Source organism: Saprospiraceae bacterium (assembly GCA_016709995.1).
GTDB lineage: Bacteria > Bacteroidota > Bacteroidia > Chitinophagales > Saprospiraceae > JADJLQ01.
Genome location: JADJLQ010000001.1, coordinates 1 through 215,000, shown reverse-complemented (window position 1 = coordinate 215,000; position 215,000 = coordinate 1). Strand labels below are relative to the sequence as shown.

The 215,000-nt window shown below is 40.4% G+C and carries 172 protein-coding genes, 8 tRNA genes and 12 pseudogenes (1 of these 192 running past the window's edge); 63 read left to right on the top strand and 129 right to left on the bottom strand.

Annotated elements, in window-relative coordinates; all coding sequences use genetic code 11:
- The 6 genes from rpsA to IPJ09_00935 form a co-directional block, all read right to left on the bottom strand.
- Nucleotides 1–719, bottom strand: partial view of a 30S ribosomal protein S1 gene (rpsA, locus tag IPJ09_00960; protein MBK7370023.1) — the beginning only. The gene continues 1,378 nt to the left of window position 1, outside the view; the window shows 719 of its 2,097 coding nt (coding positions 1–719); it begins with the start codon at nt 717–719; its stop codon lies beyond the left edge, outside the window.
- Between the two features lie 285 nt (nt 720–1,004).
- Nucleotides 1,005–1,703 carry a DUF2807 domain-containing protein gene (locus IPJ09_00955; GenBank protein ID MBK7370022.1) on the bottom strand — a complete coding sequence of 233 codons (699 nt, stop codon included), beginning with the start codon at nt 1,701–1,703 and terminating at the stop codon, nt 1,005–1,007.
- A 405-nt stretch (nt 1,704–2,108) separates the two neighbouring features.
- Nucleotides 2,109–2,408, bottom strand: a complete 300-nt coding sequence (locus tag IPJ09_00950; GenBank protein ID MBK7370021.1) for an aminopeptidase — start codon at nt 2,406–2,408, stop codon at nt 2,109–2,111.
- A gap of 613 nt (nt 2,409–3,021) precedes the next feature.
- Entirely contained in the window at nt 3,022–4,107 is a 1,086-nt protein-coding gene (locus IPJ09_00945; GenBank protein MBK7370020.1) for an IS5 family transposase, read from the bottom strand.
- A 398-nt stretch (nt 4,108–4,505) separates the two neighbouring features.
- Nucleotides 4,506–5,060 (bottom strand): hypothetical protein, encoded by a 555-nt coding sequence (locus tag IPJ09_00940; GenBank protein ID MBK7370019.1) that lies wholly within the window; start codon nt 5,058–5,060, stop codon nt 4,506–4,508.
- A 274-nt stretch (nt 5,061–5,334) separates the two neighbouring features.
- A complete protein-coding gene (locus tag IPJ09_00935; protein ID MBK7370018.1) occupies nt 5,335–5,847 on the bottom strand; it encodes a hypothetical protein in 513 nt (170 codons plus the stop codon).
- A 1,353-nt stretch (nt 5,848–7,200) separates the two neighbouring features.
- Here IPJ09_00935 and IPJ09_00930 point away from each other — a divergent pair.
- On the top strand, nt 7,201–8,358 hold the full coding sequence (locus tag IPJ09_00930; protein MBK7370017.1) for an ATP-binding protein: 1,158 nt from the start codon (nt 7,201–7,203) through the stop codon (nt 8,356–8,358).
- Between the two features lie 218 nt (nt 8,359–8,576).
- Here IPJ09_00930 and IPJ09_00925 read toward each other — a convergent pair whose 3' ends face one another.
- From IPJ09_00925 to pyk, 10 genes and pseudogenes are all read right to left on the bottom strand, one after another.
- Nucleotides 8,577–8,813, bottom strand: coding sequence for a hypothetical protein (locus IPJ09_00925; protein MBK7370016.1), 237 nt, complete (start codon nt 8,811–8,813; stop codon nt 8,577–8,579).
- 840 nt (nt 8,814–9,653) lie between these two features.
- Nucleotides 9,654–10,079: a hypothetical protein gene (locus IPJ09_00920; protein ID MBK7370015.1), complete on the bottom strand. Its 426-nt coding sequence runs from the start codon at nt 10,077–10,079 to the stop codon at nt 9,654–9,656.
- Between the two features lie 51 nt (nt 10,080–10,130).
- Nucleotides 10,131–10,403, bottom strand: coding sequence for a hypothetical protein (locus tag IPJ09_00915; GenBank protein MBK7370014.1), 273 nt, complete (start codon nt 10,401–10,403; stop codon nt 10,131–10,133).
- 943 nt (nt 10,404–11,346) lie between these two features.
- Nucleotides 11,347–11,709, bottom strand: coding sequence for a hypothetical protein (locus tag IPJ09_00910; protein ID MBK7370013.1), 363 nt, complete (start codon nt 11,707–11,709; stop codon nt 11,347–11,349).
- A 14-nt stretch (nt 11,710–11,723) separates the two neighbouring features.
- Nucleotides 11,724–12,167: a hypothetical protein gene (locus IPJ09_00905; protein MBK7370012.1), complete on the bottom strand. Its 444-nt coding sequence runs from the start codon at nt 12,165–12,167 to the stop codon at nt 11,724–11,726.
- Between the two features lie 397 nt (nt 12,168–12,564).
- Nucleotides 12,565–13,662, bottom strand: a complete 1,098-nt coding sequence (locus IPJ09_00900) for an aminopeptidase (GenBank protein MBK7370011.1) — start codon at nt 13,660–13,662, stop codon at nt 12,565–12,567.
- Between the two features lies 1 nt (nt 13,663).
- Nucleotides 13,664–14,874: pseudogene (gene hflX / locus IPJ09_00895) on the bottom strand (GTPase HflX).
- 34 nt (nt 14,875–14,908) lie between these two features.
- Nucleotides 14,909–15,658, bottom strand: a complete 750-nt coding sequence (locus IPJ09_00890; protein ID MBK7370010.1) for a DUF4292 domain-containing protein — start codon at nt 15,656–15,658, stop codon at nt 14,909–14,911.
- Nucleotides 15,655–17,358, bottom strand: a complete 1,704-nt coding sequence (locus IPJ09_00885; protein ID MBK7370009.1) for a tetratricopeptide repeat protein — start codon at nt 17,356–17,358, stop codon at nt 15,655–15,657. Before IPJ09_00885 ends, IPJ09_00890 begins: the two co-directional genes overlap by 4 nt.
- An 89-nt stretch (nt 17,359–17,447) precedes the next feature.
- Complete coding sequence (gene pyk / locus IPJ09_00880; protein ID MBK7370008.1) at nt 17,448–18,887, bottom strand: pyruvate kinase; 1,440 nt, start codon at nt 18,885–18,887, stop codon at nt 17,448–17,450.
- Nucleotides 18,888–19,101: 214 nt separating this feature from the next.
- Here pyk and IPJ09_00875 point away from each other — a divergent pair, with 214 nt between their 5' ends.
- The 3 genes from IPJ09_00875 (at nt 19,102) to rnc (ending at nt 21,565) form a co-directional block, all read left to right on the top strand.
- A complete protein-coding gene (locus IPJ09_00875; protein ID MBK7370007.1) occupies nt 19,102–19,338 on the top strand; it encodes an acyl carrier protein in 237 nt (78 codons plus the stop codon).
- Between the two features lie 242 nt (nt 19,339–19,580).
- The gene (fabF, locus tag IPJ09_00870) at nt 19,581–20,822 is read left to right on the top strand and encodes a beta-ketoacyl-ACP synthase II (GenBank protein ID MBK7370006.1); all 1,242 of its coding nucleotides are present in this window, start codon (nt 19,581–19,583) and stop codon (nt 20,820–20,822) included.
- A gap of 68 nt (nt 20,823–20,890) precedes the next feature.
- Entirely contained in the window at nt 20,891–21,565 is a 675-nt protein-coding gene (gene rnc, locus IPJ09_00865; protein ID MBK7370005.1) for a ribonuclease III, read from the top strand.
- Here the strand turns inward: rnc and IPJ09_00860 are convergent.
- From IPJ09_00860 to IPJ09_00845, 4 genes are all read right to left on the bottom strand, one after another.
- Nucleotides 21,540–22,427 (bottom strand): 4-hydroxy-tetrahydrodipicolinate synthase, encoded by an 888-nt coding sequence (locus tag IPJ09_00860; GenBank protein MBK7370004.1) that lies wholly within the window; start codon nt 22,425–22,427, stop codon nt 21,540–21,542. The genes rnc and IPJ09_00860 overlap by 26 nt on opposite strands.
- Complete coding sequence (locus tag IPJ09_00855) at nt 22,408–22,968, bottom strand: hypothetical protein (GenBank protein ID MBK7370003.1); 561 nt, start codon at nt 22,966–22,968, stop codon at nt 22,408–22,410. Before IPJ09_00855 ends, IPJ09_00860 begins: the two co-directional genes overlap by 20 nt.
- A 2-nt stretch (nt 22,969–22,970) precedes the next feature.
- Nucleotides 22,971–23,936, bottom strand: coding sequence for an acetyl-CoA carboxylase carboxyltransferase subunit alpha (locus IPJ09_00850; protein MBK7370002.1), 966 nt, complete (start codon nt 23,934–23,936; stop codon nt 22,971–22,973).
- A 216-nt stretch (nt 23,937–24,152) separates the two neighbouring features.
- Entirely contained in the window at nt 24,153–25,454 is a 1,302-nt protein-coding gene (locus IPJ09_00845) for a hypothetical protein (protein ID MBK7370001.1), read from the bottom strand.
- 169 nt (nt 25,455–25,623) lie between these two features.
- Between IPJ09_00845 and IPJ09_00840 the strand changes: the two genes are divergently transcribed.
- Nucleotides 25,624–26,205 (top strand): hypothetical protein, encoded by a 582-nt coding sequence (locus IPJ09_00840; GenBank protein MBK7370000.1) that lies wholly within the window; start codon nt 25,624–25,626, stop codon nt 26,203–26,205.
- Nucleotides 26,206–26,348: 143 nt separating this feature from the next.
- Complete coding sequence (locus tag IPJ09_00835) at nt 26,349–26,984, top strand: DedA family protein (protein ID MBK7369999.1); 636 nt, start codon at nt 26,349–26,351, stop codon at nt 26,982–26,984.
- 27 nt (nt 26,985–27,011) lie between these two features.
- Here IPJ09_00835 and IPJ09_00830 read toward each other — a convergent pair whose 3' ends face one another.
- The 6 genes from IPJ09_00830 to IPJ09_00805 form a co-directional block, all read right to left on the bottom strand.
- Nucleotides 27,012–28,004, bottom strand: a complete 993-nt coding sequence (locus tag IPJ09_00830; GenBank protein MBK7369998.1) for an MCE family protein — start codon at nt 28,002–28,004, stop codon at nt 27,012–27,014.
- A 2-nt stretch (nt 28,005–28,006) separates the two neighbouring features.
- A complete protein-coding gene (locus IPJ09_00825; GenBank protein MBK7369997.1) occupies nt 28,007–28,789 on the bottom strand; it encodes an ATP-binding cassette domain-containing protein in 783 nt (260 codons plus the stop codon).
- Nucleotides 28,790–28,799: 10 nt separating this feature from the next.
- Nucleotides 28,800–29,570, bottom strand: a complete 771-nt coding sequence (locus IPJ09_00820; GenBank protein MBK7369996.1) for an ABC transporter permease — start codon at nt 29,568–29,570, stop codon at nt 28,800–28,802.
- A gap of 137 nt (nt 29,571–29,707) precedes the next feature.
- Nucleotides 29,708–30,556: a universal stress protein gene (locus tag IPJ09_00815; protein MBK7369995.1), complete on the bottom strand. Its 849-nt coding sequence runs from the start codon at nt 30,554–30,556 to the stop codon at nt 29,708–29,710.
- A 59-nt stretch (nt 30,557–30,615) separates the two neighbouring features.
- The gene (locus IPJ09_00810) at nt 30,616–31,224 is read right to left on the bottom strand and encodes a phosphoribosyltransferase (GenBank protein ID MBK7369994.1); all 609 of its coding nucleotides are present in this window, start codon (nt 31,222–31,224) and stop codon (nt 30,616–30,618) included.
- 20 nt (nt 31,225–31,244) lie between these two features.
- The gene (locus tag IPJ09_00805) at nt 31,245–31,883 is read right to left on the bottom strand and encodes a dienelactone hydrolase family protein (protein ID MBK7369993.1); all 639 of its coding nucleotides are present in this window, start codon (nt 31,881–31,883) and stop codon (nt 31,245–31,247) included.
- Nucleotides 31,884–32,005: 122 nt separating this feature from the next.
- Between IPJ09_00805 and IPJ09_00800 the strand changes: the two genes are divergently transcribed.
- Nucleotides 32,006–33,340 carry an erythromycin esterase family protein gene (locus IPJ09_00800; protein ID MBK7369992.1) on the top strand — a complete coding sequence of 445 codons (1,335 nt, stop codon included), beginning with the start codon at nt 32,006–32,008 and terminating at the stop codon, nt 33,338–33,340.
- 51 nt (nt 33,341–33,391) lie between these two features.
- A complete protein-coding gene (locus tag IPJ09_00795) occupies nt 33,392–35,062 on the top strand; it encodes a Na/Pi cotransporter family protein (GenBank protein ID MBK7369991.1) in 1,671 nt (556 codons plus the stop codon).
- 14 nt (nt 35,063–35,076) lie between these two features.
- Here the strand turns inward: IPJ09_00795 and IPJ09_00790 are convergent, their stop codons facing one another.
- From IPJ09_00790 to IPJ09_00765, 6 genes are all read right to left on the bottom strand, one after another.
- Entirely contained in the window at nt 35,077–35,418 is a 342-nt protein-coding gene (locus tag IPJ09_00790; GenBank protein ID MBK7369990.1) for a hypothetical protein, read from the bottom strand.
- Between the two features lie 69 nt (nt 35,419–35,487).
- On the bottom strand, nt 35,488–35,937 hold the full coding sequence (locus IPJ09_00785; GenBank protein ID MBK7369989.1) for a pyridoxamine 5'-phosphate oxidase family protein: 450 nt from the start codon (nt 35,935–35,937) through the stop codon (nt 35,488–35,490).
- Between the two features lie 192 nt (nt 35,938–36,129).
- Nucleotides 36,130–36,588, bottom strand: coding sequence for a universal stress protein (locus IPJ09_00780; GenBank protein MBK7369988.1), 459 nt, complete (start codon nt 36,586–36,588; stop codon nt 36,130–36,132).
- 369 nt (nt 36,589–36,957) lie between these two features.
- Nucleotides 36,958–39,369 (bottom strand): cation-translocating P-type ATPase, encoded by a 2,412-nt coding sequence (locus IPJ09_00775; GenBank protein ID MBK7369987.1) that lies wholly within the window; start codon nt 39,367–39,369, stop codon nt 36,958–36,960.
- Between the two features lie 337 nt (nt 39,370–39,706).
- Nucleotides 39,707–39,775: transfer RNA gene (locus IPJ09_00770), tRNA-Asp, on the bottom strand.
- Between the two features lie 427 nt (nt 39,776–40,202).
- Nucleotides 40,203–43,310 carry a DUF4981 domain-containing protein gene (locus IPJ09_00765; GenBank protein MBK7369986.1) on the bottom strand — a complete coding sequence of 1,036 codons (3,108 nt, stop codon included), beginning with the start codon at nt 43,308–43,310 and terminating at the stop codon, nt 40,203–40,205.
- Between the two features lie 171 nt (nt 43,311–43,481).
- Here IPJ09_00765 and IPJ09_00760 point away from each other — a divergent pair, with 171 nt between their 5' ends.
- From IPJ09_00760 to IPJ09_00735, 6 genes and pseudogenes are all read left to right on the top strand, one after another.
- Complete coding sequence (locus IPJ09_00760) at nt 43,482–44,498, top strand: NAD(P)-dependent oxidoreductase (protein MBK7369985.1); 1,017 nt, start codon at nt 43,482–43,484, stop codon at nt 44,496–44,498.
- Nucleotides 44,499–44,504: 6 nt separating this feature from the next.
- Nucleotides 44,505–45,580, top strand: a pseudogene (locus IPJ09_00755) (dihydrodipicolinate synthase family protein).
- Between the two features lie 32 nt (nt 45,581–45,612).
- Nucleotides 45,613–46,902: pseudogene (locus IPJ09_00750) on the top strand (hypothetical protein).
- Between the two features lie 41 nt (nt 46,903–46,943).
- A pseudogene (locus tag IPJ09_00745) lies at nt 46,944–48,292 on the top strand (Gfo/Idh/MocA family oxidoreductase).
- A gap of 61 nt (nt 48,293–48,353) precedes the next feature.
- Nucleotides 48,354–49,095: pseudogene (locus IPJ09_00740) on the top strand (glucosamine-6-phosphate deaminase).
- Nucleotides 49,096–49,157: 62 nt separating this feature from the next.
- A pseudogene (locus tag IPJ09_00735) lies at nt 49,158–50,287 on the top strand (amidohydrolase).
- 57 nt (nt 50,288–50,344) lie between these two features.
- On the opposite strand, the gene IPJ09_00730 reads toward IPJ09_00735, so the two are convergent.
- From IPJ09_00730 to IPJ09_00655, 16 genes are all read right to left on the bottom strand, one after another.
- Nucleotides 50,345–50,587: a hypothetical protein gene (locus tag IPJ09_00730; GenBank protein ID MBK7369984.1), complete on the bottom strand. Its 243-nt coding sequence runs from the start codon at nt 50,585–50,587 to the stop codon at nt 50,345–50,347.
- Complete coding sequence (locus IPJ09_00725; protein MBK7369983.1) at nt 50,539–51,156, bottom strand: GNAT family N-acetyltransferase; 618 nt, start codon at nt 51,154–51,156, stop codon at nt 50,539–50,541. Before IPJ09_00725 ends, IPJ09_00730 begins: the two co-directional genes overlap by 49 nt.
- A 9-nt stretch (nt 51,157–51,165) precedes the next feature.
- A complete protein-coding gene (locus IPJ09_00720; GenBank protein MBK7369982.1) occupies nt 51,166–52,404 on the bottom strand; it encodes an MFS transporter in 1,239 nt (412 codons plus the stop codon).
- A 393-nt stretch (nt 52,405–52,797) separates the two neighbouring features.
- The gene (locus IPJ09_00715; protein ID MBK7369981.1) at nt 52,798–53,496 is read right to left on the bottom strand and encodes a sterol desaturase family protein; all 699 of its coding nucleotides are present in this window, start codon (nt 53,494–53,496) and stop codon (nt 52,798–52,800) included.
- A gap of 321 nt (nt 53,497–53,817) precedes the next feature.
- Nucleotides 53,818–54,261: a hypothetical protein gene (locus IPJ09_00710; protein MBK7369980.1), complete on the bottom strand. Its 444-nt coding sequence runs from the start codon at nt 54,259–54,261 to the stop codon at nt 53,818–53,820.
- Nucleotides 54,258–55,403, bottom strand: coding sequence for a molecular chaperone DnaJ (gene dnaJ / locus IPJ09_00705; protein ID MBK7369979.1), 1,146 nt, complete (start codon nt 55,401–55,403; stop codon nt 54,258–54,260). Before dnaJ ends, IPJ09_00710 begins: the two co-directional genes overlap by 4 nt.
- A 6-nt stretch (nt 55,404–55,409) precedes the next feature.
- Nucleotides 55,410–55,952, bottom strand: a complete 543-nt coding sequence (locus IPJ09_00700; GenBank protein MBK7369978.1) for a nucleotide exchange factor GrpE — start codon at nt 55,950–55,952, stop codon at nt 55,410–55,412.
- Nucleotides 55,953–56,051: 99 nt separating this feature from the next.
- On the bottom strand, nt 56,052–56,582 hold the full coding sequence (locus IPJ09_00695; protein ID MBK7369977.1) for a TlpA family protein disulfide reductase: 531 nt from the start codon (nt 56,580–56,582) through the stop codon (nt 56,052–56,054).
- A 54-nt stretch (nt 56,583–56,636) separates the two neighbouring features.
- On the bottom strand, nt 56,637–57,767 hold the full coding sequence (locus tag IPJ09_00690) for a flippase-like domain-containing protein (protein MBK7369976.1): 1,131 nt from the start codon (nt 57,765–57,767) through the stop codon (nt 56,637–56,639).
- A gap of 15 nt (nt 57,768–57,782) precedes the next feature.
- Nucleotides 57,783–58,643 carry a glucose-1-phosphate thymidylyltransferase RfbA gene (rfbA, locus tag IPJ09_00685; GenBank protein ID MBK7369975.1) on the bottom strand — a complete coding sequence of 287 codons (861 nt, stop codon included), beginning with the start codon at nt 58,641–58,643 and terminating at the stop codon, nt 57,783–57,785.
- 96 nt (nt 58,644–58,739) lie between these two features.
- Complete coding sequence (locus IPJ09_00680) at nt 58,740–59,090, bottom strand: hypothetical protein (protein MBK7369974.1); 351 nt, start codon at nt 59,088–59,090, stop codon at nt 58,740–58,742.
- Between the two features lie 9 nt (nt 59,091–59,099).
- Complete coding sequence (rlmD, locus tag IPJ09_00675) at nt 59,100–60,500, bottom strand: 23S rRNA (uracil(1939)-C(5))-methyltransferase RlmD (protein ID MBK7369973.1); 1,401 nt, start codon at nt 60,498–60,500, stop codon at nt 59,100–59,102.
- 13 nt (nt 60,501–60,513) lie between these two features.
- Complete coding sequence (locus tag IPJ09_00670) at nt 60,514–60,891, bottom strand: OmpA family protein (protein MBK7369972.1); 378 nt, start codon at nt 60,889–60,891, stop codon at nt 60,514–60,516.
- Nucleotides 60,892–60,914: 23 nt separating this feature from the next.
- Nucleotides 60,915–62,396 (bottom strand): PD40 domain-containing protein, encoded by a 1,482-nt coding sequence (locus IPJ09_00665; GenBank protein ID MBK7369971.1) that lies wholly within the window; start codon nt 62,394–62,396, stop codon nt 60,915–60,917.
- A gap of 71 nt (nt 62,397–62,467) precedes the next feature.
- Nucleotides 62,468–63,517, bottom strand: a complete 1,050-nt coding sequence (locus IPJ09_00660) for a tetratricopeptide repeat protein (protein MBK7369970.1) — start codon at nt 63,515–63,517, stop codon at nt 62,468–62,470.
- Nucleotides 63,518–63,749: 232 nt separating this feature from the next.
- Nucleotides 63,750–64,778, bottom strand: coding sequence for an SPASM domain-containing protein (locus tag IPJ09_00655; GenBank protein ID MBK7369969.1), 1,029 nt, complete (start codon nt 64,776–64,778; stop codon nt 63,750–63,752).
- A 73-nt stretch (nt 64,779–64,851) separates the two neighbouring features.
- On the opposite strand from IPJ09_00655, the gene IPJ09_00650 reads away from it, so the two are divergent.
- Entirely contained in the window at nt 64,852–65,436 is a 585-nt protein-coding gene (locus IPJ09_00650; GenBank protein MBK7369968.1) for an aminoacyl-tRNA hydrolase, read from the top strand.
- Here the strand turns inward: IPJ09_00650 and IPJ09_00645 are convergent, their stop codons facing one another.
- Nucleotides 65,437–68,151 carry a bifunctional acetate--CoA ligase family protein/GNAT family N-acetyltransferase gene (locus tag IPJ09_00645; GenBank protein MBK7369967.1) on the bottom strand — a complete coding sequence of 905 codons (2,715 nt, stop codon included), beginning with the start codon at nt 68,149–68,151 and terminating at the stop codon, nt 65,437–65,439.
- A 334-nt stretch (nt 68,152–68,485) separates the two neighbouring features.
- Here IPJ09_00645 and IPJ09_00640 point away from each other — a divergent pair, with 334 nt between their 5' ends.
- From IPJ09_00640 to IPJ09_00625, 4 genes and pseudogenes are all read left to right on the top strand, one after another.
- Nucleotides 68,486–70,006 (top strand): peptide MFS transporter, encoded by a 1,521-nt coding sequence (locus tag IPJ09_00640; GenBank protein ID MBK7369966.1) that lies wholly within the window; start codon nt 68,486–68,488, stop codon nt 70,004–70,006.
- A 70-nt stretch (nt 70,007–70,076) separates the two neighbouring features.
- The gene (locus IPJ09_00635; protein MBK7369965.1) at nt 70,077–70,721 is read left to right on the top strand and encodes a hypothetical protein; all 645 of its coding nucleotides are present in this window, start codon (nt 70,077–70,079) and stop codon (nt 70,719–70,721) included.
- A gap of 26 nt (nt 70,722–70,747) precedes the next feature.
- Nucleotides 70,748–72,797 (top strand): annotated as a pseudogene (locus tag IPJ09_00630) (OPT/YSL family transporter).
- Between the two features lie 29 nt (nt 72,798–72,826).
- Entirely contained in the window at nt 72,827–73,693 is an 867-nt protein-coding gene (locus tag IPJ09_00625) for a hypothetical protein (protein MBK7369964.1), read from the top strand.
- Here the strand turns inward: IPJ09_00625 and IPJ09_00620 are convergent.
- The 5 genes from IPJ09_00620 to IPJ09_00600 are packed head-to-tail and all read right to left on the bottom strand — an operon-like array spanning nt 73,665 to nt 79,787.
- Nucleotides 73,665–74,267: a methyltransferase gene (locus IPJ09_00620; GenBank protein ID MBK7369963.1), complete on the bottom strand. Its 603-nt coding sequence runs from the start codon at nt 74,265–74,267 to the stop codon at nt 73,665–73,667. The genes IPJ09_00625 and IPJ09_00620 overlap by 29 nt on opposite strands.
- Nucleotides 74,260–76,410 (bottom strand): OmpA family protein, encoded by a 2,151-nt coding sequence (locus IPJ09_00615; GenBank protein ID MBK7369962.1) that lies wholly within the window; start codon nt 76,408–76,410, stop codon nt 74,260–74,262. Before IPJ09_00615 ends, IPJ09_00620 begins: the two co-directional genes overlap by 8 nt.
- An 8-nt stretch (nt 76,411–76,418) precedes the next feature.
- Nucleotides 76,419–77,759 carry a 2-oxo acid dehydrogenase subunit E2 gene (locus tag IPJ09_00610; protein MBK7369961.1) on the bottom strand — a complete coding sequence of 447 codons (1,341 nt, stop codon included), beginning with the start codon at nt 77,757–77,759 and terminating at the stop codon, nt 76,419–76,421.
- Between the two features lie 15 nt (nt 77,760–77,774).
- Nucleotides 77,775–79,016, bottom strand: coding sequence for a CinA family nicotinamide mononucleotide deamidase-related protein (locus tag IPJ09_00605; GenBank protein MBK7369960.1), 1,242 nt, complete (start codon nt 79,014–79,016; stop codon nt 77,775–77,777).
- Nucleotides 79,017–79,787, bottom strand: coding sequence for a biotin--[acetyl-CoA-carboxylase] ligase (locus tag IPJ09_00600; GenBank protein ID MBK7369959.1), 771 nt, complete (start codon nt 79,785–79,787; stop codon nt 79,017–79,019).
- 53 nt (nt 79,788–79,840) lie between these two features.
- Between IPJ09_00600 and rsfS the strand changes: the two genes are divergently transcribed.
- From rsfS to IPJ09_00575, 5 genes are all read left to right on the top strand, one after another.
- On the top strand, nt 79,841–80,233 hold the full coding sequence (rsfS, locus tag IPJ09_00595) for a ribosome silencing factor (protein MBK7369958.1): 393 nt from the start codon (nt 79,841–79,843) through the stop codon (nt 80,231–80,233).
- A 78-nt stretch (nt 80,234–80,311) separates the two neighbouring features.
- Complete coding sequence (gene ftsH / locus IPJ09_00590) at nt 80,312–82,264, top strand: ATP-dependent zinc metalloprotease FtsH (GenBank protein ID MBK7369957.1); 1,953 nt, start codon at nt 80,312–80,314, stop codon at nt 82,262–82,264.
- 297 nt (nt 82,265–82,561) lie between these two features.
- Complete coding sequence (locus IPJ09_00585; protein MBK7369956.1) at nt 82,562–84,181, top strand: sodium/solute symporter; 1,620 nt, start codon at nt 82,562–82,564, stop codon at nt 84,179–84,181.
- A 145-nt stretch (nt 84,182–84,326) separates the two neighbouring features.
- On the top strand, nt 84,327–84,929 hold the full coding sequence (locus IPJ09_00580; protein MBK7369955.1) for a nicotinamide mononucleotide transporter: 603 nt from the start codon (nt 84,327–84,329) through the stop codon (nt 84,927–84,929).
- Nucleotides 84,926–85,765, top strand: a complete 840-nt coding sequence (locus IPJ09_00575) for an alpha/beta hydrolase (protein MBK7369954.1) — start codon at nt 84,926–84,928, stop codon at nt 85,763–85,765. Before IPJ09_00580 ends, IPJ09_00575 begins: the two co-directional genes overlap by 4 nt.
- Nucleotides 85,766–85,855: 90 nt before the next feature.
- Here IPJ09_00575 and ftsZ read toward each other — a convergent pair whose 3' ends face one another.
- The 13 genes and pseudogenes from ftsZ to IPJ09_00510 form a co-directional block, all read right to left on the bottom strand.
- Entirely contained in the window at nt 85,856–87,274 is a 1,419-nt protein-coding gene (ftsZ, locus tag IPJ09_00570; GenBank protein ID MBK7369953.1) for a cell division protein FtsZ, read from the bottom strand.
- A 59-nt stretch (nt 87,275–87,333) separates the two neighbouring features.
- Nucleotides 87,334–88,697, bottom strand: a pseudogene (gene ftsA / locus IPJ09_00565) (cell division protein FtsA).
- Nucleotides 88,698–88,735: 38 nt separating this feature from the next.
- Complete coding sequence (locus IPJ09_00560) at nt 88,736–89,530, bottom strand: hypothetical protein (protein MBK7369952.1); 795 nt, start codon at nt 89,528–89,530, stop codon at nt 88,736–88,738.
- Nucleotides 89,527–90,621: an undecaprenyldiphospho-muramoylpentapeptide beta-N-acetylglucosaminyltransferase gene (gene murG / locus IPJ09_00555; protein ID MBK7369951.1), complete on the bottom strand. Its 1,095-nt coding sequence runs from the start codon at nt 90,619–90,621 to the stop codon at nt 89,527–89,529. The genes IPJ09_00560 and murG overlap by 4 nt, the downstream gene beginning before the upstream one ends.
- Nucleotides 90,605–91,822 (bottom strand): cell division protein FtsW, encoded by a 1,218-nt coding sequence (locus tag IPJ09_00550; GenBank protein MBK7369950.1) that lies wholly within the window; start codon nt 91,820–91,822, stop codon nt 90,605–90,607. Before IPJ09_00550 ends, murG begins: the two co-directional genes overlap by 17 nt.
- Nucleotides 91,823–93,070, bottom strand: coding sequence for a phospho-N-acetylmuramoyl-pentapeptide-transferase (locus tag IPJ09_00545; GenBank protein ID MBK7369949.1), 1,248 nt, complete (start codon nt 93,068–93,070; stop codon nt 91,823–91,825).
- A gap of 126 nt (nt 93,071–93,196) precedes the next feature.
- Nucleotides 93,197–94,651 carry a UDP-N-acetylmuramoyl-L-alanyl-D-glutamate--2,6-diaminopimelate ligase gene (locus IPJ09_00540; protein ID MBK7369948.1) on the bottom strand — a complete coding sequence of 485 codons (1,455 nt, stop codon included), beginning with the start codon at nt 94,649–94,651 and terminating at the stop codon, nt 93,197–93,199.
- Nucleotides 94,652–94,657: 6 nt separating this feature from the next.
- Entirely contained in the window at nt 94,658–96,754 is a 2,097-nt protein-coding gene (locus IPJ09_00535; GenBank protein ID MBK7369947.1) for a transpeptidase family protein, read from the bottom strand.
- 7 nt (nt 96,755–96,761) lie between these two features.
- A complete protein-coding gene (locus IPJ09_00530; GenBank protein MBK7369946.1) occupies nt 96,762–97,073 on the bottom strand; it encodes a hypothetical protein in 312 nt (103 codons plus the stop codon).
- A 67-nt stretch (nt 97,074–97,140) separates the two neighbouring features.
- Nucleotides 97,141–98,073: a 16S rRNA (cytosine(1402)-N(4))-methyltransferase RsmH gene (gene rsmH, locus IPJ09_00525; protein ID MBK7369945.1), complete on the bottom strand. Its 933-nt coding sequence runs from the start codon at nt 98,071–98,073 to the stop codon at nt 97,141–97,143.
- A complete protein-coding gene (gene mraZ, locus IPJ09_00520) occupies nt 98,055–98,531 on the bottom strand; it encodes a division/cell wall cluster transcriptional repressor MraZ (protein MBK7369944.1) in 477 nt (158 codons plus the stop codon). The genes rsmH and mraZ overlap by 19 nt, the downstream gene beginning before the upstream one ends.
- Nucleotides 98,532–98,817: 286 nt before the next feature.
- A complete protein-coding gene (locus IPJ09_00515; GenBank protein MBK7369943.1) occupies nt 98,818–99,531 on the bottom strand; it encodes a polyprenol monophosphomannose synthase in 714 nt (237 codons plus the stop codon).
- Between the two features lie 67 nt (nt 99,532–99,598).
- The gene (locus IPJ09_00510; protein MBK7369942.1) at nt 99,599–101,971 is read right to left on the bottom strand and encodes a transketolase; all 2,373 of its coding nucleotides are present in this window, start codon (nt 101,969–101,971) and stop codon (nt 99,599–99,601) included.
- 247 nt (nt 101,972–102,218) lie between these two features.
- Here IPJ09_00510 and IPJ09_00505 point away from each other — a divergent pair, with 247 nt between their 5' ends.
- On the top strand, nt 102,219–102,701 hold the full coding sequence (locus IPJ09_00505) for a DUF1573 domain-containing protein (protein ID MBK7369941.1): 483 nt from the start codon (nt 102,219–102,221) through the stop codon (nt 102,699–102,701).
- A gap of 69 nt (nt 102,702–102,770) precedes the next feature.
- A complete protein-coding gene (locus IPJ09_00500) occupies nt 102,771–103,721 on the top strand; it encodes a polysaccharide deacetylase family protein (protein MBK7369940.1) in 951 nt (316 codons plus the stop codon).
- A gap of 208 nt (nt 103,722–103,929) precedes the next feature.
- Here the strand turns inward: IPJ09_00500 and IPJ09_00495 are convergent, their stop codons facing one another.
- The 7 genes from IPJ09_00495 to ruvA all read right to left on the bottom strand — a co-directional run bounded on the left by IPJ09_00495 (nt 103,930) and on the right by ruvA (nt 116,498).
- On the bottom strand, nt 103,930–105,426 hold the full coding sequence (locus IPJ09_00495; GenBank protein ID MBK7369939.1) for an OmpA family protein: 1,497 nt from the start codon (nt 105,424–105,426) through the stop codon (nt 103,930–103,932).
- Between the two features lie 177 nt (nt 105,427–105,603).
- A complete protein-coding gene (locus IPJ09_00490) occupies nt 105,604–106,101 on the bottom strand; it encodes an asparaginase (GenBank protein MBK7369938.1) in 498 nt (165 codons plus the stop codon).
- A gap of 86 nt (nt 106,102–106,187) precedes the next feature.
- Nucleotides 106,188–106,907 (bottom strand): response regulator transcription factor, encoded by a 720-nt coding sequence (locus tag IPJ09_00485; GenBank protein MBK7369937.1) that lies wholly within the window; start codon nt 106,905–106,907, stop codon nt 106,188–106,190.
- 201 nt (nt 106,908–107,108) lie between these two features.
- Complete coding sequence (locus tag IPJ09_00480) at nt 107,109–108,461, bottom strand: HAMP domain-containing histidine kinase (GenBank protein MBK7369936.1); 1,353 nt, start codon at nt 108,459–108,461, stop codon at nt 107,109–107,111.
- A 109-nt stretch (nt 108,462–108,570) separates the two neighbouring features.
- Nucleotides 108,571–115,302, bottom strand: a complete 6,732-nt coding sequence (sprA, locus tag IPJ09_00475) for a cell surface protein SprA (GenBank protein ID MBK7369935.1) — start codon at nt 115,300–115,302, stop codon at nt 108,571–108,573.
- Between the two features lie 18 nt (nt 115,303–115,320).
- On the bottom strand, nt 115,321–115,749 hold the full coding sequence (locus IPJ09_00470; protein ID MBK7369934.1) for a hypothetical protein: 429 nt from the start codon (nt 115,747–115,749) through the stop codon (nt 115,321–115,323).
- A 152-nt stretch (nt 115,750–115,901) separates the two neighbouring features.
- Entirely contained in the window at nt 115,902–116,498 is a 597-nt protein-coding gene (gene ruvA, locus IPJ09_00465; protein MBK7369933.1) for a Holliday junction branch migration protein RuvA, read from the bottom strand.
- 194 nt (nt 116,499–116,692) lie between these two features.
- Between ruvA and IPJ09_00460 the strand changes: the two genes are divergently transcribed.
- Genes IPJ09_00460 through IPJ09_00435 form a run of 6 tightly spaced genes read left to right on the top strand, consistent with a single transcriptional unit; the run spans nt 116,693 to nt 123,629 of the window.
- The gene (locus IPJ09_00460) at nt 116,693–117,691 is read left to right on the top strand and encodes a 4-hydroxyproline epimerase (protein MBK7369932.1); all 999 of its coding nucleotides are present in this window, start codon (nt 116,693–116,695) and stop codon (nt 117,689–117,691) included.
- A gap of 9 nt (nt 117,692–117,700) precedes the next feature.
- Complete coding sequence (locus tag IPJ09_00455; protein ID MBK7369931.1) at nt 117,701–118,918, top strand: FAD-dependent oxidoreductase; 1,218 nt, start codon at nt 117,701–117,703, stop codon at nt 118,916–118,918.
- Entirely contained in the window at nt 118,915–120,732 is a 1,818-nt protein-coding gene (locus tag IPJ09_00450; protein MBK7369930.1) for an excinuclease ABC subunit C, read from the top strand. Before IPJ09_00455 ends, IPJ09_00450 begins: the two co-directional genes overlap by 4 nt.
- Before the next feature lie 55 nt (nt 120,733–120,787).
- The gene (locus IPJ09_00445) at nt 120,788–121,864 is read left to right on the top strand and encodes an NAD(P) transhydrogenase subunit alpha (GenBank protein MBK7369929.1); all 1,077 of its coding nucleotides are present in this window, start codon (nt 120,788–120,790) and stop codon (nt 121,862–121,864) included.
- Between the two features lie 17 nt (nt 121,865–121,881).
- Nucleotides 121,882–122,184 (top strand): NAD(P) transhydrogenase subunit alpha, encoded by a 303-nt coding sequence (locus IPJ09_00440; protein ID MBK7369928.1) that lies wholly within the window; start codon nt 121,882–121,884, stop codon nt 122,182–122,184.
- 11 nt (nt 122,185–122,195) lie between these two features.
- A complete protein-coding gene (locus IPJ09_00435; GenBank protein MBK7369927.1) occupies nt 122,196–123,629 on the top strand; it encodes an NAD(P)(+) transhydrogenase (Re/Si-specific) subunit beta in 1,434 nt (477 codons plus the stop codon).
- A gap of 535 nt (nt 123,630–124,164) precedes the next feature.
- Here the strand turns inward: IPJ09_00435 and IPJ09_00430 are convergent.
- From IPJ09_00430 to IPJ09_00410, 5 genes are all read right to left on the bottom strand, one after another.
- Complete coding sequence (locus IPJ09_00430) at nt 124,165–124,869, bottom strand: hypothetical protein (GenBank protein ID MBK7369926.1); 705 nt, start codon at nt 124,867–124,869, stop codon at nt 124,165–124,167.
- Nucleotides 124,870–124,880: 11 nt separating this feature from the next.
- Nucleotides 124,881–125,672, bottom strand: coding sequence for a hypothetical protein (locus IPJ09_00425; GenBank protein ID MBK7369925.1), 792 nt, complete (start codon nt 125,670–125,672; stop codon nt 124,881–124,883).
- A 92-nt stretch (nt 125,673–125,764) separates the two neighbouring features.
- Nucleotides 125,765–126,574 carry an orotidine-5'-phosphate decarboxylase gene (gene pyrF, locus IPJ09_00420; GenBank protein ID MBK7369924.1) on the bottom strand — a complete coding sequence of 270 codons (810 nt, stop codon included), beginning with the start codon at nt 126,572–126,574 and terminating at the stop codon, nt 125,765–125,767.
- Nucleotides 126,574–126,831: a NifU family protein gene (locus tag IPJ09_00415; GenBank protein MBK7369923.1), complete on the bottom strand. Its 258-nt coding sequence runs from the start codon at nt 126,829–126,831 to the stop codon at nt 126,574–126,576. Before IPJ09_00415 ends, pyrF begins: the two co-directional genes overlap by 1 nt.
- Before the next feature lie 19 nt (nt 126,832–126,850).
- Nucleotides 126,851–127,942, bottom strand: a complete 1,092-nt coding sequence (locus IPJ09_00410; protein ID MBK7369922.1) for an Mrp/NBP35 family ATP-binding protein — start codon at nt 127,940–127,942, stop codon at nt 126,851–126,853.
- 211 nt (nt 127,943–128,153) lie between these two features.
- Here IPJ09_00410 and IPJ09_00405 point away from each other — a divergent pair, with 211 nt between their 5' ends.
- Genes IPJ09_00405 through IPJ09_00395 form a run of 3 tightly spaced genes read left to right on the top strand, consistent with a single transcriptional unit; the run spans nt 128,154 to nt 130,850 of the window.
- The gene (locus IPJ09_00405; protein MBK7369921.1) at nt 128,154–129,104 is read left to right on the top strand and encodes a bifunctional riboflavin kinase/FAD synthetase; all 951 of its coding nucleotides are present in this window, start codon (nt 128,154–128,156) and stop codon (nt 129,102–129,104) included.
- Nucleotides 129,101–130,141 carry a glycosyltransferase family 2 protein gene (locus IPJ09_00400; GenBank protein MBK7369920.1) on the top strand — a complete coding sequence of 347 codons (1,041 nt, stop codon included), beginning with the start codon at nt 129,101–129,103 and terminating at the stop codon, nt 130,139–130,141. The genes IPJ09_00405 and IPJ09_00400 overlap by 4 nt, the downstream gene beginning before the upstream one ends.
- Complete coding sequence (locus IPJ09_00395; GenBank protein MBK7369919.1) at nt 130,134–130,850, top strand: RluA family pseudouridine synthase; 717 nt, start codon at nt 130,134–130,136, stop codon at nt 130,848–130,850. Before IPJ09_00400 ends, IPJ09_00395 begins: the two co-directional genes overlap by 8 nt.
- A gap of 71 nt (nt 130,851–130,921) precedes the next feature.
- Here the strand turns inward: IPJ09_00395 and IPJ09_00390 are convergent, their stop codons facing one another.
- The 4 genes from IPJ09_00390 to folE are packed head-to-tail and all read right to left on the bottom strand — an operon-like array spanning nt 130,922 to nt 134,908.
- A complete protein-coding gene (locus IPJ09_00390; protein ID MBK7369918.1) occupies nt 130,922–132,799 on the bottom strand; it encodes an ABC-F family ATP-binding cassette domain-containing protein in 1,878 nt (625 codons plus the stop codon).
- Between the two features lie 55 nt (nt 132,800–132,854).
- On the bottom strand, nt 132,855–133,421 hold the full coding sequence (locus tag IPJ09_00385) for a YqgE/AlgH family protein (GenBank protein ID MBK7369917.1): 567 nt from the start codon (nt 133,419–133,421) through the stop codon (nt 132,855–132,857).
- Between the two features lie 12 nt (nt 133,422–133,433).
- Nucleotides 133,434–134,309, bottom strand: a complete 876-nt coding sequence (gene fabD, locus IPJ09_00380) for an ACP S-malonyltransferase (GenBank protein MBK7369916.1) — start codon at nt 134,307–134,309, stop codon at nt 133,434–133,436.
- 2 nt (nt 134,310–134,311) lie between these two features.
- Nucleotides 134,312–134,908, bottom strand: coding sequence for a GTP cyclohydrolase I FolE (gene folE, locus IPJ09_00375; GenBank protein ID MBK7369915.1), 597 nt, complete (start codon nt 134,906–134,908; stop codon nt 134,312–134,314).
- A 137-nt stretch (nt 134,909–135,045) separates the two neighbouring features.
- Here folE and IPJ09_00370 point away from each other — a divergent pair, with 137 nt between their 5' ends.
- Together IPJ09_00370 and IPJ09_00365 are read left to right on the top strand one after the other, a co-directional pair.
- Entirely contained in the window at nt 135,046–136,089 is a 1,044-nt protein-coding gene (locus IPJ09_00370) for a histidine kinase (protein MBK7369914.1), read from the top strand.
- 10 nt (nt 136,090–136,099) lie between these two features.
- Complete coding sequence (locus tag IPJ09_00365) at nt 136,100–136,816, top strand: response regulator transcription factor (GenBank protein ID MBK7369913.1); 717 nt, start codon at nt 136,100–136,102, stop codon at nt 136,814–136,816.
- Between the two features lie 87 nt (nt 136,817–136,903).
- Here the strand turns inward: IPJ09_00365 and IPJ09_00360 are convergent, their stop codons facing one another.
- The 6 genes from IPJ09_00360 to IPJ09_00335 all read right to left on the bottom strand — a co-directional run bounded on the left by IPJ09_00360 (nt 136,904) and on the right by IPJ09_00335 (nt 140,529).
- Nucleotides 136,904–137,383 carry a biopolymer transporter ExbD gene (locus IPJ09_00360; GenBank protein MBK7369912.1) on the bottom strand — a complete coding sequence of 160 codons (480 nt, stop codon included), beginning with the start codon at nt 137,381–137,383 and terminating at the stop codon, nt 136,904–136,906.
- 29 nt (nt 137,384–137,412) lie between these two features.
- Nucleotides 137,413–137,961, bottom strand: a complete 549-nt coding sequence (locus IPJ09_00355) for a biopolymer transporter ExbD (protein ID MBK7369911.1) — start codon at nt 137,959–137,961, stop codon at nt 137,413–137,415.
- A 5-nt stretch (nt 137,962–137,966) separates the two neighbouring features.
- A complete protein-coding gene (locus IPJ09_00350; protein ID MBK7369910.1) occupies nt 137,967–138,446 on the bottom strand; it encodes a hypothetical protein in 480 nt (159 codons plus the stop codon).
- Between the two features lie 51 nt (nt 138,447–138,497).
- Nucleotides 138,498–139,226 carry a MotA/TolQ/ExbB proton channel family protein gene (locus IPJ09_00345; protein ID MBK7369909.1) on the bottom strand — a complete coding sequence of 243 codons (729 nt, stop codon included), beginning with the start codon at nt 139,224–139,226 and terminating at the stop codon, nt 138,498–138,500.
- A gap of 168 nt (nt 139,227–139,394) precedes the next feature.
- Nucleotides 139,395–139,482 (bottom strand) — tRNA-Ser (locus IPJ09_00340).
- 240 nt (nt 139,483–139,722) lie between these two features.
- A complete protein-coding gene (locus IPJ09_00335) occupies nt 139,723–140,529 on the bottom strand; it encodes a TatD family hydrolase (GenBank protein ID MBK7369908.1) in 807 nt (268 codons plus the stop codon).
- Between the two features lie 24 nt (nt 140,530–140,553).
- On the opposite strand from IPJ09_00335, the gene IPJ09_00330 reads away from it, so the two are divergent.
- Complete coding sequence (locus IPJ09_00330; protein ID MBK7369907.1) at nt 140,554–141,174, top strand: ribonuclease H family protein; 621 nt, start codon at nt 140,554–140,556, stop codon at nt 141,172–141,174.
- A 116-nt stretch (nt 141,175–141,290) separates the two neighbouring features.
- Here the strand turns inward: IPJ09_00330 and rpoC are convergent, their stop codons facing one another.
- The 29 genes from rpoC to IPJ09_00185 form a co-directional block, all read right to left on the bottom strand.
- Nucleotides 141,291–145,574, bottom strand: a complete 4,284-nt coding sequence (gene rpoC / locus IPJ09_00325; protein MBK7369906.1) for a DNA-directed RNA polymerase subunit beta' — start codon at nt 145,572–145,574, stop codon at nt 141,291–141,293.
- Between the two features lie 36 nt (nt 145,575–145,610).
- Nucleotides 145,611–149,420: a DNA-directed RNA polymerase subunit beta gene (gene rpoB, locus IPJ09_00320; GenBank protein ID MBK7369905.1), complete on the bottom strand. Its 3,810-nt coding sequence runs from the start codon at nt 149,418–149,420 to the stop codon at nt 145,611–145,613.
- Between the two features lie 153 nt (nt 149,421–149,573).
- A complete protein-coding gene (gene rplL, locus IPJ09_00315; GenBank protein MBK7369904.1) occupies nt 149,574–149,951 on the bottom strand; it encodes a 50S ribosomal protein L7/L12 in 378 nt (125 codons plus the stop codon).
- Nucleotides 149,952–150,017: 66 nt separating this feature from the next.
- Complete coding sequence (locus IPJ09_00310; GenBank protein ID MBK7369903.1) at nt 150,018–150,545, bottom strand: 50S ribosomal protein L10; 528 nt, start codon at nt 150,543–150,545, stop codon at nt 150,018–150,020.
- A 33-nt stretch (nt 150,546–150,578) separates the two neighbouring features.
- Nucleotides 150,579–151,271, bottom strand: a complete 693-nt coding sequence (locus tag IPJ09_00305) for a 50S ribosomal protein L1 (protein MBK7369902.1) — start codon at nt 151,269–151,271, stop codon at nt 150,579–150,581.
- 80 nt (nt 151,272–151,351) lie between these two features.
- A complete protein-coding gene (gene rplK, locus IPJ09_00300; GenBank protein MBK7369901.1) occupies nt 151,352–151,789 on the bottom strand; it encodes a 50S ribosomal protein L11 in 438 nt (145 codons plus the stop codon).
- An 87-nt stretch (nt 151,790–151,876) separates the two neighbouring features.
- Nucleotides 151,877–152,428 carry a transcription termination/antitermination factor NusG gene (gene nusG, locus IPJ09_00295; GenBank protein MBK7369900.1) on the bottom strand — a complete coding sequence of 184 codons (552 nt, stop codon included), beginning with the start codon at nt 152,426–152,428 and terminating at the stop codon, nt 151,877–151,879.
- Nucleotides 152,429–152,432: 4 nt separating this feature from the next.
- Nucleotides 152,433–152,621: a preprotein translocase subunit SecE gene (gene secE, locus IPJ09_00290; GenBank protein ID MBK7369899.1), complete on the bottom strand. Its 189-nt coding sequence runs from the start codon at nt 152,619–152,621 to the stop codon at nt 152,433–152,435.
- Nucleotides 152,622–152,643: 22 nt separating this feature from the next.
- Nucleotides 152,644–152,716: transfer RNA gene (locus IPJ09_00285), tRNA-Trp, on the bottom strand.
- Nucleotides 152,717–152,799: 83 nt separating this feature from the next.
- Entirely contained in the window at nt 152,800–153,996 is a 1,197-nt protein-coding gene (gene tuf, locus IPJ09_00280) for an elongation factor Tu (protein MBK7369898.1), read from the bottom strand.
- 62 nt (nt 153,997–154,058) lie between these two features.
- Nucleotides 154,059–154,130: transfer RNA gene (locus tag IPJ09_00275), tRNA-Thr, on the bottom strand.
- Between the two features lie 78 nt (nt 154,131–154,208).
- Nucleotides 154,209–154,281 (bottom strand) — tRNA-Gly (locus tag IPJ09_00270).
- Nucleotides 154,282–154,338: 57 nt separating this feature from the next.
- Nucleotides 154,339–154,422: transfer RNA gene (locus IPJ09_00265), tRNA-Tyr, on the bottom strand.
- Nucleotides 154,423–154,469: 47 nt separating this feature from the next.
- Nucleotides 154,470–154,542, bottom strand: a tRNA-Thr gene (locus tag IPJ09_00260).
- Nucleotides 154,543–154,763: 221 nt separating this feature from the next.
- The gene (raiA, locus tag IPJ09_00255; protein MBK7369897.1) at nt 154,764–155,057 is read right to left on the bottom strand and encodes a ribosome-associated translation inhibitor RaiA; all 294 of its coding nucleotides are present in this window, start codon (nt 155,055–155,057) and stop codon (nt 154,764–154,766) included.
- Between the two features lie 52 nt (nt 155,058–155,109).
- A complete protein-coding gene (locus IPJ09_00250) occupies nt 155,110–156,009 on the bottom strand; it encodes a tyrosine-type recombinase/integrase (protein MBK7369896.1) in 900 nt (299 codons plus the stop codon).
- Between the two features lie 98 nt (nt 156,010–156,107).
- Nucleotides 156,108–156,305 carry a 30S ribosomal protein S21 gene (locus IPJ09_00245; GenBank protein MBK7369895.1) on the bottom strand — a complete coding sequence of 66 codons (198 nt, stop codon included), beginning with the start codon at nt 156,303–156,305 and terminating at the stop codon, nt 156,108–156,110.
- 63 nt (nt 156,306–156,368) lie between these two features.
- Complete coding sequence (locus IPJ09_00240; GenBank protein MBK7369894.1) at nt 156,369–157,145, bottom strand: hypothetical protein; 777 nt, start codon at nt 157,143–157,145, stop codon at nt 156,369–156,371.
- A complete protein-coding gene (locus IPJ09_00235) occupies nt 157,142–158,374 on the bottom strand; it encodes a hypothetical protein (GenBank protein MBK7369893.1) in 1,233 nt (410 codons plus the stop codon). The genes IPJ09_00240 and IPJ09_00235 overlap by 4 nt, the downstream gene beginning before the upstream one ends.
- Before the next feature lie 23 nt (nt 158,375–158,397).
- On the bottom strand, nt 158,398–158,916 hold the full coding sequence (locus IPJ09_00230; GenBank protein ID MBK7369892.1) for a hypothetical protein: 519 nt from the start codon (nt 158,914–158,916) through the stop codon (nt 158,398–158,400).
- Between the two features lie 92 nt (nt 158,917–159,008).
- A complete protein-coding gene (locus IPJ09_00225; protein ID MBK7369891.1) occupies nt 159,009–159,656 on the bottom strand; it encodes a hypothetical protein in 648 nt (215 codons plus the stop codon).
- Between the two features lie 40 nt (nt 159,657–159,696).
- Entirely contained in the window at nt 159,697–161,373 is a 1,677-nt protein-coding gene (locus IPJ09_00220; protein ID MBK7369890.1) for a SusD/RagB family nutrient-binding outer membrane lipoprotein, read from the bottom strand.
- 30 nt (nt 161,374–161,403) lie between these two features.
- Nucleotides 161,404–164,745 carry a SusC/RagA family TonB-linked outer membrane protein gene (locus IPJ09_00215; protein MBK7369889.1) on the bottom strand — a complete coding sequence of 1,114 codons (3,342 nt, stop codon included), beginning with the start codon at nt 164,743–164,745 and terminating at the stop codon, nt 161,404–161,406.
- Nucleotides 164,746–165,066: 321 nt separating this feature from the next.
- A complete protein-coding gene (locus tag IPJ09_00210) occupies nt 165,067–166,410 on the bottom strand; it encodes a RagB/SusD family nutrient uptake outer membrane protein (GenBank protein MBK7369888.1) in 1,344 nt (447 codons plus the stop codon).
- A gap of 42 nt (nt 166,411–166,452) precedes the next feature.
- The gene (locus tag IPJ09_00205; protein MBK7369887.1) at nt 166,453–169,518 is read right to left on the bottom strand and encodes a TonB-dependent receptor; all 3,066 of its coding nucleotides are present in this window, start codon (nt 169,516–169,518) and stop codon (nt 166,453–166,455) included.
- A 250-nt stretch (nt 169,519–169,768) separates the two neighbouring features.
- A complete protein-coding gene (locus IPJ09_00200) occupies nt 169,769–170,656 on the bottom strand; it encodes a DUF4361 domain-containing protein (protein ID MBK7369886.1) in 888 nt (295 codons plus the stop codon).
- Nucleotides 170,628–172,073 carry a SusD/RagB family nutrient-binding outer membrane lipoprotein gene (locus IPJ09_00195; protein MBK7369885.1) on the bottom strand — a complete coding sequence of 482 codons (1,446 nt, stop codon included), beginning with the start codon at nt 172,071–172,073 and terminating at the stop codon, nt 170,628–170,630. The genes IPJ09_00200 and IPJ09_00195 overlap by 29 nt, the downstream gene beginning before the upstream one ends.
- 18 nt (nt 172,074–172,091) lie before the next feature.
- Nucleotides 172,092–173,228 (bottom strand): TonB-dependent receptor, encoded by a 1,137-nt coding sequence (locus tag IPJ09_00190; protein ID MBK7369884.1) that lies wholly within the window; start codon nt 173,226–173,228, stop codon nt 172,092–172,094.
- The gene (locus IPJ09_00185) at nt 173,213–175,294 is read right to left on the bottom strand and encodes a SusC/RagA family TonB-linked outer membrane protein (GenBank protein ID MBK7369883.1); all 2,082 of its coding nucleotides are present in this window, start codon (nt 175,292–175,294) and stop codon (nt 173,213–173,215) included. Before IPJ09_00185 ends, IPJ09_00190 begins: the two co-directional genes overlap by 16 nt.
- A gap of 331 nt (nt 175,295–175,625) precedes the next feature.
- Between IPJ09_00185 and IPJ09_00180 the strand changes: the two genes are divergently transcribed.
- Nucleotides 175,626–176,177 carry a hypothetical protein gene (locus tag IPJ09_00180; GenBank protein MBK7369882.1) on the top strand — a complete coding sequence of 184 codons (552 nt, stop codon included), beginning with the start codon at nt 175,626–175,628 and terminating at the stop codon, nt 176,175–176,177.
- A 208-nt stretch (nt 176,178–176,385) separates the two neighbouring features.
- Here the strand turns inward: IPJ09_00180 and IPJ09_00175 are convergent, their stop codons facing one another.
- The 4 genes from IPJ09_00175 to IPJ09_00160 form a co-directional block, all read right to left on the bottom strand.
- Nucleotides 176,386–177,288 (bottom strand): hypothetical protein, encoded by a 903-nt coding sequence (locus IPJ09_00175; protein ID MBK7369881.1) that lies wholly within the window; start codon nt 177,286–177,288, stop codon nt 176,386–176,388.
- A gap of 44 nt (nt 177,289–177,332) precedes the next feature.
- A complete protein-coding gene (locus IPJ09_00170) occupies nt 177,333–178,940 on the bottom strand; it encodes a SusD/RagB family nutrient-binding outer membrane lipoprotein (GenBank protein ID MBK7369880.1) in 1,608 nt (535 codons plus the stop codon).
- Nucleotides 178,941–178,961: 21 nt separating this feature from the next.
- Nucleotides 178,962–182,213, bottom strand: coding sequence for a SusC/RagA family TonB-linked outer membrane protein (locus IPJ09_00165; protein ID MBK7369879.1), 3,252 nt, complete (start codon nt 182,211–182,213; stop codon nt 178,962–178,964).
- A gap of 474 nt (nt 182,214–182,687) precedes the next feature.
- Nucleotides 182,688–183,404, bottom strand: a complete 717-nt coding sequence (locus tag IPJ09_00160) for a pyridoxine 5'-phosphate synthase (protein ID MBK7369878.1) — start codon at nt 183,402–183,404, stop codon at nt 182,688–182,690.
- A 74-nt stretch (nt 183,405–183,478) separates the two neighbouring features.
- On the opposite strand from IPJ09_00160, the gene IPJ09_00155 reads away from it, so the two are divergent.
- The 4 genes from IPJ09_00155 to IPJ09_00140 all read left to right on the top strand — a co-directional run bounded on the left by IPJ09_00155 (nt 183,479) and on the right by IPJ09_00140 (nt 186,638).
- Nucleotides 183,479–184,381 carry a CPBP family intramembrane metalloprotease gene (locus IPJ09_00155; GenBank protein MBK7369877.1) on the top strand — a complete coding sequence of 301 codons (903 nt, stop codon included), beginning with the start codon at nt 183,479–183,481 and terminating at the stop codon, nt 184,379–184,381.
- Nucleotides 184,374–185,201, top strand: coding sequence for a phosphatidate cytidylyltransferase (locus IPJ09_00150; protein ID MBK7369876.1), 828 nt, complete (start codon nt 184,374–184,376; stop codon nt 185,199–185,201). Before IPJ09_00155 ends, IPJ09_00150 begins: the two co-directional genes overlap by 8 nt.
- Nucleotides 185,202–185,282: 81 nt before the next feature.
- A complete protein-coding gene (locus tag IPJ09_00145) occupies nt 185,283–185,939 on the top strand; it encodes a phosphatidylserine decarboxylase family protein (GenBank protein ID MBK7369875.1) in 657 nt (218 codons plus the stop codon).
- On the top strand, nt 185,940–186,638 hold the full coding sequence (locus IPJ09_00140) for a noncanonical pyrimidine nucleotidase, YjjG family (GenBank protein MBK7369874.1): 699 nt from the start codon (nt 185,940–185,942) through the stop codon (nt 186,636–186,638).
- Between the two features lie 6 nt (nt 186,639–186,644).
- Here IPJ09_00140 and IPJ09_00135 read toward each other — a convergent pair whose 3' ends face one another.
- Nucleotides 186,645–187,307, bottom strand: a complete 663-nt coding sequence (locus tag IPJ09_00135) for a hypothetical protein (protein ID MBK7369873.1) — start codon at nt 187,305–187,307, stop codon at nt 186,645–186,647.
- Nucleotides 187,308–187,454: 147 nt separating this feature from the next.
- Between IPJ09_00135 and IPJ09_00130 the strand changes: the two are divergent.
- The 4 genes and pseudogenes from IPJ09_00130 (at nt 187,455) to IPJ09_00115 (ending at nt 191,850) form a co-directional block, all read left to right on the top strand.
- Nucleotides 187,455–189,837, top strand: a pseudogene (locus tag IPJ09_00130) (S9 family peptidase).
- Between the two features lie 37 nt (nt 189,838–189,874).
- Nucleotides 189,875–190,579 (top strand): potassium channel family protein, encoded by a 705-nt coding sequence (locus IPJ09_00125; protein ID MBK7369872.1) that lies wholly within the window; start codon nt 189,875–189,877, stop codon nt 190,577–190,579.
- Nucleotides 190,580–190,585: 6 nt separating this feature from the next.
- Nucleotides 190,586–191,176: an NUDIX domain-containing protein gene (locus IPJ09_00120; protein ID MBK7369871.1), complete on the top strand. Its 591-nt coding sequence runs from the start codon at nt 190,586–190,588 to the stop codon at nt 191,174–191,176.
- Between the two features lie 89 nt (nt 191,177–191,265).
- Complete coding sequence (locus IPJ09_00115; GenBank protein ID MBK7369870.1) at nt 191,266–191,850, top strand: glutathione peroxidase; 585 nt, start codon at nt 191,266–191,268, stop codon at nt 191,848–191,850.
- Between the two features lie 49 nt (nt 191,851–191,899).
- On the opposite strand, the gene IPJ09_00110 is transcribed toward IPJ09_00115, so the two are convergent.
- The gene (locus tag IPJ09_00110) at nt 191,900–193,123 is read right to left on the bottom strand and encodes a DUF1343 domain-containing protein (GenBank protein ID MBK7369869.1); all 1,224 of its coding nucleotides are present in this window, start codon (nt 193,121–193,123) and stop codon (nt 191,900–191,902) included.
- Nucleotides 193,124–193,175: 52 nt separating this feature from the next.
- Between IPJ09_00110 and IPJ09_00105 the strand changes: the two genes are divergently transcribed.
- On the top strand, nt 193,176–194,087 hold the full coding sequence (locus IPJ09_00105; GenBank protein ID MBK7369868.1) for a GIY-YIG nuclease family protein: 912 nt from the start codon (nt 193,176–193,178) through the stop codon (nt 194,085–194,087).
- On the top strand, nt 194,021–194,560 hold the full coding sequence (locus IPJ09_00100; protein MBK7369867.1) for a hypothetical protein: 540 nt from the start codon (nt 194,021–194,023) through the stop codon (nt 194,558–194,560). The genes IPJ09_00105 and IPJ09_00100 overlap by 67 nt, the downstream gene beginning before the upstream one ends.
- On the opposite strand, the gene IPJ09_00095 is transcribed toward IPJ09_00100, so the two are convergent.
- On the bottom strand, nt 194,557–195,972 hold the full coding sequence (locus IPJ09_00095; protein ID MBK7369866.1) for a DASH family cryptochrome: 1,416 nt from the start codon (nt 195,970–195,972) through the stop codon (nt 194,557–194,559). The genes IPJ09_00100 and IPJ09_00095 overlap by 4 nt on opposite strands.
- 48 nt (nt 195,973–196,020) lie before the next feature.
- Between IPJ09_00095 and IPJ09_00090 the strand changes: the two genes are divergently transcribed.
- The 8 genes from IPJ09_00090 (at nt 196,021) to IPJ09_00055 (ending at nt 203,042) form a co-directional block, all read left to right on the top strand.
- Nucleotides 196,021–196,428 carry a hypothetical protein gene (locus tag IPJ09_00090; GenBank protein MBK7369865.1) on the top strand — a complete coding sequence of 136 codons (408 nt, stop codon included), beginning with the start codon at nt 196,021–196,023 and terminating at the stop codon, nt 196,426–196,428.
- A 9-nt stretch (nt 196,429–196,437) separates the two neighbouring features.
- Nucleotides 196,438–197,052 carry an SCO family protein gene (locus IPJ09_00085; protein MBK7369864.1) on the top strand — a complete coding sequence of 205 codons (615 nt, stop codon included), beginning with the start codon at nt 196,438–196,440 and terminating at the stop codon, nt 197,050–197,052.
- The gene (locus IPJ09_00080; protein MBK7369863.1) at nt 197,036–197,401 is read left to right on the top strand and encodes a c-type cytochrome; all 366 of its coding nucleotides are present in this window, start codon (nt 197,036–197,038) and stop codon (nt 197,399–197,401) included. Before IPJ09_00085 ends, IPJ09_00080 begins: the two co-directional genes overlap by 17 nt.
- Nucleotides 197,402–197,504: 103 nt before the next feature.
- Nucleotides 197,505–199,415 (top strand): glucosamine-6-phosphate deaminase, encoded by a 1,911-nt coding sequence (gene nagB, locus IPJ09_00075; protein ID MBK7369862.1) that lies wholly within the window; start codon nt 197,505–197,507, stop codon nt 199,413–199,415.
- A gap of 11 nt (nt 199,416–199,426) precedes the next feature.
- Complete coding sequence (locus tag IPJ09_00070) at nt 199,427–200,074, top strand: hypothetical protein (protein ID MBK7369861.1); 648 nt, start codon at nt 199,427–199,429, stop codon at nt 200,072–200,074.
- Nucleotides 200,075–200,158: 84 nt separating this feature from the next.
- Nucleotides 200,159–202,489 (top strand): DUF4838 domain-containing protein, encoded by a 2,331-nt coding sequence (locus tag IPJ09_00065; GenBank protein MBK7369860.1) that lies wholly within the window; start codon nt 200,159–200,161, stop codon nt 202,487–202,489.
- 180 nt (nt 202,490–202,669) lie between these two features.
- A tRNA-Val gene (locus tag IPJ09_00060) sits at nt 202,670–202,744 on the top strand.
- A 49-nt stretch (nt 202,745–202,793) separates the two neighbouring features.
- Entirely contained in the window at nt 202,794–203,042 is a 249-nt protein-coding gene (locus IPJ09_00055) for a hypothetical protein (GenBank protein ID MBK7369859.1), read from the top strand.
- Nucleotides 203,043–203,045: 3 nt separating this feature from the next.
- Here the strand turns inward: IPJ09_00055 and IPJ09_00050 are convergent, their stop codons facing one another.
- The 4 genes from IPJ09_00050 to IPJ09_00035 all read right to left on the bottom strand — a co-directional run bounded on the left by IPJ09_00050 (nt 203,046) and on the right by IPJ09_00035 (nt 206,040).
- Nucleotides 203,046–203,942 (bottom strand): P27 family phage terminase small subunit, encoded by an 897-nt coding sequence (locus IPJ09_00050; GenBank protein ID MBK7369858.1) that lies wholly within the window; start codon nt 203,940–203,942, stop codon nt 203,046–203,048.
- A 183-nt stretch (nt 203,943–204,125) separates the two neighbouring features.
- Entirely contained in the window at nt 204,126–204,389 is a 264-nt protein-coding gene (locus tag IPJ09_00045) for a hypothetical protein (GenBank protein MBK7369857.1), read from the bottom strand.
- Nucleotides 204,361–204,555, bottom strand: coding sequence for a helix-turn-helix domain-containing protein (locus IPJ09_00040; protein MBK7369856.1), 195 nt, complete (start codon nt 204,553–204,555; stop codon nt 204,361–204,363). The genes IPJ09_00045 and IPJ09_00040 overlap by 29 nt, the downstream gene beginning before the upstream one ends.
- Before the next feature lie 207 nt (nt 204,556–204,762).
- On the bottom strand, nt 204,763–206,040 hold the full coding sequence (locus tag IPJ09_00035) for a site-specific integrase (GenBank protein ID MBK7369855.1): 1,278 nt from the start codon (nt 206,038–206,040) through the stop codon (nt 204,763–204,765).
- Nucleotides 206,041–206,783: 743 nt separating this feature from the next.
- Here IPJ09_00035 and IPJ09_00030 point away from each other — a divergent pair.
- The 6 genes and pseudogenes from IPJ09_00030 to IPJ09_00005 all read left to right on the top strand — a co-directional run bounded on the left by IPJ09_00030 (nt 206,784) and on the right by IPJ09_00005 (nt 215,000).
- Nucleotides 206,784–206,996 carry a hypothetical protein gene (locus IPJ09_00030; protein MBK7369854.1) on the top strand — a complete coding sequence of 71 codons (213 nt, stop codon included), beginning with the start codon at nt 206,784–206,786 and terminating at the stop codon, nt 206,994–206,996.
- 57 nt (nt 206,997–207,053) lie between these two features.
- On the top strand, nt 207,054–208,211 hold the full coding sequence (locus IPJ09_00025; protein MBK7369853.1) for a DUF2236 domain-containing protein: 1,158 nt from the start codon (nt 207,054–207,056) through the stop codon (nt 208,209–208,211).
- 314 nt (nt 208,212–208,525) lie between these two features.
- Nucleotides 208,526–209,153, top strand: a pseudogene (locus IPJ09_00020) (RNA polymerase sigma-70 factor).
- Nucleotides 209,154–209,244: 91 nt separating this feature from the next.
- The gene (locus IPJ09_00015) at nt 209,245–209,994 is read left to right on the top strand and encodes a FecR domain-containing protein (GenBank protein ID MBK7369852.1); all 750 of its coding nucleotides are present in this window, start codon (nt 209,245–209,247) and stop codon (nt 209,992–209,994) included.
- An 87-nt stretch (nt 209,995–210,081) separates the two neighbouring features.
- Nucleotides 210,082–213,478 (top strand): annotated as a pseudogene (locus IPJ09_00010) (TonB-dependent receptor).
- An 18-nt stretch (nt 213,479–213,496) separates the two neighbouring features.
- A pseudogene (locus IPJ09_00005) lies at nt 213,497–215,000 on the top strand (RagB/SusD family nutrient uptake outer membrane protein).

Genomic DNA, 215,000 nt, shown 5'->3' with positions numbered 1-215,000 from the left:
ATCACTGCATTTTTAATGGTTTCGTTGATCTTGACTACTTTGAACTCCATCGTCTTGCCTACATATTGATCGTAGTCAGTGATGGGCTTTATATCTATTTGAGAGCCTGGCAAAAACGTTTCCAAGCCGTTGGCATCTACGATAAGGCCACCTTTAGTTTTAGAGATCACGGTACCTTTAATGATGGTACCATTATTGAATGAATCAACCAGGGTCTCCCATGCTTTAAAAAGTTTGGCTTTTTTTCTAGAAAGAACCAACTGACCTTTTGCATTTTCCTGAGTCTCTACATATACATCTACAAAATCACCTACTTTAAGATCACCCATGTCTTTAAACTCATCGTAAGGGATAAGACCGTCAGACTTAAAATTGATGTCAAGTACTACATCTCCACCATGCATGGAAGAAACTTTTCCTTTGATTATTTCATGATCCCCTAAAGTAGTAAGGGTAGTTGAGTATTGATTTAGATAAGCAGTCCTTTCTTCTGGGTTATAATATCTTGTATTTCTATTGCCGGCAGACCAGTTAAAATCATCATGGGCAGAACCTTCCTCTACCATCACTGGTTCTAACACTAGCTCCAGATCATCAGTTGGCTCAGGTTCAACGGCCTCATCTTCTTGCAATAAGTCATTGGTCATCAGAGGCGTCTCCTCTTCAGACGGGGTTAAATTTTCATCCAGATCCTGGACATCATCTTTTTCTTCCAGCATGTTTTCTGCAGATTTTAAATGTACCTAACGTGTAAAGCGGGGCAAATTTAAGGCAATATTTTTATTCTCAAAGAAAAAAATGAAACATTAAGTGATTAATTTTAATAAATCAGCAGTGAAAATGGCACAAATGCATATGAATGATTGATAAATAGCCATCTATGTATAGTAAGTTATAAAGATATCAAAGCCAGGAATCGAATTAATAATTTGCAAATGGTTGCAAGATTTCAAAGGTCTTCTCTGAGATACATTCGAATATAGCTAAAAAGGCTGGAAAGAGGCTTAATTGGCATTGATCAATCGACCACTACCAGTGATAAAATGGTCTACAAAAGGATTGCCAATAAAAAAGATATCGCCTGATCCCCTCAATCTTACATATAAGCTATTGGTAGCATTCAACTCGGCATCGCCACTGGCAAACTGGGTGATCCTGGTTCTATAAGTCTGCAAGCCAAAGGCATAAAGACGCCCAGACCCATCCAGCTCTATCTCATGATGATCGGCATACCCTCTGAGCCGAATCTCCCCTGAACCTTGCACTGAGGTGTATAAATCAGGCACATCCAGGTATAAGTCTATGTCACCACTGGCCCTGGACCTGACCTCCAGCGAACCTTTGGGTTTAAACCGATTATCACCATAGATGTCCCCGGAAGAGGCCAAATCGATCAAACTCAGATCAGGCACTGTTATGTATATAGTAGACTTACCAGACCATCCATATAGCCCATGTTGACGAATGGTCAGTTTGCCATTATTGACATCAAATGATAATTCATTTAATACCAGATCATAGCCTTCAAACTCCACTAACCGTCCTGGCCCCTGTGACAAGACTATGTCTACAGAAGCGTCGTGACGAAGTTGGTCAAACGAGGCAGTTGGTATCGTTACAGTTACAAATTCTCCAAGGTCTTTTTGGCAGGATCCTAGCATCAGGATGGTGGCCAAAGCGAATAACAAAGATTTAGTTTTCATAGCAAATAGATTAAAAGACTATTCAATACTATGATGACTGGGCAATCAGAGGGATAGTTAGTTAGGGTTTAGTTAAAATGTATGACCACCTGATGCTTCAACAATCATAATTTAAACTGGTGATTAAAGAATTTCGTCACTTAATGAACAGTAATTTGAAAATATACCATAGCGTCCAAAGAATCAATGCAATTTCAAATAATTTTCGTCCATCACCCTTAAAGATATCCCATGATAAGTATTTTTTTGGGGTTTTGAAAATATCCTTTATGAATATGACAGTAAATACAAATATGAGTGTCAGAATAATGCCATCTTGTTCCATATAAAATAAAATTTACGCATTAGGTTTTAATATAGTAATTTCAAATAATTATTTCAAGAAGCCGCCAATATGTTGATAAATCATGCGACAATCCTGCCATGCTCATATATTTTGACTCCATCAGCCCAGATCTCCCCTTCTTTCATATCGGCTATAAAATCGAGATGGATACTGCTTTCGTTTTTGCCTCCGCACTGATAGTATGATTGGCCAATAGCCACATGGACCGTGCCGGCCATTTTCTCGTCAAACAAAATATTTATGCTAGGTACCTGGATGAAGGGGTTCATGCCAATGGCTGCCTCGCCAAAACACGGGCACCGGTACTCATAGAATCCCTGAAGGACTTCGTCTCCAAGGTCGGCATGGCCTGATATGATGGTACTTCTAGGTTTGTGTAGGCTTTAGCCCATTCACTTTGCTTCCCTCAGAGTACTTACTTACTCTCGCTCCTGAACTTTTCTATTCCGTCTTCACTCTGTTTCATCTCTACCCGAAGCATCGGGCAAAAATATTTTTGTATTTTCGGTCTGGTTATTTAGGGGCCAGGAAACTACTAAAATGCAGTGCGTGTTTATGATGGTCCAACTTTTCTATTATTAATCTGAAAATCAAATTAATTACTTACTTTAAATACACTATTAATTCAGAAATTATTGCAGCAGTTAAATAGTAAAAATTGCAAGGTCCCTTACCAAATCAGTACCCTCATTCAATCGCTTTTTACTAAAAAATTCTTTGGGATTTCTGATGCATCTTAGAATTATTTCAAAGTAAACAATTGGCAGACAAATCAAAAACACGATTTTAATTAAGGCAATCTCTAAAAACATTGTTTTTTAGCGTTTTATTGAAATTTGAAATTTTCCAAATTTTAAAACGTAATCCTGTATACAGTATGTCATTGTTGAATCATCTCTAGATTTATCGAATTTGCATTTAATTATCATTTCATTGATCGATTTTATCTTATCGGATGATTCAGTCTTGCTATTATTTAAAACTAGGCATAGCTCCGCCATTGGCTTCTATTAAATGTACTATCCGTTTAATATTGTAAGTCAAATTCATCAATGTTATTTTAGCCGTTACTCTCACTAAGCTTCTTACTTGAAACATTAGGCCTCCCATGCCTTTGGTAATCATTCCAAATACATGTTCCACTCTAGCTCTAATTTTGGATTTCATTTTGTTGGAATTAAATTGTGATTTTGTCAATGGGGTGTTCCTCTTTCCTTTTATGTGAATGTTATTTTTTATTCCATGTTGAGCTAGTTTTTCTGAAATAATAGGAGATATATACGCGCTGTCAGCATACATCACATCTACATCAGGATTTCTATCTATAAATTCGGTCATCAACTGGGAGTCATGTTCATTTGCCGGCGTTACTTCAAAGTCAACTATCAGTTTGCTTTTGGCATCAACTACAACATGGTACTTATATCCAAAATAGTTTTGTCCATCTTTTTGGAGCCACCTCGCATCAATATCCTTTTGAGATTTTTTATGTTCGTCATCTGCCCACAGTGTATCTCCTTTATCTTCTTTGATTTTAGCGTTTTCGTCCTTAGTATTCCGCTGCTTTGGGGTTTCGATTATTGTAGCATCTGTTATCGTGCCCTTATTCAATACTATACCTTTTGCCACCAATTGATCAACAAATTTTACGAATAGATCATCCAATATGCCAAGCTTATTTAGTTGATCTCTTACTAACCAAATTGTCTTTGCATCCGGTATATCCTTATATGTTTTTAATCCTAAAAATTCCATGAATGAATTTCGATCTAATATTTGATATTCAATTCCATCATCTGATAAATTGAACATATGTTGCAACACCAATACTTTAAACATTAATTCCCTACTAATTGGCGGTCTTCCACCCTTACTATAGTCAACCGTAGGTAGTTGATTATCAATCTCTTTTCCGAAAAAGGACCAATCAATATACCTATTCAGTTTCACCAAACTGTTATTTTGGTTTTTTAATTTCTCTATCCGATCTTGATGTTCAAATAGATCTGGATTGCGCGAAATTCTTTTCAGCTTGCCTTTTTTTGAATTTGTCTTCATAAACAACAAGTTACTACCCAATTTTATCATATAATAACTTTAATGCATGTATTTTAGGGGTTTTTAGAGATAGCCTTAATGGATCCATACAAGAATTTTATTGATTTTATTTATCAGACCCAACCCATACACGAACCAAAATCCCAAGCAGCTTAAAATATTTATTCGAATTCGAACCCACATTTATGGAGTCAACCTTAACACTATTTTTATTTTGACGCATTTCTATTAATCAAAATCTGAATAATTAATACAGCCGTTGATAGAATAAAAATTATTGTCAATAGATAATTTAAATAGTAGCTATCAATTTTGAATTTTATTAAAACTAAAAATAAAATAACTCCAAAAATAATAATAACCAATGTCGTTCTTAATGATTTGATCTTAATAATATTTTATTGCAATGATAATTGAATACATCTTTCATAATTTTGTGTATTTGAGTAAGTACTGCTAGTATATGTACCAGTTGTAGCAATTATCCCAATCGCAGCAGTTATTGGATTTCCAAAAATAGCATTTAATATAAATCCCGTAGTGGCGATCGCATAATTTCGATCCAATTCAGATTGTTTCGAAGCATAATTGTCATAACATTCTTGAGGAGTTACTGAATTTGTTTTTTCATTTATTGTAGTTGGAAGCGACCCAAGCAACTTGAATTGCAGTTGTTCAGATTTTTGTAATGCACGTGAGTCTAATTTTAGCAATAAAATTTCATGGTTAATAGCTATAAATAAATTAGAATTCTCGTTTTCACTAATATAATTAGTAATATTTCCATTATTTTTTTCAACATGTTGAAGCATTTCGTACTTCAAAGTTTTTAGCAGAATGACAAATTTATCAACTTCAAAATCAGATTGTTCAAGAATGGAATCAGGATTAATAAAATCAATGTTTGAACAACTCGAAAATAATACGAAAATAATAATTGTAAGATATTTCATTGTAATAATGAGTTATGGATGGTGAAAATATTTAATAAAATTATCCGTAAATTGTGATACATAAAGTTCCAGAAGAGCTGCAAAGTGTATCCCAAGCTCTATTATATAAAATAGTACGTTCCGCGGAGCATTTTGTCTGCCAAGCATCTGCATATCTTACAGACTCAGACTTTGAAATACAACTGGAATACAGCATATCGGCTCGATCTATTGAGTTCAGATAATCTTGAAGTGGGTCGACCACAAAGAAAATAGAAATAAAAATAAAACAACCTTAATTTTCATTTTCATTTTCATTTATTTTAAAATTAACAATAGATTTATATTGATTTTTTACATGAATTTGGTTTGTCATATCAGAATATGCCTTCCAAATAACGTTTCTTTCGGAGTCTGTTAGTCCTGAATTAAATTTGTACTTTTCTTCCAATTCCATAAAACTTTTCTCTATTGCGCATTGAAGCTTAAAATACATTTTTACATCAGAATCATATAAAGTTGATTTTTGATCAAAATCACAATAATGCTTTAGATCGCCAAGTTCGGTAGTTTGTATTTTATCTTTAACCACCTTTTCATTAATTAATTTTGTATCAGAGGCTATAAAATAATTTGATAAATTATCTCTCAATTGTTGATAAGATTCATCATTGATGACACTATTGATCAGTTTAGCATCCAAAACATCGGCGGAGTTTTGAAGCTCCTGGCAAGAAAAAAAAATAAATGGAATGGTCATTATACTTAGAACCTTTATTTTTTCAAACAGGCTGTTTATTGAATTCATGTTTAATCTATTATTTAATATTAATTCATCCCCTACTCTATCGCCTTTTCGGGATCCGACATTCTCTGATCTGGGCAGTGACTCCGGATGTACAGCACCATCGAAAGAACGGTTTAAAAATATAGTGACAAGTCTTTAACTGTATTTTTTTTTTTTTTCAATTAACATATCATTAACATATAATACTCTTAACCTCTACAATTACACATCCATTTATTCTAGGAGTATTAGCATTATGCGCTATAATATTCTACCATTCTGTCCCAGCGTCAAAACGTGGTATAATATATTGCAACTGACTGAATACGAATCAGTTTACGTAAAAAGACCTGGAAGGTTTACACCTCGGTTACCGTTTTGAAACCTTCCAGGTCTAGTTGTGCTCTTATAAAATAATTATAAAACAATCCTGCCACCCTCATATATCCTCACCCCATCAGCCCAAATCTCCCCTTCTTTTTAGCAACAGCCAAGTGTAGTCATGGTCTCGCAGTAGTTAAATTTACACGGGCTTCAACCACTTATCATAAGCCATTCGCATGAAGTAATAGGCATAAAATAACAAAAGTAAGCTTCGAAGACAAGTAACGAAAATATGCAAACTATTGAGATCACTTCTAAATATCTGCAGCCCAATAGCAATCGCTGTAAATACAAGAAGTGAAATAACAAAGATTTTTAAGCTCCTGGAGAAAACGTAATTGGGCTTCGCTTTTTGAGATTTTTTATATTCAAGGTAAAAGACTAGCGGAAATAATATAGAATTCAAAAGATCTAAGGACTGATCAGGACTCATAATCAGACTAAGTTAATACTTTACGACAATTAGCACACCATAAAAATCGGATTTGAAATTGCAGTAGCCACTCCGTAGCTATTTCGAAACCAACTTACTGCAACTCTGTTGTATCAATTATTTCTAGAATAGCTTTTGACAAGGCCTCTGTCTATGCAAAACGATCCTCAAGATTGTCAGCCAATAAAGTAGAAAATTTATCATTCAACCCCGTAATTTGGTTGGAACGAAATCTGGAAGCCTTTCTACTGCGCCAGGAAGGGTTTGCCAGGTAGAACGAGGCCTCTTCGTTTACCTTTTTGAAACCTTGCCAGGTCAGCAGATTTATTCCAGGTCTTACTATAAGCCAACTTGACAAAAGTAGCAACGAATTATATTGACAATCAATAAGATAGTTACACTAAATGGTTAACCATTTTGTGTATAAAGTCCTGGAATAATTTACTTACAACTAATGTGATTTGAAGATTTTTGTTAGAAATACCTACCAATGTGGAATCTAATTCCGGATTAGTATATATTTGTAAATAATAAATACATAAATTATCCTATCGTCCATGTTAAAAAGGCAATTAGAAACCTATTTAAAGCATCAGGCTAGCCAATTTAAAGCTCTGGCTGTACTTGGCCCAAGACAAAGTGGCAAAACTACCTTAGTAAAAGCCTGCTTTCCGGACAAACCATATATATCTCTTGAAAATCCCGTCAATCGAAATTTTGCTGCCACTGACCCCGTTCAATTCCTAAAGTCATACCCTGAGGGAGTAATTCTGGATGAAGTACAGCGGGTACCGGAACTTATGTCCTGGCTTCAACAAGAGATAGATGAATCTAATCAAAAAGCAAGGTATATCCTTACCGGGTCAAATAATTTATTGTTACAAGAGTCAATCACCCAAACTCTGGCAGGCAGAATAGCTATTACAGAACTATCTCCGTTTTCTCAGGTAGAACTATATCAAAATAAGATTGATTTAAAGTCTGTCGATGAAAGCATCTGGTATGGCGGATACCCTCCAATCATAGCGGATAATATACCACCCAATGATTGGTTTCCATCCTATATCAGGACCTATATCGAACGAGATGTCAGAATGATTAAAAACATCAATGATCTATTCCAATTCGAAAGATTTGTAGCCGTCTGTGCAGGCAGGATCGGTCAGGAAATCAATTTTCTAAATATTGGTAATGCACTTGGCCTGGATCAAAAAACAGTAAAGTCGTGGATAGGTGTCTTACAATCATCATATATAGCCTGGCTGCTTCCTCCCTGGATGAATAATTATGATAAAAGAATCATCAAATCGCCAAAACTATACTTTTATGATACCGGACTAGCCTGCGCACTACTCAATATCACCAAGCCATCAGATGTAAAATTTCATTTTTTGAAAGGGGCCCTATTTGAAAACATGATCCTGAATGAATATCATAAATCATTCACGAATAAAGGCCAAAAGCCAAATCTTCATTTTTGGCGGGAAATATCGGGAACAGAAATAGACCTAATCCTCAACCAGGAACCGATTGAGATAAAAAGCAGCGAAACCATAGCGAGTGACTGGCTTGCAAATATCAATTATTGGACAAAACTGACAGGCCTGGCTAAGGATAAAGGGAAGATAATTTATGGAGGTGAACAAACTCAACTACGATCTAATGGACTAATACTTGGTTGGGTTGATTTGGTAAAGAAATTGGCTGGGGAATAAATAGAGGAAAATCAAAAAATAAACTGTCCACTCTCAATTAACCTCACCCCATCAGCACAGATCTACCCTTCTTTTCTATCGACTATAAAACCGAGATGGATACTGCTTTCACTTTTACCACCACAATGGTAATTTGATTGGCCAACGGCCATATGACCCGTAGCGGCCATTTTCTCGACCTATAATACCTCCAGACATATACATATAATGGCCATTTCTTACATATATAATTCACGAAAATATTTAACTCTAAATAAAGGAATATATAATTTCCAAAATGGCTCCTTGGAAACTCCTTTAGAAAGAAGTCTCAAGTAATCAATGACAGGTCGATAAGCCAAAGCATAAAGTGCTAAAGCATAAAATGCCAATAACAAATTATCAAATGAAAATAAATAAATAATCAAAGGTATCGGGATCAGAACCGCAACATAGAATACCGCTATATTTTTCATACATTTTAAAATTAACCTTATTTAAATAAATTAAACTAATTATTGAACAGCACAAACCTCTAAGGCACACCCTCAACCACAGCTACAAAAACACAAGGGTCTTTATCAATCCAAAAATCTTGTTCATTTATTTTAATTTTGTAGACAAATATCTACTTATTCTTCCAAGAAGGAATCAATTTAAATGTATATCTTTCAATGGCCCGTATCCTTAACAATATGCAAATAGCATCTTGCCGAAATTATTCACAATTTTAAATTTATTTAATAAACAGTAATTTGAAAATATACCATAGCGTCCAAAGAATCAAAGCAATTTCAAATAATTTTCGTCCATCACCCTTAAAGATATCCCATGATATGTATTTTTTTGGCGTTTTGATAATATCCTTGGTAAATATGACAGTAAATGCAAATATGATTATTAGAATAATGCCATCTAGTTTCATCTAAAAAAGAATTTAAGGATTAAGTTTCACATTTACAGTCACAACTGGCAGAAATAATACTACCTGCTGTAAATATTTAAGCGGATCGAAGTATTCGTTCAAACTACTGAAATAGTACAACCCTAACAGCCGTAGCATCTTCCATACATATCTAATGCAAAATCAATGTGAAGGTTAAAACTTAAAGCCGCTTCACGGTTACACATGGAACTAGACCCACAATGGTTTTGATCATTTTCATACTCAATCCAGGCTTTATTCATGTCGTTGTTGAACTGTTGTTCACAACTAACTCTGGCATTTAATAATATAACAGTCGTAAAAATGCTGAACATAGTTAATATCCATTTTTTCATGCTATTATTTTTTTTTGGTTTTACAATATTAAGTACTATTCGTTTGTATTCCGTATGGCTAGAACCTCTTTTGGAGTGGGATTCATTCTAGGCCCATGCAGATAACTACTGATTTTCTCATTGTTTACTGTTTCCGGATACCTTTTAAGTAGTATACCTAACTTAACAGATGCTGACTCCATAGCTTCTGTGTACTTTTTTGCTTCAACCTCTAATTCATTTGCCGGTTTAATTGAGCCATCTTTAAATTTGAGTGATATTTCGTTGAACTCTTTAAATTTTTGATTATTATACTTAAAAACATAAGATATGACTATGGCATTGGAAGATTGATAAGCTGCAACATCTGGATCCTGACTCATTAACAATTTTACTTCATCAGTTGATCGTATTTCGTTGGACAGACATGCTGCTATCAAAAAGAAATGAATAAAAATAGCTGTTAATTTTAATATTTTCATGACAATAAACTTTAATGATTTGTAGAATAGGATATTTTAATTTTTTAACTTCTAATTACTTCCATATGTATTTTCCATGCACTTGGAATATTTATAACCTGCAGCAGCGCCCATTATAGCTCCCGTAAATAAAGAAGCCCAAGGGCCAGCTAACGCAGCACCAGCTGTCGCAGCTAAAGTCTCCACCATATCCCCAATAAAGTTGTCGTAACAAGGTGTACTCTCAACTGTAAAACTAGAGGCTCCAATTGCTACAACAAACAATGATGCCATAAGATATCTTTTGACATTGCTTTTTTTGACACTAAAAATAGAAATATTCATTTTGATAAAATTAATCAAACACCCCTACTCTATCGCCTTTTCGGGATCCGGCATTCTCTGACATTTATGTGAAAACCTAGGATGTACAGCGCATTCAAAGAATTGTACCAAAAGTAGCTAGGGAAAGTTATAAATCTATTTTTTTTTTTCAATTAACAATTTATTAACATATATTACTTTATAAAACCCACCTTATACCGCTATAATCCACAAATTCAATACCTTGATCGAAATAATATTTCATGATTTTTCTTATTGGCAAATTGGCAGAATAATATTTCATAACTCCCTGCAAATGAAAGAATTAGTTCAAATATTAAGGATCAAAATAATTGAAATACAGACCTTACACAAAATAATTGTGCGACAATCCTGCCATATTCATAAACAAATTCTTAAACTAGATGGATCTCCCCATCTTACTATCTGTATTCGTATCCAGTCTTGAATCTTGTACCAAGTGCTGCACAAAAGTGGAATCTGATTCCACATTAGGCACAGAAATAGACCTCATCGGTATCCAATTGAGATCAAGAGCAGCGAAACCGTTGGTACCGATTGGTACATGTGCATATGTGCATAAATCTTGGGAGCAAACTGACCAGTCAAGCAGCGTAGCATTTATTATTTTGCTTCATTCATAACTCAATCCCAAAACTTGATCCTCAGCTTAAATACTTACGGATTTCCAGAATTAAGATAATAGTAATATTCAAAAATATCAATATATTAAAAAAGATATGAAATGATTCTTTTGGATCCTTAGTTTGCTTAAAAATATTTGGGCTTGTAAATAACTAATAAATGAGTTGAATGTATGCTGCCCAAATTACAAGATCTTTTAATGATTTAATAGTAATATCAATATGATCTATATTCATTTTCTAGGGGACTAGACCAATCTCTTAGGCAGCTAAAACATACAAGTTTAAATAAAAAGGTTCTAAAACTTGAAAATAATGTACCGTTGGAAAGGCACCTTGGATTTATAACTCTCCGATATTTTATCAAGGTCATTAATGACTTCAAATTTTTTCACTTTTAGACCTTGACTAATTAAGCTCAGAACCATATCAGCTGCAGTCTTTGGTTCATCATAAAAGGTATCATTTATTTTAATCAGTGTCCTGGAATTTGAATCAATTTTAAAAATTTCAAGGAATGATGATTGTTCCCCATCAAATTTATTTATAGACAAAGAATCAAAGAAAACCTTAGTTTCCTTTGATTCAGAATGATTAATTTGGCAAATCAAACTACTAAAAGGGACTAATAAGTAGAAAAATAATAAGAAGTTTTTTTTCATTTTATAAGTTTGTATCATGCGAAAAACCCACAAATGGGATTAACAGTAGGATTTGGCCTGAAATATGCATACCACCCATTAGAAGTTGTAACCATAAATGCATCCCCATAAACAAAACAACTTGAACCATCAGATTGTTCCTGTTCCATCCACCCAGAACCAATATATTGGTCAGCATATCGAAACCCGTATCCCTTTGATTTCAAATTTTTCTCATAATCTGCAAAATCCTCAGCCAACATATAAAAATTGGAGGCCTTTCCATTAAAAGACACATAATTAAGACTTAAAACTTCATCATTGGCTATTTCTAATAAGCCACTTTTTGTACTTTTTTGAACAGTTAAATTTAAGCTTTTTTCAGCTCTTCCGAAGTGAGATTGGGGAAAATTTAACTCTATTGTTAAGGACTTTAGAATCAGATTTTCATCCAACAGAGAGTCTTGCTGACAACTCATAAATGAAATAATTAAAAAACAAAAAATAATATTTTTTTCATTTGAAAGAAATTAAATTTTTTCCCTACTCTATCGCCTTTTCAGGATCCGGCATTCTCTGAAATCATTGTAAAAGCCTAGGATGTACAGCGCATTCAAAGAATTGAAATAAAATTAAAGCAGAAAATAGAAGGAAGTATTTTTTTTTCAATTAACATATCATTAACAAATTAAGACTCATCAAGATAACCAAATTCGTATAAAATCTCTACGATGTTGCAGAAGATTGAAATAAAATTGCAGAAGATTGGACAAATGCCAATATGCACAATAATATTTGCCAACTCATTGTAAATGAACTAATTGCATGGAGCAATTTCAAATAATTATTTCGAGAAGTCGCCAATATGTAGATAAATCATGCGACAATCCTGCCATGCTCATATATTTTGAGCCCCTCAGCCCAGATCTCCCCTTCTTTCATATCGGCTATAAAATCAAGGTGCAGGCTACTTTCGTTATTACCACCACACTGATAGTAAGACTGTCCGATGGCCATATGGACCGTGCCGGCCATTTTCTCGTCAAATAAAATATTTTTAGTAGGTACCTGGATGAAGGGGTTCATGCCTATGGCGGCCTCGCCAAAAACGCGGGCACCGGGTACCTGAAGGATCTCCTGCAATACCTCATCACCGACATCTGCATGGCCCATGCGGATGATTCCTGACTCTACTTCGAGGTAAATGCCCTGGATCAGGCGAGAATGATAGATCAGTGGATTATCAAAATAGATATGGCCATTGACTGAGTCTTCGATGGGGGAAGTATAGACTTCGCCGCTGGGCATATTGTTTAAGCCATCAGAATTGATCCAGGTGCGGCCTTCGACTGAAAATGAGATGTCCGTACGAGCATTTAGATAACGGATCCTTTTGGCCTGGTTGAGCATATCTACGACCCTGGCCTGTTCCTGAGACAAAGAGTTCCATTGGGCAATCGGATCGACTGTGTGCAGAAAACAACTTTCAAACACAAATTTTTCATAGGCTTCTAAACTCATACCGGCATCCTGGGCTGCACTGAGTGTCGGATACTGGCAGAGATTTCTACGCAATGACCTGGTACCTGTGCGGGTGCTGTAGATCTTTTGGTATGGGGCCAGGGCTTGCCGCCTCATATCCATTAAATCCGGATCCATGGTTATATGTTCACCGTGTTCAAAAGGGGCCCTGATATACAAATAAGTATCGAAGTGTTCCATTGCCATAGCATACAAGGGATTGACCCATTTTGCTGCAGCTTCGTGGGCATGTCTATTAAAAAGAACTTCCTGGGAATCAAAACTCAAATGATACTCTACAATGGATTTTCGCTCCAGTGCACCGGCGTAAAGATGTTTGATCAAAGGCTGGGCCAGCGTAGTCGATTGGATATAGAGCTTTTCTCCGGGACCTACGTTTAAACAATAATCTAATAACAGATCGCTGTAAGCTTTTAAATCCTGTTCTGACATTTTACCACGATTTTACCATATACGGATATCGTACAACATAGAGTTCCTTGATCAACCTGGTAAGCACTGTCTTGAGCTCCGAAATATTTTCTTTTTGAGTCGCGGAGATAAATACAGCTGGAAGGTTATACCGTGCTTTAATCATGTCTACCAATTGGTCTTCCAGTTCTTTTTCTCCTCATCACCCAAGAGGTCATCATAAACATTGGCGCGGTAAGCATCCATTTTATTAAAGACCATCAGGATAGGATGATTGTCTGCTTTGATCTCTTGAAGTGTCTTATTGACTGTGTTGATATGGTCTTCATATTGAGGATGAGAGATATCGACGACATGGACCAATAAATCGCACTCCCGGACTTCGTCGAGGGTAGACTTAAAACTTTCTACCAGGTGATGGGGCAATTTTCTAATAAAACCCACTGTGTCGGATAATAAAAAAGGGATATCTCCAAAAAACACTTTTCTCACCGTCGTATCCAGGGTAGCAAAAAGTTTGTTTTCCGCCAATATATCTGATTTGCTGAGCAAGTTCATGATGGTCGACTTACCCACATTGGTGTATCCGACTAAAGCTACCCTGATGAGCTCTCCCCTATTGTGGCGCTGTGTCATGGCCTGCTGATCTATCTTTTTTAATCGCTCTTTGAGCAATTGAATTTTTTCTTTGACAATCCGCCTATCGGTTTCAACTTCTTGCTCACCTGGTCCACGCATACCGATACCCCCTCGTTGGCGCTCTAAGTGGGTCCATAAACCTCTAAGCCTGGGCAAAAGGTACTGCAACTGGGCGAGCTCTACCTGTGTCCTGGCCTGGGCAGTCTGAGCACGTTTGGCAAAAATGTCCAGGATGAGGGAGCTCCGATCGACCACTTTTACCTTCAGCGCTTCCTCAATATTGTTGGTTTGTTTGCCGCTGAGGTCATCGTCAAAAATCACCAGGTCTACGCCGTGGGTTTCTGCATATTCTCTGACCTCTTCCAATTTTCCCTTACCAACGAAAGTCCTGGTATCAGGATGCGGGAGTTTTTGGGTAAATCTTTTGATCACTTTTGCCCCCGCTGTAGAGGCCAGAAATTCCAATTCATCGAGGTATTCAGTGAGCTGTGCATCGCCCTGTCCCCCTGCAGCCACACCAACGAGCACGGCTTTTTCTACATAGCCGGGTTTGAAGTTGGCAGCTTTATTATTTAGACTAAAATTGTCTTTCATGTGCAGTAAAATTAACTTCTATTTGCCGAAAGACCTATTTCATCAAAGTATAGTCCTCTGAGATGTTGAAAGGAGTGTTGTAAATCGGTGCAGTCTGTATGGAGCTAAATTTGATTTTGGACTCGTGGAAGTTGTTGGGCTGCTTGATGGTGTGTATATGAGTAAAAGGAAATACAAAATCATCAACTTTTTTATAATCAGAGTACATCACTTTTAGATCCGCATCATGTTGAGATACGGTGATAGATTGGATCTGAATATCAGGAGAAGAAATTTGAAATTGTTTGGCTAATAAGCCAGGCTGACTGAGATGGTATCCATCTGCTTGCTTTGAAAACATATAGGTGGCCATAGGGTCCAATGTAGGGAAAAGCACTGCCTGCATATCAGAGAACTGAGCCGGCACATTATATTTTTGCGATATTTCCATCAGACTACCCGACCAATATTCTTTGTTCCACACATCGAGTACAAAAGCCGAATCAGCCCGAATTATTCCCCTTGAAATTTCAATACCCAGCTTGGTCACACTAAACCAAACTAATGAATCCCTGCATACTCTCAAGGTCAATGATCCACTGGATAAAAACCCACCACCATCCAAAGCCACCTGCCCTTTGGCTTGCACCCACTTAGCTTTGACTGACTGATCATACACTTTATGGATGATATCATTTTCGCTTAATCCTGCAGGATCAGAAGCAGAGGAGTTTACAGCCACCTTGCGATTACAGCCAAGGAGTGCTATGCCGAAAAAAAACAGGAGGAGAGGAAATGATTTCATTTGATGGTTTTATCCAATATCTTTTTTTTGAGTTTAGAATTATTAGGGTTGAGTTCTAGCGATTTGTTCCATTCTATCATGGCCTGGTCAACATCTTTCAACATAAACAAAGTATCTCCATAATACTCATGGTACAAATGTGTTTGACCGGAAGGAAGTGGCAGGGCTGATTCAAATAATGCTTTGGCCTCTTCATATTTCTTTGCCCGGAATAAAAGTATGGCTTTGTATCCCCGCAGATCTGCAGAAGTCGGAAACTCTTTCAATCCTTGGTTGATCAAGTCCATGACTTTGGCATCGTTTTTTTGATTGCTCACCAGTAATGTCGCAGGGATGTAATATGCTAAAAAAGATTTAGGGTTGATGGATTTAATGGAAGATTTTAATTGATCGACCTGTTGACTATTGCCTTCGGCAAAAGCCAGGGCCAGCTCCAGACTTTTGGTCGACTCAAGATATTCTTTTCTGCTGGAAGCCATCATTTGAGTCTGCAGGAGCGCCGATTTCGCCTCATTGATTTTTCCACTTTTAATCAAGGCCTTGGTGTAAGCCATGGCCATAGTGATATCATTAGGAAATAGGTCGTACGCCTGTTCGGCGATGAGTTCATTTTCTGGTCCATCTTCAAACAGATCAGCCAACTCAATATAATTGGCCCAGAGCGGTTTGACTGAGTTATTTAAAGCCACCGCTTTCTGATATTGTTGATAAGCCAATCCTTTTTTCCCAAAAGCGATCAGTACATCACCATATAAGGCGTATGGCTTAGCTTCTTTTGGATAGTCTTGAACCAATAAAGCTGCGTATTTTTCAATCAGGCTGAGCAGACCCTGATCTTTGGAATCTATCCCCTTCTGAAGATAAGGTATGAGCTCCAGAACTTTAGTATCCATGGGGATAGATTGGTTTTCCATCAATGTCTGGATCGAAACCAGGTATTCATCATCTTTTCCTTCTAATCTATAAGTGGATGCTAATGCGAGATTGGCCCTTTCATCGGCTGGACTGATAGCTATAATTTGTTTGAATAGTTCGTTGGCTTTATTGACTTTATTCTGCTTGACATAAAAAGATGCAAGGGCATGCATATATTTTGTTTCCGTAGGAAAAGCATCGTAAAGCTTGACCAGCTCGGATTCAGCATCTTTATGCTTACCTAACTGTTGATATAAACTGGCCTTTTGTAAAGAACTGATCTCATTGATCCCTTTTTGGTCTTCGAGGAGGGTAAGTACCTTGACAGCTTCGATGAGATTGGAGGAATGAACCAACAAGTCCACGATAGCAGTATAGTGAGATTCCTTATATGGTTCGAGTGATTGCAGTTTTTTGTAAGTATTGAGTTCATCAGGTGCCTTCTGGAGATCATGATATACCGTGGCCTCTAACTGAAGATAATGGGTAGAATTGGGCAGATAGGACAGTGCTTTGGTGATCGCATCGAGTGCTTCGTCATATTTTTTAGTCTTGTCCAAAGCAAAGGCCAGCTCATACCAGGCAACATGATTATCAGGTTGTTTTTCAATAATTTCTTTGAATTGAGTCACACTTAAATCATGACGATCTATCAATTTATTCCTGATGGCTTCAATAAAAATGGACTGTACCTGCACATCAGACTCCGACATCTGGGTGGACTGCGAAAATCCTATAAAGTGACAATAAATGAATATCGAACCAACGATTACATTTCTAATCATGGGTACAAAAATACGGTTTTAAATAGCAGGATCAGGAGCTGCCAAAAAATTAAGTAATTGCTAACTAAATGCCAAAGCTGTACGATGAACTACTCAATGACAGAGATTTTCATCATATTGGTTCTTCCTTCCAATTGAATCGGCACAGTACCTGTGTTGACTACTATATCTCCAGGGCCTACGAGGCCTTTTTCTTTGAGTGTATTACAAACACGGTTCATTAGCTCGTCAGTAGTATCCCCCACACTTTGATAGAGATAACACTGTACCCCCCAGACCAGGTTGAGGGTAGAAAGCATATAACTCAAGGTAGAGAAAATAAAGATCTCGGCATGCGGTCGAAAGGAGGATATCTTAAAAGCTGTAAATCCTGAAGTAGTCATGCCTATGATGGCTTTGGCATCCAGGTCAGCGGTGGTTTTGACGGCGTTAAAGCAGAGTACATCAGCGAGAAAGGTTTCTGATTCACTATCAAGCTTGGGCAAACGACTTTGATTGGGTTTATAATAACGTTCTGTCTCACCAATAATTCTTGACATAGCCTCCACTACCCTGACTGGATGTTTGCCCACCGAGGTCTCGGCGCTCAACATGACGGCATCAGCCCCATCCAGGACTGCATTGGCCACATCGGTCACCTCCGCACGGGTTGGGCTGGGATTCTGGATCATACTTTCCATCATCTGGGTGGCCACGATGACAGGTCGGCTATGTTCGATACATCGGCGTACGATCTCTTTTTGGATGCCAGGTAGTTTTTCAATAGGTACTTCTACGCCTAAATCACCCCTGGCTATCATTACGGCATCAGCGGCTTGAATCACTTCTGTGATATTATGGAGGGCTTCTGGCTTTTCTATTTTAGCAATGATCCTGGCATGGTGACCAGCATCTACTAATCTTTGTCTAAGCTCAGTGATGTCCACCGCTTTTCTGACAAATGATAGGGCAATCCAATGAATCGGTTGAGTAAGTAAAAACTCAAGATCTGCCAGGTCTTTTTCTGTCAGGGAGGGCAACGAAATCAAAGTATCAGGCAAATTGACTCCTTTATTAGAAGAAAGTATACCGCCAAAGAGCACTTTTAATTTAACGATGGATTTACGGTCGGTCTCCAAAACTTCAAAAATCAATTTACCATCATCGACCAATACTTTATCGCCAGCTACTACTTCCTGAGGAAAAAGCTCATAACTCATATAAATACCCTGGGCTGTACCCTCACAAGGAGTATTGGTAAATATTATTTCATCACCAGTCTTCAAGTCAAGTGCATTGTCCTTAATCCTGCCCACCCGCAGCTTAGGCCCCTGGAGATCAGCCAATATGCCAACATGGAAACTATGCTCCTGATTGATCCTGGTGAGGTGCTGAATGACTTCAAGATGCGTGCCTTGATCGGCATGTGACATATTCAGTCTGAACACTTTAACTCCGGCTTTGGCCATTTCGAGCAACATGTCGTAGGAAGCAATAGCTGGCCCGACCGTGGCGATTATTTTAGTATTGAGGAGCGGATATTCGCTCATAGTTTTATAAATTTTGCGCATAGATACAGCAAAAATCTGTATGGTTTCTCAAAAGATATTTCAATTTTGTGAAACTTTTGAGATAGATTTGATATTATCAAGTTGAATTTAATAAAAATAGCGTGCCAAAAGAGGTCAGGCTGGATTCAATTAAAAAAAAGTTTTATATCACAATCAAAATTTTATTTTTGCACCTTAATTAAAAAATTAACAAATGGCAAGCATTGAAGAAAAAGTAAAGAAAATAATCGTAGACAAGCTCGGCGTAGATGAGGCAGAGGTAACTACTGAAGCTAGTTTCACTAACGATCTTGGAGCAGATTCGCTCGATACTGTAGAATTAATCATGGAATTCGAAAAGGAATTTGACATCTCAATCCCAGACGAACAAGCAGAGAAGATCCAGACTGTAGGTCAAGCAATCAGCTATCTGGAATCTCAGATAAAATAAATAAAAATCGACCTTTTTACTAAATGTATGGAGTCCATATGCTTACATATGGACTTTTTTTATTTGGAGTCGAATGCCCATATTCAATTCATATTCAACAACATATGAGTTTAAGATCTTAGATATATCCCCATAAGAGAGGTATATCCAGTCAAGCATACTTTAGAAAAGTGAGGCTGGATGGACAATGTAAACTTTTGTAAATTTGCCCATCAAATTGAATCATAATTAAAGCTACAAACATGAGGAGAGTTGTCGTAACCGGTATGGGAGCAATCACCCCAATAGGTAATTCGATCCCAGCCTTTTTAGAAGGTCTGCAAACGGGAAGAAGTGGCGCTGCCCCTATAACTCTATTTGATGCTCATCTGTTTAAAACCAGGTTTGCGTGCGAAGTAAAGGGGTTTAAAGTGGAAGATTACCTTGATCGCAAGGAATCCAAAAGGATGGATCGTTTCACCCATTTTGCTATGGTAGCAGCTGCTGAAGCTATAAAAAATAGTCAACTCGATTTAAGTGCCATCGACCTCGACCGGGCTGGAGTCATTTGGGGCTCAGGGGTTGGTGGATTACAATCTCTTGAAAATGAGGTTATTGAATTTGCCAGAGGTAATGGTACACCCAGGTTTAACCCATTCCTGATACCCAGGATGATCTCGGATATAGCTGCAGGATATATTTCCATTGAATATGGCTTTCGAGGTGCTAATTACAGTACTGTATCTGCTTGTGCGTCTTCAAATCACGCGATTTTGAGTTCTGTAGATGAAATCAAACTTGGGAGGGCTGATATCATGGTGACCGGAGGATCTGAGGCGGCTATCATTCCAACCGGAGTTGGAGGATTTAATGCAATGAAAGCCTTGTCTGAAAGAAATGATGACCCGGCTACTGCTTCAAGACCATTCGATAAAGATCGCGACGGTTTTGTACTTGGTGAAGGCGGCGGAGCACTGATCCTGGAAGAATATGAGCACGCCAAGGCCAGGGGCGCCACCATTTATGCAGAAGTAGTAGCTGGAGCCGCGTCAGCTGATGCATACCATATTACAGCGCCCCATCCCGAAGGGAGAGGCGCTATGTTAGTCATGAAAAATGCTTTGGCTTATGCCGGCATTTCACCTGCAGAGGTAGATTATATCAATGTACATGGAACTTCCACCACCCTGGGAGATATTTCAGAAATCAAAGCCATCCAATCAGTTTTTGGTGACTATGCTTATAACTTGAACATAAGCTCTACTAAATCTATGACAGGCCATCTGCTAGGAGCAGCTGGTGCTGTGGAAGCCATATCCTGCATCTTGGCTATCCAACATGACTTTATACCACCCACAATCAATCATTTTACTGATGATCCGGATTTTGATTCCAGGCTACAGCTTACATTTAATCATGCAGTCCCCAAAAGGATCAAAGTGGCCCTAAGCAATACATTTGGGTTTGGCGGACATAATACTTCTGTTATCTTTAGGCGTGTCTAAATCATCAAATCGTGCTGCGTAAACTGTATAACTTTTATATTTCGAATGACAAAGATTTTGCCAAACGAATCAAAAGTATGACAGGGGTCACACCTAAAAATCTGAATCTATATAAGCTGGCATTTTACCACCGTAGCACATTCAATGAACAGTCAGAGCTCGCTCAGAACAACGAAAGATTGGAATACCTTGGTGATGCTTTACTTAATAGTATTTCAGCAGAATACTTATACCATAAATATCCGGGCAGCAACGAAGGATTTCTCACCAAAATGAGAAGCAAAATTGTAAAAAGAAAAACACTCAATTACATAGCAGATGCCATGGGGCTGGATACTTTGCTCATGGAGTTTAATCGTACACATATCTCAGTCTCCATGTTGGGCAATGCCCTCGAAGCACTGATCGGTGCTATATATCTCGAATTGGGCTACGAACCCACTAAGAAATTTGTGGTCAATAAGTTGTTTCGTAAATTTCTGGACATCCACGACCTGGAGGTGAATGATGACAACTTCAAAAGCAGACTACTTGAATGGGGGCAAAAAAGAGGACATGATGTGCAGTATAAGGTCGTATCGAAGTTTAAACAAGATCACCGTGACCGATATCGGGTGGTAGTTACTGTCAATGGAGAAGAACTTTGTACTGCAGAAGATTTTAATAAAAAGAATGCCGAACAACAAGCTTCAGAGTCTGCTATTGCAAAGTTGGGTATCAAAGAGATATCAGAGATCCAATAGCCTCTTTAAGTCTTATTCTGTTTTCTTCAGAGAGTGCTACCAGAGGTAATCTCACCTCTGCGCGACACAGTCCCATCATCTCCATGCATGCTTTCACACCTACAGGATTGCCTTCGATGTATAACCATTTATGAATATCCAGGAGCCCATCGTTGATTTTTTTTGCTTTAGAAAACTCCCCCTTAAGAGCATGCTTGACCATATCTTCAAACTGCTGAGGAAAAGCATTGCTGATCACCGATATAACCCCCGAAGCTCCGCATGCTATCATAGGCAATGTCAAAGGATCATCTCCTGAAAGCATTTCGAAAGAGGCAGGCTTGTATTTGAGTATTTGCATGATCTGCCCAAAATCACCGGAAGCTTCTTTAGTGGCGACAATATTTTGATGTTCTGCCAATGCCAGCGTGGTTTCTGCAGAAATATTGACCGAAGTTCTGGATGGTACATTATATAATATCACAGGCACCGGTGAGGCATCTGCAATAGCTCTAAAATGGGCCAACAAACCAGCCTGACTGGGCTTGTTGTAGTAAGGGCTAGCTACTAAAATGGCATGGATGCCCTCAAAATTAGTGGTTCTGAGCATATCCAGGATTTGTCTGGTATTGTTCTTTCCAAACATACCACAGACTATCGGTAACCGGTCATTATTTTCCTCCAACACAATATCCAATACCTGTCGGCATTCTTCGTCAGTCAAAGTTGAGGTCTCTCCTGTCGTACCAAGTGGCACCAGGAAGTCAATACCTGAAGCCATATTGAAGGCAACTAATGTTTTCATTGCTTTCACATCAATCAATCCCTGGTCAAATGGGGTCACCAATGCAGTTCCTACTCCTTTAAAAACTAAGCTTTCCATGAAAACATACTTTATTTAAAATATCAATCAGATCGCGAATATATTGTTTTATTATGAAGGTGTCTTTGGTCTCTAATAACAGATGATAATATTCACTCAAATCTGAGTACGGGCCGACCTTGAGTTGGGCACTAGCCATGACCGCAAGATAATGCAAGGAGAGGCTTTGAGAAAGATCCGCATTGATCAATATATCATACTTTACTTCCAAAAAGCGATCCACATCATAGTTTTTCGGAATAAAGAAAAAAGAACGGTCAGAATTATTGAAGTTCTTAAAATGCAAGCCAGATGTATCTGCCTGATGATCTAAATAACCCATCAAGGTTACTTTGGCTCCGGTCTTTTCAAGATTTTTGGCAAACGTGAAAATCAGATCTTTATCTTCTACGATAGAGGCATCAAAAAGAACCGCAATTTTTTTGACATCAATCTCATGGACAGGTTTGATCGTGTCTTTTGCCAGGCGAGCATTGTTATGTAATATTTTTAGAAAACGAGCGTGGCGGTAGTTAAAAAAAAATGATTTTGATTCACGCATTATCAGATAACGGGAGTGACTTTTTTAAATTGCCCCATGCGGCTATACTTTGCAATGCGCTTTTTGATACGCGTTTCAGGCTTTTCAATGACTATGTCTGCCAATTCTTTTTTAATATGCCGCTTTAAGATTTTCGCCATTCCTTCAGGATCTGAATGGGCACCTCCCAGAGGCTCTTTGACTATATCATCTATGAGTTCGAACTCCTGCATATGATCGGCAGTCAATTTTAATGCTTCGGCTGCTTGCTGCTTAAAGTCCCAACTACGCCAGAGAATAGACGAACACGATTCAGGGGAAATCACCGTATACCAGGTGTTTTCCAGCATAAACACTTTGTCTCCCAAGCCAATACCCAGCGCACCACCTGATGCACCCTCTCCTATTACATAGCACAGTATAGGTACTCTGAGCCTGGCCATTTCAAAAAGATTGCGGGCTATTGCTTCAGCCTGACCACGTTCTTCGGCTTCAGGGCCGTGATAGGCCCCCGGTGTGTCAATAAAAGTAATGACGGGAAATCCAAATCTTTCAGCCAGCTTCATCAATCGGAGGGCCTTGCGATAGCCTTCAGGATTAGCCATGCCAAAATTGCGATATTGTCTCAACTTTGTATTAGTGCCCTTTTGATGACCAATGATGACCACACTTTGATTGTCGATCATGCCGATACCCCCTACCATGGCCTTATCGTCCCTGATATTGCGGTCCCCATGCAACTCTACAAAGGATTTGCAGATTTGATTTATATAAAATAAAGTGTATGGTCGCTCTGGATGTCTTGATACCTGAACTTTTTGCCATCCCGTGAGATTAGCATAAATGTCTTTACGGGTATTTTTTATTTTAAGTTCGAGCTCTTTGATTGGTTCGGTGACATCTACCTCTCCTTTCTCCTGAATCTTCTGGAGTTTGGCCAGTTCTTCAAATAATTCTTCAATTGGTTTTTCAAATTCTAAGAAAACCATAAGGTCATTTGGTTGATTTAATGGGCAAAGGTATTAATTCTAATTGAATAGACGGCTTTGATTCAGCAAGTCAAATTGCGACATTTCATTGAGCAGGCAGTATTAATAATACGCTGTATTTTAAGATTTTATGAAACTATTGAGCAAAATTTACCATTTTTATTTTTCAGCCAGACCTTGAAAAAGACCTCCGTCAATTAATTTTTGGAACTTAGCCTACAATTCAATTCTCTCCATTCCATGGGTAAAAAAAGTATTTTTCACAGCCCCTAATCCATTGAAGCGGTATTGAACACCTACTATGCCGCCAGATGTATTTGGAAAGACCAAAGAGTAGGCCTCTGTGTCATTCACCCATATTTTTAACAATTTGTCTTCACTGGTTACTTTGAGGTGGGTCCATTGATCAAGGTCGCAGCCAAAACCGGTCATGTCAGCCTGTTTACTGTTGATATTAGCACCACAAACTGTCAGGTGCAGATCACCTATACAGGAGCTGGCACTCAATGGAATAATGATAATATCGTCTTTGCATTGGATCAATACCTGAACAAACTGACAAGCATTATCCCCGTTATGGTGTTCATTTTTTAAATCAGTTTCAAAAGTAAAATTGTCATTTGTGATTGGCCCAAAGTCATTTTGATTAAAAAAACGAATTTTAGGGGACACGGGTAAAAGGTCTATATTATATTTTTTCAGGGTAGACTCATCTATTTCTATCAAGCCTTGTTTTTCAAAATCGGAGCGATCGAAATAAAGAGGTCTATCACCGTTTTCGATCAAGCATAACCAACCATCCGTTGCTATCTGGACATCATGCGTTTTGACAACTTGACTATCGATAAGTAGTTTGGCTCTGAAATAACCGGGGTAATAATATATGGCAGAATGGTCATGTTTGTTTTTATCGACCAATGTTTTTCTCCTGATATCCCAGGTTTGGACTATATATATGGAGTCCGAGGTTGCCGCGGTCGCATCGTAATGAAAAACAACAGAATTGGGCAATCCTATGGAAAGCACTTTATCGGCAGTGAAAGAAAACATATCAGGATTTAAAGCAGCTGAGGTCACTGCCTGCTCTTTAGTTGTGAGCGCAATGATACCAATGCAAACTACTACAACAATAAAAGCCAGCCCTATCCATTGCCATCGATTAGAATTATCGGTCAGCTTCCTGGGTTGATAAACGACTTCAGGTTTGGAGTGATTTGGAGGAAAGGGAATCGATTCAATTGGTTTAGAGGATAATTTATAAGACCTCCAATCTGAATAGTCCAGATATTGAGCCAAAGTATTAAGCGTAGTTAACGAAGGCGCATGGTCATACTTTATCTTCCCCCAAAGTCGCTTTAAAGTAGTCACGCTGAGGAGGGTATTTGTTTTGATTTCAATTTCAGTGCTCAATTTTTCAAAATCATACTGAGCCCAATCTGAACTATTGCCCCAATGGAGTTTTTCTTCTATTTCCAGAAGGCAAATTGTGATATATTTCTGTTCTTTCATTGAAGTCATTTTGGAATGGCTAAAAGATTCTGTCTAAAGAATAAATATTTTCAACTATGATCTACCTAAAATTTGTCTTAAAAATTAATTAAAAACCGTTCTTGAACCAACTTGCTTCCAATTTGGCAAGGCCAATAGGGATTAATTGCTCAAATTTGAGAGATATTCATTAAAGTTTATGAAAAAAATATTCACTTTGGTCCTGATGTTGGCCCAACTTTTTATGTATGGCCAAGGTAAACCATACTATCATGAGATACCACCCTATCCGACTTTTTATACCGCAGCAAATGTTGCAGCCAGGATGGTTGATGGGCTGGGCTTTCGCTACTATTGGGCCACCGAAGGGCTTACGGAGACAGATTTATCTTATAAACCCAGCCAGGAGGCCCGCACCACCCTGGAGACTTTAGAGCATATCTTGGGTCTGACTACAGTCTTAAACAACGCTGTTAAAAAACATCCTACGATCAGCGATCCCAATCCCCCCAAACTTAGTTTTGCAGATATGAGAAAAAAGACTCTGCTCAATATTCAGGAGGCCAGCGAAATATTAAAAGGTGATCAGGCAGACCTCAATGATTTTCCAATGATTTTTGAAAACCCCAACAGCAAACGCGAATATCCATATTGGAACCTGATCAATGGGCCGGTAGAAGATGCCATATGGCATGTGGGTCAGGTTGTGAGTTTCCGACGAGCTTCGGGCAATCCTTTTCCGGAGGGTGTCAGTGTGCTTCAAGGGACAAAAAATAAATAAGTCATCGTCACGATTTATATTTCAATCGTTTTGAATTTCAGCTAGAAATAATCATTGAATCACCTTGAGTCAATTTGAAATGAATTTGAAGTGTATTTCTATTTAAAGCGCCCAGGCACTTAATCTTCCTATCTTTGCCTGATATGAATATTATTGATTTTGTACTGCACATAGACCAACACCTGGAAACTTTTATAAGCCAATATGGCACTTTGGTTTATGGCATTTTGTTTCTCATAGTTTTTTGTGAGACCGGTTTGGTCGTGACTCCCTTATTACCAGGTGATTCCCTACTATTTGCAGCAGGTGCTTTGGCCGCCAATCCAGAAAATGGGCTGCATGTATGGATCATTATACCACTACTGATATTGGCAGCACTTCTGGGAGACAATTCAAATTATTTTATTGGAAAATACCTTGCCAAAAAGGGGGCTGGAGCCAAGTTATTTGGCCTATTTACAATCAAACAAGACTACATTGATCGCACTCATAAGTTTTATGAAAAATATGGGCCGCGTACGATCATCATGGCCCGATTTGTACCTATAGTCAGGACCTTTGCGCCTTTCGTAGCAGGCATAGGGAGTATGACCTATATGCGTTATATTAAATATTGCATAATCGGAGCTATTTTGTGGGTTACTATCGTTACACTGGCAGGCTTCTTTTTTGGCCGACTTCCATGGGTAAAAAATAATTTTGAAATAGTAGTACTGGGCATCATCATTATTTCTGTCATGCCGATGGTGATCGGATATCTTAGAAATAGATTTAGATAGTCCATATAATCTTTGGATAAAAAATGGTTATTTTTTTTGATTTTCCTTAGCTTCCTTTCTTGCCTGTTTTTTAAAATACCCCCGAAACAAAAAATTGCTTTTTAATGCTTCCATATTCTGATCAAAAGAAGCTGTCCCTTTGTTTAAATTATCCAGCGTGCTATTGATCGATGATACCCAGGCGCTATCTCTCAACAAAGCTTGAACTGGGCCATTGCCTTTTTGCAAATCCCGATCCAATGAATTAATTATCTGATCCACTTCCTTTGCTATCACATTGGTCTTTTCACCAAACTCTTTAATGCTGGTAGAAGCCTGTCGTAATTGTACAAAGATAGTGGTATCATATATTAAAGCACTCAGATTGCCTGATCCAAACTGCACACTATCTATGATCTGATGCACAGCATGAGCAGAATAGTTAATCTCACTGGAAGCCTGTTTAAATTCTCTCAACGTTGAGGATACGAGATCCGGAATTTCATCGGATGATAATAAATGCATTAACCGTTGGTTTTCATTTAAAGCTTGTAAAGTGATTTTCAAATTCTCAGTTATGTCAGCAATATTACGGTTGGTTTTGCTCAGATAAACTAGCATTTCGTCGGAATCAATTGGCTTTTTTGAGACTAGAAGATCCTGGTCCACTACCAAAGATGCCGGCATTTTAACCGGGACGATATTTACAATTTTGTTGCCCACTACTCCGTCCGTACCAATAGATACCAATGCATTTTTTTTAATGATATTTTTAAAATCATTGTCGATAGACATGGTGACTTCGATAACAGTATCATTGAGAATATCAATAGACCTAATGGAGCCAATCTGTATACCAGAAAATCGAACATTATTCCCTTTCTGCAATCCTTGAATATGCTGAAAATGCGTCCTTAGGGTAAATGATGGGGTAAATATATTTGTATTTTTTCCTATGAAATAAAGCATTACTACCAGGAAAGCCAGGCCCAGGATGACAAACAAACCCAGTTTAATATTATTAGTCAATTGCTTTGCCATAATCAAATATCAAAATATTGTCTAACCTTTGGATCACTACTCATCTGCAAATGGGCGTAGGTGTCACAGATATAACATTGACCATCTAATAAAACCGCTACCCTATCACTTGCCATTTTGACACAAGTCATATCGTGTGAGATAATCAAGGAAGAAGTATTGTATTTAATTTTTATTTCCACCATTAGATCAATAATTTCTTTTCCTGTGATTGGATCCAAGCCTGAAGTGGGCTCATCGTATAAAATAATTTCTGGCCTTAAGATTAAAGTACGTGCCAGCGCAATTCTTTTCTTCATACCACCCGATAATTCGGAAGGCATCATATCAATCGTATGTGTCAGGCCTACATCTTCTAAGGCATGTATCACACGTTGAAGCACTTCTGCTTGCGTGAGCTTAATCCAATGCCTGCGCAATGGAAATTCAAGGTTCTCTCGCACGGTGAGTGAGTCATACAAAGCATTGCTTTGAAATAAAAAACCAATCTTTGCTCGCATCGCATCAAGCTCCTCGTGGTTGAGGCTCAACACATCCCGGCCAAAGACCAATATCTCCCCTTGATCGGGCATCAAAAGGCCTATGATACATTTTATGAGTACTGATTTACCAGAACCTGACTTACCCAGTACTACTATATTTTCCCCTCTATTTAAATCCAAATTAAAACCCCGTAGCACTTTATTAGAGCCAAATGATTTATAAATATGTTTTAAACTCACCACCGGCAATTGGTGATCGTTTAATCCTTGTTTTAATAGTTCTGTGTCTTTCGTCTCAATCATCCAATCTTTATTAAGCTATTCCTAATATATCAGTAAACTGAACTACCAGCAAATCAATCACAAATATTAATACAGAAGAAACTACAACAGCAGAGTTTGCACTTCGCCCTACGCCTTCAGTGCCTTTCTCACTATGATACCCTTTATAGCATCCTATGAGACCTACCGTAAATCCAAAAAAGAAAGTTTTTATGAATGCTGGTAATACATCGCTAAACAGCAGGTTGTCAAATACCTGGTTCCAAAACAGACTAAAACTGGTCACTCCTTTAATATTAACTCCAAGGTATGATCCATATAATGATATAGCATCGCTGAGCAAGACAAGTATGGGGAGCATTAAGGTCGTAGCCAACACCCTTGTAACCACCAGATACTTGAATGGATTGGTACCACTTACCTCCATGGCATCTATTTGTTCTGTGACTTTCATAGAGCCTAACTGAGCTCCAATACTACTGCCGATTTTTCCAGCAAAAATCAAGGCAGTCAGAATTGGGCCGATCTCCCGGACTATAGCGATACCAACAATGACCGGTATCTGAGATTCAACGCCATAACTAATCATAGAAGGCCTCAACTGCATCGTCAGGACGAGTCCCATTATAAACCCTGTAAGACCCACCAGAGGGAATGATTTATAGCCAATAATATAACATTGATTGAAAAATTCTTTGATTTCATATCTTGGCCTAAACCATTCGGTCAAAAAACGAGCTCCAAAAGAAGCGATTTTACCCGTTTCATCTAAAAATTTACTAAATGTGGCCAGCTTATTCACACTACAAATGTGCCATTCAAAAGGAGAAATATTTGTGAATATAATCAAGTCATTCAATGATTATGATCAGCCTATAGGGCTCCAAATCAATTAAGTACAGGATATTAATCATTTATAATCCCTGCAAAGCTCAAATGCTAATTAGGATCTGCTCGATGTGCAATAAATATCGGCAAATCAAAATTCTTCAATATCCAATCTGTAAGACTGGTATTAATCATTCTCGATATCCGGCCTCTCTGAAAAGCACCTAAAACTATCAATGTGTCAGTAGATAAGGATTTTAAGTAAGGCAATAATCCAGAGTCAACATCTCCCCCCATCAATTTAAAAGTGGCTTGTGGTGCATGCCGATTCATATATTCCTTGAGCAGGTTTTCATCAGGCAATGTGGAAGACTCACTACCTTGGTGGATGTTGACCACTTCGGTGTTAAGCTTCAAGAAATCTTCAAAAATATAATTAAACATTTTATATGCATAGATCGACGAAGGCCGACCATCATATAGCCAAATTATTTTATTAAAAGGGTTAAAATCATAAGGCACAAGTAACAAAGGACAATGAATGTTTTCTAAAACTTTTTTTATAAATCGGGATGGTACCTTTTCCTTAAAAGAAACAAACGATTCTTGCCTGAAGATGATCATTAAGTCAGCAAAATTACTTTCATGAACTACATCCTGGATGGCATTATCACTGTCATGACGAATGGTATACGGGAGCTTAAGCGCTTTTAATTGACCTTCCAGCTCCTTGGATTGAGTCAACCTGGAAGTCTGATCCCTTACATCCAGCTCCTTTCTTATCCTTCCTGATACACCATCTTCTGCAATGAGTTCATAAATTTTATAACTATGATATTCGGGATCATCCAAAAAAACTGCAACCACGTGTGCTGATATCATTTCACCAATAAAAATCAAAAATTTTTCAGTGCTGCTATTGTAATTCAAACCATCAAAGACTGCAACAATTTTTTTCATGTTCACTACTTCTTGAAGTTATTAATGAATCTACCTTAGTTTATTAAGCATAGAAATCATTATTGGTTAAAAAACCCAATGACTTCCTTGTCTGTCAGCTGGTCAAAATCTTCATAAAATGAACCGACTCCATAAAATTCATCAGGAATATAAATGCACACTACGACATTGGCCAGGGTTTTTACAAGTTTGACAGCATTATTAGATGCGACAGGGATGGCGACAATTATTTGGTTAGGGAGGCTTTTTTTCACTACATGGAGGGTAGCCATCATAGTATGCCCCGTAGCCATGCCGTCATCCACCAAAATCACATTCATTCCCTTTAAGTTTGTTGGCTTCTTTTGTCCCATAAATTTTGAATACATCTCCGTCAACCTTTTTCTTATCAAGACTAGTTCAGCATCAATATACTCTTTGGGAATATGTTCCTGGCTAGCAATAAAAAATTCGTCCATGCTAGTCGCTCCGATGGCATATTCCTTGTTGGCAGGATGTCCTATTTTTTTTATCATAATAGGCTCCAATGGAACCTGTAATAGTCTTGCTACTTCAAATCCGACTGGAACTCCACCTCTTGGAACTGCCAGAACAATGGTATCTTTACTATTAAATTTCAGCAATTTCCCTGCCAAAATCTCACCAGCTTCTTTCCGGTTTTTAAAAATCATAATGAAATAATATAGCTTTACAAATACATGTCAAACCATTCATAAGCTGACTCACATACCAGATCTAAGGTACCCGGCTCTTCAAATAGATGTGTCGCCCCAGGTATAATATCCATTTTTTTCTTACCAGGCAGCATGGCCAGTGCTGATTCATTTAATTTAATAACTTCATGATCCTCACTGCCAACGATCAACAAGGTTGGAGTCATCAGGGTTGGTAGTACATTGAAAGCAAGATCCGGCCTTCCACCACGGCTGACCACAGCCTTTACAAATTTTAATTCTGAGGCAGCTATCAAAGCAGAAGCAGCTCCTGTACTTGCACCAAAATAACCGATGTTGCAATCAAAAGTAATGGGGGTATCAAGGATCCACTTAGTGGCTTCGATTAACCTGCTGGACAATAAAGGAAGATTAAATCTGTTTTCAGAGATTTTATCTTCTTCTTCAGTCAATAAATCAAACAACAAAGTACCTATCTGTCGTTTATTAAAATACCCTGCCACATATTTATTTCTCGGACTATGCCTGCTACTTCCACTCCCATGTGAAAACAAAATAATCCCTTTTGCATTTAGTGGAACCTTGAGATCACCACTGACATATAACCCATCGATGGCAATATCCACTTCATCTTCAAATTGCAGATTTACCATAAGATACTTATTTAGGCTTGAAAGATAACCTCAAAATATATAAAACAAAATGATATTGATCATAGCCAATCATGACTTCATGCATAATGCACATCATTCGAAATATGCAACTTTAGTCACCTATGGGAAAGTATTTTTTTAACAAAAATTCACCAGATAATCTAGAAATAATTTCATCCATTAAACAATGGTCATGGCCATTAGAGAACCCGAATGACTTGAATCCATTGATCGACAAAATTGGAAATGCCCGAATAGTTATGTTAGGAGAGGCTTCGCATGGCACCAGTGAATATTATAGGTGGAGGTGGCATATCACAAAGAGGCTCATAGGAGAAAAAGGATTTAATTTTATCGCAGTGGAAGGAGATTGGCCGGATTGTTATCGGCTGAACCGGTATATCAAATTGGACTCTTCAACGCCTCACAATCCCTATGCTGTACTGAGGGAATTTAATAGATGGCCGACCTGGATGTGGGCAAACTGGGAAATGGTGGCAATTTCCGAGTGGTTAAAGAAATATAATCAAACTAAAAATCTAAAAGATAAAATTGGCTTTTATGGTCTGGATGTATATAGTCTGTACGAAAGCCTACAGGAAATCATGAATTACTTGGACAAAGTCGATAAAGATGCATATGCAATAGCCATGGATACCGTGAGATGTTTTGAGCCTTACCGTCAAGACGAAGGTAGATCCTATGCCAAGGCAAGCGAATTAGTGCCCGAACTGTGCCAAAATGAAGTACTCAAGTTATTGCAAGAAATTCAGCTCAAAATAGCTTCTTATAATTCCGATATGGAAAATGTATTCAGTGTTGGTCAAAACTCAACCATCGTAGCCAATGCCGAGCAATATTATCGCTCTATGATCAAAGGAGGACCCCATAGCTGGAATGTGAGGGATAGACATATGCACGAGACACTTGTCAATCTGCTTCAATTTCATGGAAAAAATTCAAAAGCCATCATCTGGGCTCACAACACCCACGTAGGTGATGCCAGAGCGACTGACATGATCAGAGAAGGTATGTATAATATTGGTGAACTGGCAAGAATGCAACTACAAGAGTCCGGAGTATTTTTGGTAGGATTTGGTTCTTTTGAAGGAACAGTGACAGCCTCTAACCGATGGGGAGGAGAAATCCAACAATTAGATTTACCTGTTGCTCGTGCTAATAGTTGGGAATATTTATTGCACCAGGCATCTCCTAAAAACAAATTGCTTATAATGGAAGATTTTAATACCGACTCATTAATCGAGCATTTTATACCACATCGTGCGATTGGTGTAGTCTACCAACCGGAATACGAAGTATATGGCAATTATGTGCCAAGCATCCTTCCACTAAGATATGACGCATTTATACATATAGATCAAACCACTGCTCTACACCCACTGCATATTCAACCCAGTGGCCACCAGACTCCTGAGACTTATCCATTTGGTGTTTAGTGCCCTGTTATGCTGTTTAATGATTAATTTACCCTAAATTCAGTCTCACACATGTTGACCGCATTTTTCAAACTTCTAGTAGGCGTCGTCATTTTTCTTTTCGGCTTTAATTTTATTGAAGAATCGATCAGTAATATTTCGGGAAGATCATTCAAGCTTTATTTAAAAAAACAAACTTCCAATCCGATCAAAGCAATTATAGGGGGTACGGTGGTCACTGCGATATTGCAAAGCAGTAGTATTGTTAACTTCCTCGTTTTATCATTTGTTGGGGCAGGAATATTGAAAATCTCAAATGCCTTGGCTATTGTGTTGGGAGCCAACCTGGGCACTACGCTGGATAGTTGGGTGATAGCTACCCTCGGATTTCAAATGAATCTGGAGAATCTATCTTTTCCATTAATTGCTATAGGAGGACTCTTGATGTTTATGTCTGACAAAGTGGGAAAAATATATTACTGGAGTAGATTCTGTGTAGGGTTGGGGTTCTTATTCTTTGGTTTAGAGTTTATTAAAAATGGAGTATCTGAATACCTGACCACCTATGATCTAAGTGCCCTAGCCCACTATCCTTTGGTCGTCTTTGTGATATTTGGGCTGATTGCTACTACCCTGACTCAATCCAGTTCTGTTACCATAGCCATTACTCTGGCGACTTTATACGCACATGGAATCTCATTGATAGCCGCGATGGCCGTGGTGCTCGGATCAGAAGTTGGCACCACGCTTAAAATAATACTAGCTTCTTTGAATGGACCTTCGGTCAAAAAAAAAGTAGCCTATGGCAATCTAATCTTTAATGGATTTACCCTTCTTTTGGCATATATATTTATAAAGCCAACATATCATCTGATTAAAGACATTATAGCGATTAAAGACCCTCTTTTAGCCCTGGTGTTTTTTCAAACTATGATCAATTTATTGACTATCCTTTTATTTTTACCATTTTTAAAAAAACTGGGCTATTGGTTGGATAAGCATGTATCCAGTACCATGGACAAAACAAATCTTTTACAGAAGATATCTGTAAACGAAGGAGATTTTGCACATGACGCACTGGAAAAAGAAACCAAGACTTTTTTGAATATAGTCCTGCTCTTTTCAAACAAAGTATTTGAAAAAAATACAACCCTGGATCTTGATGATCAACCACTGCAAAAAAAAATAAGCACTTTGGACAATTCAGAGCTTTACCATTTTATAAAACACAAACATGGAGAGATCAGAAATTATGCTTTCAACTTACACCGTCTGACTAATGATGAAGACAAGTTAAAACGACTGGATCAACTATTGGAAGCTATCCGGGAAGCGATGTATGCCGTCAAGAGCATTAAAGACTCTTTTATCGATATAGAAGCCTTGCGTAATAGCTCGAATGATGTAAAATATGGGTCATATGTGGAGTCAAAGACTGAGATACCCACCCTGGTGGCTAATTTGATGTCGATACTTCGGCAAGATACCAGGACATATGATTCTACAAGTCTTGCCAAGCTGCTTCAAAAGCTTGATAGTGAGTTTGTGACCCAAGTGGGACAATATTACAAAACAGAATTTAAACCCAAGTTGATTGAAGACGAATTTTCGACATTGATAAATTTTGATCGTGAAATATTTAATGCCAGCAGATCTATGATACTAATGACGGAAATATTCCTCTCCAATGTTCATATACCAAAACATCAGAAAAATATACAGGTAATAGATGGAAATGCTTAAAGGCAATATCAGGATCAATCTACTCTATAGCGATCTATAAGGATATATCCCCAAGCTTGAGCACATGAATCAGGATCGATCCGCCAATCCAAAGAAATATTTACAGGAAACTTGGCCGTCTTCAAATCAAATCCAGGCCCTTTAGGCAGCTCTGCAAAAATGTGCCCCATCTTGTCGATCTCGATCACATAATGTCCACAACAGCCACATTTTTCGCCAAAACAAGCACATTTTCGATAATCTGGACCTATGATGATCCCTTTACTTTGAAATGTAGAATTTTCTTTGGAACAGAATGCCCAAAACATCATTGACAAAATGAACAAAGGCGCATATAGCTTTACAGACTTTCTCATGAAGTAAATAACGTAAAGGAATAATAAATCGTTGGACCGAAGTCGAATTTTTTATATTTGAAAGCACCATTATTGCTTTTCAAACCGTCCAGAAAAAGATACCAATTTAATGCGATACATGACTACTTTAATTCTTGTAGAATCGTCTATCTCGTCGTTGACTTCATGACCAAAAGGGTGAATCGTACTGCTGGTTTTCAGTGGGAATACACGATTGAACAGCAATTCCCTTGCATTGTCTGCTTCAAGGCCGGATAGTTCTTCAAATTTTCCATGGACTATAGCGCATTGCCAATTTCTCATGTCAAACATACTATCTACCTCAAAGCAGACATTGGGGTTTTTACGTAGTATATCTAATTTTTTTCCTTCATTGGTCTGACCATAAATAAAGTCACCATCATAAGCATAAGTTACAGGTATGATGTATGGAAGTTCACCTTCTGCACAAGCCATCCTACCTAAAGCCTGACTAGAAAGGACATTTTTAATCTGAAGCTCATTTAATTCACCTAACATAATAGTTCTTTTGAGATACCAAATAGCATACCTATCTGCGCCAATCTCAAATGTAACAAATAATGATTTTCAGGGCCATGATATCCGTCAGGACTATAATTGATTTTTTCCAGTAAGTAGAAAAGGTGAATCCGGACTTTAGTAGCGAACGGTCAATATTATCTAAACTGATGATCAATAACCATTTTAAAATCAGGTTAAAGATTCAGATGGAATCGTCAACAATGGAATTTTTGAATTTTTGACCATATGCACGGCCAGGTCAGGTAGAAGTTTCTCCAGGCCTTTGTGTTTGTGCGAGCCCATTACAATCAAATCTGCCTTCCATTCATCGGCAAATTGCAAAATTGAATCATCGGTATCCCCTTCCAATACCTTGGTCTGAACGAGTGGGTCACCCAGGTGCTTGCCTGAAGCTGCCAAAAAATCTTCAGCTTCCTTTTTAATATTTTCCACTACCCCCTCAGTACCGTCAGCATAGCTGCCATAGAAACCCATAATCGGCGAATATGGAATGCTATAAAAAGCTGGATCTGTAATAACATGTACGAGTACGACCTCAGCTTGAAATGCTTTGGCAACAGCATAACCAATCTTAGCTACGTTTTCAGCAGTAGGATTGTAGTCAATGGCGATAAGAATTTTTTTCATATTATTCAGTATTAATTTTTTTCAAATATTATTTAAATACACCACCTTAAAATTATTAAGCTCAAGTTTATGGCACCCCGGCTCCTCTCCTCAAAGTTATTTGAATTTGCAATGAAAACTCTGGAATAAATCAGTAGCGTGACTGATTTTGGTCCTGACAGTAAATAAAATTGTGGGGGGTCGCAACCAAGTCAGCCTCTCAAATTTAATTTATGATGAACATACTGATCGGCCAAAGTGAAGATTTATTTAAACTAAGCATAAATAATGACCGAACTTTCCTGTACTATCTTCTTCTTTTAAACCATTTTACAAATTCATACCAAATGACCACCAGAAACCCAATTGCAATAGACGATGACAGCTGGTTTACATCCAGTGATTCAAAGTCAAAAAATCAGCGAAAGGTTTCACAAATAACAACATTCCTGTAATCAATATGGTGATCACTATGATCCTCCATACCAAATTGTTTTTATATCGGGATGTGGTAAAAATCGAGTAATAAAATGACCGATTGACCAGGGTCAAAAATATATTAGCTGAAATGAGGGTAGTAAAAACCATGGTACGCGTATGTGGTTCACTAAACCCTTGCAATACTGCCAATTGATATACTCCTAATGTTCCTATAGAAATGACTAATCCCTGGACCATACTCGTAGTCAACTCCCTCCAATTAAAAAAAGTAGTCGTGAAAGGCCTCGGCTTTTGAGAAAGAATATTTTCTTCAATTGGTTCATTTTCATAGATGATCGAACAGGTTGGCCCCATGACCAATTCCATAAAGATGATGTGAATAGGCGAGAAAATATTGGGATATACCCATCCCAAGACCAATGGTATGAAGACGGTCATCACAATAGGTATATGGATTGAAATAATATATTGAATAGCTTTTTTGAGGTTAGAATAAATTTTTCTGCCCATAGCCACCGCATCCACCATTTTCGAAAGATCATCTTCTAATAATATCAGCGAAGCCGCCTGCTTGGCTATTTCTGTTCCTTTACGACCCATCGCGACACCGATATGGGCTGCTTTGAGTGCAGGACCATCGTTGACCCCGTCTCCCGTCATGGCAACGATCTCATTGTTCGCTTTTAATGCGTTAATTATCTTCAATTTTGCTTCGGGAAACATCCTGGTAAACACATTATTCTCTACAACTACTTTCACCAATTCTGCGTCATTCAACTTCATCAAATCATCTCCATTAATACTTTTCTCAAATCCTCTAAACCCAACTTGTTTAGCAATTGATTTGGTAGTGGCTGCATTATCACCAGTCACGATTTTTACAGTAATCCCTGCATCATAAAAGTCGTTTAATACTTTAGTTATATTCTTCTTTGGAGGGTCATAAAATGCAATAATACCTTTAAATATGAATCTGATTTCTTGCTGAGATTTGGGATACTCATCACTATCCATATGAGCCTCTCCAACACCCAATACCCGATAACCTTTTGAAGCAAATTCTAAAATGGTATCTTCAATTACTTTGCCCTCATCAGGATCCAGGTCTGAAACATTTATTATAGCTTCCGGAGCGCCCTTAGCGGCTATGATACGATGTCCTTGTTTGTCCTCAAAAATATGGGTCATCATAGGAGGCTGGCCGCCTAAAGCATATTCTTTGACTATATTAAAGTTTGGTCTTTCATCTGTAAGCATAATTTCAGAATAAGCTTCATGTAGTGCTACTTCCATTGGATCAAAAGGGATAGGTTCGCTGGCCCACATCGATGTCCTTATTAGTGCTTTGCCTTCTTCCGGCAGCTCAGTGGCTAAAGAATAATACTTTTGGTTGGCTAAAACAAAAATACTAGCCAGACTCATTTTGTTTTCGGTGATGGTCCCTGTCTTATCAGTACAAATCACGGTGGCACTGCCTAAGGTTTCCACTGTCTTCATTTGCTTGACCACTATACCCATTTTCATCAATCGCCAGGCTCCCAGGGCCATGAAAGTGGTAAAAGCTACTGGGATCTCTTCAGGAAGTATACTCATAGCCAGGGTAAGGGCTTTTAATAAACTATCAAGCAGACTTTGAGTTTTAAAATAATTGATGATCCACACTACCAGGAAAACCACAGCTCCCGCAATCACCATTTTTTTTACAAAATTGTTGATCTGTAATTCAAGTGGTGTTTTTTCTTCAACGATGCTCTCCAGGCTTTTTCCAATTTTGCCCAATTTGGTATTGAGGCCAATAGCTGTGACTCTCACGATAGCGAGCCCACTTGCCACGGTTGTACCCTGGAAAATAGTATTGTCTTCGCTAGTGGCATCTTTATATACTGCTAGCGATTCACCTGTCAAAATAGATTCATTGACAGAAAAATCATTGGAATGAATAATGATCCCATCAGCCGGTATAGCTGTGCCTTCTTCTACCAACAGACTATCCTCCATCACCAGGTCCTGAGACTTGATTTCAACCACCAGACCATTGCGAATCACCTTACAGCCCGGCTGGGTGTATTCTTTTAATTTTTCAAGGGCATTGCGGCTGCGGGTATCCTGATAAAGAGAAATCGTGGCTACTAAGACTATCGCAGAAGCAAGGAAAACACCATCTCCAGTTTTTCCACTGATGAAATAAATGGTAGCTGCCACAAATAAAAGGATCACCATAGGTTCGGTAGCTAAACTCTTGACTGCATCTAAAAAGCCATTTTCTTTTTTATATACCAACTTATTGAGTCCATGAGTATTCCTGGATACCACAACTTGGTCATCGGTCAGACCTGAGATGTTAAAATTATTGACTGGCATACTTGTTATTATTCAGAAGTCGCAAGATAGTGTCATAACTTCAATAAGGCTGAGTACAACATTGTATTGGAGTTCAGCTAATGGTTCATCATCTAATACAGCAACATCATTTTATCATCAACTTAAGACACCTCAATAAATAATCAAACAATTGACTTACACTGATTTAAAAATTTTAATTCCGGGCAGGACCGCTTGGTGCCGGGAAATGAACGGTGACTAGGAAATGCCATTTTCGCCAGAACAGGTAAAAAAACCTATTGCTTACGACCTGAAATACACCTTGAAACAAAAAAGCCTTGCAAACAATTCATTTACAAGGCTTTAAAATATTAATTGCGGACCGGACGGGACTCGAACCCGCGACCTCCGCCGTGACAGGGCGGCATTCTAACCAACGACCCGCTCCACTTTTTTTTTTGGCCAGGTCCCTTTTGTCTCCCCCCCCCCCCCTTCTCCCCTCGGGGGGGGGGGGGGGGGGGCCCCCGGCCCTTCGGGGCGTTGCTTCGGGACTAACCAACTGAACTACCGATCCAATATTTTCAAATTTACTATTTACTTTTTTATCCAGGCAAGTCACATTTGACTCTAACCTGACCCCAATCTACCTTCGGGATGGTGGTAACGGCGGCTCCCGATGCTTCGGGACGATGCTTCGGGACTGCTTCGGGACGATGCTTCGGGACTAACCAACTGAACTACCGACCCACTTTCCTTCGAAAGGTGCGCAAAAATAAGTGATTTCTTCGCAATTCCAAAATAAATACCAGCCCCTTGGTATAAAAAATATTGAATCTCATACTGGCATGAAACGCACTTCGTCATACAAGCGATTATTGCGCTGGACCAATGACGAATCCATAACCGTACTGATGCCCTAACAAACGATAAGGCCTATGCGGCAGCATGCCCCAACTATTATCTCCCGCGACGCCTCGCTGACTTAAATCTACATGCAGGTCAATAAAGTCGCGCTCATGCAGGTCGGATGGATGTCTTTGCTTTTTAGTCAGGCCGGGATCCAGATCTTCTGTGGTATAAGGCAAGGCACTGAAGCCCAACGGCTGAAGTCCGGTGATTTTGATGCCCTGGCCGGATTTATCCTGCAGCATGAGCCATCGAACATCTGTCTTGTATCCACACTCCTGGGGTCGGATATAGGAATGAACGAATTGGTCGCCCAGGGATTGATCATATAGCCCCAAAAAAGAAGCGGTATTGCGGTCTGAATAGTTTTCCCAGGGACCTCTGCCATACAATTTGATGGAGTCGAAGAGTTTGGGAGCAATGATGCGCATACCAAACCTGGGCATCTCGGGCAGTTGATGATCTATGCCTAACTCGATGGCAGCCCGGATGGCTATTTTACCATCATTGAATATGTGATAAATTATTTTGTAATCGGCGCGGATATCTGTGAGCCGATAGCTGGCTTCTATGTCCACACCCTCTTCGGTTTGTTCGCCGACGATGACCCCGGTTGTTTGTTGATTTTGATGGGCTGTCCGCCAAATGCCCGACTTGGCAGGCATCTCATTGCCAAAATCATTGTCCGTAGGTGCGCGCCAAAAATAAGGCTCAGGTGACTGTAGGATGAGCGATTTACCTTTAAAGGTGTAAGCCATCAATTTACCGGAACCAAGATTAAATCTGCCGGAGACATCCCCGGAGGTGAAGCGCATATTATTATTTATTTTTTCGATGACCAGTGTACCGGGAGCAGGACTGCTTCGATCAAAAAAAGAATGTGTGCCCTGAGAGAATTCCTGTCGCGCCACTTCATGCCCTTTAGGAATCAAGGGGAGATCTTGTCGAGTGTACCCATATAACTGGAGTGAATATTCTGCCTCATTGTTCATAGGCTTTAAACTCAGTTGGATAGTCGCCGAATCCCCAGGTCCAATATTTTTATCGAAACTGCCTGTCGCTTCAGGCATACCATCTTTAGTCAATATCCACTTAAAGGTATAATCACTCAGGTCTTTAAACGAAAACCTATTAAACAGTTTGATTTGGCCTTTTTTCCAATCAATATCTTTAAACACGATGTCCTGGTATACTTTTTTCACTTCATACAGGCCGGGATGAACGGACCTGTCTGCAGCAATCAATCCATTCGCACAAAAATTTTCATCATTCTGCAGGTCGCCTGCACCCAGATCTCCGCCGTAAGCCCAAAATATATGACCGAACATATCTTTTGTCTTCAATCCCTGATCCATCCAATCCCATATAAATCCGCCCTGCAAACGTGGACTGCTTTCGATCACATCAAAATATTCCTGAAAATTACCGAGGCTATTGCCCATGGCATGCGCATATTCGCACATAATGAAAGGACGCTGCTGGGTCACATCAGTAGCATATCTTCGCATATACTCCATAGGAGGATACATTGGACACACGATATCCGTATTCCAATCTTCCCCTGCTTGTTCGAATTGTACAGGCCTCGAAGGATCCCGTTGTTTCATCCAGGTATACATTTCATGAAAAACCTGACCATTACCACATTCATTGCCCATACTCCAAAGGATCACGCAGGCATGATTTTTGTCCCGCTCCACCAGTCGTTTAATCCGGTCTTCAAAAGCAGGTGCCCAGGATAGAAGATAAGCTGGGTGGACGCTCTGATCGAAGGGCCCTTGCAAGGTTGCCCCCATTCCATGAACTTCAATATTAGCTTCGTCGACTACATAGAGTCCATACTCATCACATAGCTTGAGCCATAACGGATCATCAGGATAATGACAAGATCGGACTGCATTGATATTGTACTGCTTCATCATCTGGATGTCCCGAATCATGATCTCCCGGCTCATCACATGCCCCTGCACCTCATCATGCTCATGGCGGTTGACTCCATGCACCATGATGCGCTGACCATTGACCAATAGCTGAGCATTGATGATTTCAACTTTTCTAAATCCTGTTTTATGAGAGATGATATCGAGGGATTTTTGATTGGCATCTTTGAGTTCAACCACCATGGTGTATAAATTGGGAATTTCGGCACTCCAGGTATTTACATTTTCGATATTGATTTCCAAATGCAGACGATCTGATATTTTAGTCGTTTTTTGTGTATTAGCAGCAACTCTATTACCAGCTTGATCAAACAGGGTGAGCTCTGCAGACAGCGATTTTTCTAATGGATTTTTTAAGGTCAAATCAATTGATAACAAACCATTTTTATAGGTAGGGTCAAGGTCAGGATGTGCAAAAAAATCTTGGATATTGATTTTATTTTTGGCCACCAGGTACACATCCCGTTCTATACCGGTCAGCCGCCAAAAATCCTGGTCTTCCAGGTATGAGCCATCATGCCAGCGGTGGATCCTGATCGCCACCTGATTGGTACCTGCATGGATATATTTAGAGATATCAAATTCCGCTGGTGACTTACTCACTTTAGAGAATCCCACTTCCTGTCCATTGATATACAAATACATAGCCCCTGTCACCGAACCAAAGTGTAAGATTACTTCACGGCCCGTCCAGGTACTGGGCACTGTAAATGACCTCCGATAGGTTCCCACTGGCGCAAAGGCATGGTCTATAAAAGGCGGGTTTTTAGGAAAGGGATATATAATATTGGTGTAGATAGGGATACCATAACCATTGAGCTCCCAATTGCCAGGGACAGGGATGGTACCCCATTTTTGATCATTAAAGGTCGTTTTGAAAAAATCCCTGGGTGCTTTAGAGGGTTGGTCAACATAATTAAACTTCCAGGTACCATTCAATGACTGATACCACGGCGACCCAGCATAATCATCCTTAATCGCCTGAGGTACTGTAGCATAAGTCATAGCTATGGCATGTGGCGCCAGCTTATTGATATCCACTATTTTTTCATTTTCCCATTCTGTAAAAGTGAATGATTGACCGAAAAAATTATATGCAAAAAATAACAATATAAAAATTGAAAAATATCTCATGATTAGAAAAATGAATTTTGTGCAATTTATGGATTTATATCCTATCTAAGGCTAGTATACTTTGTGAGAAATCTTATAGACTTGAAACACAAACTTCCTATATTTAAGGTCAATAAAAAAACTTTTCATCAAGGCCATGTCTGGCAGATGTTTTTACCGCATTCACGAAAAATGAAAAAATCAGAAATTATTTATCAGAAACTCATAGCTCCGACAGAAGATTTGATATATGACCTAAAAAAATTAGATGGCGATATACTGATCCTTGGAGTAGGTGGTAAAATGGGGCCGGCACTCGCTCGACTCACGAGGCAAGGAATAGAGCAGGCTGGCATCCACAAAAATGTGATAGGAGTGGCACGGTTTTCAGAGCCCGGCTTGGAAGATGAATTATCCAACGTAGGCATAGAGACGATAGTAGCAGATTTATTGGATGATGACCAATTGGCGGGCTTGCCACAGGTTGAAAATGTCCTTTATCTCGCGGGTACAAAATTCGGCACCAGTGGACAGGAAGCACAGACCTGGGCGATGAATGCATACCTTCCCGGAAGAGTTGCACAAAAATTTAAAAATTCAAGAATCGTAGCTTTTTCTACAGGCAACGTTTATCCTTTTACTACTGTTGAAAGCGGTGGCGCACCAGAAAATCTCGCCCCTGAACCAATAGGAGAATACGCTCAATCCTGCCTGGGTCGAGAACGTATTTTTCAATACTTTGCGGCAAAAAATCAAACACCGTTATTGATCTATCGATTGAATTATGCCAATGATGTCGCCTACGGAGTCTTGCTCGAAATCGCCAAATCAGTCAGAGACCAGAGACCAATAGACTTGAAAATGGGATCGGTCAATGTCATCTGGCAAGGCGATGCCAATGAAGTCGCGTTAAGATCTCTGCTTCATTGTAGCCTGCCCCCAAAAATTTTAAACGTGACCGGACCTGAGATTCTATCTGTACGGTGGTTGGCAGAAGAATTTGCAAAAAAACTGGGCATCAAACCAATATTTGTCAACGAGGAACTACCTACCTCTTTGTTATCTAATGCTACCGAATGCACCCGTTTATTTGGCCAGCCTAAAGTCTCCATACTACAAATGATAGAGGTGATCCTAGATTGGCTTTTGGAAGGAGGCAAAATTTTCAATAAACCCACCCATTTTTCAGAAAGGAATGGAAAATTTTAGGATCCGATGAGTTTGAATAAAATGGATGCTGCTATCAAATCAATATTACATAAGGGTGTGGTCATTCCAGCCCATCCCCTCGCTTTAAATCAAAATCTTACTCTGGATATCCGGAGACAAAGATTATTGACACAATATTATATAGCCTCCGGAGCCGGAGGTGTTGCAGTAGGAGTACATACTACTCAATTTGAAATCCGTGACCCATCTATCAATCTTTTAGAACCTGTGCTAAAAACAGCATCTGAAGAAATAAGCAATCATGCCTCAGGCCCATTCATCAAAATAGCTGGTATCTGTGGCCCAACAGGGCAAGCTTTGCTTGAAGCAGAGTTAGCTACTAAGCATGGGTACCATCTTGGCCTGGTCAGCAATGGAGGTTTGAATGAGTATACAGAAGCCCAATTGATCAAAAGGACCGCATTGATAGCAGACATCATTCCCGTATTTGGCTTTTATCTCCAGCCTGCTGTGGGGGGCAGGGTTTTGAGTTATGATTTTTGGCGTGATTTTGTGGAAATACCCGGAGTACAGGCCATAAAAATAGCTGCCTTCAATCGATATCAAACCCTCGATGTAGTTAGAGCAGTATGCTATTCCTCGCGAAGAGATGAAATTGCATTGTACTCGGGCAACGATGACAATATCGTAGCTGATTTATTGACGCCTTATCGATTTATGATCCATGGTGAAAAATATGAAAACGAATGGTAGGTGGCTTACTCGGTCACTGGGCCGTGTGGACCAAAGCAGCTGTATCCTTATTGGAAGAAATTAAGACTTGTATTCAGCATCAATATAATGGCGTTGAAAAATTATTGGCCCTTGGAGTGGCAGTTACGGATATGAATGCAGCTATTTTTGATGCACCACATGCCTTCAGTGGATGTATCCCTGGCATCCATGAAGTATTGCGAAGGCAAGGTCTGATACAAGGTACCTGGAGCTTGAATCCAAAGGAAGTGCTCTCCAGTGGACAGTTGGCAGAGATCGATAGAGTATACCAGGATTATCAACATCTTACTGACGATGATTTTGTACGGTCTTTTCTACATGAAAGAGGTATTTTGATTAATATTTAAACTCATCCCCGGATGAGTAATTGCAGTGAGCTATGGCACATAAACGTAGAAAGTTTTTAAAATGGAGCGGACTCGCAGGGCTTGGCCTTACCGGTATGAGCCTTTCAAAAGGGTTAGCTATGTCGACGAATAATTTTAGAACTTCAAATCCAATAACTATGAAGGATATACTCAGCATGCAAGAAAACAACAGTCTAATCGGTCAATATGGGTCATGGGCTGCTTCGCTGCACAAAGACAAATTGCCCGTTTTTTCGTTTAGGAATAAAAAATATTCAGACCTGGCTGCATGGAGAAAATCCGCAAAAGACCGGGTCATAGATCGGATGGCCATTCCGGATATCGGTCCCATACCAACCGTTAAAATCAACAAACAATCAGTCTATGATGGCTTGCATATAGAGGAAATGAACTGGCAGCTACCATATGGACGAGCCACTGAAGCTATCCTGCTGAAACCAGCACATCAACAAGGGAGGTTACCGGCCATACTTGCCTTTCATGACCATGGGGGAAACAAATATTTTGGCACCAGAAAAATCACCAGGACCAGTGATGCAGCATCCTTTGATGGCAGACCATCAGCAAGAATATTACGAAGGCATGGCCTGGGCCAATGACATAGCAAAAAAAGGATATTTAGTACTCGTAGTGGATGCTTTTCCATTTGCCAGCCGAAGGGTGATGATGGCAGATGTTCCTGAACATCTGCGCCGAGGTCTGACTGACAATAATCCCGAAGATCCGACCAATATCCATGCTTATAATCAATGGGCCGGAGAACACGAGCATATCATGGCCAAATCTTTGTTCAGTGCCGGTACGACCTGGCCAGCCGTGTTTTTGCCGAAGATCGAATAGCCCTGGACATATTATGCGACCGCAAGGATGTTGATGTAAATCGTATAGGGTGTGGGGGGCTGTCAGGTGGAGGCATGCGCACCATATTTATGGGCGGATTAGATCCTAGAATCAAATGCGCAGTCTGTGTTGGATTTATGACTACCTGGCAGGACTTAGTACTGCATAAATCTTTTACCCATACGTGGATGACTTATGTACCCTTGTTGCCAAATGAATTGGACTTGCCTGAAATCTTGGGACTTCGGGTACCCTTGCCTACATTAGTATTGAATGATGAGCAGGATAGTTTGTTTACATTGGAGGAAATGAAACAGGCAGATTCGATCTTAAAGGAGGTTTATAAAAAAGCCAAAGCATCCGATCATTACCAATGTTCATTTTACCCCGGACCTCATAAATTTGATCAGAAAATGCAGGCCGAAGCTTTTACCTGGTTTGATCAATGGTTGAAAAATTAATTCGTTAATTCATAGCTCTTTCATTCAAAAAATATTAAAAGATGAAACGTAATCGCAGAGATTTTTTAAAACTTTCGGGACTTACCGGCGTAGGTATCACAGCTTCCACCCATTTAAGCTCAATGGTTTTAAACTCCAATCAAGACCAGGATACCCGAAAAAAACATTTTAATATGTGTGGTTATGCCGCACCGAAGCTTGACACAGTTAGAATTGGTTTTATTGGGTTGGGCAACAGGGGGCCGGCGGCGGTAAGTCGCATGAACCATATCGAAGGTACAGAGATCAAAGGCCTGAGTGATATACGACCAGAAAAAGCAAATGCTGTCAAAAAATCCCTGGAAAACACTGCGCATAAACCAGACATCTATACCGGAGGGCCTGATGAATGGAAACGATTGTGCGATCGAAAGGATATCGATCTCATTTATATCGCCACCCCCTGGGCTTTGCACGCACCTATGGCACTGTATGCGATGGAGCAAGGCAAACATGTGTGCATCGAAGTACCGGCAGCCAAGACCATTGAGGAGTGCTGGCAGTTGGTCGAGACCTCGGAGCGCACGCGTCAGCATTGTATTATTCTTGAGAACTGTTGTTACGACTTTTTGAATTGCTCACTTTGAATATGATCAGACAGGGCATGTTTGGCGAAATAGTACACGGAGAAGGTGCCTATATCCATACGCTGCTGGACTCCAACTTCAACAAGACCGGTTATTATGATATGTGGAGGTTAAAGAAAATTTCAGAAATGGCAACCTCTATCCAACCCATGGACTAGGACCGGTGGCGCAAGCTATGGATATCAATCGTGGGGACAAGATGGATTACCTGGTAGCGGTTTCGGGCAATGACTTTCTAATGGGTGCCACGGCTGCTGCTTAGCTTCCAAAGACGATTTTTTAAAGTCTACGCCAATAAAAGTATCGGGGCAATATGAATACGACGACGATCCGCACCAATAATGGACGGACCATTATGCTCCAGCATGATGTGACCTCACCCAATGTCTACTCCCGCATCCATAAAATAAATGGCACAAAGGGTCTTGCTTAAAATATCCTTTCCCGGGCAAAATAGCCCTGGGCCACGAAGATTGGCTCAGCGAAGAAGAATATAAAAACATGGAGGAAAAGTATACTCCTGCCATCGTTAAAAAAGTAGGTGAAATGGCCAAGCAAGTAGGTGGCCATGGGGGCATGGACTTTCTGATGGATTGGCGCACGATCGATTGTCTGAGAAACGGCTTCCTGTCGATATGGATGTATATGACGCTGCTTTATGGAGTTCGATCGCACCATTAAGTGAGTGGTCGGTAGCCCACAGATCCAATTCTATAGATGTCCCTGATTTTACCGCCGGGTCCTGGAAAACCAATAGCCAATAGATCTTTCTCTCGAAAAAAGGGGGGCACTCAAGTTAAAAGCTAAAACCAAGTATCTCATTTTATGGCTATTCACATATTGCCCAATGCCGCAGAATGAGGTAAAGCTTCCGGGGTAGCTGCAGCACAACTCATCCGTGCCGCCATTGATACCCAAAGGCAAAGCCTCTATCATCTTGGCGACAGGCGCAAGTCAATTTGATACTATCCATCAATTAATCGATGAAAAGGTATCGATTGGAGCAAAGTAACCATGTTCCACCTGGATGAATACATCGGTTTACCGCTTTCCCACCTGCCAGTTTTAGAAAATATTTATTAGAAAGATTTATAACCAAAGTTCCAGCGTTAAAAGCAGCCCTATTTAATCAACGGCGAATCAGATCAATCGCTGAGTGTTCCAGAGTTGGTGCTTTGAGTCGAGCAAAATCCTATCGATGTAGCCTTGGTTGGTATTGGAGAAAACGGACATCTTGCTTTCAATGACCCTCCTGCGGATTTTGATACTGAAGATCATATATCGTCGTACAATTAGATGACGCTTGTCGCCGCCAACAATTAGAGAAGGATGGTTTCATTCACTGCAAGAAGTACCTGCTCAAGCTATCAGTATGTCTATCAAACAGATACTTAAATCTAAGCATATCATTTGCTCCGTGCCGGATGCCAGGAAAGCCCTGGCAGTTAAAAACTCCCTTGAAAATGAAGTCGGTAATCTATACCCTGCCAGTATTTTGCAAACCCATCCTCATTGTTCCTTTTATTTTGATACTAATTCAGCGCAGTTGCTGTCCCATGACAAATGACTATACTTAGTAATGAATATTGATGAAATTAAACTTTTAAGTGAACAGGTACACCTGAGGTCATCGAATACCGAAGGCATCTGCATGCCCATCCTGAATTGTCTTTTTTAGAATTCAATACTTCTGCATATATAAAATCTCAGTTGGATGAGCTCGGTATACCCTGGAAGGCCCCTCGCCAATACTGGAGTCGTAGCTATGATCAAAGGCTCTATTCCCTCGGAAGAAGTCATAGCATTGCGTGCGGACATAGATGCCCTGCCTATCACCGAGACCAATGAGTAATTTATAAATCTACCAATGACGGGGTGATGCACGCTTGCGGACATGATGCCCATACTGCCTCACTCCTCGGTGTTGCAAAACTACTTCTCAAGCTAAGAGACAAATTTGGTGGCACCGTAAAATTCATTTTCAACCGGGCGAAGAAAAACTACCAGGTGGGGCCAGCATCATGATCAAAGAAGGGGTGCTCGAAAATCCAGAACCTCAGTCTATATTAGGTCAGCATGTACTACCTATTATTCCTTGCGGCAAAATAGGAATTCGCAAGGGAAAGTTTATGGCTTCCATGGACGAAATCCTGGTGACGGTTAGAGGCAAAGGTGGCCATGCCGCTCAACCCCATCAGGTGATAGATCCCTGGTCATCACCTCACATATCATCCTGGCATTGCAACAAATCGTCAGCCGAATGGCAAATCCCTTGTCGCCAAGCGTCCTTTCCTTCGGAAAACTCAGCGCAGATGGCGCCATCAATGTCATACCGGATGAAGTCACCATGGCGGGCACTTTCCGTACGCTGGATGAAATCTGGCGTGCAGAAGCTCATGTACTAATGAAAAATATGGCCGAGACCATCGCGGAAAGCATGGGCGGAAGTTGTCAGTTTCAAATCAATAAAGGATATCCCTACCTAATAAATCACGATGACCTTACAGACAAGGTGACCCGGTATGCTTCAGAATATCTTGGAAAAGAAAATATAATGGATCTGGATATCTGGATGGCTTCTGAAGATTTTGCATATTATTCGCAGGCTGCAGATGCCTGTTTTACATATTAGGGATCGGCAATGTGGAGCGAGGTATCGATTCATCACTGCACACACCTACTTTTAATATAGACGAGCAAGCATTAAATATCGGTCCGGGCTGATGACCTATATTGCTTTGAAGATTTTAGGAAATTAAAAAATCCGGCGATGTAAAGACTGCTATCCAAATTCCGGCCCGGCTATTAAATATTGCTTATCCACTAACCCATTGAAGACAGTTTCGTTTTTTGGACATTCTCACAAAATTCCTTTGAGGACTAAAACCAATAGAAGTCAACCATATGAGCCATGTAGATTTATCCTCAGGCACATCTACCACGACAGATTTTCCATTTAAATCTCTGAGCACTTTGGCGATAAGAATTTTAGCATCGGCCTCGTCTTTCGCTACCATGGGGCCAAGATGGTGATATCTATCTCCTGCCCTACCAAGTATAAATCCGGGTGATCGCTAAATGACCAGCATCTATTTGGAGATTCGCCCACAAGATATTCTATAAGTTGAGTCCGTCGAGCACCGAATACGGAGTAGTCAAGATCGACAATGGGCTGCATATTTGTATCAATCCCTGCTATATTGGACGAGTCCTCGGATGCCAAATCATACATACGATCAGCATCTTTCGTCATTCTGATGATCGAATTTGTTTCTAAAAATCCAAAACCTTTATAAACCAATTGGCCTTGGGGAGTAGCGTCTAACTTGATAACTTTAACATGACTTAATTGATCCAATACATTAGCCAAAAGTCTTTTACTAATACCCTGTCCCCTATTATCTTTTGCTACCAGGACCATGCCAATCCATGCGAGCTCCTTTTCATATAAGACTGCAGTGATGGTGCCTACAACATCATGATGGACTTCTGCGACCATACTCAGATGGCCTGGACTATTGATCAAAAACAACCAATCTTTTTCTGTTTGATTCCAACCTGCGGCTCTGGATAATAGTATGGCTCCAGATACATCCCCGGGCACCATTTTTCTCAATGTCACAGGCATCGACATCCTCTAAACATCTTCTGTATAATTAATATCTTTTTTGAAAGTTTCTTCTAAGACAAATAAAGCAAACATGGCTATGAGGTAGGTAATAGCCCCCACCACCAATGCACCGTACAGTGTACCGACATGACTTTTCATCAAAACAAAAAGAGCCGTCAACGGTATAACGGTCCCTCTTACAAAATTGGGCACTGTCGTAGCGACGGTCGCTCTGATATTGGAGCCAAACAATTCAGCAGCAACTGTGATGAATAGTGCCCAATACCCACTAAAGAATCCCAGTCCAGCTACAAGAATATAAAACCAGGATGTATGTTTGATCGGCATAAGGAGATATATCAATACTAATAAAAACGAACCTGCCATAAATAATCCGATGACCTTCTTTCTGCTTTGAAGATATTGACTGAGACCACCACTAATAATATTGCCAACTACCTGCCCTGCAAAAGCAAAGAGGACGGCTTTACCTGCATCTATAGGTTGGTCTAATCCTAAGGCGCGACCAAACTCAGGCGAGAAAGTGATTAGAATACCTGTCACGAACCAGATCGGCATGCCTATCAGGATGCTGGTCAGATATTTGACAAATCTTGTTTTATTATTAAAAAGCATGAGGATATCTCCTCGCTTGATCTTAGTCTCCTTGAGATGCATGAAGATCCCTGATTCAAAAACTCTTACCCTCAGTACCAGGAGTAGTAATCCGAGTCCTCCTCCTATAAAATAAGACGCTCTCCAGTCAAATAAATAGGATACCACATAGGCGAGCAATGCTCCAAATACGCCCAAGGTGGCTACCAGGGTGGTACCATAACCTCTTATTTTGTTTGGAAGTATCTCCGTCACCAAAGTGATACCAGCTCCCAACTCTCCTGCCAACCCAAATCCGGCTATGAATCGAAGGACTGCATAGGCTCCCACGGAGTGGACAAAGCCATTACCAATATTGGCCAAAGAATATATGAGGATGGATCCAAAAAGTACGGACAATCTCCCTTTTTTATCACCTAATATGCCCCAAAATATGCCACCCACCAATAAACCGGCCATTTGCAAATTGAGTAAAAGGATACCATCATTAAGGATACTTTCACTGGAGAGGTTTAAAGACTTCAAGCTTGGTACTCTCACAATGGAGAAGAGGAACAAATCATACATGTCTACCAAATAACCTAAGGCTGCCACTATTACTGGCATTGCCGATAATTCCTGGGCAATGGATTTAGACGAACTTTTGTCCATGAATAGAATTTATTAATTATGTATTTATTTTTGAAATTACACTTATTCTTCAGCTTTTTGGTTCAAAAGAGCTGCCTCTTTTTTAATTCGACCGTAAGTGAAAGGTGCAAACATAAGCCCTACAAATGTTTTTGGATAATTAGGCATTTCTTCAATACCTATTTCGTCGCTTGGTGACTCACCTTTGGGTAAATAAAATGTACCAAAAAGTATGTCCCAAAAGATAACATAACCTCCGTAATTGGAATGTCCGATTTGATGACTTTTGGAATGGTGATACCGGTGATTTTAGGACTGGAAAAATATAATCAAATGGACCTAAGATCAGATCAAGATTGGTGTGCTGAAACCTGCCGATCGTCCGACCCAAGAGGCCGGTTACAAAAATGATCTCTACAGGAGCTTTGATGTAAGCAAAGGGATGGCCCATAAAAAACTGGATACCAGCCCTTCCAGTGGATGAGAGCGGGTGCCATTGAACCAGTACAGGCGCTCTGATGAATGGTGTACCGCATGCCATCGCCACATAAATTCATTTTCATGCATCCAGCGATGATACCAGTATCTAAAAAAATCATTGATAGAAAGTAATAACAATACTTGTACCACGGGGTGCAATTGGATAGGCCAAATCTGATGACCGATCTCCGGGGATATTTTTTGCACCACCAGGGCGATTGTGGCCAATCTCAATGGCTGATTGATATAATCTCCCCATAATTTACCTCCGAAAAACATAAACCAATCAGTTGGCAATTCTTTATCATCCAACCACCTTTTGCTAAAAGGAATCAGGCGCTCCAATGGAGCAAAGATCAATCCAAATATCAAATACATCAATATGGTATTAACGAAGGTCATTACAGTATATCCATGCTCTATGAGTTTAAAGCCTATCACGAAGGTGGCGACCATAAAAATGGGATAGATCGATAGCTGAAGTATTTTTTTGAACATAGTGCCTTCGATAGCTTTAGCCAAAGGGTCGATTTTACTCAGCAGGTATCTAAAAGGCGCCAAGATATAGCGGTGTGCCAAACTTTCAAACGGGCTCACTACCCTATTCATTCCGGATTCAATTTTCGCAATCATGTCCAAAAGATATTATGAATATTTCAATAATTAAATATTTTTCAAAGCCAAATAATAAATAAGGCATGATTATCTTAAACTTTGAAAAGGAATACATGATACATGGCATCAATAATCTGAATGTGCATTCAAATTGTCATTGGAATAATTGAAAAAAGTCAGTGCGCCAAGACAGGACGAGGCGATTCATGACTTAAAAAAGAACGAAGGCGGCTCTTCTGGCGAAGTGAGCTAATTTCAAATAAAATTTGGATCAAGGGAGTCAAGCTCCACTCTACTTATTTAGATTTTGCCGTTTGCCCGCTTTCTCAACTTTAAATGCTACGCGATAGATATCAGGGATAGTATCCATCCGCATCCAGGGGAAAGTTTTATTTGATAGGACCCTGGTTCTGAGAAAATAGCATGCTCCTGCAAGGTTAGATAAAATGTACAGGTTCTCCCTCTGCAATCACTATACCAGGATCCCGATTCATCTGCCATAGACAGGCTTACGACATCAGTCTTATGTGATTGGTTGGGAAAAGTAGTTTCAAACTTCACATACAGATTTTCGTATTTATAATCTTTGTGATGATCTATCTCCAGTAATAAATTGTAATACCTTGAAGTGTCCTTTACCTGAAAATTGTACTCAAGAGAATCTGCCACAGTCCAGGGCTTTTCCAGCGAATAATCGTTGCTTTTTTCAAAGATATAATTTGGCGGATCACAGGCTATCAACACCGTGGAAAAGGCCAATACGATCATTCTGCTGAAGGTCATGAGAAAAAGCCCTTCATTTTTTCAAAAAATCCTTTTTCTGACTTGCCAGGATTGGGTTGAAAATTAGGCAGTACCCTCAATTGCTCTAACAAGGCACGTTCTTCTTCATTTAGATGCTTTGGGGTCCAAATGTTTACTTGTACCAGCAAGTCACCTTTTTGATAGGACTGAACAGATGGAAGTCCTTTGTCCTTTAATCTGAATACTTTGCCAGCCTGGGTGCCTGCAGGTATTTTGATACTGGCTTTACCATCTAAGGTGGGTACCTCGACAGCAGATCCCAGGGATACATCTGCAAAATTGAGATACAGATCATATACCAGGTTGGACCCATCCCGCTTGAGCGATTCATGGGGTTTTTCTTTAATCTGGATGATGAGATCACCGGGAGGACCACCTTTGGCTCCAGCATTGCCTTTTCCTCTCACCGAGAGTTGCATACCATCTTCTACACCTGCCGGAATATCAAGATCGATCGTTTCTTCTCCCATTACCTTGCCTTCACCCTTACAGGTCTGGCAAAAACTGGTAATAACGGTACCAGCACCCTGACATTGAGGACACGAAGTGGTTGTCTGCATCTGACCAAGGAAGGTATTCCTGATCTGGCGGACATACCCGCTACCACCGCAGGTATTGCATGCTTTTTTAGAATTTCGATCTTTGGCCCCTGAACCACTACAAGTAGCGCAGGATATTTGTTTTTTGACAGCTATCTTTTTGTTGACCCCGGTAGCTATTTCGTTCAAGTCGAGGGTAAGGCTGATCCTAAGACTGGAACCACGCTGACCTGAACTTTCGGCCCTGCCTCCACCTCCAAAAAAAGACTCAAATGGGCTGTCTTCGAATATATTGCCAAAATTGCGCAAAATATCGTCCATATTCATGTTGCCGCCGTAGCCCCCTCCCATATTGGGGTCTACACCGGCATGGCCATACCGATCATATCGTGCTTTTTTGTCAGGGTCACTCAGCACCCCATATGCTTCTGCGGCTTCTTTAAAATTGTCCTCAGCGGCTTTATCTCCCGGATTGCGATCCGGATGATACTTCATCGCGATTTTTCGATATGATTTTTTGATAGTACCGTCATCTGATGACTTATCTACTTCTAAAATTTCATAATAGTCCCTCTTAGCCATACTTTACTATTTGCCTACTACTACTTTTGCGTAGCGAATTATTTTATCTGACAGGTAGTAACCTTTTTCCACTGTATCTATGATCCTATTTTTTTTATCGTCTGGTACGGTCAATTCTGTTACTGCTTCATGTACTGCTGGATCAAATACCTGGCCGTTACTTTCCATTTCTACCAATCCTTTTTGCTTCAAGATCTGACTTAACTTATTATGAATCAATGTACTTCCTTCAGTAGCCAAGCCGTATTTTGATTCTCTTTCAAAATCATCTAAGACCGGGAGCAAGCTGGCGATCATATCCTGACTAGCAAATTTTGAAGACTCTATTCTTTCTTTACTGGTGCGTCTTTTATAATTTTCAAACTCAGCCAATAGACGCAAGTATTTATCTTTCAGTTCCTGTATTTCAGGACTGGCCGTACCAGCCTGTCCGGCATCCATCATGTCGTCACCAGATTCTATCTCCTCCATTTGCTCCATTTGATCATCATTTTCTGGCTCAGGAAATACATCTGACATATCTTCAGGTTTGTTTTGATTTTGACTCATAAATTTCTGTTCTTTATATTCAATTTATAACAAAAGTTGACTTTCAGTGACCTGCAATTATAAGACCATATCAATTATATTGGTCAAAATGTCAGTCAATTAGCTTTTCCTCCTGTTCAATATATTTGCCATATCAGTAAAATTTTTATCTACTGCAATGATGGTCTGTTGAGGATCTAACAAAATTTTTGTTGGTATTTCTCGCACTCCAAAGGATTTAACTAAGGGTGAATTAAATTGGTTGAGTTCAAGAATATGAAGTGGCCAGGGAAATTGCTCCTCTTGCATAGCTTGTACCCATGCTTCCCGATTAGGTTCTATAGCTATACTAAGTATCTCTAGTCCTTGCCCATCTTTGAATATTACTTCATTCCAATCTTTATAAAATGTTTTTAAGGCTGGAGATTCTTTACGACAAGGTCCACACCAACTACCCCAGAAGTCTACCAGCACATACTTTCCTGCTAATGATGATAGGTCAAAGGGTGTACCATCAGCCAAATCAGTAAGGATAGGTGGACTGGTCTGAGCAACATTGACCCCTGGTTTGAAATAAAAATAACGAACGAGGTAAAACAAAGACAACGCAATAAAAATTACAATCACCGTTTGCACCGGACCTTTAAACATGGTTCAAAGGTAGAAAGATATGGCGGAAATATATCGATACGTTTTTCAACACTTTCAAATATCAACCGACCTGTTTTTGACTTCCCTTGTGGCTCGCCTTTGTCTGATCAGACCTGTCAACCAGGAAGGAATAATAATCACTCCAGCCAACAGATATAAATAGTATGTCAGGAACCGCCAGATTAGTGCTATTATGAGGGCAGCTCCTTTTGGGATATAATCACCTATAAAGTTGCCAAAAAATACTTCAGCAAATCCGGCTGCTCCGGGAGTCGGGCTGAACATCATAAACACAAACATAACTACCTGCCGTCCATAGATTTTTAGTTGATCCCACGGATGATAGCTCACTACATCGATCAGCGCAATGATTAAACAGTTCACTATAATAAATCTGCAAGTCCAGGCTGCTGCAGTCAATCCAAAAGATTTTAGGTGAAATCTCCAATCTCTTTTGACTATCTCACCAGCAGATAAGATCATTTCGTCACCTAATTTGATTGCCTTGATTCTAAATCGCTTTAGAAAAGGAAATCGGGTAAAAAAAACCAATATGTTTTTGAACTGACTGGGATTGATAAACATGCCATAAGCAAATAAAAGACCATACACCAAGATCAAACCATAAAAGAAAATCAATGAATAACCTACTTCACTGACAGAGGACCAGTCCGTATAACTTGGATGAATAACGTTAACCCCGAAAATAAAAATTAATATAGGCACAGATATTAGAAAAAACAAACTATCCAATATCACTGTGTATATGATAGTAGCCAGTGTTCTGGATGCCCCTATTTTTTCCTGAGAAAGCACAAATACTGATACGGCTGACCCTCCCAATGAAGTAGGAGAAATGGCCGAACTAAACTCCCAAATAATGATCAGTTTAAAACACTTCCAGAAACTGAGGATACCATCCACCAGGTAATACAGTCGCCAGGTGTACGCTACATGACGGATCAATAAAAATCCGCAAGCTAAAAAAAGCCAAATAGCCGTGTGTGGGCTCCAGGTGATAGATTTTAATGCACTCGTGTCAAAGTGATCAAATAACTTATACACGACTACCCCTAAGCCAATCACAATAGGGAGCCAAATCTTCGAACTTTTGAATGATTTCATGACAGACCGTGTCTGTTCATCCTCTTTTTCTATATCAATGTCCTCTTCTGGGGTGCTCATATATATGTATGTGGACTACTTCAAAAGTCTTAATAAATATTCCCCGTAGCCACTTTTGCTATATTTATGCCCCAAGTGGTGTAATTGTTCATCATCGATAAAACCCATCTGATGGGCTATTTCTTCGATACAGCCTATTTTGAGTCCTTGCCGCTCTTCAATCACTTGTATAAATTGGCCGGCCTGCATCAGAGATTGATGTGTGCCGGTATCAAGCCAGGCAAATCCTCTACCCATCGGACGAACATGCAACTGCCCTCGCTCTAAATAATATTTATTGACATCGGTGATTTCATACTCTCCTCTAGGGCTAGGCTTAAGATTTTTTGCAACCTCTAACACAGAATTATCATAGAAATACAATCCAGGCACAGCAAAATTAGACTTTGGATTGGAAGGCTTTTCTTCTATGGAGATTACTTTTAAGTTTTTGTCAAACTCTACCACGCCATATCGCTCAGGATCAGATACCTGGTAAGCGAAGATGATCCCCCCTTTGGGATGCTGGCAGCTTTTCATGATCTCACCGAGGCCAGCTCCATAAAAAATATTGTCTCCCAGCACCAGGGCTACATCGTCCTGGCCTACAAAGTCTGATCCTAGCACAAACGCCTGTGCAAGTCCGTTAGGCTCCGGTTGCACTTTATAGGAAATATTACAACCTATCTCAGCGCCATCTCGAAGCAGCTTTTCAAAGTTAGGCAGATCATCTTTGGTAGAAATAATTAAAATGTCTCTGATGTTGGACATCATCAGGATAGACAAGGGATAATAAATCATGGGTTTGTCGTACACCGGCATCAATTGTTTGCTCACTGCCAAGGTCAGTGGATATAATCTGGTACCGAGTCCTCCAGCTAAAATGATTCCTTTCATCAGGCTAAAATTAGGTTGTTTTTGAATAATAGAATATCGATAGCTTTGAATAACAATAAATCTATACTAAACTGCATATCGGACATCCTTAGTTGGTCAGACCCTGGGCATAAATACAAATTGCGCTCCGAGCTCACTCAAAACAAAAAAACAAATAAAGTCTTCGACTGGTTTGTAAGTCGATTTAAATGCTTTGACTTTATGAGACAAAATCAATTTTTTTTGCAAGAACTCTTCGAGCGAGGATACATTGATGCTCCAATTGCCAGTTACATCGTATCGATTAATGATAGGTATACCCGCTTCAAAAGAATCCTGATGTGCTATAAATATTGGATATGGCGTAATGCCTTTTTCCAAGATGATGTCCAGCGCCTGATTCAGTGCTTTTCGATAGACTTTGAGCTCTTCCTGCAGGACTAAAAATTTTTCGGTACTGATCTGCATAAATTTAATTCATATATGTTGCAACAAAGTTACGTTTTCAATATGGGCTGTGTGAGGAAACATATCCACGGGCTGACTCATTTTGTGTCGATATTTTGAAGACAATAGTTTAATATCTCTTGCTTGAGTAGCCGGATTACAGCTCACGTAAACAATCTCAGGCGATTGGGAATCCAACAATATAGGTATGGTCTCCGGATGCAGCCCTGCTCTTGGAGGATCGACAATGATCAAATCAGGTCTACCCTTTTGGTCAAACAATCCTTCACTCAGCATCCTTTTTACATCGCCAGCAAAAAACTCTGTGTTTTGAATTTGATTGATCTCTGCATTGATATGGGCATCTGCTACGGCTTCTTTGACTTCTTCTACGCCAATGACCTTTTTTGCTTTTCTCGCGAGAAACAATCCTATCGTACCGGTACCGGAATATAAATCATATACGATTTCAGCCCCCTTTAGATTGGCAAACTCTTCCACAAATTGATACAGTTTAAGTGCTTGTAATGTATTTGTTTGAAAAAAAGATTTAGGCCCCACCCGACAGGATAAATGTCCGAGCTGCTCTGTCAGATATCCCAGCCCATGAATAAGGATCATCTCCTGGTCAAAAATGGTGTCGTTGTGTTTCAAATTGACTACATTGTAGATAGTGATACCAGGGAAAGCTGTGATCATCGATGCGTTGATCAGTTCTCTTGACTCAGGTTCATCTTCCCCAAAGACCAGGGTGATCATAGCCGTGCCATTCAGGGCCGTCCGTATGATCAGATTGCGTAGCAAACCTGTGTGCTGTTTGACATTATAAAAAGTAAATCGATGTTCAATCGCCAGCGCTTTGACAAAATTTCTAATTTCATTACTAAGCCCTCCCTGTAAATAACAATGCTTGATATCCACTATTTTTTCAAATGAGCCTGGCCTATGAAAACCCAATGCATTTTTGTTCATCAGATCTTCTGCTTCAAGCTCCTCCGTCGTCAACCATCGACTGCTACCAAAACTAAAGTCGAGTTTGTTTCTATAATAAGTATCTTCTGCAACGCCTACTATGGGTCTAATATTTGGATCTGATATCCCACCGATACGGGTCAAAGCATCGAACACATTTTTTTGTTTATACTTTAATTGCCCTGAATAGGACATATGCTGCCACTTACAGCCGCCACAAACCCCAAAATGACTACAGAAAGGCGTTTGCCGCCAGGGTGAGTCGACCGTCCGCTGGACAGGCCTGGCATAAGACACCCTGGACCTTCGCATTTTGACTTCTATATCCATCTGATCCCCAGGCACTGCATCCTGCACCATATACACTTTTCCCTCCTGATCTTTGCCGATACCCTGACCCTGATCTCCGATATCTACGATATTTACCTCAGAGACATTTATAATTTTAGATTTTCCCATTAATATTAAAAATTCAAGGTTTGATACTGGACAATTTTATTTCTACTCTTCGATTCATAGCTTTCCCTTCCTCTGTATCATTTGTGGCTATAGGGGATGAGTCTCCAAATCCTTTTATTGACAACCGGTCAGCTGGCAATCCCTTATTCACCAAATAATTATACACTGCGCGAGCTCTGTTTTCTGACAGCAACTGATTATTTAGTTTATCCCCCGCATTGTCCGTATGTCCGTATATAGCTACTGACAAGTCAGGATTAGACTGAAGGAATAAAAACAGTTGATCCAACTCTACAAAGGAGCCGACCTCCAGCGTATAAGAGGCAAACTCAAACAATACATTTTTTAAAATGATAGGTTTACTATTTGCACCTAAATCTTTTGCGACCACTTCATCCAGGTGGATATCAAAATTTATTTTGTTTTTAGCATCCTCAAAAGTGGTAATCCTATCAGCGAAAAAATCAAATCCGGTGGCATTACAGTACAGTTGATATACTTGATTAATAAAATCGTGTCACTACCATTTTCTATGCCTTCTGCAGTAAAGACTAAAATCGCATTTGGGATGTGTTTATCATCTTTGCTCTTCATGACCTTACCTTGAATGAATATACAGGCAGCGGCAGTGACCTGTTCCGGCAGATTTACAGTGGCAAGATCACTGGATAAAAGTTCATTTCGCATATTGACTTGTTGTAAAGTCAATATTGTCGTGTAACCATCGATAGCTACTGTCAGAGCTCCCTGATCTTCATGATTATTGATAGTCGGACCCAAATTCAATGGAGGCGTGTTCCAGGCCTTGCCTCTTTCATTTCTGGCTAAGAAAATATCAAATGAACCATATCCCGGCCACCCGTCTGATCTAAAATACAATGAACTACCATCGGCATGCCTATTTGGTGACAGTTCATCCCACTTAGTATTGATCCATGGCCCTGCATTGACCGGCCTGGACCATACCAAGCCAGATCTTTTAGTCCACCAGATATCATAACCTCCCAGCCCTCCCGGACGATTGGACGCGAAATACAGAGTCCTGCCATCTGCGCTTAAACTTGGCTGGCTTTCCCAAAAATTAGTATTGACAGAGGAGCCCATATTTTGGGGATTAGTCCATTTGCCAGATCTTAACACGGATATATATAAATCACAGCTACCATATCCATCAGACCAATCACACCGGGTAAATACCAGTGTTTTACCGTCCGCACTGATGACATGGGCTCCTTCATTTTTTATCGTGTTTTGGGGCCAGGGTTGGGCGGGCAGCCATGATCCATCTTTGTCAGTGCTGGACATAAACAAATCTTCATTGCCATTGACTCTTCTTGTAAATACCAGAGTATGACCCCTAGCATCCAAAGAGGGCAAATATTCGGGAACGGCAGTATTTATTTCTGCAGGCAAAAGCATTGGACCTGATACGACGGGGGCCTTATGTTCAAAACCATAATTGGCTTGGTCCAGTAAATGCTGAGCCAATTGCCGTGTGGCCTGGTCTTTTGATTGCAATTGCAGATAAGCACTTAGATGCTCTTTCGATTCGACATATAGTCCTTGCTGCAAGGCCAGTTTGCCAGTATTAAATAAAAGATTGGGTCTGTCTCTGCCTGGGTCCACAGTTGCAGCTTTGAGATGAGTATATGCTTTTCCCGCTTCATTTTGCTGCAAATAGATATTATAAAGTGCCAGGTGAGCCTCTTTATAATTAGCTTCATAACTGATAGCTTTTTCAAAATAAGAGATCGCCTTGCTTGTCTTGTTATTGGATTGCTGGGCTAAGGCTTTTTTATAATATTTTAATGCTTTGGGATGGATTTGCGCAAATAAGTTGACCTGGATCATGACCGCCAGTACAATCGCAAAAATGGTCCATATTGATTTGCCCATCAGCTTATCAAAATTACAATGTGTACCAGTGAAAACGAAGTCATCACTATGAAATTAATGTTCTTTAAGGATTATTTGGTTTGAAGCATTTTGATAGCTTCCTTATTTCCCAAGGTAGCTGCTTCTTTGATGTCAGCCATGAATCCATTTTTCCCTGCCAATTTTTTGGAAAGACCTCGTTGATAAAGGACATCAGCTTTGGTAAATTTTGCCGATTTTGAATCAGCTTCGATAGCTGCTAAAGCAATATTAAATCTAGAGGCCGCTTCCTCATAATGCTCCTGGGCCATCAATATTCTGGCGTACATATAAGCTGCTTCCCTTTTTTTGGTATAGTTGATGTCTGAGGAATCAAATGTTCTGTCACAAAATAGTTTCAACTCAAATGCTGCTTCTTTGTATTGCTTTGCATTGAAGTGGAGCTCCCCTTTTTGATATCTGGCTTGCCAATGAACTGTCTGTAAAGCCAATGATTTAAGTATAGTCGAACCCAGGTCTGCCAGTGCCTTTTTGGTATCCTTTTCTACGAGAAAAACCTGCGCTCTTCCAAAATAAGCCAGGGCATTGTGCTCATCAAACTTTATACTTTTATTAAAATCAGCCAATGCATCATGAAAGTTTTTAAGCGTAAAATTGACATAGCCTCTTTTTTCATATGCTTGACTGTGGCGCTCATATCTTTCAATGGCAAGATTTAAAGCTTCGATGGCTTCTTTTTCTTTACCTTTTGTTCCTATTAGTTTTTTTCCTCTGATATATTCCCTGACAGCGATTTTGTCGCTCATGGGTTCTACCATTTTATGACGAAGGACTTTGCCTGCATCGATCAACCAACCTCCCAAAGAGCCGGCCGATGCAAACTGTGCTATGTAATCCAGGAGATTAATTGTATTGGCAAAGTATTTGTCAGAAGCCTGCATTACAACCCTGGGGATATCAATATAACCTTCGTCTATGCAAAAAATTTGTTCTGGCTTGAACAGAATTTCATTGCGGTAATATTGCTCTGCCCTGATCTGGTACATTTGCAGGGCTTTCTCTATATTTTTTCCAATACCAAATTCGAGCCTACCCTGGAAGATAGATTTGTGAAAAATCACACTATTTATAGTAGGACTCATTGAATTTACCACGATCTACATTTTTATTACAACCAGAGCATACCAAGCCAGATCTCTGAATAATTCTTCAAAAGACATGTCAACCAATTGACTATAAATTAAGAAGTTTCTTTATATGGAAATGACCTTCCTCTTCGCTGCTATTAACCAATAAAGGTAAGGGAATCTTATGGAAATCCTAAAATTAATTTAGTCTTTCGCACATTTACAGTTCTATACTTCGCCAAAATAACTAATCAGCCCAGACATTAATACCTTCAGTGCAATTCTGACATATATCTATTGATTTACGGCTGGTCATCAGGTCAGATCTGAATTCCTGGTAGCGCTCGCCTTGCCATATTTGGCTAAAACTCGTGCTTTTTAGATCGCCCATTTTATGTGAAGCATCTTTATCAAAACAGCAAGGCACGACAGTACCATCCCAGGTGATGACACATGCGTGCCACAGCTTCCAGCAATGATTTTGCAGTTTGTTTTTAATAGCAAATTGTCCATTTTCCAATCTTTGATACCTGCTGTACTTAGATTGCTGGGGCATAAGTTCATGTCCATCTTTATAGTCATATAGCTGAGCTGTCTTTAACTTGACTTCGTCTATCCCTATTTCCCTGGCCAATCGGTGGATCTCTGGTATTTGGTGTTCATTAGGCTTTACCACTAAAAACTGGAAGATGATATAAGGATGATGGACACCTGCTTTGGATCTGGCAGCCACCAGTCTTTTTGCCCCTTCCAGTACCTGATGAAGATCCCCCTCCTTCCTGTATTTTTGGTAAGTCTCCTGATTTGTACCATCCACCGATATGATGATTCGACTGAGGTTTGAGGTAATCGTTTTTTCAGCGTTGGCCTGGCTGAGAAAATGCCCATTGGTAGAGGTAATAGTATAGATACCTTTAGATTCTGCATAAGATACCATATCTAAAAACTGCGGGTGAATATAAGGTTCACCCTGAAAATAAAACATAAGTGAAGACAAGGTAGGTGCAAGTTGATCTATGGCACTTCTGAAAAAATCTGTGCGCACATTGCCAGTAGGCCTGGTGAAGGATCTCAAACCACTTGGACATTCAGGACACCGAAGATTGCAGGCAGTAGTGGGCTCGAAGGAAATGCTGATAGGGCTACCCCATTGGTACACTTTACCTGTCCATTTACTGAGATAATATGAACTGAAGACCCTGACTGCATTCCATATCCTCAGCCAACTCGAATGTCGGATTAGGCGGATCACATCAAACTTCCCAAATGCTTGCATAGTATACCCTCAAAGATAGATGACTATTTACATTGGCAGATGTTTGGCTAAATTTGCCTGACGAATATAATATATGTCTGACAAGAAGTATTTGATCGTAGGACTTGGCAACCCAGGTGCCGGATATGCCGATACAAGGCATAATGTTGGTTTCCAATTATTGGATTACCTGGTAGAGAAAGTGGGAGGTGAATGGCACACAGACCGATTTGGATGGCGATGTGATATAAAAGTGAAAGGCAAATCCCTTACGCTGCTCAAACCGGATACTTATATGAACCTAAGTGGCAAAGCAGTAGCATTCTGGATGCAAAAAATCAAAATCCAGCCTGAGCAAGTCATGGCTGTATTGGATGATATCAATATTCCTTTTGGAACCATCAGGATGCGTAAAGATGGGAGTTCCGGAGGCCATAATGGATTAAAAAGCATTGAGGAAAGTATTATGTCCAAAAACTATCCAAGATTGAGGATCGGGGTAGGCAGCGATTTTGCCAAGGGCAGACAGGCAGATTTTGTACTTAGCCCCTGGACCAAAGAAGAAAAAAAATTATTAGCCCCTTTGTTATTAAAAGGAGCTGAAGGGATTATTCAATTTTCTTTGGCGGGCATAGAGATAGCCATGAATGAAGTAAACAAGAAAGTGAAGGAAGGCTAGTTATAGCGGTTGAAAAGGCAATTCTGCCACAAAAGGCATAGCCTGATCTAAATCGAGTTTTACCCGATACGCACCGTCATCCTCATTTTTAAGTTCAAATCCTCGTTCTCTAAACATTCTGACCATATGGGTATTGATGCCCAATACGGAGGCGTAGATCTTCATGATCCCTTTGTCTCTGGCGATCTCCAGCATATAATCCATCATCTGACTGCCAAGACCCTTGTTTTGCCAGGGATCTGCTATCAGGATGGCGAATTCCGCAGATTCGCTCCAGGCATCAGCGATAATCCTCACGACTCCAATCATTTGCTTTTTCTTGCCATCATTGATCTCTGCTACCAGCGCCATTTCGCGATCATAATCTATATGGGTCATTCTGATCATAAAATCATGCGTTACCTTTGGCACGTACCCAAAAAAGCGATAATACAGTGATTGATCAGAGATTGTATTGATCATCTCCAGTTCCATAGGTTCATCTTCAGGTCGAATAGGTCGTAGCAATACCTGATGATCATCATGGAGCATGATATGTTTGGCATATTTTTCCGGATAAGGGGAGATCACAAGATGTTGATATGGATGACCTTTTTTTCGCGGCTGATAATCATCGAGTAAGATTCGCGCATCCACTACCACACCACCTTTTTCATCCAGGAGATACGGATTGATATCTATTTCCCTCACTTCCGGATAGTCTGTAAGTATATAAGAGAACTTTACCAATTGAAAGGCAAGATCATCCAGATCTACTCCGGGTATGCCTCTAAATCCTTTCAACTGCTGGTAGATCCTTGTATTTTGAATAATGCGCTTGGCTAAAGCGATATTTAAAGGAGGAAGTCCAAAATTAGTATCCTTGATTACTTCCACGGCTACTCCACCTTGTCCAAAAACAATAAGTGGACCAAATATCGGATCTCGGATAGCACCAATGAGCAATTCGAATCTCTTCTTAACCATTTTTTCAACAAGTACTCCAACTACGTGAGCATCCGGTTTATGTTTTTTTAGAGAGGAGATGATCTCATCATAGGCTCTAATGGCCTCATTTTCAGAGTTGATATTAAGCTGGACTCCACCTACTTCCGTCTTATGCAGTGCATCCGGAGAAATAATTTTCATAACCAGAGGGAATCCCAACTCGAGGGCTGCTTTGGCGGCATCATGAGCAGATTTTACTACCCTGCTATTGACGACAGGCAGATCATAACAACGCATAAGATCCTTCGCTTCGTGCTCCAATAAATAATGCCTTTTTTCAGTCAAAGCTGTCCTCAGAATATGCCATGCTTCATCTCTTTTAGGCACAAATCGGTGAGGGGCCTCAGGCGGGGTCTCATATAAAAATTCCAGATTGAGTGAGTATTGATGCATTTGAGTAAATACATCTACAGCGCTTTCAGGATATCGATAGTTAGGGATTTTGCCGGATTCCATTATTTCCCTTGCTTCCCACACATCGTGCTCACCCATCCAGGCGGCCAGGATTGGTTTATGGTACTTCTTGCTCGCCTCTACAAGTGCTTTGGCTGTTCCTATTGGGTCGGTGACTGTTTGAGTAGTTAGAATCGTCAGCACACCATCTACATTCTGATCTGCCAGACATGTTTCAAGTGCAATACGATAATCTTCAGCCGAGGCATCTCCCAGTACATCTACCGGATTGCCATGACTCCAGGTCGCCGGAAGTGCAGCATTAAGTTTGGTAAGACTGGCTTCAGACAATTTGGCGAGCTCTCCTCCCCTGGTGATGAGATAATCAGTAGCCAAGACTCCGGGACCACCTGCATTGGTGACTATGGCCAACCTGTTGCCCCTTGGCCTGGGCTGCATCGAAAGGGCCTGAGCACAATTAAACAGCTGAGATATCGTCTCCACCCGTACACATCCTGAGCGTTTAAAGGCAGCATCAAAGGCTGCATCATTGCCTGCCAAAGTACCAGTATGAGACATCGCTGCCTTGCTACCTGCCAGGCTTCTACCTGCTTTTAAGATGATAATGGGTTTGGATCGGGCAAATGCTCTGGCAGCACTCATAAATTTGCGTGCTTCTGTCAGCGACTCCATATATATAAGTATGCACGAAGTCTCCTGGTCCATACCGAAATAATCAATCAGCTCGGCAAATCCAATATCGACCATCGATCCGATAGACACAAAATGGCTAAAACCCACATTCTGTTCACAGGCCCAATCCAGAATCGACGAACAAAGAGCACCGCTCTGAGATATAAAAGCAATATTCCCGGGCAAAGCCATCCTGCTGGCAAAAGTCGCGTTCATGCCGAGCTTTGGATTAATAGTCCCCAGGCAGTTAGGTCCGATCAACCTCATTTTGTATTTGCGGCAGGTGATAAGAATAGCTTCGACCATTTTTTCGCCTTCTTCCCCTGCTTCTTTAAACCCTGCCGAAATGATGATGAGTCCGCCGACCCCGGCCTGACCGCATTCTTCGACTACAGAAGGCACTAATTTTGAAGGTACAACGATGACTGCCAAATCTACTTTTTCAGGCAAGTCAGCCAAGGCAGGATATGCTTTGTGGCCCAATAGTTCACCAGCTTTGGGGTTGATGGGATATACATTGCCTTGGAATTGATTGTCTACCAGGTTCTTAAAAATAGAGTGTCCTACACTTTTTTCTTTGGTAGACGCTCCCACCACAGCAATGGATTTGGGTTTAAATATTTTATCGAGTTGATGTATCATGTTGAAATAAGCGCATGAGTTGAATTCATAAATTGATTTTATAGGATTGGACAATGGTTTAGTCTTCCTATATGGCTAAAAACCCCGCAAACTTATCAAAAAGGCAGCTTAACTACTTGACGAAAATCAGGAGGAGCCCATTTCTTCGTCATTTATCAGTCATCCAAATTTACCCTTGGATTAGCGAGGATGAATTATTATTATCATTTAGCTCAAATAACCATTTTTCGAGATCTTTTTGATCATTTTTTCAACAAAAGAGGCTTGTAAAAATATTTTCGATTCAACCATAATTGCCTATTTTTAAAACTTTTATTACCAACCTTAACCAATCATGATCATAGGATTTATAGCTTTTTTGGCTTTGCTGGCGGCGATTGTCATACCTCAGTTTAAGCAACACCCAACAGGACTTGCCATTTTATTTGGCACTGAAATGTGGGAGCGGTTCAGTTATTACGGAGGCAGGGCATTATTAATCTTGTATATGACCGCTGCGGTATCGGGACAAAATCCCGGCCTCGAAATGAGTGTAGGCGAAGCTGGAGCATTGTATGCATTGTATGTATCAGGTGTATATATTACTAATCTGCCGGGAGGCTGGATATCAGACAAGTTTTTAGGTGCCCGCAATGCAGTGTTTTTTGGAGGGGTACTTATAGCAGCTGGCAACCTATTGATCGGCCTCACTACCGCTAAGTCCGGATTTTACACCGGCCTGTTGTTTAATTGTATAGGGACAGGATTACTTAAGCCTAATGTTTCTACCATGGTAGGCTCATTATACGGCAAAGACGATCCCCGAAGAGATAGTGCATTCTCGATATTTTACATGGGTATCAATTTGGGCGCATTCACTGCTCCACTGCTGGCTGGTTACGTAGGTCAAAAGATCGATTGGAACATGGGTTTTGTGATCGTAGGGATAGGTATGATATTGGGTTTGTTTCTGTTCAAATGGGGTGGAAAATACCTGGGGGATGCCGGATTAAAATCTGTCGAATTGCAAGGGGATCGGGCTTCAAATTCCAGGACTTTAAGCAAGGCATTGTTAGGTGTTATCATTGGAGTCGCAGTTCTGGCATTGCTGCATTTTACTCATATTTATCCAATCACGGTCACAGGGCTTTCTGATCTGATGGGGATAGCTTTGATTGTAGTACCCTTTGTTTACTTTTTCTTTTTATTTACGACTGGTGGGTTTAATGGTGATGAAAAAAAGAGAATTGTAGCCATCATCATATTTTATCTGGCGGCAGCATTATTTTGGGGCGCTTTCGAACAAGCCGGCAGTACCTTGACTTTGTTTGCAGATCGCAATACTGTTAATTCAATTTTTGGTACGGAGTTTCCGTCTACCTGGTGGCAGTCTGTTAACTCTATGTGGATACTTTTGCTTTCACCAGTATTTGCTATCCTTTGGTTAAAGCTGAATAAAGCTGGCAAAGAACCTTCTACCCCTTTAAAATTCACTTTCGGATTATTATTTGCAGGACTTGGATTTTTAATTTTGGTTCCTGCAGCTCAAAAAATCGCTGGCGGCCAGGAGCGGGTCGGCGTGATGTGGCTATTGATTACTTATTTTCTGCATACAGTCGGAGAACTTTGCTTATCGCCGGTTGGGTTGAGTGCCATGACCAAACTTGCCCCGGTGAGAATAGTAGGGCAAATGATGGGCATTTGGTTTTTAGGAGCCTCTCTGGGCAACTGGATTGGTGGTAGGGTCGGTGGCTTATTTGAAGCTTATCCATTACAACAAATATTTCTATATGTATTTCTCAGCAGTGCCGCCGCCGCCTTGATTATGTTTGTATTGATACCCTGGACCAAAAGATTGATGGGAGAAATAAAATGAAAAGCAACCATGGCTTAAACTTACAGGACTATATATTTTAAACCACAAAGTCCCGGGTTGAAAATTTGATATGGAGAAATATGATGATAAGCTCGCCGGAAACCTCTTAGATAATAAATGGTCGCTGGAAAGTTTTGCTGATGTAAACCATTGGGATCAGCAAGCGCGGTATATCATAGAAGAAATTGAAGTTTTTTTGGCTGACTCCCAGTCCCGGCTAGACGAATTATTCCGTAAAAAAGCGGAGATCGAATCCGGCATTCAATCAAAACCATTTTTTGCACGCCCATTTATGATTGGTGCAGGACTCATAAAGACCATTAGGCTTATCGATGAACTGCAAATTGAAATGGTCAGGGTCACTGAACTTTCTGAGCAATTAAAAGGATGGAAAGAAGCTACCCCTGACGATCAAAAAGAGGCAAATGAAATCATCACTGAACTCAAACTGGGTAAAAAACAAATAGATATTAATAAAAAAGAGCTGCAGATCCAAATCAAACAAGTGGAAGCGGCTACCAGGCAGAAGATCCAGAAAATAGAAAAACGGATCTTGTTTACCAGCCCAAAGCTCAAGATATTACAGATCAACAAAGCCGAAAACAGAAAGGATAAAAGCACCACTCCGCTCGAAGATGCCTTATTACTACTTGAAAGCCAGGAGCTGGAAGTGGACAAGATGATCCTGTGGTATGAAAAAATAAAATATAGTTGATACCAGTTTTAAATTAAACCAGACTTATGGAAAAAAAGACTTTTAAACCTTATGTGCCCTCTTCGACTATTATGCCGGAATTTACCTGGAAGTCCATTCTGCTTGGGGCTTTTTTTTGGGATAGTTTTCGGAGCTGCAACGGTGTACCTGGGATTAAAAGCGGGCTTGACGGTGTCAGCTTCCATACCTATAGCAGTTTTGGCTATCTCCATAGGTAGAAGATTATTCAATACCACTATACTTGAAAACAATATTATCCAGACCACTGGATCTGCAGGTGAGTCGATCGCAGGTGGAGTTGCATTCACATTGCCGGCGTTTTTATTTTTGTCGGCGAGTGCAGATGGGTCGGTTTCCTCTGCTTCTTATTTTAACTATCTCACGATCCTTACCTTAGCTATGGTGGGCGGCATCCTGGGGACCTTGCTGATGATCCCACTTCGAAGACCCTTGATCATCGTAGAGCATGATAATCTGCCTTATCCAGAAGGAACTGCTTGTGCATCCGTTTTGATAGCTGGAGAAAAAGGAGGAGATTTTGCTAAAACGGCTTACCTGGGTCTTGCCTTTGCTACGGTCTATGCTGTTTTTCAGAAGATCTTTCATTTTATCGCAGAGACACCCACCTTTGTCACTTCGGTCAAAAATAAGTTTTTACCATCAGCCACCCTCAATGCAGATATCACTCCAGAATATTTGGGGGTAGGATACATTATTGGCCCTAGGATTGCCGGTGTATTGGTCGCTGGTGGCGTTTTAGCCTGGTTGGCTTTAAACCCTCTGCTTGCAACCCTGGTTCCTGCTGAGACTATAGCCAATCAATTGATCAAGCTTGGATACTTAGCAGACCTTTCGACTGCTGGCGGGCCAGGTGGTTGGGATCCGGAGACAGGAAGTTTTGCCAATACCTCAATTGCCCTTTATCGAGCTTTCATCAGGCAGATTGGTGCAGGTGCAGTGACTGCCGGCGGCTTAATGACTTTGGTCAAAACTATACCGACGATCATCGCCTCGTTTAAAAATAGCTTTAAATCATTAAGAGCCAATAGTGCAGATCAGCCTGCAGAGCTACGCACAGACAAAGATGTCAGTATGAAAGTAGTGCTGGTAGGTAGCCTTGCATTGGTTTTGATCCTATCTGTATTGCCAGGCATTCCTGGTGACACCTGGTTGACTAAAATTTTTATCGGTGTTTTAATACTGGTGTTCGGGATACTGTTTGTTACAGTCTCCAGCAGAATCACGGGCCTGATTGGGACCAGTTCAAACCCTATTAGTGGTATGACCATAGCTACACTGATGGGTACAGCCCTCATATTTATTGTAATGGGTTGGACCGGTCAGACATACGAACCGATGGCCATGGTCGTAGGGTCCATCATCTGTATAGCTGCTGCCAATGCCGGCAATACCTCTCAAGATCTGAAAACAGGGTACCTGCTAGGGGCGACTCCCAGGTATCAACAGATCTCCCTTTTTATAGGCACAGTAGTCTCTTCCGTCGTGATCGGATTGACCATACGATATTTAGATCAGGATCTCCATGGTTTGGACCCTTCTGTCCTTCATGCTATTGGTTCTGATAAATACCCTGCTCCTCAGGGCACTTTACTGGCGACCCTGGTCAAAGGTTTATTGTCGTTCAACCTGGATTGGCAATTCGTATTGGTTGGAGCATTTATCTCTGTAGTGGTAGAACTTTGTGGTGCCAATGCTTTATCTTTTGCAGTAGGCTTGTATCTCCCACTCAGCACTACCCTACCTATATTTATTGGAGGCATGATCAAGGGCCTGGTCGACATGAGGTCAAAGAGAGATACCATCATCACTGATGAAGATGATGAACTCAGTAAGGGAAAATTATTTGCTACCGGCCTGGTAGCGGGTGGTGCACTTGCCGGTGTCATCATAGCCATACTTTCCGTAAAAAATCAGGAGTTTATGGATACCAAACTCAGCATCGGACCCAGGTTAAATGAATGGCTGGGTGACGGAGGATATAATATATTAGGCACCCTCTGTTTTATTGTTATGGCAGTCACACTATACCGCATAGCCAGGCAAGGAAAACAATAGTATTCTCAAAATTTTAGGAATAAAAAAGTATGACTGCTGAGTCTGATCGATTTCCGGCCAAAATATTACTTACGGGTGAGTTTACGGTGATAGATGGGGGTATAGCTTTGGCTTTTCCGAGCCAAAGTCTGTATGGTTTCTGGGATTATAAACCGGGACAGATTGATCATAGACTCATTCCATTTGCCCGAGTACTGAGTAAGCTGGAATATTTGGACTCACAAAGATTTTTGCATGATGTAGACCATGGTTTGAGCTTCAATTCATCTATTCCTGAAGGTTATGGTATGGGTAGCTCGGGTGCACTGAGTGCGGGTGTATTGAAAAAATATCACACCCAAAAAATAGATGATTTAGACATGATTCAAAAGAGGCTAGCCGATATTGAACATTATTTTCATGGCACCAGTTCAGGTTTTGACCCATTGATTTCTTATTCTGGCCAGGCTATTTTGGTCGATCAGGGGATGATAAAAATCTTATCCGAAGATCAATGGAAAGGCAACCCTTTTTTAAATAAATTTTATTTGTTGGATTCTATGATTCCCCGGGAATCGATTTCTCCCATTGATTGGTATTTTGCACAGAAGCAAATACCATCATTTCTGGAGATCATTCCCATCTTAAATTCGTTGAATAAAAAATTAATCGATTGCCTAATCCGTAACGATCAAGTGACCGGGACCGTAACAATGAAACAAATTTCACAACTACAATTGGATTTTTTCAAACCCTTGATAGTAGACTCAGTACTTGAATTTTGGCACAAAGGCCTGGCTGAAAATACATATTATACCAAGCTGTGCGGAAAAGGTGGCGGCGGCTTTTACCTGGTCTATATGACCCAGGACGAAAAGGCTCATTCTTCTATGCCACCGTTGTTGAAGATAAGTTGACCAACGATTTTCGCATAATCAAAAGGAAGGCCGGCGGTATATTGAAAGGAACAAATTTTATTTCGACAGCCCCAAAGATTCTTTCATACAATTTCTTGGCTAATAAAGAATAATGTACTTGAATAAATTTTCCCTCTAGCACCATTACATCATAGCAGGTTTGAATGATCTGCATAGCAGCCTGCTGAGGTAAGATTACAAATGGGATAGCTGACACGACATGATCTAGCTCCATATATCCGAGATCCTTGAGTACAGATTGGATTTGGCTGGCATCCTGGCTGATAACGATTAACCGGTCATCCTTGATCCCCTTGAGCGTTTCAAGAAATACTTCATTGATTTCGAAAGCTATCAATTTAGAATGAGGACCCATCTTATCCAACAAAAATTTTGTAATGACTCCATCCCCGGCTCCGAGCTCCAGAATAATCTGCCCATCAGTCCATTTGATTTGCCTGACGATTTCTTTACAGAGGTATGAAGAACTTCTGGTGAAGGTACCCACCGTCTTCAAATTTTTAAGTCCTTGAGTAAGAAATGATCCCTTTTTGTGTCTGTCAGCCTTATTCACTTCTATAGATATAATTGACCAGGTCTGGATATCTTGCAGACCATTGAGCAAGTAGGTTGGTTGCCATCCTATTATTATCATGATAAGCCAGGACTGTAGCATCTTCATAGCCTTGGGTCATTCTGATCTTTTTTTCCTTGTACGCAGCTGAATAAAGAGCATAACCTGTTGTCAACAACTCATACTTACCTGTCGAATTGTTTTTTTCAATAAAAAATAATTGATGCTCATCATTGATATAGTTTTCCAGATTGGCAGGATTGCTCGATGATATGAGCAGTATTTTATAATTTAATTCGTGTTCACTCATCCTGAAAATCGCATAGGCTTCGCTGGACATGATCGAATTGACCTTAGGAGTATCCCTGCCAAACTCAAAGAGATTATTAGTCACGGGGTCTGTTACAAAAAAACTAAATTCTATGCGTTTGTTTAGACTTTTACCTGATTGATTGATTTTACCATTGATGGTCTCTAAAGCTATAGGAAAATTGGATCCATATCCTTTGATGACTATTCTTGAAGGTTTGATCCCACGGCTTACAAAATAGGTCTTAACCGCTTCAGCTCTTTTAACAGAATAAACCAAATCTTGTCCTGGCGATTTAGTTTCCTGATCTGAGAATACTTCAATGGTCAGATTTAACCTGGGATCTGAAGCAAACACTTCTATGACCTGATCAAACTGTCGCGTAATAGCAGGCAATGAAAGTTGGTCGGTTGATTCATAATATACAGTCTGATTGGCCAGATTTATTTTTTGCAATACCTCTGAGCCAGATGGATCTTTATGTAAAGGTCGGTTCAACACAAAAGATCTTACATCCGCGAAAAACATTGGATTAGATCGTTCAACCTGAGGAGACCATGCCTGCCTGAAATAAGCAAAATAAATATCATAGCCACCTTTACCAGATTTCCTATTAGAAGAAAACATAGCACTGAGTCTACTCTTGTCTAAACGAAAATATTTCTCATCATCGCCAGAGTTGACAGGTATACCAAGATTTGATGGTGTAGCCCATGCCATCGATTTATCATCATACTTGCTCGTGAATAAATCAAATCCGCCCATACTCTCTGTATTATTACTACTAAAGATCAAGGTACGCCCATCAAATACCAGGAATGGATTGATTTCATCATAAGGTGTATTGATCGAAGGCCCAAGATTTTTGGGAGTGGACCACTGACCGTTTTGCTTTCGTGAGTAATAGATGTCAAATCCTCCAAAACCCTCTGTTCTCACACTTGAAAACAAAACAATAGAATCTGTAAAGAAAAATATATCATCCGCCGGATGCAAAAAGCCCAAATCCAATGCACCCAATTTATTGACGCTGTTATTCTGAACAAAAGTATCCGTAAGAAATACGAGATCACTCCATTTTTCGCCTGTTTTAAAATAAACTACCTGGCCACGCTCATCAAAGTCTAACAAAAGGTCATGGCCTTTGGTATTTAAGTCTACATTAAGAGGACCGATGTCAGACCATTCTGCATTGATCAGGCTGCATCCGTACATATCATATGGCAATTCATATTCAGGGTTGGTATTACCCTCAATACCGGCTGATTCTCTGTTACTGTTAAAATAAAATCTGGTGTCAATATTGATGCTTTGTACAGGATTGATTTCATCCCAAATGGTATTAACCTCTGCTCCGGCTGATTCTACCAGGGTTTGATCAACTTGTTGAGCCAATTTTACAGCGGAACCGCATCGCTTGATTTCATCGATTACTTTTGATTTTAGCGCAGGTGTTACCATATTTACATTAAGCAATTTTTTGAATTGCAGAGCAGCCTCGTCGAATCTGCCTGAAGACATATATATTTTTCCGAGTAAATATAAAGCAGACACATTCTGTGCATATTTGGTTTTGATCAGTTCCTTTACAATTGATTCAGCAGTATCAATATGATTCGTCTCATATTCACAAATGCTCCGTCGCAAAATGAGTTCGGGACTCAGTGTGCCGGATTTATGCAACTGCTGATAGATCAATACCGCTTTAAAATACTGACCATTCTTAAAATATCCATCAGCTTGTTTCAACAGAAAATCATTGGTCTGCCCGAAGACATTTGAAAATACCAAGAAACCAAGTAGATGTAATACGGTCCTTATAGATCTGCTCATTAATGAATTTAAATAATGGTGTTAGGATCAAAAGTCTCCAGCAAATCGCTGATTTTCTTTAAAAAAGAGCCTCCCATAAATCCATCGATCACCCGATGATCATACGATAAGGAGAGAAACATGCAATGACGGATGGCGATGACATCACCCTGCATGGTCTCGAGCACCATCGGTTTTTTACGAATAGTACCGACCGCCAGTATAGCTACCTGAGGTTGGTTTATAATCGGAGTGCCCATCAAACTGCCAAACGAACCCACATTGGTCACTGTAAAAGTCCCCCCACTGACTTCGTCTGGCTTCAGTTGATTTTCTCTGGCACGACGAGCAAAATCATTCACTGCCAATGCCAGGCCCTGAAGATTAATGCGCTCAGCATTTTTAATCACAGGCACTATCAGATTACCGGAAGGCAAAGCAGTCGCCATGCCAATATTGATATCCTTTTTCTTAATAATTTGATAGCCGTTGACAGAAGAATTTATTAATGGGTACTCTTTAATAGCCTTCACCACTGCGTCAATAAATACAGGGGTAAATGTCAGGTTTTGGTTATATTTTTCCTGAAAGGAAGCCTTGTTTCTGTTTCGCCAATTCACAATTTCAGTAACATCTACTTCTACAAAGGAGGTCACATGTGGTGCCACCTGTTTGCTCATTACCATATGATCTGCGATCAATCTCCTCATTCTATCCATTTCCATGATTTCATGATCGCCCTGAAAAGTAACAGGGGATTCCACAGAAGATGGTTGAAGCACAGGCTTTTCAATGATTTTTTCGTCAGTTGGCAAAGGATCAGTGGATGCTCTTTTGGCATTTAAATATTGAATCACATCTGATTTAGTGACCCTGCCTTCTAAGCCTGATCCTTCAATACGATCCAATTCGTGCTTAGATATATTTTCCTCTTTGGCAATGGTGCGCACTAAAGGCGAATAAAACTTATCTCTATCTGAGTTCGACTCCATCGGTGGATATTCGGACAGGGAAGTCAAGTTTGGAACCGGGATATAAGGAATTTCGTCCTGGACAGGATCCGACTCAGCCCCTACATTTGAAAAATCATCGTTTTCTATCGTTTCATGGCTAGGATAAGATTGATCTTCCGCTCCATTGATTGTAGCTATAACCATACCGATCGGCACTACATCATTCTCACTAAATAATATTTTGGTAATGGTGCCGGCTACTGGCGATGGGATTTCGGAATCTACTTTATCAGTCGCTATTTCCAATAAAGGTTGATCAAGTTCTACCTTATCTCCCACTCCTATGAGCCATTTAAGGACAGTAGCCTCCGTGATACTTTCACCCATTTTGGGCATGATCAAATCATATTCCATCATCGTCAAAGGTACTAATTATTCATCCAAAAGAAATCGGTGCATCAGGATCAAAGCCATTATGCTGGCTGCTCTGATATTGTTGAGACGATCTCTCCGGAGCTTAATTTTTTGAGCCATCACCTTCCCCTTATTATTGGCAAGGCCTATCCATACCAAACCAACTGGTTTCTCAGGTGTGCCTCCACCTGGTCCTGCAATTCCGGACACTGACACTGCTACATCCACTTTAAGTTGCTTGATAGCCCCGATGGCCATTGCTTTTACAGTTTCTTCACTCACAGCCCCATGCTGATTTAAAATGTCTTGGGATACCTGGAGATACTCGGATTTAATGCTATTGCTATAGGCTACCATCCCACCTTTAAAATAATCAGACGAGCCTGGAATGCTTGTGATCATGTGTGCGAGGTACCCACCGGTACAACTCTCTGCAGTACCTGCCATCCAATTTTTCTGCTTTAAAAGGTTGCCGACAGCTACTTCGAGCGTAACCTCATTTTCTCCAGCCAGACATGGTGCCAAAATGGAACGAACCTGACCGATTATTTCTTCCCACAATAGTATATCTTCATTTGAGTCACTATCTACATCCACCCTCACCCTTACTTTATAAATATCCGGCAAAAAAGCAAAATTAATATTGCTAGGCACATTCGCTGTGATTACTTTCAAAAGGTCTTCAAGTACAGTTTCACCCTCACCTATAGTATTGAAGGTATGGCTCCTCCTACGAGGACCTGTTCTTACAGATTTAAGAAGTTCGATGACAAAGGGATCAAAAATGGCCTTCATCTCCATGGGCACTCCTGGCATAGAAATGAGGTGCCTGCCCTCAAAATTAAAGTACATGCCAGGTGCAGTGCCCGCATTATTTGGCAAGATAGTCACACCCTCTGGCAACATACACTGGATTTTGTGTTGTGGTCCTGGCACTCGACCAATTGAGGCAAACATTTTTGACAATCTGTCAAATGTATCTTCATGAAATGATCGTGACACTTTCATAAACTCTGCCAAAGCCTCAGTCGTGAGATCATCAGCTGTAGGGCCTAATCCACCAGTGGTAATAATGATTTCTCCTTTGTCAGTAGCATTCGCCAGAGCACTGATTATTTCAGAGATATCGTCAGCGACAGACCATTTTTCTCTTACCGCCAGTCCGATCTCCAATAATTGTTGCGCTATCCAGGCGGCATTGGTGTCCACTACCTGGCCACTCAATACTTCATTTCCTATCGTTAAAATAATTGCTTTCATTTAGTACAATATTTTTAATTCATCCATATCAAAAGTGTGCAATCCCTGAGATTCTAGTTCCATGATGATCCGTCCATTGGTCTCCGTTCCAATTAGCTTTGCTAAGACTGGAAAGGCTCGTCCCATGATCATTACATTTAAAGTCTGTTGGTAGCCATGCATCGACTCCTGGTAGGCACGATGAATCTCAGCGTGTCTATCCATCCTCAGAAGTGAATACCAATATTCCAGTTGCGAAAATAGGGTCTTCATCACCTCTGGCATGGCTACATCATGACCCTGGACCATTTTTAAGGAAGTTGCATTGGGCAAGTCATCAAAGCATAATTGATTTACATTCAATCCGATACCTAATATACTAGATTCCAGTGTTTTACCCCGCCATTGATTCGTGATGAGTATGCCAGCCACTTTTCTTTTGTCTATCAAAACATCATTAGGCCATTTTATGCCTACTGATCCACTGGTGAAAGACTGTACAGTATGATGGACTGCCAGGGCTGTCATCATGCTGATATACCCTGGATCCTTCCCATTCATATGATGATCATGACATAATAAGACACTGCCAAGAAAATTTTCACCCGGTTGACTACTCCAGTGACGGTCCGACCTACCCTTTCCTTCCATTTGATACCGTGCCAGTACGATGGTGCCTTGGGTATAATGTCCTGATTTAAGCAGTTCTAAAGCAAAAGTTTGAGTGGAGTCCGTATGCGCTAGCAGGATTTTGTATTTGCCTATTGTCGCCTGATGTTGCCCAATTTTCATATTTTTGTGTAGCAAATAAACTATATATTTTATAAAGCAAATAATTCAAGCGTTTGGCAAAAGAAAAAAAGACACCCTTAAAAGCATTTAAAAAAGCTGAAAAGGACCCCCTGAATGACCTCATAATCGAGACGATACAAGACAAGAAAGGATCGAATATCACATTGATTGACCTTAGAGATGTGGATGGTCCGACTGACTATTTCATCATTTGTGAGGCGGAAAACATTACACTGACCAAAGCCATCGCTGATTATATCTACCAGGCTGTCAAAGATAAGATGGGCTATGCTCCTAATCATATCGAAGGAGTGTCACAAGCAAAATGGATCTTAGTAGACTATTTTACCACCATTGTCCACATATTTTACAAAGAGACCCGTAAGTATTATGAGTTGGAATCTCTTTGGAGTGATGCAAGGACGGTAGAGTTTCACCAAGTTTAGCTAATAATTAACCTAGTTGGTGAAACGAAGACTTCGTTAAAATGTTTATGAAATAACTGTACTTTTGAAAACAGAATCATGGAAGACAAAGACAAAGACAAAAAAAATTTTAAAAAATTTAATTTCAATATTTATTGGATATACGGCTTGATCATAGCTTTTATCCTGATCATGCAGTTGATGTTGAATCAAACTACTCAATCCGAGATAGATTTTGGACAGTTCACACAGATGGTGAGGTCCGGCGATATCGCCAAAGTATTGGTAATCAATAAGGAAAAAGCGTATGTCTATCTAAAGAAAGAAAGCGTAGCTAAGTATCCCAATGCTACTCAGAACACCATTTCATCAGATCTGCCTCATTTTACTTTCAATGTAGGATCTGTAGAGTCACTTGAAACTCAGGTCCACGAAATGAATAAAGAATTACCTGAAACCAGTCGTGTCTACCTTACTTTTGAAAAGAAGACTGATATTATAGGACCGATACTGGGTTGGATCATCCCAATATTCTTGTTGGTAGCCATTTGGTTATTTATTATGAGGCGAGTAGGTGGTGGAGCGGGAGGCGGTCCTGCAGGTCAGATATTTAATATCGGCAAGTCAAAAGCGACCTTGTTTGATAAGGACAGTACACCCAATGTCACTTTTGCCGATGTAGCTGGATTAAACGAAGCTAAGGAAGAAGTGATGGAAGTAGTTGACTTTCTCAAAAACCCAAAAAAATATACTGCCCTTGGTGGTAAAATACCTAAAGGCGTTTTATTGGTAGGCCCTCCTGGCACAGGCAAAACGCTGCTCGCCAAAGCCGTAGCAGGAGAAGCAGGTGTGCCCTTCTTTTCTATTAGTGGCTCTGATTTTGTAGAAATGTTTGTAGGGGTTGGAGCAAGTAGAGTTAGAGATTTATTCAAACAAGCACGCGAAAAAGCACCTTGCATCATTTTTATTGATGAGATCGATGCCATAGGTAGAGCCAGGGGTAAAAATACCTGGCAGGGAGGTAATGACGAGAGAGAAAGCACCTTAAATCAACTCCTTGTTGAAATGGATGGATTCCCGACAGACAAGGCCGTCATCCTTATGGCAGCGACCAATAGACCGGATGTATTGGACAATGCACTGCTGCGACCTGGGCGCTTTGATCGGCAGATTGGTATCGATGCTCCGGATCTCAAAGGTAGGGAGGCTATTTTCCTCGTCCATCTAAAAACGATCAAACTCAGACATGATGTAGACCCTGTCATCCTCGCTGAGATGACGCCTGGATTTGCAGGCGCAGATATAGCCAATGTCTGCAATGAAGCCGCCTTGATCGCAGCCAGAAGAAATAAGGCTGCTGTAGACATGGATGACTTCAACTATGCTTTGGATAGGGTCATCGGTGGGCTTGAGAAGAAAAATAAGATAATTTCTCCGGAAGAGCGTGAGATCATAGCCTATCATGAGGCCGGACACGCGGTGTGTGGATGGCTATTGGAGAATGCATCTCCCCTGGTGAAAGTCACCATAGTACCTCGTGGTATCGGTACTCTTGGCTATGCTCAATATCTCCCAAAAGAGGAATACATCACCCGGACAGAAGCTTTGCTCGATCGCATGTGCATGACTTTTGGAGGGCGGGCTGCAGAGACCATTGCATTCAATAAAATATCTACCGGCGCTCAAAGTGATTTGGATCAAGCAACTAAAATGGCATATAGCATGATCACGGTATTTGGCATGAACGATAAAGTTGGTAATGTATCTTTCTATGGTATGAGCCAGGACAATTTTCAAAAGCCTTATTCAGAAGATACCGCCAGGATGATCGATACGGAAGTACGCAAATTGGTAGAATCTCAGTTTGATCGTGCCAAAGACTTATTGAAGGAACATAGAGATAAACTGGATATTCTGGCAAGAACCCTGCTAGAAAAAGAAGTCTTGGTAAAATCAGATGTTGAATTATTGATCGGTCCAAGACCATTTCCAGAAAAACCTACTCATCCTTCAGCTCCACAGGTAGCACCTCCAGTTGGAGTCATAGGTTGATAAAACCAGTGATTTATTAATCCAGGCTTTCTATAGATCTGGTTACTCATAATGTTTATTTGGATTAAACAAACTTTTAGACTCGATAATCTTGTTTTTTATTAAGTAAATATACATTTTTAGAGCCTATATCTGCCGCCCTACCTCCCTTTCTTTAGAATTTTGGCCTAGGGTGATTGCAATGCTAGATTTTATTTATAGGTTTACTGAAAGAATCTGCGTTTATTTTTAATCTTCCAGATTCTTTCAAACTCAGAATAGAATCAAAACCTTACTAAATTTTTAAATAGCATGCAGATTTCAGGCTTACGAATCGTAGATTATCTGGTCTTTCTTTTTTATTTTTTGGTGGTGGCCTTTTATGGCTATTATATTTACAAAAAGAAGAAAGCCAAAGAAACGAATACCCAGGATTTCTTTTTAGCTGAGGGATCACTCACCTGGTGGGCGATCGGTGCCTCTTTGATAGCTTCCAATATTTCCGCAGAACAGATGATTGGGATGTCGGGCAATGGATTTTCCATGGGCTTGGGTATCTCTACCTATGAATGGATGGCTGCCGCTACACTCATCATTGTGGCTATATTTTTCATGCCCATCTATCTGAAGAATAAAATATCCACAATGCCTCAGTTTTTGAGTCAGCGATATAATAAGACGGTAAGTCTGATCATGGCTATATTTTGGTTATTACTCTATATTATGGTCAATCTTACCTCCATATTATACCTCGGGGCCTTGGCCGTATCGGGAATATCTGGCATAGGATTTTATCAATGCATGGTATTTCTGGCGATTTTTGCTATTATCATTACCATAGGCGGTATGAAAGTTATTGGGTATACCGATGTCATCCAGGTATTCTTTTTGGTGATCGGTGGCTTGGCAACTACTTATCTTGCTGTCACGCTAGTATCTTCTACTTACGACATGAAAGGCCTTTTGACCGGCTTTAAATTAATGACTCAAAATCACGCCGACCATTTCCACATGATCTATACTAAGGACAGTCCTCACTATATGTCACTGCCCGGCCTTACAGTCTTATTTGGAGCGATGTGGATTGTAAACCTCAATTATTGGGGATGCAATCAATATATCACACAAAGAGCGTTAGGGGCAAACCTGGACACAGCAAGAAAAGGTTTATTATTTGCTGCGTTTTTAAAGCTGTTGATGCCGGTGATAGTCACCTTACCCGGGATCGCTGCCTATGCCTTGTACCAGAAAGGTTTGTTTCAGGCTGAAATGATGGGTGCAGACGGGGTATTTAATCAAGATCGGGCATATCCAGTGCTACTCAATCTACTCCCTATTGGCTTGAAAGGACTTGCGTTCGCAGCACTGACAGCCGCAGTCGTAGCATCTCTGGCTGGAAAAGCCAATAGCATTTCAACCATATTTACCTTAGATATTTTCAAGCCATATTTTTCGAAAAATATGAGTGAAAAAAAGTTAGTGTATACGGGAAGGATCGTGATTGTCATCGCTATGATACTGGCTATAGTGATTTCACCATTTATGGGCATTGACAAAAAAGGTGGATTCCAGTTTATTCAAGAAATGACCGGTCTGCTATCTCCGGGTATTTTTGCTGCCTTTGTTATGGGGTTCTTTTGGAAACGAACCAATTCTGCAGGAGCTTTATTTGCTATTGTAGGCGGGTTTCTAATTGCCTTTTTAATGCATAACAATTGGTTTCCTGGAGCTGACTGGAGTACAGTACCGTTTCTCGATAGAATGGGTTGGGTGTTTTTGATTTGTATCTCGGTCATGCTTGTTTTTGGTTTTATATTACCTGACGAGAAAAAAGGGCTGCAGATCGATGTGACTATGTTTAAAACTTCCCGAGAGTTTGCTATTGGTGCTGGGGTAGTTTTAGCGATTCTCATAGGATTATATGCTTACTTTTGGTAGCACATCCAAGGCCAGCAGCGTCAAGCCTATATATGTGCCTTGAGGAAGGTAAAAGATTGCATTTTTCAGCTTAGCATCGACCTGTAAGTTTGCCATATAACCTAGTCGTATTTAACCTGAAGTATAAAACGCTAACTTCGTCATCTTGGATTCGAATGTAATTACTTTTATGGAATGGATTGCCGCTGCTGCAGGGTTGGTCAGTGTATATCTACTTACCAAACAGTCTGTACTTGCCTGGCCTGCAGGTTTGTTATCCGTCTTTATCTATGTATTCATTTTTTACCAAAACAAACTGTATTCTGATTTTATGCTGCATATCATCTATGTGATGCTCAATACATTTGGATGGTGGAGGTGGTCGACTGGCAAAAGCGGTATCAACCCTCCATTAAAAGTGAGCCTTTTATCCTCCAGAATTCGATGGTTTATTATGCTTGGGATATCTATTGCCACGTATATTTGGGGAGACATCATGCATAAAAATACCAGTGCAGTCTATGTATTTCCTGATGCATTCATTTTAGTCGCCAGCCTGGTAGCTCAATATTTATTAGCTTTAAAGAAGATCGAAAATTGGATCCTATGGATTCTGGTAGACATTATTGCTATCATTATATATTATTTAAAAGGCCTTTATGTGACCAGCGGATTATACTTGTTATATCTTATTTTATGTATTTCAGGATGGCTACAATGGAGTAAAGAAAGGAGACCCTCCTCACCCTCTAATACGCAGATAGTATGAATCCCATAGAATCAATCTCTTTTTTTAAGAATAATATCCGCTCGTATGTGGTTAGAATTCCAAGCGAGGGAGTTCCAAAAGGACTGATCATTTTGGTACACGGATTGGGCGAACATGTGCGGAGATATGATGAAGAACTAAAATATTTTTCTCTAAAAGGTTATACTACTATCGCAGCAGACCTAACTGGACATGGTAGAACTGAAGGACGCAGAGGAGTGTGGGCTAGTATGGAAGATCATTATAAAACGATTGATGGCTTGATGGACATCGCTATATCAGACTACAAAGGCATGCCGATAGTCCTCTATGGCCATTCGATGGGGGCCAATATATCCGCAGGCTATGTGATCCAACGAAAACTCAACATTTCTGGATTGATATTGACTGGCGCAGCTTTAAAAACCACTCAAGATCTTCCGATGGTATTAGTGAAGTTGGTTTTGCAAGCCCCTTCCTGGATCAGAAATATAACCATCTCCAATGGCCTTAATCTTAAGTATCTATGCAGTGATGTCCGTGTAATAAAAACCTATAAAGAAGATCCACTGGTACATAATAAGATCTCCATAGGTGCCGGCGCGACTATATTGAATAATGCTGTGACGGTCTTGCGATCAGACCTGCAGCCTCATTGCCCTGTACTGATTATGCATGGAGAGGATGATAAAATCACCTTACCCATTGGTTCTATTCAGCTTTTTGACAAATGGAACAAAATAGCCAAATTGAAACTTTGGGAAGGAATGATGCATGAAATTCAAAATGAAACTGAAAAAATCAAAGTCTGGGATTACATCCTAACGTGGATGGATACTTATATTAAGTTCACATAACTGGAGTAAATTAAAAAAGCGACCTTCTAAAAGAAAGTCGCTTTACAATCAATCAAATTTTCCGAAAAGACTGTCTATACTAATCTTTACTTAATCCACATTGTCATAGAGAAATGAATTATTTTCTCTGATTTGAGGTTCGTCATCATTGGATATAGTCCATCGAGACATGTTTTGATCCTTGGCAGATGGTACATCCTCCAGAGCAATATTGCGCCTCAAGTAGGCAGGCTGATTCTCCAGATCAGCGGTATTTTTTAACTGGTGCATTTGGAATCGCATTTTTCGACCGGTCTCTGCTTTGGATTCATACTGTTCAAATTTCATTTTTTTATCCTCACTACCGGCTGGGTGTTCTGATTTGATTTCTGCCTTTATCATTGGTTCTTCACTTTGACTCCTTACAGTAAATTCTTTGCTATCAAATTCAATGGTTTTGGCTGTCATCGGCACATCCTCGATATCGAAAACCTCTCTCAACATAGGATTAGGTTTTTCCTCTTCCAGCGAAACTTTGATTTTATCCTTTACTTCGACAGGTTTTAATCCAAAAGCTTGGTCAAATCCAGTAGCAATGATAGTCACACAAAGTTCCTTACCCAGTCTTGGATCATGACAATTACCCCAGATGATATCCGTGCCATATCCGGCTTCTTCCTGTACATATTCGGTGACTTCATATATTTCATCCATGGTCACTTCCTGCTCGCCATAAGATATATTGAGCAGTATATGTTGAGCACCGCGTATTTCATTTTCCTCCAAAAGTGGTGAACTCAGGGCATCTACGACCGCCCGGTGAGCTCTATTTTCGCCTTCAGCAGTGGCAGTACCCATGATAGCTACCCCACTATTGCGCATAACTGTGTTCACATCTTCAAAATCTACATTGACATAACCAGGCATAGTGATGATTTCAGCGATACCTTTAGCTGCTGTCGATAGAATATTGTCAGCATGATTAAAAGCTTCACTTACTGGCAGATTGCCATATATCTGACGCAATTTTTCGTTTGAAATGATGATCAATGCGTCCACATTGCTTTTCATTTCTTCGATTCCTTCGATCGCCTGATCTTTTCGACGCTTTCCTTCGAATGGAAACGGGACTGTCACGATGCCCACAGTAAGAATATCCATCTCACGAGCTACCTTGGCTACTATCGGAGCCGCTCCGGTTCCGGTGCCACCACCCATACCAGCTGTTATAAAAACCATCTTGGTGTTTTCAGAGATCAGAGCTTGTATTTCTTCCAAAGATTCGATACAGGCTTGTTTTCCTACCTGTGGTTTACTTCCTGCTCCACGGCCAGCGGTTAGTTGTGGTCCTAGTTGGACTTTCACCGGAACATCGCTGGTTTCCATAGCCTGGTTATCTGTATTGCAAATTATAAAATCTACTCCGACGATTCCTTGTCGATACATATGAGAGACAGCATTGCTTCCACCGCCACCGACACCAATCACCTTAATGATATTTCCAGATTCTTTTAATATTTCGAATTGCATAGCTTTTAGTTTTTAATATTTTTAAAATCTTAGTTCTTTCTTATAAATTATAATTACGGTCACCTTAAATCAGGATCAGGAGTTGGCTCAAAAAATCGTTTGATATATTTCACCAAATCATTTTTACCCTGTTCTCCGCCCGACTTGTTTGATGGCTGTGCATGGCTCAAACTCAACTCTGGTTGTTCTGGCACCTCCTTTATTTCGACAGCTTTTACTTTTTTGGAAGTGACCAGCAGCATTCTATCTTCTGCTTCCTTCAATTTCAATCCATACATCAACAGTCCAACTCCTGTCGCATAGATCGGGCTTGAAATCTGATCATTAAATCCATGACCAAAGTGCTCGTTGGGATAACCTATACGGGTCTGGAGGCCGGTATGATATTCACACAACAATTCAAAATTTTTCAATAAAGCTCCACCTCCTGTCAAGACAATCCCGCCGATTAATTTCTTTTCGTACCCAGATCTTCTGATTTCATACATGACCAGATCCAGGATCTCTTCTAGCCTGGCTTGTATGATTCGAGACAGGTTTTTTCTGAAATCTCCTTTGGCTCTCTCCCTTTTAAGCCTGGAATAGTGATGATCCTATTGTCTACGATTTCATCTGCCAGGGCTGAGCCAAATTTTATTTTCAACTTTTCAGCTTGCTCAGTCATGACGGTGCATCCTTCTTTGATATCTTTAGTAATGACATTGCCTCCAAAAGCGATTACAGCTGTATGTCGTATGATGCCTTCCTGGAATATCGTAATATCAGTAGTACCTCCACCGATATCCACTAAAACTACACCAGCTTCTTTTTCTTCTTTGCTCAATACAGACTCCGCGCTGGCTAGTGGCTCTAAAGTCATATCGGCTACTTTTAGGTTAGACCTTTCGACGCATCTCAGTATATTGTTTGTAGCTGCGATTTGACCAGTGATGATATGAAAGTTGGCTTCCAGCCTATGGCCTGACATACCTATAGGATCTATGATGCCTTGTTCGCTGTCCACAGTAAATTCCTGAGGAATGACATGGAGGATCTTGTCACCAGGTGTGAGTCCCAATTTATACATATCCTGCACCAATTTGTCTATATCGTCTTTGGTGATCTCCATTTCAGAGTGGTCTCTTGCGAGAATCCCCCTGTGTTGAAGACTTTTGATATGTTGCCCGGCAATACCCACATACACTTCATGGATTTCGCATTGAGCATCTTTTTCAGCAAGGTCCACTGCGTCAGAAATCGCTTTTACAGTCTTGTCGATATTGGCTATGACTCCTCTCAAGACACCTTCTGACTCTACTTTACTAGCTCCAATGACATCGATCTTGCCGTATTCGTCTTTTCTGCCGACAATGCAACATACTTTAGTAGTGCCTATATCAAGGGCTGCTACCACATTCATTTTTCTGAAGTCTTTTGCATTCATCTTAATCGGTTTTAATATGAAAAAAATATTGATTGATTTTATGTTTTTTTGGTACAGATTACCTGCCCATGATATTTTAAATTAACTGCCGAATATTTGTCCCAACCTTCAACAGGTAGTATGTCCTTGTAGAATTTTTTAAGTGCTTCAATCTTTTCATCCAACTGCTCCAAGTCTCCGATATAAATTCTGGAAGGTCCCAATTTTGGCACCATGGTCCATTGTCCCTGATCGTCTATGATGATTTCTTCTATGAGCGCATTGAGAATTCTATCATCCATAATGGTATTGGCCAGGTAAAACAAATCTTTTTCCATCCCGGGCCGTTTTAGCTGGAGCGTATCTCTATCACGGGGCACATCTGCAAATGCCACCAATACTCTGGGAGAATAATGCAATGAAGCAGGCATGGTAGTACCCTCCCTATCTATATACATACTATGTCCTTCGGGAGTCAATAACCTCATGATCGGTTCCCGCTGAGTGACAAATATATTCAGGCTGTTGTTTCCATCGATAAACACATCTGCGGACTTGATAAAATCCAACGAAGTCAATTCTGCTTCCACTGTACCGGGAGACAAGCGACCGACCGGAATTCCAGAAAATTCTGATTGGAATTTTTTAATGACTCTTGTGCGCATTTCCTCGCTGGTGATAAAATCATTCCCATTGTCCATATGCCTGACTTCGATCCTCAACGGCCCACTCAAGGCCCTGTTTTTATGCCTTCCTGCCTTATCATAAAACAACATCAAAACCAGGAAGGTAGCAACGATGGCATACCGGATCACATGCTGGTCAGTCGTTATCTTTTGCAATAATTTGTTCATGCTGCTTTGGGTATTAGTTTGAACAATTCATCTACAATCAAAGCCGCTGCCTGAGGCCTCGCTAAACTAGTCTGTGCTTTGCTCATCAGCTCCATCGCGGTGGCATCCTCTATCAACTCCAACACCTGTCTTATAGCCTTTACGTTGCAGTCATCATCCTGAATCATGATGGCTGCACCCAGATCAGTTAAAGCCCGTGCATTATGCGTCTGATGATCTTCTGCTACATTGGGTGATGGTACCAGGATACAAGGTTTATTAGCAACCAATACTTCTGAAATAGTAAGTGCTCCTGCTCTGCATAAGACCACATCTGCAATAGCGTAGGCCAGATCAGTGCGTTCAATGAAAGCCATGCCCTTTATATTTTTGCCGTACGGAGTATCGCCATATTTAAGCTGCCCTTGCTTGCCGTATTGCCAGATCCACTGAATATCAGGATTGGATTGGATCAAGGAGAGATTGCTGATCATAGTTTCATTGAGTGTCTTTGCACCCAAGCTTCCTCCCATCACCAACACAGTCTTCTTATCACCATCTAGTTGAAAGTATTGAGCTGCTTCTATTCTTTTTAAGGGGAGATCTGAAAGGTCTTTACGGACTGGATTGCCCGTCAATACAATTTTATCTTTCTCAAAAAACTTTTCCATGCCCTGATAGGCTACACATATTTTACTGGCCCTTTTTCCAAGAATTTTGTTGGTGATACCTGCATAGGAATTTTGCTCCTGAATCAGCGTTGGGATCTTTAGCCAATGTGCCATGTAAAGTATAGGACCGCTGGCATAACCACCTACTCCAACGACTATCTCTGGTTGAACTGACTTGAGAATTGAATATGCCTGTATCAGTGATTTGATCACTTTAAAAGGCAATCCCATATTTTTTAAAAATGATTTTCTTTGAAATCCTGCTACATCAAGACCTATAATTTTAAATCCGGCCTGAGGCACTTTCTCCATTTCCATTTTGCCATTTGCGCCTACGAACAGAATGTCTGCATCTTGCACACGAGATTTTATTTCCTGAGCTATTGCGATAGCTGGAAAAATATGTCCGCCTGTTCCACCGCCGCTAATGATCACTTTCATCCGCCTCGTATTTTTTGATGACAGAATCTTTTTTCGTGATTGGAATTAATTCCTTTTCAGGTACCGGTTGCTCTTCTTGCATAGACTCTATGAATTTGCTCACGCTCATGATGATGCCAAATGCAACACTCGTAAATAATACTGAGGTTCCGCCCATACTTACTAAAGGCAAGGTGAGTCCTGTCACCGGCACCAAATTGACAGAGACTGCCATATTGGCGAATGCCTGTACAACAAGATTTAATATCAGGCCCATCGCAAGCATAGCACCAAAAGCTTTAGGACTTTTTAAAACAATGCGCGATACCCTAAACAAGAGCCACAGGTACAAAATCACTATGCCGGTAGCACCAATCAATCCATATTCTTCGCATATAATGGCATAGATGTAATCCGCATATGCAGCTGGAAGGAAGTTACGTTGTGTACTATTGCCCGGGCCCACACCCATCCATGATCCATTGGCGATGGCTATTTTTGATTGTACCACCTGGTAGCCGCCATCAGATCCGGTAAAATCTTTAATTCGAGAGATCCAGGTATCCACCCTGGCGAGGTCCGGAAAAAACCACCATACCAATACCACCACTCCAAATAATAAGGCACCAAAAAAGCCCATCATAAAAATATATTTGAATGACACTCTGCCTACAAACATCAGCATTATAGAGGTCACGAATAGTAGCAGGGAAGTAGAAAGATTAGAAGGTGCTATCAGTCCACAGATTATCAGAATAGGAACCATGATAGGAATAAAAGCACTTTTAAAATCCTTGATGTATTCCTGCTTATTAGATAGAGATCTTGCCAAATATATGATCAAAGCCAACCTCGCATAATCGCTGGTTTGAAATGAAAGATTGATGACCGGCAAAGTGATCCATCTCTTGGCATCATTCGTTTCGACTCCAAATGCCAGGGTATAAATCAATAAGGGTATAGCAATCAAAAATAATACAGGAGCGAGTTTATTATAAATCAAATAATTCTGACGATGGCATGCATACATACAAAGCAAACCGATGCCTACCATGATCAATTGTTTGATAAGATACATCTCTGTATTGCCTTTGTATCTCAGGTAGGCCATACTGCCAGTAGCACTGTACACAGCCAGCAGTCCAAACCCCAACAATATGCCGATGATCAGCCACATCACTTTATCTCCCTTCCATTCCTTTTTGGTAGCTATTTGTAACATCTATCTGATTTTCAAAGTGATGATCGTCACTACAGCCAGCAGGACAGCAATGATCCAAAAACGATTTACAATTTTCACTTCGTGCATTCCACCTTTTTGAAAATGGTGATGTAATGGGGACATTCTGAATATCCTTCGGCCTTCGCCATACTTTTTCTTAGTGTATCTAAAATAAGATACCTGGAGCATGACACTACATATTTCTACCAGGAATATCCCGCATAAAATGGGTATCAATAATTCTTTGCGTAAGACGATGGCCAAAGTGGCGATAATGCCTCCAAGGGTGAGACTACCGGTATCGCCCATAAATACCGAAGCAGGATAAGCGTTGTACCATAAAAATCCAATACATGCTCCGATAAAGCATGAAGTAAAAATCACCAACTCTGCTGAATTGGGTATGAAATAAATGCCCAGGTAATTGGCGAATATTGAATTGCCACTTACGTACGCAAAAACTCCAAGAGTCACCCCTACGATCGCTGAGACACCAGTCGCAAGTCCATCAATACCATCTGTCAGATTAGATCCGTTGGATACGGCAGTAATGATAAATATAACCAGCAAGATATATAACAATGGGGTCAGTTTTTTAGCGCCCTCACCCATCCATCCCAATAACTTTGAATAATCAAATACATTGCCTTTAAAGAAAGGTACATTGGTGGACAAGGCTCTTGCGTGAACCATATTTTCCTGTCCTTCGGCAGTTTTGCTCAAATGCTCTACGATCTCATATTTTGCCTGTGTTGCTTCTGATTCGGTCAGACGGATGAGCACATGTTTATTATACATTAGAGTAAGGGCTACTATCAGGCCGGCAACGATCTGTCCTGCCAATTTTGTTTTTGCTTTAAGGCCCTCCTTATTTTTTTTATACACCTTTATATAATCATCTATGAATCCGATCATGAATAACCAAAGCGTGACAAACAACATTAGTAATATATATACGTTGTCTAATCTCGCCCAAAGAAGGCAAGGGATCACGATAGCCATGACGATGATGATTCCTCCCATGGTAGGAGTACCCTCCTTTTCTTTCTGACCACTTAACCCAAGATCTCTGACTGTTTCTCCGATTTGTTTGTTGCGCAAACTTTTGATGATCCTGCTTCCAAAGACAATCGATATAATCAACGAAAAGATCAGAGCCCCGCCTGCTCTAAAGGAAATGTAGCGAAACAGACCTGCTCCGGGTATATCAAAATGATTATTTATATATTCAAATAAATGATAAAGCATTGTATATTTTAATTACTTAGTTTGACTTTTTTAAAAACAGGCAGCGGGGTAAGACTACACTTTTGAAGCCATCGCCCGCTGTACCTGTTAAAACCAACCTGAGAATGATAATTAATCTTATAATATTCATATCAAAACTTCTTTTAATATGATTTTGTCATCGAATGGGAAACGCTGTCCTTTTATTTCCTGGTAGTTTTCATGTCCTTTGCCTGCTATCAATATGATGTCTCCTGGTCTTGAAGCCATCATCGTTGCCATTTTAATAGCTTCCTTCCGTTCCACTTGCCTGAAGACCAACTTTGCCTCTTCAGGTGAAAGTCCGCTCATCATATCATCCAGGATATCAAGAGGATCTTCGCTGCGAGGATTGTCGGAAGTGAATATGACCATATCACTCTTATCCACTGCTATTCGAGCCATCAATGGCCTCTTGGTGCGGTCTCGGTCTCCTCCACACCCTACTACCGTGATTATTCTTGATCCTTTATTTTTTAATTCCCTTATAGTGTCCAATACATTTTCTAAGGCATCAGGAGTATGAGCATAATCTACTATGCCTAGCACTTTTTTACCTTCATGATAAAAAGTATCAAACCTGCCGTCCACTGCTTGTATTTCACTCATTGCAGCGAGTACTTCCGTCGAAGCGAAGCCCAATCGCAATGCAACACCATACACGGCCAAAAAGTTATACCCGTTGAAAGCACCTACCAGCCGGCTATGTACCTCAACTCCATTGATGTCCAGGATGAGTCCTTGCAGGGTATTGGCCTTAATTTTTCCTTTATAATCTACGATTTGCCTGAAGCCATAATATTTAACATCGGCTTTACAATTCTGCACCATCACAGGACCATTCTTATCATCTTTGTTGATGATGGCAAATGCATCTTTTGACAGGGTATCAAAAAACATTTTTTTACATTCGAGATAATCCCGAAACGATCCGTGATAATCAAGATGATCATGTGTCAGATTAGTAAAGACTCCGCCGGCAAAATGCAATCCCGCAACCCTCGATTGTTTCATCGCATGTGAACTGACCTCCATGAATGCAAAATCACATCCTGCTTTGACCATATCAGCCAGAAGCCCATTGATCCTGATCACATCCGGCGTAGTATGACTTGCAGATATCTCCTGATCGTGTACAAAATTGCGCACGGTACTGAGCAAACCCGCTTTGTAACCTAATGCTTTTACCAATCGATACAGCATAGTGACTGTAGTAGTCTTGCCATTGGTTCCGGTCACTCCGACCAATCTGAGTGATCGGGAGGGGCGATTAAAAAAAACATCTGCGATGATACCGGCTGCTTGAGCAGAACTTTTCACTACTACATACTCTATTTCTTCCACCAGTTCCTCGGGTATTTTTTCACAAACAACAGCCCTTGCTCCTGAAGAGATGGCCTTGTTGATAAAATCATGACCATCGGATCCGATGCCTGCAATAGCTATAAATACATATCCATCAGCTATTTTTCTTGAGTCGAGGTCTACCCCTATTACATCAAACTCTGCGTTTCCCTTCTTGTCAAAGAACTGTATATACTGTTTTAAATCTGCCCACTTCATCATCGATCAGCCCATAGTTAATTCAATCGTTTGCCCTTCGACCTTTGTGCCTGGGGCTATCGATTGCCGCTTTACTCTACCATGGCCGAGGAGTTTTACTCTTATCCCTTTATTTTCCAATATAAATAAGGCATCCCGAAGGCCCATGCCTCTGACATCAGGTATTTGGCCTGAGTCAGCATTTGTACCTGAGAGCTCTAATCGATTTTCATCAGGTTGCACTATACCCCATTCACTGATACAATTATTTTCAAACCTTACTCCACTAAAATGTAAGATGGTCCTCAGATCCGTAGCATATCCTCCAGCCCTGATGTTTGGATTTGTTGTCATAGGCTTTTCTTCATCTGCCATTTCCGATGGAAGTATAAATTGAGAGGCTATACAATAATCAGCTATCTCCTTAAAAACAGGCATGGCTGCAGATGCACCATAGAACCCATTGACTTTGGGCTCATAGATCACAACAATGCAGGAATAAGTCGGGTCTTCAGCAGGAAAAAAACCGGTGAAAGAAGCCTGATATTTTTTTCCTTCACTAATATCCCCTTTAAAATAATTGGTGACGGCTGTACCGGTTTTACCCGCTATCGAATAAAGATCATTTTTTAGTGCGCGAGCTGTTCCGCCGCTGTCTACAGTACTCTTCAATAAGTCCAGGGCAAAGTCTAAAGTAGCTTTGGAACAAATTTTGTCTTCAAGTACTTCAGGTTGAATTGTCTTTATGGGTTCAGAATACTCCAATACCTGATGAACCAGCTGGGGCTGCATCATTTTACCTTTATTAGCTACCGCATTGTAAAAAGTTAACATTTGCAAGGGTGTAAGAGTGAGTTCATACCCATGGGCCATCCACGGTATAGAGGTGCAGCTCCATTTCTGATCTTGATTATAAGCTTGTTTAATATATGGAGTTGGCTCTCCCTCGAGGTCTATGCCTGAACGCTTATCTAAACGGAATTGATGAAGTCTATTAATAAATTTTTTAGCATTGTTGGCATAATATTTTTGAGCTGTCACTGCCACACCTACATTGGATGACATAGCAAATACTTGCCTCAGCGTAGGATTGGCTATGCCATGATCCTCTGAGTCTTTTATTTTTTTTCCGCAGATTTCGACTGATCCCTGGTTGATGTTGACTCGATCTATCGGTGAAATCAATCCATCTTCATATAGTGCCATCATCGTGGCTAGTTTAAAAGTAGAACCAGGTTCCGTAGCTTCAGCAACTGCATAATTAAAATACTCGCCTATATCGTCGCCAGATCTGGAAAGGTTGGCCATAGCTTTAATAGCTCCTGTCTTGACTTCCATAACGACTGCAGTGCCACCCAACGCATTATGATGTGCGATAGATTTATACAATGCCTGTTCGGCTACATCTTGAATATCAATGTCCAGGTGGGTGACAATATCCTGTCCTCTCTTAGGCTCATACTCACTGATATCATCTACCGGCACCCAAATATCTCTAGCTACTTTTTGAACAAGTTGGCTTCCTTGCTCTCCACCTAAAACTTTATCATAATATCCTTCCAAACCTACAGGATTGGCTCCTGTCCGAACAGATCCCAATGTTCTGCTCGCCAACATTCTATACGGTCTTTCTCTACGTGCGCGTTTGACCAGGATGAGACCACTTTTAGATTGGCCTAATCTAAACAATGGAAAATTTTTAATTTTTTCCATTTGAGAATAAGAAACATCATTTTTGATCATGAGGTATCTATTGCCTGCCTGGCGTTCACGCCATAAAAGATCCCTGTAGGCACGCTCTGATATAGAGGGATTGACATATCTCGAAAGGCAAAGCGCCAGCGAATCAATATTATTTAAAAACCTTTCTTTAGATGGAGTCAAAAGGTCCATACGAACATCAAATAATGGTAGAGAGGTCACTAACAATCTCCCATCAGACGACATAATGTTACCACGTTCTGCTTCTATCGGTTGATGTTTTACATAAAGGCTGTCGCCGCGTGCCCGCCATCGGTCGCCCTCGATGACTCCTACCTGGATGACCCTACCCAATATCAAGAAGCCTGTCAAGACAAATAACAGGAAAACGACATAGGTTCGTATGATGATTTCATCTTTCATCCTTGGACTACTTCTTGATTAATTTTTTATTGAATGAATTTTTGTTATAACCCAGGTCCAGGTACTTCACATCATTGACCAATTGGGTAGGAGAGCTTGAGAATAAAAACTCTGATTTAAATGACATGTAATGCCATCGAAGTTCTTTTACTTCTTCCCTGAGTCGATGTATTTCCCTTACTTTTTTTTCAGCTGAATGTGCATTGGCGATGTAGATCAAAGCAAGCACACCAGCAAAATAGATAAAGGGCAGGTTTTTTAACACCAACCCTCCAGCAAAAAAATTGCGAAATAACTTATTTTGAGACCTTGCTTCCATAATTAAAATTTTATTCAAAAATCTTTCCTGCGCATGTTTCGACACAAGTGCATTCTGATTTTTACAGTTATTCTTTCACTGACTTTTCAGCGATTCGTAATCGGGCACTTCGTACCCTGTAGTTTTCTTTTATCTCTTTATCTGAAGGTATCAAAGGCTTCTTAGTCACTGCCTCAAATACTTTTAATTTATTTCCAAATGGATCCCGCTTCAAGATCCCCTCCACATTGCCCGATTGAATCATGTGTTTTACCAATCTGTCTTCCAAAGAATGGTATGAAATGATTACTAATCGACCTCCTGGCTTTAAATAGTCCACCGTATCCGTAAGCAAGCATTGCAATGCACCCATCTCATCATTTACTGCAATCCGCAATGCTTGAAATACTTTTGCCAGATATTGGTTGGGCTGACCAACTGAGACCGGTGTGGCTATTTGTACCAATTGACCTACAGTTTCTATCAGGTTTTTCTTTTTAAATTCAATGATAGCGGCTACCAATTTTGATGCATTCCATATCTCTCCATATTCTTTGAAGATATTCTCCAGTATGGCTGGGGTAGATTGATTGATCAGGTCAGCCGCAGAATTTCTTTGTGATAGATTCATGCGCATATCCAGCGGCAAATTCAATTCTTTGTGTCTGAAGGCAAACCCACGCTGAGGTATATCTAACTGGTGCGATGAAACCCCCAGGTCGGCCAATACTCCATCTACTTGACAGATATCATAATACCGAAGAAACCGATAGATATATCTAAAATTAGACAGAATCAAAGTCAATCTGCTGTCTTCCAATTTATTTTGGAATGCTTGTTCGTCCTGGTCAAAAGAGATCAAACGACCTTTGTCGCTTAATTTTTGAAGGATAGCTTGCGAATGACCTCCTCCTCCGTAAGTGGCATCTACATAGATACCATCTGGGTTGATCACCAACCCATCCAGGGTCTCCTGCACCATGGCTGGCACATGGTACTCACTCAATCTGTAGAGTTTGATTGGTTCTCGCTACCCCCACCAAATACCTTTGCAGCCAACTCGCTAAACTGGGCTGGCTCATTAGCCAACTCATCTTTATACATCTGAGCATCCCACAATTCTATCTGATTCCGATAGGCATACAATACAATCTCTTTCTGAATAGATGCGTGTTCGGATAGATTTTTTGGAATCAGTAAGCGATCGGTGGCATCGGCATTGATCTCTGTAGCTCCCCTGTAGAAATACCGTACAAATTGTCTTTGGACAGGGTCATAGAGGTTGAGCCGATCTACCTCGTTTGCTTTTTGATCCCATACTGTTTTTGGATAAATCATGAGGCATTTTTCAAAACCTCTGTTGACGACGAAATTGAGCGTAATCCCTTGTTCTGATAACTGTTTTACAAGGCCAGAAGGTAGTTTAATCCTTCCCTTATCATCAATGGTGCCTTGATATTCTCCTGTAATGCGGAACACTCTCTCTTGGTTTGTGACCCAAATATAATCACAACTTCCCACTTTACACCACTTTCACCCACTTTTTTAATTATTTTTTATTAATTTAATTTTAACTCATATGTGTTAACGACTTACAATCAATAAACTTATATATATTTAATTTTTATTACTTATACAAATAAGTACATAATCACAACAAGTACAAATATATAAACATTTGATATAAGTATAATATATATAAAGCTAAAAAAATATTTTTTCACCTCCGGACAATGCAGGAAGTGGATAAAAATTTAAAGAAAACTTAATTTTTATTTTTGTTGAGACGAAGTTGGATTACTCCTAAAGCTGCTTCCTTGATAATTCCTCCATGCATTTTTGAAGTGCCGGCTACCCGGTCTGTGAAGGTAATGGGTATCTCTGCCACTTTAAATCCCTTTATCCAGGACTTATATTTCATCTCTATTTGGAACGCATAGCCGACGAATTTGATCATGTCCAGATCCAAAGCTTTTAAAACATGACTTTTGTAACAGACGAATCCCGCTGTTGGATCCTTGACCGGCATACCGGTCACCATTCTGACATACAAAGAAGCCCCATAGGACAAAACCAACCTGTCCCAGGGCCAGTGAGTCACTTTGCCATCTTTGATATACCTCGAGCCTACAGTCACATCAGCACCCTTTCTGCATGATTCGATGAGTTCCAAGACCTTATGAGGAGGGTGTGAGAAGTCGGCATCCATCTCTATCAGATAATCATAATCACGAAGCAACCCCCATTTAAAGCCTGTGATATATGCGGTGCCCAATCCTTGTTTGCCACTTCGCTCAATCAGAAAAATTCGTTGATTAAATAATGGGGTAGCCCGTACAAGTTGTCCTGTACCATCCGGTGATCCATCATCGACTATAAGAACATCAATTTCACTATGCAGGCCAATCACTGCATCGAGTATCTTAAGGATATTCTCCTTTTCGTTATAAGTCGGAATGATGACTAATGACCTGGGCATACTGGCGATATAAGGCAAAGATATATTAATCTGTATATATAATATAAAATACTAATATGAGGCTGTCCTAAGCTTTTATAAGTTCAAGTATTTTCTCTGCGATATCTTCAGCATTAGGTTTAGAAAAATAATCTCCATCTGATCCATACGGTGGACGATGATCAGCTGCTGTGATACATACCGGTGATGCATCAAGATATTTATAACCTCCCTGGACTTCAAGTACTTCACGCATCATAAACGCGGTAGCCCCGCCCGGCACATCTTCATCAAGAAAGATAATTCTGTTTGTTTTCTGAAGCGATTGACAGATTAGGTGGTGAATATCAAAGGGTAACAAAGTCTGCACATCTATCAATTCTACAGAGATACCATGAGGTTTGATCATTTCCAACGCTTGCTCTGCTATTCTGACACAAGATCCATAGGTGACCAGTGTTAAGTCACTGCCCTCTTCGATTATTTCAGGCACACCAAGGGGCAGGCAAAAAGTACCAAGGTTGTCCGGCATTCTTTCCTTCAACCTATACCCGTTCAAACATTCTACTATGATCGAGGGATCATCAGACTGTATCATCGTCTGATAGAATCCTGCTGCCTGTACCATATTACGTGGCACTAGCAGATGAATACCCCTCAAAGAATGCAACATCATACCCATAGGCGACCCACTATGCCATACACCTTCCAGTCGATGCCCTCTGGTTCTGATAATAAGCGGAGCACATTGCTGTCCATTGCTGCGATATCGCATACTGGCCACATCGTCAGAAAGGGGTGCAAGCGCATAAATCAGATAATCTATGTATTGGATTTCAGCGATTGGTTTTAGTCCTCTCATAGCCATACCAATAGCCTGACCAACAATAGTCCATTCCCTTATACCAGTATCAAATATCCGGTGTTCACCATATTTATGCTGCAAACCTGCAAATCCCTGATTGACATCACCAATTTTGCCTACATCTTCTCCGAAAGCGTATACTCTGGGATCTGATGCAAATAACTTATCGAAATATTGGTTCAATATTTTATAACCACTCACCATTGGAGCATCTGGCTTATAAACTGCAGGCACATCCTTGATCTTTAAAGCCGCATATGGCGTATCACTGATCAATTTGGTGTGAAATCGAGTTTCTGCCAGCTGCTTTTGATGATCCAACCATTGACGCAATGGCGTAGTTAATTCTTCATCAGTTCCATCTGGGATGGCAATCAGAAATCTCCTGACATTTTTAATTAAATCACTTATGACGGGTTCTCTATAATGTTTTAGTTCTATGATCTGATGTTGAATAAGGTCATCCCACTCGGGTTTAGTGGTGGAAGTCTGTTGATAGATCCGTATCAGCGTCTTGATCTCAATCTGGGTTTTGTGAATACTTTTTTCAAAAGCATCATCTCTCTCTTTCCGGACCAACTCTTTTGCCTGCTTTTTCAGATCCAGGTCCACTGTCTCAGTCAGCACTCCAATCTCTACCAGCCAGGACTTCATCACGTGCATGCAATCATGGGTCCTTTCCCACTCCAGTCGTTCTTTGTTTTTATACCGTTCCTGTGACCCTGAAGAAGAATGGCCTTGAGGTTGAGTCAATTCATGCACGTGTACTAGTACTGGTGTTGAATAGGTCCTTGCAATCGTGGTAGCTTTTTCAAATACCGAACATAACTCTGTATAATCCCAGCCTTTGGCGGTAAATATCTGTATGCCTTCACCTTCTTTTTCACCAATGAATCCTTCAAGTGCTCTACTGATAGATGATTTAATAGTTTGGTATTCTACAGGCACCGATATCCCATAACCATCATCCCAAACAATCATTACTAAGGGTACTTGCATGACACCTGCGGCATTCATAGTCTCCCAAAAAGGACCTTCTGAAGTACTGGCATCGCCAATAGTACAAAAAACGATTTCTGTCCCGTTATTGGAAAAACCACCTTGGTTTAACTCCTTATTAATTTTATAGATATTTGATGCTTGCGCCAATCCAAGTGCTCTGCCCACCTGCCCCGCTACACACGACACATCAGAGGTCACATTGTACCTGGTGGTATGGTCTAACCAATCACCTTGACCGTCAATAAAAGGAGTAGCAAAATGACAATTCATCTGTCGTCCACCAGAGAAAGGATCATGGTCAGAATCTGCATACATCTGTGCAAAAAACTGGGATACATCACAGATACCCAAAGCGAACATGATCGTCTGGTCCCGATAATAGCCAGATCTAAAATCTCCTGGCGCTATATAATGAGACAGTGCGACTTGGGCTATCTCTTTTCCATCACCAAAAATGCCGAATTTACCTTTTCCGCTCAGTACATCGCGACGCCCCTGCAAACTTACCTCCCGACTGACCAGGGAGATCCAGTAATCCTTCAATAGAGTTTTTTCCATTGAATTCTCCACTTCTTTATCCAGCTCCAAAGGCATGTCCAAAAATTCTACATTCATCGGCTTGGTTTTATTAGCTATCAATGGTCGAAAGATACGAATCGATATTGATTTTGAAGCGCTACTAAGTTCTAATAAGTTCCTTGATTTAAATATTAATCTTTATCGGTACACAACCATTAAAAAAGCACCCCTTCAAAATTAACAGTCATTTAACAACAAATCTGTATACTATTTGCAATTGTATCGTCAAAAGAGTAAATTTGTAACTTATAAAAACCATAAGATGAAAAATATACTATACACACTTACACTTTGCCTATTTGCGGGCATTGCATTTTCACAGGATGCTGCCACTGCTGCTCCGGCCACTGCCAAAAGTGGACCAGCAATGCAATTGGCGAGCGATGTTGTAGATTATGGAGAGATTCTTCAGAATTCTGACCCAGTCAGAAAAGTAAAATTTACCAATACCGGTACTGAACCTTTAATCATTAAGAATGCACAGGGTAGCTGCGGTTGTACCATTCCTTCATGGCCTAAAGAACCAATCATGCCAGGCGAGACCAGCGAGATTGAAATTCATTATGCTACTGACAGGATTGGGGTCATCATGAAAACTGTGACAGTTACTACCAATGAAGAAGGAGTGTCTCATGTCATCCAGGTCAAAGGCAATGTAAAAGTAAAGCCTGCAGAAGAAAGTGTTCCCGCCAAACAGGCCAGCCTTCTTTCACCTGCAAAGAAAAGCGGCCCTGTAAATCAATAATTGAAGTCTTTTATTTAAATTATATCAAGCCCGGCATGCCGGGCTTTTTTGTTTCCTATCTTTCCTAAAATGATCAAAATATTCAAACTGGCTTGCCTGGTCTCTGTTTCTGTACTTCTTTTATCAGCCTTCTTAATAGAGAATGTTGTTTTAGTCCGAGAGTCAAAAAAACCTTCAATTTCATTTACATTTGACGATGGAGCTACCCAGGATATAGGTCCATATAAACTAGATATTTGGAATCAATTCATATTGGACCATCTTAAAGCACACCATTTAAAAGCCATTTTATTTTCAACCGGATATAATAAAACTACACCTGAAGGAAAATATATATTGTCCTCATGGAATGATGCCGGTCATAAAATAGCCAATCATACTTTTACACACCCCAATTTTAATGATAAAAAAACCACGCTCGGGGATTTTGAATCTGAGTTAATGCTCAATGATTCAATAATCAGGCCTTATTCAAATTATTACCCCCATTTTAGGTTCCCTTACCTGAAAGAAGGCAATACTTCTGAAAAAATAACTGGCTTTCGAAGGATCTTGCAAGAAAAAGGATACAAAATCGGCCATGTTACGGTCGACGCTTCTGACTGGTATATTGATGGTAGATTAGTAAAAAGGATCAAAGAAAATCCTAAGGCTGATCTGGCAGGTTTTAAAAAATTCTATTTAGATCATTTGTTGAGCAGAGCCACATATTATGAAAAGCTATCAGGTAAACTGGGGTATGAAGGAATACACCATGTTATTTTATTGCATCATAATTTGGCTGCAGCTTTATTTCTTGGAGATTTAATTCAACATTTTAAAAATAATGGATGGCTGGTAACTGACGCAGACCTGGCTTATGAAGACCCAATTTATTCCAACTTTCCGACCAACGTGCCAGCAGGTGAAAGCTTGATTTGGGCTCTGGCAAAACAATCCGGAAAATTTGAAGGCACTTTAAGATATCCGGCAGAAGATGGTGAATATGAAAAACCATTGATGGACAAACTAGGCCTGTAAAACAATATATACATCACAAAAAGTTCGCCACTCGCTTTTGAGATCTAGGTGCCTAAGCATCGCCGCGATGAACTAAAATAATATTGACTCCTTATTTTTCTGCTATCCCATTGCCTGTGGAAATCTCGGAAGACTAATTGCCTCCCGAAGTTTCGGGATGACTATTGACTATTGCTTATTGCCTATTGGGTACCGTGTATTGCTCTTCCTATTCCAGATAAAGCTTAAACTCCACTCTCCTATTGGTAGCACGACCTTGCTGTGTTTCATTTGTCGCAATAGGTTTGGATTGACCATAGCCTCTGGATGCCACCCTACTCCAGGCTAATCCTTTGCTTATCAGGTAATCTCTACATGCACGCGCCCGTTGTTCACTGAGTTTTTTATTGATTTCCGCAGTACCAGTGTTATCTGTATGGCCGGAAATTTCAATCTTGTACTCTGGATAAGAGTTGAGTATCGTAGATATTTGGCCAAGTATCTTATAGGAAGAATTAGTCAGCGTGGCACTATTATGCTCAAACTGTACATCACGCATAGCAATATTGAGGGTTTCTTTATCTTCCTTTCTTATCTCCGGACATCCCTTATTAGAGGCGGGTCCATAGGTATTAGGACATCTGTCCTCAAAATCATCCACACCATCTTTGTCTGTATCAGGGCAACCATTTTTAGAAGTCCCAGCTACATCAGGACATTTATCAAATTTGTCGGCCACGCCATCGCCATCCCGATCGGGGCAGCCCTTAGCTGCCGGCGACCCAGCAATGGTGGGGCACTCATCCAGGTCATCTATTACTCCATCATTGTCCGTATCTGTAGATGGGCATCCACGATTAGCTTTGGTGCCAGCAAGATTTGGGCAATCATCGTCTTTATCGGCTACCCCGTCTCCATCACTGTCCGGACAGCCATTTAATGCTTTTAATCCGGGCACCTCGGGGCAAAGATCTCGAGTATCTTCTATACCATCACCGTCTGTGTCGGGACATCCGGCAAACTCTTTTAAACCTGGCTTATTTGGGCAAAGGTCGAGATCGTCAGGAACGCCATCACCATCGGCATCTTTGCCTGATATTTCGTCCATTTTCTTCTCACCAGGCTTACCTTGCCCAAAATAATGGATAAATCCTATCGAAAATTGAATATTGTTTCTCTGCTCAGAAAGAGACAATCGATACTCTCCTTGCAGATTGATGAATGACTTCTTTGCTATTCTGATGTCCAATCCTGCTCCTACGGGTATCTGTACATTAAATGTATCCAAGTTTTCCGTATTGATACCAGCGCCACCTAAAACATAAGGCTGCAAAATTCTTTTTTTAGTCAAAAAACGATATTGAGCTTGTGCATCCAATTCACCAAAAGTGATATTTTCCTTTTGATCACCTACATTAAATACCCCAACTCTCACGGGCACATAAAGTCTAAGATTGGGGCTAAAATCTCTCACATACCCAATCTCAAAACCGCTATTGTACTCTTTAAAATTGCTAAGATTTTTTAAAGAACCCGCATTAGGGCTTTTATAATCAATGAATGCTCTTTTAAAAGTGATCCCATTGACTGCCCTCGAATCCAATGCTTTGATAGAATTCATCCTGCTCATGCTGGAATCTTTATTGGCAACCTGAGTGTCAGAGGTCTGTGCTTTGAGCGAAAAGGTCAAGGTAAATGCAGCTAATAAAAACACTACATATTTCATAAAAAAAATTTTAAATGATTGATATTCAACACAATTACAAATTTATGGGATAAGGCAAATCAAAAATACATCAAATTATTAATATAACGAATATATTTAATACAAACTTCACTGGTATTCAATTACTTCATCTTTACTTTCATGCTATTATGTCATAGATACAAACACACAAAAAATTCAGCTGAGTTCTTCAAATAATCCAGTATCCATATCCTTTCGCACATTGTTCCAATGAAAATACCTCCCATTCATCGCTATATAAACGCCGTGAGGCAGCGTCTGTACAAAAGCCAATGCTGCGCCAAGATTGAAAAATCCATCGGAAGAGTTGCCAAATGCATATGGGATCATTGCTCCAGTGAGTATAATCGTTTTACCTTCTATCTTTTCCTGAGCCAATACGGTGGCTGTATGCACCATACGATCAGTCCCATGCGTCAAAATGATTTTATTATAAGGACTGCGTTTGCAATTATGAATGATAATGGCCCGATCTTCCTCCATTAACTCGAGGCTGTCCACCATCATCAATGTTTTGATATCTGTTTTGACCACGCATCTGCCGCGTTCAAACATATGGTGCAGATGGGTATCTTTAAAGTATAATTTACCTGTGATCAGGTTGTACTCCTTGTCGAATGTCCCTCCTGTGATAAAGACTTGGATGGTTTCCATACTTGTCAATCGTTAAGGTAAAAAAAAGGAGGAAACGGGTCTCACAACACATTTCCTCCTAACGAATCTTTAAATGCTGAATATTATTACACCGGTGCTTCATTGCGCACCAACAATTGGAATCCATTTCCATGAATATTGACGATCTCCAAATCCGGATCATCTTTGAGGTATTTTCTTAGTTTGGTTACGAATACATCCATGCTTCGGGCTGTAAAATAATTATCCTCACCCCATATTTTGGTCAGTGCTTCTGATCTGGCCAGTACATCATTTTTGTACATGCAGAACATCCTTAAGAGATGCGCTTCTTTTGGAGAAAGCTTATCTTTTTTATTGGTCACCGTATGCTGTAATAATCTCAAAGGATAATTAAAATGATATTTCCCAATGGTAAACTCCTTGATTTCTTCTCTTGGATCAGCAGCTTTTTTGCTTCTTTTTAAAATAGCCTGAATACGGTAAAGCAACTCCTCAGAGTTGAAAGGCTTTGAGATATAGTCATCAGCCCCTGTTTTAAAACCTTCCAGGATATCTTGTTTCAGCGTCTTGGCAGTAAGAAAGACTATCGGAATTTCGGCGTCTTTTTGCCTTACTTCTTTAGCCAATGTAAAACCATCCTTCTTTGGCATCATGACATCGAAAATACAAAGGTCAAAATGATCTTTTTTAAACGCTTCGTATCCCTCTTGCCCATCAGTGGCCAAGGTCACTTCAAAGTCGTGCATTTCAAGATAGGATCTCAGGACATCGCCAAAGTTTTGATCATCTTCGACAAGTAGGATTTTATTATTTGTTTTTACCATAGGGGATTAATTTTTTTATATACAATGTTAACGCTTAAATGTGGAAATAAATTTTAACAAAAAGTGAAATTTTAACAAGTGCTATGAAAAATATAAATATTAACTTAAAACACCTTACTTAAGTATGTGAAAACCAATAATTTAAGTTAAATAAATGGATTTTCAAACAAAAACAAAATGATATTCAAATAAAAATCTTATTTAGCTTTTATTTTGTTTTTTAGGAAAATACAAAATAAAAGTACTCCCTTTACCTAGTGCGCTTTTGACCTGAATAGTACCTTGATGAGCATCTACCATCACTTTTACATAGCTCAACCCTAACCCAAAGCCTTTAACATCATGAAGATTGCCAGTGGATACTCTATAAAATTTTTCAAAAATATACTTTTGGTTCTCCCGGCTGATACCAATACCATTGTCTTCAATACTGATCTCTATACCATTCGATACATTTCGCGTATGAACGCTGATATGAGGGCTCTCCGGAGTGTACTTGTTAGCATTATCCATTAGGTTGTACAATATATTGGAGATGTGAGTCATATCTCCTTCAATGACCGCATCAGCCGCCTCCAGATTCAATTTTAATTGTCCACCTTTGCTCTTAATCTGGAGGTTCACATTCTCTGCAATATCCTGAAGTAGAGAGTGAATATTGATTTCAGTAAAATTGAGTTGAAGATCTTTTTTCTCTAATTGGGCGATCTGAAGCACTTTTTCTACCTGCCCCAACATTCGGGAATTTTCTTGTCGGATGATTTTAGTAAAGCGTTGAACTTTATCAGGATTGGATATTATCGAAGGATTGTTGATAGAGTCAGAAGCCAAAGAGATGGTCGCGATAGGCGTTTTAAACTCATGGGTCATATTATTGATAAAATCATTTTTCATATCAGAGATTTTCTTCTGTTGTTGGATCACATATATCGTGTAGGCAAAACACGCCAGGATCAAAGCAGAAAATACCAAAGACCCAATAGCTGCAGGGAGCAAAGTTTTCCAGATGATCTGTTTTCTAAACGGGAGGTACAAAAACAATCGACCACTTCCCTTGTCACTTGGTAGAAAAAGCTGAATAGTATAAGGGGTAGTATATAGACCTCTTTGAAATCCACTTTTCGACATGGAGCTTGACATAGAGCTCACACTAAACATATTGTCTATCACTACAAACCCGGAGTCCCGGCTTGAGTAAATACCATAATGATATTCATGGTTATTGCCTAATCTGAAAACTTCTTTTTTCAGCAAAGAATCTATCAATAAAAACCCCCTTCGGCTGCCCAGGCGATCTATGATACCTTTGTCTTTATTGGCTAACAGCAACTTTTGGCTTTCACCTGGAGAATAGTCAATATAATCGTTTAATAATTTTAATTCTCTTTTATCGATGTCTTCAACTACCGTACCCAGTATTTGATTTACCTCCCGATCAAACTGTTCTTCCTGTTCTCGAAGTGTCAACCGTATCCAGTACATCTGCAATAATATGCTCCCAAGCAAAGCAATGCCCATGGAGACGATGATCAACCAAATGGTTCGTTTAGTCATGTTTTATTTGTGATCATATACACCCTCAACGCTGATAAAACCACCTTGTATTATACAGGTCAGGAGATATTAAATCCTATAAGTTTAAGGACATAAAAATACGGTATTATTATTTCAATGCTAACCGAATGGTCAAACCTCCGCGGGCAGTAGTGATCGGGAAGGATTCTTGCACTGCGGGTATGATACGGTTATAATCAAAAAACAACCTCAGGGTGACCCGATCATTCACTTCATAATCTGCGCCATTGGAGACCCTCAATGTTTTAGCACCCCGGGTAGGCACATTCTGATCCTGATCAAGTACTCTTTGATTGGTCAGATCATCCCTGAAGGATAGATCAAACTTAAGATTGAGATCATTACCCTTCTTGGCAGCTGCTTTATTCCTTCCACGCGCGTCTGTTGCATCGGGCGTCGCTCCAGGAGCTGGTTTTGGCGTACGGGTACGGGTCTTAGTGGACTTGCCAAAAGGCATGACTACGTTTTTGATTCTCCAGCCAAACCCTACAGTCAGTTCTTTAGAGTTTTGTTCTATCAGCTGATAGTCAATCATATTCAATTGAAGGCTCCTGGCTATAGAATAATCCATATTAAACTGGAGGTCAGACTTGGTTTTAAAATCGATGCCTATCAAAGGGTTGAATGCTTCTGTCATGATCACATTAGGTATCTCTATCCTTGAGTAATAATCGTTAGTCAATGCTTTTTTACGATACAGGGAGTCTGAATCGTAGAATAGGTCCGAATTAAATTGATTGACTACTAATTTGGAAGAATACCCATGTCTAATCGTAGCCCCACTCAAAAACTCTTTAAGCAGAGGAAGTTTATGCAGTCCGGTATAACTGAGCTGCCAATTTGGTCGCGGCTTGGATTTGAATACATCCAGCCCTGCTACAGTTGGATCTATGCCCGTATAGGTCGCTAAAAAAGCCGGGATGATCACTTGTTGATTTTTCCTTCCAAAGCCTTCCGTATAAGTCGGATCATTGGGATGAGGTCCAGCTCCGGGCTGATTGGGTAATCGCTGTGAGAAAATAGCTCTGTTGCGTTCAAACTCAGCATACAATGAATCCACGTTTTTGCCAAACAAGGTATTGATGCCTAAATAGGATATATTAAATGATCCAACTTCTGTAGGAGCCAAATGCCTAAACCCTCTACCACTGCCATCATCTTTAAAAAATTCGAGATAGTTGCGGGTATAATTTTTGGTTAAGGAGACTTCTATATTAAACTCATTAAAAGGCTCCACCGTCAGGCGTGCATCCAGATTTTGAGTATAATTTCTTGAAAACTGCTCATTGAGCCTTACATCATCGGTGATAGCACCTGTACGAGCAATATCGTCCAGCCAGGTTTGAGTAGGATCCATACCTAAGATATATGCCCATCCCGGATCTCCAAACCCATTGCTCAGGCCCAAATATTTAGGCGAACCCCTGAAGCCAGGTACCAAAGAAGCTAGATTCTCAGAGTAAGTCAACCGACCTTTCCTCAAACTCATCAATGGTCTGATCAAAGCCCGTTCTATCCACCCTGGTTGTTTTTCCTTTTTGGCATTTCGATCAGCAGCGGGTTTGGCAGGTTGAGGAGCTCCAGAACGATCCCTTGTTCGTGGACCAGCAGGATTGGAAGAAGCTTTGACAGCAGGCTGATTGATTTTTCGCAGGTAACCCCATTTATCATACAAAGCATCAAAATTGAAATTGGCGCTAAGCTGTCGGTTTTGACTGTTCTGAATCACGTTGCCCAGAAAATCTACCACATTTTCGGACCCCGCAAGCCAGGCGAAAGTACCTGTACCTTGGGCAGTAATTTGCATCCAGTCCATGAGAGGAATATGCTTCGTAGGGACATTATAAGATGCATTAATATTATGCATATAGTTTTTGGGTCTGCCGAGACTAGAGATGTTTTTCCATATGGTATCTCTGTTGGCTCTTTCATCATAATTTGGATCTACCCTACCCAGATCATCCATCGCTCTGATCTCATCGATGACAGAATTATTAGAGGCATTGAAAGAGAACTTAAATGATTGGGTGAGGTCCCATTGCAGATTATACTTTCTATCCCAATAGAATAATTTAGTGATAGACCGACCATATTCCGGTGTGGAAAATCTAAACGCCCGATTGCCAAATCTTCTATCCAGGCCCGTAGTAAATGAAAAACTATTTGGCAAAGGATTAAAATTAAACTGGGTGATAAAAGGCAATAATTTGTCGTTTTTGATCAACTTTTTGAAAGGGGATATATATTTGGCCTGACGGGCAAAGTTATAGTTGAATCCTCCTTTGTATATATTTTCCTGATCAGACTCTATGATAGGATCATGATTATTGGTCTGAGTAAAAGAATAATTAAATCCAAAATTGGAAATGTCCCAGGGCATAGGCTTCGACTGACCATTTCGTTCTTTTCGCACATTGGTCAGGTTAAAACTGCGTATAGACTCATAGTCACGGGCCTGATTGCGGATACTATCCTTTTCAGTACTGCTTCGTGCTTCTAACAATTTATCTTTTAACTTGATGTCCAGGTCATAAGGATCATATTTTGGTGCACTGGTATTGACACTTAACTGCGTGTAGAGCGGGATCTTGATACCCCATTTCTGAGGTAAAAATTTACCTAATTCAAGATTGGAGTTGATATCGATTTGTTTAAGATCCTCTTGTCTTCTCTGTAATACTTTTTGGTCCAGTGCACCCCAGCCGATCGAATTGAGGTTGCCACTGATAGATACATCACCCAGATCAGCCAGTTGCAGATCTAATCGGGCTATGGCTCCAAATCCTCCTTGTTCATTAAGCCCGTTTAGCCTCAATTCATTGAACCATACATCTGCCGAATGCTGAATATTACTTTTTTGAGGAAACCGGAGTCCTAGCATCACTTGTTTTACTTTGCCTAAAGTAGGATTGCCTAATACGATCATTTTATTGCCGGGATGTTCTGGATCGGCTTTGGCATATTCCAGGTCGAGAGGGGCATTGGCCGCATTGCGCTCTTTCTTAAGCTCTACGAGTGCCTGAAGTGCCAGATCCAATTCGTTTTCTGCTTTCCAAATTTCAGAAGATTCCTTGCCTGGCACGATTAAATCTCGTTGACTGAGCGTCGTGGGTATCTGATATTCGTAATAATTATTAGTAAAATCACTTCCGATCCTGATGAAAGTAGAAAACTCTTCTTTGCTCAATGGCTCTGGGGAGTCTGCATGCACAAACATACGTATACGCTCATAGTTACGCATATCCATCCTCAATGATTTGTAGACTGCTGCAGCACATCCCCCTTCGAGATTTTTGACCGACAAGGAGATTGATTGTTCGTTTTGTAAAAGATTGGGGTATGGACCTATCGTATTTTCTCTTTGGATGCCTGCAGGTACCACATAAGGGATTGGAAAACGTTGGCTGTTTTCTTCGATATTAACATCATTGACATCAAACTGGAAGTCTGCATCTATTTTATCCCCCAGGCACAGTGGCAATTGATATCGTCTCCATTGATTTCTGACTAAATCTATGGCATTCATCCTCAGCGTCACAGATTGGTCAAAATCTGTCATATACATCCTGATAAACCGAATATTTCTCAATCCACTGATGGAGCCTACCGTAGAGTCCGGAGAATTTATAGGGATTTTAATTCTATACCATACTCTTCCATTGGCACCGGAGATAGTATCTGTGACATATTTATTGATGGCCATTCGCCCTGTCTGATCCGGATACAGAGGGATTTTATATTCAAAATAAGCTTCACTTTGATCGAAGGCATTATCATCATTGATATCTTCTGATTCAGGATATTGAGTATAGTTTCTCACAGTAGTACCGGCCTGGTCAGTAAAGCTGCTATTCCCTTCAGGATTGTTCCAATTGCTATATCGCTTCACGATGCCTGAATTGGCATCGTAAGATTGATCATTAAAGAATTTATAATCATCATTGGAAGGGTCTTCACGAATTCGTTCTATATCCAGAGGGTTCACACCACCTGACTGAAGTTTCTGGAGATAGTCTGAAAAATGCTGCCGTTCACCATCGTTGTCTAATCCATCAAATCCTACATCTTGCTGTTTGAGTATCTCCGGATCGTTGTTATGCGCCCGAGTAATAGCTTGTACCAAAGGTATTCTGCCCCAGGCAGTGCTATCTACTCTGGTTTTATTCTTTGTGGTTGGAAGGCCATTTTCAAAAAAGAGTTGACCATCTTTCATGATGTCTTCAGATATATCCCCAAGATTGATATACAAATTGCCTCCGGTTGTGACCGGGGATCCATCCGCTTTGCTCATAAAAGGATCGAGCAACCAGAACTCTACGGTTTCTATATTGGCGGCTTCAAAGTCAGTGTTGTACAAGCCTTTTTGAATACCGGCCCATCGGGACCGGGGATCGAGCAGCTTACCATTTTTGTCCAGCCCGGCAGAATAAGGAGATCCTCCTGGTGGATCAAAATTATATGGGCCCCGCTCTATCGGATTGTAAGTCAAATTAAAGGTGTAAATTTCTGTATTTAAGCCAGGTGCTATTTGACGGGCAGGAAAGAGTTCTTGAACCGGAATCTGGGCAGCATAATTATCCAATCCCGACCTACCACCGTCTACAAGCCGATCGATACGATACCAGCTCAATTTGGCACGATTATAACCTGGGATCAGGGTATTGCTAAAATCAGGCGCAGATTCTTTGAATTTTTTGCTCGATGGCGTACTGGACATAAACCAGGAATTGATTTGGGTAGCCAGATCCTGATTGCTCGTACTACCTTCAAAATCATCGATATAGGATGTACCCCCTTTGTCTTTGCCTTGATTGATCGCCCTTGAATGGCCTGGACGGAGTGCAGCTGCTTCGCCAAGGAAGGCAATTTTAGAAGGTTCTTTGGTCGATAATAACGGTAACCGATCCAAGAACCTCGTGATCCAGGGCGCCTGATTATTATATACCAGGTCCAATCCATAAATGGCATTATTGATAGGGTCTTCGCCAATATTGACCTTTTGGGTGTAAGGTCGCTCAAAAAGTCTCATCAACGTACCACCTACACTGAGATGTTTATTAAAATCATACTCACCTCTCAGACCAAACATAGTCCGGTTATTGTTAAATCCAAATTGAGAATTGTTTTCATAATCAATACTGACCGGCACTCCTGAACTTAAAATCGCCTGGTCTGTCACTCTCACCCTCCCGGTCTGATAATCTATCTCATATTGATCCGGTCTGAGTTCCTGGGCGCCTGCCTTGACACGTACAGATCCTTGAGGAATGTTGAATGAATTAAGCGCGACATCCCCTCCACTTGATGACTTATATTCGCCCTTGATGATATACCGGTTGGCCTCAGGGAAGTTTAAGGCAGCTGTTTTGGTAGAATCATACAATTGCTGAAATACATATTTTTTCCTTAAGTCCGGATCAGATATCTTCCTTCCTAAACTGCTCCCGAATGGCTCTAGCACCGGAAACATCATGCGGCCATTTTGTGGGTCTATGGTCAATCCGGGCACATAATCAAATACTCCATCCGGCAAGGGATCTCTTTGTTTGTTGAGCTTATCCAGGTTGAGTAGATTGAGCAGGGGTATGCTTTTGAGTTCTGTTTCTGGCAAGAATCGTTTTTCGCCAGCTCCCGGGTCATCAAAAAATATATCCAACTTAAAATCTTCTTCGCTGATGCCGTAAGATCTCAAAGAATAAAAGTTTTTCATCATCAGGTCCCACATAGCAAAATCGATTCGATTGGATCTGGGCTTTACCAGTTTCGTGACGATGACTGATAAAGAATCTGGGGTGACTTCTTGTGTAAACTCTCCGACTTTGTAGGCCTTTCCATTAAACGTGTACTTATAAGATATAGCAACTATGTCACTTGGCCTGACTGTCCTCCGAAACGAGATAAATCCCAGGTCAGGATGTACGGTATACTCACGTTGATCCAGCAGCTCCCCTTTAAATACTTCAAAATCTCTACCAATGACGAAATTGAATGGTGGTCTTTGAAGCCCACTGACGACATTATTGGCCTGTCGAAGGCTTGGGTCAGCGAGAAACTCCTTATATATTCTGTTCGTATTATTTTCAGGAAGCTTTTCGTTGTACTGTGGATCGATCGTTGGAGTGACACCCATTCGCCAGAAATCCGGGTCAGGATTATTCATCCGATCGTATTCTCCTAAATCAGAAAAAGCCACCACTTGCCGCAGATTATTGATATCCCTGGGATCCGGGCTTACCCATACCTGAAGACTATTAAGGTCTATCTTGGCCAGTGTATTGATATAAGGGAGCTTGATCATGGACCGCTCAAAAATGTTCCTGAAGTAATGTCCGAGGAGGTAATGCTGATTTTCATCATACTCATCTCCTTGTATCTCAAACTCTTGCACTTGGGCTCCCCCCTGAAGGTTGATGCGCTCTTGTTGGGTACGAGTTTGGGAGGCTATCCCTGTCAACCTAAGATGACCAAACTGGGTCTCTGCTTTTACTCCGAATAGCTTTTGAGCGCCTTGTATCAAGGTAGTCCTTAAAGGCAAACTCACATCACCAGCCTCTATTTTTTTCAAGATTTCATCTTCGCTAAACTTATCACTACTATAGTTGAGCTTCATAGCATTGTCAAAATCGAAGGTTGACTGCGTATTATATTTCACATCCAGATTGAGCTTTTCGCCGATTTTACCTTGTAAATTCATCTGAATGCCCATATCAAAGTCAGGGGTTAGCTGTTTTTGCTGACGCAGGGTCAGGGATGGATTTTTGATATTTTGATAGGACACTCCCGGAGAAATATCCACATTGCCACTTGGTTTGATCTCCACCGTGTTTCCACCAAATAGTCAATCTATCAAAGATTTTTTGACATCGATTTTTTCAACTGGGTCCTTGCCGGTAGTGCGTCTACCATCAGAATTGCCGGCTAAATCATTGAAATATTTAGATTGAAGTTCCTGATTCTTATACTTCACGTATTGCTCAAAGGTCATCGGAGTAGAATTAATGATATCATCACCGATTTTCTCTACGAGTATATAACTATTAGTAGTAGGGTCATACTCCACCGACTTATCAATGGAAGAAGGGTCTTTTAACTGGATAGGGTCAGTTTTGTCCTGAGGGAGCCTGATTTTTTGCGCTGGTGTAGTGTCCGGAGCCGAAGTTAAATATTCCTTAAGGTAAGGATCCGGGGGGGCGAGCGGCGCTGCGATCACCGGATGAGCGCACCAAATACTTACCAGGCATATGATACAATATAAAATTGGCTTCATTCTAAATATTGACTAAAATCCTTTTGTGGTACAAAACTTAGACTAATTTATTGGTTTGATCAGTTCGTAAGCATAAGAGGCAAAATTAACAATAACTTTCTAATTTAAAAATAGTTACACATTAATTTGAATAATAATATGACTTGCCTCAATTAAGAAGAAAGCTGCCTTAATGCTTGTTTTATTAATTCCTCCACGCTCTGGATAGATTGCTTTTGACTAATAGAGGCCAGTACCTGCTGGCTTTTATTCCTCTGGAAGCCCAAAGCAATCAATGCTGATAACGCTTCAGCTTGCAAAGTATTGTGATGTGGCTGCCCGGGAATCACGGGTGATCGGTGGTCAGATTCCTTACCCACCTTGTCTTTTAAATCCAGGATGATTCGTTTGGCAGTTTTCTCCCCGATTCCCTTTATTGATTTGAATGTGAGGTCGTCTTCACGGATTATTGCTTGCTTGATGGCATCTGGTGTCAGAGAAGACAAAATCAATTGAGCGGTACTGGTCCCTACCCCACTGACCGATATCAATAGTTGAAAAAGTGATTTTTCGTCTAATTGTGCAAACCCGTAGAGGACATGAGCATCTTCTTTGATAGCCAGATGGGTATATAGCATGACCTCTGTTGATTTGTCTATTTGACTATAAGTATGCAGACTGATGTGCACATGATAGCCTACTCCATTACAGTCTATGACCGCTACTGTAGGGTGGATAGAAGTAAGTTTACCTTTGAGATAATAATACATGCATAATTTTTATATATGAAAAATTTTGGATGCAAAATTGCAAATTTATTCATAAGCAAAGCACCTTTCTGAGCTTTAGAATTAAAAACCGTCCTGCTCAGAGCGATAATTGATGTAAAATAGTACCTACTTTTATCATTTAATCTTAATGCTACGTACCTCACTTTGATCAAAAAACGTTATTACCGCCATTTATGAAAAATTCTTTTTTTTGTTATGATGCACATACTTGCGGCAATCCTGTACGGTTGGTCGCAGAAGGAGGACCCGATTTGATAGGTAATAATATGAGTGAAAAAAGGCAACATTTCCTGGCTGAATATGATTGGATCCGCAGAGGTTTGATGTTTGAGCCTCGTGGACATGATATGATGAGTGGAAGTATATTATACCCACCACATGATGAAGCCAACGATGTAGCTGTCTTATTTATCGAGACGAGCGGATGCTTACCGATGTGTGGCCACGGCACCATAGGAACTATTACAATAGGTATTGAAAAAGGATTGATCCAACCCAAAACCCCCGGCATCGTAAGGATGGAAGCACCCGCAGGATTGATCATGGTCGAATACAAAATGCAAGGAGACAAGGTGGTTTCTGTCAAACTGACCAATGTTCCTTCTTTTTTGGAGGCGACCAATCTTGAAGTCGACTGTCCGGTATTAGGCAGTTTAAAAGTGGATGTCGCTTATGGGGGTAATTATTACGCAATCGTTGATCCTCAACCTCATTTCAATGGAATAGATGATTATTCAGCAAGTCAGTTGATTCAGTGGAGCCCTATCCTCCGTCAGCAAATCAACGATCTCTATACTTTTGAACACCCTGCCAACCCCACTATCAAACGTTGTTCGCATATCCTGTGGACAGGAAAGCCTCGTGATATTGGTTCTCATGGACGCAATGCAGTATTCTATGGAGACAAAGCCATTGACAGATCGCCTTGCGGCACAGGCACCTCTGCGCGCATGGCGCAGTGGCATGCTCAAGGCAAGCTTAACAAAGGAGATCAGTTCGTACATGAAAGCATCATCCACAGTAAGTTTACAGGCGAGGTGGAGGACGAAATAGACTACTTTGGAAAAAGAGCTATAGTACCCAGTATCGAAGGATGGGCTAAAATCACAGGGCAAAACACGATAACCATTGATGATGACGATCCTTATGCGTATGGGTTTCAGGTTTTGTAATTTTGGGCGATGAAGGTTTGTGTGATTGGAGGAGGCATCATTGGATTATTTAGTGCATACTATTTGTCAGAAGCCGGATATGAAGTAGCGATCGTAGACAAAGGTGACTTTAGTTCCGGTACTTCTTATGGCAATGCCGGCATGATTTGTCCAAGTCACTTTATCCCACTCGCCGCTCCAGGAGTTATCACCCAAAGTATTAAATGGATGTTTGACGCCTCCAGCCCTTTTTACATCAAACCGTCTCTGGATCCAGATCTCCTCCGGTGGTGCTTAAGTTTTTTCAAACATAGTACAGCCAGCCATGTGCGGAATAATATAGGTCCATTGTCTGCTCTCCTAAATTGGTCGAGAGATCTTTATATTCAATTAAGTGATCAAGCCCTTTCGATGGACCTCAAAAAGAAAGGCATCATCATGGTTTGCAATACTACCGGGCATCTTCAGACAGAGATTAATCTCAGTCATCAAGCCAATAGAATCGGGATACGTGCTCAGGTCCTTTCAAAGAACGAAATAGAAGCTCTTAATCCGGGTACGACGATCAATGCCCTGGGTGGTGTCCATTATCTTGATGACATGCATGTCACACCACATATGTTAATGGCTTCATTAAAGTCGAAATTAAAAGAGAAAAATATCGAATGGCTCCCAAATACTGAAGTGACTGGTTTTAAAAAAGAAAGGGCTGTCATCAAAACAGCCATTTCAACCAATGGAGATGTAGAAGCTGATCAATTTGTAATAGCCGCAGGATCATGGAGTAGTCATATTGCCCATTTAGCAGATTGCAAAATATTAATACAACCGGGCAAAGGATATAATGTCACTATCGAAGAAGTAGTGCCTCCATGGGTGACCCCGATGATACTGGTAGAGGGCAGAGTGGCCGTGACTCCGATGGGCCAAAGTCTGCGCTTAGGAGGGACGATGGAGATTGGTGGCTTCAATGATGTGGTCTTAAAAAATCGGATCCAGGGCATCTTAAAAACTATTCATGCTTACCTCCCCGACCTGGATGAGGCATCCCTAAAAGAAGCTCCACCCTGGTTTGGATATCGACCACTATCTTCTACAGGATTACCTTTGATATCAAGATTGCCGGCATATAACAATCTGTTTTTAAATGCCGGACATGGCATGCTGGGCTTATCTTTGGGTCCTGCTAGTGGACTACTCTTGACCCAGTTAATGAATCAATCCTTAAGGTCCGGCATTGTAGCATGAAGAAAGAAGATTTTAAGCTATTACAGACCATGATCCCCGAGCAACCTGGTATCTATAAATTTCTGGATGCCAAAGGGGAGATTATCTATGTAGGTAAAGCAAAAAACCTGCTCAAAAGGACCACCTCCTATTTTACGGATTCAAAAGGCCATAGCTTTAAGACGATCACCATGGTCAAGCATGCTGTCCACCTGGAGTACCTTGTGGTAGAGACCGAGCATGATGCTTTACTTCTGGAAAGTACTTTAATTAAAAAAAATCAACCAAGGTACAATGTCAATCTAAAAGACGGCAAATCCTATGCTTTTATTTGCATAAAAAAAGAAAGATTCCCCAGGATATTTTTTACCAGAAAAATTTATAGAGACGGGTCAGAATATTTTGGGCCCTATACATCAAAATATAAAGCTGAGATCATTTTAGACTTCCTCAAGACTATATTTCCGCTGCGCAATTGTACCCTTCAATTATCGGAGGAGAATATTACAAAAAATAAATTTAAAGTCTGCCTGGAGTATCATATCAAAAACTGCCTGGGTCCATGCGAAGCATTTGAAACAGAAGAAGATTACTCCTCCAGGATCAAACAGATCCGCAACATACTCAATGGAAATTTTGGTGATGCCAAATCGTTTTTAAAGAGTCAGATGGAGGTTCATGCCGAGGACCTCGATTTTGAGGCAGCTCAGGCATATAAGATCCGGCTGGATGCTTTTGATGATTATCAATCCAAATCGATGGTCGTTCACCACAGTATTGGCGATGTAGATGTATTCAGTATAGATATCGATGAAAAAGAAGCGACCGTCAATTATCTGCGCATCATCAAAGGTGCACTAATCAATGCACACACCTTCGAGCTTGAAAAAAATCTTGATGAAGATCCGGAAACTTTACTTGCTTACGCCGTCCTCGAATGCCGGGATACTTTCAGCAGCATCGCCAATGAAATCATTACGCCATTCAAAATAGATCTCGATGATGAGCATATAAAAATCACTGTACCTCAAAGAGGGGACAAAAAGAAATTGCTTGAGCTTTCGCAAAAAAATCTTCGCTACTATATCCTGCAGAAAAAATCAGAGATTGCTACCAACTCCACCAAACCACTTGCCACTCAGCGAATACTCTCTACGCTGAGAATGGATTTGCACATGGACAAAGATCCAGAATATATCGAATGTTTTGACAATTCCAATATACAAGGGAGTCATCCCGTAGCCGCTTGTGTCGTATTTAAAAATGCCAAACCCTCGAAAAATGATTATAGACACTACAATGTCAAGACAGTAGATGGCCCTAATGATTTTGCATCCATGTCAGAGATCGTATATCGGAGATACCGAAGATTGATAGAAGAAGAAAAACCTATTCCGGATTTAATCGTCATAGACGGAGGCAAAGGGCAGCTGAGCGCAGCCATGGAAAGCATAGAAAAACTTGGCTTACAGGACCAGGTCAAAGTCATAGGCATCGCAAAAAGGCTAGAAGAGATCTATTTTCCCAATGACCCTGTACCATTATATATTGATAAAAAATCAGAATCGCTCAAGGTGATCCAAAAGATCAGAAACGAAGCCCATCGATTTGCGATTAGTTTTCACAGAGACCAAAGATCCAGAGCATTTTTAACTACCGGCTTGACCGACATTCCCGGGATAGCCAAAAAGTCAGCAGAGACTTTGTTAAAACATTTCGGTTCGATGGCCAGGGTCCAGGAAGCGGCCGTCACCGATCTGTCTCCGGTGATCGGTAATAAGAAAGCAGAAGTTATTTTTAAGTATTTCCATCCAGATTTCAGTGAAGAAGAGTGAGGACTCCCCCTATTTTTCTTATCTTCGCGCCTGGCAACCAACATAAAATTATTGAATGTTAACAATCGGAATTTTATCCAGCAATGACGATCCCAGGATAGCTATCGTACCTGAGACCATAGACAAATACTTAAAGTTAAACACCACCATTATCCTAGAAAAAAATGCTGGTTTACAGGCATTTATGCAGGATTCAGTATTTGGAGACAAAGTTAAGATTGGCTCGAGGGAAGAGGTATTACAAAGCGCTGATCTTTTGCTGAGTGCCGCCCCACCTGAAGTAAGTGATCTTCCCAATATAAAGAAAGGAACTACCATCATTTCTATGTTTGCACCCTACCAAGATCCTGAGGTTGTCGCACCCTATAAATCTAGTGGCTTACATGCATACTCACTGGACATGATCCCAAGAACTTCTTTGGCTCAATCTATGGATGTATTATCCTCTATGGCTTCTCTGGCAGGTTACAAAGCGGTATTGATCGCAGCTGGACTGCTGCCCAGATATTTTCCGATGTTGATGACTGCGAGCGGTACCATCAAACCTGCCAAAGCATTGGTGCTCGGTGCCGGTGTAGCTGGGCTCCAGGCGATTGCTACAGCAAAAAGATTGGGAGCAGTAGTAGAAGTATTTGACACAAGAAAAGCAGTAAAAGAAGAAGTAGAAAGCCTTGGTGCCAAATTTGTTGAAGTTGAAGGTGCCAAAGATGATAAAGGGGCCGGAGGGTATGCCGTGGAGCAAACAGAGGAATTTTTGACCAGACAACGACAGATGGTGCAGGATAAAGCGGCCAAAGCTGATGTGGTCATCTGTACAGCACAAATCAGGGGCAAAAAAGCGCCTATCCTGCTGACTGCGGACACCTTGACCAGGATGCGACCCGGATCAGTCATTGTGGATCTAGCATCCTCTACAGGTGGCAATTGTGAAGCCACCAAAGACAAAGAGACCATCAATCATCACGGCATCAATATTATTGGAAGTAGTTTTTTAGCCAATTCAGTTGCGATCGATGCGAGTTTTTTGTTGAGTAATAATTACCTCAATTTTTTAAAAGTACTTATTAAAGACGGTCAGATCGCCTATGATGAGTCCAATGAAATTCTTCACGCCGCTTGTATTACCAAATGATCATAAAAATATAAACCATGCTAGATTGGATCCAACAAAATCAACAAATCATTTATATCGTCCTCCTCATGATATTTTTGGGTATCGAGGTGATCGGTAGAGTACCCAGCGTCTTACACACACCTTTGATGAGTGGAGCCAATGCCATCCATGGAGTCGTTATCATAGGAGCCATCATCGTCATGGGCAAAGCAGAGCCTGGTAATTACCTTGCATTAATACTGGGTTTTCTGGCGGTGATCCTCGGAGCCATCAATGTGGTAGGAGGTTTTGTAGTCACTGATAGAATGTTAGAAATGTTTAAGCAAAAGAAAAAGTAAATAGCTGAATGATGGGCCAAAGTCTTCTAACCGTAATATATATTATAGCTGCAGTCACCTTTATACTGGGACTGAAAATGCTGTCTAATCCTACTTCTGCCAGAAAGGGCAACCTGATAGCAGCTTTCGGTATGACAGCAGCTATATTCGCCACAATTTTTTTATACCAATCCGAAGAAGGACATAGTTTGCACAATTTTGGCTGGATCTTTGGCGGTCTTGCTATCGGCACTTTAGTTGGATGGATTGCAGCCAAAAAAGTCAAAATGACCGCCATGCCTGAGATGGTAAGTCTTTTTAATGGTATGGGTGGTGCTTGTGCTGCGTTGATTTCACTGATAGAATTTAATCATATGACCCAGGGATATACTGGGCAGGCAGGATTCTTCTCAGGTCTCCACGGAGGCACGCTGTTGATTATATTTTTAGGATTAATCATTGGTTCGATTTCATTTGCCGGAAGTATGATCGCTTGGGGTAAACTCAATGGCAGTATCAAAGATTTTACTTTTAAAGGACAACATATCGTCAATTTGTTGCTCCTGGCTGTCATCCTCGTGCTTGTCATTTATATCATAATGGCTCGTCCTGAGATGACCAGGGTATATTTTTACCTGGTTTTAATCCTTGCATTGATCTATGGGGTGTTTTTTGTAATGCCTATTGGAGGTGCAGATATGCCTGTAGTGATCTCTCTTCTTAACTCCTTCACTGGTGTCGCTGCGGCGTCCGGTGGCTTTTTGTATGACAATAAAGCGATGCTCACCGGAGGTATTCTGGTAGGTGCTGCCGGGACCTTGCTTACGATTCTGATGACCAAGGCTATGAACAGGTCCATTTTGAATGTGCTCATAGGTAATTTTGGAGGAGGTGGTACCGGAGCGGCAGGTGCTGCCGGAGCAGGAGGGGCTAAATCCGTCAAGGAGATTGCTTCTGCTGATCTAGCTGTGAGCTTGAATTATTCCAAATCTGTAGTCATTGTCCCTGGTTATGGCCTGGCTGTAGCCCAGGCTCAAAAGACCACCAAAGAATTAGAAGATTTACTGGAAGCCAATGGTGTGGAAGTAAGGTATGCCATTCACCCTGTCGCAGGTCGTATGCCTGGTCATATGAATGTATTGCTTGCTGAAGCCAATGTCGAATATCCCAAACTGATCGACTTAGAGGAAGCCAATGAATTACTAACCAATGCGGATGTAGTCCTGGTACTTGGCGCCAATGATGTAGTGAATCCTGCTGCTGAAGATGATCCTAACAGTCCTATCTTTGGCATGCCGGTACTCCAGGTATGGAAGGCTAAAATGGTGGTAGTGGTCAAGCGGTCCATGAGCAGTGGCTATGCCGGTATAGACAATCCCTTATTTTACCATGATAAGACAAGAATGCTATTTGGCGATGCTAAAAAAGTACTCCAGGATCTAATCCATGAGGTCAAAGCTTTGTAAAATTAGCTGACGGCGCATTCCAACATTGAATTCTTTATGGCGAAAAATTTGAGCTGCTGTAACCTCTTGCGATCCCTTTAAGCCTGCCAAAATATCATTATGCTGACTATATGCACATAGAATTTTGAGTTCCGGTCTCTCACGAAGGCTATGCAGCGCCGAACAGTCATTCTTGGCTGAGTACTCAGTTTAAAGGTTCGGTATGATACAGAATCCTTTATTATTAACACTCCAAACCAATTTGTAAAAAAAAAGTAAAAGAAAAAAAGGCCAAATGAAATTTTCGGCCAAAATCCTGCGTTAGTTAAAATGAGAGAGCACAGCCCCTGTTAAATTTCATACAATTTGAGTTAATCAGGAGTTTCTTCTTCTAGTTCAGGGGCTGTTTTTTATTATTAACGAAATTTTAAATGTTTCGCTGCTTTCTATCCTGCATTCTAATGTTAATTAACTTCGTTAAAAAAGCAAAAGCCTTTTGAAGTTACCCTCAAAAAGCCTTTTGTATTTATTTTTTTGACACAGATTACCTATAACTCTATTCGATCATAAACATAGCATCTGCTACCTCTGCATTCAATTTAATTTCAGTGATTTTCATGGTCATTTGAAATTGGCCGGTATTCATATCCATTTTATGGGCAAACAAAATGCCCTCTATGGGCTTATAATCGCTTAGATCCATTGTAGTTTCTGTGACAGTACCCTGCCATTCCCCTTTGGTTATCATTCTAACCATCAATCCATTGTCAGAATTAAAGAAGAGTGTAGTTTCATTGCCTTCCTTGTCTTTAGAAGTAATTTTATCGCAAGGTTTGCCTGCTATTTTATCTGTACCCGAATAAGTTAAAGTAATATCTTCGTCAGTAAGGGATAATGAAGGAAATATTTTTCCCTGCATTTCCATACGTTTAAGCATTTTTTCATCATCTATTGTTTGAGAACCTTGCATACCATTCATGGTGGCCCGATTACCATCATACTTCTGTTCCATCACGACTGCCCCATTCATAGAAGATTTCATATAGAACTTACCATTTTTATAATATGATTCTGATTCTGAAGTTCCAAATGGCATACTGATCTCCATTTTTCGAATCATCGTTTTAATGGCCATCATTTTATCCTTGCCACCGGATGACTCGATACTTTTTTGAACAATTGCTAAAGCTTTGGCATCAGATTGTCCCTGGGCTGCGGCTGCCAGCATACATACTGTCAGCAAAGAATATAAGAATTTCATATTGAATTAAATTAATTGATTTTGAATAATTGGTCTGGCAAATCGCTATTGACCATGAGCGCTATTACTTTCATATCCAGGGGAAAAGGGACTGATCCTCCTGTCATTTTAACTGAATGAGGAAATTTTACGCCATTGACATCTTTATAATCACTAAAGTCCATAGTCTGGGTAAGCTTTTGGCCCATGGCATCCGTAGTAGAGATAGTCCTTACTAACAGATTACTGGCGACATCAAAGTATTGAGTCGACTCATTTTTATCTTCATCGGTGATCATCAATTTGTGCACTTTTTTACCATCAAGATCTTCCATTCCAAGGTACTTTTTTAAGTTATCATTTGAGGTCAGTTGGTCTAACTCGTCAAACATCCTGGCTTGTTTTTTTGCACCTTTGATGGCAGCTGCATCCGTGATATTTTGAGTGCCCCCCATTCCGGAGACTTGCAAAGTAGTACCATCAAATTTTTGTTCCATTACGACTGATCCTGCCATCTCCGTCTTCATGGCTGACTTACCAGCCTTCATATATTGTGTAATATTCAAATCACCCATGCCGGTAGTTGCTGACATTTTCATCATCATTGATTTTACATTCGACAGCTTGTCCTTGCCCCCGATGGCATCAATATACCCTTTCAAAACTGTCACAGCCTGTGCATCCGACTTGGCAGAAGTGGCTGCAGGTACTGAAGGCATGCTGGCCTTTGACTCTGAAGTAGAAGCAGTAGTCGATGCCATCTTTTTAGTACATGATGCGAATGACAGCGCCCCCATTAAAAACAAGAAAAATAGTTTATTCATAATTGACTGTTATTTATAAAAAGTTATAAAATATGATTGGATTTAGCTAAAACAATATAAGTAGCAAGAAAATTCTTTACAAATGAAGTTTTTTATAGAAATGCAGACATCTTTTTTTGTAAAAGATGTGCTTCGGCGGCTGCAGCGGATGCATAATCCAGGCCACCAGATGCATATATAATACTTCTGGATGCATTAATCAATATATCTCCAGAATCAGAAAGTGTAGCCTTCATCACTTCGCTTAGATCACCACCCTGGGCTCCAATGCCAGGGATTAAGAGAAAATAATCAGGAACAATCGATCTGATCCTTTGTAAAAAAGAGACCTTTGTGGCACCTGCTACAAACATGAGCTGATCCTGGTGACCCCATTTAATCGCTTCTTTTAATACCTTTTCAAATACATATTCTCCTGAATGAAGCTGTTGTAGTTGAAAATCTGCGGCTCCTGAATTGCTGGTGAGTGCCAGCAATATGGTCCATCTACGGGCGTACTCTAAAAAAGGTGTTACTGAATCTTTGCCCATATAAGGCGCTACAGTCACAGCATCGGCATTTAATGTCTCAAAACAAGTCCTTGCATATAGAGAGGCTGTATTGCCTATATCTCCCCGTTTAGCGTCGAGTATGACAAACTTTTGTTTTGATTGAATGAATGCTATCGTCTGAATTAAGCTATCCCAACCGGCTGCACCCTGGACTTCATAAAATGCTGAATTAATCTTGTAAGCAACAGCATAAGGTAAAGTGGCCTCAACAATAGCCATGTTGAATTGCAGGACGCTGGATACCCGGGAGGGCAACTTCAAAGGATCTGTATCTAGTCCTACACAAAGGCAGGATTTTAAGGATAAAATCTGATGATTTAGGGCTTTTCTATCCCAAAACATATAATTCATTAACTATTGACTGCAATCACTGAATTGACTTCCGGGAACTTAGATTTAATGGCTTGTTCGATACCTGCTTTGAGGGTAAAGGCTGACATGGAACAGGATTCACAGTTACCCAACCATTTTATTTTCACATCCAATTCTTCTGTATAGTCCAGTACTTCTACATTGCCACCGTCCTGGGCCAGATGGGGTCTTAGTTCATTTAAGACCAAATCTATTTCGAAGATTTTTTTTTCTTTTAATTTTTTGGAAAGGGCCATTATTGAAAGCAAAGTTAATCTAATTCTTCATGACCACCTTTTGTGTGGGTGCCATATTTTCATTTCTGAGATTTAATTGATCTAATACATTGGCAGCCATTGATTTAAAATATTTAGTACTGTCGTTTTCACCTTCATCCATGATCGAAGGTCTCCCTTCATCACCACCCGCTCGCACTGATAAGACTAGTGGGATTTGTTGTAATAGTACCGTATGATACAAGCCAGCCAGGTGTTGACCTCCACCCTTGCCAAATATTTCATATTTCTTATCTGGTAGTTCAGCTGGAGTAAACCAAGACATGTTTTCTACTATACCCAGGATAGGCACTCCTATACCATCCATCTGAAACATATTGGCCGCTTTGATTGCATCGGCCACAGATACTTGTTGAGGGGTGGTGACAATAATAGCGCCTGTAACCGGAACTGTCTGCACCAAAGTCAATTGAATATCACCGGTACCTGGTGGAAGATCGATGACCAATACATCTAACTCTGGCCAAAGGCAATCCTCTAAAAACTGCTTCATAACTCCTGCCAACCTTGGTCCTCGCAAAACCACTGCCTGCTCAGGTTCTACCACAAAACCAATAGACATCACCGGCAATCCATAAGCCTGAAGAGGGATGATCTTATTGACACCATAGACCTGCTTCACTTCGGGCCTTTTGCCTTTGAGGCCAAGCATGATCGGTATGCTGGGACCGTATAAATCTGCATCCAATATGCCGACTTTGAGGCCCGCCTGTTTGAGGCCAAGCGCCAGATTGACGCTAATGGTAGACTTACCTACTCCACCTTTGCCGGAAGCTACAGCTATAATATTTTTAATTTGAGGAAGATTAGAGCTCTTTTTTTGGGCAGGTTCGGGATTGCCAAAATGCAAATCAATGCTAAGGCCTGGAGCAATCTTAGCAAACTCCTCAATAACTTTAAAATTAATCTCCGATTTGATATTGCTGTCCAACTTAGGTGGAAAAGAAAGCATTACCTGTACTCTTTGATCATCTATTTTAATATCCTGAATCCTATTGGCCAACACCAGGTTTTGGCCGGTGAGCGGATCGATAATGGTACCTAAAAACTGTAACAACCCTTCTCTTGTCATAGTGCAATATTAGAGCTTTGTTTAAAACTTTGACCAAATACTTACCAATTTAAAATTATAGATGGTTGAAAGAATCGAACTCTGGACTACTTACATATTTAACTTAATCGAAATTCATGGCAGTCATCATGAAGTATAAAAATTTAATCATGGTCATTCCCTTAGAATTTCGGACTTTTGCACAGCAATAATACATATACAATCGTAATCCATGGAGGTACATTTTGGTCTGGATGATATACCACAACTGCAACATTCCGTCATCACAGTAGGGTCTTTTGATGGCGTACATAGCGGCCACCGAAAAATCATTGAGGGTTTATTATATCATGCGACACGCTACGAGACACAAAGTGTATTGGTGACCTTTCACCCTCATCCCAGGCTGGTTCTGAATAGATTCGATCAAAGCCTGAGAATGCTAAACACCCTGGATGAAAAAATTGTCTTATTTAAATCATTGGGTGTAGATCATGTCGTGGTGGTGCCCTTCACTCCTGAATTTGCCTCACAAAGCCCCAAAGACTATATAGAAGATTTTTTGATCAAATATTTCAAACCCAAAGCTGTCGTCATCGGGTATGACCATCAATTTGGCAAGGGAAGAGTTGGTACTAAGGACATCCTGCTGGAACTGCAATCTATATACCACTACGAAGTATACCAAATAGATGCTTTTGAAATCGATGGCACCACCGTATCATCCACCAAGATCCGAAATGCCTTGTCTATTGGGGATTTTGATCTGGCCAAAAAATTATTGGGTTATCCATTCCCCATATCAGGCCGGATCGTGCCCGGCGATCGACTGGGCAGACAGATGGGATTTCCAACTGCCAATATCATGATCAACGATGCATCCAAGATGATCCCAAAACATGGCGTTTATGCGGTTCGAATGAAATGGAAAGAATATGTCAAAGAAGGTATGATGTACATCGGACTCCGTCCCACTACGCATCCAAAAGGAGAGTTGCAGATCGAAGTAAATATATTTGATTTCGATGGAGAGCTGTATGGTGAACAGACATGGGTTGAAGTATTACGGTTTATTAGGGATGATATGAAATTTTCTGATCCATCCTCTTTGATGGCTCAGATTAAAAAAGATCAGGTGGCCATAAAAAACTACTTCGCCAACGAATCTTTACAAAACACATGATGCCTCCTCCAACAGTTGCGTTGGTCATCCTTAACTATAATGGAAAAAAGTATCTAGAACGTTTCCTGCCTTCGGTATTAAAATATGCACCTCAACACGCACAGATCATCGTAGGAGACAATGCGAGCACCGATGACTCAATAGACTTTGTGGCTACTCAATATCCCGGTGTGAGATTGATCCGTCTGGAGCATAACCTTGGTTTTGCAGGGGGATACAATCAGGTACTACTTCAAGTTGAGTCCGATCTGTATTTTTTAATAAACAGTGATATCGAATTGAGAGGCCCCACCGATCCTCTGGTATCATTGATGCATCAAGACCACCAGATCGCTGCTTTGCAGCCCAAAATATTATCTTTCAACAAGCCCGACCATTTCGAACATGCAGGGGGTGCAGGGGGCTGGATCGATATGTTTGGGTACCCTTTTTGCAAAGGCAGACTTTTAGATTTTTTTGAAAAAGACGAAGGACAGTATGATCAAAGTGGCGAAATATTCTGGGCTAGTGGTGCAGCTATGATGGTTAGGGCCAGTTTGTTTCATGAACTAGGTGGATTTGATTCAAAATATTTTGCCCACATGGAAGAGATAGACTGGTGTTGGCGTGCTAAGCGAGCGGGCTGGAAAATAGTAGCAGAACCAGGTGTATCGGTATATCATATTGGCGGTGGCACTTTGCCATACAATTCGAACCAAAAGATATATTTAAACTTCAGAAATAATATAGCTACGCTGATTAAAAATGAGACTACACTAAAACTAATCTTTATTCTTCCCAGTAGAATAATCCTGGACCTGATGGCTGCTGTAAGTTTTGCATCTAAAGCCAATTTCAGTGGCTGTATTTCGATATTTAAAGCCTACCGTACCCTTTTATCCTGGATGCCGTATTTAATAAAAAAAAGATCACAAACAAATAGAATGGTCAGAGGCAAAAAATTTAACCGGCACGGCATTTACCACGGAAGTTTAATATGGCAGTTTTTTGTACTCGGTAAGAAAAAATTTAATCAACTCATCCCAGCTCATGTCTAAAATAGAAATATTATTTGAAGATGATCATCTTTTGGTGGTAAACAAGCCGCCTGTGATGTTGTCTATACCAGATCGTTGGGATGCTAATAAGGACTCCTTGTATCACTCACTGACTGCTCAATATCCCGATCTACTGGTAGTACATAGATTAGACAAGGACACCAGCGGGGTCATCGTATTTGCAAAAAATCCTGAGGCGCACAAAATTTTAAATAACCAATTTGCCAATAGCGAAAACTTCAAATCTTACCTTGCTGTAGTAAATGGCATTGTTTTCGAGTCTGGCATAATCGACACAGCGATAGCCGCAGATCCATTTCAGGCGGGTAAAATGGTGGTTCATAAAAAAGGAAAGCCTTCTCTTACAGAATATGAAGTCGTTGATTCTTTCCGCGAATTTTCTTTACTCAGAGTCCGCATACACACCGGCCGGACACACCAGATAAGGGTGCATCTCAGCAGCATTGGCTTTCCATTGGCGTTTGATCCGTTATATGGCAGTGCCGAGCCGATTACTATAGCGAATATAAAAAAACGAAAACTGCGTATCTCCGAGGAAACACCTATCCCACTGATGGCCAGAGTACCACTGCATGCATCCATCCTCAAGATCATACACCCGTTTACTTTTGAACTGGTTGAATTTGAAGCAGGATTGCCAAAGGATTTTAAAGCACTATTGAACCAGTTGGATAAATGGGGCCGATAATCAATTCTAAATAATTAAATCAAAAGTCTACTTACTGTCTCCTCACTCGTGATTAAAGTAAAAAAACAGGATCAGGCGCTAAGCCATTGCTCTATTTTCTCTTCTAATTTCTTTTTTACTGTAGCATATTTTTCCAAAACTACATTCGCCTCAGCTGATTCATAAAATTTATCACCTGCCATCACCTGTTCCATCTTCATGATTTCTTTTTCGATGGTCTCTATCTCTTTCTCCAATTTTGAATTGGGCTTGGCTTGGGCAGGTTGTTGTGGTTTACCTGACTTAGCTACATCTTCTTTAATAGCCTTTGCGACAGGGCCCGACTTGGAAAGATCTCTAAAGTTTGCGATTTCTCTTTTAGAAAGATAATATTGAATATCCCCTATATATTCTTTGATGTTACCTTCTTTAAACTCAAGCGTTTTATCAGTAAGATCCTGAAGGAACTCTCTATCATGGGATACCAGGATCAGGGTGCCTTCAAATTCCAGGAGGGCTTCTTTTAATACATTTTTAGAATCTATATCAAGGTGGTTAGTGGGCTCATCCAGAATCAACAAATTGATAGGTCTCAGAAGCATACAAGCCATAGCCAACCTGGCCCGCTCCCCCCCACTCAGTACACTCACTTTTTTTTCTACATCATCACCACTAAATAAAAATGCTCCCAATACTGATCTCAACCTGGGTCTCATCTCCGGCGGAGATATATCTTCGAGGGTAGCTAGCAGGGTTTTATTTAGTGCCAGTGACTCGGCTTGATTCTGAGCGTAGTAGCCAATGTTGACATTATAACCAGGAATAATTTCACCGGCGGTAGCTTTTTCTAAAGCAGTTAGAATTTTTATAAAAGTTGTTTTTCCTTGTCCGTTTTGGCCTACAAATGCAATGCGGTCACCTCGGCGGGCTACGAAGTCTACATTATGCAGTACTTCTTTTGGCCCATAGGATTTATGAATATTTTTAGCAGTGATAGCTATTTCTCCAGATCTGGGGGCCGGAGGGAATCTAACGACCATATTATTCACATCAGATGGGGCCCAATCTATCCGATCCATTTTGTCCAGTTGTTTGATCATCGATTGCGCCATTTTAGCTTTTGAGGCCTTGGCCCGGAATCGGTCTATCGTTTTTTCCTTTTGTGCGATCAGTTTCTGCTGATTGATAAAAGCAGACTCCATCAATTGATCACGCTCAACTTTTTGAACCAGGTATTTAGAATATCGTGCATTATAATCATTGAGCCGGCCTTGTTCTATTTCAAGGGTGCGATGAGAGACATTATCCAAAAATTGCCGATCATGAGAGATTGTCAATATGGTAGATCTCAAGGTCATGAGATAGCTTTCTAACCAGATGATGGCATCCATGTCCAGGTGATTGGTAGGCTCATCCAGCATGAGTATGTCCGGTTTACATAAAAGCATTTTAGCAAGTTCGACCCTCATCTTCCATCCACCGCTAAATTGGGCCAATGGCTTATTCAGTTCGGCTGATTTAAATCCAAGTCCAGTCAACACTCTTTCTGCTTCCGCTTGTGCAGTGTCTCCACCCAGGGTCTGGCGCATATGGTATAAATCCTCCAATTCATGCAGGACATCTCCCATCGTGTTTTCATCTAAATGGTCATGAAGCCTGTTTTCTAATGCTGAGATCCTGGTTTCGATGACATTGAGTTGGTCAAAAGCCTTCATCGCTTCATGGATGACCGTAGTCTGTTCATCAAAATCAATCTCTTGTCGAAGGTAGGCTATTCTAAAATCCTTTGGGATATCTACTTCACCTGAGTCAGGCTTTTGGAGTTTGGCTATAATCTTGAGTAAAGTAGATTTACCGGCACCGTTTCTTCCTACCAGTGCAACTTTTTCTCCTGGCGAAACGGTGGCATAGATTTCGTCCAGCAAGATTCGGTCGCCATATCTAAGTGAAAGATTTTTTATTTGAAGCATTCTATTTTAGCTTATTCGTTTTTTAATAACTATGTTTTTTAAAAACTATATGGTATTAGTTCCATACGATTTGATCAGGCATTTCAGAAATGATTTCATACGTATTGCCTTTATCATTTAACACTTTTTTCCAAAGCTTTTGAGCTTGTATCTTGAATACATAATTAGGGTCTCCCTCGGCCATAATCCATGAGCCAATCCCCATTTCTTCCAGCAATTGTCCTTTAGTCCAACCTGCATACCCTACAAAAAAACGGATGTTCTGAGGTCCGATGAGTTGTTGATCGATCAAAAACTTAAGTTTCTCAAAATTGCCACCCCAATATACACCCCGGATGATCGGTACACTTTCTTCCAGCAGATCACCTACATTATGAATATAGTGTAGTGTATCTGTGCCAACCGGCCCACCATAAAACAATTCAGTGTCTATCTCAGGAAATTCCTGCACCATTTCATTGATTTTTACCTTCAAGGGTTTGTTTAATATAAAACCAATAGATCCATTTCTATGGTCATGCTCACATAGGAAGACTACGGCTCTCTTAAAATGCGGATCTAACATAAATGGCTCTGCCAATATGAGTTTGCCACTTTTTAACCTTGGTGATTTTTTTGCCATAAGTGTGGGGTTTTAAAGACTAGACACAGGTATTTTGCGATCCACTTTCTTAATTAATCCTGACAAGACTTTTCCATTACCTCCTACTTCCACAAATTCGGTGATCCCATCCTGAAGCATATTAACGACCGATTGGCTCCATTTTACAGCTCCTGTAAGTTGCCTGACCAGATTGATCCTGATTTCGCCTGAATCTACATGAGGTGCAGCATCAATGTTTTGATAGATAGGGCAACAAGGTGATTGAATCATAGTATTGGATATCCCTTCCTTAAGTTTTTCCTCAGCATAAGCCATCAAAGGTGAGTGAAATGCACCACCAACAGAAAGTTTGATAGCATTGCGACAACCCATGCCAACCAGGGTAGCCATAGCGGCTTCGACTGCTTCTAATTCTCCGCTGATGACAAGCTGTCCTGGACAATTATAATTAGCCGGTACCACGATACCCTGTGTTTCCTCACATACCCGCTCGACCTGTTCATTATCCATGCCTACGATGGCAGCCATGGTGCCTGGAGTGATTTCGCAAGCTTCTTGCATAGCCAAAGCACGTGTATGCACCAGTCGAAGGCCATCTTCAAAGCTCATAGCACATGTCGCCACCAGGGCAGAGAATTCACCTAATGAATGCCCCGCTACCGCAGCTGGATCAAACTGATCAGAAATAAGTGCGGTAATCACTGAGTGCAAAAAAATCGCTGGTTGAGTGATTCTGGTTTGTCGTAAGTCCTCATCACTCCCATCGATCATCACCTGAAGTATATCAAATCCCAAAATATCATTGGCCTGTTCAAACCAAGTTTTAGCAGCCGAACCTCGTTCAAGTAAAGGGATCGCCATACCCTGATATTGAGCTCCTTGCCCGGGGAATACATATGCTTTCATTATCAGGAGAGTTTAACGCTGATCAGGTTTAAAAATTCGGTTCGGGTTTCAGCATTTTTAAATTCTCCTACAAATGCTGAAGTCGTAGTCACAGAGTTTTGCTTCTGCACCCCCCTCATCATCATACATAGATGCATTGCCTCTATGACTACAGCAACCCCCAGAGGATGTAAAGTATTATTTATACAGTGTAATATTTCATCAGTCAGTCGCTCTTGTACCTGTAGTCTCCGTGCGAATACATCTACGATACGCGGAATCTTACTTAAACCGACGATTTTTCCATTAGGTATATAAGCAACATGAGCTTTACCTATGAATGGAAGCATATGATGCTCGCACAAAGAATACAACTCAATATCTTTGACAATGACCATTTCAGAATATTTTTCTTCAAACATGGCTGATCTCAATATTTGAGCTCCATCCTCCTGGTATCCTTTTGTAAGGTATTGCATAGCCTTGGCCACTCGTTCCGGAGTTTTGGTCAAACCATCTCTCAAAGGATTTTCACCAAGGTTTTCTAAAACTTTGAGATAATGTGCCGAAAGATCCAGAGTGACCTTCTCATCATAAGATTCAGTTTTTTTGTACGCCATACGCTTTCAGAAATAAAATAAAGTTTGCAAAGGTAATGACTAATCTTTAAGCCACTGGTCCTGCCAGGATTAATATTGGTCTATAAATTGAAAGTTGTTAAGAATCAACGCCTTACCTTTACATATTGATTATTCCAATGGAGTTACCTAGTATTTCACTGCCAAAAATATCAACCTCTAAACTGTGGTTACATGGCTCGATATGGATCGTATTTCTTGTCTTGTTAATTTTATTAGATAAAAACCCTTATTCACTAGGTCTTTCTGTTTTATATAATGGCAGCCGATTAATGTTGTATGGAGTCCTCATATATATCAACCTTAACTACCTCATTCCCAAATACTTAAATACCAACAAGTTAACGATTTATTTCGCAGGTTTACTCATTCTCGCGTTAGTAGCTACTCCTTTAGGCACCCTGGTACAGTATCTATTACTAGTCCAGTACCCTCAGCTCCAGAGTCATATTCAAGTGCAACAAGGACCTCTTTTTTTGATTTCGATGGTATTCCTTATTTTCTCTACCAGCGGTAAAATTATAGTTGATTGGTTTAAGCAACAGCAGACTATGCGGGATCTTGAAACTCAAAACATGCAATCAGAGCTTAAATTTCTAAAAGCTCAGATAAATCCACATTTTTTGTTCAATACCCTGAATAGCCTCTACGCGCTCACTATTAAAAAGTCTGATCAAGCACCTGAAATAGTCATCAAACTCTCGGAAATGATGCGTTATATGCTCTATGAATGTAACGAAAGGCGGGTATCCCTTGAAAAAGAAGTGAATTATATTCAAAATTACCTGGATTTGGAAGCCTTGCGTCAAAGCAACCTTGTCGATATAGATTTTAAAGTAAATGGCAAGGTAGACCATCTAAAAATAGCGCCTTTGGTATTTATACCCTTCCTGGAAAATAGTTTCAAACATGGGGTCAATCATCAACTATCTGACGCCTACGTATATGTCACTTTGAATGTGAGTGCCAACAAAATAGATTTCATCATAGAAAACAGTAAATCAAGTGGACTGCCAGTCATTTTGCCCAAACCACAAGGAGGCATAGGACTTATTAATGTCCGGCGACGGCTCGAGTTGATCTATCCAGGGGAACATTCAATCGATATTGATGATCAACCTCAGGCTTATACTGTACATTTATCACTCAATTTAGATTCTTAATCAAATTATCATGAAAACAATTATCGTGGACGATGAACCTCTGGCGCTTGAAATACTCGAAGAGTTTGTCAAAAAAGTGCCCGAACTAAAGCTGATCAAAAAATGTCAAAATGCGATTGAAGCTGGTGAGGCTTTGCGCAAACATGAAGTTGACCTTATATTTTTGGACATCCAGATGCCACAGATCACAGGGATCGAATTTGCAAAATCGCTTACACATCCCCCTAAAATTATTTTCACAACTGCCTTCAGTCAGTATGCACTAGATGGGTTTGAATTGAATGCTGTCGATTATTTGTTAAAACCGATCTCCTTTGATCGTTTTCTCAAAGCTGTCAACAAAGCCTTGGCTCAATCTGGCAATGGACTGCTGGAATCTGAGGAACCCGAAAGTGGACCTGACTTTATTTTTGTCAAAGCTGATAAAAAACTCATACGCTTAAAGTATAGTGAGATCCAATATGTAGAGGGCTTAAAAGATTATGTTATCATCAAGACGGACAGTGGACGCATCATCACTTTACAGACTATGAAAAGCCTCGAAGAGAAGCTACCTACTCCGAATTTTATGCGAATACACCGGTCCTATATCGTAAATCTTGAAAAGATCAGCGCTGTGGTGGGCAATATGGTTGAAGTCATTGAGAAAGGCCAACCTAAACTCCTGCCCATTGGAAAAAATTACCGTGAAGAACTGGAGCGTGTCGTCGAAAAGAATAGACTTTAACTCCAAATTCTTGCGATAGTTTATCCCAAAAAAAATGCCTTCTGTAAAAACAAAAGGCATTTTTTATGTTCAGTAAAATCTTTTCTTCTAAAATCCGGATCGTTCGGTTCTTTTTTTAGCAGAGTAATTTAATTTAAGTTGACCTGCTTTTCTAAGCTCTGTTTTCACATCCGTCACAAATCCCATGGTAACATCACCGTCTATTTTCAAAGAGGTAGTGATACCAGGTCTCTGTCCTTCTGGGACTTTTACCTTATGCCTTTCCAGAAATAACGGAATTTCCCCAAGGTTGGCTATTTTATCATTTAATTGCAACCTAGGTTTGGTGCCATATTGTTCCTGAAATGCTGCAGTGGGCCGTCCAACATACATTGTGTTAACCAAAGATTTTTTCTCTAGTTTTGTTAATTCAGTGGCGTAAGGAGTAACAGTTTTTAACTTTAAATTGGTTTCTCTAAGTTTTACAACAACCATAAAGAAAAACAAAAGTATAAATATGATATCCGGTAGAGAAGCTGTCGAAATAGCTGCCCCTGTAGAAGCTCTTTTTTTTGCAAATTTAGCCATATTGATAGGTTGATTTGTTTTAAATAAAATTATTTCTCATCACCATAACTGGTAGGCTCAGCTTCAGAAAGAACGAATGGTATAAACTTCCTGATCTCGTTTTGCTGTTCTTTTGTGCAATCTTCTACGGATTCTTTTCTAAATCTTTTTTGTGCTTCTTCATTCCATAATTCTGAATAAGCAGCTTTCAATTCATTGTAAACTCCAAGGTATTGTTTAAAATGTGTACCCCGATCATTTTTTAATGAGATGATGGCTTCTGTGGTAGATTCTGCTAAATCAGCCCTTTTTGAAGGATTCATTATGAATTCTTTTGCTCTTACTTTAAGCTCTTCGATTTTAACAGGTTCGCCTCTAACCAATAATTGATCTTGGGCATTTACTAAAACGGAGAATACATTCCTTGTATTTAATTCCAAGTCTTCTGGAGGTTCTTCGGACCATACAGGAAGTCTCACTAAGACTCCTTTATCTTCCACAATATTGGTAGTCACAAGAAAGAAAATCAACAACAAGAAAGCAATATCCGCCATAGAGCTGGCATTGATTTCCGGGGACTGCCTAGTTTTCTTAGCCATAATAGTTATTTAAATAAGTTTCTGACTTCAGAGCCAATAAAGATCAAAAAAGCACCCAGCATCATCAATAACATCATCCAGATACCACCACCAATAAATTTACTTGCGGAGGCAGATACATCATACTTCTTTAGTTTATCCAGCATTTGCACACTATCTGGTTTGTTCAATACAAAATAACCAAGAGCAAATAGAGCTGCAATCACAACAACCCAAATGAGTCCATGCTTCGCACCAGCAGGATTCATCGCCATTTGCACTAGAGCCCACAAGACTGTGACTACCACTGTAATCGCTAAAAGGGCTAATACAAGGTATAGTCCGGTATTAAAAATATTGCTAGTTTTTTGTTCTGCAGCAGGAAGCGCATTAAATCCATCCAAACCACTCATGATTGGAATAGCCAAAATGACCATCAAAATAATAGACAGTAGAAAGGCAAACAGGGTACCCCTTCCTGACAAAAGTTTATATAAGTTTACCATAATTAAGATTTTTAAATTTTAAATAAGTGAAGTAAAGTCAAAAGATCCTTCCTATTTAAAAATCTTATTCTTACTAAGGATATCTACCAAACCGATGCTACTCTCTTCCATTTTATGGGTAATTGAATCGATTTTAGTAACAATATAATTATAAAAAATCTGCAAAATAATAGCTGAAATAAGACCAAAGATCGTAGTTAACAATGCCACTTTGATACCCCCGGCTACAATTGAAGGAGATATGTCACCAGCAGCTTCTATACGGTCAAATGCGGCCACCATACCCACAACAGTACCCAAGAATCCGAGCATCGGAGCAAGTGCAATAAAGAGTGAAATCCAAACCAAACCTCTTTCCAACAAGGACATCTGCATACCACCAAAAGCAGATATAGCTTTTTCAACAGCTTCAGGCCCTTTCTCTGCATGTCTCAAACCTTCCAATAAAGTGGAGGCTGCAGGTCCTGGAGTAGCTTTGCATACTTCAATAGCACCTTCTACATCATTTGATTGCAATCTGTCATCAATTTTAGAAAGTAGTTTGTCAGTATTGACAGTCGCTACGTTGAGTGTAATAACTCGTTCGATACAAAAAGCAAGTCCTAAAATCAATACAAAAAGTATTGGCACCATCCATTCCCAGCTTCCCTCAATGAATTTTTCTTTCAACATCTGGAATCCTGTTGAAGGAGCGGCTACAGCATCTTGGGCCATCAGGTCAACGTTGACAACCAACATGGCAATCACTACAAGAGTAAAAAGTAAAGCAATCTTTCGCATAAGTTTAATGTTTTAATTTTTTTGAAGGCTTAAAAATATAAAATATTATTAAAGTTCAAATAATAAATCACATTTTCTTTAAAAAGATAACAGTTTGCTGAGGGATAATTTTCATAGCCGTGGGCAGAAACTACAAATAATTGATAACCAATGTTCTAAATAAAAAAGCGGAAGGTTAGGGATTCGAACCCTAGGTACACTTTTGATGTACACACACTTTCCAGGCGTGCCAATTAAACCGCTCTTGCAACCTTCCGATAAGAACAGCCAAGTTTTAAAAGGGTGTAAGTAAAAAATCACCTTTTCCTTAAGCTATTCTGCAATTGAATAGTGCAAATTTCGACAAAAATCAGCGTACCTCAAAATAATTACCTCTCAAAGAACTTTTCTTCCTTCATTTAAGATGAGTGCTTCCGAAGGTTTGGTGCATTACAACCCTGCAAAATCTAATCAAAACTCGAATAAAAATATCCACCACCTCAGATTACACCGCCGGTTAGCGCGTGTTAGATTGCATAAACGGCATTATCCTCATAGATCCTTGTTGAAATATTCTCATTGCATTGGCTGTGGTCATCGATCCAATTTCTTCTACAGACTTATTTAAAATCACACCCATTTTAGCAGCGACCAGGGGAAGATAAGCTGGTTCATTTCGTTTGCCACGAAAAGGAGCAGGCGCTAGATATGGAGCGTCTGTCTCCAGCACTATTTTATTCATAGGTATATGAGGCAATATCTCTGCTAATCCTGCATTTTTAAAAGTTAGGACTCCCCCAATACCAAATCCATAGTCGCCCAGGCTATTAATCCTATTAATTTCTTCAATACTTCCCCCAAAACAATGGAAGATACCTTTCGAGGGTCTGGTGGTCAATTGTTCCAATGTTTCAATCACCAGAGAAGTAGCAGCTCGGGAGTGAATGATGACAGGCAATCCAAACTCAACCGCCCAGGCGCATTGGAGCTTAAACGCTTCGATTTGAAACTCCAACGTGGATGGATCCCAATGCAGATCAATACCTGTTTCGCCTATACCATAGTAAGTATTTTGATCGAATCTTTTATACATAGTCTCTAAGACGGTACGGTAGTTTTCCGTGACACTACATGGATGAAGTCCCAACATAGGAAATAATTTTTCAGAATATTCGCACCCTTCATGCATCAAATCAATGGTATCCAAGTCAACGTTGGGTATATAAATACTAGTTATATCTGCTGCAAAAGCTCTGTCAATCATTGGTAACCTATCCTGATCAAACTCTGAGCTGTACAAGTGTGCATGGGTGTCTATAAACATGATAGTATATTTGAACCGAATTTTATGGCTAAGAAACAAAAATACTATGTTGTTTGGGAAGGAATGAGTCCAGGAGTATATGATGACTGGAAAAAATGTGAAGCCCAGGTGAAAAATTTTCAAGGTGCGAGATATAAATCGTTTGATTCTTCAGAAGAGGCGCTTGCGGCATATCGGCTCGGGCCTTTCAAAGGCAACAATCCTACATCCATCGTTAAAACTCGTGACTTTAGTGCGATCGTCAAGGATAGTATTGTCGTCGATGCTGCCTGTGAAGGCAATCCGGGGATCCTCGAATACCAGGGTGTTGACCTGCACAATGGTACCAAATTGTTCCACCAGGGTCCTTTCCCTGAGGGCACCGTGAATATTGGAGAGTTTCTGGCTATAGTCCACGCTCTGGCATGGCTTCAAAAAAAAGATCGCCCTAAAACGACCATTTATTCTGACTCGATAACAGGAATAAGTTGGGTAAAAAACAAAAGAATTAAAACCAATCTTGTTAGAACCAGGAAAAATGAGGACCTTTTCCAGTTAGTCGACAGGGCTATCAACTGGCTACAAGCAAATCGATATTCCAATCCTGTTGTAAAATGGGAAACCGAGTCCTGGGGCGAAAACCCTGCTGACTTTGGAAGGAAATAAAACGCTTGTATTTGGCATAATGTCAATTCCTTCATCTGTAAGGAGTTGCAATTTCCCTAAAATAAAAACAGGGAAGTAGAATCTACCTCCCTGTTCATTTATCGATGTACTGTTAGTTACTCAGGCGCGATAGCCTCTAATGCAATGCCACCATTATCGGCAGTTACCAAAAGTCTTTCAAATTGCCTTAAACCGGTACCTGCAGGTATTCGTTTACCCACGATCACGTTTTCTTTAAGACCTTTCAAATTGTCTTTACCTGCAGCAATTGCCGCTTGCGACAATACTTTGGTCGTTTCCTGGAAAGATGCAGCTGAAATCCAGCTTTCTGTACCCAAAGAACTCTTAGTAATACCTAAAAGCAAGGGGCTGGAAGTGGCAGATAAAGCATCTCTATACTCGACCAGTCTCTGATCATTACGCTTGAGAATACTATTTTCTTCTCGGATCTGACGGACACTGACAAGGGCACCAGGTTTCAATTTAGTAGAATCGCCTGAATCCACAACGAATTTTTTGTCATAAATCCAATCATTATGATCATTGAATTCGTATTTGTCAACCGCTTCGCTTTCGAGGAAATGTGTATCACCAGGGTCTTCAATCTGTACTCTTCTCATCATTTGACGCACTATGACTTCAATATGTTTGTCGTTGATACTGATCCCTTGTGATCTGTATACTTCCTGGACACCATTGACCAGGTGGGATTGAACAGCATAAGGTCCTTTGATATGAAGGATATCTCTTGCAGCAATTGTTCCATCTGTGATTGGAGTGCCAGATCTCACGAAATCGCCCTCCTGCACCAAAAGGTGTTTTGAAAGACCGATGAGGTACTTGCTTTTTTGCCCTGTTTTTTCATCTTCAATCATCACCTCACGATTGCCTCGCTTGATCTTGCCAAAGCTCACGATTCCATCGATCTCAGCTACAACGGCAGGGTTAGAAGGATTACGGGCTTCAAAAAGTTCGGTTACACGAGGCAGACCACCGGTGATATCTTGAATTTTACCAAGTTTCCTTGGGATTTTGACTATTTTTTGTCCAGCGGTTACGTGATCACCATCATTAATGGAGATATACGCTCCAACCGGCAGAGTATACTGCTTCAGATCGTCCCCATTCTTATCGGCAATTCTTATAACCGGTATCTTCTTTTTGTTTTTAGCATCGATGATTACTTTTTCAGAATAACCGGTCTGGTCATCACGTTCCATTCGGAATGTAATACCTTCTTCAATCTCCTGGAATTGTGCAATGCCGGCAAATTCAGATACGATAACCGCATTAAAGGGATCCCAATCACACAACAATTCTCCTTTTTTGACGATTTGACCCTCTTTAACTCTCAACGTAGCGCCATAAGGTACGTGGCTGGTGTTGAATTGCTTTTTAGTTTTAGGATCAACGATACGGATTTCTCCTGATCTGGAGAGAATGATATTGGTCTTCTGATCTTCTTCTTTGACCAAAGTAAAGGTCACATTATCAAACTCAATGGCACCGTCAAATTTGGCTACCAACTCAGACTCTGTCTTTGAGATGGAAGCGATACCTCCCACGTGGAAGGTACGAAGTGTAAGCTGCGTACCAGGCTCACCAATAGACTGAGCTGCAATGGTTCCGACAGCATCTCCTTGCTCAGCAATACGACCTGTGGCAAGGTTTTTACCGTAACATTTGGTACAAACACCACGTTTAGTCTCACAAGTCAACACAGACCTGATCGTCACAGACTCGATACCTACTTCTTCTATTTTTTCAGCTAATTTTTCAGTGATATATTCACCTGCCCCTATGATGAATTCATCGGTGACCGGGTTATAAATATCATGTAAGTTGTATCGACCGTGTATTCTGGTGGAAAGAGGTTCAATAACCTTTTCATTGTCCTTTAAAGCCACTGTCTCGATACCTCTCAATGTACCACAATCTACTTCTGTGATTACAACATCCTGAGATACATCTACCAGCCTCCTGGTGAGGTAACCTGCATCAGCAGTTTTCAACGCTGTATCCGCCAGACCCTTTCGAGCTCCGTGGGTAGAGATAAAATATTCCAATACACTTAGTCCATCCAAGAAATTAGACAAGATGGGATTTTCAATGATTGCCGCTCCGGTATCACCAGATTTTCTGGGTTTAGCCATCAATCCTCTCAAACCACACAGCTGCTTTATTTGCTGTTTTGATCCTCTTGCACCAGAGTGTAACATCATATACACTGAGTTGAATCCCAGCTTGTGGCTCGCCAATTCTTTCATCAAACTATCTGTGATCCTATTATCGGCAAAAGTCCAACGGTCAATAATTTGGTTGTATCGCTCATTGTTAGTAATGAGACCAGTATTATAATTTTCCCAGATCTCATCTACCTCTACCTGAGCTTGTTTTAAGGTCAAATCCTTGATAGATGGTATCACAAGATCACCGAGATTAAAAGACAAACCTCCTTTGAATGCCCAATAGAAACCAAGGTCTTTTATGGAATCCAAAAAGTCTGCAGTTTGGGCAAAATCAGTCCTCAGGATGACATCACTGATGATTTTTTTCAAAGTCTTTTTAGTTGCCAATTCATTGATGAAAGGCACTTTCTCAGGCACAGCCTGGTTAAGCAATACTCTTCCAACCGTGGTATCGATCAACTTGATTGTCATCTGACCATCCTCTCCAATGGCTTTGGCCCTCACTTTGATCGCTGCATGCAGATCGAGCTTGCCTTCATTAAAAGCTATAATCACTTCTTCGTGGGAATAAAACCTGGAACCTTCGCCTCTGACTTTCTCTTTCTCCGTAGATTTTTTCTCTTTGGTCAAATAATATAAACCAAGTACCATGTCTTGAGAAGGCAAAGAAATTGGCGAACCATCCTGTGGATTGAGCAAGTTATGCGAAGAAAGCATCAGCAACTGGGCTTCCAGAATAGATGTCTGGCTCAAAGGCACGTGCACTGCCATTTGGTCACCGTCAAAGTCAGCGTTGAACGCACCGCAGACCAAAGGATGCAATTGAATAGCTTTTCCTTCTATCAATCTAGGCTGAAATGCCTGGATAGATAAACGGTGCAGTGTTGGAGCTCTGTTCAGCATCACCGGATGGCCCTTCAGGATATTTTCTAATATTTCCCAGATCACAGGGTCTTTGCGATCAACCAATTTTTTGGCTGATTTTACAGTCTTTACTATACCTCGCTCGATCAGTTTCCTGATCACGAAAGGTTTGAATAATTCAGCAGCCATGTTTTTGGGCAAACCACACTCATGAAGTCTCAATGTAGGCCCTACGACGATAACAGATCGTCCTGAATAATCTACACGCTTACCTAATAAATTTTGACGGAATCGACCCTGTTTACCCTTAAGAATATCACTCAAAGACTTCAAAGCACGACCACCTTCTGCTTTTACGGCATTCGATTTACGACTATTGTCAAACAAGCTGTCTACCGCTTCCTGTAGCATCCTTTTTTCATTTCTAAGGATGACTTCTGGCGCTTTGATCTCTAACAATCTCTTTAAACGATTATTTCTGATGATCACACGGCGATACAAATCATTTAAATCCGAACTGGCAAATCTTCCTCCATCCAAAGGGACTAAAGGCCTCAATTCAGGTGGAATCACCGGCAAATATTGGATGATGGTCCATTCAGGTTTATTGACCTGATTTTTCTGGCCATCCCTAAAAGCTTCAACTACTCTAAGCCTCTTCAAAGCTTCGGATTTCCTCTGCTGGGAGCTTTCGGTAGAAGATTTGTGCCTCAGGTCAAATGACACATCGTCCAGATTGACTCTTTCGAGCAAATCTTTGACAGCTAAAGCACCCATCTTGGCGATAAATTTATCTGGATGAGTATCGTCTAAGAATTGATTTTCTTTAGGTAAGGCCTCAAGTATATCGAGATATTCTTCTTCTAATAATAAATCCAGTTGGCCGATGCCGTCTTTCTCTTTTACTCCTGGTTGAATGACCACATACCTTTCATAATATATGATAGACTCCAGTTTTTTTGAAGAAAGCCCTAGTAAATAACCTATTTTATTCGGTAGAGATTTGAAGAACCAAATATGGACAACAGGTACCACTAATTTGATGTGGCCCATTCGTTCTCTTCGTACTTTTTTCTCCGTGACTTCTACTCCACATCTGTCGCAAACGATTCCTTTATACCTAATACGTTTGTATTTTCCACAATAACATTCGTAATCTTTTACAGGGCCAAATATTCGTTCACAAAATAAACCATCTCGCTCAGGTTTATACGAACGATAATTGATGGTCTCTGGTTTTAATACTTCTCCATAAGATCTTTCAAGGATATCATCAGGAGAAGAAAGACTGATCGTAATACTATCAAAGTATTTAGGATGCTTAGTACTTTTCTTTTTAAATGGCATATACCAATTTGATTTAATGAATTAAAAAATACCAGATTATTCAAATTTTATCTCGAGGGCAAGGCCCTGTAATTCGTTGATCAATACATTGAAGGACTCAGGAATATTTGGCTCAGGAAGGTTTTCACCTTTTACTATAGCTTCATATGCTTTGGCTCTACCAATGATATCATCAGATTTGACTGTGAGTAATTCTTGTAATATATGCGATGCACCATAGGCCTCTAATGCCCAGACTTCCATCTCACCAAATCTTTGACCTCCAAACTGTGCTTTTCCACCAAGTGGTTGTTGCGTAATCAGACTGTAGGGGCCTATCGATCTGGCGTGCATTTTATCATCAACCATGTGAGAAAGCTTCAACATATAGATCACACCTACGGTGGCTTGTTGGTGGAATCTGTCACCAGTCTCACCATCGTATAAGAATGTCTGACCATACTGAGGCAAGTCCGCTTTTTCAATATAGGATTCGATCTCACCCAAGCTAGCGCCATCAAAAATCGGAGTGGCAAATTTGACACCCATTTTTTCTCCGGCCCAACCAAGAACGGTCTCAAATATCTGACCCAGGTTCATCCTTGAAGGTACTCCAAGCGGATTGAGCACTATATCTACTGCAGTGCCGTCTTCGAGGAATGGCATATCTTCCATCCTAACTATCCTGGATACGATACCTTTATTTCCATGGCGACCCGCCATCTTATCACCTACTTTCAGTTTTCTGCGCTTGGCTATATACACCTTGGCCAGTTTTTGAACACCAGCGGGAAGTTCATCACCAATACTTACATTAAATTTTTCCCGCTTAAACCTACCGACCTCTTCATTATATTTAATGCTGAAGTTGTGCAATAACCGAGTGATTAATAGATTGGTCTTTTTGTCTGCTGTCCAACCTGTATAATCCACTGAAGCAAAGTCGAGTTTCTTCAACACATTAGGAGTAAATTTCGTGCCTTTAGAAAGAAGTTGCTCACCGTAGATGGTCTTTACACCTTCTGTGGCATCACCTTTCAATAAGCGCATAAGTTTATATATCAATATAGTTTTGAGCTGATTGACAGCGACTTCATGTTTTTGATCCAGTTTGTCGATAATATCTTTTTCCTGGGTCTTTTGAACTTTATCCTTTTTGGCTTTGGCAAAAAGCTGCTTGCTGATCACCACCCCCTCGATAGATGGTGGCGCTTTTAATGATGCATCTTTTACATCTCCTGCTTTATCGCCAAATATCGCCCGCAGAAGTTTCTCTTCAGGGGTAGGATCTGACTCTCCTTTAGGTGTAATTTTACCAATCAGAATATCGCCTTCATTGACCCAGGCGCCGATGCGGATGATACCATTTTCATCCAGATCTTTAGTGGCTTCTTCACTTACGTTTGGAATATCATTTGTAAGTTCTTCATCACCCAATTTGGTTTCTCTTACATCTAAATCAAAACTTTCTATATGGATAGAGGAAAATACATCCTGTTGGACGACTCGCTCTGAAATCACTATGGCATCTTCAAAATTGTAGCCTTTCCAGGGCATAAAGGCCACCTTCAGGTTTTGGCCTAAGGCTAACTCTCCCTTGTCGGTAGCATAACCATCGCAAAGTATGCTTCCTGCATGCACCCGATCACCTTTTTTGACGATAGGCTTCAAATTGATACAAGTAGCTTGATTAGTACGCTGGAATTTAGTGAGCTGATATGTCTTGAGATTATCTTCAAATGATACTAATTGATCTTCTTCAGATCTATCGTATTTAATGACAATCTGATTGGCATCTACATACTCGACGGTACCCTCCCCTTCTGCATTGATCAACATCCGGCTATCCATAGCCACTTTACCTTCAAGGCCTGTACCTACGATCGGTGATGTTGGATGAATCAATGGAACTGCCTGACGCTGCATGTTAGATCCCATCAAAGCACGGTTAGCATCATCGTTTTCAAGGAATGGAATCAAGGAAGCAGATACTCCAACGATTTGATTTGGAGCTATATCGATGTACTCTACTTCTTCAGGAGTCAGCACAGGAAAGTCACCATGTTGCCGACATTTTATCCGATCGTTAAGGAAGGCTCCTTTCTCATCAATGAGTGAGTTGGCCTGCGCGATTCTCTTGTTATCTTCCAGTTCTGCCGATAAAAACTCTGCATGAGATTTAGTTTCAACAACACCATTTTTGACTTTGCGGTACGGTGTCTCCAGGAAACCCATTTTGTTAATCTTCGCGTGTACACACATTGTGGAGATCAAACCGATATTAGGTCCTTCAGGAGTCTCGATGGTACAGAGACGACCATAATGAGAGTAATGAACATCTCGCACCTCAAATCCAGCACGTTCTCTGGACAAACCACCAGGACCTAAGGCAGAAATTCTACGTTTGTGGGTAATCTCAGACAGTGGATTGGTTTGATCCAAAAACTGAGATAATTGACTAGTACCAAAAAAGGAGGATACTACAGAGGACAAAGTACGGGCATTGATCAGGTCGATCGGAGTGAACACTTCATTGTCTCTTACGTTCATACGCTCTCTGATCGTTCTAGCCATTCTGGCCAGACCCACACCAAATTGCGCATACAATTGTTCGCCAACGGTGCGTACTCTTCTATTACTTAGATGATCGATGTCATCAAGCTCAGCTTTCTGATTGATCAATAATACCAGATACTTGACGATATTGATGATATCCTGATTAGTCAGGATCATGATATTGAGGTCTATATCCTGCTCTAATTTTTTATTTATTTTGTACCTACCTACTTCACCAAGGTTATATCTTTTGTCAGAGAAAAACAACTTGTCAATGATACCGCGGGCAGTTTCTTCGTCTGGAGGATCAGTACCTCTTAATTGACGATATATATGTTGAACAGCTTCTAATTCAGAGCTGGAAGGATCCTTTTGTAAAGTATTGTAAATAATGGTATAATCATCTTCAACTTCTTCTTTTTGCAAGATGATCATGTCAGACTCGGCTTCGAGTACCAACTGGATATTATCTTCATCCAGGATCACATCCCGTTCAAGAATGATCTCATTTCTTTCGATCGTCACAACCTCGCCGGTATCTTCGTCGACGAAATCTTCCGTCCACTTCTTCAATACTCGTGCAGCTAGTTTGCGGCCAATATTCTCCTGTAGGTTTTTGGCATTGACGACCACCTCTTCGGCGAGACCAAAAAGGTCTAAAATGTCTTTATCAGAATCGAATCCGATGGCACGAAGCAAGGTTGTAACCGGAAATTTTTTCTTTCTATCGATATATGCATACATCACTGTATTGATATCGGTAGAGAACTCCATCCAGGCACCTTTAAAAGGAATAACCCTGGCAGAATAAATTTTAGTACCGTTCGGGTGAAAGGTCTGATTAAAAAACACCCCTGGAGATCTGTGCAATTGGCTCACGATGACCCTTTCAGCTCCATTGATTACGAAGGTGCCCTTTGGAGTCATATAAGGTATATTGCCTAAAAAGACATCCTGGACGATGGTTTCAAAGTCAACATGCTCCTCATCGTTACACGAAAGTCGGAGCTTAGCTTTTAAAGGAACGCTGTAGGTAAGGCCTCTTTGCATACACTCTTCAATCGTGTAGCGTGGAGGGTCTACGAAATAATCCAAAAACTCCAGTAAAAAGATATTTCTGGCGTCTGTAATGGGGAAGTTTTCTTGAAAAACCTTATAAAGTCCTTCATTGCTTCGGTTTTCCGGGGTGGTTTCTAATTGAAAAAACTCCTGGAAAGATTTGAGTTGTATTTCGAGAAGATCAGGCGACTCTGTGCCATGTTTGATTTTCCCAAAATTGACTCGCTTAGATTCTATTTTTTTGATTGCCATAAACCTCTATGCGAATTTAAAAATGTCATTAATAAAAGATAATGTCCTAATAGTGTGTATAATCACTAAAGGCTTAGCCAAATACTTTCGTATTTGAGCTAAGCCACTAGTAGATTTTATTATGTAGTAGCGGTAAAATCAGCATTAATGACTTTACTTCACCTCTACTTCTGCGCCAACTGCTTCTAAAGCAGCTTTAAGAGCTTGAGCTTCATCTTTGGTAGCATTTTCTTTTAAAGTTGCAGGAGCACCATCTACCAGATCTTTAGCTTCTTTTAAGCCAAGATTCAATAATGTTTTTACTTCTTTTACTACTTTAAGTTTTTCTGCTCCACTAGACTTTAAAATTACATTAAACTCAGTTTGTTCTACGGCTGCGGGACCTGCAGCAGCACCTCCTGGAGCAGCCATAGCTACTGCAGCTGCTGCTGGTTCGATACCATGCTCTTCTTTTAATATTGCAGCCAACTCATTTACTTCTTTTACTGTTAAACTTACTAGTTGATCTGCAATTGCTTTTAAATCTGCCATGATAATTTTTGTTTGATTTGTTTTAAGATTGATTTTTTAAAAAAATATGATGCGTACTTGGAAGCCTTAGTTTGCTCTTTCCTCTAATGCTTTAACCAGTCCAGCCAATTTGTGGCCTCCGGATTGTAAAGCACCGATGACATTCTTGGCTGGTGATTGCAGCAAAGAAATAATCTCTCCGATAAGCTCGTTTTTTGATTTGATAGCGATGAGTACATCCAATTGATCATCTCCCAGGAATACTGCACTATCAATGTAGGCTGCTTTGAGAATCGGTCTTTCAGAAGTCGCTCTAAAGTCCTTTATCACCTTTGCTGGTGCATTTCCAGCATCTGCAAATAACATGGCGGTAGGGCCGTGCAAAGCCTCATACAGATCGGCATAACCTTTGTCAGCTGGTAATGCTTCCATGGCTTTCCTTGCCAGGGTATTTTTAACCACTTTTACTTCAATACCTTTTTCATGACAAATTCTTCTAAAGCTATTTATTTGAGCCACTGTCATGGAAGAAGCGTCAGCAAGGTAGAAAAAAGAGCTTTCGTTTATTTTATCTTTCAGGGCTTCTATCGTTGCCCCTTTCTCTGTTTTATTCATTTTAATCCAGGTTTACTTAATGAGAAAAATTAATTAATGAAAGGTTTTGGTGTCTAACCAAATACCAGGACTCATCGTACTGGCTACGGATATGGATTTGATATAAGTACCTTTAGCAGAGGATGGCTTCAGTTTCACGATTGTAGAAATCAACTCATTTGCATTTTCTGACAATTTATCCACACCAAAAGATACGCGACCAACCGTACTATGAATGATAGCTTGCTTGTCTACTCGAAAAGCAATTTTTCCTCCTTTGACCTCCGTGATAGCAGAACCAACATCCTGGGTAACAGTGCCTGTCTTGGGGTTAGGCATCAATCCTCTTGGGCCGAGGATTCGACCTATTTTACCAATTTTAGCCATGACACTTGGAGTGGCGATAATGACATCAATATCCATCCACCCTTCAGATATTTTTTGGATATAATCATCCAGACCCACATGGTCAGCACCAGCAGCTTTAGCCTCCTCTTCTTTGTCCGGAGTACACAATACAAGTACACGTTTTGTTTTACCGGTACCATGAGGAAGTGTAACCGTGCCTCTGATGGCCTGATCTGATTTGCGAGGATCTATCCCCAACCTAATATGCACATCCACTGATGCATCAAATTTTGCAATATTGACTTCTTTCACCAATGTCATCGCGTCCTGGACAGAGAATAATTTTTTCCTGTCGACTTTAGGATTTACTGCTTTTCTTTTTTTAGTTTCTTTTGCCATTTCAAAAAATTTAGAGGTGCTATCGTCAATCTGTTAAAACTGACTCCCTCGGATGAATAAAAAATATCGATAAACCGGTATCAACCCGGAAAATCACCACTTACTGTGATCCCCATGCTCCTGGCAGTACCCGCTACCATCTTCATGGCGGCACTCACTGTAATAGCATTGAGGTCAGGTAATTTGTCTTCAGCTATAACTTTGACCTGATCCCATGTCACATTTGCCACCTTATTTCTATTAGGTTCTTTCGAACCATTTTTGATCTTAGCAACCTCCATGAGTTGAATGGCTGCAGGTGCAGTCTTAATGACGAAGTCAAAAGATTTATCCTTAAATACTGAAATGACCACTGGAACGACTTTGCCTTGTTTGTCCTGGGTCATGGCATTAAATCGCTTACAAAACTCCATAATATTGACCCCTTTAGAACCTAAAGCAGGACCTACCGGAGGCGCAGGATTGGCTTGGCCACCTTTTACCTGGAGTTTAATGAATGTTTCTATTTCTTTAGCCATAATGATTTTAAAAATTTCAATTTGTTATTCTAAAAAGTCCTTAAAATGACTGGAAGCTTGCCATTAAAAGTAACCAGATGCTTTTTTTTATGATGTTTTCTCCACTTGCATAAAGTTCAATTCAACTTCAGTTCCTCTGCCGAATATTTTAACTATTACTTTAAGTTTCTTTTTCTCTTCGTTTACTTCTTTAATATCCCCGATAAAATCATTGAATGGTCCATCAATGATTTTCACTGTTTCGCCATTGATAAAAGGTTCAATCATTGACTCACTGGCATCCTGAGATTCGTCCACTTTACCCAGCAGCCTGTTTGCTTCGCCAGGACTCATAGGTATGGGTGTATCTCTGCCTAAAAAATGGATTACATTGGGAATGTTAGCTATAACCTGTACTACTTCTGGTACAAATTTGGAAGGTTCTGCTTCCAATAAAATATATCCTGGTAAAATATTTCTTTCTAAGACTACCTTTTTACCATTTCTGATTTTATACACTTTTTCAGAAGGGACGATGACCTGGCTAATGAATGTATTCCAGCCCTGGCGCTGAATCTCTAGTTCAATTCGCTCCTTGATTTTGCGTTCTTTGCCTCTAATCACCCTTAGAGAATACAATTTTTTTTCCTGGTCAGCCATATTATTATAACCCGTAAACTATTTGAAGAATATAGTTAGACACTACATCCATTAAAAAGATGATCGCTGTGATAATAACAGTACTCACCAACACAATCTTAGCAGCATCTACCAACATAGCCCATGAAGGCCAGGTGACTTTATGCATCAGCTCATCATACGATTCTCTCAGATATAAACTTAACTTATCCATTTACTTTCAATTTACTTGCTTGCACGGGCAGCAGGAATCGAACCCGCAGCCTACGGTTTTGGAGACCGTCGCTCTACCAATTGAGCTATGCCCGTTTAATACTTTTTTATGACAAAGAAGCACCTCCTCTTCAGGAGATGCTTCAAAAATTATTCATTATATCGAGTATAATACTCTATTAATCAAGTATTTCTGTAACCTGACCAGCACCGACTGTGCGACCGCCTTCGCGGATAGCAAAACGAAGATTTTTTTCCATTGCTATAGAATTTAAAAGGCTAGCTTCAATAGTGACATTATCACCAGGCATAACCATTTCAACTCCTGCAGGCAATTTGACATCTCCGGTTACATCGGTAGTCCTGAAATAGAACTGAGGTCGATAACCATTAAAGAAAGGAGTGTGACGACCACCTTCTTCTTTGCTGAGTACATAAATCTCTCCTTTGAATTTTTTATGTGGTTTTACTGAACCGGGAGCGCAAATAACCATACCTCTTCGGATTTGATCTTTTTCAACACCTCTCAACAAGATACCAGCATTATCACCGGCTTCTCCTCTATCCAATAATTTTCTAAACATCTCTACTCCAGTACAGGTAGAGCTGATTGGTTTTTCATCATCCTTCATCATACCAATGATTTCGACCGTATCCCCAACTTTAACAACTCCCTTTTCAATACGACCTGTAGCTACTGTACCACGACCGGTGATAGAGAATACATCTTCTACCGGCATAATAAATGGCTGATCAACCAAACGAACTGGTTCAGGAATGTCTGCATCTACGGCAGCCATCAAATCAAGAATAGACTGTCTATATTTTGGATCGCCCTCAAGTGCCTTTAAGGCCGAGCCTTTGATCACTGAAGCATGGGCTCCATCAAATCCCTGAGCATCCAATAATTCTCTTACTTCCATTTCAACCAAGTCTAACATTTCTTCGTCATCTACCAGGTCTACTTTGTTCATGAATACCACAATTTTAGGTACTCCTACCTGCTTTGCAAGAAGGATATGCTCTCTTGTTTGGGGCATAGGACCATCAGTCGCTGCAACCACCAGAATAGCACCATCCATTTGAGCAGCACCAGTAACCATGTTTTTCACATAATCCGCGTGACCAGGGCAATCTACGTGCGCATAGTGGCGGTTTGCGGTTTGATACTCTACGTGCGCTGTATTGATCGTGATACCACGCTCTTTCTCTTCAGGAGCAGCGTCGATAGAGTCATAAGATCTTTTTTCCGCCCATCCTGATTCCGACAGAATAGAAGTGATGGCTGCAGTCAAAGTTGTTTTACCATGATCTACGTGACCGATAGTACCAACGTTTAAGTGAGGTTTAGTCCTCTGAAATGTTTCTTTTGCCATGGTTTAGTACCTTTTTAAATTGAATTTAATGATATAATGATTTTAAATTTTCAAAAAATTTGAGCCAACGAAGGGAATTGAACCCTCGACCCCTTCCTTACCAAGGAAGTGCTCTACCCCTGAGCTACATCGGCTTATGCAACATCTGAGTGTAACCTTCCCATTTGTCTATTTTCGTCCACAAATACTTCAAATAGCAAATATTTGGAAAGAGCGGGAGACGAGGCTCGAACCCGCGACCTACAGCTTGGAAGGCTGTCGCTCTACCAACTGAGCTACTCCCGCCTGTTTAGATTGTTAAAGTCAAATAGCTTTTGATACTATTATAGTGCCAAAAATGAGTGGGGGCGATTGGATTCGAACCCATTCAGTCGTAAGACACCAGATTTACAGTCTGGCCCGGCTCTCCAACTCCGGCGCGCCCCCATTTGATCTACTTCTGCTTTCAAAAACTACATCAAGTACAATTTGAGAGCCGATGGAGGGATTCGAACCCCCGACCAGCTGATTACAAATCAGCTGCTCTACCAGCTGAGCTACATCGGCATTGTTAAATGTCCACTGTATCTACTGCTATTTGTGCTTCTTCAATCCTGATTTTCAATTAAATATGTCGCTTTCTTTAAAAGCGCGGACAAATTTACGAACATTTTCGGGTTTAGGAAAAAATATTTTACTTTTTTATTTTAGAGTTGGTCTTGCTTAAAATCAGAAAGCCATCCTAATGATCAGAATGGCTTTCTCTATGAATCAACTTTATCGGATTGTTATTTCGATTTCATCTTAAACTTTATAGTCTGCCTTTTGATGGCAGCCATGGCCAATTCAAAAGATGTTTCAAATGCTTTACTGCTTTCCCTGGCAAAAATATTACCTCCCGGCACATGGACCTGAACTTCTACTATTTTATCTTTTACTGCCTGATGGCTCTCCAGTTTTAAAATCACATGAATGTCAATGATTCTTTCGTACACCCGTTCGAGTTTTTGAAGTTTGTTTTCAATAAACTGTATAAGCTTTTGGTCAGCGGTAAAATGAACACTTTCAGTCATAATTTTCATAATATAATATTTTAAAAAGTAACGAAATGAATTTGTTATTATTTCACGGTATTCATGATTTAGGATGTGCCTGATCATAAATTTTCTTTAATTTTTCTATTGAATTGTGCATATATACTTGAGTAGCAGCGAGTGATGAATGCCCCAATAAAGTTTTAATTACATGGAGGTCTGCTCCGGCATCTGAAAGGTGGGTGGCAAAGCTATGTCTCAATATGTGAGGACTGCGTCGTTCCACGGAAGATACGAGACTAAGGTTTTTTTTGACAAGGTTATACACCCACTTAGGATATAATGGCTCGCACTGATCTGTCATAAACAAATAAAAGTGCTCTGGTTTGGCCAGATCTATTAAAGTTTGGTGCCTAAAGATTAAATAAGTCAAAATTTTATCTACCAAATTCGCGGAAAGTGGAACCCATCGTTCCTTTTTTCCTTTTCCAAGGACCCTACACAAGCGACGGTCTAAATCTAAGTCTTTCAATGAAAGCTGCATCAACTCGGATCTTCTAAGCCCGCAAGAATATAACATGTCCAGGACAAGATCATTTCGCAAGAGAATGTATGAAGTGTCACCGGCATTTTGATTATTGATCAAAAACATGCGTTCCAGGTGTTCTTTTCTGACAGTAAGCGGAAGCCTTTTTTCTGTTTTAGGGCTAATAATTTTTCGCAAGGGATTTTGAGCTAGCCCATGTCGGGACCTCAAAAAATTGAAGAGCGTCTTTAAAGCGGATAGTTTTCGATTAATAGACCGATTGGAAATATTTTGCTCCTTTAAGCTGACCATCCAGGATCTAACCTGGGCAGATGTGACATCTACAAGGCTATCTACCTGAAAATTATACTGTAGAAAGGAGGTAAACTGTTCAATATCAGATTTATAAGCATCCAGCGTATGGCTGGAATAGCGCTTCTCGAACTCTAGATAATTAAAAAAAGATATGATCAATTTGGCTACAGATGCTTAGTACTGCAATGTAATACAATACTGGTGCAAATGCAAGTAGGCGTGACATCATCTACTTTGTCACACGATAGCTTTATTATTTAATATTGAGCGGGAAGGCTCATAATCTGCAGTCTGTAGGCAGCTTTGAGAACCTCATGCCTGCGCTCTACAGATTTTTTAGTGAAATGTTTTCGGGCTCTAAGTTGCTTCAAAATCTGAGACTTCTCGTATTTCTTTTTATACTTCTTAAGAGCCTTATCGATTGATTCACTGTCTTTTACATCAATAATTAGCATATACTATTTTAAATTGGATTGCAAATGTACACATACCTCTTGTTTTTTCCAAACATTTATTTTCTACTTAATACCGGAAGCCAGTAGACCACTATAATATCGAATGATTCTAACAAGATCCTGCCTCAGAGCTGGGTCAAGTTGATATTTGTCCATATATCTACTAAGTTCATCTTCTTTATCTGACATGGCTTTTAAAACCCCACTGTAGTTGGCTTTCATTTTATTAAAACCGGTGCGGTCCTTAAGATAAAAAAATTCTTTTTTCAGGATTTCGGTATTCTTATCACCCACATCAAATGCCGGCACGTATGTTGGCTTTCTCTCCGAAACTTTAAATGTAGAATACAATGAAACTTCGCCTAAAAATAATTCTTGATAAAAACCAAAATTTTTATCCTCCGGCTTATATCCTAATTCCTGCCCATTGATTACTCTTATAGCATCTTTTCCGCTACCCGTGATAAAGGATCGAATTTTATCTCCTGATATTATTTTGACCCCATATTTCGTATTAATCTCCAACTCATTGGATTTGGTGTTAAAACGAATTCTTTCGTTTTTGACTGTATCGATGTTCCACTCACGGCCTTCCAGGGTGACTTTGTATGGATAAAAATCTATAACACCCAGCTTCCAGGACTTATCGATATAATAATCGCCTACAACAACACTAACTTGATTGCTCACTCCATAGATTGTAGACTGCTCGTTTGGATTCAGCGATCCAAATCGAAATTGATCTAACGTGCTCTCAGGCATGGTTTCCTCCTGGGCACGAACGAAATATCCGGATAGACAGAGGAAGCCGAAAAATGTGAATAAAGTAAGGTTCTTCATTTTTGAAACTGTATTAATTGAAACTCGTCTAATGGTCTATACGGCACATATTGAAAAATAACGTTTAACATCTCATCTTTTGTCCCCCAACCGTATGTTATTTTCTTTGGAGGTTGATTTTGATTGATAGGGTTTGAGGACAAATTATTGTATTCTGCTTCGGTATAGATAAATGAGCCTTTGGGAATGTGGATAAATTTACTAAACTCATAAGTATACTGCCAATTAAAATTCCATCTATCGATCATTATCAAAGGGATCATGTCTCCGTCCGGAGAAATTGCATAGGATTTAAATGACTGACCAAGCAGGTGCATATGAGGCAATACATTGATCAATGAAAGATCATATGGCACAGGGGGTGACCTCATATAAAATTTGATCAGCGTATCTTCAGGGATTTCAAAAGGTTGGTTGACTACCCAATTTTCATCAAGGATCATTGTCTGAACTCTTCTTTCAGTAGGTATTTTGGATGAATAAAATTTAACCGCTGACCTGTCTTCCTGATCAATGGGACTGGCAGCATAATGAATATTGATAACCAGGTCAGTATTGGCCGGCAATTTTTTGGTTATACCTCCGGGGAAAAATACTCCATTATTCCCTGGCACCCAACCATGATAAAATGGATCATACAGTTTTACCTTTTTTCTCATAAACTCAGAATCGTCACCCACTTCCAACCCATCATCCGCACGCAATAAGCCTGTCGTGTCGATCATAATCCTTGCATGATGAGCAAGCTTTTTATTGCCAGGGACAAATTCGATCCCATTTAAATAGGCGGGGTCAGACAAATGAGTGGGAATAATAAATATTTTATAATGCTCTTTATTGTCTCCAGGAATGTGGTAAGTTTCGTTTAATTCAAACACCAAATCTGCTGAATCCCTCGCAGAGGATTTCAGTTGGAATGGAATTGCCCTTTTAGCTTTACCTTTCTTCTTGCCGGATATTATCCACTCGGACAAGATATTTTTTTCAGCCAAAGTCAACACGATTTCATTATTAAAATGCCTAAAAGCAGTATCTGCAAACCATGGGGGCATATACCCATCTTGTATTACTTTATTGATCATCAGAGCCCTTTTAGATACAGCGTCATAATTATCTAAAACAAAAGGAGCTGCACCATCGGTATGATGACAAGGAGCACATTTTGACAAAATAATTTTTTGCACATCAGGGTAATACTTATAACCCTGTGAGCGCATAGGTGCATTCATCTGAAGGATAATCACAAGTATTATTACAGTTCTATAACACATCCAACAGCTTGTATATGTGATGTCTTAATAACTTTTTGGCGCAACATGGCATCAATGGCATCGAGAAGAAAATGCTGTGTCGGTATACTTTTCATTTTCCCTAATTCATAATATCGATCATCCATGGCTCCATAATAAAAAATCTTACTATCGTCAATCAAAAAAGCTTCAGGAGTGATCGTGGCACCTAATTTCTTAATTAACTTCATTCGATGATCACGGATGTAAAGTATACGATCCACCTTCAAGTCATAATTTTTATAAAATTGAATAATTGAACTCTTCGTAGTCGAAGGAGAAAATAATAATGAAAACTGCAAAGAAGGATAAAGATCTCCTATTGTTTTGAATAATGAAGTATATTTTTGAGAAATAGGACATTCAGGATCACAAGTGATATACAATATCCTTTTAGGAGCAACGATATCCAGCTCATTCAATTCGTGAGAAAAGATCTGAAAAAAATTGAAACTGAATAAAACAATAAACACCAAATTCATTTAAAACAAAATTAACCCCTTATCAAGGACTAATCAAAAAAAAGGCTGTCACGGATGACAGCCTTTTTTTATATAACATTAAAAAGTACGACTTATTTAACATCCCAGCGCACATCACAATCAGCTCCAGGAAACTCACCACAAATAGAGTCTGACCAACTGTCAAATACCCTACCATCATCTGTAGTGAGTGCCCAGGTCATAATAAAATTATCTCTGAGTGCTGACTTAGCATTGGTGATAAATGGAGTACCAGGTAGTACTCTTGCAGCTTTGGGCGATTTAGTAAAAACATTTACTGATCCTTTCCCATCCTTATAATCGAAAGATACTCCATTAAATAGGGCGAGTACTTCCGCCTGGCTGATAGAAAAAGAAGTATTCACTCTATTGGCCGGAACCGCTGAGCCTTCTATTGTTTTGAACAATTTTACACCATGGTTGGCGATACGATCATTGCCTTCGGCATCAGTATACCCTTCATTAAACTGAACATAATACTGGATCTTGGTTACCGTGTTTTTGCCATCAATTGAATTCCACTTAAAATCAAAATCCAATTTAGTATTTAAATCACCTTGCTTGAATGCAGTGGCTGACCCTGATTTGGTCACACCCAATGCATGCACTGCTGTTTCATATGCAGGAATCGGACTCAGGCTTTCATCTTTACAAGAAAATAGCATGACCAAACCAACCATCAGCATGATATATTTTGAAGAAAATTTAATTTTTTGCATTTTAAATAATTTTTAAAAAATAACAATTAATCAGGTCATATTATTTATCCCAGAATATAGGGTCTTTATCAAAAGCAACCGCTTTATAATTAGCTGCATTTGGATTCAGAGTCAACTCAGCCTGTGGATAAGGTAATCTCAAAGGGAAACCCCGGGTAGGATTGATTGGCTCCTGAATGGTATTGGGAAATCCAGTCCTGCGGTATGCATTATAGATCTCAATACCAGATCCCATGCTTGAAGCCCATAATTGTTTTAAAGCTAAATTTAACTTACCCGCGCTATTTGGTTGTGCATCCCATCTATCTGTCCATATTTTGACATAATCATCAATAGCGGCAGTAGTAGGTCTTACAGCATTGGCATCTGCAGCAGCTCCAAAATCAACCACTTTCTTGATATGATCTTTGATGGCACTCACAAACAATGCTCTGGCGTCTCCCGCTGAACCTAACGCCAAGATCGCCTCTATCCTGTAGTAAAGCGTATTGACACTCGTGATGATCGGGAAAATACCCCCACCAGGGGCTTTATCTGTACCCGGCAAACCCGCAGCAGTGACATCGTAAAATCCTCCAGCCGGATAGACGCCAGCCATCAATCTAAAGTCAGAATCCTGGGGTACCCCGGCTGGGTCGGCTCTGTCACGACCAAACAAGCCAGCCATAAATTCATTTTGAGCGGTGGTAGGCGTAGAAGTACCAATGACTCTAGGCCACATATTGGGGTTCAAAACGATATAACCATAGGTGCATCCAGAAGTTTGAGAACATGGAATAGTCCCTCTATCTGAAGGATTGGCAGGGTCCAAAATTCTTTTGGTCTGACGACGATAATAAAAAGGTGTCCTGGGATCCTTTTGTTCCAACATTTCGACCACATTCTGATGCAGCATATAGGTCAAACCGTATTGAGATGCACCATATCCATCCTGATACCAAGGATGACGGTAGTCTTGAGGATTTTTGGCTTTGCTGTATTGAAATTGAAAATCATCAGCTGAGGTGCTGATTAATTTTGCAGGGTCTGCCATCAAAGCTTCGATTTCAGATTTTGCACTGCCATTGACCAACCTCGTCTGTAGTTTAAGTCTCAGCTTTAAGGTATTAGCCAATTTGGTCCAGCGGCTGATATTACCAGCATAAAACAAGTCACCTGCCACTGATACAGCAGAAGAAATACCGAAGTTATTGGTCGCATCATCAAGCAATTTAAAACAATCAGCATAGATGTCAGCATCCTTATCAAAAGAAGGATCTGTCACGGCATCTGCGGCATCACCTTTTAAAGCCTGAGAGTAAGGCAGGTCTCCCCACATATCCACCATGTTGGATATGGCCCAGGCTTTCAGTACTTGAGCGATACCTAAATATTTAGGATTAATTGGGTCTGAGGAAGCTGCTATCAAACCTTCGATATCTTTCAATGGTCCCGAATAAAGATTGTTCCAGGTACCATTAAAGGAAGTTTGTGAATATCCAAACCCATCACCGCCTGTTGAATATAATCCCATAATACCCAAAGATTGGTCACTAAAAGTGAAAACTCCCTGGGTAAGGGTATATTCAATATTGGTCAGCAAAAGCTCAGGAGAGGAAATTGAGACCGGATTATTAGGATCATCGTTGATATCAAGATCAAAAATTTTGCAATTAGTCACCACAAACAGAACCAATATCAGCGCAAACGAACCTATATATTTATTTAATAATTTCATATTTCTTTCTTTATATCTTAGGTTAATAAATTAGAAAGTCACATTTAGATTCACCCCAAACCTTTTGGTAGTAGGTGTAGTCCCAGTTTCGATTCCTTGAAGATTGGTATCTGCGTTTTCAGCCAATACTTCAGGATCGGAATTGATACCTTCTATGAGATTAGGAGCATACCACCAAAGATTTCTACCAGAGATAGAGATTCTGGCTGAGCCTATAGGTGTCTTTTTTAATAATTTTTTAGGAAGATCATACCCTAAGCTGACCTCTCGCAATCTGATATTAGTGATATCATACACATTGGTCTCGTCAGCGCCATAAGGTCCGAAACCATTACTAAAGAAGAAGTCAAAGGAAGTAATGGGGGTAGTATTACGAATATATTTGCCATCGTCACCCTTGATAGCTTCATAAGTACTTGGATCACCGTATACACCAGGTATGATCCTAAGTGGTTCCCGATCTTCGGTTACCTTTAATTGACCTCTGAGCGTCAAAGAGCCTGCAGTAGTAAGGAACATATCACCACCCTGTCTCCAATCTATTAACGCCCGAAGCGTAAACCCTTTAAAACTAAATGAGTTGTTGATCCCCATCATAAAATCAGGATTTGGGTCACCAACAATTTCATTGGTTGGCAATACGATGGTCGTACCTAAATCTTTATCGATCAATAAATCACCTTCAGGAGTTCTTGCATTTTTAGCACCAAATATTTGGGCATAAGGATAACCTGTACGATGAATATTTTGAAGGGTACCATAAGCCGGGAAGCTACCGAAAGTGATCTGGCCAGTTGGGCCTGCATCTACCACCAGGCTTCGGATGCGGGTAAAATTGACGAAAGTATTCCACTCAAATCCGCTCTTTGTTTTGATTGGTGTAAGATCAACGCCTAGTTCAATACCTTTATTCTCGATTTCACCTGCATTGACAATGGCTTGGACAAAGCCTGTGCTTCGAGGCAGCTCGGCAGTAGTGATCTGATCCGAGGAATTTCTCTTAAACCAGGTAAATTCTACACCAATTTTATTGTTGAAAAACCTCAGATCAGTACCTAATTCTACTTCATGGGTTAATTCATGTCTTAAGTCGGCGTTACCAAGGGTATTTCCCAAAGAAGCCCTATTGACACTGGTACCTCCGATATTGACAAAGGGTTGATTGATAGAATAAGTAGTACGGGTTCTGTAAGGGGAAGCCTCATTACCTACTGAGGTATAGGCCGCTCTAATCTTTCCATAACCCAAAATATTACTATTCATTTTCAACATGTCCGTAAAAATTAAAGACATATTGGCCCCCCCATATAAAAAGCTTTGATTTTTCTTAGGCAAGGTAGAAGACCAGTCATTTCTGGCCACTAAACCAAGATATAGATAATTTTTGTAGCCTATGGTAGCATCACCATAAGCTGAATAAAATCGCCTAAGAGATGTTTCTTCATAAGAAGACTGCGAAATTGTTTTGTCTGTATTGTAGAGCCCTTTGGCGATAACGCCTCTACCATCGACAAATCTTTCAGAGTAACTTCTTTGGTTGAGATTTACACCACCAATTATTTTAAAATCAATATCCTTGGAAATCTGTCTGTTGACAGTTGCTAAATAATTGAAATCAATCTCCGTATTGTGAATATCATCTGTCCAAACCTCTCCGGTAGGATCTGCTACGCCACCGGGAGCTTCAATGCTTTTACGAGCATCTCCATAAGTATTCATGCCCCCTTTAGCAGTCAGGTTAAGCCAGGGAGTGACATCATAACTCAAAGTAAGATTGCCAAAAGCACGATTGACATCACTGCTGTATTTATTATATTTTACCAACCATAGAGGATTGTCCAGGGCGCGATAAAATACATTATCACCAAATGGCGTTTCAAAAGGATAAGGTGCTACTCCATTCTCACCAAATAAATCAAAATTTCTTGGCAAGAAAAACAATCGGGTATAAATAGAGCCATCTGAGGCAGTACCGTTATTACCTCCAAAAACGGAAGCAGCGAGCGGCGGGTTGGCTTGTCCTGTATTGACATAAGTCACATTACCGGAGAGCACTAAACCATCGGCTAATTTGCCATTTCCACCAAAACTTAAGGAAGTTCTATTTGCTTTGGAGTTGGGCACTATTCCATCATTGTCCATCCTTGACACAGTAGCAGACAGGGAAGATTCTTTACCCCCGGCATTGATGGTTAATGAATTTTCCAAAACAGTACCTTGCTCAAAAAACTTCTCTACAAAATCGTAGGGACGAAAAGGAACTGCAATCGCTTTTGGGAGTCCATCTGCCAAAATGATGGGGTTGCCACTGCCATCTTTTTCCCAAAGTTCAGGAAAAAATGCGGTAAATCGTGGTCTGGAATAACCTGTAGACGCCAGAGGATGTGCAATAGTGCCTTCGGGATAACCTGGTTCAATTATTTTAGAATAATTGGTGCCATAGAGAGCATTTAGCCTATCCACTTCTGTAGGGAATGGAGCACCCCAGTTGCCAATGAATCCTCCATTATAATTTTGGTTAGATCCCTGTGAATAAACATTTTGGTAATCTGGTAGTCCGGAGATTTTTTCAGTCGAATACGAGGAGCTATAACTTACTTCAAGTCCTTTACGAGCATTTTTACCACCAGTTTTGGTAGTGATCACCACAACCCCGTTGGTGGCCCGTGAGCCGTAAAGAGCAGCAGCAGCCGCTCCTTTGAGTATGGTCATAGACTGGATATTGTTGGGATCAATGTCGAAGGCCCGGTTTGAGTAGGAAGATCCTTTGTCAGCACCAAAATTGTTGGGCGAGTTGACAGAGTTGTCGAAAGGGATACCATCAACGACAAACAAAGGTTGAGTATTACCGGTTAGAGAAGAATTTCCTCTGATATTGATTTTGGTACTCTGACCGGGAGCGCCGCCTCCACCGGTGACCTGAACGCCAGGTGTTTTACCAGCTATCGCTCTGATAGCATCCGGTTCTGAGCGTTGTGCTAATTGGTCTCCACTCAAATCAGTGACAGAATAACCCAAAGCTTTTTTCTCCCTTTGGATCCCAATAGCTGTAACTAAGATTTCTGACAATTGTTCAGCGGACTCGACCATAGTGATGGTGATTTCACCAACATTACTGCCCAAATTGGCTTCTTTGGTTGCATATCCGGTGTAGGTGACGACCAATACATCATGGCCTGTCGGTACTTCGATTGCAAAAGCGCCATCCACATCGGTCACAGTTCCTACAGTCAATCCTTTGACTTGTACACTGGCTCCGATGAGTGGTTCTCCTGCTTCGTCAATTACTTTCCCAGAGATATTACGCTGAGCGAGTAAGGTAGTCCATGCTGTCAAAAACAGCATTGCTAAAAAAAGAGAGAGTCTTTTCATATTAACCCTGATTTAATGATTTAAAAAGTGAGCTTGAGTAATCTTTCCAAAATAAATTAACGTATCGATAACCTAAATTGTGGAACGAAAATAAATAAATATTGGATTTTCTTTAGTTCCTAATATTTTATTTTTACGCAAATATTGTCTCGCTCAAACAGGCTATATTAATTGCATTATTGTCAATTAAAGGAATTTTGTAATAGATTATTAATTATTGCCAATATATAATTTTTATGCTCTATATTTAATTAAGCACAAAAAAGGCAGATTTGAGAACAAATCTGCCTTTTTGTGGCATCCAAACCTATTACCAAAATGTTAATATCCTGAATTCTGGACCAGGCTTTTATTGGTATCGATCTCCCGCTGTGGAATCGGTAAAATCAATTTGGGATCTGAAGGATTCAAGCCTCCGATAGCCAATTTTAATCGCTTTACATCTTGCAATAATAGCCCTTCAAATGCAAGTTCAAGTTTGCGTTCTAAAAGTATTTTATCGAGTGACAAATTAGCTTGTGTCAAACTTGCAGCGCCGGCTCGAGATCTTAAAGTATTGATATCCACCAGGGGGGAGGCCCCTACAGAGGTATTCAGTCTAAAATTGGCTTCGGCTCTAATCAAATACATTTCTGCTAATCTTACAATATTGACATCTCCAAACTGATTGAGATGTTTACGACTGTAAAGCCTATTAGACGCTATGATGGTAAACTTTCCACGGGTATCAGTAGCATCATAGAGTGCAGTGTGTTTAGATTGTACTACTATATCCCCTCGACCTGCATATGCTGGTGGTGCAAAATAAGTATTAAGGTTGTTGACTCCATCCTGATCTGTGACGATGAGTTTGAAAATACTTTCTCCATCAAATCCACCAGACTCTTCATCAAATACCTGATCGTAAGTGTCTGCGAGGGCATGATTGCCAGATTGGATCACTGCATTGGCAGCGTCTCTTGCCCCAGCAAAATTGCCTTGAATCAAATAGGTCCTTGCCAATATAGCCGTGGCTGCGTCTTTGGTGGCAAAACCATTGTTGTCTAATGAGCCGGGTATCAAAGATTGAGCTTTAGTCAAATCTTCGATTATCTGAGCATAAATAGCTGCTACACTGGCTCTGGGACGGTCATCTGTCTCTGTGACCACACGTGTGGGCGTGATGACAAGGGGTACTCCAAGATTTGCATTGTTGTCTCCATCGCCCCAGCCTTTGGCAAAAAGATTGATCAACCCTAAGTAAGCATTGGCTCGAATAAATCTTGCTTCTCCCTCTACCTGGCCTCTTTCGTCTGCCGACAAAATATCCAAAGCAGACAGGACATTATTGGCTCTATTGATAGCTACATAAGCGTCCCGCCAGGAAGACAACACCTGAGTATTGCCAGCAGTCATAGCTTTACGCCACATTTCGTCCAGCGTAGAAAAAGTACCTCTAAAAACAACCTCTCTATCATCTCCTACCATTTCACTTTCGTATAAGATACCGCCACCCATCACATCACCATCGGCAAGGCCGTCATAAGCCCCTATCAAGGTCACTTTGACATCCTGAGGTGTAGAGAGTGCATTTTTTTCATCAATGGATTGGGTAGGATTGATATTCAATTCCTTATTACAGGAGACTAACAAAAATATAATTGAGATATAAATAAATTTTTTCATGCATTTCAGTTTTTAAATTCTTAAGTGTATAAAATGAGACCATTAAAACTTTACAGACAGTCCACCAATGATCGATCGTGGCAACGGAGGTGAATAAAAATCATATCCTTGCGCCACATTCGTAACAAAGTCATCAGAATTTACCTCAGGATCCCATCCACTATAATTGGTCAAAGTCAACAAATTGAGCCCAGTGACATATATTCTTGCATTTTTAATTTTAGCATTTTGCAGCCAACCTTTAGGCAGATTGTATCCAAAGGTGGCGTTTCTGAGTCGAACGAAAGAGCCATCTTCAATAAATCGGCTTGAAGCCTGTGCTCCGTTGTTGTAGAAAAGCCTGGCTTCGGGAATATTGGTTTTGGTATTTTGAGGCGTCCAGGAATTTAGCTGATCTACAGTCTGATTGTCTTCAAATCGACCATTGGCAGAACTGAAGCGTCCGGCGCCATAGAAATTGACCAGATTGCCCTGTACAGTATTCCAAAGCATTGAAAACTCAAAACCTTTATAACTCACATTGGTGGTAAGTCCACCGATCCATTTAGGGAGTGCATTACCGATAACAACCCGCTGGGCCTGATTATAGCTATTAGTCGTGCTTCTGTCTAAAGTGCCGTCAGCATTCATAGAGTTTTTATACCATAATGCATCTCCATTGGATGGATCTGCTCCGGCATATTCGACTGTAAAATAAGTGCTGAGTGGCTGGCCTTCCATCGCCCGACTCATATTGGCTACTCCTCCTTCAATAATCTGTCCTTGCAGATCATTGATTTTATTTTTGTTGAGTCCAAAATTGAAACCAAGGTCCCATTTAAAATCTGCACCATTGATAATCGTACTGTTCAATACCAACTCAATACCCATGTTTTCAAGTTTTCCTACATTTTTGGTCAAAGTTGAGAAACCCGTACTTGCCGGAACATTGACATTCAACAAAAGCCCGTCCGTTTTTTTCTGATAAATGTCTATCTCTCCATTGATGCGGTCATGAAACAAGCCAAAATCAAGTCCAACATCTACCTGATCAGTAGTCTCCCATTGGAGGTCAGGATTCCCTAATTGTGATGGGCGCTGACCAGGTTTATTGCCGTATCCAGCATCTCCCTGAAATAATCCTAGTTGAGGAAAATTGCCAATCTCAGCATTTCCTGTCCTTCCATAACTTCCTCTCAGCTTTAAAAAACTTATCAGATTATTATTTTGAAGGAATCCTTCTTCAGAAATGATCCACCCTGCGGAAACAGCCGGGAAAAAACCATACCTGCTATCTGCTCCAAATCTTGAGGAGCCATCCACCCTGGCGCTAAGACCCAATAAATATTTATCCGATAGTTTATAATTAGCTCTTGCGAAATAAGAAACAAAACGAAAATTAGTTTGGGTAGAAGTACCTGCGGTGATTTTAGCTGCACTCGCAATCTTAGTGTAAGCATCCGATGGAAAGTCTGTACCTGTCACGGAGTTAAAATCTTGTCTGGATTGCTGAAAAGACATACCACCTGTGAGGTTGATATTATGAGCCCCAAAGCCCCTGATATAACTAAAATAATTGTTTGTATTCAGATTCTCGACCCTGGTAAAATAGTTGGATCCAGTGCCCAAAGCAAAACCTGTATTCCGCTGGGTAATACTATTATTGTATGATTCTTCCTGTTGATCGAGGAAGTCTACCCCCAATTCAGATCTGAAGGTCAAACCAGGCAATATCTTCAATACTCCATAAGCATTGCTGAGGTTTCGATGTACATTGGTATTAAAAGTAGCACCGTCGAGGTTGAGTAGTGGATTATAATAAAGTGGCTGGCCTATGTCTCCGGGAGGAGAGCCTATCCTCAAGCCCGTAGTTGGATCAATCAGTGGAGACAGTGGAGTAAGCGCGACGATCTGTTGAGGATTGGAGAAGGCATTGTCTCCATCCAGGCGCTTATTTAAAGTACGACTGAGCCCAAGATTAAATCCGATGTTCAGTATTTTACTCACTTCATGGTCCAAATTGATCCTGCCTGTCATCCGCTGCAGATTATTGCCAATCATGATTCCTGCCTGATCCAAAAACTGACCAGAAACAAAAAACCGGGTTTTGGCATTACCACCGTCTATGCTCAAATCGATTTGTTTTTGAGGGGCATCCTGATAGGCGAGTTCGTCCCATTTGGTGTCAGCCTGATCTGGAGTACCAAAGGTACCTATGCTGACTCCGTCAAAGAAGCTTTCCATATAAGAAGTATAAGAATCCGGATCTGCCGGATCGATTTGTTCTATCCGGTCAGAATTGGCTGCTGCTTTTCTATAATAATCCAGATATTGTTCAGAATTAAAAAAGTCAACCTTCCGGGTAGGCTTGCTTTTACCATATTGAATACCCAGATTTACATTAGTTTGACCTGATTTGCCTTTTTTAGTCGTGATGAGGACTACACCATTAGAAGCTCTTGATCCATAAATGGCGGCAGCAGAAGCATCTTTTAATATTTCAATAGACTCAATATCCTGAGGGTTGATATCTACAATCGAGTTGGTCGCTCCTCCCCCATTGCTTGAAAGATTGGCGGTCGTGATTGGGATACCATCGACCACATACAGAGGTTCATTTGATGCAGATACTGATGAATTACCCCGGATACGAATTTGCATGGCTTGGCCGAGTTTGCCGGTACCAGCATTGATTTGAACTCCGGCAGCTTTACCTTGCAACACTCCTTCTAAAGAACTAACAGGGATGTCTTTAAAGTCAGCAGCTTTGATCTTGGCTATGTTGCCAGTGAGATCACGTTTGATTTGAGTGCCATAACCTGTGACAATGACTTCCTCTAAAGTCTTGACATCTTCTTTAAGTACTGCATCAATGATGGATCGGCCATTGATACTTTCTTCGATACTCGTGAAGCCGAGGTAAGTAAATACCAGAATATCATTGGCTCCGGCATTGATGTCATACTGTCCATCAATATCAGTAATAGTACCTATCGAGGTGCCTTTTACCGAAATCGATACCCCAATTAAAGGTGCACCATCACTGTAAGAAGTGACCGTGCCTTTTATTTGAGCATCCAGTACAATAGCAAATAATAAACAAAAAGGAATGGCTACCAGCCATCTCATAAGAAGTCTTTTCATTAAGTTTGATTTAGTGATTAGTTAAAAAAAAGTCTTATCCAGAAGAAATGTTCCTAAAAGTATTAACGATCTTATCTTGCAATTTGTGAAGATGGTGTTAACATAAAAAGCAGTATATATGGTGGTATTCAAGATTTATCTCTATGAATTGTTCAAAAAGAAAAGGCTTTCAAACCGAGGTCTGAAAGCCTTTTTTAATAATTAAAGAGCAATAGCTTTAAGACTATACTGCAAATTACTTTAAAGTGAGAGTCTCTTCCGTAATCCTGGGTGCTGCGACATTGTAAGCATACCATAATTTGAAACTATGAGTAGCAGGATCATAGGTATTAGGTCCATAACTTTGATCAACATTTGGAGTCACCCCGCTAGGCGTAATTGTAACAGAATTATCTGGATTGATAGTCAACACCATAAAATAACCTGAACCACCTAAATCACCCAATTCAGCAATCACTGAATTAGGTCCCGAAGTAGATAAGTCTTTAACCCTGTTTATAGCCCTATCGCCAGCAGTTGGATGGTGAAAAACACCTACCGCCTGATATGTACCATGCCATTCATTTTTGATGACCACATTAAATAATGCTCTATCAAGCGAAGGTATTGTATTAAATCCCCCTGTTGAACTTTCAATAGAGAGTCCAAGCGCAAATTGTTTTGTCAAATCTAACTTGCTGGGATCAACGCTTAAGTAAACTTTTTTCCCAAACTCACCTGCTCCGAATTTTAAATCAAGAGACTCTAAAGAATACCCACCTTCTAATGGCACAAATGATGTACCATTTTCCGTATTGTATTGAGTAATCAAAGAGTTATCGACTTTTAATTTTACATCGGAAGCCGTGTTTAATGATGCTTGAGAATTTGCATCTCTAAAAACATCCATCAAAACAACTTTTTTTGTACCTGCGGTTGCGTCAAGAGCAGTAATATTAATCTCATCTGCGCCAGCAGGAATCCGGACAAAATTTTCCCCGATCCCTTCTATTGCATTTCCTCCTTCTTCAATGCAACTTGCAAGACAACCTAACAAAAAAAGTCCAATTATATATTTAAATTTCATAATATCTTGGTATTTATATTTTAAAAAATTATTGCTTATCCCACCAGACTCGCCCATCTTGAGTATCACCACCTGGGACTCTACCAACTGCAGAAGACAAATTTTCTCCATTCAGATTATACTCTACCGTAGGATATACAAATCTTCTTGGAATCTGTTTGGATGCACTCACAGCCTGAGGAGTGGGTGTCAAAGTAGGCGTACCCGTTCTTCTCCATTCTGTCCAACCACTACGACCATCGGGATAAATAGCAATCCATTTTTGCAGATTGATTTTTTCCAGATCAGATGAGGAACCATCTAAAGCGACAGAATTCGAATTAACATAGGTATTTATAGTAGAAGCATCACTGATTCCCCATCTTTCGAACGAAGCTTTAATGCCATCAGCATAAAACTTATTTTTATCACCAGTGACCCAACCTCTTTGAATGGCCTCAGCAAGAGGCAAAAGCACCTGAGATGCAGCTAAGACTACAACCGGAGCTGTCTGAGATCTCCATTTAGGTGCTAAAATCAATGACCAGTCAGCATTGGCATTGGTGTAATTGATGGCAGCATCCCGCGTCAGGCCATAAGGGATACCTTTTACTTCTCCTTTTGCGTTTGGCGTACCAAACTGTTGCAATCTTGAATCATTCAGGTTTTTCAAAGCAGTAACCATTACATCACTGATGGAATAATCTTTACGACCATCATATACAACGTACCATGGGTTTTTATAAGTAGCTCCCGGGTAGAATAAAGTGACATCATCTGCAGCGGAAGATAAATAACCGGCTGCATCAGAAAAAGCAGCACTGAATTCTGTTTTACCTGATGCGGGATCTACTTTAGACAACCTCATCGCTAAAACCAAACGCAAAGAATTGGCAAATTTTTTCCACTTCGCTTTGTCTCCACCAAAAAGAATATCACCCTGAGCAGCCAATCCATTATCAAATTGGGCGATTGCGCTTTTGAGTGTACTAAAAAATCCTTTATATATATCAGCCTGGGTATCGTAGGTAGGTTTTGCATCACCTGTGAGTGCTGTACTATAAGGCACATCACCCCATCGATCCGTCTGGTGCATATAGAGGTAAGTCAACAAAATTTTAGCAACCGCGATTTGATTGGCATTTGAGCCATTGGCAGTCACTTCATTTTTAGTGTCTTCATCGGTGTTGTTATTAATAATATTCTGCAAGTCATACATAGCCCCGGAATAATTACCTGTAAAATTGATTTGTTGTAACGAGTACAAGGAAGCATCAGTATATTGAGACTCAGAAAAGTATTGAGCATATAATCCTTCGTTCATACCCTGAGTCCATCCGCCAAGGCCTGCCAAAACGTTGGTCAGCAAAGCAGAAGTAACCGGTACTGTGGTGGCATTTGGGTTCTTATTAACATCTCCAAAATCTGACAATGAGCAAGTACTGAATAAGAACGCGAAAGCAATAAGTGATATAGATTTGAATAAATTTTTCATTATTAAATATATTTTTAATTAAAAGCCAAGTTTAATATTAAAACCAAAGGAACGCGTACCCGGGAATTGGCCATTTTCACCATACCGCTGACCCACCTCAGATGGATCAAAGTCCTTAGATTTAGAAGAAATCAACCAAGGGTTGCGAGCAATAAAAGATACAACGATCGTATTGATATATTTCAGGCCCAGTTTTGAAGTTGGGATTTTATATCCAACATTTACTTCTCTCAATTTAACGAAATCTAAAGAATGAATATTATCCTCAGCTATGCTTCTGGTTCTAAACTGATGCCAATAAGTCTGAGCATCTACATAAACATCGACAGGTGACCCATCAGCACTGACACCAACAGCATGCACTCCGCCGCCTACAGCCACAGCATCTCTGCTTGGATTGCCTTTGTCATTCAAGGCAGCCGTCTCCTCAAATAATCCTGAGAATTTACCCCAATGATCAGATAATGAATAAAATACTCCTCCTTTAGAAAAGTCAATATTGAAATTAGCGAACAAATTACCAACACTAATTTCATTCAATATACCACCTGTCCAGTCTGGCAATACTGATCCAAAATAGGTATCAGGCTGTAATGTAAACAATCCAGTTGCATCGAGAATAGGTACCCCTTGTGCATTTCGTTTGATTCCTCCACCTCTTAACTGACCCCAATTCTGTCCTACCTGGTGAACTAACCTTGCACCACTACTGGTACCAAATGTACCGGTCTCACGAATAATGGCATCAATGCCCTCTGCCAGTTCAACAATTTTAGTTTCGTTTTTAGCCCAATTGAAGGTAATATTCCAGTTAACTTTTTTTGAAGAAATTGGAGTAGCATCGAGGGTTAATTCCAAGCCCTGTCTCTCCACTCTACCTGCATTAATATTTTTTGAAGAAAATCCTGAAGCACCTGAAACCGGCACACTCAAAATTTCATCAATTTTATTCTCTTTGTATACAGTAGCAGAAAGTCCTACTCTATTGTGGAGGAACTTTAGATCTATTCCGCCTTCATAGGCTGTAGAAAGTGAAGGTTTGATATTCGGGTCAATCAATCCATCCGGTGTACTCATGAGGAATGAACCATTCCATTGATTAGCCGCTACCCCATAATTTAAAGAGAGTTGATATGGTCCTAAATCAGATCCCACCTGTGCCCAACTGGCACGAATTTTACCAAATGATAAATCATTGATACCCAATAATTCGCTGAACAAAAGCTCACACCTACGGAAGGATATAGATAAGAATTGGCATTTTTAGGTAAAGCACTACTCCAGTCGTTTCTGGCTGCAAAGTCAACATATAGCATGTCTTTGAATCCGAAGGTACCGGTACCATATAAGCTGTTTACCGTTTTAAAACTGCGTCCGCTACCAAAAGTGGCCGGAGACTTAGAGTTAGCCAAAGTGAATAAATCAGGCACAGACAAACCATCTACGGTTGCACCGCCAACACTAGTAGCTGTAACTTTTCTTATATTACCTCCAGCCTTAAAATCCAATGAAAAGGCCTTCACTCTGGTATGGTAGGAAGCTAATAATTCATAGTTGTCTTCTTTACCGGCAGAGCCATCTGAAGGTTCGAAAAATCCCTGATTGTAGCTATAACTATTCCTAACACCTGTTTGGGTACCGCTATTTTCGAGTATCGCTTTTACATAAGATTCATCCAGTACTTCTATTTGGTTTCTACGTACAAAACCCTGAACCTGGAAGTTTTTGAATGGCTTGAAAGTCAAATTAACATCGCCAAACATTCTGTTTCGATTAGATGTTTGACTTAAGTTTTCAAACCAGTCATAATAATTATACCAATAATTGCCACCATAAAAATCTAAGGGGCTGGACAAATAGCTTCCAGGATTATTATGATTCCAACTCGAAAGTATTCCTTCTGGTGAATACATACCCTGGTATTCTTTAATTTTCTTTAGATCAAGATCTCTGTGAAACCACTGGTTAAAAGATCCAGAAGATTGATTGGCATAACCGTCATCAAATTGACCATTGATTTTTTGATTTGCCATATTGATATTAAATCCGGCTGTAAAATATTTGCCCAGGTCAAAATTACCAGTGGTGTTAAGGGTATTTTTATTCGAACTGGAATAAGGCAGCATGCCTTTTATATTTTGGTTAGTATAGGAGACACGGATACTATATCCTTCTCCACCCTTACTTAAACTTACGTTATTATTTAAGGTAACTCCAGTACCGTAAAAATCACGTACGTTATTTGGTTGACCTACCAGTTTGGCAGTTTGTCCAAAAGCAGGAGTACCTACATACCAGGAATACCAGGGTATATATTCCTGACCAACCATACGGGGCCCCCAGGAAGCATCATCGGAATAATCATGATAAAACTTTCCTTCGAAAGTTTTCCATTCATCCGGCATGCCGGCTTCCCAATTAAACTCTATTAAATCAGGTGCTCCGCCACCTGCATAAGAGTTCTGATATCTTGGCAAAATGTACACATTGTCAAAAAATGTACCTGAGTTGATTTCGATACCTACATTTTTAGAAGCTTTAGCTCTTTTGGTTTGAATAACAACCACACCTGCATCCCCTCTCTGTCCATACAAGGCAGTTGCACTGGGGCCTTTGAGTACAGTCATTGCTTCTATATCGTCTACACTGATGTCCTGGGCACTAGCTACCGGTGTGCCATCTATAACATAAAGCGGTGTTTTGTCATTTAAAGAACCTGCGCCTCGTATACGAATGGTAGCATCTCTACCCAAAGCCATTGAAGATTGGCTTCTCACCTGGACCCCGGCGATTTTTCCACTCAAGGCATTATTGACTGAGGTGGAAGGTATCTGCCTAAGTTGTTCTGCGTCCACTTGTTGAGCAGAATAGGTCAGAGACTTCTGAGACCGGCTGATACCTAAGGCAGTAACTACCGTCTCCGCCAAGGTAATCCCTTCACTCAAAGTAATATCTATTTGTTGTTGATTGCCCACCGTAATCTCCTGGTCATTATAACCAATATAAGAAATCACTAAAATGGATGATTCAGAAGGAACATCAATAGTATATGTTCCATCAATGTCCGTAGTGGTACCTGTAGTGGTCCCTTTCAGATATACATTGGCACCTATCAGTGGCTCTCCACTAATCTCTTTGACTGTGCCGGTAATAGTACGCTGAGCAAGGACCGAAGTCAAAGCCAGCAAAACCGAAAAAATGGTTAGAGTAAGTCTTTTCATGATAAAATGTTAAAATTTCGACGCTAAGTTAATAAAAAATTAAAAAACCAAAGGTTTCTTAACTCTGAGTCAAACGATATGTTAATGAAAAGTGCTGCCTTGCCACCCTTAAACAGAGATTTTTCAATAAATAAATTAACATTTAGCCTACCTTGCTCGTTGTAATGATTTTAAACACAAACAAAATGAAAAATTATATTATTTCGATATTACTGCTTTTTCTTTTGTCAGTTTTTCACAACGGCAAACTAGTAATTACAAAGTAATACCACAGAATCTACAAGGTACCTATGAAGGAGACTGTAAAAATAGATTAGCACACGGGGAGGGGTTGGCCATCGGAAAAGAAACATATGAAGGAAGTTTTAAGGAAGGGATACCCCAGGGAAAAGGAAAATATATTTATGAAAACGGGTCATACTATGTAGGTGAATTCAAAAATGGACTCCGTCATGGTGAAGGAAGAATGTTTGAAGTCCAATCCGTTAAAGCCATAAATAAGGATAGTACCGAAATCCTTGGAGGAAAATTAGGACGCTGGAAGCAAGATGAGTTTATCGAAGAAATATTGGAAAAAAAATACACCATCATTCAAAATTTAAACACCTTATCCACTCAATTTGATAAACCTGACGAAAGAACGGAGCGAGTGGAGATTATGTTGGGTACCAGATCTGTATTAAGTGGTGTATCCATCAATCCGTCATCAGGCACTTTTTACATGCAAGGGCCCAATAAAGCAATTATAGAAAATTGTGTGTTTCCTTTAAGAGTGAGGATGAATTATAATGCTCAAAAGGGTTTGAGTGCCCCCATTTCAGTGAGGTTGGAGTTTGAGCTGGAATCTAAAGGACATTGGAAGATCAATGTCAACTCACAGTAAGTAAACTTAAAATAATGCTATCAGTTGGTTATATGATGCCGATAAAATGGGGCAGGTCATAAAACAAAAAAAGGGCAGGTGCCTACGCCTTTGCGAAGCTCAACTGCCCAAAAAACTTACTCTAATTCTTTTTAATAAACAGTAGAGTGCATTAAAAGAATTTGGAGTTAGGAGTTAATGTATTTATAGTGAATTGATACTCATTTGCTTACATCTTTATTAGTTTGATAGACCCGAAATCTCCATACCCATTGGTCCAATCATAACTCAATGTTTTGGTAGTTTGATCATAGATACCCTGCCCGGCAAATTTATCGCCAAATGGCTCTGGCGAATTTTGGATAAAGACCTCGTCACAGCTATAAGCAATCTCTCCCGGAGAGTCTTCAGGTTTGCCAATACCATATACATCGTACCAATCAAAATATAATCCACCTGTCAAATCACTGATTTTAAAAGAGGATGCTGTCAGCCTGGTGATGGTCACGATATTGCCACTGAGAGTGACCAGATTGGGACAACAGCCATCAGTGGACATGCCTTTTGCTTCAACGACTTTGTATGGGCCAGAAATGTCAACCGCCGGACACGTTATGAATGAATTGAACCCTAAAGTAAAACTGGAAGCAGGAGCTCCATTGATAGAAGGGCCAATGTTCAATAAGGAGTCTGTGCTCGAAAACCTGATGTAGGATGGATATACCCTGCCATCGTTGAGTTTAACCAAAGGACTCAAAGCAAAATTGCCCACCTTGCTTCCATCTGCAAGCCCTGGCTCTGCAAAAGCAGCAGCAAAATCTGAAGCTTTAAATTCGACCCTGACCTTACCATTGCCATTGTCAAAATCAGCTTGAGAAAAAGATTTCATCAATTTTTTCTCCCCAGCTTTGCTTGAATAAATTTCAACCAGGCTGAGATCTTTGTTTTCACTATACATATCGAATGCAAGAAAATCTGTCGCAATCTTGTCAGTAAAAATGCCAGTATGCGCGGGATCTACTATGATTCTGAGATTGACTCCAGCTGGTATATCAGGTATCCTGATCTTGCTATCATCCGTGCACTGAGAGAGTATGCTTAAAGTGGCTATAATAAAAAGGAATTTTTTCATGTTGATAATTTTTATTTAAAAAGGATCAAATAAATAAATGAAGATTAGTCAATGTCCCAAAATACCTTGTCAGTATATTGGTTGCGTTGTTTGCCATTAGGATTGGTAGAAAGATCATCTCCATCATACAAGAGAGAAACGGGGTAAGGCCTGGTCTGAGCAGAATACACATTGGGATCACGAGACGGATCACAAATTTGTGGGAATCCTGTACGGCGAATATCATTATACGATTCGAGGCCATATCCAAAGTCATGGATCCATTTTTGAGTCAGGATGAGTTCTAATTTCTTTTGATTATCACCTGCATCATATTTTGCCAATACACTCTTTGTATAGGCATTGATATCACCATCTGCTATAGCCGGTGCTCCGGCCAGGCTTGCTACTTTATTGACTTTGGCAAAAGCAGCCTTGATACCAGATTCTACTAGAGCCTGAGCGCTTTCTCCTGTATTTTTGGTCAAAGCTAATTCAGCCCGGATGAAAAATAAATCAGCAGTCGTGAGTATACGCTGTGCCCCTGCACCTTTTAGTCCCGAATTCAGATCACCACTGGCGCCAGATTTGTTGTCAAATGCCCCACCGATAGGCCATAGACCCAACATAGTCTGAGATTTGCCCTGATCAAAACCTTCGTTTGGATCTTTGTCATAAGAGGCAAACCAAATAGAAAGGAATTGACCATCCTGGTAAGAAACTGGATTTTCAGCAGTTTCACTGGCATTGAGCTGATTATAGAAATAATATGGAATCCTTGGATCCTTGATGCCAACCATCGTACTATTCTGAGCAGCAGTTTCTCCTTTCATGACTAGGTAGAAGTAAGGTGAAATATAATAAGTTGGACTTCCCTGGGTATATTCCCTAATAAAACCGGGATTGCGATTTTCAGGAGTAATGGAAGTATTATAAGTCAATTCGAAATCTTCATTGGTACCACTGATCAAACTTGAATTAATGAGGGAAGCCACCTTTGCGCCATCATACAAATCGGTCAACCTTACCTTGTTATACATATTCAACAAAAGAGACCTGCCGTATTTTTTCCATTTATTCATATCCCCTTTATAGATGAGATCATCACCTGATGGTTTACGGGAGCTCACTTTGTCTAAATCTGCAAGTGCCTCCTCCCCTAATCTGAAGAGATCCCTGTAAATCTCTTTGTCATCATCAAACTTAGGGAAAGTAGCCTCAGCCCCTAACCCAGCCTCTGAATAAGGCATGTCTCCCCAGAGGTCAACGATAGCACTAAACATTTGTACTTTGAGCAGTTTAGCCATGCCTGCATAGGCCCAGCTGTTTGACTCGACTGCTTTTTCGATGGCGATGTTGAGATCAGGCAGGGCTACAGCGTAAAATTTTTCCCAGGATTGAGTGAGCGAAAATTCATTTTCTGTGATTTTATAATCATCGTGATCTCCTCTCTGCACGATGTGATGAGCATATACCGAAACCAGCTCGGAAATACCGGCAGTACCCATCCCTAAAGCACCTATTATGGCCGCCTGACTATAAGGCATTAGATTATTCAGCTGAGCATCTGTAGGATTATTAGGGTCATCATTGATGTCCAAATAATCATCACAGGAAGTAATGGTAAATAAATTGACCAATAAAAATAAACTTAGAATTTTATAAAGTTTCATGATATGCCTGGTTGAAAAGATTTAAAACTTAAGATTGATGCTTGCGCCATAACGTTTGATAGATGGCAAATTTTGAAATTCAAACCCCTGGTAGTTGGAATCACCGAAGGTGCTGGTCTCAGGATCAAAATTGGTGTCCTTGGGAAGGTAAGGGGCCTTGTACCAAAGATTCCTTCCAGTGATAGAAACCGATGCTCCTTTAATCCCTTTTTTGAATAATGAAGCAGGCAGTGAATACGCTAGTGATACCTCCCTTAATCGAAACAGGGTAGCATCGAATACAGTCCATTCATCTTGTCCGTTGGTACCGAAAGTGCTTCCAAACCATAGGTCATTGACTTCTATCATGGTTTGATTTGGAATCTTTTTGCCACTTTCATCAAGTAGTGCTTCCAGTTTGCCATCCTTTGGCACGGGATTACCATATACCCCTTTGATCACTGCGTTTTTCTCACGATCCCCCTGGAAGGCCAGAACTCCACGACCCAACATTGCATTGATAGTCTCTGAATAAAGATCACCTCCTTGTTTCCAATCGAAAACGGTACCTAAAGAAATTCCTTTCCAGCTAATATTGTTGACTAAGCCTAAGGTAAAATCCGGATTAGGATCACCAATGATCTCATCATTTATACCGTTAATGATCTGACCATTGGTGCGGTCGATCAATAAATTGCCTTCTTCATCACGTGCACTCACAGTTCCTTTGAATATGCCATAAGGCTGACCAACTCTGAGCACTGGCGTAATACCACCTGCAAACAGCGGCCTGATCACCAATTCATCTGTACCTTCTCTTAGTTCAGTTACAATGGTTTTATACCTCGTAAAATTGGCTGTAATGTTCCAATCAAATGATTTATTGGAGATTGGATTGAGTTTTAATGATACTTCAGCTCCTTTAGTTTGAAGTGCACCAAAATTGGTCAATAGCACATCATATCCTGATGCAGTCGGCAAGGCAAGCTGAGAAATCTGATCTGTAGAAGTACTTTTAAATAAGGAGATATTCAGCTCTGCTCTGCTCTTGAAAAACTCAAGATCTACTCCGGCTTCCAAGTCTGTAGTAAACTCAGGTTTTAAGTTAGGATCAAACAAGGTATTCGACAGGGTAGAACTGGCTATTCCTCCAAACGGGAAGTCAATATCCCTGATACCTGCCGTGAGCCCATTTGATTCGCCCAAATTGAGCAGATAAATTGGTTTTAACGAATATGGAGATGCCGGTGATCCTACTTTAGACCAGTTGAGCCTGATCTTTCCACTGTTGAGGATAGGATTGTCTGACATTTTCAAAGCCTCAGAAAAAACAAAGGCCATACTTGCTGAAGGATAGAAATAATGATTGTTGGCCCTGGGCAAGGTAGAGGACCAATCATTGCGGCCAGCCAAGGTAAAGAACAAATAGCTGTTATAATCTGCGGTCAGCTCACCAAACATGCCTAGCAATCTTTGTTTTGTCAGATCGCCTCCGGCAGACACCTGGTTTACTGTATTATCGACATCTATGATATTGAAATCCAGCATCTGGGTACCTTTGATTCCTTGTGCCCTATTCTGCCTATCATTGAGATTATGCCCAGCTCTGGCTTCCATAGCCCATCGGTCATTAAATCTATGTTTAGCAGTCAGGATGACAGTAGATTCCAATTCTCTAAAATTTGTATTGAGATCCACTACAGAGCCTAAGCCTCCAGCACCCTGAGAACCTGGCCTAAACCACTCCAAATCACGCTGATTGTATTGATTGATACCGATTCTATAATCTAAATCCAACCATTTATTGAATTGGTATCCTGCATTGACATTGACCACATATCGATTCACATCACCAGAAAACCCATTGTATTTCGATGACCAAAGAGGATTGTCTGCAGAAGCTCTGGATACCATAAACAGGCTTTCGTGAGTAACAGGGTCTTCAAACGGCTGTCCCTGCAAGTCCCATGCCCGACCGAGGTAGAGTGTCCTGGCCATAAAGGAGGCCGTAGAAGCTGATCCGATAGCTCCTCCCTGCAGACCTTTTTGCAAAGAGTTAATAAAACTAAAATTGCCTCCCACGCGAAGACCTGTTTCAAATTTGCTGTTGGCTCCAAGTGAAAAAGAGGTTTTGCCAAAATCACTATTTGGAAAAATGCCCGTGTGGTTCACTCGTGAAAAGGTCATCGCCATAGAGGTGTTTTGATTGCCTCCTCGGATAGTCACTGAATTGTCTCTCAAACTACCTGTATTAAACACATCTTTGACATTATCAGGATAGGCCTGGTAAGGGACCTTTGAAGTGACTCGCGGATCACCTGCCTCTACCAGTCGATTAAAAGAAGCCGTATATCCTGCTCCCCGATACCAATGGTTGATCGAATCAATAGTAGGATATGGTACGGCGCCAGGGAAAGGTGCGCCCCAACTTCCATTGGCTTGCGCATAAATGAATCCTGTACCATTGCCATAAGTATTTTGATAATTAGGCAAGGAAGCAATTTTTTCAAAATTAATAGAAGAAGATACATCTACACTCAATCGATTATCCCCCTTTTTAAGTGACCCTGTTTTGGTATTGATGATAATAACTCCTCTGCTGGCACGCGATCCATACAATGCCGCAGCGGTGGCGCCTTTGAGTACATTAATGCTCTCGATATTGTTTGGATCGAGGTCAGCCAATCTATTAGAATACGCTCCTCCTCCCGTCAATTGGAAAGAAGCTCCATTGGTAGAAGCATCAAAAGGAATACCATCCACCACATATAAGGCTTGGTTGTTACCAAAAAAAGATTTGAGTCCCCTGATCGTAAGTCTGGTAGCAGAGCCGGGCTGTGAACTGGAACCAACTATATTGACCCCGGCGATTTTGCCTTGCATTGCTCTCAGAGGATCTGACTCTCCTACCCGCTGCAATTGCTCCCCTTTAATCTCCTCAATCGCATATCCCAATTCCTTTTTTTCTCTGCTGATACCAAGTGCAGTGACTACCATCTCACTGAGTTGTACGCCTTCTACTAAGACTATATCCAATGTATTGGAGGTACCAACACTCACCTCCTGCGTAGTAAAGCCTGTATAACTAAATACCAACACTTTTTCATTCGGTTGAATGCTGATGGAATAGGCTCCATTTTCATCAGATACTGTACCATTCGATCCGCCTTTGACCAATATATTTACACCGGTCAGCGGATCCCTGTTCTGATCAAGGACTGAGCCTTTTAATACGCGCTGTGCCTCAGCCGAAAAAGCTGCGACAGAGAGAATTAACAAATAAATGAGTTTCATAAATTAATGATTAGTGATTAAATAAACCCAATAGATTGCTCCTATGTACTGGTTACAATACATACAAGCATAGAAATAAAATACCTGGCCTAAACCAGCCGGTTTACTTCAGAATTAGAGTAAGAGTTTTTTTAATGGTTTTAGCACCCAAAAGAAGCTACAGCCTGAGTGTACTAAGTCCAACATTTAATTTAGAGAAGCCTTAAAGAGAGCACAAAACAAATTAAAACCAATTCACCTAACTGGTATCTGTTGATAGGTAGTTACCCGCTACCATTCACATAAATATCCAACTGAATTAAAAATAAAGATTTTCAATTCAATAATATTAGAGAAAGTCTTAATTAAGTGAGTGTCTTCTGAAAACAGATAAAATAACAGTATGACCACTTATTATTTTTATTAAACCTGTTTGAAATAGTTAACGCAAAGTTATAACAAATAGCTGCTTGGATGCACTAAGTTATGTATTCTTTATTTTTTTAACTTTTCCAAATAAGCGTGAATAGTTTTTTCAAGTCCCATATAGAGTGCATCACAAATCATAGCATGACCGATAGATACTTCCAATAAATCCACGATTACTGATTGGAAATAATACAGATTGTCTAAATTGAGGTCATGACCGGCATTGAGACCAATACCAAGCGACCTGGCTGTTAATGAAGTGAGATGAAAGGATTTGATCGCCGCAGCCGGATCTGACTTGTAGTGGTAGGCATAAGGTCCTGTGTAGAGTTCTACCCTATCGGCCCCGATCAAAGCTGCTCCTTCTACCCATTTTGGATCCGGATCTATAAACAAAGAGGTACGGATGCCATGAGAACGCAATTTTTTGACGATGTCTGTAAGAAATTCTTTTTTCTTAACAGTATCCCATCCATGGTCAGAAGTCAAAGCCCCAGGCTCATCCGGGACGAGGGTCACCTGATCGGGTTTGCTTTTTATGACTACATCAATAAATTTATCTGTTGGGTACCCTTCAATATTGAGTTCAGTCTGAACGACTTTGCGCAAATCCTGAACATCGCTGTATCTGGCATGACGCTGGTCAGGTCTTGGATGGATCGTAATGCCTTCAGCGCCAAATTTTTCGCAATCGACTGCTACTTGAACCAAGTCAGGCATATTGCCACCTCTGGAGTTTCTGATTAGAGCTACTTTATTGAGGTTTACACTTAGTCGGGTCATGAGCTAATAACACAATTTATTGAATTGAAAGAAACGAAGATAACCACACTTAACAAATATACTATCTTCGCCTTATGCGACTATTTGTATTATTTGTATTAATCATGACAGGTCTATTTTTGGGGTTTGTGTTGATGGTGGGGATGGCAATTGTATCCGGGGCCAATCTGTCTGACCTGATCAGTGAAGGAGCCTTAAAGTTTGACAGTACTATGATGATTAGACTTATGCTCCTGATCAATCATGTGACGATGTTTATGTTGCCCGCCATTGCCTGGTCAGTCATTTATTACAAAAAAGCATGGTTGAGCGGATTAGATCTAAACCGTTCATTCAACTGGAGATACCTGGTAGGGGGCATTGGCTTTTTAATAGTAGCTTATCCAATCGTATCCAAGTCGTACGAATTTAACCAAAGCCTAGATCTACCATCCTGGATGAGCAGCATGGAGAGTCAAACTGAGGTAATGCTTAAGAAAATACTGACTATGGAAACACCTCTGGCGCTGTTGGTCAACCTGATAGTCATAGCAATCATACCAGGTATGGGTGAAGAGTTGATCTTTAGAGGCATATTACAAAAAGAATTATATAAAACCATCAGCAATCCTTATGTGGCCATTGTCATTGCATCCCTTTTATTTAGCGCGCTCCACTTTCAATTTGAAGGATTTTTACCAAGATTTTTTCTGGGCCTGATATTAGGTTTGATCTATTATTGGACCGGTAGTCTATGGATGAGTATATGCGTACACGCTTTTAATAATGGAATACAGGTATTGCTCACTTACTTAAACCCTGAGATGATGGATCAGGACTTTGAGAGTACGATTCCGATTAAATGGTATGCCCTCTTAGGATCAATCATATTAACCGGGATAGTTGGTTATTGGTTTTATATACAAAAACGAGACACTGATCGATTAAGTATTGATCTGGCCAAAGCAACATCCCACAACCTCCATCAAGATGAATGATTTACCGAAGCGGGTCTTGACCGCCATCTTCCTTGGTATCGGGGTCATAGGTGGTATATATTATTCAGTATATACTTTTATAGCTCTTATGATCGTGATAGGTGCATTCGCTTCCTTTGAATATATCAAGCTTGCTTCCTTTGGAGCTGATATCAGCATACCTCATTCGATGACAAAGATTGGCGCATTACTTTCCGCAATGCCTCTTCTGTTTTATGGATTAATTAAAAATACAGAGCATGGTTTTGAACTCAGTCTGTTACTTGGCAGTATACTGATCATGGGCTTATTGGCCTATTTTCTAATCAAAAATGAAGTTGGTGATTACAAAATGTACCAGGCTATCAGTATGTCTATCATGTACATTACGATCCCTTTTTTATTAATGATCTGGGTGTCTATCCAAAATGGTCACTATCAATGGCTCAAACCAATGACCCTATTGGCCTTGATATGGTGCAATGATGTAATGGCCTATTTTGTGGGACGCCTATTTGGTAAAAGGCCATTGTATTCCAAAATTTCACCCAAAAAAACAATCGAAGGCTTTGTGGGGGGGCTGGTACTCTCCGTGGCCGGAGCGCTCATATTGTCTATTTATGTGCAACATCTGACTCCCACTCAATGGGTTATATACGGATTTGTCGTGTCTATATGCTCTACAGTAGGCGACTTATTTGAATCCATGATCAAGAGAAGGTATGGTGTAAAAGACTCAGGTACAGCACTCCCAGGGCATGGTGGATTCCTGGATCGATTTGACGCATTTATCTTTGTCATCCCAATCGCTACACTCTTTCTATATTTGTGGTGGAAATAGCGACATCACAGATTTGAGTCAGCAGCTTTAGGCAAAGCTTAATCCTACATAATCAAAATTTAAAAACATTAAAAAATTTAAATGAATTTTCATAAAGAGGGATTTAAGATTATTATTATAGGAACACTGCTGATAGTCCTTATTGCCACACTGGTTATTAATTATTTGCATTTTCTCACTATACCTGTTATTATATTATTGTCTCTGATTTTTGCCTGGCTATTGTGGTTTTTCAGAGATCCCGTAAGATTGATTCCGATGCCGGGAGATGACATCTTGTATGCACCCTGTGATGGCAAAGTCGTGGTCATTGAGGAAGTAGATGAAAATATTTATTTTAAAGCTCGAAGAATACAAGTATCTATTTTTATGTCTCCGTTGGATGTACATGTCAATAGAGTTCCGGTGAGTGGCAGGGTCGTATTCAATCAATATTTTCCGGGAAAGTATTTAGTAGCCTGGCACCCTAAGTCCTCAACTGAAAATGAGCGCAACTTTTCTGTCATAGATCAGGGCACTTATGAATTGGGGGTAGTCCAAATAGCCGGTGCCATGGCACGAAGGATATTAAATTATCTCACCGTAGGTGAAGAAATAAAACAAGGTGAAGAGTTGGGATTTATCCGCTTTGGCTCGCGGGTCGATCTTTATCTACCATTAGATGCCAAAGTAGAAGTAAAAATAAACGATGTCGTCAAGGGCAATCTCAGTGTCGTAGCCACAAAAGAGCTACTTTAAATGAAGAGCATCAGACACCTCTTTTTCGACCTGGACCATACGATCTGGGATTTTGAAACCAACTCTCACATCGCTTTTCAACGTATGTTTGAGGATCTTCAGATCGAACAATTAGTCCAAACCTCGTTTCACCATTTTCATCCGGAGTATCTCGTCCATAATACATACTATTGGTCTTTGTATGCCCAGGGCAAAATCAACCAGCAAGACCTCCGTTGGAAAAGAATGCATGCGACTTTAAAAGCCTTTGATATCGATGATGAAACAAATGCCCATCGCATGGGTCAATATTACCTCGAGATACTACCAGAGAGCACACAGCTTTTTCCGTACACAAAAGAGATATTAGCCTACCTTCAAAGCAAACAATACCGGCTTCATATCCTCTCGAACGGATTCGAACAAGTGCAACACAAAAAACTTCACTACAGTGGTATAAAAGATTTTTTTGACCAAATTATAACCTCCGAGGCATGTCACTATGCCAAACCTGATAAAAAAATATTTGAATATGCTTTAAACAAAGCCGGTGCATCGACCCTGGACAGTATCATGTTGGGGGACAGCCCTGAGGCTGATCTACAAGGAGCTCATAATGCCAGCATCAAAAGTATCTACGTGAATCATCATGGATTGACTACTGATATACCTCATACCCTCGGAATCAAACACTTAAAAGAGTTGGAGCAGATCTTTTAAAGCATGCTAATTGTTTTCCTTAAACTTCAGGCTTGCTATTTCATCCAACAAGTCATCGTCAATCGCCTCTTTGAGGTCATCCAGGCTCATATGGTCTGCATTGGCATTAAGTATGATCCGATCTTTGACGATGATTGATATAGATGAAGTGTGATTTTTACTATCTGATTTTTCAAAAGATTTGTATCCCTTCCAGGTGTCTACCCGTTCAAACCCATCCTCATCTTCACGATAAAAATCTGCAACACTCCAGGCTGCAAGTCCCACCAAAGCCGGCGAAAAGCCCCCAAAATCAATCAGCTCAAACTTTATCCTTTTATCACCATCTTCGTATTCAGACTTTACATTATTCATTTTAAAACCAAATGCACCTACGCCTTCTCCTTTGATACTATTTCGTGCCATCCCATCGACTTTGGATGGAAAAACTTCTCTGAGGTCACTGATGGACACTAAATCTCCTGCTTTGGTATTCAAAGCTTTTTGCAAGGCATCTTTGATGTCTTTGGATTTTTCATCCATTTTTTCACTGAGTCGGTCTAAGGACTCTTGATCGCTTTCAGTGATTTCGCTTGATTCTTCGCGCTTTTTGTCTTCAGAAGAATCTCCGGATTTACAAGCAAAAATAATAGCAGATAAAATCAATAAAGAATAAACATAAAATTTCATAATACAAGTGTTTCAACTACTAACAAGCCTAAAATAAATAAAATTCATTTTAACCTCCCAGGTTCGATCAAGTATACAAATTTCAGGACGAGTAACCATATTTGCAGGAAAATTTATTAGCCTAATCCTTTAACTTTAAAAAAAATGATGAAAAGACTATTGACCTATTTGATATTATTCCCTTTGATTTGCCATGCTCAGTCCTCTCTTGCACCACTCACAGTGGCTAAAATTATGCGTGATCCAAAGTGGATCGGCAGCTCTCCTTCTTCTATCAAGTGGAATACCAACGGAGAACAAATTTATTTTATGTGGAATCCAGCCAATGCTCTATCCGACTCCATGTATTCCTACAAACTTGGGCAACCCACTCCATTCAAGCTGAACAACCAATACCCCTTTGGGTCTGCAAAAAACACTTCGCTGGCTGAAGAAGATCTGACTTATTCCTACGATCGGTCTATGTGGCTCTACGAACAAAACAATGATATTTTTTTTCAATCGAGAGGAATGTCGTTTCCAATAGCTGTAACCTCCACAATGGAATTAGAAAGAAATCCGGTTTTTTCATTTAACGAGACCGAAGTAGTATATACCAAAGGTGATAACCTGTACGCCTGGAATATCGCATCAGGCAGCACTCAACAACTGACCAATTTTGTCCGGGGCACACCCTCAAAATCCAGCACTAAAGAAACGCTTCAAGATACCTGGCTCCACCAGGACCAACTTAGAGAATTTGATATCCTGGCTGAGAGAAAAAAGTAAAAAAGAACATGCGGATTCAGTGAGCATAGGAGTAAAATTCAAATCTATCAGGCCAATCTATATCGAAGATAAATTTCTCACCACCATCCAAATCAGCCAGGATGGCAAATACATTTCTTATAAATTAAATCAATCTTCAAAATCAAAATCTACCATTGTGCCCTCCTATGTCACCGAGTCAGGATATACCGATGTCCTGAATGCCAGGTCTAAGGTAGGTAGCAATGACGGGCCCCAGGAACTGTACTTATATGACCGGATAGCGGATACTACCTACCAGGTCATGGTCGACTCTCTGCCAGGTATCACTGCTATTCCCGAATTTTATAAGGACTACCCAAACTCGTTTGAAAAAATGAAAAAAGACACCACCTGCAAAAAAGTCAGTTTTTCAATGCTGCGGTATTCAGCTTCTGGCCAGCAGGCTATGGTAGATATCAGGTCTTTAGACAACAAGGATCGGTGGATCAGCGCCATTGACCTTAAAAGTGGTACACTGCAATTAATAGATCACCAACACGATGAGGCTTGGATCGGAGGGCCCGGGATTGGAAGCAGGTTTGGTGGAGGTAATCAAGGTTGGATAGCAGAAGATAGATATTGGTATCAAAGCGAAAAAACTGGTTATTCTCATGTGTATGTATATGATATGAAAAATAAGCGAACTACCGCTATAACTGAAGGAAAATATGAAATAATGGAGGTGTCCTTGTCAAATGATAATTCGACTTTTTACCTGCTCACCAACCAAACTGATCCAGGTGTCCAACAGCTGTACCATGTACCCTCTTCAGGCGGAGCATCAAAATTAATAACACCAATGATAGGGGCTCACCAAATAACGTACTCGCCTAATGGACTGTATCTCGCTTATTTGTATTCATATAGCAATAAACCCTGGGAACTTTATGTGCAGGAAAATCGACCTGGGACTAAGCCAATCCGTGTAACTGACCAGGCGATATCACCTGAGTTTGCTTCCTATCCCTGGAGAGATCCTGAAATCGTGAGTTTTAATGCCCGTGATGGGGCCCTGGTAAAAGCAAGATTATACAGACCTGCCAAAAAATACAATAATAAAGCCGCAGTGATCTTCGTCCATGGCGCCGGGTATCTGCAAAATGCTCACAAATGGTGGAGCAGCTATTTTAGAGAATACATGTTTCACAATCTGCTAGCCGATCAGGGATATACAGTACTTGATATAGACTATAGGGGCAGCGCAGGTTATGGCAGAGATTGGCGCACCGCTATTTACCGGCATATGGGTGGGGTGGATCTGACCGATCAAATTGATGGCACCAAATATCTTACCGAACAATTAAAAATAGACCCTAAAAAAATAGGGGTATATGGCGGATCCTATGGGGGTTTTATTACGTTGATGGGATTGTTCACGGCACCAGAGGTATTTGCAGCAGGGGCAGCCTTAAGACCTGTGACAGATTGGGCTCAATACAATCATCCTTACACTGCCAATATCCTCAATACGCCTGCTACAGACAGCATTGCTTACCGCTTATCTTCTCCATTCTATTATGCCAATGGGTTGTCCAAACCCCTTTTGATCTGTCACGGCATGGTGGATGTCAATGTGCATTACCAGGATGCCGTCAAATTGGCTCAACGACTCATAGAACTTAAAAAAGAAAACTGGGAGCTGGCTTCCTATCCAATGGAAGACCATGGATTTGTAGAACCATCCAGCTGGACTGACGAATACAAAAGGATATTGAAACTTTTTAATCAATGGCTTAAATGAAATGGTATTATTATTGTGATTCTATCAATAGGCTATTATGGAAATAGAAAATAATAAGGGAGAGGAGCTGACTCCGCTCAACCTGATCATTATATTTCTTTCTCTCTACGTATTGGGAGCATTGATCATAGAAACTTTTGCCGATATACCCGAAGAAATATCCAAAATTTTAAACCTGGTGGACAACGGAATATGTATAGTCTTTCTATATGATTTTGCCTTTCGTTTTAAAAAGGCACCCAACAAATTAAAGTTTATGCGGTGGGGATGGATCGATTTATTGTCCAGTATACCTGCCATAGATGTGTTCCGTGCAGGCCGACTACTCAGATTGATCAGGTTATTACGCATCGTAAGAGCTTTTAAATCTACTCATCTGCTCGTCCATCATATATTTAAAAACCGAGCACAAGGTGCAGTGGCTACCGCTTCAGTAGTTGGGGTGATGATGATTGTATTTTCCGCGATTGCTATATTACAAGTAGAGACTGATCCTACCAGTAACATCAAAAGCGCCGAAGATGCCATTTGGTGGGCTATCACGACGATCACCACCGTCGGTTATGGAGATCGATATCCTGTGACTACACTTGGGCGGATCGTAAGTACCATCCTGATGATCACCGGAATAGGACTCTTTGGTACCTTTAGCGGTTTGGTTTCTTCCTGGCTGTCCTCTGGTCCCAAGCATACCCACACCAAGGAAGATATCGTCGAAAAAAATGATGATGACTCAAAATAAAATTGAATGAATAATCAACATATAAAAATCCTTAAAACTGACATTTTATCTGATCACTGGTATACCCTCAAAAAAGTTACTTTCGAGCAATTCTCCACCAAAAAAGGTTGGATGAAAGTAGAGCGGGAAGCTTACGATCGGGGTAATGGTGCTGCTATCCTGCTTTACAACCCTATCCAGAATACAATCCTGCTCACCAAACAATTTAGGCTGCCTACTTATATCAACGGCAATGAAGATGGCATGATGATCGAGGTTTGTGCCGGTCTATTGGACGACCATAATCCGGAAGAGTGTATCCGCAAAGAGACTGAAGAAGAGACAGGCTATCGAATAAAAGAAGTCCACAAAGTAATGGAAGCCTATATGTCCCCAGGATCAGTAACGGAGATCTTGTATTTTTTTGTTGGACTGTACGAGCCTGCCATGAAGGTCAATGATGGAGGCGGTTTAGAGGAGGATCATGAAGAAATCGAAGTGCTTGAGGTTACATTCCCTGAAGTGATCGAAATGGTTACCAATAAATCCATCAAAGATGCCAAAACCATCATGTTGATCCAGTATGCTCAGATCCATGATCTCTTAAAAGCAAAGTAATCAAGAGACAGCCACAACTATTTTAATAAGAAACTGTTATTTGAAATATGCTAAAATTTATTTTTATCATACTCATTATCTTTACCCTTATGAATTTACTTTTTAATTTCATCTCCTGGAGTACCCTGTTCAGCATAATCAGTATGCCTTTCAACCGTAATACTACTGTGGAAAGACCAGTTTCTACCCCGACAGCCACCCAGTCTTTATATGATTTTAAAATGAGAGCCCTGGAAAGTAACAAGGTAATCGATCTAAGCATCTATCGCGGTAAAAAAGTGGTCATCCTGAATGTAGCATCACAATGTGGTTTTACTCCACAGTATGCTGATTGGCAAAAGTTTCATGAATTGCATGGCAATGAGGTGGTTGTCCTGGGATTCCCTGCCAATGAGTTTGGGGCACAAGAGCCAGGTTCAAGCCAGGAGATAGCCAGCTTTTGTCAAAAAAACTATGGTGTAACCTTCCAAATGTTTGAAAAGATAATCGTCAAAGGTGAAGGCAAGCACCCCTTATACCAGTGGCTTTCATCTAAAGATCTTAATGGTTGGAATGACAAAGAGCCAAGTTGGAATTTTTGTAAATATGTAGTCAACGAAAAAGGCGAATTGACTCATTTTTTCGGCTCTAAAGTATTGCCTACTGATGAGGCATTTTTGAAAGCAGTTTTATAACAAAATTCCTGTAATTGCATTCAATCTGTAATGCTGTTATACAAATTACTTACTCAAAGTCAGGATATATCAAATACTTCTTTCTTATTTTTTTATAAGCTGTGATATCCGAGAGCCAGGTAGCTCTGATCTCTTCTTCTGACATTCCGGCCTTGATTTGGGCCATCAGCTCGGTATTGCCGGCCAGTTTATTGAAAAAATTATTTTTAAGAAAAAAGTCATCACGATCCTTCATGTTTTGATACAACTTTAATAACCAATAAAGATTGATTCGTCGCCAACTCATGATTTCTTCAATAGACAGAGCAGTGAGATTATGACCATTGCACATTTGATTGTATAATTTGGAGGATTTAGCGCCGGGTCTGGGTACAGGTGTGAATTGAAAATCGCCTGCAGTATACTTTGGATGCCCAAAAATCACAAAAGGTTGTTCAGTACCTCTCCCTTCACTGCAATTGGTACCTTCAAAAAAGCAGATAGACGGATATAGCAGCGTAGATCGCAGATTAGGAATATTGGGCGATGGTTTGACAGGGAGATCATAGGTCATCGTGTGATCGTAATTATTACATGGGATCACCCTAAGCTCACACTTAACGTTATTGGCTAGCCAGCCTTCACCATTAACCATTTGGGCATACTCGCCGATACTCAGTCCATAAACTACAGGCACCGGATGCATGCCAATAAAAGATTTAAATTCTTTTTTCAATAGAGGGCCATCTACGTAGTAGCCATTTGGATTAGGCCTATCCAGTACTATAAGTGGGAGATGCTGTTCAGCACAGGCTTCCATGAGTAAGGACATGGTAGCGATATAGGTATAGAACCGTACTCCAATATCCTGGATATCAAAGACGACTATATCGAGCCCGGTTAAATCTTCAGGCAGTGGTTTGCGCCGATCGCCATACAAAGAGACTAAGAGGATGCCAGTGGCTGGATCTTTTTCAGATAGCACATGTTCTCCAGCGTCGGCCTCACCGCGATAGCCATGTTCAGGAGAAAAGATTTTGTTGATGGTGATACCCTGGCTGAGCAGCGTATCGACGAGATGGGTATGACCGATTATCGAAGTTTGGTTTACCACAAGTCCTACTCGTTTGCCTTGCAGCTCAGGCAATAAAGCATTAAGATTATAGGACCCGGGCAAAGGAGCCAAAATAGATACATCTGACTTATTATCAACACTTTGCCGAAGATCAGTGTGGCCCATACCACAAGCCAGAAATAATATCATTGGGCCTATAAACACTTTAAAGAAAAGCATAATGTAAAAAGAGTTGGTAAATTTGAAAATAATAAAAAAGTAAAATTACAAGATGTCGACCAAATATGCGGTGATAGATATAGAGACCACGGGTGGATTACCCCGCAGAGACAGGATCATCGAAATTGGGATCATCTTATATGACGGCGAAAAAGAATTAGACAGGTTTGAATCACTTATCGATCCGGGCATATCGATTCCCCCTCAGATCACCCGACTCACCGGTATTCACTCAGGTATGGTAGAGGCAGCTCCTAAATTTTTTGAGGTGGCTAAACAAATCGTAGAACTTACCGAGGGCGCCATCTTTGTAGCGCACAATGTGAGATTCGATTATAATTTTATCCGGGAGGAATTTTCCAGGTTGGGTTATACTTTTACCAGAAAGCAACTATGCACCAAACGATTGGCCAGAAAATCGATCGAAGGCCTTCGATCCTATAGCCTGGAGTCACTGATCAACCATTTTAATATCAAAGTCACCCATAGACATAGAGCGTTGGATGATGCTTATGCCGCCAGTGTGGTATTGGATCACGTGCTTCGCAGGAAAGAAAATCTATCTATGGCCTTTGACATGATCCACCAGGGAGTCAAAGAGTCCAGACTTCCCGCCTCTCTTTCCTTAGATTATCTTCATTCGCTGCCAGAAGAATGTGGTATCTACTATTTTCACAATGCTAAAGGCGACATCATCTATGTAGGAAAGAGTATCAATATTAAAGACAGAATACTGCAACATTTTGCAGATCATACTGAGAAATCAACAGCGCTGCACCAACAAGTTGACAGCATTACTTACGAGATCACGGGGAGTGAATTGCTAGCCTTATTACGCGAAAACGAAGAAATCAAAAAGTTGAAACCGGAAATAAATCGGCAGTTAAGAAAAAAACATTGCCCATCGGTGTCTATCGCTATTTGGATGAAAACGGTTATATCAGATTTATCACCAGCAAGATAGAAAATGCCGATTCGGAATATACCCTGGTGAAGAAATTTTCCACTCCAGCGAACGCTAAATCCTTTCTGGCAGCCAACGTGGAACGATACCAGTTATGCCTTAAACTAGCAGGTATAGAAAAGTATGGTGGCACCTGCTTTGACCACCACATCGGCAAATGCCCTGGTGCTTGCATTGGAGAGGAATATCATTATACCTACAATCTCCGTGCAGGCCAACTCCTAGGCACCCCCGGATATCCGGCAGAGACTTTTGTCATAAATGAAGCAGGTCGTAATTATGAAGAGCATACCTTATTATATGTGCAAAATGGCAAGTGTGTGGGTTATTATTTTAAATCAGATTATGATCAAATCCCGCTTGATACAAATGATTTTAATTCCATCTTATCCGATGACGATGCTTGCATGATACTCAAAAACTATCTGACAAAGAAAAAAGGTATCAAAAAGACTAAACCGGCTCTGGTCTAATTATAAGTCACGATTGGTTTTGGGTAATGTTTTCCTGGGATAAAATCATATTTTTTTTGCTCCTCCAGATCCATGAGTTCCGGATGAAAAATCTTAATGTCCGGTACTTTGTCCAAAGCATGTATCCAGTGCCTTACAAATTTGCCCTGCGGATCATATTTTTTAGTCAAAAAATTGATACTCAGTGGCTTGTCTTCTGCACTATCAGGCAATAAGCCGGCCAGCACCAACCAATTGACCCAATTGCTGGCAGGATCGTAATCTATCAAATTAGATTCGTACCAATCCGCACCAAGTTGCCAATTGAGTTTTAAGGTGTGTACCAAGAATTGTGCACAAGCATTACGCAAAGGAAAAGGCAGATAGCCGGTTGCACTCAAAGCTTTCATACCTGCATCCAGTATCGGTATCCCTAATCTTCCTTCTTTCCACAAGTTGAATAAATAACTTTCATCTTTGCGGCTTTCACTGACTTTGCCGGTTATACCTCCTTTTAAAAATACTTTATTACCGTATTTTTTTGCGATCAGCCTGCAATAATCCCTTCTGATGAGCTCAGTCAACAATGCCTGGATATTCTCGTTGGTTCCATTGATTGATTCATAAGATTTTATTTCGTGGTATACCACTTTGGGAGACACACAACCCTGGGATAACCATGGGGACAGCATGGTCGTAAAAAAAGGGTCAGATATAGATCGATCTTTGGCCCTGTATTTTCTCAGGCCTACTCCAGCCCATACATATTCTTTGAGTCGCCGAAGTCCTGCCAGCTCTCCCCCAGCAAAATGGTATACTTGATCTTCGGTGCAGGGTACCAGGTCGAATGCTTTTAAATCCGGAATTTCGCCAGGATCATAAGGATGCATCATGGGACTTACAAAATCTGGTATGGCCAAAGCCGGCCTGACTGGGATGATGCGCTCAAATTCTTTTCTAAATGTTGAAAAATTGTCAGGGGTGTGCGTGACAGGGAAAGGTAGATCCTGGGTGTAATAGAGCATTTTACCCCTGGCATAGCGCATTTCCTGGCCGACCGTCCATAAATTTTTTTCCAAAGTATCCTGTGCATAGACTTCATCACGAGTCCGTTCGCGATTACAAAACACCAGTGAAGTCTTGAACTGTTTGGCCAATTGAAAAATAATCTCTTCAGGATGCCCTACTCGCACGATTAAATCACTACCCATCTCACGCCATTTGGCTCTTAATTCATGGACAGATTCAATAATAAACCGGGCCCGTATCCCGGACATACGCCTGTGACCAAACCTGGAAATCGATTGAAACACTCTTGGATCGAATACATAAACCGGGATGACTTCACTGTTCCATTTAATCGCCTCGTAGAGTGCTTCATTGTCATGTATCCTCAAATCCTGTCTAAACCAAAGTATTGATTTGTTTTTCATACCCGCGATTGATCGGCCACTTTATATCTTTGCAAAAATAATCGTAAGATGAAATACATAACAATAATAATTTTTAGTCTTCTCACAATCAGCCTATTCCAATGCAAATCTAAAGAAACAGAAAAAATCATAAAATCTCTCCATGATCAACTCATGTTACTCCACGATGAGACGATGGCCAAACAAGGAGAGTCTATGTCCATGATCGCTCAGCTTAAAGCCATCAAAGAAAGTTCGGCAGTTGACAATGCCACCACTATTGACAGTATTCGGACAGAACTCGATTATTCTAACGAAATGATGATGGATTGGATGGCAGACTATCAGGATCCGGTGACCAATGACACCAGCAGCATTAGTTATTTGCGATCACAGATCGATCAAATGAATAAGATCTCCAGCCATATGCAGCATAATATCGAACTTGCTAAAAGTATTCTGCCAAAATCCAACTAAGCTCCTATCATGCGTTTATTCTTTTCTGTAATAGTCTCCCTGGGTATTTTTTTAGCCTGCAAACCAACTTCCCGATCTTTGCCTATTCTTGGTGAAATTGAAATCGTTGACGGCGATACCGTATATCACAGCATCCCTGATTTTTCTTTGGTAGACCATCATGGAGATACCATTACTAACCAGACTTTTGATCAATCCTTATATGTAGCGGACTTTTTTTTTACAAAATGCCCCACTATCTGTCCTAAACTGGCACAACAAATGTTGCGCCTACACGATCGGTACCAGGGCAACAACCAGGTGAAATTTTTGTCGCATTCGATTGATCCTAAGTATGATACCGTAGCAGCATTAAAAAAATATGCTGATAAACTTGGCGTCGCCAACAGCACTTCCTGGCATTTTGTGTGCGTACCCAAAGATGATATCACTCAGCTCGCCCTGCAATATTTCGCTGCAGCCCAGGTGGATCCGTCTGCCGCTGGAGGGTATATACATTCTGGCCACTTTGTTTTGGTCGACAAGAAGCGGCATATCAGGTCGTTTTGTGATGGGACTAAGCCAACAGAAGTAGACCGACTCATGAAGGATATAGATCTATTGCTCAGTGAAAAACAAGATTAATATTTTCTTTGCATTGATGCTTTGGACCGTCGTGGGTTGTGGTCATTCCGACGGATATCGCAATTATAAGTTGATGTGTGGTAACTGCCATATGGACCAGGCAGAAGGTTTGCTAAGCTTGGTACCACCCCTGGAAGAAGCTGCCTTTACCCAGCGTCGGTCTGCTACTATTTGCAAGATTTACCAAGGGACGAATGACAGCCTCACTGGTCAGTATATGCCGGCATTCAACTTGATCTCCAATGCTGATTTGGCCAATGTGCTCAATTATATCATCCGACTAAAAGAATTTGGAGCCAAGCCCTTTACTGATGTTGAAATCAAGACTTACATTGAAAACTGCAGGTAAATTGAAAATATTAGTCGTTCTTTCCTATCTAAAAAGACGATACTGCACTGTCCAGTATGTTATTGAGGGGTAGATTTTATAAATTTGCGCAAATCTTAATTATATGCCTTCAGCACAAACAAAATTTGAACATATCCATACGCACATATACCGGGATGCCATAGAAGGATCTTTGGCGGTAGCTCACGAAATCGCCCAGCTCATCAAAACCAAAGCCATCCAGCAGCAGCCTTGTGTGTTGGGTCTGGCCACCGGATCTACCCCTATCAATGTTTATAAAGAATTGATCAGGCTGCATAAGGAGGAAGGGCTGAGCTTTAAAAATGTAGTTACTTTCAACCTGGACGAATATTTTCCAATAGACCCGACAGCCCTGCAGAGCTATGTACGGTTCATGAAAGAAAATCTGTTTGATCATATTGATATACCAGCAGAGAATATCAATATGCCCGATGGTACTTTGGCCAAAGCAGATGTCCCGGATTTCTGTCATGCTTATGAGCAAAAAATAGCTTCCGTCGGAGGCTTGGACCTTCAGATCCTTGGGATAGGTCGCACCGGACATATCGGCTTTAATGAACCCGGATCAGGCCTCAATTCGATCACCAGACTTATCTCTCTGGACTTTATGACGGTAGTAGATGCAGCCAGTGAGTTTTTTGGTGAGGAGAATGTGCCTAAAAATGCCATTACGATGGGTGTCAGGACGATCATGAGTGCCAATCGAATCATCCTGATGGCTTGGGGAGAAGGCAAAGCAAGAATCGTGCAAAAGGCGATCGAAGAAAAAGTAAATGATGGGATACCGGCGACTTACCTCCAACAACATCCGAATGCTTTATTTGTACTGGACGAACCTGCTTCAAGTGGACTGACTCGAATCAAAACACCATGGTTAGTCGATGCCTGTCAATGGGATCAGCCACTGATCAAAAAAGCTGTCATCTGGTTATCGACCAAGCTCGGCAAACCTATACTCAAACTGACCAACAGGGACTATGCTGAAAACGGAATGGGTGATATCGTAACAGAATTTGGCAGTGCTTATATTATCAACATAGACATATTCAATAAACTTCAATACACCATCACGGGCTGGCCTGGGGGCAAGCCCAATGCAGACGATACCAATCGGCCAGAACGTGCCATTCCGGGTCATAAAAGAGTGATTATATTTTCCCCACACCCTGATGACGATGTGATCTCTATGGGTGGGACCTTTATCCGGTTAGTCGATCAAGGTCATGAAGTCCATGTAGCTTATCAAACCAGTGGTAATATCGCCGTATTTGATGAGGATGTAATCCGATTTGCAGACTTTATCAGAGATTTTCATGCTACCTTCAATATGGATGTACAGGCCGCGGAAGAGCTATACCATATGATTAAAAAACAACTGGAAGACAAAAAACCTGGAGAAATCGATACCAAACAAGTACAAATGCTTAAAGGGCTTATCCGAAGGGCGGAAGCCAAAGCAGGTTGTAGGAATGTGGGATTGACAGATGATCGCGCCCACTTCCTTGATTTGCCCTTTTATGAGACCGGCCTCGTTAAGAAAAAACCTATTGGCCCTGAAGATATTCGTATCACCAAGGACATCCTGGAGAAAATCAAACCTCACCAGGTATATGCAGCCGGCGACTTAAGCGATCCGCATGGGACACACAGAGTATGCTTGCAAGCTGTCATCCAATCTCTGGAAGAGCTCAAAAGAGACCGTGTAAGTTGGATTGACGATTGTTGGTTGTGGTTATACAGGGGTGCATGGCAAGAATGGGAGTTAGAAAATATTGACATGGCAGTACCTATTTCGCCGGACGAATTAATGAGAAAAAGAAAGGCCATATTTAAGCACCAATCTCAAAAAGACAGGCCTTTGTTTCCAGGATCAGATGCCCGTGAATTCTGGCAACGGGCAGAAGACCGAAACCGTGGTACCGCAGCTTCTTACAATCAACTTGGCCTGGCAGAATATGAAGCTATGGAGGCCTTTAAGCGCTATTATTATTAAATTATATAAGCATGCGAATTTATATAGCTTTGCTTTTAAGCACCCTCTTCAGCTCGCATTTTATTGTAGCACAGCAAGTTATTGAAATTAATCCAGGTGTTAAGCTGACATTTCCTTCGCCACCTTCTTTATTGGATACTTTGGGCCAGAGGGTCTATGACTATTCAGATGTAAATGGTTATTACGCTTGTATTTTAAAAATGAATGCTGTATCGGTAGACAAACTAGCCAACCTGGACCGGCCAAAGTTTTATAAAACGATTTTCGAATCTATGCAGGACCCTTCGCACCAGTGCAGGTTAGTCAATCAATCCAGTGGGTCCATCAGTGATGTACCCTTTGCTGATTTTTATTCGACTTGCAAGCCCGACCCGGATTTCCCTGATGTAAGATTCAAAAGGTTGATACTTCTGGGCAGCGATCTCTACATCATTGATTATTGGACATATCAAAGTAATGCTTCGAAATCTCATGAAAACAAAGATTTGTTTTTTAATTCCCTCAAGCTCGAAAATATATCGGTGGCGCCTTTTATTCCGAGCGCCATCAATTCTTCTAATTCACAAAAAATCGATTGGTCGTCCTATACCTGGGTATTTGGCATCATAGGGGCCTTGGTCATCATTCTTTTCTTCTTGCGCAAGAAACCAAAGAAATAGTTAAAGGATGTTGAGACATCACATTCCTTTCTATAATTGTTAATTTTGCGCTTTCTATTTAATTTTTATAGTAATTATTTTTCCATGAAAAAAATCTTGTTTGTACTTTTTGCACTCGGATACCTGATTTCGTGTAAACAACCCTCTCATGATCTGATCATTTCGCAAAATAAGACCTCCACCTATAGAATCATATATGGTGAGAAAGCCTCCGATAGCCTGGTAAAAGCGGTAACAGATTTTAAAAATCATTTAAACATTATCACAGGAGCCGAGCTGCAGGCATTCGCAGATATTGTAGGTCCTCAACCTAATGAAATCCTGATAGGTAAAAGCAATCGCACGACTAAATATGACAACAGTATACCCTACAATGAACTGGGTGGTGATGGCTATTTTGCAGGAGCCCGGGGCGACAAGTGGATTATCACAGCAAATAACCCCACCGCCCTTACCCAGGCCATATATGATCAACTAACCAGAATGGGGTCCGTCAAAGTAGTAGAGACCATGACCCAGTATAGCCAAAAAAATCCGTTGGTGATCCCTGCTGACCAGGACCTCGTATTCAAACCAACCTTCAGTTATCGGCAAGTCATAAGCACATTTGCTAACAACGCAGATTATCGCGCCTGGAACCGGATCAAAATCGATAACCTAAAGGACTGGGGCACATGGGAATATTCTATGGAAAGAATTTTCCCCTCTGAATCATACTTCAAAACTCACCCTGAGTATTATGCTCAAATCGGATCGTCTAAAGTGCCCGATCAAATCAACTTCTTGTCCCCGGAGCTAAAACAAGCTTTGGACAAAAATCTTGAAGTATGGACTATGACCAAGGGTAGGGCTGACTATTGGTCTATAAGCCCATATAATAATAATATCGTGAGTGAAGACAAGTTGACTCAGGATGCGATCAAAGAGACCGGCAGTGCGGGGGGAGCCCTGTTAAAACTGGTCAATGAGGTGGCTGACAAACACCACGAAAGAATCCATGCCATGTGGGTAAATGGTCCTTATCGCCAGGCTCCTACCAATATTACTCCAGCCGGCAATGTGATGGTAGTCCTGGATACCAAGGATACTGACCATGGCTCCTCTTTAGGCGAAGGACCTAAAAATGAGCAGTTTAGGACGGATCTAGCCGGATGGAAAAAACTCACATCCAATATCGTGGCGATGATACATGTCACCAATGAGCAGAACTTTATGATGCCATTCCCTAATCTGACTGCTATGCAGCAATCATTCCAATATCTTGAAAGCCAGGGAGTTAAAGGGGTGATTATTACCGGAAGTTCACAGAGAGGTACTGCACTCACCGATCTCAAATTTTATGTTGCCTCCAATCTGGCCTATAATGCTCATCAAAATCTTGACTCCCTGATTTGGCAGTATTGTGACAATACCTATGCTCAAGGTGCTAAATCGATGCTGGGGTATGTACAGGCTCTGGAGAAAGCTTACCAGGGAAGTAAATCGCCCTTGCCTATGGATGCGAGTCCAGCAGAAGCCTACAGATCCTGGCTTGCCCCGACCAATATCAATCAGCTCTATTCTTATTTTAATTCTGTGATCAATGCTGCTCAGAATAACTCTGATCTCAAAGAGAAAGTAGATCGGGATCGTCTGTCGCTAATCTATGCTCAGCTGCAGGTAGCTAAAAGTATGGGCACCAGGACTTTTGGTTATTTTATGAATATAGGTGCATTATCCCAACTTATAAAAGCGGACCAGCCCAATGTAGTGGCAAAGAGCGAAACAGAGTTATCTAACCGAAGACCTGAGTGGGGACCTATTCAGGGCATGAAAGACCTGGTCAATCAATTTGTCACTGATTGCGATCGAATGGGCATCCGGGTGATCGATCGGGATGGCACTACTCCAGCTGATTTTCGCGACCAGATATTGCAATACATAAGTCAAAAAGTACAGACCCACCTTGGCTTTAAACAAGGCACTTTTAGTTTTAATGCCTCCCCCGATCCGGAGTTTGGCGACGGCGATGCTGCTATGCTGAATGATGGAGTGATCGGTCTGCCCGAAGACCCCAGGTCCAATTGGGTTTCTTTGTCCGGGGGCGAAGGAGAAGTCACCTGGGACAAAGGCAAAGACACCCTCATGTCCAGTGTGGAAGTACGTTTTCTACAAAATAAAGCTGCGAGGGCTTGGTTGCCCACCCAAGCATCACTGCTCATCTCTGTGGATGGTCAGAACTTTAAGGAGGTCAAAAAAATATCCATTCCGGGCACCTCAGCAGCTAGCCAGGTTTATGCCGCTAATTATAATTTTGGCCGGCAATCCGTTAGATCTATCAAGGTAAAGACTGTCGGCCGGGCTGTTTGCCCTACCGACCATAAACTGAGTGGATCACCAGCTGTAATCTTGATCGACGAAGTTGTAATAAAATAATCAGCAATTTTTACAAGTCCATATAGTGTGATCAAATAATTCTCTATATTTGCCCCTCTTTAAAAGGGAGTTTAGCTCAGCTGGTTCACCTACCTGGCGGCAGGCAGTGAGCATCACAGAGCGGATTTCAAAAATATAATGGTCAAAGCATAAGCGTTTTGCCTCGAAAATAAAAAAATAGGGAGTTTAGCTCAGCTGGTTCAGAGCATCTGCCTTACAAGCAGAGGGTCGGCGGTTCGAACCCGTCAACTCCCACTTGATTATCAAAGGGTTATAAGGATTATTCTTTGTAACCTTTTTTTATTTGCAAGCAAATTTGCAAGCAAAGCGAGTTATTTCATCCTTATTATTAAATAAATTAATTATGAAGATCTTATCCATTTTATTAATTGGGCTGGGTTGTTTGTTTATTGCAGGCAGCTTTGTGATGAGTGCACCGCAACAAGCAGCTATGGCAGGTGTGGCCTGTTTTATGGGAATACTTGCACGAATAGCACAGGCAAGTGCTTATAGATCAGAAGATAAATCAGAAATAAAAAATATTGTCAGTTAAAAGTTAAAAATCCCATTTCCCACTACCTCTTTTCTTCACAATACCAGCTGGATCCTGAATTTTTATCTTTCCAAGTGCAAGAGGGGTAAGGCCATACTTGTCTGAAATTGCAAGTATGTTTTTTATTGCCCCCTGCATGATGCTGATGGCCGGGTGCTTTTTACTTACTTTTCCATCCCGGGTACTCTGCAAGATCATGATCCCATCCTTTTGGATCATCTCCAGGCAGGATGAATAGATTTTAAACTGAATACAATACATTCCAATGAAATGGAGGCTAATGGGCTGCCCTTTGAGGTATTGCATTCGATTTACACGATCTTCGATTCTCATCAAAGGATTAGGCAGTTTTAACTGCAAAGCCTTGTCATAAGCTTTTAGTTGATGCTGATAGCCCGTTGACTGAAATCCTATTGCCTCTCCTTTCTCCGAATTAAGGCTTCCAAATGGCTGCCGCCTATGCATCAGCAATGATTGGCTCAAAAAGGGCAATACTGGCTGATCCCGGACTAAATTTACTCCGTACTCAATGTTTTTAACCTTCCAGTCATTTAGTGGTATTTTCAAATCAATTTCAATTTTAGTCAGCTCGGATTGTAGCAGGCTCCAGGTCAATCTTTGTGCGTTGTTGCCATTCATTGCTGCTTTATGAATGCTTCCTCTCAGGTTAAGCCTCCAAATCGATTTACCGGCCTTGATTGATTCTATGACCTCCAGGTTATAACTTTGATAGTTGGCCCAATATTTATAGCTTTCAGAGCCATCATCATACTGTCGTGACCTTGACCTAACTTGTTCGCCACTGTCGACATTGATAGAGGTCATAAGATCTATGCCGGTCGACTTTTTCCATTCATAAATATCATGAATTTTGGTTGTGGCTTTGATGCCATCAATCATAATCAAAAAGGGTTGGAGTAGGCTTTGGCCTGAGATTAGGATTCGTAGTATACTTATTGACCAATCGTTTTGTGATACTACATATCCCTTTCTTGTACACAGAAATGGTATTGTTTAATCTCATATCCCGACAATACCAGCAAATATTGGCTCTATCGAATCCACGTTTGACAGAGACCTCCTTCATGGATGATGGCTGTTCATAAAAGCTCTCAAAAGTGGCCTTGTACTGATCCTTATATTGCTTATCTTTGCAGCTTTTAACCGAAGTGGTGCCTTACTACTATCTGGCTGAATAGATAACTTCTCATACAATTTTTCCAACTTTAAATCTAAATCAGCTATCTGGTTTGAAATTATCTCGAAAGGGTTGATATTCATATCTGGTTTCATAAGTGCGTAGTTTTTTTGAGCCATTTTAGTTATTATACCTTGAGAATAATTCATCTATTTGCTTCTTATCAAAGAATAGAAGTTTTCCAAATGGTTTATTTCCCTTTAACTTTCCATTCGCAAGCAAATAGTAAAGATGTGATTTTGAGATGCCAGTATACTCGGACAACTCATTGAGATTCATTATCTCTTTGGTCATAATTGTTTTATTTTTCATCATTTATGATATATTGATTGTGGCGAATATCTCTTGATAGACTGGATTGATATCATATTTTTTTATGATATGTTTGGACCTATGCCGATATCACCCAATAAGACAGAAAATGAAAATAAGTTTGCAGTCACGAAAGGATGAATCCAATCGATTTTTAGTCTAAGGCCCATGCAAGCCCCTTCATAGCACCATGCAAGCCCCTTAAAGCTCTTATGAAAATAAATTTGAATACAATGATTCAGCTGTTTCCTTTCTTTCTTCATTAAGGAATCCGGCCATGTAGCTCTGAGTAGTCTTTGGGCTTGAGTGCCCTAATGCTTCCTGGACAAAAGCGATTGACTTCCCTTCCCTGATCAAGCCAGTGGCGAAGCTATGCCTTGCATAGTAAGTGCTAATATCCCTGGTCAGGCCGTTGTCCAATGCCAGCTTCTTGATGTGCTGATTAATAAACCGGGTGAATGCCTTAGTCTTGATATGCTGCTTTGTGGCTGACTCCAATTCATTGATGAAAGGAAATACTAGTTGTTTAGGATTCGTGCCTGGAATGGTCCCATACTCAGCCAAAACCATGCGCGTAAACTCATTTAGAAATACTTCAATCTGTTCCGGTTGGCTATCGGTGTTTCTGGTCTTGATTCTCTCAAAAGTGAAGCTTTCTTTTCCAATTTGTCCATATCTCAAGTAAAGTATATCCTTGATATTCATCCCATTGCACAAGTAAGAAAAAAACCAAAAATCCTTGGCCTTATGTTGTTGAGGGGTCTTTGGTTCAGCCCTTAGTAATACCTTGAGTTCATCAATGCTTAAGGCCTTTTTCACCTTCCTACTGCCTTTAAATTCATATTTGCCTTTACCGAATGGGTGAAGTGATCGGTCAATATCTCCTGAATTGGCAGCCTGGATAAATATCGCTCGTAAGGCTCTCAAATACATGGATATTGTAGTCCTGGACATACCTTTTTCAAGCATGTATATTTCATATTGGAGTAGCCATTTAGTATTGACTTTGTCAAAGGCTAATTTATCAACGGATCTATCTTTGAGATGTACCAGGTACTTTTTGATAGAATCGCGGCTATTCTGATACCAAATAGCGGTGCCTATTGCGTTCCGGTTTCTAAAATTCCTGATGCGTTCATCATACTGCCAGAATACATTTTGTCCATCACTAGACTTTCTGGAAAGCTTAACTTCATAGGCTTCAAACGTAAAAGGCTCAAGATCTTCCAAATCCTTTTCAGCTTTTTTGACCAGGGCTTGCATTTTCTCAATCGTCGATTTGTAGATAGCCCGGGGCTTGGTAGTCTCCCAAATGCTTTTGAACTCTCCCGGGGAAAATGAAAATGAAGTACTGTAATACTTAGCTCTCCTGGTTGGTTTGTAGTAGATGCAGAGCTTTACCGGAAATGTACTGTCTTGCTTGGCCTTCCTGGTATCCAGTTTGAGTGAAACGGATACAATGGAATCTGAAGATGATTCTTGACTCATTATCTTTTATGCTTTGAGGTACTAAAATATCCATTTGCAAGCAAATTTGCAAGCAAATCCACTTAAAACCGCAAAATATCACAAAATTCAATTACCTCATTTTCAGTACATTCGATCTGACAATCAAAGAGATACTCAAAAATACTGATCATAATTTAGTTAATTTTTCTGCCTTACAAGCAGAGGGTCGGCGGTTCGAACCCGTCAACTCCCACTTGATTATCAGATGGTTATGGGGTTTTCGCTTCATGACCATTTTTTATTTGTTCTTATGTCTCCCTTTATTTGTATACTGAACAGTCCTGCTATTCAGCGATTAAATATTGGTGAGACCAGCCATTTTAAAGGTATCTTATAACAACATCCGCTACATGAACATGCCACCAATTGTACACTTATCGCAGAGATTGGAGGATAAAATGTTTGGATCATCGTCAGGCCTGGTCATTGAGGCTAAGCTGAAAAATGAAATCTAAAAAATATTTTGAAAACCTGTTTCAAAACCCGGATTTACAACATGAGTATCAGGAGCTATTTTCGGGAAGCATAGTAGGGATTTGGCTTTTAGTGATGTCTTCGTCAGTGCGCCCAATCGCTATAGGGACATTCAACCTTTATTTGATTATTAACGGGCTACGATTGGTTACTTTTTTTAATTTGACCTATAGTTTCAATTTGTTTAAGTCCATCATGACGAAATTAAAAGATATTATTGTAAATTACAGGTAACCAAATTTCTGATTATGATGACCAATGCTTCCGATCCAGTTTGGAATCATATTAACCTCAACGAACTGAGGCACATCATGGACCCAACTGCCGACCAAGCTATTGAAGAAGTGTATCGCAGTAAATCCTTTGATCAATTGCGCACCCAACTGCAAAATATGGCAGAAAATGATGATCACGCAAAGGCCGATATGCCACCTGCACTGCACAGTTTTCTACAAAAATGAATTGAAACAGACATTTACTGCAGAGGATATTGCCCAGTTTGAGCTAGCGCGCGAAATATGGAAAGAAAATGCTTCGTTATTTATTTTTTCATTGTTTTCCGGTCCCTACCCTACACGTATGCCGCTGAAAAACCAGCCAATGTACTCCGGCTCACTAAGCTCCTGGAATTGCACCCCGACAGGAGAATATTTGAGACGGCACAGTTTATCTTCGATGTGATGGATCGTGATTGGTGGATGCCTGAAAAGAGAGGCATTCTCACAGCATTGAAGATCAGGCTAATGCATGCAGCAATGCGGTACAATCTACTCAACAATCCGGAAGGAGAGCCTTGGAACAAAGAAGCTTGGGGCATGCCTATCAGCCAGGAAGATCTGATAGCTACTAACCAGGTGTTTTCTCTCGAGTTTTTGAAAGGAATGGAAATCATGGATCAGCCCCTATCAGAACCCCAAAAACAAGCATGGTACTATACGTGGAAAAAAATAGGCAGCATCATGGGGGTTCAAAAAGACTTACTCTGTGAGACCTATCAGGAAGCCTGGGATCTGCAACATACAGTGTACAATCACTTGTTTACTGATGATATACTCGCCGGCATTGCCTTGTCTAAAGCGCTGGTCACCACACTGGATACATTTATGTTGAGTGAAAAATTTATTCTGCTATTAATGCGCCGAATGATTTTTGACGATGCTCATCCTGACATATTCTATAAAATTTTGAGCCCTACTTATGGAGAGAAATACATTGACATCTTTCAACGACCCGGCTTGGCGACAGATCCCGATCATGAGATGCAATTGCACGAACAATTCAAAATAGAGTTTTACGAACATTATCAACGGGTAAAAAACCATATAGGTAGACAACCTCTAAAGGCTGAACCATTACCGAATGGAAAGAAAAACATTTTGGAGTCAAATCTGGAATTGCAGGAAGATTTAATAAATGAAATGAACAAACCCGGACTGACCCCTGATTTCCTGACCGTTCAAGCCAAAGCGATGCGCAGTATAGGAGGCATCATGGTAGGTCTGCTATCCGATTATTTCAGAGAAAGTAAGGGAGCAAATTTTAGGATCCCAAAGGATCTGAAAGAGCATTGGGGATTACTAAAGCCGACCTTTTCCATACCTGACTTTTTATTGAAAGGCATTTGGAGTAAAATCTTCAGCTTTTTTAAAAAATTATTCTTGGTAAAGGAAAAGTGACACCTTACATTGAATTTGGGTTATAATTTGATTTATTTCGGATCGCCCCCTAAGATTATTCCCCTCTTTCGGGGCCCATTTACGCTGCTATCTGGAAAGCCCGGTGCCTAGAATTAAGGTCGTTAAAAAGAGATATTTCCTGCCAAATCTTGATGTCTGTTCCAATTTAAGGTTCAAGCCGGAGGTTAAATTTTCGATTAGTTAAGGATAATTTTCCAGCATTAATGTTATATTTAAACTTGCTAAATACTTTGAATTAGATCCCAGACTAAGTTTTACAAATCATAAAAGTCTGTTTTCTGATGATTTTGGAAATGAAAAACCTACCAGAACATATAATAAGGTCTGACTTTGACCTGCCAACTACTTCAGTTGATGAGGATATCAGAACTGGCAGAACAGTTTCAGAACAATTTATCCATACCCTTATGGTCAACAATCCTGCGAAAGGATGTGAACTTTTATTTCGAAGATACCACAAGATCTTGTGCAACCACGCTATACGTTTTGTGTATTCCAAAGAGATAGCAGAAGATATAGTCAGTGAGGTATTTTGCAGATTGTGGAAATCTAAAGCCTATGCCAATATCACTACATCCTATCGGTTTTATTTAATGCGTAGCGTGCGCAATGAAGCTTACAAACTATCTAAAGACAGAATTCCATAAGACAAATCGTGTAGAGCTACCTGATACCATTCAATCAGGAGACCATCTGAGACCCGATCAGATGGCTTATATGGAGGAGATCACCGGACGCATCCAGAGACTTATCGAAGGGTTACCACCGCAGTGCCGTAAAATCTTTTTGCTGAGCCGATATGAAGGAAAAAAACAACATATTATAGCTGAAGAATTGGCGATATCAGTCAAAACTGTTGAGGCCCATATTGGTAAAGCACTTGCCAGCCTCAGATCGGGCCTAAAGGATTATTGGGTTTAAAATCACTACTTTTTTATAAAATTTTTAACTAAGACTAAGGGTATTTGCTAAAAAACTTGTCTATTATCCTTAATAAGCACCTTTAAAAGGCATGTCGGATTCTATCAGTAAAGAATTAATATTTGATCATTTCAATCATAAGACTACTCCTATACAAAGGAAAATGGTTTATGAATGGCTGCAGCATCAGGAGCATGAAGAGCTTTATTACGAATGGTTAGAAGAATTGGAGCACACTCATGTATTATATGTACCCGATACGACTAAACATTCACATCAATACACTCAATTCCTGGCAAAAGACTCATCAATAGACATTAAACGAAGTGTACAAAAATTGGCGTACCCTAAGCCAAGTCACGTGTTTGAATTCAAGCGGTTTACCGCTGCTGGTATTATAATATTGATTTCAATTTCGACCTTCCTATTGAGAGATAAACTTCAATACAAAACCTACAATGCCAGTTTTGGTGAAATCTATTCTTTCGTACTCACTGATGGTACTGAGGTCACGCTGAATGCCAATTCTTCTCTGCGACTTTCCAGGTTAAGTTTCAATCGACCTACCCGTGAAGTCTTTTTAAATGGCGAAGCAAAGTTTTCGGTAGCTCACAAGAAGGACAACACCTCTTTTCTGGTCAAGACAAGCAATGATTTTGAAGTAAAGGTTCTGGGCACCGAATTTGAAGTATATGCCCGACGCAAGGACAGAAAAGTTGTTTTGAATAAAGGAGAGGTTCAACTTCAATATCTCGAAGGCACTGAACAAAAACAAATATTGATGCATCCCGGCGATCATTTTGAGCTGGACCAACGGACCAGCAGCATACAAACTTTCTGAGCTATTGGATATAACAGTTCTCAAAGAAGGCAACCATGTACAACTTATTGAAAAATAACTATTTAGTATGATATTAAACCTTTAAATATGAAACTCAATTTACGATTAACTTCAAAATTGGCTATGACGCTGGCTTTCTGGATTTTAATTAATTATTCAGGATGGTCTCAAATCATGGCAATGGCACAAGCCAACCACCAAACTGAGCCAGAAACCTATAAGGTCCATACGCTCAAAGAAGCTTTGAATGACCTGAAAGATCGATATCAGGTAGAAATTATGTACGAAAGAAAAACTATCGATGGATTGACCGTATTACCAGGCATGCTGGATAATGCTCAAAAAGTTGAAAAAAACTTGAAAAACCTTTTACAACCCCTGGGACTCAAGTTTAAAAAAGTAAACAAGAGCTCCTATTTAGTGATCGCAGATAAATCATACGGGATTCAAGAATTAAACACTGTAGGTTTTCAACCATCCATTAACAGACAAAATTCAGGGAGTTTTGGTAGCGCCGTACCTCGTTTGATGAATCAGATTCATGAAATAGAAATGGTCGACCGTCCTATCAATGGTAAGGTCATCGATGCGGAGACTGGTGAAGGTCTGCCCGGAGCATCCATTATCGTAAAAGGTACATCTCAAGGTACTACCACAGATATTAATGGTGATTTCACCTTAAATGTACCTGATGAAAATACAGTTTTAGAAATTTCTTATGTAGGGTTCATCACTGTGGAACTGGCTGTAGGCAGTCAGAGCCAGGTAACCATTAACTTAAAATCCGATGCCCAGGCACTTTCAGAAGTAGTGGTGATCGGATATGGTGAACAAAGAAAGAGTGACCTGACCGGTGCCGTAGCTTCGATTCAGACCAAAGACATCACCAGGGCCAATCCTACAATGGCTGCAAGAGCTATCCAGGGGCAGGTCGCCGGAGCTACAGTCACCAAAAACGACAATCGACCCGGTTCAGGATACAGTATCACTATCAGGGGTGAAAACACTATAAATAATTCAACCCAACCTTTAGTCGTAATTGACGGGATAATGGGTGGGGATCTGAACACACTCAATCCAAACGATATCCAAACTATGGATGTATTAAAAGACGCTTCCTCTACTGCTATCTATGGCTCTCGCGGAGCGAACGGGGTGATCATCGTCACGACTAAGAAAGGTGCATCCGGCAAACCACGCATCAGCTACGATAGCTATATAGCCTCAAGACAACCTGCACATGTACCCAGGCTTATGAATGCTCAGGAGTTTTACAAATCTATGTATACCGATAGAATCCTGGAGGGCGCGACACCTGCTACCTTTACAGCAGGTGAGCTGGCTGTAATAGAATCTGGTCAATCCACAGACTGGGTTGATTTAATCACCAAACCAGGATTGCAAACCAGCCAAAACCTGAGTCTATCCGGAGGCAATGATCGAACCACTTATCGTTTTGCGGGAGGATTTTTAAGTGAAGATGGAAACGTAAATATACCGGTTTTAAAAGATATAATCTTAATGCCGGCCTGGATAGCAAAATAGGTCAAATGTTTAGGGTTGGATTCACTTCTTACCTGACTTATAGTGACCTTAATGTTGGCTCTCAGGAATCACTCCGGGGGGCATTCCGTGCACGACCAAGTGGACTACCCTATTATGATGATCTGCTCAACCCTACGGAGAATAAAGACCTCAATGTCAATGGCTATGCCGTATGGATGGGCATCAATGATAAACAGGTGCCTAACCCGTTACTCGATATTGATCCGGCTATTTCTAAACTTCAAACCACCTCTTTAGTCGGCACAGCCAATACCTTTGTTGAGTTTAGTCCTGTAAAAGGTTTGAGCTTCGCTCTTCAATATCTGCGTCTTATGGCAATAACCGTATGGGCGATTTCAGAGGCACCTGGTCTAAAGCGCAAGTGGGCAAAAAACCTCGTGCTCAGTACGACAGTGGTATACAAGGCAATTACACCATTGATAATATAGTGAATTACGACCTGGCAGTTTCCAAACACAAAATTCACTTCACAGGATTACAAAGTTCCTTCTATCAAAGAAATGAAGCTTACAGAGTTTTTGTCACCGACCTTCCCTACGATTCAGATTGGTACGCTTTGAATACTGCCGGTACCATCAATACCATATCCAGTTCTTTGGCCGAGCGATCATTATTATCTTATATGGGTAGAATCAATTATTCCTTTAATGATAAATATTTATTGACTTTGACCGGTAGATCGGATGGGGCTTCTCAATTAGCACCAGGCAATAAATGGGCTTTTTTCCCATCGGTCGCTGTGGCCTGGAGAGCCGGTGAGGAACAGTTCATTCGCGACTTAAATCTGTTTTCAAACTTGAAGGCAAGAATCAGCTACGGCGAAGTAGGCAACTCTACGGTCAATCCTTATAGTACTCAAGCAGGTTTGCTTAATACAGGATACGATTTTGGTGGGACCGCGGCATATGGATTTGCTCCTGCTAACCTGGGTAACAAAGATTTGCGATGGGAACGCAGCAAAGAATTGAATCTGGGCTTGGACTTTGGGTTCTTCAATAACCGAATCGCAGCTTCTCTTGAAGTATATGACCGAAAGACAGACGATTTAATTCTAAATCAAAAGATACCAACAGTGACCGGTTTTTCTGATGTCATTGCCAATGTGGGAAAAATACAAAACAGAGGGGTAGAATTAACTTTAAGTACAGTCAATATCACAAAAAGTAATTTTAGCTGGAGTACCAATTTCACATTTACAAAAAACAATAATGAATTGCTCGAATTGTATGGAGACGGCCAAACGGTCGACAAAGGCAATAAACTTTTTGTAGGCTATCCGATCCGGTCAAACTTTGATTACGAATTCGCGGGGATTTGGCAGACAGCGGATAAAGAATTGGCAGCTAAATACAAACAAGTACCCGGAGCTGTGAGAGTGGTGGATCAAAACAATGATGGGATCATCTCCTCTTCCGATGCGATTGATGACAGAACTATCCTGGGTTCTGCACTTCCAAACTATTTAATGGGAATGACTAATAGATTTAACTACAAAAGCTTTGATTTCTCCTTTTTTATGTACTATAGAAATGGATCTCAGTATTACAACAGTACGCTTAGTGGGACTTTTGGAGATCTAGGTGGTACCCGATACAATAGACTTGCTACCTTAGATTATTGGAGAAGTGACAATCCTTCAAACACCTATTTTGGAGTTGCAGCTGCTAATCCATATCGCAATTCTATCAATTACCAGGATGCCAGCTTCTTGAGAGTGTCCGATATTACTTTAGGATACACCTTGCCATTAAACCTGATGAATAGATGGAAACTAGCTGCCGCGAGAGTATATACCCAGGTCACCAACCCATTTATATTCACGAAGTACGATGGTTTTGATCCAGAATTTAATTCAGCTATTTATCAAGATGATCTGCCCTATATGAATTTGACTTTAGGTGTGAACATCAGTTTTTAACCGAAAAAATATTAAGAAATGAAATTAATTTATAATTTTCGATATAAGACCTTCCTCGCTGTACTATCCTTAGTATTAGCTACAGGATGCAAAGACGATTTTTTGGTCGAAAAATCAGTAACTACTCTGACTACAGATGTATATTATCAAACCGAAGCAGGATTTGAAGATTTAGTAAAATCATGTTATCCTTTATTGCGGAATATCCATCAAAGTCGATCTTTGGTATTACATGGCACAGACATCTTCTCAGCATCGGGCGGGTGGTCCTCACCACTTTCAACTAATGGTCCCTCGATAGATCTTTATGATGTAGGTTTTAATGCTTCTCTGCTAGACATCCAAACCCTTTGGACCCTATTATACAAAGAGGTTTCAAGGGCAAATACTGCCATATCTGTTTCTGAAAATATCACTTCTATGGCTGCTGCCTTGAAAAAAAAATACGAGAGTATCTGAAGCAAAGTTTTTGAGATCCCTGGCATTTTCTATTTGGTACAACAGTGGGGAGATGTACCAATTCCTTTAAAAGAGACGACTGCTGCGACCAAAGAAGCTGTACGTACCCCTTCTGCAACCATTTATACCCAAATCATAACCGATTTATTAGACTGTGAGTCTAAACTCCCGGCGACTGCAAGCGATTATGGACGCATCACCAAAGGAGCTGCTCAGTTTTTATTATCCAGAGTATATCTGACCAGGGGATGGAATTTTAAAAATACTTTGGGTGGCTCCAACGCTGATTTACCAGGCTGTCGTATATGCAGACAAGGTCATTGATGCTTACCCCAATGATAGCTAATTACAAAGATTTGTGGCCTAAACATTCTGAAAATCCATTGACACAATACAAGGGGTACTCCAGAACGATAAAAACTCTGAGGTTGTCTTTGCGGTACAATATAGTCCTACAGTATTGACGAACAAAACGGACGCTGCCTTCTCTGCAGATGCAGCCGGTGGAAATGATCTCCATTCTCTATTTGGAGGCAATGGAGAAGGCTACCCTGGTTCCAAGGGTAGAACGACTGATTATAACAGGCATTTGGGTAAAATTATAGCTACTCCGGCTTTATATCGACTATTTGACCCACAATTAGATTCAAGATATGATCATAATTTCGTCGAGGTCGGTTATGCCCTATCACCAGTAAAAGATTTAAGGCCTATTCCAACCAATTCAAGCCTGAAAGTCAATTTGGCCATGGGTGATACTACTTGTTACTTTCGACCTGGAATAACCCAGCTACCTCACTTGATGACCGAGGTATCGATGTCGGCGGCAAAAGAAATTATGCAGTAGTCAATGTAGATGAAATAGGCGGAGCTTATTTTATGCAGTCAGGCTTTGCACCTGGTGAGAATCCGATGATGTGGAAATTTTGGGAACCCAATATCCCGTATGGAGATGCTGGAGGGACCTTTGACGAACCTATATTCCGCTCTGCAGAAGCTTACCTTATCGCAGCAGAAGCCATTGTAAAAGGAGCCAAAAACGGCAAGTTAGGTGGTGCTGATG

Excerpts from the sequence above, each read along its gene's own strand:
- IPJ09_00165 (MBK7369879.1), bottom strand. The coding sequence starts at position 182,213 with ATGAAACTCATTTATTTGTTAATTCTCTCTGTCGCAGCTTTTTCGGCT.
- IPJ09_00335 (MBK7369908.1), bottom strand. The coding sequence starts at position 140,529 with ATGTTTATAGACACCCATGCACACTTGTACAGCTCAGAGTTTGATCAG.
- IPJ09_00410 (MBK7369922.1), bottom strand. The coding sequence starts at position 127,942 with ATGACAAGAGAAGGGTTGTTACAGTTTTTAGGTACCATTATCGATCCG.
- IPJ09_00915 (MBK7370014.1), bottom strand. The coding sequence starts at position 10,403 with ATGAATATTTCTATTTTTAGTGTCAAAAAAAGCAATGTCAAAAGATAT.
- fabD (MBK7369916.1), bottom strand. The coding sequence starts at position 134,309 with ATGAAAGCATATGTATTCCCCGGGCAAGGAGCTCAATATCAGGGTATG.
- IPJ09_00200 (MBK7369886.1), bottom strand. The coding sequence starts at position 170,656 with ATGGGCGAGTCTGGTGGGATAAGCAATAATTTTTTAAAATATAAATAC.
- IPJ09_00160 (MBK7369878.1), bottom strand. The coding sequence starts at position 183,404 with ATGACCCGACTAAGTGTAAACCTCAATAAAGTAGCTCTAATCAGAAAC.
- IPJ09_00560 (MBK7369952.1), bottom strand. The coding sequence starts at position 89,530 with ATGAACAAATTATTGCAAAAGATAACGACTGACCAGCATGTGATCCGG.
- IPJ09_00490 (MBK7369938.1), bottom strand. The coding sequence starts at position 106,101 with ATGGAAACCATCCAAGTCTTTATCACAGGAGGGACATTCGACAAGGAG.
- IPJ09_00935 (MBK7370018.1), bottom strand. The coding sequence starts at position 5,847 with ATGAATTCAATAAACAGCCTGTTTGAAAAAATAAAGGTTCTAAGTATA.
- pyk (MBK7370008.1), bottom strand. The coding sequence starts at position 18,887 with ATGAGCGAATATCCGCTCCTCAATACTAAAATAATCGCCACGGTCGGG.
- IPJ09_00205 (MBK7369887.1), bottom strand. The coding sequence starts at position 169,518 with ATGAGATGGCTGGTAGCCATTCCTTTTTGTTTATTATTTGCTATTGTA.
- IPJ09_00780 (MBK7369988.1), bottom strand. The coding sequence starts at position 36,588 with ATGAAAAAAATTCTTATCGCCATTGACTACAATCCTACTGCTGAAAAC.
- IPJ09_00605 (MBK7369960.1), bottom strand. The coding sequence starts at position 79,016 with ATGAAAGCAATTATTTTAACGATAGGAAATGAAGTATTGAGTGGCCAG.
- IPJ09_00150 (MBK7369876.1), top strand. The coding sequence starts at position 184,374 with ATGAATGATTTACCGAAGCGGGTCTTGACCGCCATCTTCCTTGGTATC.
- nagB (MBK7369862.1), top strand. The coding sequence starts at position 197,505 with ATGCCTTCAGCACAAACAAAATTTGAACATATCCATACGCACATATAC.
- IPJ09_00140 (MBK7369874.1), top strand. The coding sequence starts at position 185,940 with ATGAAGAGCATCAGACACCTCTTTTTCGACCTGGACCATACGATCTGG.
- IPJ09_00065 (MBK7369860.1), top strand. The coding sequence starts at position 200,159 with ATGAAAAAAATCTTGTTTGTACTTTTTGCACTCGGATACCTGATTTCG.
- IPJ09_00365 (MBK7369913.1), top strand. The coding sequence starts at position 136,100 with ATGAAAACAATTATCGTGGACGATGAACCTCTGGCGCTTGAAATACTC.
- IPJ09_00645 (MBK7369967.1), bottom strand. The coding sequence starts at position 68,151 with ATGATACATCAACTCGATAAAATATTTAAACCCAAATCCATTGCTGTG.
- IPJ09_00940 (MBK7370019.1), bottom strand. The coding sequence starts at position 5,060 with ATGAAATATCTTACAATTATTATTTTCGTATTATTTTCGAGTTGTTCA.
- IPJ09_00655 (MBK7369969.1), bottom strand. The coding sequence starts at position 64,778 with ATGCAAGCATTTGGGAAGTTTGATGTGATCCGCCTAATCCGACATTCG.
- IPJ09_00845 (MBK7370001.1), bottom strand. The coding sequence starts at position 25,454 with ATGACTTCAATGAAAGAACAGAAATATATCACAATTTGCCTTCTGGAA.
- ftsH (MBK7369957.1), top strand. The coding sequence starts at position 80,312 with ATGGAAGACAAAGACAAAGACAAAAAAAATTTTAAAAAATTTAATTTC.
- IPJ09_00155 (MBK7369877.1), top strand. The coding sequence starts at position 183,479 with ATGCGACTATTTGTATTATTTGTATTAATCATGACAGGTCTATTTTTG.
- IPJ09_00245 (MBK7369895.1), bottom strand. The coding sequence starts at position 156,305 with ATGCTAATTATTGATGTAAAAGACAGTGAATCAATCGATAAGGCTCTT.
- IPJ09_00635 (MBK7369965.1), top strand. The coding sequence starts at position 70,077 with ATGGAGAAATATGATGATAAGCTCGCCGGAAACCTCTTAGATAATAAA.
- IPJ09_00550 (MBK7369950.1), bottom strand. The coding sequence starts at position 91,822 with ATGTTACAAATAGCTACCAAAAAGGAATGGAAGGGAGATAAAGTGATG.
- IPJ09_00415 (MBK7369923.1), bottom strand. The coding sequence starts at position 126,831 with ATGGCCCTTTCCAAAAAATTAAAAGAAAAAAAAATCTTCGAAATAGAT.
- IPJ09_00440 (MBK7369928.1), top strand. The coding sequence starts at position 121,882 with ATGCTAGATTGGATCCAACAAAATCAACAAATCATTTATATCGTCCTC.
- secE (MBK7369899.1), bottom strand. The coding sequence starts at position 152,621 with ATGGATAAGTTAAGTTTATATCTGAGAGAATCGTATGATGAGCTGATG.
- IPJ09_00790 (MBK7369990.1), bottom strand. The coding sequence starts at position 35,418 with ATGAGAAAGTCTGTAAAGCTATATGCGCCTTTGTTCATTTTGTCAATG.
- IPJ09_00330 (MBK7369907.1), top strand. The coding sequence starts at position 140,554 with ATGGCTAAGAAACAAAAATACTATGTTGTTTGGGAAGGAATGAGTCCA.
- IPJ09_00240 (MBK7369894.1), bottom strand. The coding sequence starts at position 157,145 with ATGAAGAACCTTACTTTATTCACATTTTTCGGCTTCCTCTGTCTATCC.
- IPJ09_00925 (MBK7370016.1), bottom strand. The coding sequence starts at position 8,813 with ATGAAAAATATAGCGGTATTCTATGTTGCGGTTCTGATCCCGATACCT.
- IPJ09_00905 (MBK7370012.1), bottom strand. The coding sequence starts at position 12,167 with ATGAGTTGTCAGCAAGACTCTCTGTTGGATGAAAATCTGATTCTAAAG.
- IPJ09_00885 (MBK7370009.1), bottom strand. The coding sequence starts at position 17,358 with ATGATTAGAAATGTAATCGTTGGTTCGATATTCATTTATTGTCACTTT.
- IPJ09_00650 (MBK7369968.1), top strand. The coding sequence starts at position 64,852 with ATGTCTGACAAGAAGTATTTGATCGTAGGACTTGGCAACCCAGGTGCC.
- IPJ09_00435 (MBK7369927.1), top strand. The coding sequence starts at position 122,196 with ATGGGCCAAAGTCTTCTAACCGTAATATATATTATAGCTGCAGTCACC.
- IPJ09_00510 (MBK7369942.1), bottom strand. The coding sequence starts at position 101,971 with ATGCCTTTGGAGCTGGATAAAGAAGTGGAGAATTCAATGGAAAAAACT.
- IPJ09_00305 (MBK7369902.1), bottom strand. The coding sequence starts at position 151,271 with ATGGCAAAAGAAACTAAAAAAAGAAAAGCAGTAAATCCTAAAGTCGAC.
- IPJ09_00815 (MBK7369995.1), bottom strand. The coding sequence starts at position 30,556 with ATGAAAAAAATTGTTGCAGTCTTTGATGGTTTGAATTACAATAGCAGC.
- IPJ09_00800 (MBK7369992.1), top strand. The coding sequence starts at position 32,006 with ATGGGAAAGTATTTTTTTAACAAAAATTCACCAGATAATCTAGAAATA.
- murG (MBK7369951.1), bottom strand. The coding sequence starts at position 90,621 with ATGAAAGTGATCATTAGCGGCGGTGGAACAGGCGGACATATTTTTCCA.
- IPJ09_00760 (MBK7369985.1), top strand. The coding sequence starts at position 43,482 with ATGAAAAAATCAGAAATTATTTATCAGAAACTCATAGCTCCGACAGAA.
- tuf (MBK7369898.1), bottom strand. The coding sequence starts at position 153,996 with ATGGCAAAAGAAACATTTCAGAGGACTAAACCTCACTTAAACGTTGGT.
- IPJ09_00430 (MBK7369926.1), bottom strand. The coding sequence starts at position 124,869 with ATGAAATTCTTATATTCTTTGCTGACAGTATGTATGCTGGCAGCCGCA.
- IPJ09_00700 (MBK7369978.1), bottom strand. The coding sequence starts at position 55,952 with ATGAGTCAAAATCAAAACAAACCTGAAGATATGTCAGATGTATTTCCT.
- IPJ09_00400 (MBK7369920.1), top strand. The coding sequence starts at position 129,101 with ATGATGCCTCCTCCAACAGTTGCGTTGGTCATCCTTAACTATAATGGA.
- IPJ09_00945 (MBK7370020.1), bottom strand. The coding sequence starts at position 4,107 with ATGAAGACAAATTCAAAAAAAGGCAAGCTGAAAAGAATTTCGCGCAAT.
- IPJ09_00710 (MBK7369980.1), bottom strand. The coding sequence starts at position 54,261 with ATGACCTTCAGCAGAATGATCGTATTGGCCTTTTCCACGGTGTTGATA.
- IPJ09_00145 (MBK7369875.1), top strand. The coding sequence starts at position 185,283 with ATGAATTTTCATAAAGAGGGATTTAAGATTATTATTATAGGAACACTG.
- IPJ09_00835 (MBK7369999.1), top strand. The coding sequence starts at position 26,349 with ATGAATATTATTGATTTTGTACTGCACATAGACCAACACCTGGAAACT.
- IPJ09_00840 (MBK7370000.1), top strand. The coding sequence starts at position 25,624 with ATGAAAAAAATATTCACTTTGGTCCTGATGTTGGCCCAACTTTTTATG.
- IPJ09_00900 (MBK7370011.1), bottom strand. The coding sequence starts at position 13,662 with ATGTCAGAACAGGATTTAAAAGCTTACAGCGATCTGTTATTAGATTAT.
- IPJ09_00210 (MBK7369888.1), bottom strand. The coding sequence starts at position 166,410 with ATGAAAAAATTTATTTATATCTCAATTATATTTTTGTTAGTCTCCTGT.
- IPJ09_00850 (MBK7370002.1), bottom strand. The coding sequence starts at position 23,936 with ATGGTTTTCTTAGAATTTGAAAAACCAATTGAAGAATTATTTGAAGAA.
- IPJ09_00920 (MBK7370015.1), bottom strand. The coding sequence starts at position 10,079 with ATGAAAATATTAAAATTAACAGCTATTTTTATTCATTTCTTTTTGATA.
- rpoB (MBK7369905.1), bottom strand. The coding sequence starts at position 149,420 with ATGGCAATCAAAAAAATAGAATCTAAGCGAGTCAATTTTGGGAAAATC.
- IPJ09_00085 (MBK7369864.1), top strand. The coding sequence starts at position 196,438 with ATGCGTTTATTCTTTTCTGTAATAGTCTCCCTGGGTATTTTTTTAGCC.
- IPJ09_00095 (MBK7369866.1), bottom strand. The coding sequence starts at position 195,972 with ATGAAAAACAAATCAATACTTTGGTTTAGACAGGATTTGAGGATACAT.
- IPJ09_00640 (MBK7369966.1), top strand. The coding sequence starts at position 68,486 with ATGATCATAGGATTTATAGCTTTTTTGGCTTTGCTGGCGGCGATTGTC.
- IPJ09_00135 (MBK7369873.1), bottom strand. The coding sequence starts at position 187,307 with ATGAAATTTTATGTTTATTCTTTATTGATTTTATCTGCTATTATTTTT.
- IPJ09_00485 (MBK7369937.1), bottom strand. The coding sequence starts at position 106,907 with ATGGTAAAAACAAATAATAAAATCCTACTTGTCGAAGATGATCAAAAC.
- IPJ09_00540 (MBK7369948.1), bottom strand. The coding sequence starts at position 94,651 with ATGAAGTGGGCAGATTTAAAACAGTATATACAGTTCTTTGACAAGAAG.
- IPJ09_00690 (MBK7369976.1), bottom strand. The coding sequence starts at position 57,767 with ATGAGCACCCCAGAAGAGGACATTGATATAGAAAAAGAGGATGAACAG.
- IPJ09_00725 (MBK7369983.1), bottom strand. The coding sequence starts at position 51,156 with ATGCCTGTGACATTGAGAAAAATGGTGCCCGGGGATGTATCTGGAGCC.
- IPJ09_00185 (MBK7369883.1), bottom strand. The coding sequence starts at position 175,294 with ATGAAAAGACTTACTCTAACCATTTTTTCGGTTTTGCTGGCTTTGACT.
- IPJ09_00765 (MBK7369986.1), bottom strand. The coding sequence starts at position 43,310 with ATGAGATATTTTTCAATTTTTATATTGTTATTTTTTGCATATAATTTT.
- IPJ09_00225 (MBK7369891.1), bottom strand. The coding sequence starts at position 159,656 with ATGCAAAAAATTAAATTTTCTTCAAAATATATCATGCTGATGGTTGGT.
- rplK (MBK7369901.1), bottom strand. The coding sequence starts at position 151,789 with ATGGCTAAAGAAATAGAAACATTCATTAAACTCCAGGTAAAAGGTGGC.
- IPJ09_00695 (MBK7369977.1), bottom strand. The coding sequence starts at position 56,582 with ATGTTTAAAGGTCCGGTGCAAACGGTGATTGTAATTTTTATTGCGTTG.
- IPJ09_00450 (MBK7369930.1), top strand. The coding sequence starts at position 118,915 with ATGAAGAAAGAAGATTTTAAGCTATTACAGACCATGATCCCCGAGCAA.
- IPJ09_00235 (MBK7369893.1), bottom strand. The coding sequence starts at position 158,374 with ATGAATGCACCTATGCGCTCACAGGGTTATAAGTATTACCCTGATGTG.
- nusG (MBK7369900.1), bottom strand. The coding sequence starts at position 152,428 with ATGGCTGACCAGGAAAAAAAATTGTATTCTCTAAGGGTGATTAGAGGC.
- ruvA (MBK7369933.1), bottom strand. The coding sequence starts at position 116,498 with ATGTATTATTATCTCAAAGGTAAACTTACTTCTATCCACCCTACAGTA.
- IPJ09_00545 (MBK7369949.1), bottom strand. The coding sequence starts at position 93,070 with ATGCTTTATCATTTATTTGAATATATAAATAATCATTTTGATATACCC.
- IPJ09_00230 (MBK7369892.1), bottom strand. The coding sequence starts at position 158,916 with ATGAATTTGGTGTTTATTGTTTTATTCAGTTTCAATTTTTTTCAGATC.
- IPJ09_00025 (MBK7369853.1), top strand. The coding sequence starts at position 207,054 with ATGGAAAGAAAATGCTTCGTTATTTATTTTTTCATTGTTTTCCGGTCC.
- rplL (MBK7369904.1), bottom strand. The coding sequence starts at position 149,951 with ATGGCAGATTTAAAAGCAATTGCAGATCAACTAGTAAGTTTAACAGTA.
- fabF (MBK7370006.1), top strand. The coding sequence starts at position 19,581 with ATGAGGAGAGTTGTCGTAACCGGTATGGGAGCAATCACCCCAATAGGT.
- IPJ09_00600 (MBK7369959.1), bottom strand. The coding sequence starts at position 79,787 with ATGAAAATTGGGCAACATCAGGCGACAATAGGCAAATACAAAATCCTG.
- IPJ09_00875 (MBK7370007.1), top strand. The coding sequence starts at position 19,102 with ATGGCAAGCATTGAAGAAAAAGTAAAGAAAATAATCGTAGACAAGCTC.
- IPJ09_00455 (MBK7369931.1), top strand. The coding sequence starts at position 117,701 with ATGAAGGTTTGTGTGATTGGAGGAGGCATCATTGGATTATTTAGTGCA.
- IPJ09_00860 (MBK7370004.1), bottom strand. The coding sequence starts at position 22,427 with ATGGAAAGCTTAGTTTTTAAAGGAGTAGGAACTGCATTGGTGACCCCA.
- IPJ09_00395 (MBK7369919.1), top strand. The coding sequence starts at position 130,134 with ATGTCTAAAATAGAAATATTATTTGAAGATGATCATCTTTTGGTGGTA.
- ftsZ (MBK7369953.1), bottom strand. The coding sequence starts at position 87,274 with ATGCAATTCGAAATATTAAAAGAATCTGGAAATATCATTAAGGTGATT.
- IPJ09_00615 (MBK7369962.1), bottom strand. The coding sequence starts at position 76,410 with ATGAGCAGATCTATAAGGACCGTATTACATCTACTTGGTTTCTTGGTA.
- IPJ09_00480 (MBK7369936.1), bottom strand. The coding sequence starts at position 108,461 with ATGACTAAACGAACCATTTGGTTGATCATCGTCTCCATGGGCATTGCT.
- IPJ09_00125 (MBK7369872.1), top strand. The coding sequence starts at position 189,875 with ATGGAAATAGAAAATAATAAGGGAGAGGAGCTGACTCCGCTCAACCTG.
- pyrF (MBK7369924.1), bottom strand. The coding sequence starts at position 126,574 with ATGAATTATATGTTTTGGGATAGAAAAGCCCTAAATCATCAGATTTTA.
- IPJ09_00530 (MBK7369946.1), bottom strand. The coding sequence starts at position 97,073 with ATGGAAGCAAGGTCTCAAAATAAGTTATTTCGCAATTTTTTTGCTGGA.
- IPJ09_00785 (MBK7369989.1), bottom strand. The coding sequence starts at position 35,937 with ATGTTAGGTGAATTAAATGAGCTTCAGATTAAAAATGTCCTTTCTAGT.
- dnaJ (MBK7369979.1), bottom strand. The coding sequence starts at position 55,403 with ATGGCTAAGAGGGACTATTATGAAATTTTAGAAGTAGATAAGTCATCA.
- IPJ09_00890 (MBK7370010.1), bottom strand. The coding sequence starts at position 15,658 with ATGAAATCATTTCCTCTCCTCCTGTTTTTTTTCGGCATAGCACTCCTT.
- IPJ09_00610 (MBK7369961.1), bottom strand. The coding sequence starts at position 77,759 with ATGATGGAATATGATTTGATCATGCCCAAAATGGGTGAAAGTATCACG.
- IPJ09_00035 (MBK7369855.1), bottom strand. The coding sequence starts at position 206,040 with ATGAGTCAAGAATCATCTTCAGATTCCATTGTATCCGTTTCACTCAAA.
- IPJ09_00170 (MBK7369880.1), bottom strand. The coding sequence starts at position 178,940 with ATGAAACTTTATAAAATTCTAAGTTTATTTTTATTGGTCAATTTATTT.
- IPJ09_00390 (MBK7369918.1), bottom strand. The coding sequence starts at position 132,799 with ATGCTTCAAATAAAAAATCTTTCACTTAGATATGGCGACCGAATCTTG.
- IPJ09_00955 (MBK7370022.1), bottom strand. The coding sequence starts at position 1,703 with ATGAAAACTAAATCTTTGTTATTCGCTTTGGCCACCATCCTGATGCTA.
- IPJ09_00680 (MBK7369974.1), bottom strand. The coding sequence starts at position 59,090 with ATGCAGATCAGTACCGAAAAATTTTTAGTCCTGCAGGAAGAGCTCAAA.
- IPJ09_00040 (MBK7369856.1), bottom strand. The coding sequence starts at position 204,555 with ATGATGAAAAATAAAACAATTATGACCAAAGAGATAATGAATCTCAAT.
- rlmD (MBK7369973.1), bottom strand. The coding sequence starts at position 60,500 with ATGGGAAAATCTAAAATTATAAATGTCTCTGAGGTAAATATCGTAGAT.
- IPJ09_00515 (MBK7369943.1), bottom strand. The coding sequence starts at position 99,531 with ATGCCCAGGTCATTAGTCATCATTCCGACTTATAACGAAAAGGAGAAT.
- IPJ09_00625 (MBK7369964.1), top strand. The coding sequence starts at position 72,827 with ATGACTGCTGAGTCTGATCGATTTCCGGCCAAAATATTACTTACGGGT.
- IPJ09_00405 (MBK7369921.1), top strand. The coding sequence starts at position 128,154 with ATGGAGGTACATTTTGGTCTGGATGATATACCACAACTGCAACATTCC.
- IPJ09_00220 (MBK7369890.1), bottom strand. The coding sequence starts at position 161,373 with ATGAAATTATTAAATAAATATATAGGTTCGTTTGCGCTGATATTGGTT.
- IPJ09_00195 (MBK7369885.1), bottom strand. The coding sequence starts at position 172,073 with ATGAAAAATTTATTCAAATCTATATCACTTATTGCTTTCGCGTTCTTA.
- IPJ09_00105 (MBK7369868.1), top strand. The coding sequence starts at position 193,176 with ATGTCGACCAAATATGCGGTGATAGATATAGAGACCACGGGTGGATTA.
- IPJ09_00930 (MBK7370017.1), top strand. The coding sequence starts at position 7,201 with ATGTTAAAAAGGCAATTAGAAACCTATTTAAAGCATCAGGCTAGCCAA.
- IPJ09_00910 (MBK7370013.1), bottom strand. The coding sequence starts at position 11,709 with ATGAAAAAAAACTTCTTATTATTTTTCTACTTATTAGTCCCTTTTAGT.
- IPJ09_00445 (MBK7369929.1), top strand. The coding sequence starts at position 120,788 with ATGTTAACAATCGGAATTTTATCCAGCAATGACGATCCCAGGATAGCT.
- IPJ09_00350 (MBK7369910.1), bottom strand. The coding sequence starts at position 138,446 with ATGGTAAACTTATATAAACTTTTGTCAGGAAGGGGTACCCTGTTTGCC.
- IPJ09_00470 (MBK7369934.1), bottom strand. The coding sequence starts at position 115,749 with ATGAAGCCAATTTTATATTGTATCATATGCCTGGTAAGTATTTGGTGC.
- IPJ09_00500 (MBK7369940.1), top strand. The coding sequence starts at position 102,771 with ATGATCAAAATATTCAAACTGGCTTGCCTGGTCTCTGTTTCTGTACTT.
- rfbA (MBK7369975.1), bottom strand. The coding sequence starts at position 58,643 with ATGAAAGGAATCATTTTAGCTGGAGGACTCGGTACCAGATTATATCCA.
- rpoC (MBK7369906.1), bottom strand. The coding sequence starts at position 145,574 with ATGCCATTTAAAAAGAAAAGTACTAAGCATCCTAAATACTTTGATAGT.
- IPJ09_00355 (MBK7369911.1), bottom strand. The coding sequence starts at position 137,961 with ATGGCTAAGAAAACTAGGCAGTCCCCGGAAATCAATGCCAGCTCTATG.
- IPJ09_00575 (MBK7369954.1), top strand. The coding sequence starts at position 84,926 with ATGAATCCCATAGAATCAATCTCTTTTTTTAAGAATAATATCCGCTCG.
- folE (MBK7369915.1), bottom strand. The coding sequence starts at position 134,908 with ATGGCGTACAAAAAAACTGAATCTTATGATGAGAAGGTCACTCTGGAT.
- IPJ09_00495 (MBK7369939.1), bottom strand. The coding sequence starts at position 105,426 with ATGAAATATGTAGTGTTTTTATTAGCTGCATTTACCTTGACCTTTTCG.
- IPJ09_00855 (MBK7370003.1), bottom strand. The coding sequence starts at position 22,968 with ATGCGTGAATCAAAATCATTTTTTTTTAACTACCGCCACGCTCGTTTT.
- IPJ09_00015 (MBK7369852.1), top strand. The coding sequence starts at position 209,245 with ATGTCGGATTCTATCAGTAAAGAATTAATATTTGATCATTTCAATCAT.
- IPJ09_00715 (MBK7369981.1), bottom strand. The coding sequence starts at position 53,496 with ATGATTGCGAAAATTGAATCCGGAATGAATAGGGTAGTGAGCCCGTTT.
- IPJ09_00115 (MBK7369870.1), top strand. The coding sequence starts at position 191,266 with ATGAATTTACTTTTTAATTTCATCTCCTGGAGTACCCTGTTCAGCATA.
- IPJ09_00370 (MBK7369914.1), top strand. The coding sequence starts at position 135,046 with ATGGAGTTACCTAGTATTTCACTGCCAAAAATATCAACCTCTAAACTG.
- IPJ09_00070 (MBK7369861.1), top strand. The coding sequence starts at position 199,427 with ATGCGAATTTATATAGCTTTGCTTTTAAGCACCCTCTTCAGCTCGCAT.
- IPJ09_00090 (MBK7369865.1), top strand. The coding sequence starts at position 196,021 with ATGAAATACATAACAATAATAATTTTTAGTCTTCTCACAATCAGCCTA.
- IPJ09_00215 (MBK7369889.1), bottom strand. The coding sequence starts at position 164,745 with ATGAAAAGACTCTCTCTTTTTTTAGCAATGCTGTTTTTGACAGCATGG.
- raiA (MBK7369897.1), bottom strand. The coding sequence starts at position 155,057 with ATGAAAATTATGACTGAAAGTGTTCATTTTACCGCTGACCAAAAGCTT.
- IPJ09_00120 (MBK7369871.1), top strand. The coding sequence starts at position 190,586 with ATGAATAATCAACATATAAAAATCCTTAAAACTGACATTTTATCTGAT.
- IPJ09_00660 (MBK7369970.1), bottom strand. The coding sequence starts at position 63,517 with ATGAGTCCTACTATAAATAGTGTGATTTTTCACAAATCTATCTTCCAG.
- IPJ09_00805 (MBK7369993.1), bottom strand. The coding sequence starts at position 31,883 with ATGGTAAATCTGCAATTTGAAGATGAAGTGGATATTGCCATCGATGGG.
- IPJ09_00775 (MBK7369987.1), bottom strand. The coding sequence starts at position 39,369 with ATGCCAGTCAATAATTTTAACATCTCAGGTCTGACCGATGACCAAGTT.
- IPJ09_00175 (MBK7369881.1), bottom strand. The coding sequence starts at position 177,288 with ATGAAAAAATTCCTTTTTATTATAGCCACTTTAAGCATACTCTCTCAG.
- IPJ09_00110 (MBK7369869.1), bottom strand. The coding sequence starts at position 193,123 with ATGCTTTTCTTTAAAGTGTTTATAGGCCCAATGATATTATTTCTGGCT.
- IPJ09_00720 (MBK7369982.1), bottom strand. The coding sequence starts at position 52,404 with ATGGACAAAAGTTCGTCTAAATCCATTGCCCAGGAATTATCGGCAATG.
- IPJ09_00830 (MBK7369998.1), bottom strand. The coding sequence starts at position 28,004 with ATGGCAAAGCAATTGACTAATAATATTAAACTGGGTTTGTTTGTCATC.
- IPJ09_00050 (MBK7369858.1), bottom strand. The coding sequence starts at position 203,942 with ATGATTGATGGCATCAAAGCCACAACCAAAATTCATGATATTTATGAA.
- IPJ09_00505 (MBK7369941.1), top strand. The coding sequence starts at position 102,219 with ATGAAAAATATACTATACACACTTACACTTTGCCTATTTGCGGGCATT.
- IPJ09_00030 (MBK7369854.1), top strand. The coding sequence starts at position 206,784 with ATGATGACCAATGCTTCCGATCCAGTTTGGAATCATATTAACCTCAAC.
- IPJ09_00345 (MBK7369909.1), bottom strand. The coding sequence starts at position 139,226 with ATGCGAAAGATTGCTTTACTTTTTACTCTTGTAGTGATTGCCATGTTG.
- IPJ09_00460 (MBK7369932.1), top strand. The coding sequence starts at position 116,693 with ATGAAAAATTCTTTTTTTTGTTATGATGCACATACTTGCGGCAATCCT.
- IPJ09_00535 (MBK7369947.1), bottom strand. The coding sequence starts at position 96,754 with ATGAAAGATGAAATCATCATACGAACCTATGTCGTTTTCCTGTTATTT.
- IPJ09_00795 (MBK7369991.1), top strand. The coding sequence starts at position 33,392 with ATGTTGACCGCATTTTTCAAACTTCTAGTAGGCGTCGTCATTTTTCTT.
- IPJ09_00310 (MBK7369903.1), bottom strand. The coding sequence starts at position 150,545 with ATGAATAAAACAGAGAAAGGGGCAACGATAGAAGCCCTGAAAGATAAA.
- IPJ09_00385 (MBK7369917.1), bottom strand. The coding sequence starts at position 133,421 with ATGGCAAAAAAATCACCAAGGTTAAAAAGTGGCAAACTCATATTGGCA.
- IPJ09_00045 (MBK7369857.1), bottom strand. The coding sequence starts at position 204,389 with ATGAATTATTCTCAAGGTATAATAACTAAAATGGCTCAAAAAAACTAC.
- IPJ09_00825 (MBK7369997.1), bottom strand. The coding sequence starts at position 28,789 with ATGATTGAGACGAAAGACACAGAACTATTAAAACAAGGATTAAACGAT.
- IPJ09_00360 (MBK7369912.1), bottom strand. The coding sequence starts at position 137,383 with ATGGCTAAATTTGCAAAAAAAAGAGCTTCTACAGGGGCAGCTATTTCG.
- IPJ09_00425 (MBK7369925.1), bottom strand. The coding sequence starts at position 125,672 with ATGAATAAACTATTTTTCTTGTTTTTAATGGGGGCGCTGTCATTCGCA.
- IPJ09_00665 (MBK7369971.1), bottom strand. The coding sequence starts at position 62,396 with ATGGGCAAATCAATATGGACCATTTTTGCGATTGTACTGGCGGTCATG.